Source organism: Hymenobacter sp. J193 (assembly GCF_024700075.1).
Lineage (GTDB): Bacteria > Bacteroidota > Bacteroidia > Cytophagales > Hymenobacteraceae > Hymenobacter.
In genome coordinates this window covers 3,836,430-4,067,115 of sequence record NZ_JAJONE010000001.1, presented here as the reverse complement: position 1 = coordinate 4,067,115, position 230,686 = coordinate 3,836,430, and the positions used below count along the sequence as shown (strand labels likewise).

The 230,686-nt window shown below is 60.7% G+C and carries 178 protein-coding genes, 2 tRNA genes, 1 other RNA gene and 2 pseudogenes (2 of these 183 only partly in view); 98 read left to right on the top strand and 85 right to left on the bottom strand.

Translation table 11 applies throughout. The annotated features are described in order from the left end of the window. The 3 genes from LRS06_RS17740 to LRS06_RS17730 form a co-directional block, all read right to left on the bottom strand. Positions 1 to 432: the start of an anthranilate synthase component I family protein gene (locus LRS06_RS17740; protein ID WP_257872719.1), read on the bottom strand. 984 nt of this gene lie to the left of the window's left edge; the window shows 432 of its 1,416 coding nt (coding positions 1–432); its start codon is at positions 430 to 432; its stop codon lies beyond the left edge, outside the window. A 308-nt stretch (positions 433 to 740) separates the two neighbouring features. Then, positions 741 to 2,168 carry an alpha/beta hydrolase-fold protein gene (locus tag LRS06_RS17735; protein WP_257872718.1) on the bottom strand — a complete coding sequence of 476 codons (1,428 nt, stop codon included), beginning with the start codon at positions 2,166 to 2,168 and terminating at the stop codon, positions 741 to 743. Positions 2,169 to 2,207: 39 nt separating this feature from the next. After that, the gene (locus LRS06_RS17730) at positions 2,208 to 2,771 is read right to left on the bottom strand and encodes a hypothetical protein (RefSeq protein ID WP_257872717.1); all 564 of its coding nucleotides are present in this window, start codon (positions 2,769 to 2,771) and stop codon (positions 2,208 to 2,210) included. 519 nt (positions 2,772 to 3,290) lie between these two features. On the opposite strand from LRS06_RS17730, the gene LRS06_RS17725 reads away from it, so the two are divergent. The 3 genes from LRS06_RS17725 (at position 3,291) to LRS06_RS17715 (ending at position 9,103) form a co-directional block, all read left to right on the top strand. Continuing rightward, positions 3,291 to 6,293, top strand: coding sequence for a SusC/RagA family TonB-linked outer membrane protein (locus LRS06_RS17725; protein WP_257872716.1), 3,003 nt, complete (start codon positions 3,291 to 3,293; stop codon positions 6,291 to 6,293). Positions 6,294 to 6,305: 12 nt separating this feature from the next. Beyond that, entirely contained in the window at positions 6,306 to 7,898 is a 1,593-nt protein-coding gene (locus LRS06_RS17720) for a RagB/SusD family nutrient uptake outer membrane protein (RefSeq protein WP_257872715.1), read from the top strand. A 110-nt stretch (positions 7,899 to 8,008) separates the two neighbouring features. Beyond that, entirely contained in the window at positions 8,009 to 9,103 is a 1,095-nt protein-coding gene (locus LRS06_RS17715) for a SusE domain-containing protein (RefSeq protein ID WP_257872714.1), read from the top strand. Positions 9,104 to 9,475: 372 nt separating this feature from the next. Here the strand turns inward: LRS06_RS17715 and LRS06_RS17710 are convergent, their stop codons facing one another. After that, positions 9,476 to 10,576 (bottom strand): T9SS type A sorting domain-containing protein, encoded by a 1,101-nt coding sequence (locus LRS06_RS17710; protein ID WP_257872713.1) that lies wholly within the window; start codon positions 10,574 to 10,576, stop codon positions 9,476 to 9,478. Between the two features lie 252 nt (positions 10,577 to 10,828). Between LRS06_RS17710 and LRS06_RS17705 the strand changes: the two genes are divergently transcribed. After that, positions 10,829 to 11,677, top strand: a complete 849-nt coding sequence (locus LRS06_RS17705; RefSeq protein WP_257872712.1) for an N-acetylglucosamine kinase — start codon at positions 10,829 to 10,831, stop codon at positions 11,675 to 11,677. Positions 11,678 to 11,779: 102 nt separating this feature from the next. On the opposite strand, the gene LRS06_RS17700 is transcribed toward LRS06_RS17705, so the two are convergent. After that, the gene (locus LRS06_RS17700) at positions 11,780 to 14,677 is read right to left on the bottom strand and encodes an alpha-amylase family glycosyl hydrolase (protein WP_257872711.1); all 2,898 of its coding nucleotides are present in this window, start codon (positions 14,675 to 14,677) and stop codon (positions 11,780 to 11,782) included. 192 nt (positions 14,678 to 14,869) lie between these two features. On the opposite strand from LRS06_RS17700, the gene LRS06_RS17695 reads away from it, so the two are divergent. From LRS06_RS17695 to LRS06_RS17660, 8 genes are all read left to right on the top strand, one after another. Beyond that, complete coding sequence (locus tag LRS06_RS17695; protein WP_257872710.1) at positions 14,870 to 15,829, top strand: YfiM family protein; 960 nt, start codon at positions 14,870 to 14,872, stop codon at positions 15,827 to 15,829. A 219-nt stretch (positions 15,830 to 16,048) separates the two neighbouring features. Then, positions 16,049 to 17,155: a Smr/MutS family protein gene (locus tag LRS06_RS17690; protein ID WP_257872709.1), complete on the top strand. Its 1,107-nt coding sequence runs from the start codon at positions 16,049 to 16,051 to the stop codon at positions 17,153 to 17,155. 188 nt (positions 17,156 to 17,343) lie between these two features. Further along, on the top strand, positions 17,344 to 19,209 hold the full coding sequence (locus LRS06_RS17685; protein WP_257872708.1) for a M1 family metallopeptidase: 1,866 nt from the start codon (positions 17,344 to 17,346) through the stop codon (positions 19,207 to 19,209). Between the two features lie 813 nt (positions 19,210 to 20,022). Then, positions 20,023 to 20,427 carry a hypothetical protein gene (locus LRS06_RS17680; protein WP_257872707.1) on the top strand — a complete coding sequence of 135 codons (405 nt, stop codon included), beginning with the start codon at positions 20,023 to 20,025 and terminating at the stop codon, positions 20,425 to 20,427. 527 nt (positions 20,428 to 20,954) lie between these two features. After that, an RNA gene (gene rnpB, locus LRS06_RS17675) (RNase P RNA component class A) lies at positions 20,955 to 21,410 on the top strand. 128 nt (positions 21,411 to 21,538) lie between these two features. Continuing rightward, the gene (locus LRS06_RS17670) at positions 21,539 to 24,115 is read left to right on the top strand and encodes a cellulase family glycosylhydrolase (RefSeq protein ID WP_257872706.1); all 2,577 of its coding nucleotides are present in this window, start codon (positions 21,539 to 21,541) and stop codon (positions 24,113 to 24,115) included. 109 nt (positions 24,116 to 24,224) lie between these two features. Further along, a complete protein-coding gene (locus tag LRS06_RS17665; protein ID WP_257872705.1) occupies positions 24,225 to 25,403 on the top strand; it encodes a sigma-54 dependent transcriptional regulator in 1,179 nt (392 codons plus the stop codon). 203 nt (positions 25,404 to 25,606) lie between these two features. After that, positions 25,607 to 26,857 carry a S8 family serine peptidase gene (locus LRS06_RS17660; protein ID WP_257872704.1) on the top strand — a complete coding sequence of 417 codons (1,251 nt, stop codon included), beginning with the start codon at positions 25,607 to 25,609 and terminating at the stop codon, positions 26,855 to 26,857. Positions 26,858 to 26,927: 70 nt separating this feature from the next. Here the strand turns inward: LRS06_RS17660 and LRS06_RS17655 are convergent, their stop codons facing one another. Then, positions 26,928 to 27,932 (bottom strand): acyl transferase, encoded by a 1,005-nt coding sequence (locus tag LRS06_RS17655; protein ID WP_257872703.1) that lies wholly within the window; start codon positions 27,930 to 27,932, stop codon positions 26,928 to 26,930. Between the two features lie 98 nt (positions 27,933 to 28,030). Here LRS06_RS17655 and LRS06_RS17650 point away from each other — a divergent pair, with 98 nt between their 5' ends. Then, positions 28,031 to 28,588: a hypothetical protein gene (locus LRS06_RS17650; protein WP_257872702.1), complete on the top strand. Its 558-nt coding sequence runs from the start codon at positions 28,031 to 28,033 to the stop codon at positions 28,586 to 28,588. A gap of 67 nt (positions 28,589 to 28,655) precedes the next feature. On the opposite strand, the gene LRS06_RS17645 is transcribed toward LRS06_RS17650, so the two are convergent. Continuing rightward, positions 28,656 to 31,070, bottom strand: a complete 2,415-nt coding sequence (locus LRS06_RS17645; RefSeq protein ID WP_257872701.1) for an alpha-ketoacid dehydrogenase subunit alpha/beta — start codon at positions 31,068 to 31,070, stop codon at positions 28,656 to 28,658. Between the two features lie 206 nt (positions 31,071 to 31,276). On the opposite strand from LRS06_RS17645, the gene LRS06_RS17640 reads away from it, so the two are divergent. The 4 genes from LRS06_RS17640 to LRS06_RS17625 all read left to right on the top strand — a co-directional run bounded on the left by LRS06_RS17640 (position 31,277) and on the right by LRS06_RS17625 (position 36,153). Next, positions 31,277 to 32,053, top strand: a complete 777-nt coding sequence (locus tag LRS06_RS17640) for a DUF1573 domain-containing protein (protein ID WP_257872700.1) — start codon at positions 31,277 to 31,279, stop codon at positions 32,051 to 32,053. Positions 32,054 to 32,353: 300 nt separating this feature from the next. Further along, complete coding sequence (gene ald / locus LRS06_RS17635; protein ID WP_196955939.1) at positions 32,354 to 33,481, top strand: alanine dehydrogenase; 1,128 nt, start codon at positions 32,354 to 32,356, stop codon at positions 33,479 to 33,481. 152 nt (positions 33,482 to 33,633) lie between these two features. Beyond that, on the top strand, positions 33,634 to 34,233 hold the full coding sequence (locus LRS06_RS17630) for an SMI1/KNR4 family protein (protein ID WP_257872699.1): 600 nt from the start codon (positions 33,634 to 33,636) through the stop codon (positions 34,231 to 34,233). A 15-nt stretch (positions 34,234 to 34,248) separates the two neighbouring features. Beyond that, positions 34,249 to 36,153: an LTA synthase family protein gene (locus LRS06_RS17625; protein ID WP_257872698.1), complete on the top strand. Its 1,905-nt coding sequence runs from the start codon at positions 34,249 to 34,251 to the stop codon at positions 36,151 to 36,153. A 5-nt stretch (positions 36,154 to 36,158) separates the two neighbouring features. On the opposite strand, the gene LRS06_RS17620 is transcribed toward LRS06_RS17625, so the two are convergent. The 3 genes from LRS06_RS17620 to LRS06_RS17610 form a co-directional block, all read right to left on the bottom strand. Beyond that, the gene (locus LRS06_RS17620; RefSeq protein WP_257872697.1) at positions 36,159 to 36,557 is read right to left on the bottom strand and encodes a two-component system response regulator; all 399 of its coding nucleotides are present in this window, start codon (positions 36,555 to 36,557) and stop codon (positions 36,159 to 36,161) included. A gap of 7 nt (positions 36,558 to 36,564) precedes the next feature. Continuing rightward, complete coding sequence (locus LRS06_RS17615; RefSeq protein WP_257872696.1) at positions 36,565 to 38,421, bottom strand: PAS domain S-box protein; 1,857 nt, start codon at positions 38,419 to 38,421, stop codon at positions 36,565 to 36,567. Between the two features lie 82 nt (positions 38,422 to 38,503). Continuing rightward, a complete protein-coding gene (locus LRS06_RS17610) occupies positions 38,504 to 38,959 on the bottom strand; it encodes a type I restriction enzyme HsdR N-terminal domain-containing protein (RefSeq protein WP_257872695.1) in 456 nt (151 codons plus the stop codon). A gap of 196 nt (positions 38,960 to 39,155) precedes the next feature. On the opposite strand from LRS06_RS17610, the gene LRS06_RS17605 reads away from it, so the two are divergent. From LRS06_RS17605 to LRS06_RS17595, 3 genes are all read left to right on the top strand, one after another. Further along, a complete protein-coding gene (locus LRS06_RS17605) occupies positions 39,156 to 39,929 on the top strand; it encodes an AMP nucleosidase (protein WP_257872694.1) in 774 nt (257 codons plus the stop codon). Positions 39,930 to 40,013: 84 nt separating this feature from the next. Next, a complete protein-coding gene (locus tag LRS06_RS17600; RefSeq protein WP_257872693.1) occupies positions 40,014 to 40,439 on the top strand; it encodes a hypothetical protein in 426 nt (141 codons plus the stop codon). A 34-nt stretch (positions 40,440 to 40,473) separates the two neighbouring features. Further along, positions 40,474 to 42,132, top strand: a complete 1,659-nt coding sequence (locus LRS06_RS17595; protein ID WP_257872692.1) for an amidohydrolase — start codon at positions 40,474 to 40,476, stop codon at positions 42,130 to 42,132. Positions 42,133 to 42,358: 226 nt separating this feature from the next. Here LRS06_RS17595 and LRS06_RS17590 read toward each other — a convergent pair whose 3' ends face one another. The 7 genes from LRS06_RS17590 to LRS06_RS17560 form a co-directional block, all read right to left on the bottom strand. Beyond that, positions 42,359 to 42,868 (bottom strand): DinB family protein, encoded by a 510-nt coding sequence (locus tag LRS06_RS17590; RefSeq protein ID WP_257872691.1) that lies wholly within the window; start codon positions 42,866 to 42,868, stop codon positions 42,359 to 42,361. A gap of 94 nt (positions 42,869 to 42,962) precedes the next feature. Next, positions 42,963 to 44,393 (bottom strand): MFS transporter, encoded by a 1,431-nt coding sequence (locus LRS06_RS17585; protein ID WP_257872690.1) that lies wholly within the window; start codon positions 44,391 to 44,393, stop codon positions 42,963 to 42,965. A 347-nt stretch (positions 44,394 to 44,740) separates the two neighbouring features. Next, complete coding sequence (locus tag LRS06_RS17580; RefSeq protein ID WP_257872689.1) at positions 44,741 to 45,310, bottom strand: hypothetical protein; 570 nt, start codon at positions 45,308 to 45,310, stop codon at positions 44,741 to 44,743. 174 nt (positions 45,311 to 45,484) lie between these two features. Next, complete coding sequence (locus LRS06_RS17575) at positions 45,485 to 47,890, bottom strand: TonB-dependent receptor (RefSeq protein ID WP_257872688.1); 2,406 nt, start codon at positions 47,888 to 47,890, stop codon at positions 45,485 to 45,487. A 153-nt stretch (positions 47,891 to 48,043) separates the two neighbouring features. Next, on the bottom strand, positions 48,044 to 48,391 hold the full coding sequence (locus LRS06_RS17570; protein ID WP_257872687.1) for a hypothetical protein: 348 nt from the start codon (positions 48,389 to 48,391) through the stop codon (positions 48,044 to 48,046). A gap of 262 nt (positions 48,392 to 48,653) precedes the next feature. Further along, complete coding sequence (locus LRS06_RS17565; protein ID WP_257872686.1) at positions 48,654 to 49,244, bottom strand: NTP transferase domain-containing protein; 591 nt, start codon at positions 49,242 to 49,244, stop codon at positions 48,654 to 48,656. Between the two features lie 90 nt (positions 49,245 to 49,334). Then, the gene (locus LRS06_RS17560) at positions 49,335 to 50,525 is read right to left on the bottom strand and encodes an XdhC family protein (protein ID WP_257872685.1); all 1,191 of its coding nucleotides are present in this window, start codon (positions 50,523 to 50,525) and stop codon (positions 49,335 to 49,337) included. Positions 50,526 to 50,874: 349 nt separating this feature from the next. On the opposite strand from LRS06_RS17560, the gene LRS06_RS17555 reads away from it, so the two are divergent. The 6 genes from LRS06_RS17555 to LRS06_RS17530 all read left to right on the top strand — a co-directional run bounded on the left by LRS06_RS17555 (position 50,875) and on the right by LRS06_RS17530 (position 58,653). Further along, positions 50,875 to 52,389, top strand: a complete 1,515-nt coding sequence (locus LRS06_RS17555) for a S8 family serine peptidase (protein WP_257872684.1) — start codon at positions 50,875 to 50,877, stop codon at positions 52,387 to 52,389. A gap of 402 nt (positions 52,390 to 52,791) precedes the next feature. Further along, on the top strand, positions 52,792 to 53,856 hold the full coding sequence (locus tag LRS06_RS17550; RefSeq protein WP_257872683.1) for a hypothetical protein: 1,065 nt from the start codon (positions 52,792 to 52,794) through the stop codon (positions 53,854 to 53,856). 250 nt (positions 53,857 to 54,106) lie between these two features. After that, a complete protein-coding gene (locus LRS06_RS17545; protein ID WP_257872682.1) occupies positions 54,107 to 54,445 on the top strand; it encodes a hypothetical protein in 339 nt (112 codons plus the stop codon). Between the two features lie 260 nt (positions 54,446 to 54,705). Next, positions 54,706 to 55,332, top strand: a complete 627-nt coding sequence (locus LRS06_RS17540) for a (2Fe-2S)-binding protein (RefSeq protein WP_257872681.1) — start codon at positions 54,706 to 54,708, stop codon at positions 55,330 to 55,332. After that, complete coding sequence (locus LRS06_RS17535) at positions 55,329 to 56,309, top strand: xanthine dehydrogenase family protein subunit M (RefSeq protein ID WP_257872680.1); 981 nt, start codon at positions 55,329 to 55,331, stop codon at positions 56,307 to 56,309. The genes LRS06_RS17540 and LRS06_RS17535 overlap by 4 nt, the downstream gene beginning before the upstream one ends. 106 nt (positions 56,310 to 56,415) lie before the next feature. Continuing rightward, positions 56,416 to 58,653, top strand: a complete 2,238-nt coding sequence (locus tag LRS06_RS17530; protein WP_257872679.1) for a xanthine dehydrogenase family protein molybdopterin-binding subunit — start codon at positions 56,416 to 56,418, stop codon at positions 58,651 to 58,653. A gap of 69 nt (positions 58,654 to 58,722) precedes the next feature. On the opposite strand, the gene LRS06_RS17525 is transcribed toward LRS06_RS17530, so the two are convergent. Next, complete coding sequence (locus LRS06_RS17525; protein ID WP_257872678.1) at positions 58,723 to 59,412, bottom strand: PA2169 family four-helix-bundle protein; 690 nt, start codon at positions 59,410 to 59,412, stop codon at positions 58,723 to 58,725. A gap of 650 nt (positions 59,413 to 60,062) precedes the next feature. Beyond that, complete coding sequence (locus tag LRS06_RS17520; protein WP_257872677.1) at positions 60,063 to 60,374, bottom strand: hypothetical protein; 312 nt, start codon at positions 60,372 to 60,374, stop codon at positions 60,063 to 60,065. 109 nt (positions 60,375 to 60,483) lie between these two features. On the opposite strand from LRS06_RS17520, the gene LRS06_RS17515 reads away from it, so the two are divergent. Next, complete coding sequence (locus LRS06_RS17515; RefSeq protein ID WP_257872676.1) at positions 60,484 to 60,648, top strand: hypothetical protein; 165 nt, start codon at positions 60,484 to 60,486, stop codon at positions 60,646 to 60,648. Here the strand turns inward: LRS06_RS17515 and LRS06_RS17510 are convergent. The 5 genes from LRS06_RS17510 to LRS06_RS17490 form a co-directional block, all read right to left on the bottom strand. Beyond that, positions 60,634 to 63,306, bottom strand: coding sequence for a cation-transporting P-type ATPase (locus LRS06_RS17510; RefSeq protein WP_257872675.1), 2,673 nt, complete (start codon positions 63,304 to 63,306; stop codon positions 60,634 to 60,636). The two genes, LRS06_RS17515 and LRS06_RS17510, sit on opposite strands and share 15 nt — an antisense overlap. Positions 63,307 to 63,427: 121 nt before the next feature. Next, positions 63,428 to 63,646 (bottom strand): hypothetical protein, encoded by a 219-nt coding sequence (locus LRS06_RS17505; protein ID WP_257872674.1) that lies wholly within the window; start codon positions 63,644 to 63,646, stop codon positions 63,428 to 63,430. Continuing rightward, positions 63,643 to 64,971: a BON domain-containing protein gene (locus LRS06_RS17500; RefSeq protein ID WP_257872673.1), complete on the bottom strand. Its 1,329-nt coding sequence runs from the start codon at positions 64,969 to 64,971 to the stop codon at positions 63,643 to 63,645. Before LRS06_RS17500 ends, LRS06_RS17505 begins: the two co-directional genes overlap by 4 nt. Next, positions 64,962 to 65,108 carry a hypothetical protein gene (locus LRS06_RS17495; RefSeq protein ID WP_257872672.1) on the bottom strand — a complete coding sequence of 49 codons (147 nt, stop codon included), beginning with the start codon at positions 65,106 to 65,108 and terminating at the stop codon, positions 64,962 to 64,964. Before LRS06_RS17495 ends, LRS06_RS17500 begins: the two co-directional genes overlap by 10 nt. 74 nt (positions 65,109 to 65,182) lie before the next feature. Then, positions 65,183 to 66,049, bottom strand: coding sequence for a universal stress protein (locus tag LRS06_RS17490; RefSeq protein WP_257872671.1), 867 nt, complete (start codon positions 66,047 to 66,049; stop codon positions 65,183 to 65,185). Positions 66,050 to 66,207: 158 nt separating this feature from the next. Between LRS06_RS17490 and LRS06_RS17485 the strand changes: the two genes are divergently transcribed. Then, entirely contained in the window at positions 66,208 to 67,251 is a 1,044-nt protein-coding gene (locus tag LRS06_RS17485) for a 2-hydroxyacid dehydrogenase (RefSeq protein WP_257872670.1), read from the top strand. Between the two features lie 200 nt (positions 67,252 to 67,451). Then, positions 67,452 to 67,991 (top strand): hypothetical protein, encoded by a 540-nt coding sequence (locus LRS06_RS17480; protein WP_257872669.1) that lies wholly within the window; start codon positions 67,452 to 67,454, stop codon positions 67,989 to 67,991. 181 nt (positions 67,992 to 68,172) lie between these two features. Here the strand turns inward: LRS06_RS17480 and LRS06_RS17475 are convergent, their stop codons facing one another. Then, the gene (locus LRS06_RS17475) at positions 68,173 to 68,511 is read right to left on the bottom strand and encodes a thioredoxin (protein ID WP_257872668.1); all 339 of its coding nucleotides are present in this window, start codon (positions 68,509 to 68,511) and stop codon (positions 68,173 to 68,175) included. A gap of 175 nt (positions 68,512 to 68,686) precedes the next feature. Between LRS06_RS17475 and LRS06_RS17470 the strand changes: the two genes are divergently transcribed. The 3 genes from LRS06_RS17470 (at position 68,687) to LRS06_RS17460 (ending at position 73,990) form a co-directional block, all read left to right on the top strand. Next, positions 68,687 to 70,300 carry a PAS domain-containing sensor histidine kinase gene (locus tag LRS06_RS17470; protein ID WP_257872667.1) on the top strand — a complete coding sequence of 538 codons (1,614 nt, stop codon included), beginning with the start codon at positions 68,687 to 68,689 and terminating at the stop codon, positions 70,298 to 70,300. Continuing rightward, a complete protein-coding gene (locus LRS06_RS17465) occupies positions 70,278 to 71,336 on the top strand; it encodes a response regulator (protein ID WP_257872666.1) in 1,059 nt (352 codons plus the stop codon). The genes LRS06_RS17470 and LRS06_RS17465 overlap by 23 nt, the downstream gene beginning before the upstream one ends. Before the next feature lie 359 nt (positions 71,337 to 71,695). After that, positions 71,696 to 73,990 (top strand): T9SS type A sorting domain-containing protein, encoded by a 2,295-nt coding sequence (locus LRS06_RS17460; protein WP_257872665.1) that lies wholly within the window; start codon positions 71,696 to 71,698, stop codon positions 73,988 to 73,990. A gap of 249 nt (positions 73,991 to 74,239) precedes the next feature. Here the strand turns inward: LRS06_RS17460 and LRS06_RS17455 are convergent. The 8 genes and pseudogenes from LRS06_RS17455 to LRS06_RS17425 all read right to left on the bottom strand — a co-directional run bounded on the left by LRS06_RS17455 (position 74,240) and on the right by LRS06_RS17425 (position 81,193). Next, positions 74,240 to 74,327 (bottom strand) — tRNA-Ser (locus tag LRS06_RS17455). 81 nt (positions 74,328 to 74,408) lie between these two features. Next, the gene (locus LRS06_RS17450) at positions 74,409 to 75,482 is read right to left on the bottom strand and encodes an asparaginase (protein WP_257872664.1); all 1,074 of its coding nucleotides are present in this window, start codon (positions 75,480 to 75,482) and stop codon (positions 74,409 to 74,411) included. A 156-nt stretch (positions 75,483 to 75,638) separates the two neighbouring features. Continuing rightward, positions 75,639 to 76,112, bottom strand: a complete 474-nt coding sequence (locus LRS06_RS25455) for a TatD family hydrolase (protein WP_308239915.1) — start codon at positions 76,110 to 76,112, stop codon at positions 75,639 to 75,641. Positions 76,113 to 76,191: 79 nt separating this feature from the next. After that, positions 76,192 to 76,344 (bottom strand): annotated as a pseudogene (locus LRS06_RS25450) (hydrolase TatD); the annotation flags it as partial. A gap of 175 nt (positions 76,345 to 76,519) precedes the next feature. After that, positions 76,520 to 77,626: a glycosyltransferase gene (locus LRS06_RS17440; protein WP_257872663.1), complete on the bottom strand. Its 1,107-nt coding sequence runs from the start codon at positions 77,624 to 77,626 to the stop codon at positions 76,520 to 76,522. Positions 77,627 to 77,637: 11 nt separating this feature from the next. Beyond that, positions 77,638 to 78,270, bottom strand: coding sequence for a polysaccharide deacetylase family protein (locus LRS06_RS17435; protein WP_257872662.1), 633 nt, complete (start codon positions 78,268 to 78,270; stop codon positions 77,638 to 77,640). A gap of 246 nt (positions 78,271 to 78,516) precedes the next feature. Beyond that, the gene (locus tag LRS06_RS17430; RefSeq protein ID WP_257872661.1) at positions 78,517 to 79,653 is read right to left on the bottom strand and encodes a glycosyltransferase family 1 protein; all 1,137 of its coding nucleotides are present in this window, start codon (positions 79,651 to 79,653) and stop codon (positions 78,517 to 78,519) included. A 142-nt stretch (positions 79,654 to 79,795) separates the two neighbouring features. Next, the gene (locus tag LRS06_RS17425) at positions 79,796 to 81,193 is read right to left on the bottom strand and encodes a polysaccharide biosynthesis C-terminal domain-containing protein (RefSeq protein ID WP_257872660.1); all 1,398 of its coding nucleotides are present in this window, start codon (positions 81,191 to 81,193) and stop codon (positions 79,796 to 79,798) included. A gap of 189 nt (positions 81,194 to 81,382) precedes the next feature. Between LRS06_RS17425 and LRS06_RS17420 the strand changes: the two genes are divergently transcribed. Both LRS06_RS17420 and LRS06_RS17415 read left to right on the top strand, forming a co-directional pair. After that, the gene (locus tag LRS06_RS17420) at positions 81,383 to 82,456 is read left to right on the top strand and encodes a hypothetical protein (RefSeq protein WP_257872659.1); all 1,074 of its coding nucleotides are present in this window, start codon (positions 81,383 to 81,385) and stop codon (positions 82,454 to 82,456) included. Next, positions 82,456 to 83,916 carry an O-antigen ligase gene (locus tag LRS06_RS17415; RefSeq protein ID WP_257872658.1) on the top strand — a complete coding sequence of 487 codons (1,461 nt, stop codon included), beginning with the start codon at positions 82,456 to 82,458 and terminating at the stop codon, positions 83,914 to 83,916. The genes LRS06_RS17420 and LRS06_RS17415 overlap by 1 nt, the downstream gene beginning before the upstream one ends. 116 nt (positions 83,917 to 84,032) lie before the next feature. Here LRS06_RS17415 and LRS06_RS17410 read toward each other — a convergent pair whose 3' ends face one another. From LRS06_RS17410 to LRS06_RS17380, 7 genes are all read right to left on the bottom strand, one after another. Further along, on the bottom strand, positions 84,033 to 84,185 hold the full coding sequence (locus tag LRS06_RS17410) for a hypothetical protein (protein ID WP_196956047.1): 153 nt from the start codon (positions 84,183 to 84,185) through the stop codon (positions 84,033 to 84,035). Between the two features lie 261 nt (positions 84,186 to 84,446). Further along, the gene (locus tag LRS06_RS17405; protein ID WP_257872657.1) at positions 84,447 to 85,688 is read right to left on the bottom strand and encodes a PP2C family protein-serine/threonine phosphatase; all 1,242 of its coding nucleotides are present in this window, start codon (positions 85,686 to 85,688) and stop codon (positions 84,447 to 84,449) included. A gap of 193 nt (positions 85,689 to 85,881) precedes the next feature. Beyond that, positions 85,882 to 87,069, bottom strand: a complete 1,188-nt coding sequence (locus tag LRS06_RS17400) for an ABC transporter permease (protein ID WP_257872656.1) — start codon at positions 87,067 to 87,069, stop codon at positions 85,882 to 85,884. Beyond that, entirely contained in the window at positions 87,066 to 87,323 is a 258-nt protein-coding gene (locus LRS06_RS17395) for a hypothetical protein (RefSeq protein WP_257872655.1), read from the bottom strand. Before LRS06_RS17395 ends, LRS06_RS17400 begins: the two co-directional genes overlap by 4 nt. Positions 87,324 to 87,426: 103 nt before the next feature. Next, positions 87,427 to 87,636 carry a hypothetical protein gene (locus tag LRS06_RS17390; RefSeq protein ID WP_257872654.1) on the bottom strand — a complete coding sequence of 70 codons (210 nt, stop codon included), beginning with the start codon at positions 87,634 to 87,636 and terminating at the stop codon, positions 87,427 to 87,429. A gap of 1,085 nt (positions 87,637 to 88,721) precedes the next feature. After that, complete coding sequence (locus LRS06_RS17385; protein ID WP_257872653.1) at positions 88,722 to 89,891, bottom strand: glycosyltransferase; 1,170 nt, start codon at positions 89,889 to 89,891, stop codon at positions 88,722 to 88,724. Then, the gene (locus tag LRS06_RS17380) at positions 89,888 to 90,919 is read right to left on the bottom strand and encodes a flippase-like domain-containing protein (protein ID WP_257872652.1); all 1,032 of its coding nucleotides are present in this window, start codon (positions 90,917 to 90,919) and stop codon (positions 89,888 to 89,890) included. The genes LRS06_RS17385 and LRS06_RS17380 overlap by 4 nt, the downstream gene beginning before the upstream one ends. A gap of 133 nt (positions 90,920 to 91,052) precedes the next feature. Between LRS06_RS17380 and ruvC the strand changes: the two genes are divergently transcribed. Further along, positions 91,053 to 91,691, top strand: coding sequence for a crossover junction endodeoxyribonuclease RuvC (gene ruvC / locus LRS06_RS17375; protein WP_257872651.1), 639 nt, complete (start codon positions 91,053 to 91,055; stop codon positions 91,689 to 91,691). A 40-nt stretch (positions 91,692 to 91,731) separates the two neighbouring features. Here ruvC and LRS06_RS17370 read toward each other — a convergent pair whose 3' ends face one another. Further along, the gene (locus tag LRS06_RS17370) at positions 91,732 to 92,817 is read right to left on the bottom strand and encodes a tetratricopeptide repeat protein (protein WP_257872650.1); all 1,086 of its coding nucleotides are present in this window, start codon (positions 92,815 to 92,817) and stop codon (positions 91,732 to 91,734) included. Positions 92,818 to 92,908: 91 nt separating this feature from the next. Then, positions 92,909 to 93,700 carry a PhzF family phenazine biosynthesis protein gene (locus tag LRS06_RS17365; protein ID WP_257872649.1) on the bottom strand — a complete coding sequence of 264 codons (792 nt, stop codon included), beginning with the start codon at positions 93,698 to 93,700 and terminating at the stop codon, positions 92,909 to 92,911. A gap of 203 nt (positions 93,701 to 93,903) precedes the next feature. Here LRS06_RS17365 and LRS06_RS17360 point away from each other — a divergent pair, with 203 nt between their 5' ends. The 3 genes from LRS06_RS17360 to LRS06_RS17350 are packed head-to-tail and all read left to right on the top strand — an operon-like array spanning position 93,904 to position 97,034. Next, positions 93,904 to 94,458 (top strand): RNA polymerase sigma factor, encoded by a 555-nt coding sequence (locus LRS06_RS17360; protein WP_257872648.1) that lies wholly within the window; start codon positions 93,904 to 93,906, stop codon positions 94,456 to 94,458. Next, on the top strand, positions 94,451 to 96,034 hold the full coding sequence (locus tag LRS06_RS17355; RefSeq protein ID WP_257872647.1) for a hypothetical protein: 1,584 nt from the start codon (positions 94,451 to 94,453) through the stop codon (positions 96,032 to 96,034). Before LRS06_RS17360 ends, LRS06_RS17355 begins: the two co-directional genes overlap by 8 nt. A gap of 31 nt (positions 96,035 to 96,065) precedes the next feature. After that, the gene (locus LRS06_RS17350) at positions 96,066 to 97,034 is read left to right on the top strand and encodes a hypothetical protein (RefSeq protein WP_257872646.1); all 969 of its coding nucleotides are present in this window, start codon (positions 96,066 to 96,068) and stop codon (positions 97,032 to 97,034) included. A gap of 149 nt (positions 97,035 to 97,183) precedes the next feature. Here the strand turns inward: LRS06_RS17350 and LRS06_RS17345 are convergent, their stop codons facing one another. The 7 genes from LRS06_RS17345 to LRS06_RS17315 form a co-directional block, all read right to left on the bottom strand. Continuing rightward, entirely contained in the window at positions 97,184 to 97,918 is a 735-nt protein-coding gene (locus LRS06_RS17345; protein ID WP_257872645.1) for a carbonic anhydrase, read from the bottom strand. A gap of 54 nt (positions 97,919 to 97,972) precedes the next feature. Then, the gene (locus tag LRS06_RS17340; RefSeq protein WP_257872644.1) at positions 97,973 to 99,574 is read right to left on the bottom strand and encodes a SulP family inorganic anion transporter; all 1,602 of its coding nucleotides are present in this window, start codon (positions 99,572 to 99,574) and stop codon (positions 97,973 to 97,975) included. 117 nt (positions 99,575 to 99,691) lie between these two features. Continuing rightward, positions 99,692 to 101,089 (bottom strand): HAMP domain-containing sensor histidine kinase, encoded by a 1,398-nt coding sequence (locus LRS06_RS17335; protein ID WP_257872643.1) that lies wholly within the window; start codon positions 101,087 to 101,089, stop codon positions 99,692 to 99,694. A gap of 207 nt (positions 101,090 to 101,296) precedes the next feature. Continuing rightward, complete coding sequence (locus LRS06_RS17330) at positions 101,297 to 101,974, bottom strand: response regulator transcription factor (protein WP_257872642.1); 678 nt, start codon at positions 101,972 to 101,974, stop codon at positions 101,297 to 101,299. A 54-nt stretch (positions 101,975 to 102,028) separates the two neighbouring features. Then, on the bottom strand, positions 102,029 to 104,080 hold the full coding sequence (gene paaZ / locus LRS06_RS17325; RefSeq protein WP_257872641.1) for a phenylacetic acid degradation bifunctional protein PaaZ: 2,052 nt from the start codon (positions 104,078 to 104,080) through the stop codon (positions 102,029 to 102,031). A 75-nt stretch (positions 104,081 to 104,155) separates the two neighbouring features. Beyond that, positions 104,156 to 104,749, bottom strand: a complete 594-nt coding sequence (locus LRS06_RS17320; protein WP_257872640.1) for a transferase hexapeptide repeat family protein — start codon at positions 104,747 to 104,749, stop codon at positions 104,156 to 104,158. A 669-nt stretch (positions 104,750 to 105,418) separates the two neighbouring features. Further along, complete coding sequence (locus LRS06_RS17315) at positions 105,419 to 107,212, bottom strand: glycosyl hydrolase 53 family protein (RefSeq protein WP_257872639.1); 1,794 nt, start codon at positions 107,210 to 107,212, stop codon at positions 105,419 to 105,421. Between the two features lie 288 nt (positions 107,213 to 107,500). Between LRS06_RS17315 and galB the strand changes: the two genes are divergently transcribed. The 11 genes from galB (at position 107,501) to bshB1 (ending at position 123,599) form a co-directional block, all read left to right on the top strand. Continuing rightward, the gene (galB, locus tag LRS06_RS17310; protein WP_257872638.1) at positions 107,501 to 110,083 is read left to right on the top strand and encodes a beta-galactosidase GalB; all 2,583 of its coding nucleotides are present in this window, start codon (positions 107,501 to 107,503) and stop codon (positions 110,081 to 110,083) included. A gap of 1,325 nt (positions 110,084 to 111,408) precedes the next feature. After that, complete coding sequence (locus tag LRS06_RS17305; RefSeq protein ID WP_257872637.1) at positions 111,409 to 114,453, top strand: TonB-dependent receptor; 3,045 nt, start codon at positions 111,409 to 111,411, stop codon at positions 114,451 to 114,453. A gap of 351 nt (positions 114,454 to 114,804) precedes the next feature. Then, positions 114,805 to 116,205, top strand: a complete 1,401-nt coding sequence (locus LRS06_RS17300; RefSeq protein WP_257872636.1) for a RagB/SusD family nutrient uptake outer membrane protein — start codon at positions 114,805 to 114,807, stop codon at positions 116,203 to 116,205. 103 nt (positions 116,206 to 116,308) lie between these two features. Further along, entirely contained in the window at positions 116,309 to 117,706 is a 1,398-nt protein-coding gene (locus tag LRS06_RS17295; protein WP_257872635.1) for a DoxX family protein, read from the top strand. A 29-nt stretch (positions 117,707 to 117,735) separates the two neighbouring features. Then, the gene (locus LRS06_RS17290; protein ID WP_257872634.1) at positions 117,736 to 118,620 is read left to right on the top strand and encodes a hypothetical protein; all 885 of its coding nucleotides are present in this window, start codon (positions 117,736 to 117,738) and stop codon (positions 118,618 to 118,620) included. 2 nt (positions 118,621 to 118,622) lie between these two features. Continuing rightward, positions 118,623 to 119,462: a hypothetical protein gene (locus tag LRS06_RS17285; protein ID WP_257872633.1), complete on the top strand. Its 840-nt coding sequence runs from the start codon at positions 118,623 to 118,625 to the stop codon at positions 119,460 to 119,462. A 138-nt stretch (positions 119,463 to 119,600) separates the two neighbouring features. After that, on the top strand, positions 119,601 to 121,076 hold the full coding sequence (locus LRS06_RS17280; protein WP_257872632.1) for an NAD(P)/FAD-dependent oxidoreductase: 1,476 nt from the start codon (positions 119,601 to 119,603) through the stop codon (positions 121,074 to 121,076). Between the two features lie 33 nt (positions 121,077 to 121,109). Beyond that, complete coding sequence (locus LRS06_RS17275; protein ID WP_257872631.1) at positions 121,110 to 122,387, top strand: YeiH family protein; 1,278 nt, start codon at positions 121,110 to 121,112, stop codon at positions 122,385 to 122,387. 38 nt (positions 122,388 to 122,425) lie between these two features. Then, entirely contained in the window at positions 122,426 to 122,677 is a 252-nt protein-coding gene (locus LRS06_RS17270) for a carbonic anhydrase (protein WP_257872630.1), read from the top strand. Between the two features lie 38 nt (positions 122,678 to 122,715). Next, entirely contained in the window at positions 122,716 to 122,847 is a 132-nt protein-coding gene (locus LRS06_RS17265) for a hypothetical protein (RefSeq protein WP_257872629.1), read from the top strand. 17 nt (positions 122,848 to 122,864) lie between these two features. Next, entirely contained in the window at positions 122,865 to 123,599 is a 735-nt protein-coding gene (bshB1, locus tag LRS06_RS17260; protein WP_257872628.1) for a bacillithiol biosynthesis deacetylase BshB1, read from the top strand. A 384-nt stretch (positions 123,600 to 123,983) separates the two neighbouring features. On the opposite strand, the gene LRS06_RS17255 is transcribed toward bshB1, so the two are convergent. After that, the gene (locus LRS06_RS17255; RefSeq protein WP_257872627.1) at positions 123,984 to 124,382 is read right to left on the bottom strand and encodes a hypothetical protein; all 399 of its coding nucleotides are present in this window, start codon (positions 124,380 to 124,382) and stop codon (positions 123,984 to 123,986) included. 143 nt (positions 124,383 to 124,525) lie between these two features. On the opposite strand from LRS06_RS17255, the gene LRS06_RS17250 reads away from it, so the two are divergent. The 3 genes from LRS06_RS17250 to LRS06_RS17240 are packed head-to-tail and all read left to right on the top strand — an operon-like array spanning position 124,526 to position 127,031. Continuing rightward, positions 124,526 to 125,188: an HAD family phosphatase gene (locus LRS06_RS17250; RefSeq protein WP_257872626.1), complete on the top strand. Its 663-nt coding sequence runs from the start codon at positions 124,526 to 124,528 to the stop codon at positions 125,186 to 125,188. After that, complete coding sequence (locus tag LRS06_RS17245) at positions 125,133 to 126,344, top strand: site-2 protease family protein (RefSeq protein WP_257872625.1); 1,212 nt, start codon at positions 125,133 to 125,135, stop codon at positions 126,342 to 126,344. Before LRS06_RS17250 ends, LRS06_RS17245 begins: the two co-directional genes overlap by 56 nt. 42 nt (positions 126,345 to 126,386) lie before the next feature. Then, positions 126,387 to 127,031, top strand: coding sequence for a hypothetical protein (locus LRS06_RS17240; protein WP_257872624.1), 645 nt, complete (start codon positions 126,387 to 126,389; stop codon positions 127,029 to 127,031). A 158-nt stretch (positions 127,032 to 127,189) separates the two neighbouring features. Here the strand turns inward: LRS06_RS17240 and pgk are convergent, their stop codons facing one another. After that, a complete protein-coding gene (gene pgk, locus LRS06_RS17235) occupies positions 127,190 to 128,374 on the bottom strand; it encodes a phosphoglycerate kinase (RefSeq protein WP_257872623.1) in 1,185 nt (394 codons plus the stop codon). Between the two features lie 145 nt (positions 128,375 to 128,519). On the opposite strand from pgk, the gene LRS06_RS17230 reads away from it, so the two are divergent. From LRS06_RS17230 to LRS06_RS17205, 6 genes are all read left to right on the top strand, one after another. Beyond that, complete coding sequence (locus LRS06_RS17230) at positions 128,520 to 131,330, top strand: D-alanine--D-alanine ligase (protein ID WP_257872622.1); 2,811 nt, start codon at positions 128,520 to 128,522, stop codon at positions 131,328 to 131,330. Positions 131,331 to 131,509: 179 nt separating this feature from the next. Continuing rightward, positions 131,510 to 132,295, top strand: coding sequence for a PASTA domain-containing protein (locus tag LRS06_RS17225; RefSeq protein WP_257872621.1), 786 nt, complete (start codon positions 131,510 to 131,512; stop codon positions 132,293 to 132,295). Between the two features lie 261 nt (positions 132,296 to 132,556). Continuing rightward, on the top strand, positions 132,557 to 134,416 hold the full coding sequence (locus LRS06_RS17220; RefSeq protein WP_257872620.1) for a T9SS type A sorting domain-containing protein: 1,860 nt from the start codon (positions 132,557 to 132,559) through the stop codon (positions 134,414 to 134,416). A 128-nt stretch (positions 134,417 to 134,544) separates the two neighbouring features. Next, positions 134,545 to 134,844 carry a rhodanese-like domain-containing protein gene (locus tag LRS06_RS17215; RefSeq protein WP_257872619.1) on the top strand — a complete coding sequence of 100 codons (300 nt, stop codon included), beginning with the start codon at positions 134,545 to 134,547 and terminating at the stop codon, positions 134,842 to 134,844. A 195-nt stretch (positions 134,845 to 135,039) separates the two neighbouring features. Beyond that, positions 135,040 to 135,492, top strand: coding sequence for a MarR family winged helix-turn-helix transcriptional regulator (locus LRS06_RS17210; protein ID WP_257872618.1), 453 nt, complete (start codon positions 135,040 to 135,042; stop codon positions 135,490 to 135,492). A gap of 25 nt (positions 135,493 to 135,517) precedes the next feature. After that, positions 135,518 to 135,955: an organic hydroperoxide resistance protein gene (locus LRS06_RS17205; protein ID WP_257872617.1), complete on the top strand. Its 438-nt coding sequence runs from the start codon at positions 135,518 to 135,520 to the stop codon at positions 135,953 to 135,955. Between the two features lie 92 nt (positions 135,956 to 136,047). Here LRS06_RS17205 and LRS06_RS17200 read toward each other — a convergent pair whose 3' ends face one another. The 3 genes from LRS06_RS17200 to LRS06_RS17190 all read right to left on the bottom strand — a co-directional run bounded on the left by LRS06_RS17200 (position 136,048) and on the right by LRS06_RS17190 (position 139,920). Continuing rightward, a complete protein-coding gene (locus LRS06_RS17200; protein WP_257872616.1) occupies positions 136,048 to 137,973 on the bottom strand; it encodes an ATP-dependent DNA helicase RecQ in 1,926 nt (641 codons plus the stop codon). A 96-nt stretch (positions 137,974 to 138,069) separates the two neighbouring features. Continuing rightward, positions 138,070 to 138,870, bottom strand: coding sequence for a hypothetical protein (locus LRS06_RS17195; RefSeq protein WP_257872615.1), 801 nt, complete (start codon positions 138,868 to 138,870; stop codon positions 138,070 to 138,072). Positions 138,871 to 139,254: 384 nt separating this feature from the next. After that, the gene (locus tag LRS06_RS17190; protein ID WP_196956910.1) at positions 139,255 to 139,920 is read right to left on the bottom strand and encodes an ABC transporter ATP-binding protein; all 666 of its coding nucleotides are present in this window, start codon (positions 139,918 to 139,920) and stop codon (positions 139,255 to 139,257) included. A gap of 145 nt (positions 139,921 to 140,065) precedes the next feature. Here LRS06_RS17190 and LRS06_RS17185 point away from each other — a divergent pair, with 145 nt between their 5' ends. The 4 genes from LRS06_RS17185 (at position 140,066) to LRS06_RS17170 (ending at position 143,896) form a co-directional block, all read left to right on the top strand. Then, positions 140,066 to 141,094, top strand: a complete 1,029-nt coding sequence (locus tag LRS06_RS17185; protein ID WP_257872614.1) for a hypothetical protein — start codon at positions 140,066 to 140,068, stop codon at positions 141,092 to 141,094. Between the two features lie 251 nt (positions 141,095 to 141,345). After that, positions 141,346 to 142,551 carry an ADP-forming succinate--CoA ligase subunit beta gene (gene sucC / locus LRS06_RS17180; RefSeq protein WP_257872613.1) on the top strand — a complete coding sequence of 402 codons (1,206 nt, stop codon included), beginning with the start codon at positions 141,346 to 141,348 and terminating at the stop codon, positions 142,549 to 142,551. Positions 142,552 to 142,751: 200 nt separating this feature from the next. Continuing rightward, the gene (locus tag LRS06_RS17175) at positions 142,752 to 143,654 is read left to right on the top strand and encodes a transglutaminase family protein (protein WP_257872612.1); all 903 of its coding nucleotides are present in this window, start codon (positions 142,752 to 142,754) and stop codon (positions 143,652 to 143,654) included. 170 nt (positions 143,655 to 143,824) lie between these two features. After that, a tRNA-Arg gene (locus LRS06_RS17170) sits at positions 143,825 to 143,896 on the top strand. Between the two features lie 189 nt (positions 143,897 to 144,085). On the opposite strand, the gene LRS06_RS17165 is transcribed toward LRS06_RS17170, so the two are convergent. Further along, positions 144,086 to 144,571, bottom strand: a complete 486-nt coding sequence (locus LRS06_RS17165) for a hypothetical protein (RefSeq protein ID WP_257872611.1) — start codon at positions 144,569 to 144,571, stop codon at positions 144,086 to 144,088. A 76-nt stretch (positions 144,572 to 144,647) separates the two neighbouring features. Beyond that, a complete protein-coding gene (locus LRS06_RS17160; RefSeq protein ID WP_257872610.1) occupies positions 144,648 to 145,238 on the bottom strand; it encodes a hypothetical protein in 591 nt (196 codons plus the stop codon). Between the two features lie 128 nt (positions 145,239 to 145,366). Between LRS06_RS17160 and LRS06_RS25605 the strand changes: the two genes are divergently transcribed. After that, the gene (locus LRS06_RS25605) at positions 145,367 to 145,699 is read left to right on the top strand and encodes a zinc ribbon domain-containing protein (RefSeq protein ID WP_374679433.1); all 333 of its coding nucleotides are present in this window, start codon (positions 145,367 to 145,369) and stop codon (positions 145,697 to 145,699) included. A gap of 73 nt (positions 145,700 to 145,772) precedes the next feature. Here the strand turns inward: LRS06_RS25605 and LRS06_RS17155 are convergent, their stop codons facing one another. Beyond that, entirely contained in the window at positions 145,773 to 146,072 is a 300-nt protein-coding gene (locus tag LRS06_RS17155) for a hypothetical protein (protein WP_257872609.1), read from the bottom strand. A gap of 278 nt (positions 146,073 to 146,350) precedes the next feature. Between LRS06_RS17155 and LRS06_RS17150 the strand changes: the two genes are divergently transcribed. Together LRS06_RS17150 and LRS06_RS17145 are read left to right on the top strand one after the other, a co-directional pair. Next, a protein-coding gene (locus LRS06_RS17150) for an IS5 family transposase (protein WP_257872608.1) occupies positions 146,351 to 147,105 on the top strand; the annotation gives its coding sequence in 2 pieces (ribosomal slippage) (positions 146,351 to 146,684 and positions 146,684 to 147,105; 756 coding nt in all). Positions 147,106 to 147,129: 24 nt separating this feature from the next. Continuing rightward, positions 147,130 to 147,624 (top strand): hypothetical protein, encoded by a 495-nt coding sequence (locus LRS06_RS17145; protein ID WP_257872607.1) that lies wholly within the window; start codon positions 147,130 to 147,132, stop codon positions 147,622 to 147,624. Here the strand turns inward: LRS06_RS17145 and LRS06_RS17140 are convergent. The 5 genes from LRS06_RS17140 to LRS06_RS17120 all read right to left on the bottom strand — a co-directional run bounded on the left by LRS06_RS17140 (position 147,601) and on the right by LRS06_RS17120 (position 152,569). Next, positions 147,601 to 148,527: a hypothetical protein gene (locus LRS06_RS17140; RefSeq protein ID WP_257872606.1), complete on the bottom strand. Its 927-nt coding sequence runs from the start codon at positions 148,525 to 148,527 to the stop codon at positions 147,601 to 147,603. The genes LRS06_RS17145 and LRS06_RS17140 overlap by 24 nt on opposite strands. Positions 148,528 to 148,687: 160 nt before the next feature. Further along, complete coding sequence (locus LRS06_RS17135; RefSeq protein ID WP_257872605.1) at positions 148,688 to 149,356, bottom strand: hypothetical protein; 669 nt, start codon at positions 149,354 to 149,356, stop codon at positions 148,688 to 148,690. Between the two features lie 2 nt (positions 149,357 to 149,358). Beyond that, positions 149,359 to 149,643: a helix-turn-helix domain-containing protein gene (locus LRS06_RS17130; protein ID WP_257872604.1), complete on the bottom strand. Its 285-nt coding sequence runs from the start codon at positions 149,641 to 149,643 to the stop codon at positions 149,359 to 149,361. Positions 149,644 to 149,726: 83 nt separating this feature from the next. Next, positions 149,727 to 150,995, bottom strand: a complete 1,269-nt coding sequence (locus LRS06_RS17125) for a hypothetical protein (protein ID WP_257872603.1) — start codon at positions 150,993 to 150,995, stop codon at positions 149,727 to 149,729. Positions 150,996 to 151,312: 317 nt separating this feature from the next. After that, entirely contained in the window at positions 151,313 to 152,569 is a 1,257-nt protein-coding gene (locus LRS06_RS17120) for a site-specific integrase (protein ID WP_257872602.1), read from the bottom strand. 438 nt (positions 152,570 to 153,007) lie between these two features. On the opposite strand from LRS06_RS17120, the gene LRS06_RS25600 reads away from it, so the two are divergent. The 8 genes from LRS06_RS25600 (at position 153,008) to LRS06_RS17085 (ending at position 165,279) form a co-directional block, all read left to right on the top strand. Beyond that, complete coding sequence (locus tag LRS06_RS25600) at positions 153,008 to 153,331, top strand: DUF6660 family protein (RefSeq protein ID WP_374679432.1); 324 nt, start codon at positions 153,008 to 153,010, stop codon at positions 153,329 to 153,331. A gap of 174 nt (positions 153,332 to 153,505) precedes the next feature. Then, positions 153,506 to 157,909, top strand: coding sequence for a CusA/CzcA family heavy metal efflux RND transporter (locus LRS06_RS17115; protein WP_257872601.1), 4,404 nt, complete (start codon positions 153,506 to 153,508; stop codon positions 157,907 to 157,909). Positions 157,910 to 157,927: 18 nt separating this feature from the next. After that, a complete protein-coding gene (locus tag LRS06_RS17110) occupies positions 157,928 to 158,566 on the top strand; it encodes an efflux RND transporter periplasmic adaptor subunit (protein ID WP_257872600.1) in 639 nt (212 codons plus the stop codon). Then, a complete protein-coding gene (locus LRS06_RS17105; RefSeq protein WP_257872599.1) occupies positions 158,554 to 159,108 on the top strand; it encodes an efflux RND transporter periplasmic adaptor subunit in 555 nt (184 codons plus the stop codon). The genes LRS06_RS17110 and LRS06_RS17105 overlap by 13 nt, the downstream gene beginning before the upstream one ends. Positions 159,109 to 159,241: 133 nt before the next feature. Then, on the top strand, positions 159,242 to 159,658 hold the full coding sequence (locus LRS06_RS17100) for a Fur family transcriptional regulator (RefSeq protein WP_257872598.1): 417 nt from the start codon (positions 159,242 to 159,244) through the stop codon (positions 159,656 to 159,658). An 83-nt stretch (positions 159,659 to 159,741) separates the two neighbouring features. Next, positions 159,742 to 161,865: a heavy metal translocating P-type ATPase gene (locus LRS06_RS17095; protein WP_257872597.1), complete on the top strand. Its 2,124-nt coding sequence runs from the start codon at positions 159,742 to 159,744 to the stop codon at positions 161,863 to 161,865. Between the two features lie 214 nt (positions 161,866 to 162,079). Next, positions 162,080 to 162,817 carry a fasciclin domain-containing protein gene (locus tag LRS06_RS17090; RefSeq protein ID WP_374679431.1) on the top strand — a complete coding sequence of 246 codons (738 nt, stop codon included), beginning with the start codon at positions 162,080 to 162,082 and terminating at the stop codon, positions 162,815 to 162,817. A gap of 143 nt (positions 162,818 to 162,960) precedes the next feature. Beyond that, positions 162,961 to 165,279, top strand: coding sequence for an endonuclease (locus tag LRS06_RS17085; RefSeq protein ID WP_257872596.1), 2,319 nt, complete (start codon positions 162,961 to 162,963; stop codon positions 165,277 to 165,279). Between the two features lie 103 nt (positions 165,280 to 165,382). On the opposite strand, the gene LRS06_RS17080 is transcribed toward LRS06_RS17085, so the two are convergent. Beyond that, the gene (locus LRS06_RS17080) at positions 165,383 to 165,667 is read right to left on the bottom strand and encodes a GNAT family N-acetyltransferase (RefSeq protein ID WP_196956896.1); all 285 of its coding nucleotides are present in this window, start codon (positions 165,665 to 165,667) and stop codon (positions 165,383 to 165,385) included. A gap of 167 nt (positions 165,668 to 165,834) precedes the next feature. On the opposite strand from LRS06_RS17080, the gene LRS06_RS17075 reads away from it, so the two are divergent. The 5 genes from LRS06_RS17075 to LRS06_RS17055 all read left to right on the top strand — a co-directional run bounded on the left by LRS06_RS17075 (position 165,835) and on the right by LRS06_RS17055 (position 170,353). Further along, on the top strand, positions 165,835 to 166,311 hold the full coding sequence (locus LRS06_RS17075; protein WP_257872595.1) for a hypothetical protein: 477 nt from the start codon (positions 165,835 to 165,837) through the stop codon (positions 166,309 to 166,311). A 36-nt stretch (positions 166,312 to 166,347) separates the two neighbouring features. Beyond that, on the top strand, positions 166,348 to 166,632 hold the full coding sequence (locus LRS06_RS17070) for a hypothetical protein (protein ID WP_257872594.1): 285 nt from the start codon (positions 166,348 to 166,350) through the stop codon (positions 166,630 to 166,632). Between the two features lie 177 nt (positions 166,633 to 166,809). Continuing rightward, positions 166,810 to 167,625, top strand: coding sequence for a universal stress protein (locus LRS06_RS17065; RefSeq protein ID WP_257872593.1), 816 nt, complete (start codon positions 166,810 to 166,812; stop codon positions 167,623 to 167,625). A 173-nt stretch (positions 167,626 to 167,798) separates the two neighbouring features. Further along, a complete protein-coding gene (locus tag LRS06_RS17060) occupies positions 167,799 to 169,571 on the top strand; it encodes a hypothetical protein (protein ID WP_257872592.1) in 1,773 nt (590 codons plus the stop codon). Positions 169,572 to 169,672: 101 nt separating this feature from the next. Next, positions 169,673 to 170,353: a response regulator transcription factor gene (locus LRS06_RS17055; RefSeq protein WP_257872591.1), complete on the top strand. Its 681-nt coding sequence runs from the start codon at positions 169,673 to 169,675 to the stop codon at positions 170,351 to 170,353. A gap of 139 nt (positions 170,354 to 170,492) precedes the next feature. Here the strand turns inward: LRS06_RS17055 and LRS06_RS17050 are convergent, their stop codons facing one another. From LRS06_RS17050 to LRS06_RS17030, 5 genes are all read right to left on the bottom strand, one after another. After that, the gene (locus tag LRS06_RS17050) at positions 170,493 to 172,517 is read right to left on the bottom strand and encodes a tetratricopeptide repeat protein (protein WP_257872590.1); all 2,025 of its coding nucleotides are present in this window, start codon (positions 172,515 to 172,517) and stop codon (positions 170,493 to 170,495) included. A gap of 329 nt (positions 172,518 to 172,846) precedes the next feature. Further along, positions 172,847 to 182,710, bottom strand: coding sequence for a T9SS type A sorting domain-containing protein (locus tag LRS06_RS17045; RefSeq protein WP_257872589.1), 9,864 nt, complete (start codon positions 182,708 to 182,710; stop codon positions 172,847 to 172,849). A gap of 19 nt (positions 182,711 to 182,729) precedes the next feature. Continuing rightward, entirely contained in the window at positions 182,730 to 183,701 is a 972-nt protein-coding gene (locus LRS06_RS17040) for a hypothetical protein (RefSeq protein WP_257872588.1), read from the bottom strand. Between the two features lie 49 nt (positions 183,702 to 183,750). Continuing rightward, complete coding sequence (locus LRS06_RS17035) at positions 183,751 to 183,969, bottom strand: PID-CTERM protein-sorting domain-containing protein (protein ID WP_257872587.1); 219 nt, start codon at positions 183,967 to 183,969, stop codon at positions 183,751 to 183,753. Positions 183,970 to 184,222: 253 nt separating this feature from the next. Further along, complete coding sequence (locus LRS06_RS17030) at positions 184,223 to 186,349, bottom strand: TonB-dependent receptor (RefSeq protein ID WP_257872586.1); 2,127 nt, start codon at positions 186,347 to 186,349, stop codon at positions 184,223 to 184,225. Positions 186,350 to 186,821: 472 nt separating this feature from the next. Here LRS06_RS17030 and LRS06_RS17025 point away from each other — a divergent pair, with 472 nt between their 5' ends. The 3 genes from LRS06_RS17025 (at position 186,822) to dctA (ending at position 190,228) form a co-directional block, all read left to right on the top strand. Further along, positions 186,822 to 187,028 (top strand): hypothetical protein, encoded by a 207-nt coding sequence (locus tag LRS06_RS17025; RefSeq protein WP_257872585.1) that lies wholly within the window; start codon positions 186,822 to 186,824, stop codon positions 187,026 to 187,028. Between the two features lie 517 nt (positions 187,029 to 187,545). After that, positions 187,546 to 188,766 carry a sorbosone dehydrogenase family protein gene (locus tag LRS06_RS17020; protein WP_257872584.1) on the top strand — a complete coding sequence of 407 codons (1,221 nt, stop codon included), beginning with the start codon at positions 187,546 to 187,548 and terminating at the stop codon, positions 188,764 to 188,766. Between the two features lie 211 nt (positions 188,767 to 188,977). Then, the gene (gene dctA / locus LRS06_RS17015; RefSeq protein ID WP_257872583.1) at positions 188,978 to 190,228 is read left to right on the top strand and encodes a C4-dicarboxylate transporter DctA; all 1,251 of its coding nucleotides are present in this window, start codon (positions 188,978 to 188,980) and stop codon (positions 190,226 to 190,228) included. Positions 190,229 to 190,254: 26 nt separating this feature from the next. Here dctA and LRS06_RS17010 read toward each other — a convergent pair whose 3' ends face one another. Beyond that, a complete protein-coding gene (locus LRS06_RS17010; RefSeq protein WP_257872582.1) occupies positions 190,255 to 191,073 on the bottom strand; it encodes an energy transducer TonB in 819 nt (272 codons plus the stop codon). A 515-nt stretch (positions 191,074 to 191,588) separates the two neighbouring features. On the opposite strand from LRS06_RS17010, the gene LRS06_RS17005 reads away from it, so the two are divergent. Both LRS06_RS17005 and LRS06_RS17000 read left to right on the top strand, forming a co-directional pair. Further along, a complete protein-coding gene (locus tag LRS06_RS17005) occupies positions 191,589 to 191,969 on the top strand; it encodes a hypothetical protein (RefSeq protein ID WP_257872581.1) in 381 nt (126 codons plus the stop codon). Positions 191,970 to 192,037: 68 nt separating this feature from the next. Then, positions 192,038 to 192,586 (top strand): hypothetical protein, encoded by a 549-nt coding sequence (locus LRS06_RS17000; protein ID WP_257872580.1) that lies wholly within the window; start codon positions 192,038 to 192,040, stop codon positions 192,584 to 192,586. A gap of 223 nt (positions 192,587 to 192,809) precedes the next feature. Here the strand turns inward: LRS06_RS17000 and LRS06_RS25595 are convergent, their stop codons facing one another. Both LRS06_RS25595 and LRS06_RS25590 read right to left on the bottom strand, forming a co-directional pair. Next, entirely contained in the window at positions 192,810 to 192,896 is an 87-nt protein-coding gene (locus LRS06_RS25595) for a hypothetical protein (protein ID WP_374679447.1), read from the bottom strand. A 73-nt stretch (positions 192,897 to 192,969) separates the two neighbouring features. Then, a pseudogene (locus tag LRS06_RS25590) lies at positions 192,970 to 193,062 on the bottom strand (energy transducer TonB); the annotation flags it as partial. Between the two features lie 405 nt (positions 193,063 to 193,467). Here LRS06_RS25590 and LRS06_RS16990 point away from each other — a divergent pair. From LRS06_RS16990 to LRS06_RS16965, 6 genes are all read left to right on the top strand, one after another. Next, complete coding sequence (locus LRS06_RS16990; protein ID WP_257872578.1) at positions 193,468 to 193,791, top strand: hypothetical protein; 324 nt, start codon at positions 193,468 to 193,470, stop codon at positions 193,789 to 193,791. 318 nt (positions 193,792 to 194,109) lie between these two features. Beyond that, positions 194,110 to 195,060, top strand: a complete 951-nt coding sequence (locus LRS06_RS16985; RefSeq protein WP_257872577.1) for an alpha/beta fold hydrolase — start codon at positions 194,110 to 194,112, stop codon at positions 195,058 to 195,060. Between the two features lie 96 nt (positions 195,061 to 195,156). Beyond that, complete coding sequence (locus tag LRS06_RS16980; RefSeq protein ID WP_257872576.1) at positions 195,157 to 196,275, top strand: sensor histidine kinase; 1,119 nt, start codon at positions 195,157 to 195,159, stop codon at positions 196,273 to 196,275. Beyond that, positions 196,272 to 197,018 carry a LytTR family DNA-binding domain-containing protein gene (locus tag LRS06_RS16975; protein WP_257872575.1) on the top strand — a complete coding sequence of 249 codons (747 nt, stop codon included), beginning with the start codon at positions 196,272 to 196,274 and terminating at the stop codon, positions 197,016 to 197,018. Before LRS06_RS16980 ends, LRS06_RS16975 begins: the two co-directional genes overlap by 4 nt. 91 nt (positions 197,019 to 197,109) lie before the next feature. Then, the gene (locus LRS06_RS16970) at positions 197,110 to 197,349 is read left to right on the top strand and encodes a hypothetical protein (RefSeq protein WP_257872574.1); all 240 of its coding nucleotides are present in this window, start codon (positions 197,110 to 197,112) and stop codon (positions 197,347 to 197,349) included. 234 nt (positions 197,350 to 197,583) lie between these two features. Then, positions 197,584 to 200,406 (top strand): S8 family peptidase, encoded by a 2,823-nt coding sequence (locus LRS06_RS16965; RefSeq protein ID WP_257872573.1) that lies wholly within the window; start codon positions 197,584 to 197,586, stop codon positions 200,404 to 200,406. 66 nt (positions 200,407 to 200,472) lie between these two features. On the opposite strand, the gene LRS06_RS16960 is transcribed toward LRS06_RS16965, so the two are convergent. Beyond that, entirely contained in the window at positions 200,473 to 202,914 is a 2,442-nt protein-coding gene (locus tag LRS06_RS16960; protein ID WP_257872572.1) for a TonB-dependent receptor, read from the bottom strand. A gap of 111 nt (positions 202,915 to 203,025) precedes the next feature. Between LRS06_RS16960 and LRS06_RS16955 the strand changes: the two genes are divergently transcribed. From LRS06_RS16955 to LRS06_RS16940, 4 genes are all read left to right on the top strand, one after another. Next, positions 203,026 to 203,724 (top strand): MarR family winged helix-turn-helix transcriptional regulator, encoded by a 699-nt coding sequence (locus tag LRS06_RS16955; RefSeq protein ID WP_257872571.1) that lies wholly within the window; start codon positions 203,026 to 203,028, stop codon positions 203,722 to 203,724. Positions 203,725 to 204,025: 301 nt separating this feature from the next. Then, positions 204,026 to 204,274, top strand: a complete 249-nt coding sequence (locus tag LRS06_RS16950; RefSeq protein ID WP_257872570.1) for a hypothetical protein — start codon at positions 204,026 to 204,028, stop codon at positions 204,272 to 204,274. A 537-nt stretch (positions 204,275 to 204,811) separates the two neighbouring features. Then, positions 204,812 to 207,757, top strand: a complete 2,946-nt coding sequence (locus LRS06_RS16945) for an IPT/TIG domain-containing protein (RefSeq protein WP_257872569.1) — start codon at positions 204,812 to 204,814, stop codon at positions 207,755 to 207,757. Positions 207,758 to 207,914: 157 nt separating this feature from the next. Further along, on the top strand, positions 207,915 to 209,432 hold the full coding sequence (locus tag LRS06_RS16940) for an ELWxxDGT repeat protein (RefSeq protein ID WP_257873425.1): 1,518 nt from the start codon (positions 207,915 to 207,917) through the stop codon (positions 209,430 to 209,432). A gap of 113 nt (positions 209,433 to 209,545) precedes the next feature. Here LRS06_RS16940 and LRS06_RS16935 read toward each other — a convergent pair whose 3' ends face one another. Both LRS06_RS16935 and LRS06_RS16930 read right to left on the bottom strand, forming a co-directional pair. Next, on the bottom strand, positions 209,546 to 210,232 hold the full coding sequence (locus LRS06_RS16935) for a TIGR02117 family protein (RefSeq protein ID WP_257872568.1): 687 nt from the start codon (positions 210,230 to 210,232) through the stop codon (positions 209,546 to 209,548). A 59-nt stretch (positions 210,233 to 210,291) separates the two neighbouring features. After that, the gene (locus LRS06_RS16930; RefSeq protein ID WP_257872567.1) at positions 210,292 to 210,825 is read right to left on the bottom strand and encodes a metal-dependent hydrolase; all 534 of its coding nucleotides are present in this window, start codon (positions 210,823 to 210,825) and stop codon (positions 210,292 to 210,294) included. A 57-nt stretch (positions 210,826 to 210,882) separates the two neighbouring features. On the opposite strand from LRS06_RS16930, the gene LRS06_RS16925 reads away from it, so the two are divergent. Beyond that, positions 210,883 to 211,296: a hypothetical protein gene (locus LRS06_RS16925; protein ID WP_257872566.1), complete on the top strand. Its 414-nt coding sequence runs from the start codon at positions 210,883 to 210,885 to the stop codon at positions 211,294 to 211,296. Here LRS06_RS16925 and LRS06_RS16920 read toward each other — a convergent pair. The 6 genes from LRS06_RS16920 to LRS06_RS16895 all read right to left on the bottom strand — a co-directional run bounded on the left by LRS06_RS16920 (position 211,286) and on the right by LRS06_RS16895 (position 221,505). After that, positions 211,286 to 212,278, bottom strand: coding sequence for an AAA family ATPase (locus tag LRS06_RS16920; RefSeq protein WP_257872565.1), 993 nt, complete (start codon positions 212,276 to 212,278; stop codon positions 211,286 to 211,288). The genes LRS06_RS16925 and LRS06_RS16920 overlap by 11 nt on opposite strands. A 173-nt stretch (positions 212,279 to 212,451) precedes the next feature. Then, on the bottom strand, positions 212,452 to 214,443 hold the full coding sequence (locus LRS06_RS16915) for a TonB-dependent receptor (RefSeq protein WP_257872564.1): 1,992 nt from the start codon (positions 214,441 to 214,443) through the stop codon (positions 212,452 to 212,454). 155 nt (positions 214,444 to 214,598) lie between these two features. Continuing rightward, positions 214,599 to 215,588, bottom strand: a complete 990-nt coding sequence (locus LRS06_RS16910; RefSeq protein ID WP_257872563.1) for a hypothetical protein — start codon at positions 215,586 to 215,588, stop codon at positions 214,599 to 214,601. A gap of 869 nt (positions 215,589 to 216,457) precedes the next feature. After that, complete coding sequence (locus LRS06_RS16905) at positions 216,458 to 217,426, bottom strand: ABC transporter ATP-binding protein (protein ID WP_257872562.1); 969 nt, start codon at positions 217,424 to 217,426, stop codon at positions 216,458 to 216,460. A 105-nt stretch (positions 217,427 to 217,531) separates the two neighbouring features. Continuing rightward, positions 217,532 to 218,470, bottom strand: a complete 939-nt coding sequence (locus LRS06_RS16900) for a carboxypeptidase-like regulatory domain-containing protein (RefSeq protein ID WP_257872561.1) — start codon at positions 218,468 to 218,470, stop codon at positions 217,532 to 217,534. A 740-nt stretch (positions 218,471 to 219,210) separates the two neighbouring features. Then, entirely contained in the window at positions 219,211 to 221,505 is a 2,295-nt protein-coding gene (locus LRS06_RS16895; RefSeq protein WP_257872560.1) for an aconitate hydratase, read from the bottom strand. A 284-nt stretch (positions 221,506 to 221,789) separates the two neighbouring features. On the opposite strand from LRS06_RS16895, the gene LRS06_RS16890 reads away from it, so the two are divergent. Beyond that, entirely contained in the window at positions 221,790 to 223,124 is a 1,335-nt protein-coding gene (locus tag LRS06_RS16890) for a TlpA disulfide reductase family protein (RefSeq protein WP_257872559.1), read from the top strand. A 220-nt stretch (positions 223,125 to 223,344) separates the two neighbouring features. Here the strand turns inward: LRS06_RS16890 and LRS06_RS16885 are convergent, their stop codons facing one another. Further along, positions 223,345 to 223,899 carry a GNAT family N-acetyltransferase gene (locus tag LRS06_RS16885; protein ID WP_257872558.1) on the bottom strand — a complete coding sequence of 185 codons (555 nt, stop codon included), beginning with the start codon at positions 223,897 to 223,899 and terminating at the stop codon, positions 223,345 to 223,347. 198 nt (positions 223,900 to 224,097) lie between these two features. Here LRS06_RS16885 and LRS06_RS16880 point away from each other — a divergent pair, with 198 nt between their 5' ends. Both LRS06_RS16880 and LRS06_RS16875 read left to right on the top strand, forming a co-directional pair. Then, the gene (locus LRS06_RS16880) at positions 224,098 to 224,598 is read left to right on the top strand and encodes a hypothetical protein (RefSeq protein ID WP_257872557.1); all 501 of its coding nucleotides are present in this window, start codon (positions 224,098 to 224,100) and stop codon (positions 224,596 to 224,598) included. A 147-nt stretch (positions 224,599 to 224,745) separates the two neighbouring features. Continuing rightward, positions 224,746 to 225,870 (top strand): MBL fold metallo-hydrolase, encoded by a 1,125-nt coding sequence (locus LRS06_RS16875; protein WP_257872556.1) that lies wholly within the window; start codon positions 224,746 to 224,748, stop codon positions 225,868 to 225,870. 4 nt (positions 225,871 to 225,874) lie between these two features. Here LRS06_RS16875 and LRS06_RS16870 read toward each other — a convergent pair whose 3' ends face one another. From LRS06_RS16870 to LRS06_RS16865, 3 genes are all read right to left on the bottom strand, one after another. After that, positions 225,875 to 227,806 carry a PAS domain-containing hybrid sensor histidine kinase/response regulator gene (locus LRS06_RS16870; RefSeq protein WP_257872555.1) on the bottom strand — a complete coding sequence of 644 codons (1,932 nt, stop codon included), beginning with the start codon at positions 227,804 to 227,806 and terminating at the stop codon, positions 225,875 to 225,877. A gap of 131 nt (positions 227,807 to 227,937) precedes the next feature. Then, positions 227,938 to 228,138, bottom strand: coding sequence for a cytochrome P450 (locus LRS06_RS25585; protein WP_374679430.1), 201 nt, complete (start codon positions 228,136 to 228,138; stop codon positions 227,938 to 227,940). Further along, on the bottom strand, positions 228,074 to 229,339 hold the full coding sequence (locus LRS06_RS16865; RefSeq protein ID WP_257872554.1) for a cytochrome P450: 1,266 nt from the start codon (positions 229,337 to 229,339) through the stop codon (positions 228,074 to 228,076). The genes LRS06_RS25585 and LRS06_RS16865 overlap by 65 nt, the downstream gene beginning before the upstream one ends. A 173-nt stretch (positions 229,340 to 229,512) precedes the next feature. Here LRS06_RS16865 and LRS06_RS16860 point away from each other — a divergent pair, with 173 nt between their 5' ends. Continuing rightward, on the top strand, positions 229,513 to 229,812 hold the full coding sequence (locus LRS06_RS16860; protein ID WP_196957014.1) for a hypothetical protein: 300 nt from the start codon (positions 229,513 to 229,515) through the stop codon (positions 229,810 to 229,812). A 156-nt stretch (positions 229,813 to 229,968) separates the two neighbouring features. Here the strand turns inward: LRS06_RS16860 and LRS06_RS16855 are convergent, their stop codons facing one another. After that, positions 229,969 to 230,686 carry the 3' portion of a polyprenyl synthetase family protein gene (locus tag LRS06_RS16855; RefSeq protein ID WP_257872553.1) on the bottom strand. 272 nt of this gene lie beyond the right edge of the window, so 718 of the gene's 990 nt are visible here — the last part of the coding sequence; the start codon falls outside the window, past its right edge — the gene reads right to left on this strand; the stop codon is at positions 229,969 to 229,971.

Genomic DNA, 230,686 nt, shown 5'->3' with positions numbered 1-230,686 from the left:
GTACAGGATTTCCGGCACCGTGCCGGCCGGCTCTTTGGCCGTGTTCAGCTCCAGGTCCTCGAAGTACTGCACTGCCTCATAGCCCAGGTAGCCAAACAGCCCGCCCGTAATAAAGTCGTGGCCCGTGTCTTCGGTCTGGAAAGCATTGGCAAACTCCTGCAGCCGCAGCAGCGCTTGCCGGGGCTCGGCCAGCGTTTCGGTGTGCGTGGTATTGTTCGGCAACGTCAGCGTCAGCTCCCCGCCCTGCAGCTCAAAGCGGGCCAGCGGATCGAAAGCCAGATAGCTGAAAGCGTTCTGCTGACCGTGGTAGTCGGAGCTTTCCAGCAGCAGGCAGTTGGGGTACCGGTCGCGCAGGCGCAGATACAAGCCCACGGGCGTTACCGTATCGGCCAGCACCCGGAGGTAGCGCGTATGGAGCTGAAAAGTTTGCATAAAGGAAACGGGTAATGGAAGGAGGAGAAGCGAGTGAGCAGGGCACAAAAAAGCCCGGCGGGCGGCCGGGCTTTCTGTTGAGTCGATACGTAGAAGGTTGCTCTAACGCACGCACAGGGAGTCCCGTCCGGAATTTCCGAAGGGCCACCACCAAGCTTGCTGCGTCGAGGAGAAGGTCATTGTTGAATGCGAGTTGAGTAAGGCAAAGGTATTCCGGCAATCCGAACAAGCAAGCACCCAGCTGCTTTTTTCTTCTGCAAGTAACCAATAAGTCAAAATCCTGAACTCTATTGAAAGCTAGTACGCAGCTATTCTTTGTAGATTTTTTGTTCTTCAATATTATGCCGACCAGCCTTCACGCGCAAAGTATATATGCCTTTACTGAGTCGCCTAACATCTATCGAGTCACTAGCCCGAAAGTTTTTTAGCTGCAAGACCAGCCGGCTATTAATATCCCGTATCTCCACACCCACTCGCTCAACCCCGGATAAGATGGTTAGATGGAGCCAGTCTTTCACCGGATTAGGGTAGGCCCCGAGCAAGACTCGAGGATACTGACGTCCATTAGAAGCTACCACACCCGGCGCGTACAGCCACTGAAACGCCGCCGGAAACTCGCGCTGCCAGAACCACTCGGCGTGCTGCCCGTCTTCCAGCACGTGGTAGCTCATGTCGGCGGCGGCAAAGCCCTGCTGTTGCAGAGCGTCGCGCATGTCGGCCATCAGGGGCACCATGGTTTCGCTTTCCTTGGCGCCGGCCAGAAAGTAGAATTTGATGGGCTGCTGGTGGCCGGCTGTTTTCACGTAGTCGAAGAGCGGCTGCTTGGCAAACCAGAACGCCGGCGAAAACACGCCCACTTTGCTGAATACGTTCTGGTACTTCAGCGCCGCGTACACCGAAATCAGGCCACCCATGCTGCTGCCCGCAATACCGGTGTACTCACGGCCCGTGAGCGTACGGTACTGCTGGTCGATATAGGGCTTCAGGGTTTCTACCAGGAAGTCCACGTACTTGTCGCCCTCTCCCCCGCTCTTATACTCCGCATTAGGCCACGGCGAATACTCATTTAGGCGGGAGTTGCCACCGTTGTCTACGGCCACCACAATGGTACCCGTTGGGTCCTGTCCGCTTTGCTGCAGTTGGCGCAGAGCCTCATCTACGCCCCACTCGCCCGAAAAGCTCGTGCACTTGTCGAACACGTTCTGCCCGTCGTGCATGTACAGCACCGGATAGCGCCGGGCGCTGGTCGCATAGTCTACGGGCAGATAAATCCAGACGCGGCGGGTGCGCCCGCCCAGCTGGGGCATGGCAAAGCTGGCGTTTACGACCTGCACGTTGGGCTGCAGCGCGGTGCTGGTGCAGCCGCCGGGGCCACCCAAGTCTTTCCAGTTGGCTACCTGCAGCTCCACCGTAGCCGCAGCACCGGTAACGGTGTAGGTGCGGTTGCTCACGTCGGCCTGCTGGGCGCTGGTTTCCACCTTATCCCAGGAGCCCCGCGTAAATTTAAACTCCAGCTTGCCTGTTACGCTGGCCGGAAGAGTAATCTGGTACGTTCCATCGGTATTCTTAGCAAGGCTATGCGCTGCGCTGCCCGGGTCCCAGCTATTAAAGGAGCCGGCTATATACACGGTGGCGTCCGGAGGTGTGGTAGCCGGTACGCTGGTAAGCCGGATGGTGGTTTGGGCGTGGGCAGCCAGCGTCAGTAGGCAGGCTGCCGCCGTAAGGAAAATTCGCATGGGTGGGGAGGGGTGAGAAATCAAACTGTTCTGCTAAGGTCACCGGATAGCAGTGCCTTGTTGCGCGGGTGGCACTACACGCAGCACGTACAAAGCCCGCACGGAGTCGATTTCCGGCAGCACATTGGCCTGGAAATCGACTTTGGGGGTGATGCCCGTGCTGGCCGTCAGCGTCCGGAACTGGTTGGCATCGTCCCAGCACACGTAAAACTTTCGCTGCCTGGGCTGGCGCAGCGGCACGTAGTAGCTGCGGCCATCCGAGGCAAGTTGGCGCTTGCCGGTGGCCAGGGCATAAGTGCCTACCAGCCGCAGCCGGGCGCTTTCCTTACCGGCACCGGGCATATCCCGGTTTCCGCTTCCATCGAAATACACGTCGGGCCGCTTTACCAGATCCAGAAAGGGTAGCTTAGCCAGTAGCGGCAGTTCACTGCTGTTCATAATCAGCTGCTGCGCGGCGGTGCCCGGCGGTTTTTCCCGGTAGAATACCAATACCGGGTCTGGTATCTCAATGGCCCGCAGCCGGGGTGCCGGACGGGTACCAGCCCTTACCGGCCCCAGCAGCAGCCCTATTCCGAAAGCAGAGGTAAGCAGCAGGCGTTTCATAGAAGGTAAAGCTAGAGAAAGTAAACCGGAACCCATAACCGGGGAACCTCTGCCCGCTCCCAAGTGTAGTATTTGTCCGGTTTAAGCTTTGGAGCCGAAAAAAAACTCTCGCCTAAAAAGGATGTTATGTAAGCGTATCAGCGGATTTGGGCAGGCTAAACGAAATTCTTTCGCTACGCGCTTTCTACCGATAAAATGCCCGTGGGTAAGTAGTTACTAACTATAAGGCATTTGTCGGCCTGAGTACGTGACACCCCGTACAAAAAGAGCGAAATTTCGCCCGCAAAATAGACTTATTACAATACCATCCCGCAGGCTGCAAAGCGTTGTTTTTCTTGTTTTCAAAGGTTTAACTTGCAGAGAATATCCCCAATCCGGCATTCTTGGATGCCGGTAGCAGCCGATGACACAGAGCAGGTTTTGCCCCGAAATATACTTTTTCTACGGCCCCTACTGCCTCTCTTGAACCAGTGCAACTTCCCACATGTTTTTTCCCCTTACCTTCAACCAACCTTCTTAATGAAACACCCTTATCTGCCGAAACTGCTGTTTCTGCTTTTGTTTGTGTGTGCTGGTTTCACCAGTGCGCTAGCGCAAACCGGCTCCATAAGCGGCCGGATTGTGGACGAAAAAAGCCAGGGCATCCCCGGTGTGACCGTGCTAATTGAAGGCACCTCCCTGGGCACTTCCACCAACTCCGACGGTCAGTTCTCCATCCAGAACGTGCCCGCCGGTCCGCAAACGATTGTCGCATCGTTTGTTGGGTTCACCACCACCCGTCGTCCTGTCACGATAAGCGCCGGGCAGAACGCAACTCTGGACGTAAGCCTGGCCGAAAACACTACGCTGCTCAATGAGGCGGTAGTTATCGGCTACGGTACCCAGCGCCGGCAGGACCTGACGGGCGCCGTAGAGCAGATTTCCGAAAAGCAGTTCGTGAAAGGCCAGGTAACCAACCCCGAGCAGCTGATTCAAGGCAAAGTAGCCGGTTTGCAGGTAACCACCGGCGGTGGTGCGCCTGGCACGGGCTCGTCTATCCGTATTCGCGGCGGCTCTTCGCTGAGCGCCAGCAACGACCCATTGATCGTAATCGATGGCGTGCCCGTTGACAACCAGGGCATTTCCGGGGCGGCTAACCCCTTGTCGCTGATCAACCCCAACGACATCGAAAGCATTACGGTGCTGAAGGATGCTTCGTCTACGGCCATCTACGGTTCGCGCGCTTCTAACGGCGTAATTCTGGTGACCACCAAGCGCGGCCTGCAGGGCGAAAAGCTAACGGTGAACGTAAGCTCGCAGAACTCTATTTCGGAAGCGGTTAAGTACATTGACGTGCTGAACGGCCCCGAGTACCGGGCACTGGTTAATTCCCGCGGCAATGCCCAGCAGAAAGCCCAGGTAGGCACGGCCAACACCGACTGGCAGAAGGAGATTTTCCGCACGGCCCAAACCACCGACAACAACGTGAGCATTGCCGGCTCGGCTGGCCCGGTTCCCTTCCGGGTGTCCGGCGGCTACCTCGACCAGGAAGGCCTGTTGATCAACAACGACCTGAAGCGCTACACCGGCTCGATTAGCCTCACGCCCGTGCTGCTGGACAGCAAGCTGCGCGTGACCCTGAACCTGAAAGGCTCCTGGATCGACAACAACTTCTCGGATGGTGGCGCGGTAGCAGCGGCCGTTTTCTACGATCCTACGCAGCCTGTGTACTCCAGCAATCCTTTGCTGGCTAAGTATGGCGGATACTACCAAAACCTGGATGTGAATGGCAACATCAACACCCTCTCGGGCCGCAACCCGGTGGGTCTGATCAACCAGCGCCGCGACCGGAGCACCGTAAAGCGCAGCATCGGCAACATCCAGCTCGACTACCGCCTGCCCTTCGTAGACGGTCTGAGCGCCAACCTGAACGTGGGCTACGACATTCAGCGCGGCCGTGGCTCGGTATACGTAGCACCCAACTCCGCTACGTTCGTGGGTGACCGTCTGGGCAAAGGCCAGAACAACCCCTACGCCGCCAACAACGACAACAAGCTGCTGGAAGCCTACCTTAAGTATGACAAGGAAATTGGAATTGGCCGCCTGGAACTGCTGGCGGGTCATTCCTACCAGGCCTTCGACTACAAAACGTTTGTCTTTGACGACTTCACGGCCGCAGGCGAGGTATTCATCCCGGCTACGATGCCCATCAACGGCAAAGACTACACCGACCCGGGTTACCGCCTGCTGTCGTTCTATGGCCGCGCCAACTACAACATCAAGGATAAGTACCTGTTCACCGGCACTTTCCGGGCCGACGGCTCTTCCCGCTTCCCTGAGAACAACCGCTGGGGCTACTTCCCGTCCGGTGCTTTCGCCTGGCGTATTAAAGGAGAAGACTTCCTGGCCAACAATTCGGTGGTGTCTGACCTGAAACTCCGCTTCGGCTACGGCCAGACGGGCCAGCAGGACCTGGGCACCAGTGTTGAAGGCTTGTATGGGTACCTGGCGCTGTATACGCCCAGCCAGAACACCGCTTCTTACCAGCTGGGTGACCGATTCTACACCACCAGCCGTCCTAGCTTCTACAACCTGCAGCGCAAGTGGGAAACCACGACAACCTACAACGTAGGTCTGGACTACGGCTTTATCGACAACCGCATTTCCGGCTCGGTAGACGTGTACCAGCGCGATACGAAAGACCTGCTGAACTTCATCGAAGTAGCTGCGCTGGCCAACCTGTCTAACGCTGGCAACTTCAACGTGGGCAGCATGACCAACAAAGGTGTGGAAGCCATTGTAAACGTAGACGTTCTGCGCGGCGAAAAGCTCAACTGGTCGCTGAACCTGAACGGCAACTACAACCAGAACGAAATTACGCGCCTTACCCTGGTGGAGTCGCCAAACTACATTGGCGTTCCTACCGGCGTTATTGGTGGCGGGGTTGGCAACAACATTCAGATCAACTCGGTAGGCTACCCGGCAAACTCCTTCTACGTGTATCAGCAGGTATACGGCACGGATGGCAAGCCGCTGGAAGGCGTGTACGTGGACCGCAACAAGGATGGTGTGGTAAACGGCTCGGACCGCTACCGCTACAAGTCGTCGCGGCCGAAGTACATCCTGGGCTTTGGCTCCAACCTGAGCTACGGCAAAGCCAGCCTGGCTTTCACGATGCGCTCCAGCCTCGACAACTACATGTACAACAACCTACGTTCGGGCTCTACCTTCTCGGCCAACTCTACCGGCTTCCTGAGCAACGCCACGCACGAGGTTCTGAACTCGCAGTTCAGCACGGCCCAGTACTTCTCCGATTACTACATGGAGAATGCTTCGTACCTGCGCATGGAGAACATCACGCTGGGGTACAATGTGGGTAAAATTGCCCAGGACAAGGCGAACGTAAACCTCTCGCTGTCTGTTCAGAATGCGTTCGTTATCACCGATTACACCGGGCTTGACCCAGAGGTGTTCAACGGCATCGATAACTCCATCTACCCGCGCCCGCGCACGTTCACACTTGGTCTGAACATCGGCTTCTAAAAATTCCCCTTCATGAAAAATAAATTCATACGCAGTGTAGCAGCCGCGCTGCTGGCTGTTGCTCTTTCACCGCTTTCTTCGTGCGTGAATGAGCTGGATCAGTCTCCTTCTTACCAGGCCAACACCGAAACGGTGTACCGCGACCCCGCCCAGATCCAGCAGGTATTGGCTCGTCTGTATGCCACGCTCGCAGTAAGCGGCCAGTCGGGTCCTTCTGGTCAGCCGGATATTTCCGGTATCGATGAAGGTTTTTCCAACTACCTGCGTCAGTACTGGGGTGCGCAGGAGCTGACCACCGATGAAGCCATTATTGCCTGGAATGATGGCAACCTGCCCGACTTCAACCGCCTGGCCTGGAACGCCGATAACGAATTTGTGCGGGCCATCTATGACCGGATTTTCTATCAGGTTTCGTTGTGCAACGAGTTTATCCGGCAAACCACGCCGGCCAGGCTGAGCGAGCGGGGTATTTCTGAGGAAGATCAGGCCGCCATCCGCACCTACCGGGCTGAAGCGCGCTTCCTGCGCGCCCTCAGCTACTGGCATGGCATCGACATGTTTGGTAATATTCCCTTTGCCACGGAAGAGTCGACCGTAGGCAGCACGCCTCCGCCGCAACAGTCGCGCAAGTTCGTATTCGATTATATCGAGTCGGAGCTGAAAGCTATTGACGGTGAGCTGCTGGCGCCCAAAGCCGTGTATGCCCGCGCCGATAAAGCGGCGGCCTGGATGCTGCTTTCCAAGCTGTATCTGAATGCTCAGGTGTACACCGGCCAGGAGCGCAACAACGATGCTGCCATCTACGCCGCCAAAGTAATCGATGCGAATGCCTTCACGCTGGCTCCCGACTATCAGAGCCTGTTCCTGGCCGACAACGATAAAACGGCTGCTCGCAACGAGGTAATCTTCCCGATTACGTTTGACGGTCAGCGCACCCGTACGTTCGGAGGCATGACCTTCATTGTACACGCCGCCGTTGGGGGTAGCATGTCGCCTGCTAACTTTGGCGTAAACGGTGGCTGGGCTGGCAACCGGGCCAAGAAAAACCTGGTGGAGCTGTTCCCCGACGGGGCTGCCAGCACCGATAACCGGGCTCTGTTTTATACAGCTGGTCAGAACCTGGAGATTAATGACATCTTCGCTTTCACGGATGGCTTTGCCGTTACCAAGTTCAAGAACGTAACCTCCAACGGCGCCCCCGGCTCCGACACGGAAGGCAACTTCCCCGACACCGACTTCCCCATGTTCCGCCTGGCCGACACCTACCTGATGTATGCCGAGGCGGTGCTGCGCGGCGGGGCTCCGGTAGCCGGCCGCACGCCCCTGGCAGCAGTGAATGCCGTACGGGACCGGGCTGATGCGGAGGCACTGACTTCCGTTGATCTGGATGACATCCTGGATGAGCGGGGTCGTGAGCTGTACTGGGAAGGTCACCGCCGCACCGACCTTATCCGCTTTGGCAAGTACACCACTGCCAGCTACGTATGGCCCTTCAAAGGTGGAGTGAAAGAAGGCCGTGGAGTTGAAGACTTCCGCGTACTGTTCCCGATTCCGACAACAGATCTGGTGGCGAATCCTAACCTGAAGCAAAACACGGGATACTAAGCCTGGAAATTAGCTGGCAGATGCCGGGTGGTAAGATGAACTCTTAGTCTACCTGTTGCATTTGCCAGCTAACCTGGCTTACCTGTTTCTCACCTCTTTCAAAAAATAATATGAAACTCTGGCTTACCCAAATACTAGGGCTGTGCGCGGGCGTAGTACTTCTTTCTTCCTGCGAGAAAGATGAAGTACGCGTAGTTGCTCAACCCGGCACTCCTTCTACCCTCACGGCTTCAACTACCACGGTGGATCTGGCCGAAAGCAAGGCTGCTGAAACTGCGGTAACCTTTTCCTGGACGCCGGCAGACTACGGCTACGAAGGACAAGTTGTGGCTTACGAGCTGCAGCTTGATAAGAAAGGCAACAAATTCGCCAAGCCCCAGCTGTTTGCCGTTGGCACGGCCATGAAAAAAACCTTTACGGTAGCCGAACTGAACTCGCTTATGCTGGAGCTGCAGTTACCTGCCGATGCGACGGCGGAGATTGAAGCGCGGGTGAAGACCTCTATCGGCACGACAGGCTCTGCCACGGCCACGACGCGCTACTCGGCTGTATCAACGGTAAGCGGTACGCCTTACAGCGCTGGTGATGTTGTTATTCCTTATCCTTCGGTTTACATCCCCGGCGCCCACCAGGGCTGGGACCCGGCCTCGGCTCCGAAAGCGGCTTCGGTTGCAGATAACAAGGTGTACGAAGGCTATGCTAACTTCCCCGCGGCCAACAACGAGTTCAAATTTACGGCTGCTCCCAACTGGGACCTCGCGTACGGTGATGATGGCTCGGCCGCTACCACGGGTGGAACAACCACTGGCAAGCTCTCCACTACTCCCGGTGGGCCTAACCTCAAGGTTCCTACTGCCGGCTACTACATGCTGAAGGCTGACCTCAATACGCAGACCTGGAGCGCAACGCGCACGGAGTGGGGCATCATTGGCTCAGCTACTGCAAAAGGCTGGGATGGTGATACCCCTATGACATTTGATGTAGCTAATCAAGTTTGGACCGTGACCACCGACCTGAAAGGTGGCCAAGCCATGAAATTCCGGGCCAACGGCAACTGGGACGTCAACTTTGGCGACAATGAGCCCGATAAAATTCTCGAGTACGGAGGTAAGGATATTATAGTGAAAGATGACGGTAATTACACCGTTACGCTGAGCCTGAAAAATGGCGCGGGCAACTACACGTACAAGATTCGTCAGAACTAGTTTCTGAGCCAGCTGCTTCTATTAAAAGCGCCACCCGATTGGGTGGCGCTTTTTATTTTTAACCCGGTTTGCACTTCCGGTACACAAGGTATTTTCTATACTTCCGAAAAAGCTGGTTTCTGCTACGCGGATTCCCGCGCCATTGGGCAGGCTGTCCTGCTGACGCAATATGCCGAGATAGTAAGCAGTTTCTTGAACGATGTATAAGGGTGTGAGGGCGCGTATTCGCGGCTTATCGTCTACGTGGCCTATGTTCAACGACGAAACGTAAGTAGGTGTTTCTGCCCCCTTCGTGAAAGGCTGTACCTGGAAAACAAAAAAGGGAAGGCCGATCAGCCCTCCCCTTTTTGCGGCGAAATGGATTCCGGTGCGCTACAGAATAACCACTTTCTGGCTGGTCAGCTGGTCACCAACCCGCAGCTTTACGAGGTAGGTTCCGGCTTTCAAATCGGTGAGGGCCACGGACTGCGTGCCCGACTGCTTGGCCGCTGCCAACGTGCGCATCCGCTGCCCCATCAGGTTATACACCTCCAGCACTACGTCGTTCTGGCCGGTTACCTTGTAACGGATGTTGGCCTTATGAGCGGGGTTGGGATATACCTGAAAATCAAGCTCCCGGGCTACGGCGCCACGGTTGGCAGTAGCTACCATCACCGTGTAGCTGATAGATTGCGTACCGGGTAGGGCTGAGAAATCGGGGTTGGTAGCAAAGTTGCCTTCGTTGTTGGTGCCGATGGGTGCGGTCTGTGGTGCGGTGTTGCCCGGAACTACGGGTAGTACGTCAGACGAGAAATATCCGCCGTCGCCGTTGTTCTGGGCAGCAAACAGTTGAATCACATCATTATCGGCAATGCCCAGATCGGCTTTATCCAGCTCGATTTCCCAAGCGGCGGTGCCACCGGCAGCGGTGTGCGCCGTGAGGGTATTGAGGTTGGTGAAAGCCATGCGCGTTTTGCCAAAACCACCGGTGGTGCCATCAGCCACGGTAGCTGCCGTACCAACATTCAGCAGGTCGCCGGTCTTCTGGTCGGTGGCTTTTCCATCTGTCAGCTTGGTGTAGTCGATAATGCTGCCAGCGGAAGACGTAGTGCCCCCTTTCACGCCAAACGCATAGTCTACCTCCATGTCCATCTTGGCCATGTTCTTCTCAAACGAAGTACCAGTAGTGTTGCTGGCCGCCAGCGCCTGCCCGGCCGCAATACCGGTTTTGCCGGGCAGATTCAGGTAAATCTGCAGGGAGTTACCATTGGTTTCCAGGGCGGCCGTCAGGGCAATGTACAGCTTGGTAGCCGTGGTTTTTACATACATGGCGCCAATGCCATGGTCACCAAAGCCATGAACGGTGCTGGTGTTTTCCCCAATCATGGTGTAGCCTTCAGCCGGAAGCAATTGCCCGTCCAGCGTTTGCGCCTGAGCAGAGAAGGAAGCCGCAGAAAGCAACCCCATAGTTGCGAGGGTAAGGATTTTTTTCATGAGAAACTGTAAAATGGGAAGGAAAAGGAAATATGATGAGTGTTTGTGCTACAAACTGCCGTAGTAGCCTGTTTTGCGCATTTAATATACAGCCATACGCTCCTTAGGTTAGTGGGTTGAGCTCAAACAATCAAAAAAAAAGTTTCTGGTGGTGGCCGCTCACTTCCCTCAGTGACCTTGTGCGTGCTGTATTGGATTAGGCTACTATCTTTACCTCCCCCTAACATTTGAACATCTTCCAACTTTTCTTCTATGATCATCATTGCCGACGGCGGCTCGACGAAAACCAACTGGTGCCTGCTTGACAACGAGGGTAACAAAATCTACTTCAACACGGAAGGCTACAACCCGTACTTTATCGACACGCCCGGTATTGTGGCCTCGCTGGAGAAGAGCCTGCCCGATACGTTGCCCCGACAGGAAGTAAGCGAGCTGTACTACTATGGCGCCGGCTGCTCGGTACCGGAGAAGGTGGAAACGGTGGCCAAGGCCATGCGCCAGGTGTTCAGTGGGGCACGCGTGTATGTGGGCCACGATCTGCTGGCCGCCGCCCGCGCCCTGCTGGGCCGCGACATGGGTTTTGCCGCCATCCTGGGTACGGGCACCAACTCCTGCATCTATAATGGGCAGGACGTGGAGCTTAACATCGACTCGCTGGGCTACTTCCTCGGCGACGAAGGCAGCGGCTCCTACATCGGCAAGCGCCTGCTCCGCGACTTTATGCGCGGCTACCTGCCCGATGGCCTGCAGGAAGCTTTCCGGGCGCAGTACGAGCTGACCAACGAGGAAATCTTCGACCGCCTCTACAACCAGCCGCTGCCCAACCGCTTCCTGGCTTCGTTCAGCAAGTTTGCCTACGACCACAACAACATCAGCTACTGCCGCGAGATTGTGCTGGACGGGTTCGAGGCATTTTTCCGCAACCTGGTGGCCCATTACCCCAGCTACCAGAACTACTCCTTCAACTGCGTGGGCTCGGTGGGCTACAACTTCCGCGACGCGCTGGAGCAGGTAGCCAAGGGCTACGGCATGGAAGTAGGCAAGATCATCCGCTCCCCCATCGATGACCTCGTGCACTACCACACCGTGCTGACGCGTTAGGTAGTTCCCAGCGGACACCTTGCTTGTTCTGCTAACGGTCCATAAAGAAAAAGGCCTCTTCACTTGCGTGAAGAGGCCTTTTTAGTGAAGCAAGTGCTCGGCTTAGTGCTGAACCATCAGGCGGGTGGTGGCTACTTTGCCGCCGGCCTGCAGGCGCACGATGTACACGCCGTTAGCCAGGTCCTGTACCGGAATGCTCAGCTCATGCGCGCCGGTGGCCTGCTTGGCAGCAGCGGGTACGGTGCGCACCGTAGCGCCCAGCACGTTCACCACGCTCACCGAAACCTGGGTGGCCTGGGGTAGCGTGTACTTCAGGCGTACGGCCGAGCCGGCCGGGTTGGGAGCCGCTGTAAAACTCAAAGCCAGGGCGGCGCGCTCCGTAGTGGTGGGCAGCACGGTGCCGCTTGGCACGGCTACTTTCTTCGACAAATACACGCGGTACTCTCCGGGCTGCAGGGTGAGCTGCTTGCTCACGTCGGCGGCAGCTACGGTGAGGGAAGTGCCGTCGAGGTAGTTGTACCAGGTTCCGGCCGACTGGAAATCGGGGCTCACGGTTTTGGCTACCACGTCGAAGTTGCCCAGCACCGTCATGCTCAGGCTGGCGTCGCTGAGGTGCAGGGTTTTCACCGCGCCGGTAGTGGTCTGCGTGAAGGTGGCGCTGGTGTTTTCGAATACGGGCTGGCTGGTGCGCAGCGTAATCAGGCTGCGGTACACGTCGTAGAGGTGGCGGCGGTTGGGGTTGTCGTAGTACTCGTCCAGCACGGGCTTGTTGCTGAGCTTGCACCCATCATCCTTGCCGTATTTGTTGGGGTCCGTGCCGTCGTCGCCGGGGTAGGTACCGTTGGGGCACATGAAGATGCCTTTGTCGTAGCCAACTTCGCCAAACTGCCAGATCATGCGGGGGCCGGGCACCAGGAAGAAGAAAGCGGCGGCCGTTTCCTGGCGGCTCAGGGCCGTGTTCAGGTTTTTCACCGAGTAGCTGCCGGAGCTGTTGCCGAAGCGCAGGTTCTTGTACATCAGCCGGTCCTCGTCGTGGCTTTCCATGTACGTCACCAGGTTAGGCTCCGTAAAGCCGCGCTGCTTGTAGTAGCCCCAGCTCAAGTCGGACTTGTTGCCGTCGTTGTAGCCCATAGTGGCCTCGTTGTAGTTAGTCGTCATCTTGCCCCACAGCATCAGGCCGGCAGCCGATAGAGCCTTAGCTTCGTCGTTGGCCACGAAGGTTTCCAGGATAGCGTAAGATCCGGGGCTGGCGGCCTGTTGGGCGGCGTAGTAGTCCTTCCAGATGTTCACGCGCGACTGGTCGAACACCGACTCGTAGGTGGCTTCCGTTTTCTGCACCTGGCTGAAACCGCCGGCCAGATCGTAGCGGTAGCCGTCGATGTGGTACTCGTCCAGCCAGAACTTGATGACCTGCTTGCTGAAGTAGCGGGTGTACTCGCTTTCGTGGTTGAAGTCGGTGCCTACGTTGTAGGGGTGCGTGGCCACGGCGTTAAACCAGGGGCTGTTGCTGCTATACATTTGCACCATCGGGCTCTGGCCAAAGGAGTGGTTGAGCACCATGTCGAGCACCACGGCAATGCCGCGCTTGTGCGCTTCGTCGATAAGCTTTTTCAGATCGTTCTTGGTGCCGTAGTACTTGTCGGGCGCGAAAAAGAAAGAGGGGTTGTAGCCCCAGCTTTCGTTGCCTTCAAACTCGTTCACGGGCATCAGCTCCAGCACGTTGATGCCGAGGCGCTTGAGGTAATCCAGCGAGTCGGTTACGGTTTTGTAGTCGTGCTTCACCACAAAGTCGCGGATCAGCAGCTCGTACACCACCATATCCAGCTTGCTGGGACGCTCGAAGTTGGTTACCTGCCAGTTATAGGCGGGCTCGTTCGACTGCAGCACCGATACGATGCCGGTGGTTTTGCCCGTGGGGTAAGCCTTCAGGTTGGGGTAGGTAGCGGCCGTAATGTACTGGTCGTTGTTGGGGTCCAGCACTTTTTCGGTGTAGGGGTCAGCCACGCGCAGGCCGTCTACCTGAAACTGGTAGGCGTATTCCTGGCCGGGCGTGAGGCCGTCAATCTGCACCCACCAGCGCGTGTTCACGTCGTCGGTGGTGCTGGTTTTCTTGAGCTGGTACTGCAGGCCGGGCTGCCAGTTGTTGAACTCGCCCACGGCGTACACGGCGGTTTTGCCGGGAGCTGTGAGCGTGAGAATAGCCGATTTGCCGTTGTTGATATACGTCACGCCGTCTTTCTTGGCGCCGGTCGGCAGGGCCGCCACGGTAGCGGCCGGGCTGGCGAAGATGGTAATTTCGTCGGTGGCCGTGGTAGTGCCGCTGGTGGCTGTTAGCTTGAGCACGTTGTTGCCGGCCTGGGTCAGGGTCACTTCCTTGCTGAGCGTGGTGGCATTGGTTTGCTGGTCAACCTGCGTGCCGTTGAGCGTGAGCGTGAGCGTGGCGGCGGCCGAAGCCGTACCCGTGACGGTTACCTTGGCGTTCTGATTCACAAACTGCGTGGTGCCGGCCGTGGTAGGCCCGGTGATGCGCACCGACAGCGCCGACGTTTGCGCTACATCCACGAAAATATCCTTGCCCCCCGTGTTGCGGCCCGACTTGGTGCCGTCGGCACTACGGAACAGCATGGCCAGCTTCACGATTTTCTCGCCGGCAGCCACCTTGTCGTAGTAGGTGCGCGGGGTGAAGGTGATGGTGTAGAGGTTGGGATTGGAGGCGCTGCGCGTCATCTTCTCCTTGGCGATGGGCGGCGTCCAGGTGGTGCCTACTACGGCTTTCCAGTCGGAGTCGCTGGTGCTCTTGTCGGTGATAACGCCCGTCCAGATGTACACCTCGCCGGTGAAATCTTTCAGGCCGGCGTCGCCTTTGGTGGCGTCGAAGGTGAGTGTAACCGGTGTGGTTTCGGTGAAGAATACCGGGTCGGCAGTAACTACCTGGGCGTAGGCAGCCGGCATACCAGCCAGCGCTACTGCCCAGAGCAGTAGAAGTCGAAGTGCTTTCATGGGAATTGGTAAGGGGTGAAAAAAATGCAAGATGCTAACCGGCGTATATGCCGAAAACAGCGAAAATTCGTTGATTTAGCCGGGGAAATTCTCTTAAAGTTACATCCGCACCAGCCGCATAACCAAGCTACAGGATGCTTTTGTCGTAGTTTTGTTGAGGCACTTTTCCCGGTGTCTGGTTGTCGCGCTGCTATGCTGTGGGTTATCCGCGTTTTCTGGTTGGGGCTGCTGCTTGTGGGCGGGTGGCCTGCCTTTGCGCAGGTGCCCCGCGCCCAGCCCGACACACTCACGCTAAGGGCAACCACTACCACACCGCCACAGTTCCCGCCTCCCCCCGACTCCAGCCAGCTCAGCCGCCGCCTGCCCATACTGGCCGGGGGCCTGGCTGTAACCTACACCGGCACACTCTATCTGCTAAGCAAAAGCTGGTATACCGGTGAGCGGGTGCCGCTGCATTGGTTTGATGACGCCCGCGAGTGGAAGCAGCTCGACAAAGCCGGTCATTTCTGGGGCGCTTTCCACGAAAGCCGAGGCGCCGTGGACATGCTACGCTGGGCCGGCGTGCCCGAGCGGCGGGCCCTGTGGTACGGCGGCTTCGTGGGGTTTCTGCTGCAAAGCCCCATTGAATTGCTCGACGGCCGCGACCCGGCCTACGGCGCCTCGGCCACTGATTTGGCGGCCAACTTTCTGGGCTCGGCGGGCCTTATCGGGCAGCAGCTGGCCTGGGGCGAGGTGCGCATCATGCCCAAGTATTCGTTTCATACTACCCGCTACGCCGCTTTGCGCCCCAACGTGCTGGGTAAAAGCCTGGGCGAGCAGCACCTGAAGGACTACAATGGCCAGACGTACTGGCTGTGCGTGGACGTGGGGGCCTGGCTGCCGGCTTCCTCGCGCTGGCCCCGCTGGCTGCAGCCGGCCCTGGGCTACGGGGCCCAGCAGATGGTGTACAACGACCCGAAAGCCAACGCCGCCCTCGGCCTCCACCCCTACCGGCAGTACTATCTCAGCCTCGACGTAGACCTGCGGCGCATTCCCACCCGCAGCAAGCTGCTCAAGCGCGTGTTCTACGTGGCCAGCATCTTCCACCTGCCTGCCCCCGCCCTGGAGTTCAACCGCCAGCGCGGTGTGGTTGTGCGCGGGCTTTATTATTAAGTTGTCTGTTGATAGTTGGTCTGTTGCCTGAAGCAGGAACAACTATAAATTCACAACTATCAACTGCAGCGGCCCCGGTGGAAGATAGTCGACGGCCAGGGGCGCGGCCAGTCTTAGCTGCCGTTTTTCCCTTTTCATTGGCGACCTTTACAGCCTGCGCCTGGGATACTGAACGTCAAAACTACGTACTCAGGAAAAACAGCGCTAATCCCCCAGCATATGAACGTAGGAGACCGAGTACGCCTGCTCACCGGGCGCGAGGAAGGCATCATCACCCGCCTGCTCGACAACGACCTGGTAGAAGTAGCCATTGATAACGACTTCACCATTCCGGTGCTGCGCCGCGAAGTGGTGGTAGTAGCCGCCGAAGAAACCAAAGCCTTCGGGCAAAGCGCCGCCTCGGTTGCCGCCGAGAAAAAAGCCGCCGCCAGCGGGGCCGCCCAAGCGGCTAAAGCCGCCGGAGTATCTGCCTCGCCCGCCGCGGCGCAGAAAGCCAACAGTCCTGCCCCGCTGCCGGCCGCCAAAAATGCCGCACCGGTGGTACAGAAAGGCGTGTATCTGGCCCTCACCCACCAGTCGCCGGAGCTGCTGGCGGTGCAGCTCGTGAACCATACCGACCAGGAAGTGCTTTACACCTTTGGGGAGGAGCGCAAGGAGCAGTACCGTGCCTTGGGCGCCGATAAGCTGGCGGCCAAAGCGGCCAGCGCGCCGCTGGGCCACTGGCACCTCAAGGATTTCGACCAGTGGCCGGCCCTGGTGGTGCAGCTGCTGCCCTACAAGCTCAACAGCAACACAGCCTACGAGCTGCTCACCAAGCGCCTGCAATTCAAGGCCGCCAGCTTCTACACCAGCCGCCAGCCCAACGTGCCGGTGCTCCAGCGCGAGGCGTATCTGTTTCAGCTGGATGAAAAGCCTGCGCCGCCCGCCGTTATTGCGCCCGAGAAGCTGGCCGAAACCCTGAAAGCCCAGTTCACCGGCAATGCCCCGGCCAAGCCCGCCGCCATTGCGCCCGCGCCGGAGCCAGCCAAGGCCATTAAGGCCCCGCCTCACGAAGTAGACCTTCACCTGGAAGCCCTGCGCCCCGAAGGCGCCGAGGGCCTTAGCAACACGGCCATTCTCAAGCTCCAGCTCGATGCCTTCGAGGATACATTGAGCCGCGCCCTGGCTACCAACATGCACGAAATCGTGTTCATCCACGGCTCCGGCAACGGCACGCTGCGCAAAGAGCTGCACAAGCTCCTGAGCCGCAACCGCGACATCAAGTTTTTCGAGGACTCCAAGAAAGAAAAGTTCGGCTACGGCGCCACCCTGGTACGGCTGAAGTAAACCGTACAAACCGGCTGTCATCCTGAGCAGCGCGAAGGACCTTGTCATGTTTGGCTGATGTCGTTAGAACGATTTCGTCCAGGCATGGCAAGGTCCTTCGTGCTGCTCAGGATGACAGTTCCTTTTTCTGCAAATAGGCAACCATTCCGGCCCATACGGGTACTTTGCGGCAGCAACTCATCCGCCGCATGAAACTCCCTTTACTTCTCGCCGCTTCTCTTCTCTCCTTCTCGGCCCTGGCCCAGCAGCCGCTGCCGGTGCCGCGCAACCTGCAGGCCACCTACGCCAAAGGCACCCGCGCCGAAAACGGCCAGCCCGGCCCCAACTACTGGCAGAACTCGGCCGACTATACCCTCAAAGTCAGCTTCGACCCGGCCAGCCGGCGCGTGGCGGGCACCGCCCAGATTGCCTACCACAACCAAAGCCCCGACTCGCTGCGGCAGCTCCTGTTCAAAATCTACCCCAACTACTACCAGAAAGGCGCCCCTCGCGCCGGCCGCATCAGCCCCGAAGACCTCACCGAGGGAATGCAGATTGAGGCTTTGAGCATCAACGGTCAGGCCGTGGACGTGGCCAACCTAAGGCCGGACGCTACCAACATGTTCGTGCCCCTGCCCCGCACCCTGGGCGCGAAGCAGACGGCCCAGATCAGCGTGACGTACAGCTACACGCTCAACAAAGGCTCCCACATGCGCACCGGGGAGATTGAGCCGGGCGCCGACTTTGTGGCCTACTTCTTCCCGCGCGTGGCCGTGTACGACGACATCGACGGCTGGAACCGCCACCCCTACATCGGCTCCCAGGAGTTCTACAACGACTTCGCCAACTTCTCGGCCGACATTACCGTGCCCCGCAACTTTGTGGTGTGGGCTACCGGCGACCTGACCAACGCCGACGCGGTGCTAGGCAAAAAATACGTGAAGCGCCTGCGCGACGCGGAAAAGAAGGACGCCATTACCAGCATCATCACCGAAGCCGACCTTAAGAAGCAGGACATAACCGCCCCGAACGCCCAGAACACCTGGCACTTTGAGGCCAAGAACGTGACGGACTTCGTGTTTGCCACCGCCGACCACTACGTGTGGCAGTCGAGCAGCCTGGTGGTGGACCCGGCCACCAAGCGCCGCACCCGCGTGGATGCCGTGTACAACACCAAGCACAAGGACTACGAGGAGGTCATTCACTTCGCCCGCAAAACGGTGGAGGCCATGAGCTACACCTTCCCCAAGTGGCCCTTCCCCTACTCCCACGAAACCATCTTCGACGGCCTCGACCAGATGGAGTACCCCATGATGGTGAACGACAACCCCGTGGAAAGCCGCCAGGACGCCATTACGCTCACCGACCACGAGATTTTCCACACGATGTTCCCGTTCTACATGGGCATCAACGAAACCAAGTACGCCTGGATGGATGAGGGCTGGGCCACCATTGGCGAGTGGCTGATTTCCAAGCAGATTGACCCCACGCTGGACGATGACTACGGCGTGGCGCCCTACGCCCAGAACGCCGCCACCGAAGCAGACTTGCCCATTATGACGTTGACGACCCAGCAGAACGGGCTGCCCTTCTTCCTGAACTCCTACCCCAAGCCGGCTTTCGGCTACCTCTATGTGAAGGAGTTGCTGGGCGACGAGCTGTTCACCAAGGCCCTGCACACCTACATCCGCAACTGGAACGGCAAGCACCCCATGCCCTACGACTTCTTCAACTCCATGAACGCTGGGGCGGGCCGCAACCTCAACTGGTTCTGGCAGCGCTGGTTTTTCGACGGCGGCTACCCCGACCTGGCCATCCGGACCGTAGCCAAAACCGCCACCGGCTACGACGTGACCGTGGAAGCCAAAGGCACCAAGCCCGTGCCCGTATACCTCACCATCACCTACCAGGACAATTCCACCCAGCAGCTGCACCGCACCATCGAAGTCTGGGAAACCGGCTCCCGCACCGTGACGGTGCCCGTGCCCACCACCAAAGCCGTGAAGCAAGTGAAGCTAGGCGCCACCCTCGTGCCCGACAGCTACCCGAAGGATAACGTGTGGGAAGGGAGGTAAACCAGTACCTTTTCAACTCAGATTATATAATATGAAAATAACCATCAAAATTATCTTCGCATCCTTAGCAATAATCTTAGCAATTGGGATTATACTACAAATATATGCTTTTTATGCCTACAGGCCGGAGTATATCGGCGCGTACAACATTCCGTTGATGGGCCGGACATTCTTTAGCCTACTTTTGAACCAGTTTCCTTTTTCTGTATTTCTTGCCGGCTGTATATACGCTTTTTTTGAAAATTCTAAAGGATACAAGTTGATATTTTTCACACTAACATACTTTGCATTGGGTTCAATAATTACACTCCTACTCTACCAAAATATTCCTAGCACATCGAGAGAGAGTAACTATTGGAGCATTGTTATTACACTGATATTGTTACTACTAATTACAAGAAAAGGAATTAGAAGTTATTTTTCAATATCGAATAACAACTTCGCGGGCGAAAAATACATTTTATTTTATTCTATTACTGCAATTTTTATAAATCAATGCATTATTCATTATTTTCTATAAAAACTCTAAATTATAAATAAATCCTCTTATTATAGCAGTTTCGTGAACGGTGTAGAGACGCATACTTGCGTCTCGTCGTCTGCGCCGCATGTCGTTCAACGAGTAGACGCAAGTATGCGTCTCTACGCAGCCGCTACAGCGTTCGTGAATCGGTTATAAACCTTGTCAAACATTAGACTCTCATATGACGCCTCTTGGAGGGATACAAATCGGCTAAATCGTACAATAGCCTTCTTTCAAATGTGCTTCCCACTTGTTTTTTAATCATGCGCCTCCCAACTACTTTCTTACTTGTGTTTACGCTGCTGATGCTGGCATCAACAGAAGTAAGGGCCTGCAAATGCAGCATTAAGGTCCGTGAATTCAACCATGCGGTCAAGGCTAGCTCGTTGGTTTTCCTCGGAAAGCTGGTCGAAATAAGCCAGGTTTCCGATTCACCAATCTTTTTCAGCGCTACTTACAAGTTCGTTCCTTTAAAAACCTGGCGAGGTGAGTCAGCCGATACTCTAATGCTGCAGACGGGCAGTAATTGTAACATTCGCCTACAGGCGGGCAGCACTTATGTTCTCTACACCAATCCAGGACAAGAGCTAAGTATTTGTCACCGCATTATTAGCCAGAATATCCAGGCTGAAATTGAGAAATTGGACAGATACTTTGTAAAGCCTCGTCCTTTGCAAAGGAGAAATACGAATTAAGCTTTACTATAATTCAGCCACAACAGCACACGTCTCCGAGCAATAAGCCATAAGGCCAAAACCAGAAGCACTGTACCGTGGGCATACTAGTTTTACTTGTGTTTCTACCCAGCCTGGTTGTTTGGGTTCTGGCCGTTTATGCTACCATCGGGAATTTGCCGCTTGGTTCCGGGGAAGTTGTTGGGGGGATAAGCTTAGCTGTTCTTGGCCTGATAGGGCCCTTGCTCAGGTGTAAAATAAAAGGCAAAATGTATGCGCTGAGCCCACCCTTCGTTTACCTGATTTTCTCCGTTATTCTTCCCTATTGTCTGGGGCTGCTAGTATCCGTTCTCAGTCAACACGGCTTTGCACTGGCAGCAGCGCAAGCACTTCATCTGGCAGTAGCCATTGTTCTTCCCGTGGTGTGCGGCTACTTTTTTTGGCGCCTGAGAAGTTCAGCGTCCCTAACTTATTGCGCATCAAAACTTATCACTAGCCCGGGCTACCAACCCAGAATGAGTCTTCAGCTTTGCCTATCTTTGCCGGCAGTGATGGGTCGCCCCACCGCGGCGCCAAACGTGAGAATGGCGACGAGGAAAGTCCGGGCAACGCAGAGCACCCTGCTTCCTAACGGGAAGGACCGGGCGGCGTAAAGCTTCCCGGGACAGCCAGTGCCACAGAAAAGTACCGCCAAGCGGTGAAGTTGCGAAAAGTGAAGTTGTGAATTTCACAATCTTACAAATTTACAACTTCACCTTTGGTAAGGGTGAAAAGGTGCGGTAAGAGCGCACCAGCGGCTGGGTGACTATGCCGGCTGGGTAAACCTCAGGGGTTGAAAGACCAAATAAGCTGGCACGCCGGCCCTCTCGGGGGCGGGCACCGGGCGGCTCGTCCGGCGCCAGCGGGTAGGTTGATGGAGCCTTTCCGCGAGGACTGGCCTAGATAAATGGTGGGGCCGCGGCTTCGGCAGCGGACAAAACCCGGCTTACAGACTCATCACCGGCACCAGGGCGGCCGCAGCATCTTCGGGTGCGGCGGCCGCTTTTGCGTTTGCGTAGTGTTACTTCGCGGTTCCCTTACTTCACTACAGCGTATGGTTGGTTTCCTTTCTTTCCTCGCCCGGGGCAGGGCAATGCTGCTCGGGCTACTGCTTTTTCTGGCGGGCATCGGGCCGGCCCAGGCCCAGAAGCCGCTGCCCAAAACCGACGTATACATCGATAAAGGCGGCGTGCTGCGCTGGCAGGGCAGCCGCGAAGAAGTGGCGCTTTTCGGGGTGAACTATACCGCGCCGTTTGCATACTCCTACCGCGCCCACCGGCGGCTGGGCGTGCCGCTGGAACAGGCCATCGACCAGGATGTGTACCACCTTTCGCGCCTGGGCATCGACGCCTTTCGGGTGCACGTGTGGGACGTGGAAATTACCGATACCGTGGGCAACCTGCTGGCCAATGAGCACCTGCGCCTGCTCGACTACCTGGTGCAGCGCCTCAAGCAGCGCGGCATCAAAATCATCCTCACGCCCATTGCCTACTGGGGCAACGGCTACCCCGAGCCCGACACGGCCCAGACGGGCTTTTCGGCCATCTACCCTAAGGGGCGCGCCTACAACAACCCGCGCGCGGTGCAGGCCCAGGAAAACTACCTCAAACAGTTTCTGAATCACCGCAACCAGTACACGGGCCAGCTCAACCGCGAAGACCCCGACATCATTGCCTACGAGGTGTGCAACGAGCCGCACTACCGTCAGCCCGAGGCCGAGGTAAGCCAGTTTGTGGAGCGCATGGTGGCGGCTATGCGCTCTACCGGCTACCGCAAGCCTATCTTCTACAACATTGCCGAAAGCCCGACCGTGGCCAATGCTATTCTGAACAGCCCGGTGCAGGGCTTTACGTTTCAGTGGTACCCCTCGGCGCTGGTGGGCGGCCACACCCAGCGAGGCAACCTGCTCCCGCTCGTAAATCAATACCCGATTCCGTACGCCCGGGACCCGCGCTTTAGCTCCAAGCCGCGCATGGTATACGAGTTTGAGTCGGCCGATATCCTGCAGCCTATAATGTACCCGATGATGGCCCGCAGCTTCCGCTCGGCGGGCTTCCAGTGGGCCACCCAGTTTGCCTACGACCCGCTGGCCATTGCCTACGCCAACACCGAGTACCAGACTCACTACCTCAATCTGGCCTACACGCCGGCCAAAGCCCTCAGCCTGCTGATTGCCGGCAAGGTTTTCCGGCAGGTGAAGCGCGGCCAGTCGTTTGGCGCTTTCCCCCAGGATTCTACGTTTGGAGACTTCCGCATTAGCTACCGGGCCGGCGTAAGCGAGCTGAATACGCCCGAGGAGTTTTACTACACCAGCTCTACCACCACCCAGCCGCGCAAGCCCACTGCCCTGCGCCGCGTGGCCGGCACCGGCTCCTCGCCCATCGTGCACTACGAAGGAACCGGTGCCTACTTCCTCGACCAACTGGCCAGCGGGGTGTGGCGGCTGGAGGTAATGCCCGACGCTATTGAGGTGCGGGACCCGTTTGCCACTACTTCCCTGCGTCAGTCCGTTACGCGCATTGCTTGGAACGCCCAGCCCATGCGTCTCACGCTGCCCGGCTTAGGAGCCGATTTCACGGTGCGGGGGCTGAACCCCAGCAACACCTTCCAGAGCCAGGCCTCCGAGGGCACCGTGCGCTTGCAGCCAGGCGTGTATCTGGTAGCTGCCCGGGGCAAAAACATAGCGGCCTTCACAGCCCAGACTACGCTGGGTGCTATCCGGCTCGGCGAATTTGTAGCCCCGGCCGCCTCTACGTTGCCGGCCCAGGTGCTGCACACTCCGCCAGCGCAACTGGTAGCAGGCCAGCCCGCTCTGCTTCGCGCCACAGTAGCCGGCGCCGGCGCCACCGATTCGCTTTTTCTAATAGCCCAGCATTTCTACGGACGTACCCGCACCATCCCCATGCGCCGGCTCACGCTTACCTCAGCCGAAGCTAACGTGCCGGCCGAGCTGCTGTACCCCGGGCTGCTGCGCTATTCCATTGTACTCAGGCACCAGGACCGCTCCACCACTTTCCCCGGCGGCTTTGCGGGCAGCTCCCTGGCCTGGGACTATGCCCCCCAGGACCGTTGGGAAGCTCTCATTGTGGCTCCCGGCACGGCACTACCCCTTTTTCGGGCTGCCCAGGACCGGCAGCTGGTTGAAACCGGCGGCGTAAACGGGGCCGGCTGGGCTGATTACATAAGTACCCCTACCGGCCAGTTGGCTCTGCGCCTGCTGCAAGCCCCGCCAGCGGCCGCGCCCATTCCGTTTGCCGATGCCAAGGCCCCGGTGGCGTTTCTGCGCGCCTACTTCGGCGACCGGCTAGCAGCCCGAGCCAGTGAAGCGGGCAACTTCACCGAAGTAGTCGTGCGGGGCCAGCGCAGCGCCGGAGCCGGCCGGGTGCGCCTGGTGCTGACGTCGCGGGATGCAGCGGCCTACGTGGCGGAGGTGGAGCTGGGAGCTGAGGTGCAGGACGTGCGCGTGCCGCTTTCCGCTTTCCGACCGGGGGCGCAGATGCTGTTGCCGCGTCCCTACCCCAGCTTTTTGCCGCTGACGTTCCAGGTGTCCGGCCCGCCAGTTGTGCCGGTTGCGCAGCTGGAAGTGTTGCAGGTGCTGCTGGAACCCGCCGCGGCTCCCGCCAGCTCCGACCGGCCTTCCGTTGATATTGAATCCGTGTACCTGCGCTGAGTTACCGGACCTCGTTTGGTTTCACTGATGTGGTTTTCGGGGGCACGTTCGTCCATTTGCGGCGGGCATTTCGTTTCTTTGACTTTCTTCCCTTGCCTTGTTCCAGCCTATGCCCCGCATTCTGATTATTGACGACGAACGTGCCATCCGCAATACCCTCAAGGAGATTCTGGAGTACGAAAGCTACCAGGTAGACCAAGCCGAGGACGGCCCCACCGGCTTGGACATGCTCATCAAGGACAAATACGACGTGGTGCTCTGCGACGTGAAAATGCCCAAGATGGATGGTATTGAAGTGCTAGAGCGGGCCCGCATCGTAGCCCCCGACGCGGCCTTCATCATGGTATCGGCGCACGGCAACGTGGAAATGGCCGTGGACGCCACCAAAAAAGGCGCCTACGATTTCCTGCAGAAGCCACCAGACCTGAACCGCCTGCTCGTGACAGTGCGCAACGCCCTCGACCGTACCAAGCTGGCTTCCGAAACCACTAAGCTGGCTTCCGAAAACAAGACGCTCAAGAAAAAGCTGGCCAAGAACTCGGAAATGGTAGGCGACTCGGCCGCTCTGGGGGCCGTGCGCAAAGCCATTGAGAAAGTAGCCCCCACCGATGCCCGCGTGCTCATCACCGGGCCCAACGGCGCGGGCAAGGAAATGGTAGCCCGCCAGCTCCACGAGCTCAGCAACCGCGCCGGTGGCCCCATGGTGGAAGTAAACTGCGCCGCTATTCCCTCGGAGCTGATTGAGTCGGAGCTGTTCGGGCACGAGAAAGGCTCGTTTACCTCGGCCGTGAAACAGCGCATCGGCAAGTTTGAGCAGGCCGATGGCGGTACGCTTTTCCTCGACGAAATCGGCGACATGAGTCTTTCTGCCCAGGCCAAAGTGCTACGCGCCCTGCAGGAAAACAAGATTACCCGCGTGGGTGGCGAAAAGGAAATTTCGGTGAACGTGCGCGTACTGGCAGCCACCAACAAGGACCTGCTTCAGGAAATAGCCGACCGCAACTTCCGCGAGGACCTCTACCACCGCCTGTCCGTTATCCTGATTCAGGTGCCTGCCCTCAATGACCGGCGCGAGGACATTCCGGCGCTTATCGAGAAATTCCTGAAGGACATTGCCCAGGACTACGGCAACAAGCCCAAGAAGATTGACGACGCGGCGCTGGCCTACCTGCAGGGCCTCGACTGGCGGGGCAATATCCGGGAGCTGCGCAACGTGGTGGAGCGCCTCGTGATTATGAGCGACGAAATCATTTCCGAGGCCGATGCCCGGGCGTTTGCGGGCAAGTAAAGACTTGTTATTCTGGCAATGAAAGCCGCCCTATACGGGGGGCTTTTTTATTTGGTTACGCCTTTTTTGAAAAAATGTGAACCATAGAGAAGTTACTATTGTCTATAAGGCAAGCAACCGGTAGTCAACTTTATCAAATGGATGAAGTTGCCGCCGGCCCAGACTGCTGCTGAGTTGTCTTTTATCCACGTAACCCATTACGCATGATGAATCTCGTTCAGAATTTCCGCTTCAGTGCTCTGTGTGCTGCCGTTGTAGGTTCTTCTTTGTTGGCCAGCTGCGCCAAAGACTCTATCACCGCCAACGACCCCACCCCTGCTACCGGCCTCAATTCCTCTTCCAGCGTTTCTGGTCAGGCTGCCGGTAAGTATATCGTAGTACTGAAAGACGAAAGTGTAAATCTGAGCGATGCTGGAACTGAGGATAGCAACGATGAGCGTACGGAAGCGCGCTTTGCTGCCCGCAGTGCAAAAGTACGCGACGTTGCCCAGGGCGTACTTCGGCAGCGTGGCCTGCGCTCCGAGCAGGTAGGCCGCACGTATAATCGTGCCCTGAAAGGCTTCTCCGCTGACCTGACCAAGGCTGAAGCCGCCGATCTGGCCCAGGATTCCCGCGTAGCCTACGTAGAGCTCGATCAGCCTATGTCGATTGAGCAGACTACTGCTACCACCGCTACCGCTTCAACCCAGGTCATTCAGTATGGCGTGAAGCGGGTAGGCTACGGCAGCGGCGTAGGCAAAACGGTGTGGATTCTGGACACCGGTGTTGACCTCACGCACCCCGACCTGACCGTCGATAAAACCCGCAGCCGCACTTTCTACCCCGTAGGAGCTGACGCAGCTTCGGCCAATGATCTGAATGGTCACGGCACGCACGTAGCCGGTATCATTGCCGCCAAAAACAATACGGTAGGTGTTATGGGCGTAGCCGCCGGTGCTACTGTTGTAGCCGTAAAGGTGATGGATGCTACGGGCAGCAGCTCTTCCTCCGTGGTTATTGCCGGCCTCGATTACGTAGCCGCCAACGCCAAAGCAGGTGATGTGGTAAATCTGAGCATCAGCGGCGGCACCTCGACGTCCCTTGACGCCGCAGTAACTCGGGTAGCCAACAAAGGGGTGCTGTTCGCCATTGCAGCCGGCAACGATGCCAAAAACGTAACCCTCCACTCGCCGGCCCGGGTGAATCACACCAATGTTTTCACCGTCACGGCCATGAACAACCTTGATTCGTGGGCTTCCTTCTCCTGCTTCGGCAGCCCCACCGTTGACTACTGCATGCCTGGTGTAGCTATCAAATCAACCTACAAAGCCGGTGGCTACGCGGCCATGAGTGGCACTTCCATGGCAGCTCCGCATATGGCCGGCGTGCTCCTGATGCGCGGCAAATCCTTTACCCGCAGCGGCAACGTGAAGCTGGACCCCGACGGCACTGCCGACCGCATTGCTCACTTGTAAGCTTTATCCGTTACTAGAATTGCTTTTTAGAAAATCCGCTTCCCACTATGGGAAGCGGATTATTTTTTTCCTAGTCGGCCAGTTGGTTGCAGCCGCGGATATCAGAGTTATCGAGCCGGCCCAATACCTCAAAAGAGCCATCCGGGTGCATGCGGGCCAAGTCCTTCGTTTCAATGAAAGCGCAGCTATCCACATTGGCCAGGTCGATGACGTTTATGGCTCCGGTGGTTCGGCTGGCTGACACAGCGAACGGGTCGCTGGGGTCGCGCAGCAACACTTGCAGCTGAGGCGGAGCATGGAAGCGCCCATCGCCCAAGCTGTACGCCTGGCTCAGCAGCTCCGTCATACCATATTCGGAGTGGATGCCAGCGGGGCCAAAAGCTGCTTGCAGCTCCTGGTACAGTTCTTCCCGAATCATTTCGCGGCGGCGGCCCTTCATGCCACCGGTTTCGAGCACCGTAAGGCCCTGCAGCACGGGGTTGCCGGCATAGGTGGCGGCAAAATCCAGGAGCGCATAGCTGACACCGATAAGCAGGATACGCCGGTTGCTGGTTTGCCGGGCTTGCTCAATGGCCGAAAGCAGGGCGGCGTGGTCGTGCAGGAAAAAGGCGCTTTGCCGCTGGCCCGAAACCTGCGCAAAATGCTCTACCATGGCTACCAAAGAGGACTCTCCCTGCTCCAGGTAAGACGGCAGCAGAGCCAGAATCGTCCACCCGTTCAGCGGGCCGTAGTAACGCTCGAAGATTTCGGCCGCATGCCGGCGGTACAACTGTGAGTCGCGCACGTAGTGGCGGCTGCGCTGCTGCCGCGTGGTGCCGCTGCTCAGAAACACCTCCTGCGGCTGCCACTCGGCAGGGTCGGTGCGCACCTCATGGGTCTTGAAAAACTCAATGGGCAGAAACGGAATTTCCTCCGAGCCGGCTACCTGCTCCGGCTGGCAGCCCAGCGCCTTCAGGTAGGCCGCGTACGGCGGGCAGTGGCGCGCCTGGTACCGGAACAGTTGCAGCGCAGCCTGCGGGGCGGTGGTGGCAGTAAGGGCAGAAAGCTGGCGCAGGTGCTCGTCGCGGAAACTCATTGGGCCTTGGTAAGGTTAGCGTAGTGGCACAACAAAGGTCCGTCGGCTTCGTTGAGAATCCGTACCTTTTGCCGCTCACATAAGGAGTTTTTCTGCATATGTTTTCTACGCGTACGTTTTGGCAAACCGCAGTTCGGCTAGGCCTTGTTCTGAGCATCAGCCTGTTCGTGGCATCCTGCATTTCGCCCCCGGAGTATTCCGATACGCCCAGCATCGAGTTCAAGGCTATCAACTCCCGGCGGGTAGTAGACGGCAGTGGCACACGGGATGTGGTTACCATTACCGTAGCCTTCCAGGATGGCACGGGTGATTTGGGGTTGGACTCCCTGGATATTAAGGCCGCACCTTTTTTACCGTTCAACGCGGATGGCTCGGCCAACCGTTACTTCAATAACTACTTCGTCAAGATTTTCCGCAAGGATGCTACGGGCGTTTTTCGCTCGCTGAATCTTGAGCCGCAATATAACAGCCGCTTCGACCACCTGGCCCCGTCTGATAAAGCCGCACCAATCAAGGGGGACCTGCGTTTCACCCTCATTCTGTTGTATGGACTAACCTTCCGCAAGGGAGATGAAATCCGATTCGAAATAGCCATTGCCGACCGTGGCCTCCGGGAAAGCAACACCATCACTACCGATTCCATTATTATTCCCTGAAGCCGGGTAAGAAAGACAAAAGGGCCGCAACTCTCGTAGTTGCGGCCCTTTTTAATGCGGACTCTACTTAATAGATAGCCGGAAAGCGCTTGGCGTCGGCTTCCTGCATGAGCTCATATACGGCGTCGAACACATCCTCCACATTGGGCTTGGAAAAGTAGTCACCGTCGGAGCCATAGGGTGGGCGGTGGGCCTGGGCGGAAAGGCAGCGCGGCTGGGCATCCAGGAAGCGGTACGCCTGCTGCTCGTCGAGCACCTGCTGGAGCATGTAGGCGGTGGCCCCGCCAGGCACGTCCTCATCGGCGAAAAGCACCCGGCTGGTTTTGCGCAGGCTATCGGCAATGATATGGTCGACATCAAAGGGCAGCAGCGTTTGCACGTCGATGACTTCAACGGAAATGCCTACGTCGGCCAGCTGCTTGGCGGCGTCCTGCACGATGCGGCACATGGAGCCGTAGGTTACGATAGTCACGTCTTCACCTTCGCGCAGGATTTCGGGCTGGCCCAGGGGCAGGGTAAACTCGCCCACATTTTGCGGAATGCGCTCCTTGAGGCGGTAGCCGTTCAGGCACTCAATCACAATGGCCGGCTCGTCGGAGCGCAGGAGCGTATTGTAGAACCCGGCGGCCTGCGTCATGTTGCGGGGCACGCACAGATGCATGCCCCGGATGGCGCCCAGAATCATCTGAATGGGCGAACCGCTGTGCCAGATACCCTCCAAGCGGTGGCCGCGGGTGCGGACGATAAGCGGTGCTTTCTGCCCGCCTTTGGTGCGATACTGCAGGCAGGCTACGTCGTCGCTCAAGATCTGGATGGCGTAGAGCAGGTAATCGAGGTACTGGATTTCGGTAATGGGCCGCAGGCCACGCAGGGCCGCGCCGATGCCCTGCCCGACAATGGTGCACTCCCGGATGCCGGTATCCGTTACGCGCAGCTCGCCAAACTTTTCCTGCAGCCCGGCAAAGGCCTGGTTTACGTCGCCGATGCGGCCCACATCCTCCCCGATAGCGAAGATGCGCGGGTCGCGGCGGAAGTTGGCTTCAAAGCAGGCCTGCAGCACCTCGCGGCCATCTACCTGCGGGGCGTCAGCAGCAAACTCTACCGGCACTTCCTGAATGTTCAGCGCGGCTTCTTCGCTCTGGCTGAACAGGTAGGAGTTGTAGCGCTCCGCATTTTCGGCCTGGGCCTGCTCCAGCCAGTTCTGCAGCTCGCGGCGAACCCAGCTGCGCTGCCCGCGCACCTGGCGCAAGGCGCGGCGCACGGTCCGCACGATATCCGCCCGGATAGGTGTGGTATTCTGCTGCAGCTGCTCCACCAGCTCGTGCAGGGAGTTTTCGGTGCCAGTTTCGGTTACCAGCTTGTTGAGCAGCTCCACCGCTTCGTCACGCTCCTGTCGGATGGGGCTGAAAAACCCGTTCCACGCGGCCGTGCGGGCCAGGCGCACGGTTTCCTTGGCCTCGGTTTCGAGCTGGTCCAGCTCTTCTTCCAGAGCGTAGCCTTCGGTTAGCAGCCACTCCCGCATTTTGCGCAGGCAGTCGTGCTCTTCTTCCCAGCTCAGGCGGTCTTTCGACTTATACCGCTCATGCGAGCCGCTGGTGCTGTGGCCCTGGGGCTGGGTTACCTCCGTCACGTGCACAAGGACCGGCACGTGCTGGGTGCGGCACACCTCAGCGGCACGCTGGTAGGTGTCCACCAGTGCAGGGTAGTCCCAGCCCTTCACCACAAATATTTCAAACCCCTGCTGCCCTTCGCCTTCGCGCTGGAAGCCTTTCAGGATTTCGGAAATGCTTTGCTTGGTGGTCTGGTACTCGGCGGGCACCGAAATGCCGTAATGGTCGTCCCACACACTTACGAGCATAGGAATCTGCAGCACCCCGGCGGCATTGATGGCCTCGAAGAACATGCCCTCCGAGGTGCTGGCGTTACCGATGGTACCGAAGGCTACCTCGTTGCCGTTCACGGAGAACTGGCTGTACTGGTGCAGCCCAGGGTTTTGGCGGTAAAGCTTGGAGGCGTAGGCCAGCCCGACGAGGCGCGGCATCTGGCCGCCGGTAGGCGAAATATCAGCCGATGAGTTCTTGCTTTCCGCCAGGTTCTTGAAATGCCCATCCTCATCCAGCAAGCGGGAGCCGAAGTGCCCGTTCATGGCGCGGCCGGCCGTGGAGGGCTCGGCTTCCACGTCGGCGTGGGCATAGAGCTGGGCAAAGTACTGCTGCAGCGTCAGCTCCCCGATGCTGAACATGAACGTCTGGTCGCGGTAGTAGCCGGAGCGCCAGTCGCCGGGGCGGAAGGCGCGGGCCATGGCCAGCTGAGGCAGCTCCTTGCCGTCGCCGAAGATGCCGAACTTGGCTTTGCCCATAAATACTTCCTTGCGGCCCGCAAGCGAGGCCTGGCGACTTTCCCAGCCCAGGCGGTAGTCGCGGAGCAGGTCTTCTTTGGTCAGCACGGCGGTGTTGAGTTCGACAGTTTCAGGAGTAGGCATGGGAAGGGAGCGGGCAGGAAATGTAAACGGCAAAGCAAGCCGGGCAGGTGGGTGGACGCCCGGCATTTCGGGTCAAAAGTACGGATTTGGCCTCAGCCTGCCACAGAGCAGGTCCCCGGCGCGTCTGTACGCACAAGGCTGGATTTTGGCTATCTTTGGGCAGGGGCCGGCCCGACTGGTGCGGCCGGCCTTTTTCCTGCCGAATTATGCTGAAATCTACTTACCTGCTGGTGCTGGCTTTGCTGCTGGCCGTGGGAGCCCGCGCCCAGGGCGTGCTTTCCTTTGACAAAGACCTCCACGACTTCGGCAACGTGCCCGAGGGCACCATGGCCACCTACGAGTTTCGGTTCAAAAATACAGGCAATCAGCCTATTGTGGTAGCGCACGTGCAGGCCAGCTGCGGCTGCACCACGCCCGACTGGACCAAGACGCCCGTGCTGCCCGGCAAGTCGGGCGTGATAAAAGCGGTGTACAGCAGCGCCGGCCGGCCCGGGGTGTTCAACAAAACCATTACCGTGACCAGCAACGCCGCCGAGGCCAGCAAGGTGCTCACCATCAAGGGCACGGTGCTCACGCGCGACGAACTGAAAAAGAACCTGACGCCGGCCCAGTTGGCCCAGTCGCCACGTATGGTACTGGACCGCCCTGTGCATGATTTTGGCAAAATGGAGGCTGGCCAGCAGCCTACCGCCCGCTTCACGGTGCGCAATACCGGCAAGTCGGACCTAGTGCTGGGCGCGCTGTCGTCGGGGTGCTACTGCGTGGGGCTCAAGAGCGTGCCCGCACCCATCAAGCCCGGCCAAAGCGCGGTGATAGAGCTGATTTATTCTCAGCGCAAGCTGGGCGCCATGACGGATGAAGTTGTACTCAGCTCCAACGACCTGAACGGCGACGCCCGCCTCACGCTGAAAGCCAACGTGGTAAAAAGCCTGCAAGCCGCCAACATGCTCAAAGAAGGCGACGCAGCCGTGCCGTTTAAGTAGGTGATGAGGTGACAGGTAACACGTGACAGGTTCCACGTGGTCATTCCGAAGCAATCCATCCTGAGCAACGCCCAATGCCCTGAAATGTAAAAAGCCCTTACCCGTGCGCAACGAGTAAGGGCTTTCTGCTAACAAAGATGGGACTGGCACTGAAAAGGACGGATTGCTTCGCGTTGCTCGCAAAGACACATGCTACCTGTTACGTGTCACCTGTTACGTGTTACCTCATCACCTTATCCCCTATCTTTGCGGTGCTCTACGGGGCGCATTTCTCCACCCACTTTCTCTTACCTTTCTGCGATGATCATCGGCGTACCGAAGGAAATCAAAAACAACGAAAACCGCGTGGGCCTGACCCCGGCGGGCGTAGCGGAATTCCGCAAGCATGGCCACGAGGTATTCGTGCAGGCTACGGCCGGCGAAGGCAGCGGCTTTTCCGACGCCGAGTATCAGCAGGCCGGCGCCACTATTCTGCCCGGCATTGCCGACGTGTACGGCAAGGCCGAAATGATTGTGAAGGTAAAGGAGCCCATTGCCGAGGAGTACCCGCTCATCAAGGAAAACCAGCTGCTGTTCACGTATTTTCACTTTGCCTCGGGCGAGGAGCTGACCCACGCCATGATTGAGCGCAAAGCCGTTTGCCTGGCCTACGAAACAGTGGAGCTGCCCACCCGCGCTCTGCCCCTGCTTATTCCGATGAGCGAAGTGGCCGGTCGTATGGCCCCGCAGGAAGGCGCCAAGTACCTGGAGAAACCTCTGAAAGGCCGCGGCATTCTGCTGGGCGGCGTGCCCGGCGTGAAGCCTGCCCACGTGCTGGTGCTGGGTGGTGGTATCGTAGGTACGCAGGCCGCCAAAGTGGCCGCCGGTCTGGGTGCGCAGGTAACCATTATGGACGTGAACCTGAACCGCCTGCGCGAGCTGGACGACTTCATGCCCAAGAACGTGGTGACGCAGTACTCCAACGAGTATAACATCCGCGAAGCCATCAAAACCACCGACCTCGTGGTGGGCGCTGTGCTGATTCCGGGTGCCAAGGCCCCGCACCTCATCACCCGCGACATGCTCAAAACCATGCGCCCCGGCACCGTGCTGGTGGACGTGGCCGTGGACCAGGGCGGCTGCATCGAAACCTGCAAGCCCACCACCCACGAAAACCCGACCTTCATCATCGACGATATTGTGCACTACTGCGTGGCCAACATGCCCGGCGCGGTGCCCTATACCTCTACCCTGGCGCTGACCAACGCCACATTGCCTTACGCCGTGAAGCTGGCCAACCTGGGCTGGCAGGAAGCCTGCCGCCGCGACGAGGCCCTGCGCCTCGGCCTGAACGTGGTGCACGGCAAAGTGGTATACAAAGGCGTAGCTGAAGCCTGGGGTCTGCCCCTGGAATCGGTTGAGTCGGTGATGGAAGAAGCAGCGGTTTAATTCTGCAGCATAAATTCTAACTGCTGAATTGATTGAGCGCTCTGATGGCCGTTACGCCGTTGGGGCGCTCAATTTTTACTTCAACCAGCTACCCGCTGCCCCAGCCGGGCCCGCTGATTATTCATTCCTGTTCTTCATTCCTCATTTCTTACATGAAGGGTATTCTGTACACTGGTGGCGAGCTGACGGACCTAGTGAGCTTTGCGCAACTTCCCTCCTACCTGCAAGCGTTTTTGCGCGAGCAGAACGGCGTGGTAGCGTACTTCGGGGGGCTGCACGTGCGCGGGTGCGTGGCGGCGCCGGCCTGGCACGCGCTGGCCGAGGCGTGGCAGGGCGAAAATGCTTTCTGGCGCACCTACGACACCGTGCTGGAAACCGACGTGCCCTTTGCGCAGGACTGCGTGGGCAACCAGTTTCTGCTGCGCGGCGACGCGGTGCTGTTTCTGGACACCGAAACCGGCGAGCTGGCTGACTTGGAAGTGGACTTCAAGCACTTTCTGTTTGGGGCTGAGAAGTTTCCGGTAGATGCCCTGGGCCTGGAGCCTTTGCGTGACTTTCAGCGGGCCGGCGGCGTGCTGGCGCCCGGGCAGCTGCTGAGCGTGAGCCCGCCGTTGTGCATCCGCACGGCTACCGAAAAAACGCAGCTGATGGCCCGGCCCGCGGCCGAGCGGCTGGCGTGGCTGGCGGACTTCTACCGCCAGATCAAAGACCTGCCCGACGGCCAGCAAATCCGCTTTCGGCCCACTGAATAAGCTTTGCCTTTGCTGATGCCCTCGGAATTTCTGCGTCTGCTGCTACGCCGCTTTGCCCTACTGCTGGGGGTGTATACGCTGCTGCGCCTGGGGTTTTACGCGGTCAACCACGCAGTTTTTCAGGAGGCCTCAGCGGGGCAGACGCTGCTGGCGTTCTGGCACGGCTTCCGGTTCGACGTCTCGGCCCTGCTGCTGCTGAACCTGCCGTGGGTGGTGCTGAGTTTGATACCCAGCCGGGCCCGGCGCTGGCAGCATTTCCTGCGCACGCTCTACCTGCTGCTGAACGCGCTGGGGCTGGTGCTCAACCTTGCAGACTGGGAGTATTTCAGCTTTATCGGGCGGCGCACCACCAATGAGCTAACGACCATCGGGGCCGACGTGCAGCGGCAGGCGGGCCAGCTGATCAGCAACTATTGGCATCTGTTCGTGCCGTTTGGGCTGCTGCTGGCCGCGCTGTGGTTTTTTTACCCCATGCCTCAGCCTCAACCGGAGACCCGGACCATGCCCGACCGCAAAGCCCGGCTGCGCTGGCTGCTTGAGGCGGCATTAGTAGCTGGGCTGGCGGTGCTGGGTATCCGGGGCGGGTTTCAGCTGAAGCCCCTGCGCACCGGCGCCGCCTTCGTGCAGCAGCCTGCGGTGCTGGGCCATCTGGCTTTGAACAGCACCTTCACCTTCCTCAAAAGCCTGGGCTACGATACTATCGAGCCGAAAACCTACTTCAGTTCTGATACGGCGCTGCACCGGGCGCTGGCAGCACAGCCGGCCCCGCCCGTACCGCGCCTAGCCCGCCGCGACAACGTAGTGGTGCTGTTGCTGGAAAGCTTTGCCTCGGAGTACACTGGCGCGGAAAACGGCGGGCATGGGTACACCCCTTTCTTCGATTCGCTGGCCACGCACGGCGGCTTGCTGTTGCGGGAGCATTATGCCAACGGGCGCCGCTCCATTGAGGCGCTGCCGGCCGTGCTGGCGGGGCTGCCCTCGTTGCTGGAAGGGCCGTTCATCACCTCCAACTTCCAAACCAATGAGCTGCACGGGCTGGGCGAAATCCTGGGACGGCAGGGCTACACGACCTCGGTGTTCCACGGGGCCGAAAACGGGTCGATGGGCTTCAATACCTTTGCGGGCGTAGCGGGCATACAGCGCTACTACGGCCTGAATGAGTACCCCGGCGGCCGTACCAGCCCCGACTACGACGGGCACTGGGGCATTTTCGACGAGCCGTACCTGCAGTATTTCAGCCGCCAGCTCAGCCAGCAGCCCGAGCCATTCTTCAGCACACTGTTCACCCTCTCGGCTCACGAGCCGTTCACGGTACCAGCCCAATACGCCGGCCGCTTTCCCAAGGGCACGCTGCCCATTCATCGGGCCGTGGCGTACTCCGACTTTGCCTTGCGGCAGTTTTTCCGGACTGCCGCAAAGCAGCCGTGGTACCAGCACACGCTATTTGTGTTGCTGGCCGACCATACCTCCCAAACCAACCGGCCGGGCTACCGCAACGTGCTGGGTGCTTACAAAACCCCGCTGCTGCTGTTCCGGCCCGGCACGCCGCTACCGGCTGCCAACGTGCACCGCATCACCCAGCAAGCCGATGTGCCGGCCACGGTGCTGGATTTGCTGGGCGTAGCGGCCCCGCGCCAGTTGTTGCCCTTCGGCTACTCGGTGTTTGATAGCACTACCACAGGCCGCGCCATCTTCCTCAGCGGGGGCTCCTACTACCTCGTACATACCGATTATGTGACCGAGCTGACGGCCGACGACCAGGTGCGCCTCTACCCCTACCGCACGCACCAGCTGCCGGCCCGCCCCCTGGCCGCGCCCGACCCCGGGAAGCTGCGCCAGTACGGAAATGAGCTGAAGGCCTGCGTGCAGTTTTACGTGAATGGGCTGGTCCAGAACGGGCTGTACCCGAAGACCGAGTAAGGACACTACTGGGCGCGTTCTTCCTCCAGCTGGGAGCGAATGGCCCGGATTTCTTCCCCGTCGATAGGCTTGTGGATGAGGCCGGCCACCAGGCTATAGGTTTTGGCTTTTTCCATGTCAGTGAGAGCCAGCGAGGAGGTCAGGATGTAGATATGGCAGCGCCCGTGCAGCCGGGCTTCGTAGGGGGCCAGCGCCTCCAGAAACTGCCACCCGTTCATTACCGGCATGTTCAGGTCGAGGAATATAATTTGGGGTATTTCCTGACTAGGCTGCGTCAACAGGGCCTGCAGGGCCTCTTCAGCTGCCAGAAACGTGCGGATATCATCCGAGAAGCCCTCCAGGCGCAACAGGGTTTCCGTCAGGTAATTGCCCAGGTCGTCGTCGTCGATGAGGAAAGTTTTCATGGGCATCTTAGCTGAAACGCAATATAAAGCGGGTTCCCACATTCACCTGACTTTCTACCGCAACCGTTCCGCCCATGGATTCGACGTGTGATTTGACCAGAAATAACCCGATTCCGCGCCCTGGCCCGACGGCGTGAAAACGCTTGTAAAGCTGAAACACTTCCTGGCCCGCTTTCACCGTATCGAAGCCGGAGCCATTGTCGGAAATGGTAATGGTCGTGCCGGTTTCCGGGCTGGTGTTGCCCTCTACTTCTACCACCAGCGGACGGCCCTCGGCGCGGTACTTGATGGCATTGGCAAACAGGTTGTAGAAGATACTGTGGAAGTAGGCGCGGTTGCCGCTCACGCGCAGGTCTTCGGGGATGTAACACACTATCGTGCCCGCGCACTCGCGCAGCGGTTCCTCCAGGCTTTGCGCTACCCGCTGGCACACGCCGGCCAGGTGTACCAGCTCCAGGCGCGGCACTTCCTGCTGGTCCCGGATGGACAGCACGGTGTTGACCTCCATCAGCACGGCATCGAGCTGGCGGATGCTGGCGTGCAGGTTTTTCAGGGACGTGTCGAACACCTCCGTGTCTTTGGCCGTGCGCTGCAGCAGATCGGCAAAGCCCAGGGCATTGGCCAGCGGCCCGCGCAGGTTGTGCGACACGATGTAGGCAAACTGCTGCAGATCGGCGTTCTGCTTGAATACTTCCCGCGACATCTGCAGCTGGCGCTCCTCAGCCTCCTTACGCTCCGATATGTCCTGCATGGCCCCGATCATGCGCAGGGAACGGCCAGCGGCATCGCGCAGCACGTAGCCCCGGTCGAAAATGGTAGCCCAGGAGCCATCGGCCCGCCGGAAGCGGTATTCGCTCTGCCAGTAGCGCACGTCCGCCGACTCCACAGCCTGCAGCAGGCTGTTCACGGTCCGGGCCGTGTCTTCGGGGTGAATGAACTCGGCCCATAAGTCCAGGTTCGACACGTTCTCCTCCAGCACGTGGCCAAACAGCGCCTCAAAGCTCTGGCCCCAATACAGCGTGTTGCCGGGGATATTCCAGTCGTAGATGGCGTCGTTGGTGGCCCGGAACACGTATTCGTACCGCTCATTGCTGATCTGCAGCGCCTCGGCTATCCTTTTCTGGGCAGTGAGGTCGTGCACGATGCCCACCAGCTGGGTGCAGGCACCATCTTCGCCTACCACCGGCGTCAGGGTCACCTCACCCGTTACCAGGCCCGATGGAAAGTCAGAGGTTTCCTGCCAGGTCTGGCGCTGCCGGGTGGCAATGGCCTTGGCGTAGCGGGCCAGCTCCATGGTGCGCAGCGGCTCCGGAATAACGTCTTGGGCAAGGCGGCCGATCAGCTGCGCCAGCGGAATGCCAGTGGTGACGGCGAAGGCATTGTTGGCAAAGGAAAACCGATAGCGCCCTTCCCCCTCCACATCCAGCACAAAAACCACATCGGTCATGGTGTTGAAGATGACCGACAGCTGCTGCTCCCGCTGGCGCAGGTGCTTTTCGGCCCGCTCGGCGGCGGCCAGGTCTTTCATAATGCCATGCACGCCCCGCACTTCCTGGCCTTCTACCAGCGGAAAGACCGTACACAGCAACGACCGAATGCCCTGTTCCTTCGTTCGGACGCTTACATCGTGGGTAAGAATTTCGCCCCGCAGGGCCTGCTGAAAGCACTGCCGCGCCCGTACGGTTTCGGAGGGCAGCAGGTACTGAAACAGGCTGGTGCCCACGAACTGCGCCGGCGTATAGCCCAGCAGCTCGGCAAAGCGCGCGTTGGCCCGTATCAGCTCCCCGGCCGTATTCAGCGTGAACACGGCATCGGGGTGCTGATCAAAAAAGGCGTTAGTGGGGACGGAATCAGATACGGACATAGCACGAATGGCCCCGGGCAGCACCGGCCCAGATGAGGCACAACAGCCGTAAAGTACCTTTTTATGAATTTATTGCAACATTTTATTGCATCGGGCTGGTGTACTCCGGTATTTCGGCCAGCTGCGTGTTCGTGCGTTGCTCAAAGTCGACCCGCCAGCAGAAGTGCTGCAACCCGTTGGTAAGCAGCAGCAACGGCGCCCCGATGGTCTGATTGTAGGTGGCTGCCTGGTGGGCTACCGCCGCCGTGATGGGCACCGTGGGCGCCTTACATTCAACCAGCAGCAGGGGCGTGCCGGCAGCATCCAGCGCTACCAGATCGGTGCGCTTCTGGCGCTGGTTGTAGCGGTGGCCGCGCTCCAGGCTGAGCAGGCCCTTGGGGTAGCCCCGGTGCCCGATGAGGTAGTGTACCACGTGCTGGCGAACCCACTCCTCGGGCGTGAGCACCACGTGGCGGCGGCGTAGCACGTCCCAGATTAGCAAGTTTTCGCCGGATTGGGTAAGTTTGTATTCGAAAGGCGGCAGGTTCAAGGCTTGCATCACCTCCAAAGGTACGGCCCCGGGCACTCTCCCGCTTTTCGCGCTGTACCGTCGTACCCCTTTCCCTGGGTTCCGACGGTTTTTTCATTTTGGGACTTGGCAGCGTGGATGCGGTTCAACAAGGCGACAAGCCATTGTTTGCAGGAACGTCATCCCCTCAAGTCCCCACAGACCAAGTCCCCTTAAATCAATCCATATGAAAACCAAAGCTGACATTGTTGAGAACTGGCTGCCGCGCTATACCGGCGTACCGCTGAAGGAGTTTGGGCAGTATATTCTGCTTACCAACTTCATCAACTACGTGCACATGTTTGCCGAGCAGTTTGGGGTCGAAGTGCGCGGCCTCGACAAGCCCATGCAAACGGCTACGGCCAACGGCATCACCATTATCAACTTTGGCATGGGCTCCCCCATGGCCGCCACCGTTATGGACCTGATTTCGGCCGTGAAGCCCAAGGCGGCGCTGTTCTTGGGCAAGTGCGGTGGCCTGAAAAACAAAACCAAGCTTGGCGACCTGATTCTGCCCATTGCCGCCATCCGCGGCGAGGGTACTTCCGACGACTACCTGCCCGCCGAAATTCCGGCTCTGCCCTCCTTCCGCCTGCAGCGCGCCGTATCGTCTATGATCAAGAAGCACGAGAAGGATTACTGGACCGGCACGGTGTACACCACCAACCGCCGCGTGTGGGAGCACGACGAGAACTTCAAGGAATACTTGCGCCAGATTCGGGCTATGGCCGTGGATATGGAAACGGCCACCATCTTCACTGTGGGCTTCGTGAATGAGATTCCGCACGGCGCCCTGCTGCTGGTGAGCGACAACCCGATGACGCCCGAAGGCGTGAAAACGGCCGAAAGCGACAAAAAGGTAACGACTGATTACGTGACCACGCACCTGCAGATTGGCATCGACTCGCTGCTGGAGCTGAAGAATTCCGGCGAATCGGTGAAGCACATGCGGTTCGAGTAGCCGAAAAAAACGCTACTTGCGGGGCGCTGGTTTTTTCGGGAGCCCGCGCCCCGTTGCGTTTTTGCCCCGCCGCTACCCCGCGCCATGCCTCTTGTTGCCTCGCTGCCGTACCTCACCATCACGTACCAAGGGCGGCAGCGCGTGCTGCTGGGGCAGTGGCAGCGCTCCATTATGCCGTTTGAGCTGCACCATGGCTACGCGCAGCTGCTGGAGGCCGCCGTGGCGCACCAGTGCCGGTTCTGGCTGGTAGATACCACCCGCTGGCAGGCCCCGGCTGATGCTACTACGGTGCTGTGGATGCTGGAAAGCTTTCTACCCCGGCTGCACCCCCAGCTCGGCGGCACCGTGTACCTGGCGTTTCTGATGGCCCCGCACCAGCTGGCCGGGGTGCTCACCAACCACGCCATTCCGCCCCTGGCTGCTCTCAATGGCACGCCCTACCAGCTGCAGCGCTTCACCGAGGAAGCCGCCGCCCTGCACTGGCTGCGCACCTGCCGCGCCGCCCGGTAATGGCGCATCGGGGCCGGCTGCGTACTTTCGCGGTATGCTATTTCTTCTGTTCCGCCGCCTGCTTCTGGTGGCCGCCCTGGCCGCTTTCGTAACTGCATGCCAGTCGGGCAACCGCCAGCCTGCCGATGTGCTCGTGTTCAATGCCACCGTGTACACCGTCGACTCGGCGTTCAGCCAGGCGCAGGCGTTTGCGGTGAAAGATGGAAAGTTCTTGGCCGTGGGCACCGCCGAGGAGCTGCGCGCCAAATACCAGGCCGCGCAGGAAGTGGATGCCCAGGGCCAGTTCGTCTACCCCGGTTTCTACGACGCGCACTGCCACTTCTACCGCTACGCCCTGGGCTTGCGCGACGCTGACCTGGTAGGCACGGAGTCGTGGGGAACCGTGGTGCAGCGCCTGCAGGAGCAGCGCCGGCAATACCCGCAGGCCGCGTGGCTAACCGGCCGGGGCTGGGACCAGAACGACTGGCCCACCAAGCAGTTTCCCTCCAAAGACACCCTGGACGCCCTGTTTCCGGACGTGCCGGTGTTTATCATCCGGGTGGATGGGCACGCGGCCCTCGTCAACCAGAAGGCCCTGGATCTGGCGGGTATTACGGCCCGTACGCCGATCAGCGGGGGCGTAATCACGAAAGATGCCGCCGGCCGGCTCACCGGTTTGCTGATCGACAATGCCGTGGATCTGGTGTCCGCAAAGATTTCCGAGCCCACGACCGCCGAAGCCAATATCCTGTTGCTTGAAGCCCAGCAGCGCTGCCTGGCCGTAGGCCTCACGAGCCTCGCCGACGCGGGCCTCGACAAGCCCAACATTGACCAGATGGCTGCTTTGCAGCAGCAAGGCAAGCTCAAGCTGCGCCTCTACACCATGCTGAACCCCACCAAGGCTAACAAGGACTTCTACTTCCAGAATGGCCCCGTCTTTCAGGAGCGGCTGACGGTAGCTTCCTTCAAGGTGTATGCGGATGGGGCCCTGGGCTCCCGCGGCGCCTGCCTGGTAGCGCCGTATGCCGACCGGCCCAAGGAAACGGGTTTTCTGCTTTCCACGGAAAAGGAATACCGTGCTCTGGCTAAGGAAATTGCGGCCAGCAAGTTCCAGATGAACACCCACGCCATCGGCGACTCAGCCAACCGCATCATCCTGAACATTTACGGGGAAGCGCTGAAGAGCCAAAAGGACCGGCGCTGGCGCATCGAGCACGCCCAGGTCATCACCCCAGCTGATATGCCTAAGTTCGGACAGTTCGGCATTGTTCCCTCGGTGCAGCCCACGCACGCTACCTCCGATATGTACTGGGCCGGCGAGCGGCTGGGCCCGAAACGACTGAAAACGGCCTACGCTTACGAGGAGTTGCGCAAGCAGTACGGTCAAGTGGCCCTGGGCTCCGACTTCCCGGTGGAAGATATCAACCCGCTGTTTGGCTTTCACTCGGCCGTGGCCCGGCAGGATGCCAAGAACTACCCCGCTGCTGGCTTCCAGCCCGAAAACGCGCTGAGCCGCCCCGACGCCCTACGTGGCATGACGACCTGGGCCGCCCACGCCGCCTTCGAGGAAAAGCAGAAAGGCAGCATCCGCCCCGGTTTAGCCGCCGACTTTGTAGTGCTGGACATGGACCTGCTGAAAGCGCCCAAGGAGAAGCTGCGCAGCGCCAAAGTGCAGCAGACGTGGATTGCCGGCGAAAAGGTGTACGGAAGATAATGTGCTAATGTTCCAGCTGTCATTGCGAGCAGCGCGAAGCAATCCGTCCTCTGAAATGCACTAAGCTTTAATACATGAAAAAGCCCTTTCCGGCGCGTGCGGGAAAGGGCTTTTTGGTAGAAAGAAGTGTCTGGTTCTGTACAGATCGGATTGCTTCGCGCTGCTCGCAATGACAGGGCCATTAGTACATCCCCCACATTCAACCACATTCGCATATCAACAAAGGTTATTTTTCGTCGGCGGAGGGGCCGTAGAAGCCGGGCACGGGGATGTCGAGTAGGCGCAGGTACACGGTGAGCTGGCCGCGATGATGGATGCTGTGGTTGAGGCCCATGAGGCGGATAGCCGCGCCCTTTGACTGCTCGAAAATGGTTTGCTCGCCGCGGTGGAGCCGGAAGTTGTGGGTCAGGCTTTCGTCGGTGGTGGCTTGCAGCTGCTCCCGCAGCAGGGCGCTGTATTCATCAAAGCGGGCCAGCAGCTCCTCCTTGCTGGTGGGCGTGGGACCGGGCTTGGGGGCATTGGGGTCGAGGAAGTCGCGGGAGTCGTGCGTGACGAACAGGCTCTTGAACGCCAGCAGGTTGACCACGTGCGTAGCCAGCTGCCACAAACTCATGCTCTTGGGGTGCGGGCGAAACTCAGCCTGCTCGTAAGGTACCCGTTCCAGAATAGTGCGGGTGCCGGCCAACTCGTGGTTTAGCTCCGCCAGGATGTTTTGCTGAAAGGAAGAGGTGTGCATTGCTCGAGGGGTAAAAGAAAGAAATGGGCTATAAAAACGACGAGCACCGGGCTTTCCCGATGCTCGTGCAAATAGCGAAAGTCGCCGGACTTGTTTAGGTAGTGGGCCGCGCCACGTTGGGCGTAGCGGGCGGCGGGCCAATGGCCTCGGCACCGGTGGTGGGCTCATCCCGCAGCTTCTTGCCACGCAGGGTGAGCAGGAACACCAGCCCCAGCACGAAGAACACGATGAGCGACAGAATGCTGTTGCGCATAGAGCCTGTTACCTGGGCAATGACCCCGAACACGGCCGTACCAATCACAATACTGAGCTTTTCCGTCACATCGAAAAAGCTGAAGAAGGCCGCCGTGTTGGGCGTGTTTTCAGGAATAATCTTGGAGTACGTGCTGCGCGAGAGGCTTTGCACGGCGCCCATGGTGAGGCCGATGACGGCCGCCAGGGCATAGAAGCTCCAGCCGGCCTGCACGTAGTACCCCGCCACGCAAATCAGCATCCAGATGAATACCGACCAGCTCAGGGCCCGGGTATTACCGATGCGCTCCGAGAGCTTGGCAAAGAGGTACGCCCCCAAAATACCCACCAGCTGCAGCAGCAGAATCGTCAGAATCAGGGCCGAGCTTTCGAGCTTCAGCTCCTCGTCGCCGAAGATGGTGGCCACGTACATCACCGTTTGCACGCCCATGTTGTAGGTGAAGTACGCCAGCAGGAAGCGCTTCAGGTTGGGCAGGTGCTTGAGCTGGTCCCATACCTTGCCTAGCTCGCGGAAGCCGTTGAGCAGCCAGCCACCCTCGGCAGTAGCGCCGGCGGGTCGGCCCGGGTCGGCGGGCAGGGCAAAAAAGGCAATCTGTGCGAAGCCAGCCCACCACACGCCTGTGAGCAGGAAGGCCAGCCGGGTAGCAAAGCCTTCTTCGAGGCCCAGCGCGTCGTGGCCCATAATCAGGCCCAGGCAGATAACGAGCAGCAGCACCGAGCCGATGTAGCCCATGGAAAAGCCCCGCGCCGACAGCGAATCATACTTTTCCTCGCTGGAAATCAGCGGCAGGTAGGAGTTGTAGAACACAATGGACCCCGAAAACCCGATGGTGGCCAGCACAAACACAAAGGTGCTGAGCGTGAGCGTTTCGGGGGTGAAGAAGAACAGCGCGGCGCAGGAGAAGGCCCCGAGGTAGCAGAAGATCTGCATGAACAGCTTCTTGCGCCCCGAGAAATCGGCCAGGGACGTGAGGAATGGGCTGATGATGGCAATGAACAGGAAAGCAGCCGAAATGGCGTACGTCAGCAAAGAGGAGCCCGGCACCTGAAAGCCCAGGAACTCCACCGGGCTTTTGCCGCTGTCGGTCTTGGTGATTTCCTTCACCATCGCGCCCCAATAGATGGGGAAGATGGAACTGGTGATGACGAGCGGGTACACCGAGTTGGCCCAGTCGTAGAACGTCCAGCCGCGGGTGATGCGCTTGTCGTCCTTGGGAATGTCACTGAAAGAAGCATCGGGCGCGGTGGCCGGAGCAGTAGAGGCTGTGGTCATGCAGACGGAGGTTGGCGCTGAGGGGCCGGGCAAGATAACGGGAATTCGGTGGGGGCGTTGCCGGGCTTGGGCAGTTAGCAATGTCGAGCAGGTGCAGGAAGTTATCCCGTACAATGCTCAAGCTAGCCGCTTATAGGTAGATGGCAGCATGTAAATTGGACTATTTTTGAGTATTAGCCACAACCACTTCCTATTCATGGTGGCGGTTAACTGTGCTCAACGCTTCTCCGCTACCACCAACAAGCAAGCCCCAACCAGCGGCCGGGGCTTGCTTTCCGATTCTCCACCCCAGGGGAGAAAAGGGAGAGAAGCCGTTTGCAGCCGGCTTCCCAGGGAGGCAGCTAGGCTTACCGGACCGTAGTCGGGAAAACCACCTCCACATCCGTGTCGCCAGGGGCAAAGGAGCCATCCTTCACGCCAGGCTGGTGGCGGAGCGTAATCTTGAGCGTGCCCGTAGTGGCGGCCGTGGTTTCCAGGCGCGTCTGCAGGCCTATTTCCAGGTTGTTCGCGTCTTTATCGGTGCGCGTCACCGTCAGCAGGTCAGCGGGCGTAGGCTCATACACAAACAAGTGCTCGTCGGCCTCCTCCAGAATTTCGGCCGAGGTGTCTACCACCGGATTTTTGGTTTCATCCCGGAGCGTGAGCGTGCCGGTGTAGGTGGTATTGGGCGCCAGCGTGAGCGTGCCAATGGTTGGTGCCGTGCCCCCGTCGCCGTCGACATCCCGGTAGGTTACCGACACCGGGGTGCCACCCCCCACGGGCGTGAGGGTGTACATCACCGTGGTAATTTGCTCGTTTTCTTCGTCGGGCGTGGGTTCGTCGTTGTCGTCTTTGCTGCAGGCGCTGAACAAGGGAGTGGCGGCCACTAAAGCTAGCAGCGTGGCCCGAAACAGGCGGTGTTTGAAAGGAGTGTGCATACTGAAAAGGGGAAAAAAGGTGAAAAAGTGAAAGGTGAAAAGTGATGAGGTGATAAATGAAAAGGACCGTCATGCTGAGCTTGCCGAAGCATCTCTACCGCTTCGTTACTAGTATTGAGTAGCCAGAGGCAGAGACAGATAACAAGCAACGACGGGCGGGGGCAGGCCCTGCCCCTACCGGCCAAACGCCAGCGGCACCTGCACGCGTAGCGTCACGTTGCGGCCCATTTCATCGGCGAAGTAGCGGTAGCGGTTGAGGTAGTCGCGGTAGCGCTGGTTGAGCAGGTTGGTGCCCGCCAAGCTCACCGTCAGCGGCAGGCGGCCCCAGCCGATGGTCGTGCCCGCCTCCAGCCCCAGCAGGGCGTAGCCGGCCGGCGGGGCTTTGTAGTCCCGCTCGGCATAGTTGTCGGGCACGCGGGTTTGGCGGGCCACGGCGGAGCCGCCCAGCTGCACGTAGCTCTGGCGGTACCGGGCAGCGGGGCGTTCCACGAAGCTGTAGCGCAGGGAAGCCTCGGCCCGGTCGGCGGGCATAAACACCTGCCACTGGTTTTGGCGCGTGTCGCGGGCCCGCACCACGGAGCCCTTCGCGCCCAGCAGCCAGCGCGGCGCCAGCTGGTAGGTTCCCGCTACGTCTATTCCCCGAAAGGTGGCATCCGTTTGCTGGTACTGCCAGCTGATGAGTGCCCCCCGAATGGTGATGACCGGCGGCAGAATCGGCACCTGGTATATGAAATCCGTGATGCGCGTCTGGTACACCGTGATTTCGCCGTTCAGGCGTGGGTTGTCGTGCCAGGTAGCCGTCAGGCTGACATTAAGGGCGGTTTCCGGCTGCAGCGCGCCGTTGCCCGGCACCAGGTCGTAGCCCAGCTCGTACTGGGCGTTGTGCACCCCGTCGCTGAAACGTTCGTTGGCGGCGGGGGCCCGGCGCGTGAGGCCCGTAGCCAGGTTCAGCGTCAGGTGCGCCGTAGGGTCGAGGGTAGCGCCCAGGGAAGCGGCCGGGGTAGTGTACTGAAACCGACTGCGCGCCACGAAGAACGCCCCCGTACTATCCCGGTCACCGCGCTTTACCTGTAAGCTGCGGCGGTCCAGGCGGAGGCCGGCTTCGAGCAGCCACTTGCCGCGCTGCCATCTTTCCAGCCAGAAAGCACCCGCGCTGGTATTGGTGTAAAAGGGAATAAACTGCCGGCTGCCCGCCGCGTAGCGGTTAAGCTGGTACGTACCAGTCAGGCCCAGGCTACCTGTGAGGTTGTGCCAGCGGCGGTGCTCCCAGAGCAGCTCGGCCGTGCTGGTGCGGTTGGTGTAGCTCAGCGCGGGCTTGTTTAAGCTGGCCAGGTTATCGTTGCGCGGGCGGTACTTGTCGTACTCCTCCCGAAAGTCGGTTTGCTGAGCCAGGGTGCCGGTCAGGCGCCCGGCGGTGCCGGTTTGTACGAAGCCTGTAAGCCGGACTACATCGTGGCGCACCTGCTGGTAGGCCCGGTCAATAGCGTAGCTGAAGCCCGACGTTTCCAGCGGCCGGGCGCGGGCAATAGCCAGCACCAGGTCGGTGGGGTTGCCCACGTGCGCGGCGGGCAAAATACCAATCTGGGTGTTGTACTGGCTGTAGAAAGCATCCAGCCCGTAGCTTGCCTTGCGCCAGCCCACTGCGGCCGAGAAGTTGTATTCCTGAAAGCCGGAGTTCTTGAGGTAGTAGCCCGGCGCCCGCATCGTACCGGCCCGCTTGGCGGTACCCTGCAGCCGCCAGCTGAAGGCCGGCAGCTGCCGCAGGTTGCCTTCTACGCTCCCGGAAGCCGCGCCCAGCCCGTTGTTGCTCATGGCCACCAGGTTCAGCTCAGCCCCGGTGCCCACCGAATCCCGCAGCGGCCGGGGTTCTACCAGCACCACTCCGCCAATGGCATCGGAGCCGTAGCGGACGCTGGCCGCTCCCTTTACTACCGTCAGCCGGGAAGCTATAAACGGGTCTATTTCCGGGCCATGCTCCTGCCCCCACTGCTGGCCTTCCTGCCGCACCCCATTGTTGAGAATAGTGAGGCGGTTGGAGTGCAGCCCATGAATCATAGGTTTGAAGACGCCGGGACCAGTCTGGATAGCCGTAACGCCGCTTATCTTCTGCAGCGCCTCTCCCAGGGCCTGGCCCCGCGTCTGCTGCAGCGCCTGCCCGCTCAGGGTGGCCGTGGGTTGCGGGCCGGGCACCGCCACACGCGTGCCCTGCACCGTAGCCCCGCGCAGCAGCACGGCGTCGGGGTGCAGCTGAAAGTTGCGGACTACGGCCCGCTCCACCCGCAGTTCGGCGGTTTCGGGCTGGTAGCCAATAAAGCTGACCTGCAGATGATAGAGGCCCGGGCAAAGGTGAAAGTGAAAGTTACCAGCCGCATCGGCCTGGGCAGCCTGCTGGGTTTCCAGCACTACCACGGTCGCACCCGGCAGGTCGGCCCGCGACTCATGGTCGGCCACGCGCCCGCTCAGCGCCAGCGTGCATTCGGCAGGAGCCTGGGCCCGGCTGGCGGTGGCGCTGCTCAGAAGGAGTAGCAGCCCAACGCCCCACCGTCCCGCTCCCGGAATGCCCGGAAATCGGAAAGACATAAAAAGAAAGGAGAGCCGGTAAAAACTAAACCAGCCGCCGCCATGCCCGCGCTACATTGTGCGCAGGGGCAGGTTGCTCCACGAGAAAGGAGAAAGAAGGCATTGAACCTCCTGGCAAAGAGGCCCAACTGCGCCACCGACGGCTATCCGGGTTTAGCTCCTGGAAGGTGGTCCGCGCAGGTAATCAACGGCGGGGGGCAATACCTCACCCGCCCGAATCAGCGCCACCGTGGTGGTTTGCTGATAAGCCTGCAGCACCAGTTCCAGCGGCAGTTCCAGCGGCGCAGCCGGCTGGAAGGGCGCGTTGTAGAAATGGTCGACGTCGCAGTGCTGGTGCTTGGCACTCAGCATCGTCTTCCCGCGCAGGGCGCCCGGGGCCTGAGTCGGCTCCTCCGTGGTGTGCTCGTGGCTGTGCAAACTTAGTACCCACGCCTCCGGCACCAGCACCCGCGTAAAGCAGAGCAGCAGCACCAAAGCCAGCCAGGAACGAAGCGTTTGCATGAGCAACGAGGTAACGTAGAGCAGCAAATGTACACGCAAATCCGAACCAGGAGGCAGCGCGACACTGAAACCAGTCGAGTTGCAGGAAGTTTTCTACTATTCGTTATGGCTATTATACTATGTCCTAACTTCCTGAATCCGGTTGTATTCCAGAGTCTTATCGGGTGGCAACCCTGCCATTTGCACGCTTAGGCAGTATTTCTTTCGTGTATTCACGGGCAAAACTGAATTCGGGCTCAGGCTAAGAATGGAAGCCTTAACCCTAGCCTTGTGCCAGCAGGGCGGCATATTGTTCCTCGGTATCCACGTCGATAGCGCCCTCGGGAAACGGCACCCCTACTACCAGCTCAGGGTGCTCACGCATAAGCTGCCCGGCGCCGGCGTGGTCCGAGAGCCTGCGCAGGTGCCCGTGGCAGGCAGCGGCAAAATAGGCGGGTACGCCCCGCACCCGGCCATACTCGGCGGCGGCCACGGCGCGGTCGGTGCGGGCGTGGGCCTCTACCAGCTCCCAGAGCAGGCCCGGCGTCACGTGGGGCTGGTCGCAGAGCATTACCGTGAAGCCGGGCACCTGCGGCTGCAATCGACTAAGAGCCTGCAGCCCAAACTTAAGCGAAGCTCCCATGCCGGCCGCCCACGTGGGGCAGTGCTCTACGTGCACGGGCAGGCCCGCCAGCTCCGGCAGCAGCTCCTCGTGTACGGCACCCGTCACCACCACTACCAGGTCGCCGGCCGCGGCGGACACGGCCGTTTCGGCAGCCCGGCGCAGCAAGGTTTTGCCTTGGTACGGCAACAGCTGCTTGGGCCGGCCCAGGCGCGACGAGGCACCGGCAGCGAGAAGAACGATGGGTGGCATACAAGCGGGCGGAGAACGTGGAAAGCAACTGTGTCCGGCGCACGCTCAACCCAAAGGCCAACCGCACCGGCGCACAGCAAGGTACACGTTTCAGAGACGGCACACGGCCTCTACCCGGCCCTCGGGCACCAGCGGCGCAGCGGCCCGCAGCGGTGGATGAATGGGGTGCGGAGAGTCGCGCAGGAAGCCAGCCGGCCGGCCCGTGAGCACCGCCTGAATTTCGGCCACAATGGACAGGGCAATTTCCTCGGGCGTTTCGGCACCCAGGTTCAGGCCAATGGGGCTGTGGATGCGACCCTGCAGCTGCCCGGCTGCGTCGGGCACATCCTTCCGCAGGTCTTCCAGCAGCCGCTCATACTTCTTGCGCGGCCCCAGCAGCCCGATGTAGCGGGCCGAAGCGGCGGGCAACAGGTGGCGCAGCACGGCCAGATCATAGTAGTAGTTGTGGGTCATGAGCAAGGCAAAGCTGCCGTCGTGGGGCTCCTCTCCTACCTGAGCCAGGGGCAGCACCCGCACCGCGGCGGCCTCCGGGAAGCGGGCCGCCTGCGCCTGGGCCGGGCGCCCATCCACTACCTGCACCTGCCAGCCCAGCCCGGCCGCCAGCCGCACCAGGGGCTGCACGTCGTTGCCGGCCCCGTACACCGTGAGGCGCACCGGGGGCCGCAGGATTTCCAGGCTAACGCGCACCGGTCCGGCCGCCGTGTTATAATGATGCGTGGCGGGCTGCCCGGCAGCCAGGGCAGCGCGGGCATCAGCCAGCAGCGGCGGGTACAGGCTGGTCTGCGGAGGCAAGGTGCCCTGGGTAGTTCCATCGGGCCGCAGCAGCAGACGCTGGCCCACAGCTACATCGGAGCCCGGGCCGGGGGTGCTGTACACGGTAGCCGCCAGGGCTGGCTCTTGCAGCCCGGCAGACCAGCGGCGCAGCTGCTCCACGGGGTTGTCGGGGTCCTGAAAGTTGAGCGGCTCCAGCAGAATCTGCACGATGCCCTGGCAGCCCAGCGCGGCCCCAAACTGCAGGTCGTCGTCGGGGTCAGTCGAATCATAGGTTACCACCGTGGGTCGGCCCTGCTGAATCACGCGTCGGGCGCGCTGGCGGGCGTCGCCCTCCAGGCAGCCCCCGCTGATGGCGCCCGTCAGCTGGCCTTCGTCGGTGACGAGCATGCGGGCACCGGGGCGGCGGTAGGCCGAGCCAGCTACATCCACCACCGAGGCCAGCGCACAGGCACGCCCTGCCGCGCGGTGCACATCGTAGGCAAGGAGCAGGCGTTGAAGTTCGTTCATAATTATGGCGTACCCGGGCACAATGTCCTTCCGGCTGAATGTCAGCCAAATGAGGCTCTGCCGGGTTGAATGAAGGTTTTGGAGCACCGTGAGGCCCGAAGGCGAAAGGACGCCGAAGCCTTGCTACTCCCTGCCCAGTACGCGGACGGGCACCGGCTAGTTGAACTAATACGGGTGCGCTGGTGCTTTTCCGGCAACTGACAGCCAACTATCAACTTTCCTACTTTATCCGACTTGCCTTATAGTATGTGTAAAATTTCAGCCTTTATCGCCTAGTATTCTGCAATTATTTCATCTTTCCGGGACATTCCTCTCATTGTTTACTTTTCCACCCACCCCACTTCATTTTATGCACCCCTCCTTTTTTACTCCCCGTTCTCTTTCTGTGCTGGGCCTGAGCCTGGGTTTGCTGGCCAGCTGCAGCAAGGAAGACATCCAATTGAAAGATGCGGCCCCGCAGTCAGCAGTTCTGAGCAACGCCGCCGCTGCCGCTGATGCAGGCTCGGTAGTACGTCGGGGCAACCAGTACATCATCATTTCCAGTACGGATGCCCTACCTGCCGACCTGGCTGCCCAGACGCAGGCGGCCAACGGTACCCTTACCGATCAGCTGCCCGGCACCGGCCTTGCCCTGGCTACTTCCACCGACCCCAACTTTGCCGCCAAAGCCGGCCGCATCAGCGGGGTGCGCTCCGTTATTCACGATTTCAGCTTTCAGGGCTTCAACCCCGCTTCCGACCGTAATCTGGAAGCCGTAGCTGAAGCTGAAAACACCAACCCCGCTAGCGCGGGCGACAACGAGCGGTTCTTCCCGCTGCAGTGGGGCCATACTGCCATTCAGGCCCCCGCCGCCTGGAATGCCGGGGCCCGCGGAGCCGGCGCTCTGGTAGCCGTACTCGACGGTGGCTTTGACCTTACCCACCCCGACCTGCAGCCCAACATCGTGGGCAGCCGCTCCTTTGTTCCCGGCGAGCCGGCTCAGTTTGGCCTCACTTCCTTTAGCCACGGCTCGCACACGGCCGGTACCATTGCCGCCGCCGATAATGGCCTCGGGGTTATCGGGGTAGCTCCCGATGCCAAGCTGCTGCTGGTGAAAGTGCTGCGTGATGCAGGCAGCGGGTCGTTTTCCTGGATGATTCAGGGCATCTACTACGCCGTGGAGCAAAAGGCTGATGTGATTAACATGAGCCTGGGCGCCGCCATTCCGCGCAACAGCAAGTTCCGCGACGACAACGGTACGCCCGACGATACTTCGGACGACAAATGGGTAAACGAAACCAAGGAAATCCAGGAGCTGCTGGTCGCCATTAGCAAGGCTACTACCTACGCCACTCAGCACGGCGCTACCGTTATTGCTTCTTCCGGCAACGACGCCAACAATGGCCAGCGCGACCAGGATCTGGTGCACATCCCTTCGGGCGCTACCAACGTTATTTCCATTTCAGCTACTGCGCCTACCGGTTGGGCCCTGAACCCCTTCGGTACCAACCTTGACGGGGTAGCATCTTATACCAACTACGGCATCTCGGATGTGACCTTTGCCGCTCCCGGCGGCGACGCCATGTACCCTGGCCTGGATATCAGCACGGTGGCTGGCGTCCGGCAGTACACTTATGCCTTCGACATGGTGTTCAGCTGCACCAGTTTGGGGCGCTATACGTGGTCGGCGGGCACCAGCATGGCAGGCCCCCACGCCGCCGGCGTGGCCGCGCTTATCGTAGGAAAAAATGGCGGGCAGATGGATCCGTCTCAGGTGCGCGCCACCATGCGTGCCTCAGCCGATGACCTCGGCAAGCCCGGCCGCGACGCGTATTACGGCTATGGCCGCGTAAACGCCCTCCGTGCCGTGACGCAGGCACAATAAGCAGTATTTACTTGGCAAACGGCCCGCTTCCAACTCTGGAAGCGGGCCGTTTGCATGTTATCAGCGAGCCTATAAGCAGCTACTAGCGGATATATGGCCTGCATTACTTCGTTAACCGGGTTGTGCGCAATGGCAGTATGTTTTGGCTAAACCTGGAATTAGTGCCCGAATAGCCGGGGCCGGCAGCCAATAGCATTTTGCAGAACTACGCGCTCATCGCCGTAATCGATTGCACAATCGACCAGCACTGTTAAAACTAGAACATCAGTCAATTCATTTCCAGCAAATTATCCTTTCATAATCAGAAAGCTATATTATGTACATAATTTCATCTTTTTTGCACTTTACTTTTTTATTGAAATATTTTATTATTATTTAGTACTGCACTTAACCCCCACCGCTATGCTTACCTCTGCTTTCTGCTTTCGCAATTTCTCGATACTGGGCTTTGGATTAGTGCTGTTGGGCAGCTGCTCATCGGAAGACTCGTTAACTAACGCAACGAAGCAAAGCCGCTCCGTCACCCAGGTCGCGCAGGCTCCCAGCCTGGAACCCGTTACCCGATTGCAGCATCAGTATCTGCTGCTTTCCCACACCGACCAGCTGCCCGCTAATTTGCTTGAGCAAGCCTGGTTGGCCAATGGTACCATCACGGGCACTCTGCCTGAAGTTGGGCTGGCCCTGGCTACCTCCGATGACCCCGAGTTTCAGGCCAAAGCCAGCCGCATGTCCGGCATCAGGGCTGTTATTCATGACTTCAGCTACCAGGCTCCTAAACCACAAGCGACGCGCGCCGGTGCGGCCTATACCGCAGCGCAGTCTTCTGCCGATGCTCATAGCTTGATGCCTTGGGCGCAGACTATTAAAAACACAAGCTCCGCAGACGAGCAGGCTTCCCAGAACAAGGGACAAAGTACCCTGGTGGCAATGCTGGGCCGGGGCAACCATCTCATGCCGGCCTTCAAAAACCGTGTTGTAGGTGTTACGTCTTTTGTACCGGGCGAAGACGTTCAGGCAGTTCCTGTACGGCAGGTGGCCGCTACCTCGCCCGAGGCGCGGGTGCTGATGGTGAAAGTGCTGGGCGACGAAGGAACCGGCTCGTTGGGCTGGATGCTGCAGGGCCTGTACTTCGCTACCACGCAACGTGCCAACATCGTGAGCCTGGATCTGGCTACGGCCGTTCCCAGCCACAGCAAGTACCGCGACGACCACGGCACGCCCAACGACCTTTCGGATGATACCTGGGTGAACGATCCGCAGGAAATTCAGACGCTGCTGGTGGCTATCAGCAAGGTCATGAACTACGCCAGCCAGCGTGGAGTGGCCGTTACGGCTCCGGCCAGGCATATGACAGCCAACGGCAACAAGCGGTTGGTACACATTCCTGCTGATCTGCCCAACGTGGTGGCCATTACTCCGCAAACAGATCTGGCCATGCTCAACGCTTCGGCTCCTCAGCGGCAATAGTTCTTCTTTAGCTGAGCCCAGTACCAAGCAAAACGCCTTTCCGGTATGGAAAGGCGTTTTGCTTGGTACTGGGCTACGTAGTTTTACCAGGCTTTCTGCATTGAATATACTTCACGTTCAATATTCATCGGGTTAGTTAAGGTATTGGTCGCCTGAATAGCGGGGTTAACCTATTGTATTCGTCTATCGGCCAAACAACACCCATATTTACCTCACACACTTCACCAACACGCACTTTCACTACACACCTATGAAATCTTCTGCTTTCCGCTTGCTGCTGGGTTTTTCACTTATCTGCGGTAGCTCCTCAGCCTTTGCCCAGGAAGCGCCCACCAAAACTGCGGCACCAGTCACTACCGACGTAACGCCCGCAGAACTGGTTCGTAGCCTGTCCAATGCGCTGCAGCTACAGCCTCACCAGGCACAAATCCTGCGCCGGACCCTGGAAACACCTAAAGGTGAGTCACTGACGGCCCTGCAGAAGCAGTTCCACGACAGCCTCTCCCCCATGCAGCTGGCCCGCCTGGAGCAATGGGAGAAAACTGCCCCTACCGGCTTGCAGCAGCGTTTTATCGCGCTGGCCGAATAAACAGCTTACAAACTGTGATGCCGGTGTTGCTTAAGTAACAGCACCGGCATCACAAGCCAAGGCCCCCGGTTTCAGCTGAAACCGGGGGCCTTGGCTTGTGCGCCTTTAAGAATGGGCATTTCACGTATCCGAGGCTGCAGTAGATAGTATTTTATGCATTTTATATCCTTGCTTTTCGGTCAACAGGCAAGCCTGCTACTGCGTATGCCCAAAGCGCAGGCCCTCCGCCAGCTGTTCGACCCTTTAGCTTCCTGCTTACTATGAATACTGAACCCGACCTGCCGGCCAATCACGACGAGGCGCGCCGCAACTTCCTGAAGCAGTCGTCGCTGCTTACGGCTCTGGCATTGGTGCCGGGCCCCGTGGTTGAAGCCGCAGCCCAAAACCTCGATGAGCGAGTGGCCTCCGCCTTTGAGAAAGTCCCGCTCAAGCTTGAAATCAACGGCAAGAAGTATAAGTTGGATGTGGAGCCCCGCACCACGCTGCTCGACCTACTGCGTGAGCAGCTTCATCTCACTGGCACCAAAAAAGGCTGCGACTATGGCCAGTGCGGCGCCTGCACCGTGCATATGGATGGCCAGCGCGTGAACTCCTGCCTGAGCTTTGCGGTGATGCACGACGGCAAGAAAATCACCACTATTGAAGGGCTGGCTGACGGCGACAAGCTGCACCCTATGCAAGCTGCGTTTGTAAAGCACGACGGCTTCCAGTGCGGCTACTGTACCCCCGGACAGATAATGAGCGCCGTGGCCTGCGTGCGCGAAGGCCACGCCGATTCGGAGGCTGAAATCCGGGAGTATATGAGCGGCAATATCTGTCGCTGCGGGGCCTACACCAACATTGTGGCGGCCATTCAGGAAGTGAAAAACGGCGGGCAAAAAGTATGAACCAGTTCCAATACATCCGCCCTAGCAAGCAGCAGGCCGCCATTGAGGCCGTGGCCAAGGATGCCAACGCCCGGTTTATTGCCGGCGGCACCAACCTGGTTGATCTGATGAAGCGTGGCGTAATGGCCCCGCAAAAGCTGGTTGACATCAACCGCCTGCCCCTGATCAAGATCGAGCACGAAAACGGTGGCCTGCGCATCGGTGCCCTGGCCCTGAACTCGGCCGTGGCCGACGACCGGCAGGTGCGCGAGCGGCAGCCGCTGCTGGCGCAGGCCATCAATGCCGGGGCTTCGGCTCAGCTGCGAAACATGGCTACCACCGGCGGCAACATGCTCCAGCGCACCCGCTGCCCCTACTTCTACGACACGGCCCTGCCCTGCAACAAGCGCGAGCCCGGCTCCGGCTGCGGTGCCCTGGAAGGCATCAACCGCATGCACGCCATCTTTGGCTTTTCCGACAAGTGTATCGCGGTGCACCCCTCCGATATGAGCGTGGCCCTGGTAGCCCTGGATGCCACCGTGCTCGTGAGTGGCCCTAAAGGCGACCGGCGCCTACCTTTCGCAGACCTGCACCGCTTGCCCGGCGACACGCCCGAAAAGGACACGACCCTGGAACCAGGCGAGCTAATCACCGCCGTGGAAGTGCCCGACGGGCCTTTCACCAAGCATGTGAGCTACTACAAGGTACGCGAGCGGGCCAGCTACGCCTTCGCGCTGGTGTCGGCGGCGGTGGCGCTGGATCTGGATGGCAACACCATCAAAGCAGCGCGGCTGGCCTTTGGTGGCGTAGCACACAAGCCCTGGCGCTTGCAGACGGCGGAGCAGTTTTTGGTGGGCAAACCGGCCACGGAAGAAACCTTCCGGCAGGCTGCGGCGGTGGCCATGCAGGGGGCCAAGGCCTTCAAGCACAACGAATACAAGCTGAAGCTGGCCCCGAATACGCTGATTCAGGCCCTGAGAAACGCGGCTGCTGCCTGATATTGAAGGCGTGTATTCGCGTCTCGGCGCTGAAGAAAACGGATACTATAACCCCTAATGGCGCGGAGCAGCAGACGCGAATACGCGTCTCTACAGCCTTTCCTATATGAAACCACAAGACAAGCATATTGGCGGCACGCTGAACCGGGTGGACGGCCACCTGAAAGTAACGGGTGCGGCTACCTACTCGGCTGAGTACGAGCTGCCAGGTATGAGCTATGCCGTGCTGGTGGGCAGCACCATCGCCAAGGGCCGCATCAAAAGCATCGATGCCCGGGCGGCGGAAAAGGCTCCCGGCGTGCTGGCCGTCATCACCCACTTCAACTCGCCCAAGGTGCCGGGCTTCACGCCCACGGGCAAAGACCCCTCGCAGCCGCAAACCGTGGGTGGTCGGCTGAAGGTGTTTAACGACGAAAAGGTGCGCTTCAACGACCAGCCCATTGCCGTGGTGGTGGCCGATACGCTGGAGCGCGCCCGCTTCGCAGCAAGGCTGGTGAAGGCGGAGTACGCAGCGGAAAAGCACGAAACCGACATGGCCGCAGGCGCGAAGCAGGCCTTTGTGCCCACCCAGGCCAAGAAAAACCCCAAATCCCCGGTGGCTGACTACGTGCGCGGCACCGCCGATGCCTATAAAACCGGCACTCGTCGGCTTGAAGCCGAGTACATCATCCCGACCGAAGTGCACCACCCGATGGAGCTGCAGTCCATAATAGCTCATTGGGAGGCGCCTGACCGCCTGACGCTCTACGACAAGACCCAGGGCACCCTGGCTACCCGCCGCGACTTTGCTAAGGAATGGAATTTGCCCGAAGAAAACGTGAAGGTTATTGCCACGTTTGTGGGCGGAGCATTCGGCAACGCCCTGCACAGCTGGCCGCACGAGTCGGCTGCTATTATTGCGGCTAAAAAAGTAAACCGGCCCGTGAAGCTGGTGCTTACCCGCGAGCAGATGACCACCATGGTGGGCTACCGGCCACACACCTGGCAGAAAATCGGGATGAGTGCCTCGGCCGACGGCAAAATCACGGCCATCACCCACGAAGCTACAGGCCAAACCTCCAGCTACGAGGAATTTACGGAGTCGACGGTACAGCAGACGCGCATGATGTACGAGTCGCCCAACGTGAACACGCGCTACCGCCTGGCAGCCCTCGACGTGAGCACGCCCATCTGGATGCGCGGTCCGGGCGAGGCTACCGGCGCCTTCGCCCTGGAGTCGGCCATGGACGAAATGGCTCATTTGCTGAACCTCGACCCGTTGGAATTCCGCTTGCGCAACTATACCGACAAGGACCCCGAAAATGGCAAGCCCTGGTCGAGCAAGTTTCTGAAGGAATGCTACCAGATGGGGGCCGAGCGCATCGGCTGGAACAAGCGCCAGCTGAAGCCCGGCAGCCTGCGCGACGGCGAGTGGCTGGTGGGCTATGGGATGGGCGTGGGTACGTTTGGGGCGCACCGGGGCTCATCGAAAGCTAATGTGCGGCTGTTGCCCAACGGCACCGTGGTGCTGCAAAGCGCTGTGACGGACATCGGCCCCGGCACCGGCACGGCCATGACCCAGATTGCGGCCGACGCATTGGGTTTGTCGCCCGATAAAATCCGGTTTGAGTGGGGAAACTCGCAGTTTGCGTCGGCACCCACGCAGGGCGGCTCAGCCATCGTAAACACCGTAGGTCCCGCCGTGCAGGAGGCTTGCATGGCCTTAAAAGAGAAGCTCCGCACGATGGCAGGCGCCAGCAACGCCGCCTTTGCCTCAGCCAGGAAAGAAGATGTTGTTTTCGCCGATACTTACCTGACGCTGAACGGGAACCCCGGTGCCCGCACCAGCTACGCTGACTTGCTCAAGCAGGTGGATGGCGGATTTGTCACGGTGGAGTCGAAGCCCAACGGGGAAAACAGCCAGAAGTATTCGATGTACTCGTTCTCGGTGCATTTTGCGGAGGTGCGGGTGAATCCGCTCACCGGCGAAGTGCGCGTGAGCAAGTTGGTTTCCTGCGCTGACGCGGGCACTATCGTGAATCAGAAAACGGCGGGCAACCAGATGAAAGGTGGCGCCGTCGGCGGCATCGGCATGGCGCTGATGGAAGCGGCCGTGATGGACGACCGGTTCGGCCGCTACGTGACCAAGGACCTGGCCGACTACCACGTGCCGGTGCAGGCCGACTCTCCGGCTGTGGACGTACTCTTCGTGAACCAGCCCGACCCGCACGTAAACGCCCTGGGCACCAAGGGTATCGGCGAAATTGCCATCATCGGGGTGGCTCCGGCCATTGCCAACGCTGTGTTCAACGCCACCGGCAAGCGCATCCGGGAGCTGCCCATAACGCCCGATAAGCTGATTTAAGCTAAAAAAGCCCTGCCGTTACGAGAACGGCAGGGCTTTTTTGTTGCTGATCAACTGATTTTCGCAGGGCTATTGCTGCTTTTTCTCCAGACTCTTCAGGTGCTTGTACGTTTTCTGCGACAGGAAGTACTGGCGCTGGATAGCCTGCCGGACGGGACCATTGAGCGTCTGGTCGCGCAGAGCATCTTCGTAGGCTTTCAGCGCCCACTCTTCGCCGTACACGTTGGAGCCCAGAATGGCTTTTTCGTCGTTGCCGGTGACGGCGGCCTTGGCATCCATCCAGGCGCGGTACACCTTGCCTTTAAGCGTAGTTTCGTCTTCGCGCTGACCGCCTACGCGGGCCAGGTGCGAGTTCAGGTCGGTGGCAAACTGCTGGCTTTGGCTTACCAGCTGCTTGTAGTAGCCGCGCAGCTCGGCGTCCTGGCTTTCGGCCACGGCCCGCTCGTAGCCCGCAATCCGGTCGTTCACGAAGAGCAACAGCTCCTGCAGCGTGGTGGCCGGGCCGGCTTTTTTAGGTCCGCTGCTTGATTTGCGGGTAGCCAGATAGCCTACGCCGAGGGCCAGCAGGGCGCCACCCACTACTTTTTGAGTGGTACTAAGCTTGTTGAAACTGGCTACGCCTTTAGTGCCGGCGTTTTTCAGGGAAGAGGGCACCTGACCAAGCGTTTGGCCCAGGCTGCCCTGACGAAACCAATTCTGCGCCTGATCAAGCAGGCCGTTGTCGGGCTGGGAGGTAGTGGGGGAAGTATGCTGTGCCATTGTAAGAAGAGAATTAAATAGTGAGCTTCTGCTTACGAATGGGATTGTCAATGTGTTAGGTCGAGCTTGCCGCTTTTGCAAGCCCAGCTTAAGCTGAGCGCGGCAGACAGGCTGGTTACCTGCTGATTTTGCGCTTTTCAGGCTCGCGCACCAGTGCAGCTTGCCGTATTCAAGGCCGAATAATATCCAGGAACTGAGGCTAGTGCTGCCAGTTCAGGCATCCTATTTTCCGCGCCGCGCTGTGGGCTTCTGAGGTGGCCTAGTTAAGCTGGATAGAATCAAGCTATTGGCCTGAAGTTGGTTTTGAAGTGGGTTGGCCTGCCGGGTAATATACTGGTAGCTACTCACGAAGTCTGCGGGCCAAACCAGCGCCTGCAGCAGGCAACTGGCATGGCAATGCCCACACCAAATTTTCCTAAAGCCGTTTTAGAATCAACCTTCTGAATATCACCCCAATTATCAACCTGGCATTACGCACCAAATAGGCTGCCACCCGCCTGGCACAATACCGAATGGCACTATTACACTCTCGCCTACTTTGCATCAAGTCAGGACTTTACTGTTACTTGCCGCAGCTGCACTATTCCCGCCTCTAGCTGGCGCCCTGGTTGAGCCAACGGCGCTGAAAGCCAGAAAGGCTGCTGAGCAGTTTAGAACTTACGGGCGTGGCAGGCCATACAGTCCGCCGCGGTAGGAAGCATGTTCGCGTGCTTGTTGATGGCCCCATCCATTGCCTGGCGGAACGCTACGAGCAGCTTTTCACGCTCGGCCGTCGGCATGTTTTGCAGCACCTGCTCAATAGCGGCCCGGTAGACGTGCGCCATGAAGTTGGGGCCGTAGGCGGCAAAAAAGCCGTTATGCAGGCGGTCAAACGTTGCTTTTTCCGACGTGGAAATCGACTGCGAAAGTGCCAGCCATTCCTTCGCGTTATTGTCCAGGCTGAGTTGTAGGTCTTCATTCATGAGGTGGTGAGTAAGGAAGAAAGTGAAGACAAACTGCCTCGGAGCTGCTGCCCGGTTGTGCCTGCCAGTAGCGCAGCAGCAAGATTACGCCCTGCCCGGCGGCCCGGCCATGAGCCACGTTATGGTCGGGCATGACTTTCACCCCGAAACGCTGGCCAGCCGCTCCGGCATCGTGGCCTTCTCAGATATGCTGCATGGCCTAGGAGCAGGCTGGGTTACCACTTTTGATTTTTCCGACGCCTGTGAGGTGCGCTATGCGCTACTTCGCGCTTAGGTTCGTCGCCGCCTTCTTTTTGGGTAAGGATGATGGAAACCGGCCAAGCCAACGACTCAATAGCGGGCCCACCAGCAAAACCGCGCCGGCCGGCACCAGAATCAGCAGCACGCCGGTGAGGTTGAGGGGCTGGATGCCCAGCAGCTGACGAAACAGGGGCTGGTAATAAGAAAGCAGCAGCAGGCCCGTGCAGAAGCCTACCGCCAGCCAGACGTAGCGGTTGCGCAGCACATCATTGTCGCGCAGCCGAACCCGGCCGCCAGCCATGTTGAAAACCTGCACGAGCTGAGCCACCGCCAACCCGTAAAACAGAATGGTAGTGGCCGCAGCGGGCGTGAAGCCGGCCTGGTAGCGGGCCAGGTAATAGCAGCCCAGCAGCGCGGCCGTCATCAGGGCGGCGTAGGCTCCCGCCAGTTGCCAGTCCCGAGGGCGCATCATGGGGCTTTGCGGATCGTGGGGTGGCTGCTCCATCACCCGGGGGCTGCCTTTGCCCACGCTCAAAGCCAGCGCCGGAAACACGTCGGTAATCAAATTCAGAAACAGAATCTGCAGGGGCAGCAGCACCGAATCAAGGCCTGCCAGACCCGCCGCCAGCACCACGAGCAGTTCACTGAGGTTGCAGGAAACCAGGTAAAGCACAAAGCGGCGGATGTTGGTGAAGATAATGCGCCCCTGCTCCACGGCCGCTACTACGGAAGCAAACGAGTCGTCGCGCAGCACCAAGGCGGCGGCTTCGCTGGCTACCTGCGTACCCCGCAGCCCCATAGCCACCCCGATATCGGCTTTTTTGAGGGCGGGAGCATCATTTACTCCGTCGCCAATCATAGCTACCACGTGGCCCCGCTGCTGGTAGTAGCTGATCAAATCCAGCTTCTGAGCCGGACTCACCCGGGCAAACACGCTGGCTTGCCCGAGCCGATTATTGGCCGCACCGGGCTGGGTTAGCAGCGCGGCCAACTCACTGCCGGTAACGGCCGTGGCGTCGTCGGCGGTGGCCAGATGAACCTGCCGGGCCACGGTAAGGGCCGTAGCCGGATGGTCGCCCGTGACCATCAACACCCGGATGCCCGCCCACTGGCAGGCCTCAATGGCGGGAATAACTTCCGGGCGGGCCGGGTCCAGAAAAGCCACCATTCCCAGCCAGATCAGGTCTTGGGCCAGGTCTTCGGGGGTTTCGTCGGGCTGCCCGCGGTAGGCCAGGCCCAGGGTACGCAGGCCGGTTTGGGCCAGCTGTTCGGCGCGCATTAGCCATTCCGCCTGCTCGGCCAGCACCAGCGGCTCAACTCCGGTAGCCGTTTGCTGGCGCCCGCACAGGCTCAGTACTTCTTCCGCCGCGCCTTTTACCGTGACCAGACCGCCGCCGACGGGCTGGCGGTGCAGCGTAGCCATCAGGCGCGTATCGGAGTTGAAGGGCTGCTCGGCCAGGCGGAGCATTGCCTGGGTTTCGGCCACCGGGAACCGGCCCTCGAATGCAGCTGCCAGCAGCGCCACTTCCAGCGGGTCGCCCAGGGCGGCTTCGGGCTGCGCGGGCGCGTACGTGGCGTTGTTGCACAGCACGGCGGCGCGCAACAGCCGCTGATACGCCGCGCCCACTAGCACCGCCTGCCCGGCCTCGGTAGTTGGCGGGAATTGCACTTGAGCCTCAGGCAGCCACACGGTATGCACGGCCATCTGATTCTGGGTGAGCGTACCGGTTTTATCGGTGAAGATGATATCGGTGCTGCCCAGGGTTTCGACGGCGGCCAGGCGCTTGACCAACACCTGACGGCGGGCCAGCCGCAGCATGCCGTAGGCCAAAGCCAGCGTGGCCACAATGGCCATGCCTTCGGGAATGGCAGCCACGGCCAGCACAATAGCCGTTTCCAGGAGCAGCTGCACTGGCTTGCCCCGCCAGAGCCCCACCAGCACAAACACGGCGGCCAGCCCTACCGTGAGCAGCACCAGCTGGCGGGTGAGGCGGGCCAGCTTGGCTTCGAGCGGGGTAGCGGTGCGCTCGGCCTGCTGCATAAGCCGGGCAATTTCGCCCAGTTGGGTGCCACCGCCCACGCCCGTGACGGTGGCTCGGCCCGTGCCGTTGACTACGGCCGTGCCTTTGAAAAGCCGGTTGGTTTGCTCGGCCAGCGGAGCCACCACGCCGGGCGCTACCAGCGTTTTGCTGACCGGCATCGACTCGCCCGTCAGCGTGGACTCATTGACCTGCAGCTGCTGGGCCTCGAACAGTTCCGCGTCGGCGGCTACTACCTCGCCGGCTTCTATCAGCAGCACGTCGCCCACGGTAACCTGGTCGGAGGGCACGGCGCGGGGTTGGCCGTTGCGCAGCACCCGGGCCGAAGTCAGGCCCATACGGCGCAGGGCCGTCATGGAAGCCTGGGCATTCCATTCAAGCCAAAACCCAATGCCGGCGTTTATCAGGATGACGGCCAGAATAGCATAGCCCTCGGCGTAGTCGTGGAAGACAAAGGAGAAAACGGCGGCGGCACCCAGCACGGCCACAATCAGGCTGCGAAACTGCCGCAGCAGCACCCGCGCCCAGGAATCGGGCGGGGTGGCCTCCACGGCATTGGGGCCGTAGCGCCGCAGACCTTCCTGCGCTTCGGCTTCGGTGAGGCCGCGGTGCGTGGTGGGCGGGGCAATAGGTAGCTCAAGTACTTCGGGCATAATAAATCGGGCAAAAACCGGCCGGGCATGGAGCTGGCCGGGTGGAGTAGAAAGGCTAAAAAGAGCAGCCCGGCCACCTCGGTGGTCAGGCTGCTAATAGGCTAGTGTGGTTCTGAAGCCGTCAGCTTATTTTCCCGTCGAACCACTCGGCGTTAGGGTCCCGGGCATCACCGGCGGCCTCGGTCAGGGTATCGTTGAGCTGGTGGTTTACTTCGTGCAAGACCTGCGCCGCGCTGCTGCTGGTGGGGAAAGCGTGGCGGGAGCTGCCCAGGTTTCGCGTCGCGCGGGTATCGGCCGGGCGGGTTTCCGCGGAAGAATAGGAAGTGGACCGATGCCTCATAACGCTTGTGGCTGGCTGAGAAGAGGCGTCAGGCGCAGGTGGTTGTTTACATCCTGAGCCCCGCAGTTGTAGGCTTCCACGGCGGCACTTTTGCGGTCCAGCAGCGTATCCACGGTGCCCGTGAGCGTCACGCGGCCTTTGCGCACGTCAATCGTAATGTCCTGATCGTGCAGCAGAGCCGACCAGGCGTAGTGGTAGCGGATGCGCTGCTGCAGCAAATGGTCGGGCTCCAGGCTGCGGAAGGGCGCGTGCCCCTGCCCCACGCCGGCGGCGGTGTCTTCTGCCACGGCCGGCTCGTGTTTTTCAGGCACAATCTGCACGTGGTTGGTCAGCGCTACCATGCCGCTGATGCCGGTGACAACATCGGCCGCCCGCTCCAGGTCGAAGTGCGTAGCCACGGTACCGTAGAGCTGCACCAGTCCGTCGTTTACTTTCACCACGAACGTGTAGCGCCCCACAAACAGGTCGGCCGCCAGGGCCGTCTGCACCTGGTCGAGGGTGAATTCGTCGGGCGCCGGGTTTTGCACACGCACCTGCAGCAGGTTGTGCACCTGGCCCACACCTACCACGTTGCGGGCATCCTGCTCGGCCGCGTGCCGCGACTTCAGGTTGCTCATGGCGCCCAGCAGCGTCACCTCCCCGTCGCGCACGTGCACGGTCAACGCCAGGAAGTCCACGCGTGGGTCGTAGCGCAACGTGTCGCGGATGGCCTGGGCCATGTCCTCGTCGGCTTTGGGCGCAAACTTCTGCCGGCGCAGTTCCTTGTCCACGGCCCAGTAGGCAATAAACAGGTCGCGGGCATCCACGCGGGCGGCCCCGGCCACGTAGGCGGTAGCCACCACGTGAGCATGCTCGGCGGCCGTGCCCACGGTACCCGTTATGTGCACCACGCCGTGGTCGGTGCGAATGTCAATCAGCGTACTTTTCACGCGGATATCCCAGGCCAGAAATTCCCGGATCTGATTGGTGATTTCCTCGTCGGTATTGTTAAGCACGCCGCCCTGCACCAGCAGGCGGTTCTGGAGCCGGCGCACGCCCGGCACCCCGAAGACGACCCGCAGCACCAGCTGCTGCTCGGCCCAGGACTGCACCGAGCCATCCAGGGTGATTTCGCCATCGTGGGCCGAGCATTGCAAGGCATACGTGCCGGCGGCCGGATCCTGGGCCAGGGCCTGCTCCACCCGCTGCTGCAGCACCTCATCCGGCACATCGGGGGTGCGGATGCTGATTTCATCGATAACCCCACGGACGCCCCGCACGGCTTTGGCCATGTCCTCGGCCCGCTCCCGGGAAAGCAGGCTGTCGGTAAAGCCCGTCAGCTCCACAATACCGTCCGGCAGGTGACTTCGAGCAGGGAAGCGGCCACGCCTTTTTTCTGCTGAAACAGCCGCTCGATGGCCAGCTTGATGTCAGCATCGGCCAGCAGCTCTTCCGGGGCAAGATGGGCAGATTGGTGGTTCATGGGAAAGGACTGAAAAAGGTGAGGGAGATGGGCAGGGCGCTACATCAACGATACAAAAGCTTAGGGCTGATTGGCTAGTGGTTGTATTGCCCGGCCGCATGCAGGGAGATTTTTGGGCCCGTAGCTTTCGTCGTAGCCGGGAGCAGCAAAACCGGGACAGCGCTGTGGAGCACTACCTGGGCGGTGACGCTGCGGTGAAAAAGCCGCCCGAAAAAGCTGCGGGGGCGGGCAATGAGCACGAGCAGATCGGGGTGGCAGGTGGCGGCCGTCGTGGCAATGCCCCGGGCGGGGTCGGCGTCCGTGACGCGGTGCAGCAAAGGCAGCGGCATTTCGATGGTGATACCCGTCTGCAGCACCGCGTCCAGTGCCTGCGTGTGCGAGGCCTGATGGCCGGCCGTGGCCACATGCACCACCGATAACCGGACGTTCAGGGCATTGAACAGGTGGCGAACTGACCCGGCATTATCCCCTAAGGAAAATGGCTCGTCATCGGCTGCCAGCAGCGCATAGTGCGGCGGCGCCGGGAGTGTAGCAGCATACGGCACCATCAGCAGCGGATGGGACGTTATCTGCAACACATCCACTGCCGAGGAGGAAATAAGCTCTTCGGGCACGTCTTCGGTAGGCTGCCGCCCCACCACTATCAACGCCGGCTGGTGCCGATCTGCTACTTCCGCTACTGCTACCGCCAGCGTTCCGGCACAAACCTCCGCCTGAGCCGGAACGCGGAGCCCGTGGATGCGGGTACTGAGGGCCAGCGTTATCGCCTGCTGGTCGGGGCGGGGCCCGGCAAGCAGCTCCGGGTCCAGCAGGGAGGTGTGGGTATCTACGTGCAGCACTACGAGGTGAGCCCCCAGAGGCTTGGCAAGAACCGCCGCGTAAGCCAGGGCGTGGTCGGCCGCGGTCGAGAAATCAGTGAGAACCAGGATACAGGCGGACATGGCAGCAGGAAGGATGAAGGCTGAAGTAACTAAGCCCCACAAAGCTTGGCCTTTACCGGGCCGGATGCCTTGACACAGGTCATGTCCGGGCATGACGTTGCTCATTCTTTTGCCGGCCGCAGCCCCGCACCTTTGCTTTCGTACCTCACTGCTGCCTTATGAAAACCACCGTCTTTAGCACCAAGCCTTTTGAGCAAGCCTACCTGAGCGAGGCGCTCGGCCCCGGGCATCCGCTGCGCTTTATCGAGGCCAACCTGAGCACGGAAACGGCGGCGCTGGCGCGGGGCTCGGAGGCGGTAGCCATTTTCAGCACCGATGACGCCTCCGCCCCGGTGCTGGATGCCTTGCACGCGCAGGGCGTGCGGTTTATTTCCATCCGGGCCACCGGCCACGACCAGGTAGACCTGCCGCACGCCCAGGCGCTGGGCCTGCGCGTGGCCAATGTGCCCGAGTACTCACCCTACGCCATTGCCGAGCATGCCCTGGCGCTGATGCTGGCCCTCAACCGCCGCCTGATTCAGGCCGACCGCCAGCTGCGGGCCTACGACTTCCGCCTCGACGAGCTGATCGGCTTCGATTTGCACGGCAAAACTGTCGGCATCATCGGGCTGGGGCACATTGGTGGCATTGTGGCGGGCATTCTGAGCGGCTTTGGCTGCCGGCTGCTGGGCTACGACCCGCTGCCCAACCCGGAGCTGACCGTGCGCCACGGCCTTACCTATACCACGCTGGATCATCTTTGTGCCGAGGCCGACATCATCACCCTGCATGCACCCATGACGCCGCACGCACCCTACCTGATTGACGCCCCGCGACTGGCCCAGATGAAGAAGGGCGTGATGCTGATCAATACCAGCCGCGGCGCCGAGCTGGATACCGCCGCCGCCCTCGACGCCCTGGACTCGGGGCAGCTGGGCTACCTGGGCCTGGATGTGTATGAGCACGAGAAGGCGCTGTTTTTCCGGGACCATTCCCGGCGGCCGCCCGTTGATGCGCTGTTTGCCCGTCTGCTGTCTTATCCCAATGTGCTTGTGACCGGGCACCAGGCGTTTCTGACCCGGGAGGCGCTGCAGAATATTGCCGCCACCACCCGCCAGAACCTCGACAGCTGGGCGGCCGGCCAGGCGCTGGCTACCGAGCTGACCCACGCCGCACCAGCCCAAGCAGCTCAGGCCGAACCCAGGCCGATGCTCCAGGCCTAAGCCGCCTCAGATTTTTCGTCTTCTCTGTTTCCCACCCGGTTTTCCCACTTTTTTATGGAACCTACCTCATCGGCTGAGCGCGACCCCGCCACCCGCGACACGCTCATTCTTTATGCCTTCATGAGTACGCTGGTAGCCTTGGTTGCCGTGTTCCTCGGGCTGCGCTAAGCGGCTGTTTGTTCACCTTCATTTTCCCTTCTATGAAATCCCCCAGGCAAGTTCTAACCGCCCAGCTCACGGCCGCCGTGGCGCCCCACGTCATTTCTAACGGACCGGTTTCGGCGTCAAAAGCCGTGGCGAAAACCCTGCGGCAGCTATCCGGCCAGCTCCTGAAGCAGCAGGCCCGGCAGGTGAAAGCCGATGAGCGGGCCGCGCGGCCTACTAAGAAGATGGTGCACAAGGCATTGGCTGGCGAGCTGACCGCCTTGCTGCACCCGCTGCTGGGCGAGCAGGAAAAGCCCGCTAAATCCTTGCGCAAAGCAGTGCTGCAGCTCGCCGGGCAGGTGCTTAAGCAGCGCCAGGAGGTCAGGCCTACTACCAAAGAGGCCCGAAAAGCCGCCAAAAACGTAGCCGCTTCCAAATCAGCAGCAGCACCCAAAGCCGAAGTTAAAGGCCCCGGCGCCCGGCCGGTGGCCCGGCGGCCGGCCAGCCGGGCGGCACCCAAGCAGCCCGCCGGGAAACCAACGCTGGTTCCGGTAGCTACCACCAAAGGCACCATGGTGGTAGCCACCACGGAGTAGTCAGCCGGCCGTTACGGCTTTTCGCACGAAGCGGGCCCGTTCCTATCCAGCCAGTCAGGTTGAAGAGGAACGGGCCCGCTTGTTGGGGTTGAGTAAGGTAGAGCCGCATCCTTGCCACTCTGTATCATTCAGGTTATACGTCTTACCAACTCAAACGACGGCGGGAAGCGCTTCTGCCGGGCTACGGCTTCTCCCGGGTGCCGGCCTGGAGCATTATCAGCAGGCTGATGGCGTAGGTTTCTTCCGTTGGCAGGCCCTCCTGCCGGGCCAACTCAATGCCTTGGTGCACCAGCACGCAGGCCGGCAAGGCGCTTAGGCCGAAGCTGAGCACCACGGCCGGGTGCAGGGCCGCCTCAATCTTCAGCACCCGGATGCTGGCCCCAAGCCGCAGCTGCAGTGCCTGAATCCACTCGTCGGTCAGGGCTACCGTTTCCGGAATCCGGCCAAAATCCACCGGCAGCAATACCAGGAGCACGGCTGTATCCGGGGGCAGCAGCGGGGAAATTGACGAAAGAAGCATGATGGATTGAAATAAGGTAGGCCGGTAAAAGTACCCTCCGGGCGCGCCAGGCAACATGAGCCGCCTCACCTGCCGGCTTGATCTTCGTCATCGACCCGCTCCGTTCAAAATTGCCGACCTTAGAAGCGGCGCTACGCTGGCTATTCTGCCGGGCGGTTTTTCCCTGCTTTGAATCATGGCCACCGACCACTTTGCCCGCTCCCTAACGGATGTGCTCATCAACCAGGCCCCCGAGTTTCTGGGCGTATATGCCCCCGAAGAGGGCTGGTTTACCCGGGTCAACCCGGCAGGTGTGCAGCTGCTGGGCTACCGCTCCGAGCAAGCGTTCCTGAGCGAGCCGGCCCGGGCCCTGCGCACCCCGGCTTTTCCGACCCGGAGCTGGGCGCTGCTCTGCGACCTTACCAGGCGCCACGGCCGCCAGCAGGCTGAAACCGAAATTATCCGCCCCGATGGTACCGGGTTTGAAGCCTGCATCGAGCTAACATACTTTCAGGCCGAGGGTACGCCCACTATTCTGGTGCGCATCACTGCCCAGACCCGTCTGCATCAGGTAGAGCACGAGCTGGCTCAGAGCGAGCGGCGCTACGAGGCCGTGTTTGCCAATGCCACCATCGGCATTCTGGTGTGTGACCGTGCGGGCACCATTGTGTCGGCCAACCAGATGGCCCACCAGCAGTTTGCCTACCCAGCGGGCGCCCTGGCCGGGCTCCGCATCGAGGTGCTGGTGCCTGACGCCGCGGGCCGGCGGCACGAGCAGCTGCGCGAGTCCTTCAACGCCCACCCGCAGGTGCGCGCCATGAGTGCCCACCGCAGCGACCTGGAAGGTTTGCGGGCCGATAACTCGGTGTTTCCGGTGGAAGTGAGCCTGAGCTATTTCAACCTCGATGAGGAACTCTACGCCGTATCCTACATCCTGGATACTACCCTGAAAAGGCAGGCTGACCAGCAACTGCTGGCCGAGCGCCGGCGCGTGGAGCGCCTCAATACCGAGCTGGAGCAGAAGGTAGCCAACCGCACCTATGCCCTCACCAGCACCCTGGCCCAGCTGGAGCTGCACAAAAACGAACTGGCCAAGGCCTTAAAGGCCGAGCAGGAGCTGGGGGAGTTGAAGTCGCGCTTCGTGAGTATGGCCTCCCACGAGTTTCGCACCCCGCTTACGGCCGTGCTTACCTCGGCCGAGCTCATTGAGCAGTACACCAACAATGCCCAGCAGGACAAGCGCCTGCGCCACCTGGACCGTATCCGCCAGTCGGTGCTGCACCTGAACAACATCCTGGAGGAGTTTCTTTCGGTAGGGCGCTTGGAGGAAGGCAAGGTGCTGACCAGCGCTACGGATGTGCTGCTGCCCGGGCTGCTGCAGGAAACCATTACCGACGTGCAGGGCCTGCTGAAGGTCGGGCAGACTATCGAGCTGGAGGTAAGCTGCGCCGAGCCGGTATGGCTGGACCCTTCGTTGCTGCGCAAAATTCTGGTCAACCTGCTGTCCAACGCCCTCAAGTATTCGGGTGAAAACGTGCCGGTTAAAGTTCGGGCCGTTTGCACCAGCGGGCAGCTCATGCTCACTGTGCAGGACGAGGGCGTGGGCATTTCCGAGGAAGACCAAGCTCACTTGTTCGAGCGGTTTTTCCGGGCCCGCAACGTGGCCTACGTACCCGGCACGGGCCTAGGGCTCTACATCATTGCCAAGTATCTGGAGCTGATGAACGGTACTATCGTACTACACAGCACCCTCGGCGTAGGCACCACCGTCACCTTAACCATCCCGTATGAAAACCATCTTGCTGATTGAAGACGATGCGTTCATTCGGGAAAACACCGCCGAGCTGCTGGAGTTGGCTGGCTATGCCGTGCTCACGGCCGAAAACGGGCAGCTGGGTGTGCGGCAGGCGCTGGCCACCAGGCCCGACCTAGTGGTGTGCGACATCATGATGCCCGTTCTTGACGGGTACGGCGTGCTGCACATCTTCAACCAGAACCCGCACCTGGCCGGGGTGCCCTTCATTTTCCTGACCGCCAAAACTGAGCGCACGGACCTGCGCCGCGGCATGGAGCTGGGGGCCGACGACTACCTAACCAAGCCCTTCGACCGGGCCGAGCTGCTTAGCGCCATTGCCGGCCGTATCAACCGGTTTCAGCACCTGCGGCCCCACTACGACCTGCAACAGGGTGGTTTAAACGAATTTCTGGATGATGCCCGCCAGGTAAGTACCCTGCAAAGCCTTTCCGAGGACCGCCGCCCCCACGCCGTGGCCCGCAAGCAGGTGGTGTATGACGAAGGCGACGAGGCTGCGCGGCTCTACTTTGTACAGGCCGGGCAGGTGAAAACCAGCAAAACCACCGCCGCCGGCAAGGAGCTGATTACGGGCCTTTACCAGGCCGGCGACTTTTTCGGCTACAAAGCCCTGCTCGAAGGCACTGCCCACTCCGACTCAGCCGTGGCTACGGACGATTCCGTGCTGCGCTATATTCCGGCCGATGACTTCACCCAGCTTCTGCTGCGCAACCCCGAAGTAAGCCAGCAGTTTGTGCGCCTACTGGCCGGCCGGGTGCGCGAGCAGGAAGTGCTGCTGCTGGACATGGCCTACAACTCCCTGCGCCGGCGCGTAGGCAATATGCTGTTGCGGCTATACCAGAGAGAATGTGAGCTGACGCCTGCGGCCCCGCACATCCATATCTCCCGCGACGATATGGCCGCGCTGGTGGGCACGGCGCCAGAGTCGCTCAGCCGCACCCTGAGTGAGTTCCGCCAGGCGGGCATCGTGGAGCTGACCAGCAAGTTTATTCGGGTAGTGAAGCCCGAAAAGCTGCGCAGCGCCAACTGGTAGCCTAGGCGGACCCTCAGCGCGGGTTAGCTGAGCCGCCGGGCTTTGCCACTTCCTGGCTGCGGCCGATACTCCCAGGCTAGCCATACGGCAACGCCCCACCAGCACGTGCGGGGCTTTTTTGTGGCTAGGTGGCTTCAGGCTGCCGTAGCCGACTGCCGGGTGGCTCTGGCTGTTTCGGATTGCTTTTGACGATAATCACCTCCGCGCTTGACCGGGGTTATGGCTGGCCGGCGCCAGCCAGCTGACCTTTGCGGCTGATAGCGCGTCCATCGAATTGGCAATGGCGTGGTCTGCACATGTCCTTGACCGGACGGCCAGATATAATTCGTCTATCCGCCATGCATTTCCGCCGCATCGTTATGAAGACCACTACCGCCATTCCTTTCCGCATGGCTCGGCCGCCACTCCGGGCCTTACGGGCACTTTTGGCGCTTTTGCTGCTCGCAGGCACACTGTCACAGGGGCAGGCCCAGGAAAATACGTCCATCAGCAGCAGCTCCATCATCATTGACCGCGGCGGACCGACGGGCAACGAAACGTTTGGGTGCAAGAACGGGCTGCCCGCTCCGGCATTTCAGGGCCGCAACCTCGGCTCATTCGACATCAGCAGCTTTGCCACCCGCCTTGTACTAAACGGCGGCACGCTGACCACCCAGGAAAGCGCCCCGGACGAAGTAAACAGTGGCTCGCTCACGTACCGGGTTCGGGCCAATGGCAGCGCTGCTATCCTGCGTTCCGGCACCATTGCCCTGCCCCAAATGAGTGCCAGTGACGGCATGCGCATGTTTGCCGCCACGACGGCCAATACCAGTCTGCTAACAGGCCTGACCGCTGGCAGCTATATCCTGAGCGTACAGCTGGTGGCCGAAGGCGTGAGAAGCGGTCCGGACGGGGGCGCCTTTGCTATTCCTGATCCGCCGTTCAGGTTTTTGGAAGCCACGTTTACGGTGACGGGCATAGCACCGAGCGAACCAGCAAACTCGACCACCTGGACGGGCGGCAAAAATGATAACTGGTTTGATGCCGCTAACTGGACCCAAGGCGTGCCCACCGCCACAAAGGACGCCAACGTCCCCAATTTCGGCTCGGGCTCTACGGTAGCCTACCCCAATATTTACAGCAACGCCGCCAAGCCCGCTACCATCACCACGACGCGTATTCAGAACTTGGACGGTACGTTCACGGACGTGCAAACCACCACGCCGGGCTACGACAACAGTGGATCAGGCCCGGCCCTGACGCACGATCTGACTATGCAGGGTACCAACCAGCTGCAACGTTCTTTGGTGCGCCTCCTCGTCGGGCGCCTGCAGGTGTACGGCGGCTTCAACAACCAGCAGGACAGCTTTATCCAGCGCGACAACACGGTTATCAGCTTTGCGGGTGGAGACCAGACCATCAGTGGCTCGGCTTCGGGGTTTGCGGGGGTAGAAATTGATGGCGGCGGCCTGAAAACCCTCACCACCAGCTTCACGATTCTGCCCGGCAGCACCTTGCAGTTCATCAGCGGCGTGCTGGAAACCAACGTCAGCAACGTGAATGTGGAGTTCGTGGAACTGGCTCCAGCCACCGTCAGCAATGGGGTAACGACGCCCTCGGGCCAGCTGGCCGGTGAAACTGACCTTTCCCATCTGCGCGGCTTCCTGAAAACCACGCAGCTGGCCCAAGCGGGCATTGCTCAGAACTTTGGCAACAGTGGTCTGAGCCTGACCTTCAGCGGCAACGGGCCCGGCAACGTGTCGATTACCCGCAACACCAGCCTCAATTATGGCTCCATCAACAATGGCACCAACGGCAACCCCAGCATCCGGCGCGTGTATGGCGTGCGGCCTTCCAACCCCCACCTGACGGACGGGGGACTGCGGGCCACGCTGGTGTTTCATTATCTGGACGACGAAACCCGGAACCTGATGCCGGACAATCAACGCCTGACAGAAGCCGACTTTGCGCTGTTCCTGTCCACATCTTCAGGTGACATCTTCGGTCAGCTGGGTCGTGACGGCCTGAATACGACAACCAACCAGCTGACCAAAAACAACGTCACCTCCTTTGGCACGTTCACGCTCAGCGAGGCCACCGAGCCCTTGCCCGTGACCCTGACGGCGTTTTCGGCCAAACGCGAAGACACAAACGCGGTGCTGACCTGGCAAACGGCCACGGAGTTCAACAGCCGGGGCTTTGAAGTGCAGGTATCCACCGATGGGCGACAGTTTCGGGTGCTGGCCTTCGTGCCCAGCCAGTCAGCCACGAGCACCAGCCTGAGTACGTACCGCTACGTCGATACGGAAACTGGCAAGCAGGGCATCCGCTACTACCGCCTGCGCCAGGTGGACCTTGATGGCAAAGCCGCCTTCTACGGCTCAAAAGCCGTGAGCTTTGCTTCCCGTACAGCCTTTGCTGCCCGTCTGGATGTGTTTCCCAACCCGTTCACCGACACGATTCACATGACGGCCGCTAGCGTGGAAACCGACCAAGGTGAGGTGACTCTGCTTGACCTGACAGGTCGCATCGTCCGGCAGCAGACAAGTACCCTAGGCGCCGGTTCTAATAAACTGACGCTAATAGGTCTCAGTGAATTGCCAGCGGGTATTTATGTGGTTCGCTTCGCTCCCCTCGGCGGCGTGGTCCAAACCACGCGCATACTTAAGCAATAAGGCTTAGGTGGCGCTCTTCTACAGAAAGGCCTCTGATATGCCCTTCTCACCTAGGGCAAGAGGCAGGGCCGGGATTTGAATGCTATGACTGAAGAAATACACATTTTCCTCCGTCCATTATCACGATTCAGATTATGTTCTGTAGAAGTTGTAGCCTCACATAAATAAAACGAAAGTTCGAATACGTCCCCTATAGCGTCCCCCATCAAAAGAAAAACCCCGTTTGCGGCTTGCAAACGGGGTTTTATGCAGAGAGGATGGGATTCGAACCCACGATGAGCTTTAGACCCATACACACTTTCCAGGCGTGCTCCTTCAACCACTCGGACACCTCTCTAGGATGCGGGGAAGCTGGCGCAAAATAACACCCTATTTTCCGGAAACGCAAGCCGCCGGGTAATTCTCACCAGCCAGGCCCCTACCCCGGCGTGATTTCGCCGCGCAGGTCGCGGGCCAGACCGGCGGCCGTTTCGGCTTCACTGAGCGGCTGGGCCAGCACATACATGAGCTTGGTAATGGCCGCTTCGGTAGTAATGTCTTCGCCTCCGATAACGCCCAGGTCGCGCAGGTGGGCACTGGTTTCGTAGCGGCCCTGCTGCACGTGGCCTTCGTCGCACTGGCTCACGTTGAGAATGTGCAGGCCCCGGTCGGTGGAGTCGCGCAGGGCGCTGGTAAACCACGGCGCCGTGGGGGCGTTGCCGGCCCCGTACGTTTCGAGCACACAGCCCCGCAGGTCATCCACCTCCAGAATGCCGCGTACCATGCGTTCGGCAATGCCCGGATAGAGCTTCAGGATGGTTACCCGGTCGTCCAGTTCCCGGTGAAAAAGCGGAATACCGGGCGGCACGGCCGTACGAATAAAGGCCTGGTTGTACTCCAAATCGATGCCGGCGCGCACCAGAGGCGGGTAGTTTTCACTCTTAAAGGCATTGAAGTGGCCGCTTTCCACTTTCTTGGCCCGGTTGCCGCGCAGCAGCACGTTGTGAAAGAAAATACTGACCTCGGGCACCCGGGCCCGGCCGGTTTGTGCGTCGCGGGCGGCGGCCAGCTCCAGGGCCGTGAGCAGGTTTTTGCGGGCATCGGTGCGCACCTTGCCCACGGGGAGCTGGGCCCCGGTAAAGATGATGGGCTTGGTGAGGTTTTCAAGCAGAAAACTCAGGGCCGAGGCCGAGTACGCCATGGTATCGGTGCCGTGCAACACCACGAAGCCGTCGTACTCCGCGTAGTTTTCCCGGATGATATCGACCAGCGTAAACCAGTCGGCGGGCATTACATTGGATGAGTCGATGGGGTGGGCCAGGCTGCGCACGGTGAGGCGCACGTTGAACTGCAGCAGCTCAGGCATCAACTCCAGCATGCTGCTGAACTCCATCGGCGCCATCTCGCCCCGCCGGTTGTAGGCCATGCCAATGGTGCCGCCCGTGTAAATCAGCAGCAACGATGCCTCCGGCGCGGCCGGCGCGGCAATGTTAATATCCAGTAACTGGTTCAAAAGCAGGCAAAGGTAGCTCAAGGCCCGCACGCAGCGCAAGCGGGCCCCGAGCGGTGGGTGGAAAGCAAACGGCAGGCAAACGCCGGTGGGTGAGGCCGGCGAGAGGGCAAGCTAAGCGTTTACCGATAATTTTTCCACCGGCGTCGGCTCCTTTTGCTACAGCCGGAACAGCTCCCGGGCGGTGCGGGTGGTGGCTTCGGCTACTTCTTCCAGCTCTTTGCCCAGCAACTCCGCTACGCGGTGGGCTACCAGCGGCAGATACGCCGGCTCATTGCGCTTGCCCCGGTACGGCACGGGTGCCAGGTAGGGGCAGTCGGTTTCCAGCAGCAGATGCTCCAGTCCCAGTCCGGGCAGCACTTTATCGAGGCCGCCGTTTTTGAAGGTGACCACGCCCCCGATACCCAGCTTGAAGCCCAGCCCGATAACCCGCTCGGCCTCGGTGCGGGAACCCGAGAAACAGTGAAACACACCCTGCAACGTCCCGTCCTGCGCCGCTTCTACGAGTTCGAAGGTTTCCTCGAAAGCCTCGCGGGTATGCAGTACCAGGGGGAGCTGGTGCTTTTTGGCTAGGGCAATCTGCACGCGCAGGGCTTCCTGCTGCCAGCCCAGCGTGGTTTTGTCCCAGTGCAAATCGATGCCGCACTCCCCCCACCGCCGCGAAGGGCCGCTGTCCCAGCCACGTTTCCACCTCGTACAGCTCCTTTTCGAAGTTTTTACCCACCGAGCACGGGTGCAGACCCATCATGGCCTGGCACTGCTGCGGGTGCTGCAGCTCGGTTTCCAGCATCACCTCAATGCTGGTATGGTCGATGTTGGGCATCACGATGGTGCGCACGCCGGCTTCCCAGGCCCGCTCCAGCATGGCGGCGCGGTCTTCTTTGAACTGCTCGGAATAGACGTGCGCGTGCGAATCGGTGAGGTGCATATGGTTAGTTGCTGATTGATAGTTTCTGGTTGCTGGCAAAGGTACTACGCAGTGCGGGTGCTGGTTTATCGACAGCCATTTCACATCAATGCAAAACCAGCAACAAGAAACCTCAAGAATACCGGCGGCCTTTCCAAGTGAAGCCCAGTGGCAGCAGGCGAAAAGCAACTAGCCCCAGAGTGAGGCCCACGGTGTAGAACTCAAACAAGGGCAGCAGGCGCAGCGGCGGACGCAGGCCTACCCGGTAAAAGGCCAGCGTGGCCAGTACCCCCTGAGCCACCATTTTGGCAGCCAGCACGGCCAGCGCGGCCCCAGGCCCCACGGCAAAGCCTAGCAGCAGCAGAGCCGGATAAATTCCCGCGTAGACCGTCAGGGCCGCCTGCAGCCGCCAGGGCAGGGCTTCTACGCCCCGCAGCCAGCGCCGCCGCTGGTGCAGCAGCTGCCTGAAGGTGGTCGTGGGCAAGGACTCAGCCAAGACCTCCGGGGCGAAAACGTTGCGGAAGGTAAAGCCCCGGTCCAGCACGGCCCGGAACAACACGTAGTCCTCCGTGACGGAAAACGGCAGCGCCTCGTAGCCGCCCGTCGCCTCATAGGCTGCGCGCGTCACCAGCATGTTGTTGCCCATAGCCGTCACGGGCCGGCCCCAGTCCGACACCACCTGCACCAACGACAACGACAAAAGCCAGTCGAGTCCCTGCAGCTGGTCGAACAGGCGCGGACCGTCCACTACGGTAATACCCGTGACGATGCCCACGGTGCCGTGCCGGCGGCTCAGCAGGCCCTGCAGCCAGCGGGGAGGCACGGCAATGTCGGCATCGGTGATGCAGAACACATCGGTGGTGGCGGCGCGGGCCAGGTGAGCCAGCACGTTGGCTTTGCCGCGCGCCTCCCCCACCGTATCCGTAATCGGAATGAGCCGGAAGCTGCCCGCGTAGTCCTGCATCATGGCCTGGGCCAGGGCGGCCGTCTGGTCGGTGGAGGCATCGTCGCCCAGCAGCACTTCCACCCGCTGCGGTGGGTAGTCCAGCGCCCGAATGGCCAGCAGGCACCGCTCAAGGGTGCCTTCCTCGTTGCGGGCAGCCAGCAGAATACTCACGCGGGGCAACGGCTCCAGCAAGGGCGGCACAGCAGGTTCGCGCCGGCCCGCAAACCGGACTACGGCCGTGCCCAGAATGGCAAACCACACCGCCAGAAACAACAATAGCCCCGTCAGCAGCATTGGGCAGAAACTTATAGGGCAGCGAATGAATAGCCCTGCCCGGCAAAGTGCGCAAGGTAGCGCGGCAGTACATAGCGCAGGTTGCGGCTGGCTTTCAGGCTGTCGTGAAACACCACGATGGAGCCCGGACGGGTAAGGCTGATGGCCGTGCGCAGGCAGTCTTCGGGCGCCAGCGTTTGGTCGTAGTCGCAGGTAAGCACGTCCCACATAATAAGCTGGTACTGCTCGTTCAGAAGGCGGGCCAGCGGAACAGTGATGCGTCCGTAGGGAGGCCGCAGCAGCGGGCGCGCTTCGGGTGCGGGCAGAACGGCTTCCAGCGCCTGCTGGCAGCGGGCTATGTCAGTGAGGTAATCGGTGCGGGGCGTGGTCCAGCCACTGAGGTGGTGGTGGGTGTGGTTGGCCAGGCGGTGGCCGGCGGCCAGCACGGCGCGGGCAATGCCGGGGTGACGCTCCACGTTGTCGCCCACGCAAAAGAACGTGGCTTTGGCGTTGAACCGGGCCAGCTGCTCGAGCACAAACGGCGTTTCCTCGGGGATGGGGCCGTCGTCGAACGTCAGGTACAGGGTGCGGCCGTTGGCGGGCATCTGCCACCAGCACTCCGGCAGCAGGCGGCGCAGGAGCTCAGGCATTCGGTACAGACGCATGGCAGTAATTAGTAATTAAGAATTAAGAATTAAGAATTGTCGGGCAGAGATTTACGGAAACGCGGTAGGATGCGGGGCTTGTCCCCGCCGTTCGCACCGCTTGCTGAAGTTGTTTAACGGATAGCGCGGCAGTTGCGGCCGGATACCGTTTTGCAGACCAGATATATTCAACGTCAGCACGCAAGATTCCTCGGCAAGCTCGGAAAGACGTCCTTTTTCTGGTTTGACATCCAGAAGGAAAATGCTTCAGTCCTCCGTTTTCATCACCTCTTCTACGTTTTGCCAGAGCAGGTGGGCGCTATGGTCCCAGGAGTAGCGGCGGGCGTTCTGGTAGCCCAGGTCAGTTAGCTCAATGCGGCGGGCTTCATCGTGGTGCAATTCGCTGAGGGCTTCGGCAATGGACCCTACCGAAAACGGGTCTACCAGCCGGGCCGCGCCGCCGGCTACTTCGGGCAGGGAGCTGCAGTTGGAGGTAATGACGGGGCAACCGCAGGCCTGGGCCTCAATTACGGGAATACCAAAACCCTCGAAGTACGGTACATACACGGTAGCCTGCGCCGCCGCGTACAGCTGGGTGAGTTCTTCGTCGGTTACGCGCCCGGTCAGGTGCACGTCGTGGCGGTGCTGCAGCTGGCGGTATACCTCGAAGATGGGACCGGCCTGCCAGGCCGTACGGCCCACCACCAGCAGCTTACTGTTAGCGCCGGTTTGCTGCTTAAAGGCGTCGAAGGCATGCAGCAGATTGAGCAGGTTTTTGCGCGGCTGCAGCGCCCCCACAAACAGAAAGTACGGCTTGCCTGCGCTGTACCGCTCCCGGGTAGCCAGCTGCACCTCCGCCGACTGGGGCCGAAAATGCGCATCGGCGGCGTTGGGCACCACCCGAATCTGCTCCCCGCTGAGGCCGTAGGTAGCCATAATATCCTGGCGCGTGGCTTCCGATACGGCCACTACCCGCGCCGAGGCCCGGGCAAAGCGCGGGGTGAAATACTGGTAATAGCGGCGCGTAAGGCCATCTACATCCTGCGGAAAATGCTCGAAGGCCAGGTCGTGAATGACGGTGACGCGGGGCACCCGGGTAGCCAGCGTGGTGTAGCCGTCGGGGCTGAGCAGCACGGCCGGGCGGTAGCGCAGCAGCCAGGAAGCCACCGCGCCCTCAAACCAGGCCAGCCAGAGCAGCGGATGGCGGGCCGGGGGGTACAGCACGTGCGGCACCACGTTGGGCCCAAACACGTACCGCTCATCGAACGGCCGGTCGAAGAGGAAGTGAAACGTGTGCTCGGGCTGCTGCTTCACTAGCCGCCGGAGCGTTTCGTAAGTGAAACGCCCGATGCCTTCCAGCTTGTCGCCGGGCAGCAGAAAACGGGTGTTGACGGCAATGTGCAAAATCGGTGACAGGTGACAGGTGACAGGTGACAGGTGACAAAGGTAGCGGCCTGTTGCGCTTACGCGGGACCATATCGACGTAAACGAAAATGGTACAGGAAACTGACGTAAAAAATCCTCCATCGAATCACCTCCTCACCTGTTACCTGTTACCTGTTACCAACTTCCTCACCTCGGCCACCTGCACCACCCCCGTGAGCGGCAGCAGCACTACGAAGATGCCGCCCGCCAGCACCGACTCCAGGAGCCAGTGCAGTTGCAGGCCGCTTTGCAGGCCGTACCAGGCCGCACACAGCAGTCCGAACGCCAGAGTCAGCCGCCCCAGCCACGCCCAGGGCAAAGCTACGCCCGCCCGCCGCGCCACCAACCACACGTAGCCCCCGGACACAAACACGGCGCACACCAGCGTGTTGATGGCGCCGGCTACGGCGCCCAGACGGGGCAGCAGCAGCAGGTTCAGCGTCACGTTCAGGACGATGCTGCTGGCGACCAGCCAGCTGACCGGCCGCTCCTGGTTGGTGCTGGTGAGCAGGGTGCTATAGATGGCAAAAAACGCGTGCACCAGCACGTTCACGAACAGGATTTTCAAGCACAGCGTCATGCGGCTGACCTCGGCGGCGGTGCTGTGGGTGAACTGCCAGAACAGTACCTCACCCCGAAACAGCACGAACGCGCATACCAGCAGCAGGGGTACCGTAACGACCCGCTGCCCAAACCAGAGCAGCTCCCGCTGCTCTTCGCGCTGGCCGGTAGCCCGCGCAAACTTGGCAAAAAACAGCGGTAGCACCGTCCACAGAAACATCATCACGGTATCGACCCAGCGGTAGGCGGCGGCGTAGTAGCTGGCTTCCCGGGCTGAGTGCAAGCGCTCCAGCATCAGCATATCGATGCGCTCATTGAGGCCATACACCAGCGTGATGAAGGCCAGCGGCAGACTGGCCTGCAGCACCGTGCGGGCATGGTCCCAGCGCAGCCGCAGGCGTACCCGTCCGTAGAGCCGGGCAATAAGGGCAAACAGCACCACGAACGTGAAGCCCGCCGCCAAAGCCCGCACGCCCACGTAGCCGGAAAGGGTAATGCCGAAAGGCAGCAAGGCCAGCACCAGCCCCAGCAGCAGCACCTTCTCCACCACCGACAGCACGGCATCGGCCCCAAACCGCTGATGGGCCTGCAGCACACCCCGCAGAAACTGGGTGTACTGGGTGAGCAGCAGCCCTACGGCCGTGAGCGTGAGCAGAGTGAGCGTGGCACCCCGGTAGCCCAGCACCCAGCCCCAGGCCACGGTGCCGCCCAGAAACAGCACCTTCAGCCCGGCCTTCAACGGCAGCAGCGTGGGAAAGTACTCGCCCAGAAACTCCGGGTTGGCAGCTACGCGCTTGGTGGTCAGCTGGGTGGTGCCCAGGTCCGACACCGCCGCCACAATGGTAGCCAGCGTGAACAGGGCCGTGAAGGTGCCATAGGCCACGTGGCCCAGGCGGTCCTGCACCAGGTTCTCCACCACCACCCAGCCCGGTTTCACCAGCAGGTTGAGGAGCACCACGAGGCTGATATTTCCGAAAAAGCGTTTGATATGGCCCGGGGATGAAGTACAGGAAAGCCGCCAAAGCTACGAAAGTAGCCGCGCCCCGGCGCCCTGTGCCCCGTTTGTGCGGGGGATTTTCCCCTATATTTGTTCGGTTTTGGCTGAAGCGGGCGGGTTGTTTCCGTGCGTCACTGCTTTCGTGTTGTTATGCTGTCTCGGTATTCCCTGTTTGGCCTGTGGCCGCTGCTGTATCGTTGGAAATCCTGGCTGCTGGGTGCTGGTCTGCTGGCGTTGGTGGTAAGTGCCGTGGTATCGTTGCTGCTGCCCAACGAGTATGCCTCCACGGCTGTGTTTATTCCCAGCAACCCCGAAGCCATTGACCCCGACCGTACCCTGGCCGAAGGCGGCCGTCTCGACCCCGGAGCCCGCGCCGAAGACATTGACCGCGTCCTCACCATTGGCCAGTCGCAGCCGGTGGCGGAAGAGCTCATCCGGCGCTTCGACCTCTACAAGCACTACAAGGCCGGGAAGCCCGGCAACGACGAGGCCGACAACTATGTGCTCTACGAGTTCATGTCCAACCTCTCGCTGGTGCACAACGAGCGGGACGCCATTGAGCTGACTTTCCTGGACACCGACAAGCAGCTGGCGGCCCGGCTGGCCAACGCCATGGTCGGCCTTATCGACTCCATCAACCAGCAGCTCACGGTAGAAAACCGCCGCAAGGTGCTGGACTTGCAGCGCACCCGCTACACCTACCTGAACAAGTCGTTTCAGACCACCCAGCAGGAAATCCTGAAAGCCCGGCGCCACTACGGCATCTATGGGCTGGAGGAAGAGTCGCGCTACCTGGCCCGGGAGGTCATCCGGGTGGAAGCCGCCCTGCGCCAGGCCGAGGGCAGCGGCGCCACCGCTGCTACCGTAGCTGGCCTGCGCCGGGCGCTGCGCGGCCTTACCGAGGCCAAAACCGGCAACCGCTTCAACCTGGAAAGCTACGCCCAGGGCCTGGACTCGGTGCAGATGCTGGAAATTCGCATGAAGGATCTGGCCAACCGCATGGCTACGGCCCGCGGCGAATACGAATCGGCCGACATAGCCCTGAAAAGCCGGATTTCTTCCCTCTACATTGTGCAGCCCGCGCTGCCCGCCACCCGCAAAGCGCGGCCCATCCGCTGGCTGATTGTGTTGGGCAGCGTGGCCGTTACGCTGGGGCTGTCGGTGGTGCTGATTGGGGTGCTGGAATGGTACCGCGCCCCCCAGCCGCTGGCACAGGCTGCCTGATGCTGCCCCGGCTCCCGCTTTTGCGCCGGACGCCCCCACCGGAGTTTCTGATCTTCGGCACGTTTGTGCTGCTGCTGGTGGGCGGTGGCGCGTGGTGGCTGCTGCGCGGCGACGTGCGGGGCCTGCTGCCGGGCCTGGGGTTGCTGGCCGCGGCCATTGTGCTGCTCGACTGGCGGCTGGTGTTCTACCTGTTTCTGTTCACGCTGGGCTTTTCGCACGAGTTCCACCTGCCCGGCGGACTGGCCATGGATGTGCCCTCGGAGCCCTTGATGCTGGTGCTGCTGGCCTGCGTGCCGCTGGCTTTGCTGTTTCGGCAGCAGCACCTTTCGGCGCGGGAGTGGCAGCACCCGCTGCTGCTGCTGCTGCTGCTACAGCTTTTGTGGGCCGGCACCAGCGCCCTTACCTCAGTGGACGCGGTGAAGTCCGTCAAGTTTCTGCTGGCCAAGCTGTGGTACCTGGTGCCGTTTGTGCTGGGCACGCTGCTGCTTTTGCGCAACCCTGCCCACCTGTGGCGCCTGAGCGGCGTTTACGCCCTGAGTGTCTGCATCACCGTGGTATACACAGCCGTGCGGCACGCGGGCATGCGCTTCGGGTTCGATGCCATTCACCCGGCGCTCCAGCCCTTCTACCGCAACCACGTCATCTACGCCACGGTGCTGGCGCTGCTGCTGCCGTATGCGCTGTACGGGGCGCGGGCAGCTACGCACTGGCGCGTCCGCCGGGCCTGGCGGGTGGCCGTAGTCGTGCTGCTGTTCGGCTTGCTTACTTCCTACACCCGCGCCTCGTTTCTGTCGCTGCCGGCGGCGGCGGCGTTTTACCTGGTGCTGCGCTGGCGCCAGACGCGGCTAATGCTGGCAACCGTGGTTGTGGCGGCGGTAGCCGCGGCAAGCTACTTTGCCTACCAGAGCAACTTCATGCGCTACGCCCCGGATTTCGAGCAGACGGTCTTCAACGGCCATAACTTCGAAAAGCACCTGGAGGCCACGTATGAGCTCAAGGATGTATCAGGCATGGAGCGGCTGTACCGCTGGGTGGCGGCCGCGCGCATGGCGCACGAAAAGCCCTGGCTGGGCAGTGGCCCCAGCACCTTCTACCCCGAGTACAAGCGCTACACCGTCAAGGGGTTCCGCACCTACGTGAGCAACAACCCCGAGCACTCCACCACGCACAACTACTTCTTGCTGCTGCTGGCCGAGCAGGGGGTGCCGGGCTGCGGGCTGTTTCTGCTGGTGGTGGGCACGGCCCTGCTGCTGGTGGAGCGCCTCTACCACCGCAGCGCCCGGCCCGAGCACCGCCGGCTGGTGCTGGCTGCCGGACTATCGTTTTTCATTATCGTGTTTCACCTGCTGCTCAACGAGCTGGTTGAAGTCGATAAAATCGGCTCCTTTTTCTTCGTGGCCCTGGCCGCGCTGGTTCGGCTGGACGTGACCATTCCCGAGGAAGCTCCGCAGGAGGCCTAACTAACCTAAGCTGCTGGCAGTCTGCAGGGCCGGCATGCAGCCGGTCAGGTTGCACTATAGCCAGATAGCGCCTCTACCCTGCCTCCAGACTGCTTCCGGACTGCCTCTAGAGCGTGTTATGCACTTAAAGGAAAAATTGCGGCATCGGCCAAACGGCTAACGCCAAAGGAAACCCGCTGAGGCACTTTCGCCGACAGGTTGGCCTGTTGAATCATTCCATAGCTGCAAAAACAGGCGAAGAATGTGCCTTCATTGGCTGGAAAGTTCATAACACGCTCTAGACATTAAGGCAGGTAGCCCTACCAGAGCACCTGGCTGGGAATGGTATGAAACCAAGTTCCGGCTCTAGCCCTGAAGCTACAGTAAAAGCCCACCGGAAGCTTTCCTGGCACACGCCAACCAAGCTCCCAGCGGGCTTTTGCCAAGAATGAAAAGACGGCAAGCTGCTGCCGTTCGGGAATAAGAAGACCTGCTTTAGCAGCTTCCGTTATCAGCTGAGCACCTGCCAGCCGCCGCCTATCAATCCGCCATTACTTGAACCGGCAGCTCAGGATGGTAATGTCGTCGGAGAAGTGGCTGCCTTTGGCGTTGAAGGCCTTGATTTCGGCCAGCAGCTCGCTGTGCAGGCGCGTGAGCGGCAGGTAGCGGCCCCGGCGCAGGGCGGCCACTACGCCTTCTTCCCCAAACTCCTCCTGGGCTTCGTTGAAAACCTCGGTGAGGCCGTCGGTGTAGTTGAGCAGCAGGGTTTGCGGGGGCACGGTCACTTCGCCCACGCTCATCATGGGCAGGTCGTCCATCACGCCCAGCATAATAGTACCTTCCTTCAGCAGCTTAATGGGGCCGTAGTCAGGCACCAGAATGGGGTCGTTGTGGCCGGCATTTACGTACTGTAGGCGGCGCGTGGTCCGGTCGTACACTCCGAAGAACACGGTAATGAACTTGTCGCCGCCGGAGTTGCGGAAGATCAGGTGGTTGAGCTCGTGCACGATGGTCGCCAGGTCCACTTTCTGCCGCACCAGGGTGCGCAAGCCCGCCTGGAAGTTCGACATCAAGAGCGAAGCGGCCACACCCTTGCCCGATACGTCGGCCACGCAGAACAGGAACCGCTCGGCGTCAAGGCTCACCACGTCGTAGTAGTCGCCGCCCACGGCGGTATGGGGCACGTAGCTGGCATGCACGGCCACGTGTGCATCGTTGGGCAGCTTCTGCGGAAACAGCATGCTCTGCACTTCCTGGGCAATTTCTATTTCCTTGCGGATGGCGGCATCAGCCACGCGCTGGCGGGCCAGGCGCCGGTTCTGGATGGCGCCGAGCAGAATGTTGCTGAGCGTTTCCAGAAACTTGGTGGCCTCGCCCTGCCCGTAGTCTTCGTGTACACTCCCGATAAAGATGTAGGCCAGCACCTGCCCGTTCTGCACCACCGGGATAATGGTTTCCAGCAGTTCCCACTCCGGTCCCATTTCCAGGGTATGCACCGGGCAGGCTGCGTGCGTGCATTTCTGGCGGGCTACCTCGGGCAGGGGTACGCCCCGGAAATCGGGCTGCCCCGCGCCGAAGGAGAGCACGCACTGCCACTGCTCCTCTTCCCGCACGTAAAGAACCAGCCGGCGGATGTTGAGCTGGCCCAGCAGCGTGAACTGAAAAATCTTGTAGAGGGAGTTTTCCGGGGAGTCGAGGTTGATGGCCTGCGTGATTTCCAGCAGCGCATTCAGCTCCCGTTCCTTCAGAAAGAAGCGTTTCTCAAGCGAAATAAGGCGTTCGGTGGCGGGCATACGCAAAACAGACAGTGCGGCGGCAAGGTAGAAAGAAGTTGCCTGTTGTCAGTTGATAGTTGTCGGTTACCCCTCATGCTAAGCAAAGCTGAAGTGTATCGTGTGCCGACGTTGGAATGTTATTCAGACAGAGCGGTAGAGATGCTTCGACATGCTCAGCATGACGGGCAACGGACAGTTAACCACTATTAGCTTACGAGTTCAGCGGGGTTTTGGGGTCGTAGGCGTCGCGCAGGCCGTTGCCCAGCAGGTTGAAGCTCAGCACCAGCAGGCTGATGGCCAGGCCCGGTAGCAGGGTGAGCCACAGGCCCGCCGTAGTGCCCAGCAGCTGAAACCCTTCATTTACCATCAGCCCCCAGGAAGGCGCGGGCGGCTGCACGCCCAACCCCAGAAAGCTCAGGCCGGCTTCCAGCAGAATGGCCGCCGCGAAGTTGCTGGTGGCAATGACGATGAGCGGCCCCGTCATGTTGGGCAGCAGGTGGCGGGCAATCAGGCGGCTTTGCGGCAGCCCCAGCACGCGGCCGGCCTCCACAAAGGTTTTTTCGCGCAAGCTCAGCATCTGCCCGCGCACCACCCGGGCCACGTCCACCCACATGGTCAGGCCCACGGCCACAAACGAAGTCCAGACGCCCTTGCTGTCGAGGGCCAGGGAAATGGCAATAACGAGCATAATGCCCGGAATGCTCCACACCACCGTCATCAGCCCCAGCAGCAGCGAATCGACCCAACCGCCCACGTAGCCCGCCACGGCCCCGATGAGCATGCCCAGCGCCAAGGAGATGAGCACCGCCACCAGCCCGATGCCCAGGCTCACGCGCGTGCCCAACAGCAGGCGGCTTAGCTCGTCGCGGCCGGCTTTGTCGGTGCCCAGCCAGTAGGTACGCCCGCTGATGCGCTCCTGCTCCACGATGCGGCGCAACTCGGCGGCGGAGCCGGAGCGCCCCGCCACCTCGACCAGGGAGTAGCCCTGGGCTTTATCGGCGAGGGCAGAGTGATTCTGGTAGGGCGTGGTTTGCAGGGAGTCGCCGCGGAACTCGTAGCCGCCGATGGGTACTTCCCGGAAGCGCGGAGCGCGCCCCTGCCACCACGTCAGCAGCGGGTTATCGGAGGCAGTGCGGGCCGAGTCGGCAGCCAGGGGCAGGCGCAGAATAGTAGCCCGGAAGCCCGGGGCCTCCTTTTGCAGCTGCACCAGGCTGTTGTTGGCCGAGGGCGAGTTGTCAGGCAGCACCCAGTAGCCCAGTACCGCCACCAGCGCGCATACTAGGATAAAGGCCAGCCCCGCCATAGCCGGACGGTTCTGGAGCAGGCGGCGGCGCACATAGTAGCCGGGCGAGCGTACCGGCGCGGCCGTTGGAGCCACCTGGGTAGCAGCTGAACTCACCGGGTGTTGTGCTGAAGCAAGCCTTCCTTCGAGGCCAGGTAAAACGCGTCGCGGCTGATGGCCCCGTACGAGGAGGGCTCGTAGGCCAGCTCCGTATCGGCATCGGGCCAGTAGAAGCGCACGAGCCCCTGCTCCAGGAGGCTACGCAGGCCTTGGTCCAGATCGGCGGCGGGCAGGCCGGTTTTCTGGGTAAGGTCCTGAAAGGAAGTCACGAAGTACAACTCGTCGAGAATATCGAATTCAGCGTCGGTCACGGCGGTCAGAAATGGGCGAAAACAAAGATAGGGTGCCGGGCGCAAGTAAGACGGGTAACGATATTCCAAACTATGGCTTTCTCCATCCACTTGCCATTGTTGGCTAGAGCAGGTAGCAGGTGGGCGCTGTTGACGGTGGCGGAAGTTTCACTGCGGTGCGGTTCAGATACAGGCACCGCTTGCCGACAGTCAGCAGCAGGCACAGCCGCCAGTGCGCCAGCAAACGGTAATAGAGTTCTGCTTCGGGGAAGAAGCTATGAATACTAGCTTCTTTCGAGGCAACCCTGCCTGCCTTGTTCAGGTGCAGGGCCACTACCGCAAACTGCGTGCTCGGACTCTGAAATAAAAACCATAATAAACTATCTGTTAATTTTTTAGCGCAAGATGTGACGACCCACGGGCACCTCTCGTAAAAGTGCCGTAAGTTTGGCGCCGTGGTCTTGGTTCGTGGGTCAGAATGCGTCTGAGCGTATTGTACTCAAAGGTCGAAATGCCTCTTTCTATGCCTCAAACTTCAGTGGAGTGGAGGACACAGAGCCAAGCCCTAGTGAGCAGTTGACGTTGAAACTGTATATGTTGCATACGCTTGATTTGACAGCACCTCAAGGAACCAGCCGGCCAGGAGCTTATTATAATTAGATAGTCAAATGCTCATGATGATTATTCAGCTTTTACTTTCCATTCACAGTAGACGTTTGGAGGATTGGATATTGATATTCATACTACTATGGGTTCCGCAACTGTTTTACATAGGCCTCGCCGTGTTGCTTCTCATTGGAGTAATGCGAATGTTGCGCCGCTATTGGATACGCTGGATACTCATGTGGATACCCTACTTGATCATTGGGTGGGTAATTGTTGATGCTCTACGGGTAATTCATTGGGATCATACACTCCATGATGCTTTATCAAAAATTGTCTTGAGCTCAGATCTTCACGAGAACTGGGCTCCTACTCTCTTGGCGGTACCTCTTCTAATTGTGTTGCATGTCAAGCTATTTAAAAAGCAGGCGCAGCGTAATGCGCGTGCTGCTTAACTAAAGGCTGAATCCTGCTTTATTAAAGGATTTCATGTCGTACCCTCTATGCCTCAGTGGTTCTTTCAACGTCTCTTACCGAAGTACCGCGTCTGTTCGCACCGCTGACACTGGCTTCTGACCAACTCCGTTTCTTCCAAGCGCTGGGCTGGGATATTCTTACCTTGATTGGCGGGAGTACCGATAGTTTTACTACGCTGCTTTCCACCGTAACGCAAAGTGTAGGCACGGCAGAAGATGTGGTTGCTAGCCCGCCGCAAACATTTGCTGAGTTTAAAGCCGCCCTCGATCAACTGACTACACTCAAGCAGGCCGTGCAAGTATTGCGTGCAACACCGGGCTGCCTTCCCCTGCTCGCGGGTTACTTGTTCTTTAGTGCCCGCACCTGGCGGCCTTTCCACTCGTAGCCCCCGCGCAGCCCCAGCAAACCCACCAGCAAGGCATACGGCCCGTAAGCCAGCTGCAAAATGGGCACCCACGTCAGCCAGCCCGGCCGCCCCAGAAACCGCAGCACCGGCCCCAGCAGCAGCCCGTCGCCAAGCAGTTTCAGCAGCCAGGCGCCCAGAATCCAGAGGCCATCCTGGGGGCGAAACCACCACAGCAGCGCCCCCAATGGAAACAGCAGGTTGGCCAGGAGCACCATGACGGCCAGTTGCCGGGGCGCGGCCGTCTGGTAATGCTGCCATTTGCTGGCCCAGCGCACCCGTTGGGCCAGCAACCGCCGCAGCGTAGGCTGGGCGGCCGTCCGGACGACAGCCTCGGGCGTTTTCAGAAAGCGGATACCTTCGGAAAACTGCTGGTGGAGCTTATGAAGCAGAAATTCGTCGTCGCCGCTGGCAATGGCTTCGTTGCCGGCAAAGCCCCGCACGGCCTCGAAGGCAGCGCGGCGGTAGGCCAGGTTGGCACCGTTGCACATGGTAGGCGCATTCAACCCAATGGAAGCAGCCCCCACTCCTACCAATCCGGCCAGCTCTAAGCCTTGCAGCGTGGCCAGCCAGCCCTGGCCCGTAAGCAGCACCGGCCCGCTGATAAACTGCACGGCGGGCTCGGCCTGCGCCACGGCGGCGTAGGCACGCACCCAGCCGGCGGGCACGCGGCAGTCGGCGTCGGTGAGCAGCAGCCAGGGGGCACGGGCAGCGGCAATGGCGGCGGCAATGGCGGCTTTTTTGCCAGTAGGCTGCGTGGGGTTGTCGGCCAGGCGCAGCAGGCGGAGCGGGAACGGCACGGCCGCGGCGGTCTGAGCTACCAGCGCCGCCGTGGTATCGGTGGAGTGGTCGTCCACAATCAGCACCTCAAATCCGCCGCGCACCGGCAGCTGCCGGGCCAGGTCGGCCAGCAGGCCAGGTAGTGTGGCCGCTTCGTTACGGGCCGCTACCAGGATAGAAAAGGCTGGGCCGGCTTCAGGAATCGAGTCAGAGGGAGTAGCTGCCGAGTGCACCGGCAGGCGCTGCCAGGCACGCCGGAAGCGGACCATCTGCTCCAGGTAAGCAGTGGCCAGGCCTGCGCCCAGCAGCGTGAACAGGCTCATCATGGGGCAGTGGGTTGACGCTTCCGAAACACCCGCAGCCGCAGCACGAACAGCAGTCCGGCCGCGCTGGGCAGGGCAATGTTGATGACCCACAAGCTTAGGCTGGCGCTGAGTACGGGCAGCACCGGCTCGCCCAGCAGCCCAAACAGGTGCGTGGCCGACAGCTCCCGCACGCCCACGTCGGCCAGGGCATTAAGCGAGGGCACCAACGACTTGAGCAGCAACGTACCCGCAATGGCGGCCAGGGCAGGTCCTACGGCGGGCCGGGCCCCGTAAGCATAGAGCAGCAACCCGAATTGCAGACAGAACACGGCGTAGCGCAGGCCCGCCCCGGCCAGCACCGCCGAAAGCAGCCGCGCCGGATACGTGGGCATCACGGCCAGATAGCGCCGGAAGCGCCGCAGCGGCCGCACTGCCGTGAACAGGCTCAGCAGCAGCCGGCTGCGGTAAAGCGGCACCAGCACGGCGACGTTCAGCAGCAGTACGGCCACCAGCACGCCCAGCTTGGTGGCAGCGTACCCGGGCAGGTAAAACCGAAACAAGAAGTACATCAGCCCCAGGGAGCCGGCTACCACCGTGGCCACCAGCTGGCAGTAGCGCCCCAGAAACACCGCCCCCAGGGCGTCGAGGCGGCGGCTTTTGAGCTCGATGATGCGGCCGGCATAGTCGCCCACGCGGTTGGGGGTTACAAAACCCAGGGTGAGGCCCACCAGCACCGCCCGGAAGGCCCGCCGGAACGATACCGGCTCCAGGTGCCGGGCCAGCCGCCACCACTTCCAGGCTTCCAGGCCCCAGTTGACGGGCACCAGCGCCAAAGCCAGCAGCACGGGGCCGCGCCCGGCGCCGGCCAGGGCCGTGTGCAGCAGCTGGCGCCAGGCAGCGGCCGTGGCAGCATCGGCCACTACCGAGTGATACAGCAACGCCAGCGTGAGTCCGGTGATGAGCAGCTTGCCCAGAATCACCCAGACGCGCCGGCGGCTTGCAGGTTCTTCGGGCTTTCGTGCGTAGTTTTGGGGCTTGGGCTGGGGCAAAACGGCGGGTTGTTGCGTAACTTCGGCAAGTTAGCCGTTAGCTTCTGGCTGTTGGCTACCAGACCCTCCGCCGGCCGGTTTTCTTGTTTGATCCAGCCAACCGCCGGTAGCCCGCCGCTAACAGCTTTCTTCTATGATTCTGCCCCTTGCCTCTTCCTCTGAGCTACTGCCCAAAGTCATCATGGGCGTAGACCCCGGCACCCAGATTATGGGCTACGCCGTGATTGAGGTGCGGGGCCAGCAGGTGACCGTGCTGTGCTACGACGTCATTGATATGAAGAAAATCGGCAGCAACCACGCCCTCAAGCTCAAGCGGATTTTTGAGCGGATGCTGGAGCTGATCGACGAGTTTCTGCCCGATGAGCTAGCCATTGAAGCGCCATTTTTTGGGGTGAACGTGCAGAGTATGCTCAAGCTGGGGCGGGCCCAGGGCGTGGCTATTGCCGCCTGTTTGTCGCGCCAGATTCCGTACGTGGAGTACGCGCCCACCAAAGTAAAGCAGGCCGTAACGGGCTCGGGCAACGCCACCAAGGAGCAGGTGGCCCACATGCTCCGCCAGACGCTGCGGCTGCCCCCCATTGAGGAAGCGTCCAAGTTTCTGGATGCCACCGATGCCCTGGGCGTGGCCCTCTGCCACCACTACCAGAAAGGCAACAACGTGAAGGCCGGCGGCAAAAGCTGGGGCAAGTTCCTGGCCGACAACCCCGACAAGCTGGCCGCCCCGGTAGCCGGCAAGAAGCTGGCCGCCACCCGCAAAAAGCCGGCGGCGTAGAGGAGGCTTAGGCTACTTAGCCCGCGTACACATAGTTTGATTACTTAGCCCAATTGTATTCGCTAACGAAGCTTATTAAGTCTTTTAGTTCGTCGGGATGCTGCTCGAGCCACTGCCGCGCGTAGGGCTTCTCGTCGTCGGAGAAGTGAATAAGGTAGGCGAAAGTGGTCATGTGGCCTTTGCTACCCATTTCATTGAAAAAGGGTACATAGTGTGTAGCCGCAAAACCGGTCGGCGCAGCCTCTTTTTTCACTAATCCCTGACATAACATATTAAACTGGAAGCCAAAGGTTTCTACAGGGTTTTTTGCCAGTTCTGGGGGCAAGTTATCCATGGTACTCAATAAGGACAACATTAACTCACTACTGCCAAAATCATCAGCTTTGGCCTTTTGCTTGCCTTTCTTGCTGGCCTTAAGCTTACTTGAATCCACTCGGATTACAGTCCCACCTCCAGCCGTCTTCTCCACTCCTTCGCTCATGAGCTGGTGCAGTTGGTGCAGGTTTTCGTAGGAGCGCTTAGTGTTGGGCTCCAATAGCAGAAAATTGGCCAGCGCTAGAATAGCCGGAATTCGCTTGCCCCGATCTACCAAGCCCAAGCCCCAACTCAGGTTAGAACCAGGATGGTTGGGGTTGGCCTGCACAGCCTGCTGAAAGCTTTGCTGGGCATCGTCATATTTCTTCATACCGTACTGAGTTACACCCAGGTTGTACAGTAGCAGGTAGTAGTTCGGAAACTCTTTTAGCCCGTCGCGGTAGGCTTGCTCGGCCTCGGCAGGGCGGTTCAGGGCATCGAGGGAGTTGGCATAGGTGGCGTATATATTAGGTCCTTTTTTACCTGGTGAGGCAATGGCCTGGCGAGACAGGGTCAAGGCTTCTTCGTATTTACCCAGCGCATAATAGGTAATGGCCATTTCTGCCTGGGTAATAACGTCTTGAGGCTGCAACTTTAGGGCCTCTTGGTACCGGGCAAGAGCAGCATCATACTTGCCTGCATCGTGTAGTGCTACGCCTTCTGAAATCAGCTTTTTTACCGGGTCATCATCGGAAGTTGCCTGCCCGAAGCTGGCGTAGGAAAGGGTATTCAGAGCTGCTACAAAAGCAAGCCGATAAAGTAGTGTCCGCATAAGCTGAGGTGAGCGGGCCAGCAAAAAAGGAGGTAGTTGGACCCGGATGACAAGATGATAAATGGATTAGGAGTGCAATAATGGAGAGATTCTACACCTCAATCTCCCCGCGCAGATACGTGACGGCGTGGCCGCTCATCAGCACCCGGTCGTCGCGCAGCTCGCACCACAGGTCGCCGCCCCGGGCCGAAACCTGGCGGGCGTGCAGATGAGTTTTGCCGAGGCGGGCCGCCCAGTACGGCACCAGCGTGGTGTGCGCCGAACCTGTCACCGGATCTTCCGGCACGCCCACCCTTGGCCCAAAGAAGCGCGACACAAAGTCAATACCCTCAGGCCCAGGCGCGGTGGCAATAACGGCGCGGTACTCTACCTTGATAAGGTGGGCCATATCGGGGCGCAGGGCCCGCACCTCATCCTCGCTACCAAACACGCAAACCAGATCGGGTCCGGCCAGCAGCTGCAGGGGTGTGGCCCGCAAGCCGTCGAGTAGCCCCTCGGGGTGCAGGCTGATGGGCTGCGGGGGCCGGGCCGGGAAGTCTAGGGTCAGACGGCCGGCTTCGGCTCGGCTAACCCGCAGCGGGCCGCTCTGGCTATGAAACACGATTTCCGGGCCCACAAAACCCCGGTGCTGGTAGAGCACGTGGGCCGAGGCCAGCGTAGCGTGGCCGCAGAGCTCTACCTCCACCGTGGGCGTAAACCAACGAATTTCAAACTCAGCCCCGCTGCGGGGCACGAAAAAGGCGGTTTCCGCCAGGTTGTTTTCGGCGGCAATGGCCTGCATGGTTTCGGCGGGCAGCCACTCCGAGAGCGGGCACACGGCGGCGGGGTTGCCGGCAAACAGGGTATCGGTGAAGGCGTCGACCTGGTAGAGCGGGAGTTGCATAGGCGCGTGGAAAGAGCTACAATGGGGCAGACTGGCTGCCGGCAGCCGAAGCTACGGCGCCCGCTATTTCTTTCCTAGCTGCACCGGCCTGGCGACCAGGTCTGAAATATATTTTTTCTTCACGCAACCGCCACCCGGCCACCCCGGTCATGGGGACAGAACGCTAGCGCAAATACTTTTACTACTTTTTTATTTATCCGCCAATGGCTGATACGATTGACGCTCTACTTGAAGGATGCCGCCGCAATCAGCCAGCAGCCCAAAGAGCCTTATACGAGCGGCTGGGCTACCAGCTGATGGGCGTGTGCCTGCGCTACTGCCCTTCCCGCGAAGAGGCGGAGGACGCGCTGCAGCTCACGTTCGTCAAACTATTTACCCGCCTGGAGCAATACCGCAGCCAGGGGCCCTTCGAGGCCTGGGCCCGGCGTATTGCCGTCACCACGGCCCTGAACGCCTACCACCAGCACCGGCAGCGGGGCCAGCAGGTGGAAGCCGAAGAAGCACTGGACCTGGCTCACCCCGATGGCACTCCCTTCGACCAGATGTCGGCTGAGGAACTCGTTCGGATGATCGGCCAGCTGCCCCTGGGCTACCGCACCGTTCTCAACCTGTACGCCATTGAGGGCTACAGCCACGCCGAGATTAGCACGCTGCTGGGCATCTCGGAAGGTACCAGCAAATCACAACTGTCGCGGGCACGTCGTCTTCTCGAAGAGCGGCTGTTCGTGTTAGCCTCTACAACTCACGGTAATGACTGAACAAGAATCGGAACAATTTTACAACGATCTGCGCCACAAGCTGCACGATTTCGGCAGCCCTGTGCCCGAGGCCGTCTGGTCCGGGATTCAGCAACAGCTACCCAAGCCCAAAAACCGGCGCCGCTGGCCGCTTCTGTTGCTTTTGCTGATCGGTAGCTTCGTTATCTACGAGGGAGTAGTACCTTCCTCTATGCTGCGCACGGGCCTGGCCGGGCCATCCGGGCCAGAAGCGGTGTCGGTAGCGAAAGTAGGACATGCCCGGCAGGCTGATGAAACGTCGGATCTGGCAGGTGCCCGGGCTGCCGGCGCGCCCGGAGTTGCTGCGGGTTCTGAGGCAGGCCGCACAGCCGGCAATCAGGCAGCCAGCCACGAGCTAGCCTCCGCTAACCTGAAAAACGCTGATGAATCTGGCGTGGCCGGCAATCTGGCTACGGCGCCCACCCGCAAGGTGCGGCCAACCCTGCTGCCCCTTGCTGGCCGCACGCGTAAACCGTTGCCCGGCAATGAGACGGACGAAGAATCCAATGCATCCCGGCGTAGCGTGGCATCTACCTCCACCCGCCGCAAAAAAGCGGTACCCATGGCTCTGGCAGCTACCGTGAATGGCCGCCGCAGCCGCACCGGGTCCCGGCATTCCAGGAAATCAAGTACTCTAGATGCTGCGGCGCGGGAAGCTTCGCTGGGGCACAGCCTTGCCGGTAGCTCCAACAAAGCCGTGCGTCGGCGCGCCGGACGTTCCGGGCAGCCCGATTGGGCGGCAGGCGCGGCTAACAGCGCAGCGGCCGGCAAGCGCCGGGAGGCTACCGGGAAAACCAAGCCCGTCAAAATCAGCTACGAGCCCATTGCGCTCCGCCACATGCAGGCCCCCGACCTGACACCGGAAGAGCCGGAAGTACACAAAAAGCGCCGCCCCCGGGTGAAACGCTCCCGCAAAGACATCATCCTGCGCGGCTTTGGCGTGGAGCTGCTGGGCGGTTCCGGTATTTCCTACCGCACGCTCGGCGGCTCGCCTACCCAGCTGGAAAAGCTGGAAAAGCCCGGCACCAGTTTCTCGGGTCGCGTAGGCGTCACGTATGCCCTCAACCGGCTGCTGACCGCGTCGGCGGGCGTGGGCTATTCGGAGTACGCTACTTCGCTTGACTACATGCTGCGCAAGACTTCCCAGGAAACGGGTACGCGGGTTTCCTTCCGCGACGTGCACCGCTATTTCATCATTCCGGTGCAGGCGCGCTACCGGCTGGCTGGCAACCACCGCTGGAGTGTGGGCTCGATGGGCGGGGCCACCTTGGCCTTGCGCACCGGCTCGCGCACCACGGAAGGCAGTGCCTGTGCCTGCACGCAGCAGGACTGGGCACCCGGCGTTTCCTCGCCCTATCGGTCCAGCAGCCTGCTGCTCACGGCCGGGGCCTTTGCCAACTACCAGACCGCGCTGGGCCAGTGGCTGAGCGTGCGGCCCCAGGCCCAGTACTTCCTCACCTCCATCACCAACCCCAGTCAATCGAAAGCGCCGCGCCGCCCCTGGAACCTGGGAGTGGAAGTAGGCATGAGCTGGGAGCTGAACCCGCGCAAAAAATAATTATTCCCTTGTCCAGGCTTCTCTCTTTGATATGAAACTGACCTACCAACAAGTTTTCGGAGCGGCGTTGCTGCTGGCCGCCCTGGCTGGGTGCGAGCTTACCCCCAGCGTGATAATCTGCGAGGACGGCCCTCCTCCACCACCAATACTGACAACACCGGCTAACATCCAGGACATACCCAGTAAGCTGGGCCCGCCGGTGCAGCAGTTCATCTACGATCCTACCCGGGAAAACGTCTTCACCGGCAGCCAGGGCACCGTTATTCTGGTTTCTCCCAATGCTTTCGTGACCGAGAGCGGGCAGCCATTTACCGGCCCGGTACACCTGGAAATGCGGGAGGTTTTCAGCAAGGCGGATATGGTTCTGTCGGCTATGCCCACCATCAGCAACGGGCAGCTGCTGGAGTCGGCCGGGGAGTTTTACCTGGCCCCGCAGGAAAAGGTGAAATGGGCCGATGGCGCTTCCGTCAAATTCAGCGCGGCCATTCCCGCCTCCGTTACGTCCATGAGCGGCATGCAGATGTTCGTGGGCGCCACACCCGGCGCCGGCACCTCCCGCTGCTTTCAATGGCAGCCCGTTGACAGCTCAGCACTTACCACGGATGGGCAAATTGCTACGGGACAGGTAAGCGGGGCCGTACTGAACGCGGGCTACGACTGGATCAACTTCGACCGTTTTCTGCCCGACGCGCCCAAAGACACCATCATTGCCAACATTGTGGGGGAAGAGGTTGATCTGGTCAAAAACACCGTGGCCTACGTCCTCTTTAACACCGACAATACGGCCATTAAGATCTGCGAATACGCCGGGCCCGGCAAAATCAAGAGTCCGGGCATTCCGCTGGGAAGCGCGGTTAGCATCGTCGTCATTCGTACGCTGAACGGGAAGCTGTACTACAACCGCCAGAAAACCGTGGTCAACGGCCGCGTCAACGTTGAGCCGGCGCTGCTGGAAATAACCCCGAACGCGCTGGTTGACTCCCTGAAAATTATAAAGTAACTACCTCTTATAGTTCAACCACCCACCACGATCCTATCAACGAAAAGCCCCTGACTATTTCCCTCCCACATGCTGGAAGGGAAATAGTCAGGGGCTTTTTTATGCAGCGTTAGCCAGCTCTTATTTCTCAGCTTTGGCCGTATGTTCGTCTATTTTGCAGCTGTTCCTATGTCATCAGGCAGCTGCATGTCCACTTGGTCTTCCAGCACCTTCTCGGCGTACTTTTCGTGCTCATCCTGGGCATGTTCCTCGGCAGACTTAGTGCCGTAAATGTGCTCCAGTTCGTGAATCAGGTCATCTTCCACCTTCAGATCCTTTAGCAAGCCTTCCTTGATGTCGTAGACGAGGCCGTGCAGGCGGGGTGGGTTGTCGCGCTTGCGGGCGTTCTGGATAATGCTGGTTTTAGCCAGGTTCCGTACCTGTTCTATCACGTTCAGCTCTACCAGGCGGCGCAGACGGGAATCTTCGTCAGTGATACTCTGCAACTCCTGATCATGCACCCGGATAACGTCGCGGATGTTGGTGAGCCAGTTGTCGATGAGGCCGTACTGCTTGTTGCTGGCTGCCGCCGCCACCCCGCCGCAGCCGTAGTGGCCTACTACCATAATGTCCTGCACCCCCAGCACTTCTACCGCGTACTGCAACACCGAAAGCAGGTTGAAATCGGTGTTCACTACCACGTTGGCTATGTTGCGGTGGGTGAACATTTCGCCCGGGCCGGTGCCGGTGATGGCGCTACCAGGCACGCGGGAATCGGAGCAGCCGATAAACAGGTAACGGGGTTTCTGGCCATCGGCCAGACGATTGAAAAAGTCCGGGTCGGAGGCGCGCATGGTTTTCACCCACTTGCGGTTGTTGTCCAGGATGGATTCGATGCCTTGCATACAGGGAAAAGGGAAACGGTACGAAGAAAAAGCGGGTGGGAGGACGCCGGCTGACTAGTGACCCAGTACGGCTACCTGAGGTACGTCTACGAGTTCCAAACGGATACCCCGGTCGGGGGCTGCGAGGCGGAAGTTTTCAATTACTTCCAGCACGTCGTAGTCAATAGAAGCGGAGTTGGAGCCGTCGATGACCACATGCGCGTTGTCGGGTAACTCAGTCAGGACCTTCACAATGCTGGCTTTATTGAGAAACGATACTTGCTCAGCCAGCTTCAGGTAGATGGTATCGGGCTGGTGCGGGGTGTTGGCGGCACTCAGGAAGAAGGCCTGCTCGTAGTTGGCCTTCAGCACAAAGAAGATACCTGCAACCAACCCTATCGTCACGCCTTTCAGCAGATCCGTGAACAGGATGGCCAGCACCGTGATGATAAAGGGCAGAAACTGCTGCCAGCCCAGCTGAAACTGATTGCGGTAGAGCATAGGGCGGGTCAGGCGGAAACCAACCACCAGCAGCACCGCGGCCAGCGCCGAGAGCGGGATATGGTTGAGCACCGGCCCCAGAAACAGCAGACTCACCAGCAGCAGCAGCCCGTGTACAAAAGCCGACATGCGCGTCTGGGCGCCGGCGTTGATGTTGGCCGAGCTGCGCACGATAACGGCCGTAAGCGGCAGGCCGCCGAGCACCCCGCTTACCATGTTGCCCAAACCCTGAGCCAGCAGTTCACGGTTGGGTGGCGTCACGCGGTTGTGCGGATCCAGCTTGTCCACAGCTTCTACACTCAGCAAGCTTTCCAGCGAGGCCACAATGGCAATGGTCAGACCCACGGTGTAAGTGGCTGGCCGCATGAAGGCCGACCAGTCGGGCATGGTGAACGTATTCAGGAAGTCATTCAGGGACGTAATCCGGGGCAACTGCACCAAGTGCTCGGGGCGGATGCGCAGCGTGGGCGCGGCCGTATCGAGCATCGTGTTAATCAGAATGGAGAGGATAACAACCACCAGTGCCGCCGGCACCAGGCGCAGCGCCTTCACCTTCTTTACCAGCACATTATCCCACAGCAGCAGCAGCCCCAGCGAGAAAAGGCCGATCAGAGCCGAGCCCGGGCTGATGGCGTTCAGGGCGCTTTGGATGGCCGAGAAGGTATTCTGCCCGTCGAACTGCAGAAAGGTCATGTCCTCAAAGTAGTCGGCATCGGCTCCCAAAAAGTGAGGTATCTGCTTGAGAATCAGAATAAGGCCAATAGCCGCCAGCATACCCCGGATAACCGAGGAAGGGAAATACAGCGCCACAAAGCCGGCCCGGAACACGCCCAGCAGCACCTGCACGGCTCCTGCTATAACCACGGCCGCCAGGAGCGCCTCAAATGAGCCGAGCGTTTGAATGGCCGTAACGATGATGGCCGTAAGCCCCGCGGCCGGACCGCTCACGCTCAGCTGCGAGCCGCTGAGCAAGGATACGATCAACCCGCCCACCATACCGGCAATGATGCCCGACAGCAGGGGTGCGTTGGAAGCCAGGGCTATGCCCAAGCACAGCGGCAAAGCAACCAGAAAAACAACCAGCCCGGCTGGCACATCACTGGCCAAGGAGCTGAAGGGGGAACGGGGCGCCGGCGCAACGGTGGGAGAGCCGGAAACAGGAGATTGAGAAACCATGTAGGACGAGTAGGATAAAGCGCTCCACCCGGAGCAGGCCAACTTCGGACTACAAGGATAGACCAAGGGCGTTAAGCCCCGGTTAAAAGAGAATTAAATTCGGATTAAACCCCTTTTCTACGCGGCGGGCATTTCCAGCCATACGCTGGTGCCCTGCCCCAACTGGCTTTGCACCCGGATTTCGCCCCCATGCAAAGCCATAATCTTGGCCGTGAGCGGCAGTCCGATGCCATGGCCGGGCACGGTGCGCACGGCTTCGGCCCGAAAGAATGGCACGAAAACCTGCTTGCGGTCGGCCTCACTCATGCCCACGCCCTGGTCGTGCACCAGCAAACTCACGCGGCCGGCTTGGGTGCTTAGGCTGGCTACTATGGGCTGCTCTGTCTGGGTGGAGAACTTGCAGGCGTTTTCGAGCACGTTCAGCATAGCCGAGAGCAGCAGAGCCTCATTGCCCCACACCAGATACGGCGTGGCCGATGCTGCCTCCTGAAACTCCAGGTCGATGCGGCTGGTGGGGTGGCGGCGCTGCATTTCCTCGTGGGCCTGCAGCAGCAATTCGTCGAGGCGGATGTTAGTGCGGGCAATCTGCGAAGGGTCGTCGGAAGCGCGGGCAATCTGCAGCAGGCCGTTGGTGAGGTCTTTAAGCAGGCGGGCCGCATCCAGGATACTTTGCAGCACGCGCCGATACTCGGCGGCCGGGCGTTCCTTCTGGAGCAGCGCTACTTCCAGCTCCCCGATGAGCGAGGTAAGCGGGGTGCGCAACTCGTGGGAGGCGTCGCGCACGAACGTGCGCTGGCCCACGAAAGCGGTTTCCAGCCGGTCGAGCAGGCGGTTGAAGCGCTGCGCCAGGTGCGACACCTCGTCCTGCCCATCCTGGGCCTGCGAAAGGCGGCGGTGCAGGTCGGAGCCCGTAATGCCATCCACTTCCTGCACCATGCGCTGCATGGGCCGCAAGGCCTGCCCGGCAAAAAACCAGCCCCCAATGCCTACCAGCACCAGCGCCACCAGCAGTCCGCCGCCCAGAATTACGCGCAGGCTGGTCAGCTGCTTGGCATGGTCCGTGTCCATCGACGAGGCCATGATAACGAAGGTGCGCTGCCGCTGCAGGTCGTGGTAGCGCAGGCCTACTGTTTGTCGGAAGTCGTGCTCCCGCCATACTTCCCGCCCACTCTGCCGCACGGCCTCCAGCCGGTTGGAGGGCACCTTGGCCTGCGGCGTGGCGCCTTCGCGGAAAACCAGCCGGGACCGTTCATCATACACCCGCACCTCCTCCTCGGGCAGGGTGCGGTAGAACTGGCGCAGATAGCGTCTATACGAGGCGCGGCTGGCCTCATCGGTGCGGTTGGCGCCATCGGCGTATACGTGACCTACCACCAGCGCCCGCGCAAACAAGCTGCTGGTGAAGACGTCGCGGCCGGTGCGGTAGCTGAAGTAGTACACCAGGCTCGAAAACAGGATCAGCGTCACGGCCAGGATGACTCCAAACTGCAAAGCCAGCCGCATCCGTATCGTCATGGTAGTTACTTGCTTGAATGGGTAGATGGTCGAATGGTCTTCTGGTTGAATGGCTGTCTGGCTGAACGTCCTGTCGGGCTGGTCGAGGCATTCCGGGTGCAAATATTGTCATTGCAATGACCACGCGGGCAAACGGCTCCGGTACATGGCCTGATGCGCCACTCGGAATGACATTCGACCAGCAACCCATTCAACCGTCTACCCACTTCAGTCCTCCTTCAGCACATAGCCCATGCCCACGAGCGTGTGGATAAGCTTAGGAGAAAAGTCCTTGTCAATTTTTTTGCGCAGGAAGTTGATGTACACGTCGATAACGTTGGAACCGGTATCGAAGGACGTTTCCCAGACCTGCTCCAGAATATCCACCCGCGACACTACCCTACCCTGGTTGCGCAGCAGAAAATGCAGCAAGGCAAACTCCCGGGCCGTGAGCTGAATGGGCTGCCCGGCCCGCATTACCTGCTTGCGCACGGGGTCCAGCGTGAGGTCGGCCAGGCGGAGCGGGGCCTCGCCGGCCGGGTTTTCCTGGCGCCGCCGCGTGAGGGCCCGGATACGCGCCAGCAGCTCCTGAAACGCGAAGGGCTTTACCAGGTAGTCGTCGGCCCCGGCATCGAGGCCCCGGATTTTGTCATCGGTTTCGCCCAGGGCCGTGAGCATCAGAATGGGTACGCTGGTGTTCTGCGCCCGGATGCGGCGGCACACATCCAGCCCATTGAGGCCCGGCAGCATCTGGTCCAGCACAATCAGGTCATAGCTGGAGGCCAAGGCCTGCTGCAAACCCTGCAGCCCGTCGTAGGCCACATCCACGGCGTGGGTTTGCTCGCTCAGGCCCTTTTCCAGGAAAGCCGCCACTTTGGGCTCATCTTCTACCAGCAGTATCTTCATCAGGGCAAAAAAGTTAGGTATGCTTAGCTGCCAACCCGGCCACAGCCGTTCAGGTTATGCCTGGTCGCGTTTTTTTACCATCGTGAGGATGGTAGCCACGGCCACGGTTTCGCTGGTTTCGTCGGATACGTCTACCAGCCAGCGCACAATGCCCTTGGCTACGTCCTCGGCGTCGCGCTTTTCCTGCCCGATTTTTTCCTTCACGGTCAGCTTCACCCCGATGGTCATGCCCGGGTACACGGGCTTGGTGAAGCGGCACTCATCGAGGCCGTAGTTGAGCAGCACGGGACCTTTGCGCGGGTCCACAAACATGCCGGCGGCCTTGCTCAGGATGTAGTAGCCGTGGGCCACGCGCCCCGTAAACAAGGTCCCTTCCAGCGAGGTGGCGTCTACGTGGGCGTAGAAATTGTCGCCCGACACCTGGGCAAAGCTGGTGATATCGGCTTCCGTGATGGTGTGGCGGTGAGTCGTGTACGTCTGCCCTATTTCCAGTTCCTCGAAGTAGTGCTGAAATGGGTGCTTGTCCTTTTCGATCTGCCGGGCTTTGGGCTGATACACCTCCGTAATGGCCGTAATCATGCTCGGGGAGCCCTGAATGGCTACGCGCTGCATGAAGTGCTCTACGCCGCGCATGCCGCCCATTTCCTGTCCGCCACCGGCCCGGCCGGGGCCGCCGTGCACCAGCAGCGGCAGCGGGGAGCCGTGCCCGGTACTTTCCTTGGCTACTTCCCCGTTCAGCACCAGAATGCGGCCGTGGTGGGTGGCCGCACCCAGCACAAAGTCCTGCGCCACGTGGGGGTCGTTGGTAGCCACGGAGCATACCAGGGAACCTTTGCCCAGGTTGGAAAGCGCAATGGCTTCGTCTACATCCTTATAAGGCATGAGCGTAGCGACCGGCCCAAAGGCTTCCACCTCGTGGGTATCGGTGAACCGGAATGGCTCGGAGTTCAGCAGCACGATGGGCGACATGAACGCGCCTACTTTGCAGTCGCCGCCGATAACCTGCACGTTGTCCAAGTCGCCGTACACGATGGGCGTATTTTTGGCCAGCTGCTCTACCTGCTGGCGCACTTTGCGCACCTGGTCCATGCCGGCCAGTGCGCCCATGCGCACCCCCTCGGCCTGCGGGTGGCCCACGGTGGTTTGCGCCAGGGCCTTCCCCAGCGCAATCTGCACATCCTCCACCAGGGTTGAGGGCACGATAATGCGGCGGATGGCGGTGCATTTCTGCCCGGCTTTGGCCGTCATTTCCTTGCGCACTTCCTTGATGAACAGGTCGAACTCCGCGGTTCCCGGCACAGCGTCGGGTCCCAGCACGGCCGAGTTCAACGAGTCGGCCTCCAGGTTGAAGGGCACGGCTTCGGAAATGATGCGCGGGTGGCTCTTAAGCTTGCGGCCGGTTTCGGCCGAGCCGGTGAAGGTGACGACATCCTGGTACGTGACGTGGTCCAGAATGCCGTGGCCGGAGCCGCACACGAGCTGCAACGCCCCCTCGGGCAGAATTTTCGACTTGATGATTTCGCGCACCACGGCCTCGGTCAGGTAGGCGGTGGGCACGGCCGGCTTCACGATGGCAGGCATACCGGCCAGCAGGTTCACCGCAATTTTCTCCAGCATACCCCAGATGGGGAAGTTGTAGGCGTTGATGTGCACCGCTACTCCTTCTTTCGGCACCAGAATGTGGTGGCCCATGAAGTTGCCGGCCTTCGACAGCGCAATCGGGTCCGACTCCACGTAGAACGGTTTATCGGGAAACTTGCGGCGCAGGGAGGCATTGGCGAACAGGTTGCCGATACCGCCTTCAATATCAATCCAGGAGTCGGCGCGGGTGGCTCCGCTGCGGTAGCTGAGCGTGTAGAAGTCTTCCTTTTTACTGTCGAGATGCAGGGCCAGGGCCTTGATCATGCGGCCCCGCTCATGGAAGGTCATCTTGCGCAGGGCCTTGTTGCCCACGCGGCGGCCGTAGTCGAGCATAGCCTCAAAGTCGAGGCCTTCACCGTTGGCAATGGCTACGACTTCGCCGGTGCTGGCATCGTAAAGTTCCTGTTGGGCGCCGGTGCCAGGCATCCAGCGGCCCAGGGCGTAGTTTTCGAGGGTGGGGATCATAGGGGTGGGAAAGAGAAGCGTGAGCTTTGCAGCCCGCGTGATGGATAATGTTTAGGATAAATGGAGCAGTTCGGGCTACTGCCTGCGCTCATTCCAGGTCTGGTAATGCGTTTCCTGTACCGGGCGGTCGGCGGGAATTTCGCGCAGAGGCTCACAGACCCGTAGCGTGGCGTGGCAGTCGGCGGGCAGTTGCATGTACACGCGGGTACCCTCGGTTTTCCAGGCCAGCATGTCGTCACTTACCTGCCGGATAATTTTGTGCGGGTTGCCCACCACGAGGCTGCGCGGCGGAATCACCTCATCGGCCCGGATAAAGCTGAGCGCCCCGATGATGCTTTCGTCGCCGACCTGCACGCGGTCCATAATAACGGCATTCATGCCCACCAGCACGTTGCGGCCAATGGTAGCGCCATGGATGATAGCACCATGGCCGATGTGAGCCATTTCCTGCAGCCGCACAGTAGTACCCGGGAACATATGCACGGTGCAGTTTTCCTGCACGTTGCAGTTGTCTTCAATGATGATCTGCCCCCAGTCGCCGCGGATGGCGGCGCCCGGACCGATGTACACCTGCCGGCCAATGATGACGTTGCCTGTAACCGTCGCCTGCGGATGCACAAAAGCCGTTTCGTGAACCACCGGCACAAAACCGTTGAATGCGTAAATCATAGAATGAAAGCGGCGCTTTAAGAGCTGCCAGCCAAAGGTAGCAGGCCGGGCGGTTGCACTTCTGCCCGGCTACCACACCCCGAAAGTAACAGGCGGGACTGACTTCCGGGCTTAAGCCGTCGTTGGCTGCTCGCTGAATTTTCGCCTGCTGAAACGCCCTGGCTCACCTCCCACAGCTCATGAACCAACAATGACAAAATTATGTACAATTGTCCAAAAGTCAATAAATCAAACGTTTGCGGGCACGATTGCGGCGGTGAGTGACTACTCACAAAAAATAGTGAGGCAGTACTTACTTTCAATCAAAGGATATGTCGTACTATTGTAACGTTATCAGCAAGCAAATCCCCCCGGCTTGCTGATAATGAAATTCCCACGTCCTGTTTGCCAGGTGTAACCCCACCCCATCTGGCGTTTTTCGAGTACTGCGCGCCTGATCGGCCGCCGCTGGTAACCGAAAGCAGTGTAGCCGGCCGATTCGGTGCTCCCGAGTCGGCCGGCTTCCGTTTTGACCCTACTGCAGTCCTACTCCTACCCTTCCCAGGTTTCTACCTACCGGCTGAAAACAGCTTGTACTTTCCCCGAAAGCAGCAGCCCACCTCTGGCTGCATATTCCCTTTTCAGGAAACAGCAGTTGGAAGTGGGCTACCCCAAGCGGCAGGTTTCTGGCTACTGCTTTACAAACGTATGCTTTTCCGTATGGCCCGCGCTTTCCAGCCGGAGCTGGTACAAGCCGGCGGCCAGCCGGGAAACGTCCACCGCCTGCCGACGGAAGCCTTGCAGCGCCTGCGTCAGCACCAGCTTGCCGGTGGCGGAGTAGATGCGCAGCGTAGTAGCTGGCGCCCCCAAGGGCAACTCAACGTGTAGGGTTTCCGTGGCGGGGTTGGGGTAAAGACTGGCGCGGGCCGCACCCACTGCTTGGCCGCTGGCGGCAGTAGCTGTGGGTGTGGCAAACAGCTCCACGTTATCGAGGCTGCACCAGTTGCCGGCGTTGGCGTCCGACCACAGGCCGATTTCGCACTGCCCGTTCGTTACCTGAATTCCCGTAAGCTGAATCTGCGTCCAGGTGCTGGCAACGGGCAGAGCCACGTTCATTTCGGCGCCCCCGAAGCTTTTGGCGTACAGCTGGCAGGCTTTCTGGCCCCCTCCGTTCATGGCCCAGGCTTTCAGCATATAGGTGCCATTGGGCAAGCCGGTTTTAAGCTGATAGGTGCTGGCCTGGTACGCGGAACCCAGCCAGTGCGTGAGGCGGTAGGGGCTGGCCTGGCCGCCGGTTTCAGTTTTGTCGGCGGCGTAGTTGCCGGCGGTGTTGGCCCAGCTCGACCAGGCCGTGGGCGTCTGCGTGGCGCCGTCGGCCTCGAAGCCGGGGTTAGCCAGCACGTTGGTGCCCGTGGGCGTGGTAGGTGGGAGTGTGGGCGTCACCAGGAAGGCATTCAGGGCCGCGGTGGGCTTGCCGTCGTTGCTGAAGGCGCTGAGCTGGTAGCCGCTGAAGCTGCGGTAGCCCTGCGGCTCCCAGTAGAATACGCCCAGGCCCTGGCTGTTGGGCACGGCAAACACCGCGTTCTGCACCGCCACCAGCATGTCGTACACTTTCTGGGGCTCGTTGGCACAGTCGCCGCCTATTTCCGACACGACCACCTGCTTGCCGTAGCGGCTGGCCATGTCGTTAAGGTTGTATTGCAGGCTGCTGAGGGAAACGGTATAGTCCTGGTTGAGCCAGTAAGGGTAGTACGACAGGCCTATCACGTCGTACTTACCGCCGTTGGCCTTGAGCTTGTCGAAAAACGAGCGGAACCGGGCATTGTCGTTGCCCTTATCAAGGTGAACAACCACTTTGCTGGTGGGGCTAACGGCCTTCACCGCATCGTAGCCTTTGTTGATGAGCTGGGTAAGCTGTCCGAAGTTGGCGGTGCTGCCTTCGGGCCACAGCATGCCGCCCGGTATTTCGTTGCCGACCTGCACCCATTCCGGTGTCACGCCGTTGGCCTTCAGGCTGCTGAGTACCTCGTAGGTATGGTCGTACACGTCCTGCTGCAGCTGGGCGAAGGTATGGTCTTTCCAGGCGGCGGGCTTGGTTTGCTGGCCGGGGTCAGCCCAACTGTCGCTGTAGTGGAAGTCAATCATGAGGCGGAACCCCATGTCTTTGGCCCGGGTAGCCATGGCCACTACCTCGGCGGGGCTGCAGTGCCCGTTCACCCAGTCCACCATCGACGGATTGACCCACACCCGCAGCCGGATGGAGTTGATGCCTTTGTCCTTGAGCAGCTGAAAGCAGTCCTGCTGCACGCCCTGCTCGTCGTAGAACTTGTAGCCGTTGGCTTCCATCTGCTGCAGCCAGCTGGTGTCGGCGCCCTTGGCAAAGGTCTGGGCCGACACCAGCGTTGGGCGAAGCCAGGCGCTGCCCAACAAGAGCCCGACAAGAAATAGCTGGCGGACGTTCACTGCGCGGAGAAACTTTTTCATGTGAAAAGGCCGACGGGTAAATTCTATTGGGAAAGACAAGTAGCTTTTGGGTTGTTTTCCAACCAACTGCAAAAAAAACACAACTACGTATGAACAACCGATTGTGCAACACTGCAATAGACTAGGTGGCTATATTATTGGTGAAGCGCTTACCTTCGTGCAAACGTTTGCACGAAGGTAAGGAATGTGGAAGGCAAAACCCATTGGTGCTCCCAAAGGATTTCCTCCACCAAAACCTGCTGGCTTACGTGCCCTGTCTTTCATCCTGCTTTTCTATTCCCCTTACCCATGAAGGATTTTATTGCCCGGTACGCCCGGCGCGGTATGCTGGCCGGTGCCTTGCTGGCGTCTTCCCTGGTAGCCTCTGCCCAGGCGCGGCGGGAATACCTGCTGACCTCTAACTGGAAGTTTGCCCAGGGCGACCTGCCCGACGCGGCTCGCCCCAACTTCCCCGACGCCAGGTGGCAAACCGTGCAGGTGCCCCACGACTGGGCCATCTACGGGCCGTTCGACAGCCGCAACGACCTGCAGAAAGTCCGCATCGAGCAGAACAACGAGAAGGAAGCCAAAACCAAAGCCGGCCGCACCGGCGGGCTGCCGTTCATTGGCACAGGCTGGTACCGGCGGCGGCTGGAGGTGCCGCAGTTCGGGCCGGGTAAGCGGGCCGTGCTGCTGTTTGATGGGGCCATGAGCAACGCCCACGTGTTCGTGAACGGCCGCGAGGTAGGCTACTGGCCCTATGGCTATAACTCGTTTTCCTTCGACATCACCGACTTCCTCCGCCCCGACGGGCGCAACACTCTGGCCGTACGCCTGCAAAACCAGCCCGAGTCGTCGCGCTGGTACCCCGGGGCCGGCCTCTATCGCAACGTCCACCTCATCGTCACCGATGAGGTGCACATTCCGGTGTGGGGCACTTACCTCACCACGCCGGAAGTTACGGCCGACTACGCCCGGGTAAAGCTGGCTACCGAAGTGGCCGTGCCGCCTGGCCGGCTGATCGGCCGCAAAGGAGCGGAAATCGACGTGAAAGGCAGCCACGACGAGCACATTGGCCGGGGCGCCATGAAGAAGGTGTTGTTTTTGCGCCTCGATACGGACATTCAGACGGCCGACGGCTCGGTGGTGGCCACCAGCAGCACGCCGCTGGAAAGCGGCTTGCCCGTGTGTGAGCAGGCTTTCACCATCGTTCAGCCTCAACTCTGGAGCCCGGAAACCCCCACGCTCTACACAGCGGTTTCGCGGCTCTACGTCAAAGATGCGCGGGCCGATACTGCTTTCCGGCTAACCGACGAGTACCAGACGCGCTTCGGCATTCGCTCTTTCAAGTTTGAGCCGGAAAAAGGCTTTTCGCTGAACGGGCAGCCGCGCAAGTTCAAAGGTGTGTGCAACCACCACGACCTGGGCCCGCTGGGCGCGGCCGTCAACACGGCGGCCCTGCGCCGGCAGCTTGTTCTACTTAAGGAATTAGGCGCCGATGCCATTCGGACCACCCACAATATGCCGGCCCCGGAGCTGGTGAGCCTGGCCGATGAAATGGGCTTTATGCTCATTGTGGAGGCGTTTGATGAGTGGAAAACCCCCAAGGTGAAGAACGGCTACAGCCAGTACTTCGACGAGTGGTCGGAAAAAGACGTGGTGAACATGGTGCACCGCGACCGGAACCACCCCTCGGTGGTGCTCTGGAGCATCGGCAACGAAGTGCCCGACCAGTGGGCCCCCGGTGGCACCAAGCTCGCCCGGCGCCTGCAGGATATTGTGCACCGCGAAGACCCTACCCGCCCCGTCACGGCCGGCATGGACCAGTTCGATGCGGCCGTGAGCAATGGCTTTGCCGCCCTGCTCGACGTGCCGGGCTTCAACTACAAGCCCCACCGCTACGCCGAGGCCTACGGCAAGCTGCCCCAGGGCATGCTGATGGGCTCGGAAACGGCTTCCACTGTCAGCTCACGCGGGGTGTACAAGTTTCCCGTGGTGAAAGCCAAGGACAAGCAGTACCCCGACAACCAGTCGTCGTCGTACGATCTGGAAGCCAGCAACTGGTCGCAGACGCCCGACGAGGAATTCGTGATGCAGGATGATCTGCCGTACAATCTGGGCGAGTTCGTCTGGACGGGGTTCGACTACCTGGGGGAGCCGTGGCCCTACGACGAAAAGTGGCCTTCGCACAGCTCCTACTTCGGCATCTTTGATCTGGCTGGCATTCCGAAGGACCGCTATTACCTGTACCGGGCCCGCTGGAACCCCGAGAAGCCCACACTGCACCTACTCCCGCACTGGACCTGGCCCGGTCGCGAAGGCCTGACCACGCCCGTTTTCGCCTATACCAACTACCCCTCGGCCGAGCTGTTTGTGAACGGCGTAAGCCAGGGCCGCCAGACTAAAGCTTCTTCCGACCAGCCCCAGACGCGCTACCGCCTGATGTGGAATGAGGTGAAGTACCAGCCCGGCAGCATCAAGGTGGTAGCCTATGACGACGCCGGCAAGGCTGTGACCGAAAAGGAAGTGCGCACCGCTGGCAAGCCCCACCACATCCGTCTCGTAGCCGACCGCACCAACCTCACTGCCGACGGCCAGGACTTGGCCTACGTGACGGCCCGCGTGGAAGACGCCCAGGGCAACCTCTGCCCCGAAGCCACTCCCCAACTCCAGTTCAAGGTGAGCGGGGCGGGCCGCTTTCGGGCTGTAGCCAATGGCGACGCCACCAACCTGGAAGTTTTTCATCAGCCGCGCATGAAGGCTTTCCAGGGAATGCTGGTAGCCATTGTGCAGGCCGCCGAGCAAGCCGGGGAAGTACAGCTGAAAGCCACTGCGCCGGGCCTGAAAGGCGCTACAATCAAGCTGCAAACGCAGAAGAAGGCAGTAAACTAGGTTCCTCGGTGGCCTTACCGGCTGGTAAAGAAGCCCCTACCAGGATGGATGATCTGGTAGGGGCTTTTTCTATGCAGCAGATAGTTTGCTCGTGAAAAAGCGCTTTCAGAGCAGTAGCCACACGTTGAATAGGTTGGACGATAAAAAAATTTGACAATTATTTTTCATCTCGCTTGATAACTTTAAGTTATACCATATAACTCCAGGTAATTTATATGCCTTACGCTTATGGCTTGCCGCAAGTATTTGCCTAACAATCTGTCTAAATCTGATATATACTGGATAAAATCCACTCTATAGAACGCAGAATGAGGCTATTATCTTTTTCAATCCGCCATCTGTTACCGGAAAAATTGCCAGCAGACAACTTATTCTCGTTGAATCCGGCAAGCGGGAAATTTATAAGCTTTCGTTATGATGCCAAAATCTACCCGAAGCCTTTTCAAAAGCTTATAGCACTGTTATACAGCAGCAAACACAGAAAGCCATTTGCGTTTTCAGAAAAACGTCTTCTACATTTGCTGTACCAATCCTTGCCTAAGCAGGATTGTTCTTAGACAGCGGCACGTAGCAATCAACTTAAACACGTGCCGGCAATTGGCCGCCTTCCCAAAGGAAGCAAAGCCCTGACCACATGAAGCAAGTTGTTGTGGACGCTAACATCCAACCGTACGCTTTGCCATCTGCCTCCTTTGCCATTCAGCCGGGCTGTTGTTGCCGCGCTGCTCTGGAGTGTATGGGCATGGTCGTAAGCCGGTGTTGTTGAGCGAGGTCTACCCCTGTTCAGTCTGACTGCTACACATAAGCCCCAAATAGCTTGGGCTAGCCTGATTACCGCGCCTGCAGGGCGGTAATGGCTGATGCCAAAGCGGGCAGCGCACAGTGCAAAAGCACGTGACGCGCTTTCAGTTTCAGCAGCATAATCCTAGTGCTTCTCTCTTTTGCTTAGCCGGCTGCCGGGCACATTATGGCCTGCTCCGTTTTGTACGGTGGCATGGCTGCACCCGTCCCCGGGGCTCCGTAGCGGACAGCATATCCCGCTTTTTTCTCCTTCCAGAATTAAATCCCGCGCTTTATCCAGCCTGCTAGCCGGCTGTGATAAAACGGCTTTGCTCAGCCTGAAAGCAGATATGCAAAGCCTGATTGGGGTAACAACCGGGGTGTCTGTATCCCCGGTATCCGGCAAAGTTCTATAACGGCAAGGCCTTACAACTGCTTCGCCGAACTCCATTCCTCCATACTGCGGACTCGGCGCCAAACCGATGCGCAACGCCAACCCGCGCTGGCGGCAGGCTACCCGAAAAGTCAAAAACCCTCTTCTTTCCATGAAACATCATTTACCCTTTCTTATACTGGCGCTAGGCGTTGCCGGGACGACAGGGGCGACGCCTTCTACTTCCGGCCGCCTCAGCCACGCAACTGCGGCGGGGCCGGTTACCGGTAAAGTACTGGACGAAAGCGGGGCCGGCCTGCCAGGCGTGACGGTGCGCGTAAAAGGCACGACCGATGGCACAACCACGGCCCCCGACGGCACCTTCACGCTGCCGGCCGTGGAAGAAAATGCCACCCTCATTTTATCTTTTATCGGCTACAAAGCCCAGGAAATCAAAGCCTCGCGGGCAGCCAGCCTGACGGTGCGCCTGGTGCCCGACCAGGGCCAGCTCAATGAGGTGGTGGTAGTGGGCTACGGCACCCAGCAGCGCAAAAACCTGACGGGCTCCATCGTGAAGGTAGACCCCTCAGACACCAAGGAGCTGCCCGTGGGGAGCTTCGATGCTCAGCTGCAGGGCAAGGTGTCGGGGGTGCAGATTTCATCGAACTCCGGGGTGCCGGGCGGGGCCGTGAACGTGCGGGTGCGCGGAGCTACTACCATCAACGGCTCCAACACGCCCCTGTACGTGGTGGACGGGGTGTTTATGAACAACAACAGCCTGCAAACCATCAGCACCGGCGGCAAGGCCTCCTCCCCCATTGCCGACCTCAACCCCGCCGACATCGAAAACGTGGAGGTGCTGAAGGATGCCGATGCCACGGCCCTGTATGGGGCCCGCGGCGCCAATGGCGTCATCCTGATTACGACCAAGCGCGGCAGCTACAACCAGAAGCCCCGCATCAGCCTGAACGTGTCGCAGGGCTGGGCCAAAGCCGCTAAGCTCTGGGACCTGACCACCGGCCCTGAGCACGCCCGACTGGTAAACGAAAACTGGCTGAACACCACCGGCTCTACCCCGCACACCACCGAAAACGTGCCCTACCGGCCCGTAGCGGCGGGTGGACGCGGGCTGCCGGAAGAGCAGCCAACCTTCGACCGGCTGGGGCAGGTGTTTCGCACGGCGCGCCTGCAGAACTACGATTTGTCGGTGGCCGGGGGCAGCGCCAGCACCCGCTATTACATAGGTGGGGGCTACACCAGGCAGGAGTCCATTCTGCGGCCCATCGGGTTTCAGCGGGCCAGCTTCAAGGTGAATCTCGACCAGCAGCTTTCCGATAAGGTGCAGATTGGGGTGAGCAACTCGTTTTCGCGCACCTTCCGCAACGAGGGCCGCGCCGGCGACGGGCCGGCTGGCGGGCTGTTGCAGGCTGCTCTGCATACGCCCACGCTGCTTTCGCCTTACGATGCCAAGGGGCAGTTGGTGGGCCGCGCCAGCTTCGACAACGTGGAGCTGCTCATCAACAACTACGACGTCAACTCCACTAGCCTGCGCTACATCGGCAACCTCTACGGCGACGTGCAGCTGCTGCCTAACCTGAAGTTCCGCACCAGTTTCGGGGTCGACTACAACAACTACGACGAGGAAGAATACTGGAACACGCTGCTCATTGCCGGGGCCGGCGTGGGCGGATTGGCCACCTCCAGCATCACCCAGTACACGTCTTTGCTCAACGAAAACACGCTGACCTACCGCCAACAGCTGGGCAAGCACGGCCTGGGCCTGCTGCTGGGGCAAGGGCTGCAGAGCGACACCAACGGCCGCACCTTTGCGCAGGGCACGGGTTTCCCCAACAATGCCTTCCGGGAAATTTCGGCTGCCTCGGTCACGAGCAGCACCAAAAACTGGTCGGCCTACCGGCTGGCCTCCTTCTTCGGGCGGGCCGACTACAACTTCGACGACCGGTACCTGCTGAACGTGAGCTTCCGGGCCGATGGCTCCTCGCGCTTCGGCAAGGACAACCAGTGGGGCTACTTCCCGAGCGTGGGCGCAGCCTGGCGCATCAAGCAGGAAAGCTTCCTGCAGGATGTGGCCTTCCTGAGCGACCTGAAGCTGCGCGCTTCCTATGGCATCACCGGCAACCAGAATGGCATCGGCAACTTTGCGGCCCGGGGCCTGTGGGCCGGCGGGGCCAACTACCTGGGCAGCGCCGGCATTGCGCCCCAGCAGCTGGCCAACGCCGACCTGAAGTGGGAACAGACTTCGCAGGCCAACGTGGGCCTGGACGTGGCTTTCTTCGAGGGCCGGGTGGGGCTGGAAGTGAATGCCTACTATAAATACACCAAAAACGGCCTGATTCAGCTGGCCGAGCCGGCTACCACGGGCTTCGGGGGCTACTGGGCCAACGCCGTGGAAGTAAGCAACAAAGGGCTGGAATTTGTGCTGAACACGGTGAACGTGCGTACCGAAGGCTTCAGTTGGAACACCAGCCTAAACGTGGCCAGCAACGCCAATAACATCGAAAAGCTGGCCACGCCCACCAAGTTTGGCAGCCGCGACCTGATTCTGCAGCAGCAGGGCAACCCGCTGTATTCCTTCTGGGTGTACAAGCAGCTGTACGTGGATGCGCAAACCGGCAACGCCGTGTATGAGGACGTGAACAAGGACGGCAAGATTACGGCCGCCGACCGGCAGATCGTGGGCAGCATCTGGCCCAAGTTTTTCGGCGGGCTAAGCAACTCCATCAACTACAAAGGCTTTGATGCCAACGTGCTCATAGCCTTCCAGTACGGCAACGAAGTGTACAACCACAACCGCTTCTTCGGGGAAGGCGGCGGCGCCCGCGACGAGGCCCGCATCATCTTCGCCAGCAACCTGGACCGTTGGCAGAAGCCCGGCGACCAGACCAACATCCCTCGTCCCGATGGCATCAACGTGAACAACTACCTCGACGGGGGCAGCCGCTGGCTGGAAGACGGCTCCTTTGTGCGCCTGCGCAACGTGAGCCTGGGCTACACGCTGCCCGCCTCGCTTACCCGCGGGGTCTTCAATGGGTCGGTGCGGGTGTATGCCCAGGGCACCAATCTAGCCCTGCTCACCAAATACAGCGGCCTCGACCCGGAGTCGGCGGCCAGCAGCGACGCCAACCAGCAGGGCATCGACCTGGGCACCCCGCCCCAGCCGCGCAGCGTGCAGGTGGGCATAAACGCCACCTTCTAAGCATCATGCAAGCCATTCACATTCTAAATGTCTGCCGGAGACACGTCGCATGTCTGCCAAGGACATTTGAAATGTCTGGTAATGACATTCGGAATATCTGCCGCAGACATTTCGAATGTCTGGCAATGACACTCGGAATGCAAAGCAATGACATGCCGAATATCCTTGGCTGACATAGGCTGAGCACCGGGGCAGAGCGTCTCCGGTACCGGCTGCCGGGCGCTCTGCGCAGCCGGTACTCTACCCGCGCAAGCCGGCTTCGCCTTACCCTGTCTGTATCAGGGCAGCTGGCAATGAGCCGTTGACTTCCGGCTTCCACAACTTCTTCTGACTTCTATCTCCTGACTTCTCATGTCTACTGCCTACCTAAAAACCGTCGCTCTTTTCGCTTCCATTGCCCTGGCGTTCAGCGTATCGGCCTGCGAGGACTTTCTTGACGTGGCCCCCCGCGAATCGGTAGCCGACGACCAGACCATTACCGACCAGAAATCGGCCGCTACGGCCCTCAACGGGGTGTATAGTGCCCTGGCCAGCGGCGGCTACTACGGCACCAGCTTCCAGAGCATCGGCTACCTGACCGGGGACAACGTGAAGTGGACCGGCACCCAGTCGCAGGTGCAGGAGTTCATCAACCACAACGTGCGGGCCGACAACTCCACCATCAGCACCGTATGGTCGTCGATTTACGTGACCATCAACCGCGCCAACCACGTCATCAGCAAAGTGCCCGGCGTGACGGACCCGCTGCTGACCGAGGCACTGCGCAACCAGTACGTGGGCGAGGCCTACTTCCTGCGGGCCCTGGCTTACTTCGACCTGGCCCGCACCTTCGGCGGGGTGCCTATCATCACTGCGCCTACGCTTACGGCTACTTCCAACCAGGGCATTGCGCGCGCCACGCAGGCCGAAACCTACGCCCATGCCTTGCGCGACCTGGAGGCGGCCGAACCCCTGCTGCCCAACCCCGCCACCGTGACCACCAACGACCGTTACCGGGCCACCCAAAAAACGGTGTGGGCCCTGAAAGCGCGGCTGTACCTGTATCAGCAGAACTGGGCCCAAGCTGAGGATTATGCCAGCCGCCTGGTCGGCGACGACGCGAACTACCAGCTGGTAGCGCCCTTCAACGCCTGGTTTGCGGGCAACGTGCGCGGCAGCCGCGAGTCGGTGTTTGAGGTGTTCTACAACGGCACCACCGAGGTAAACGGCCACCGCGGGCAGTGGCAGCCGACAGCCAACGGCGGCACCCGGCAGTGGGCCCCGAACGATGCGCTGGTGGGCCTGCTGAATACTGCGCCGAACAACACACCCAACGGCCGCAGCACGCTGATTGCGGCGCTGAACAGCACCACCTGGTACGGCAACCTCTACTACCGCAGCCCTGCCTCAGACCCCAGCTACATCTTCCGCATTGCCGAGCTGTATTTGATTCGGGCCGAGGCGCGGGCACAGCAAGGCAAACTGACCGAAGCACTGGCCGACCTCAACGCCGTGCGGGCCCGCGCCGGGCTGGAAGCCAGTACTGCGGCCACACCGGAGGAAGCACTACTGGCCGTGGAAGACGAGCGGCGGCTGGAGTTTGCCCTAGAGCCCCACCGCTGGTTTGACCTGGCGCGCACCGGCCGGGCCACGACCCTCTTCAAAGACCCGCTGGACCCCAACGCTCCGCTGCCCGGCTTCCGCCTGGTGCTGCCCATTCCCATCAGCCAGCTGCAGGTTGATGCGGCCCTCAAGCAAAACGAAGGGTACTAGCCCGGCATTCAAATACTATTCAGACCATCATGCTGAGCTGGTCGAAGCATGACAATTCCCAAACACAGGAATTGAATTTTCTGCTACCTCCTTCTACACTCCCATGAGCACAACCTTATCCCCCGCCGCGCCGGTGCTGGAACGGCCGCGTTTCGTAGAGCCGACAAGCTCCGCCGCCCCTGAGCACCAGTGGGCGGGCTACGAAAAAGCCCTGTTTCGCTTTGCTTTCCTGTATTTCGCCCTGCAGGTGCTGCCCCTCGACTGGAAGTACTACCGCGACGTAGCCGCCAACTGGTCGGGCTTCTCCTTCGGCGACATCTTCCGGGTGGCGCACTACAGCCCACGCTTTTTCGACGGCCCCGACACCTTCCTCAACTGGGCGGTAGTGGCTTTGCTGGCTGCCGTGGGTGCGGTGGTCTGGAGCTTGGTCGACAAAAGCCGCCCGGAGTACAACACCCTGTACTACTGGCTGCGGGTGCTGGTGCGCTACCGGCTGGCGGCGGGCCTGCTGGCTTATGGCTTCCTCAAGCTCTTCCCCATGCAGTCCCCGCCGCCTTCCCTGAGCTTGCTCAATACCCACTACGGCGACCTGAGCGACTGGAAGATTTTCTCGTTGAGTTTGGGCATCGTGCCTTCGTACCAGTCGTTTCTGGGGCTGGTGGAGATTCTAAGCGCGGTGCTGCTGCTGAACCGGCGCACGGCTAGCATCGGGGCCTTCCTCAGCATTTCGTTTCTGGGCAACGTGTTTCTCTCCAACCTGGCCTACGAGGGCGGCGAGTACGTGTACAGCTTCTACCTGCTGGCCCTGGCACTGGTGGTGCTCTGGTACGATGCCCGCCGTGTAAACGACCTGCTGACGTTGGAGCGGCCTGCTGTTCCGAACCGCTTTCAGCTGGTGCTGCCCGAAGGCTGGCAACGCTCGGGCCGGCAAGTCCTGAAGGCCGGCTTCGTGCTCTTGTTTGTGGGGCTGTACGGGGTGAAAACCTACGCCGCCTATCAGCGCGGGCCCTACCACTACCCCCAGACGCCCGGCCTGCCTGACGCGGCCGGCCTCTACAACGTGCGGGAGTTTCGGCTGGCCGGGCAGGTGCGCCCTTACTCCGCTACCGACCCGGAGCGCTGGCAGGATGTAGTGCTGGAAGAATGGAACACGCTCAGCGTGCGCTCCAGCCGTCCCGTGGTGCTCGACCATAGCAACACCGAAGCCATTCATTCCCAGGACGCCAACCGCAACTACGAGTTTGCCGGGGCCGCCGGCCGCCACTACTACGCCTACCAGCTAAGCTCCGACGGCCAGACGCTGACCCTGCAGAACCGCAACCCAGGTGAGGGTGCCGATAAGCTCACGCTCCGCCTTACCCGCCCGGATGCCCGCACCATCACGCTCAGCGGCACCGATGCGCAGGGCCGCGACCTACAGGTGGTGCTGGAAAAGCGCGACAAGAAACACCTGCTCGAAGAAGCCGCCAAAACCGGCCGCCGCGGGGACCTGAAGCTCTAGCATTTCTCTACCTGAAAACGACTTTTCCAATGTCTACCACCTCTTTCACCCTTGCACCCGGCCCCGAGGCTCCGGTGGCCGCCAGCCGCTCCAGGTACGCGCCTTCGACCGTTAAAACGGCCGCCGCCCGCCGACCCTGGAAACCCTGGCAGCGCGTGCTGTTCCGGGTGGCCTTCCCGTTTTTCATTCTCCTTTCCCTGCCCAGCGACCTGGGCTGGTACAAGAACCTATTCACCATCGACTGGCTGCACGGGCACTACCGCGACGTCTACGACATTGCCCGCTTCTCGCCTTCGTTCTTTCTGAAGGGCGGCGCGGAAGGCGGAGCGCCGGCCCTGCTCGGCTACGACAAGTGGTTTATTGCCCTGGGCATTTCGCTGGTTGTTGGCCTGATCTGGACGCTGCTGTCCCGCAAAAAGGAAGAATACGAGGTGCTCTACTACTGGCTGCGCGTGCTAGTGCGCTTCCGGGCCGGCATCGGCATCATCGGCTTCGGGTTCACCAAGGTGTTCCCCACGCAGATGCCCTACCCCTCCATTGGCATTTTGAACAGTGACTTTGGGGACATGACTGCCCAGAAAATCTTCTGGCTGCAAATCGGCATTGTGCCCTGGTACCAGGTATTTACCGGCGTGGTAGAAACGCTGGCGGGGGCCATGCTGTTTTTCCGGCGCACCACCTTTCTGGGCGCGGCCCTGCTGCTGGGCGCATTGGGCGACATCGTGTTCGTGAACTTCGCCTATGACGGGGGCGTGCATGTCTACAGCTCCTATTTCGTGCTGCTGGCCGCCTTTCTGCTGGTGCAAGACCTGCCCAACCTCTACAACCTGCTGATTCGGGAGCGGTACACGGTGCCCCGGCACTACTCCCCCAGTTCAAGGAAGCCTGGCTACGCTTCACCCGGCTGGGGCTGAAGGTGGCTACTATCGGTATCTTTCTGGGGTACCTGACTTACCTCGAGTACCTCAACTTCACCTACGACCCCTACAAGCAGCCCGCCCAGAAGGGCCTTGCTGAGCTGCGCGGGCTCTACAACGTGGCGGAGTTTCGCCTCAACGGGCAGGTGCTGCCTTACTCCCCGCTCGACAGTGTGCGCTGGCAGCAGGCCACCTTCGAGAAATGGACCAGCTTCACCTACAAAGTAAACCGCCCGCATAAGCTCGACCTCTCCAACGGGGGCGGCGCGGCCATGCGCGACATCAACCGCACCTTTGAAACGACTGGTCTGGCCGGCGGGCAGCGCGTGTTTTACTATGATGTTGACCCGCAAACCCACACGCTCTACCTGCAAAGCAAGGTGCTCACCGGCAAAAGAGGTCGGCGCGGCCAGCCCGAGGAAGAAGCCGGAAAAGCCACGGCCCAGGTGCGCGGCAGCAGCATTCCGGCCGGCCACAACAATGGCTACGGCGGCGACTATGGCGGCAGCTACGTGGGGGGCAAGGAAGCCGAGCAGCAAGCCAAGTACCAGGCTTCGCTGGCCGGCTGGATCAGCCCCGAAGCCCTGGCGCGCATCGGCGACGAAACCCTCAAAATCAACCCCGCGGCCCTGAGCACCCGGCGCGAACGGGGCATCAAAGCCGAGCAGAAGCCTGAAAAGCGCGACCGGATGACGCTAACCTACCACACCACCGATGGTGGCCGGCACGTGGTGCTGCGCGGCCTCAATGAGCGGAAAGATTCCCTCTACGTGATGTTGGACCGCGTAGACCGCCGGTATACCTTGTCGGAGTCGACGCTGTCGGCCGGGCAGTATTAGAGGTGAAATGGTGAAGGTGTGAGTTAAAAACCAGTTGTTAGTCTTCGCAGGCAGATGCAGACGAAAGGTGGCAATCGGGTTTAAACGCCTATTTCAATCCTCAAAAACTCACTATTTCACAACTTCACCATTTCACCTATGAGCAAACCTGAGTATGATGCGGTGGTAGTGGGCTCGGGCCCGAACGGGTTGGCGGCGGCCATTGTGCTGCAGCAGGCCGGTTTGCGGGTGCTGCTGCTCGAAGGCAAAAACAAGCTGGGTGGCGGCCTGCGCACGGCCGAGCTGACTTTGCCCGGCTTTCGCCACGACATCTGCTCGGCCATTCACCCGCTGGCGGCGGGCTCCCCGTTTTTTCAGATGCTGCCGCTGGCGCAGTACGGGCTGGAATACATTACCCCGCCCGTAGCCGCCGCTCATCCATTCGATAATGGCACGGCCGCATCAGTAGTCAACTCCCTGGCGGCTACGGCGCAAAGCCTGGGGGCCGATGAGCAGGCGTACCGGCAGCTGCTGGAGCCGGTGGTAGCCAGCTGGCCCCGCATTGCCAACGACGTGCTGGCCCCACTGCGTTTCCCGAAGCACCCGCTGGACATGGCACGGTTTGGCTTGTCGGCCCTGCAGCCGGCCACGCTGCTGGCCCGGCACTTCCAGACCAAAGAAGCCCGGGGGCTGTTTGCCGGCATGGCCGCCCACGCCATTCAGCCGCTCGGCAACCTCACTACTTCGGCCATTGGGCTGGTGCTGTTGGCGGCGGCCCACCGCAAAGGCTGGCCGCTGCCCAAAGGCGGCTCCCAGTCCATTGCCGACGCCCTGGCTGCGCACTTCGTGGCCCTGGGCGGGCAGATTGAAACCGGCACCTACGTCCGCGCCCTGGCCCAGCTGCCCTCCGCCAAAGCCGTGCTTTTCGACGTGACGCCCGCCCAATTGCTGCAGATTTCTGGCCACGATCTGTCGGCGGTGTACCAGTGGCAGCTGCGACGCTACCGCTACGGCATGGGTGTGTTTAAAGTGGACTGGGCGCTGGATGGACCGATTCCCTTCACGGCCGCCGAGGGCCGCCAGGCCGGCACGGTGCACCTGGGCGGCACCCAGGAGGAAATTGCGGCCAGCGAAAAAGCCACCGCCAACGGCGCGCACCCCGAAAAGCCCTTCGTGCTGCTGGCCCAGCAGAGCCTTTTCGACAACACCCGCGCCCCGGCCGGCCAGCACACCGCCTGGGCCTACTGCCACGTCCCGAACGGCTCCACGCAAGACATGACCACCCGCATCGAGCAGCAAGTGGAGCGCTTTGCCCCGGGCTTTCAGGACCTGATCATCGGCCGGCACACCTTCAATACGGCCCAACTCGAAGCCTACAACCCCAACTACGTGGGCGGCGACATTAACGGCGGGCGGCTGGATATCAGCCAGCTGTTTACCCGGCCCGCGCTGCGCGCCTCACCCTATCGAACCTCAAAGACCGGGCTGTATCTGTGCTCCTCGGCCACTCCTCCCGGCGGCGGGGTGCACGGCATGTGCGGCTACCACGCCGCCCGCCGCGCCCTGCGGGACGTGTTTCAGCTGGAAGCCGCGCCCCTGTACCACGAAGCCCCTTTGGCCCCGGCCAGCCGCTAATCCTTTTTCTCTCTTCGTCTTTTCTTTTCAAGTATGTCAACTGCCGTTAAAACCGTTCCGGTCGCATCCACTTTCAGCCTGCACGAAGACTGGGTGGTAGTGGTGCTGGGCGCCCTGCTGATTGGGCTTTCCCTGTCCGGTTTGCCCTTCGCCGTACCCGTGTTCAGTTGGGACTCCGCTGCCGACCTGACCGGCAAAGTGCTCAGTCCGGCCAATCTGCAGCTGATCCTAACCCAGTTTGTGTATCTGGCGGCTGTCGGCGCGGTGGGGGCCTGGCTCACCAACCGCTCCCTGAAGAATTATGCCCTAGGGTTTCCCATTGTATACCTGCTCACACTGGTGGCGCTGATAGCTGCCGGCAGCAAGACGGCTCGCAGTCTGGGGCTGGAAGCCGTTATTTTCAGCTTGCTGGCTGGTCTGCTCATCGGCAACCTGCTTGGGCTGCCCGACTGGCTGCGGGCCACGCTCAGCACCGAGCTGTTCGTAAAAATCGGATTGGTGCTGCTGGGCACGAGCGTCATCTTTACCGACATTCTGAAGGCTGGCTCACTGGGGCTGGTTCAGGCGCTGGTGGTAGTGCTGGCGGTGTGGTACTTTGCCTTCTGGCTGTGCCGCCGGCTGGGCGTGGATGAGGAGCTGACGATGATGATTTCCAGCGCCGTGTCTATTTGCGGGGTGTCGGCGGCCATTGCCACGTCGGGAGCCATTAAGGGCGACGCCAAGAAGCTTTCCTACGTCATTTCCCTGGTGCTCATCACGGCCATTCCCATGATGCTGCTCATGCCCTACGCCGCGCACTGGCTGGGTCTTTCGCAGCAGGTCACCGGGGCCTGGCTCGGCGGCAGCATCGATACCACCGGCGCCGTAGTGGCCTCGGGCACGCTGGTAGGCGAAGAAGCGCTGAAAATCAGCACCATCGTCAAGTTTTCGCAGAACGTGCTGCTGGGCGTGGCCGCTTTCGCCATTTCCATGTACTGGACCTACACCCAACACCCCAACGCCACCGAGCCGGGCACCAAACCCACGCTGGGCGTCATCTGGGAGCGGTTTCCCAAGTTTGTGCTGGGCTTTGTGGCCGCTTCGCTGCTGTTCTCCTTCGTGCTGGCCCCCGAAACAACTGAGGCCGTGAAGGGCGGGCTGAAGAGTGCCCAGGGGCTGTGGTTTGCGCTGGCCTTCACCAGCATCGGGCTGGAAACGAACTTTAAGGACCTGTTCAAGCACGAAAACAAGAAGCCGCTCTACGCCTTCCTGCTGGCGCAGACCTTCAACATCTTTATCACGCTGCTGATTGCCTATTTCCTGTTCCGTTAGCCCGGAATGGGCCGATTTTCTTTCTAATCCTCTCCGCTGTGCCCACCCGCCGTTTCGCTATTCTTACCTGCATGGATGCCCGTCTCGACCCCACACGCCTGCTGGGCGTGCCCGAAGGCAGCGCCCACGTGCTGCGCAACGCCGGCGGCCGCGTTACCGATGAAACGCTGCAGGCCCTGCTGCTCTCCCACCAGGTGCTGGGCACGCGAGAATGGTTTCTCATCCAGCACACCGACTGCTGGATGAGGCGCTGGCTGCCGTGCTTTCCAGCGCCGGTCCAACGGCCGTAGTTCCGGCTCCAACTTCTTTTTCGGACCTTACGAAGGCAGTGGCCGCGGATCTGGCCCGCGTTAAGCAGCACCCGCATCTCCCGGCTGAGGTGCAGGTGTTTGGCTACGTGTACGATGTGCGCCACAATCAGCTGCTGGAGGTACAGCCCGGAGGCCACCTCGTGCGCTAGCCGTTTGCTTTTTGTTTATGGACGTTGATATGAAGCTTGATTTGCTGATGCTGGCCGCTCACCCCGACGATGCCGAGCTGGGCTGCGCCGGCACGCTGCTGCGCCATGCCGCGGCCGGGCGAAAAGTGGGCGTGGTGGATTTGACGCGGGGCGAGCTGGGTTCCCGCGGCTCGGCCGAGCTGCGCGACGAGGAAGCAGCCGAAGCGGCCCGCATCCTGGGCCTGCACGTGCGCGAAAACCTGCGCATGCGCGACGGGTTTTTCCGCAACGACGAAGAGCACCAGCGCCGCGTTATCGAGGTTATCCGCCGCTTTCAGCCCGAGTTGATTCTGACTAATCCCAACATTGACCGGCACCCCGACCACGGCCGCGCCGCCGACTTGGTGCACGACGCCGCTTTTCTGGCGGGTTTGCCCAAAGTTCAGACCGAGTGGGAAGGCCGGGCGCAGGCGCCCTGGCGGCCCCGGCTGCTGCTCCAGGCCATCCACAACAGCTACGTCCGCCCCGACATCGTGGTGGATATTTCTGATTTCTGGGAACAGAAGCTGGAGGCCCTCACTGCTTTCCGAAGTCAGTTCTACCACCCCGAGTACGCCACTGACGAGGTGAAGACCTACATTTCCTCGCCCGACTTTTTGAGTATCCTGGAAGCCCGTAACCGGGAGTTGGGTAGCTACATCAGGGTACAGTTTGCGGAAGGCTACACCAGCCGCCGGCCCATGGGCATAGATGACCTGTTTCTGCTGCGCTGAGTTGAATGGCCTGGTTTACTTCTGGGCACTGGCACCGCTTGCTACTCGGTATTCCGCCACCCAGCAACCGCCTAAAACGAAAAACCGGATAAAAGACCTCAGCAGATCTTCTATCCGGTTTTTTGTGGGCCCAACTGGAATCGAACCAGTGACCTGCTGATTCACTTTCCTCCGGTTTCCCGAAGTAGTTGGACTATCTCATCACCCTATCTGCCGCAAGGCAAACGTAGGTGGGGGGCGTTGATGGAAGCGTATTGCATGGTCTGCTCACTTCCTAGTCTCTGCACCTTCCGGGTACTTTCATGACCGTTCCCCGGCTTGGCTCAGGATTGCCATCGGGAGCCATTTACTCACCGAACAGGTTTCCCTGAGTTAACCCCCTGCTCATCCCGTAGTTTCCTGCCGGGAGGCACCGCTTAGCAGTTGTTGAATTGTAGAAAGCACTAGCTCCGGGTGATGCGCTTCGGCATGACAATTTGAGCAAAGCAGCTCGCATTTACTTGCTTCGGCAACAATCACCTCCCAGTTCCGATTTGATAACACGCGCATGTCAAGTTTCATGCGCTTGGTATTCGGGTCGGAGTGATGGAAATGCAGCGCGGCTATGTTGGTACGATAGCCACACTTCCGGCAACCACCACCCAGCCGCTCAATCAACTCAAGCTTGCGCTTCAGCGACCTGACCGTTTGGGAGTGATAGGTGTTGGTTTGTGCTTTTACCCGATAGTAGTGGTCTTGCTGCTTACCTGCTATCGGTTTTTCACAAACCACACACCGCTTCATTCAATTCAAAGAACGCTAGTTGATGAGTCAGCTGCTCTAACCGATTGAGCTATAGGCCCAGTGCGCAACGTCCCTTAGTAAGGTTGGCTACGACAATGCAAACTACGTACTTCGCGGTCAGATTTCCAACCTTTACCCGTTTTATGGCCCAGAAACCCAATCTGCTGTTTGACTTTGGCGGTGTCATCATCAACATCGACTATCAGCGCACCCTGGATGCCATGGCCCGCCTGCACCGCAGCGGCAGCACCATTGCTTTCACGCAGGCTGCCCAGGCCGAACTGTTTGACTTGATGGAAACCGGCCGCCTCACGCCCGCGGCCTTCCGGGAGGGCCTACGCACACACTACGAGCTGGAAGCTACCGACGAAGAGCTGGACGCCGCCTGGAATGCCATGCTGCTGGATGTCCCGGCCGAGCGCCTGGCCTACCTTGCCGGGCTGCGCGCCCAGGGCCACGAAACCGCGCTGCTTTCCAACACCAACCAGATTCATATCGAGGAAATCAACCGGCGGCTCAAAACCCAGTATGGCTTGGAGCACGGCATTGCCGACTGCCTCGACTGGGTGTTTTACTCCCAAGAGGTAGGGCTGCGCAAGCCGGGCGAAGAAATTTTCCGGCACGCCCTACGCGAAATGAACTGGCAGGCCGGGGAAACTCTTTTCATCGAGGACAGTTCTCAGCACATCGAAACGGCGCGGCGGCTGGGGCTGCACACGCTGTTTCTGGCTCCGCCCCTTACCCTCACCGATGCCCTCCCCGACGCCCTCCGAGCCTTCCGCCCCGCTGCCTCTCCCCTTCCCTGACGCACCCACTCCGGCCGAAGCAGCACCCGTAGATTTCCCCGACTACGAGCAGACCGAGCGGCCCCGCTGGCAGCGGTACGCGCTGCACCTACTGCTCTTCCTCGTTACTCTTACTACTACCACGCTGGCCGGGGCTGAGTGGCTGACGGGCAAGGTCTTTTTTATCCAGGGTGATGACTTCAAGCTGACAGGCTGGCTCACGCCGGCCGAAATCTTGCAGGGACTGTGGTTTTCGGTGCCGTTTCTGGGGGTGCTGACGGTGCATGAGTTCGGGCACTACTTCACGGCCCGCCGCAACCATATCCGCACCTCGCTGCCGTACTATATTCCGTTTTTCACCGGTTTCTTTAACACCCTGGGCACGTTTGGGGCGGTTATCCGCATCAAGGACCGCATCTACTCGCGGCGGGAGTATTTCGATGTAGGCCTGGCCGGGCCACTGGCCGGGTTCCTGGTGGCCGTACCCGTGCTGATCTACGGCTTCACGCATCTGCCGCCACTAACTTCTATTCCGGTCGAAGAATTTTACGACCATGAGGATTTTGGCAATACTTTCACCCTGGCCAGGCCGCTGCTGTACCAGGCGCTGGAATACGTGTTTGCGGATCCAACCCGGCTGCCCCACCCCAACGAGCTGATGCATTACCCGGTGCTGCTGGCGGGGGCGCTGTCGTTGTTTTTCACTGCCCTTAACCTGGTGCCTATCGGCCAGCTCGATGGAGGGCACATTCTGTACGGGCTGCTGGGCTTTCGGCGGGCCAACCGGCTGTCGGCGGCCCTGTTCGTGGCCTTCATTTTTTACGCCGGGCTGGGGCTGTTTACGCTCACGACCAGCGCCGAAACCTGGCTGTACTGGGGCGGGCCCTATGCGCTGTATCTGTTTCTGGTGTTCCGCAAGGCCCTGCCCACGCCCCGGCGCGGGCTGCTGCTGGCGGCGGCCGTGTGGGCCGCGCAGGTGGCCCTGTCCTCGGCGGTACCGGGGCTGCAGGGGCAGCCGGGCTGGCTGGCGTTTGGGCTGCTGCTGGGTACGCTCACGGGCATCTACCACCCGCCGGCCCCCGATGAGCGGCCACTTAGTGCCGGCCGCAAGGTGCTGGGCTGGCTGATGCTGCTTATTTTTGTGCTGTGCTTTACGCCTTCGCCGTTTAGTTCTTAGTTTTTATCCGCTGGGTGCGCGTCTGCCGCACCGGCATTTTTCATGACGTTTCTGCAATTTTCTCAATCAAATCTGCTGCGGGGCACTACGCTGCTGGTACTGCGGCGGCATGGGCTGTATGTGAGCCAGCGGCGGCGCAACGGGGTAGCGTGGCTGGAAAGCGAAATTCCCTACGAAGAGCTGCTGCCCGTGACGCTGGAATATGCCGTGCCCGGCCCGCTGGCGTTGCCCCGGCCTCTGCTGTGGGTGCTTATGTGGCTGGGGGTACAGTTTGGCATTCATGCTATGCAGCATGGGGCGGGCTTGGCCGAATGGGTAGCCGTGCTGGCGTTTGGCGCGGGCCTGAGCCTGGTATACCTGGGGCGCCGGTACCTGGGCCGGAGCGTAACGCTCAGCACCAACCGCCTGCGCCTGACGCTGCGCGACCAGCCCGGCCGCCGCGACGCACTGGTAAATTTCACCGATGAGCTGCGCCGCCGCGCCCACGGCTACCTGCGCGACGAATACGCCCAGGTAAACCCACTGGGACCTATCGAGCTGCAGCTGCACCGCCTCAACTGGCTGCACCACCTCAATGTGCTGTCGGAAAAGGAGCTGCGCACGCTCAGCACCCGCCTCACCGGCCGCCTGTCGCTGGACTCCATCAAGCTCATGGGCCAGGACCTGGAAACACCGTATTTGAATTGAGAGCTTAGAGCTGAGACGTTAGAACTTAGAATCATGAAGCTACACTAAAGCGAATGAGCGGCGCTTATCGTTCTGGCAACGCGCCAGCGAACGATAAGCGCCGCTCTTCTCTTGGCTCTAAGTTCTAACTTCTCAGTTCTAAGCTCTAAGTTTTAAACCTACCCCAGAGCCGTAACGCCGGGAAGCTCTTTGCCTTCCATGTACTCCAAAAGGGCGCCGCCGCCGGTGCTGATGTAGCTGACTTTCTCCGAGAAACCAAGCTGGTTGACAGCCGCTGCCGAGTCGCCGCCGCCGATGAGGCTGAAGGCGCCCTGCTCGGTGGCATCGGCAATGGCCTGGGCTATGGTTTCGGTGCCTTTGGCGAAGTTGCTCATTTCAAACACGCCCATCGGACCGTTCCAGAGGATGGTTTTAGAGTTGCGCACCACCTCGCTGAATGCCTTGATGGAGTCGGGACCGAGGTCGAGGCCCATCCAGCCGTCGGGAATCTGGTTGTTTGGCGTCACTTTCGTTTCGGCGTCGTTGGCAAACTTGTCGGCAATAAGGCTGTCGGTGGGCAGCAGCAGATTCACGCCTTTGGCTTTGGCTTTTTCAATCAGTTCCAGCGCCAGGTCCATCTTGTCGGCCTCCAGCAGCGAGTTGCCGATGCTGCCGCCCTGCGCTTTGGCGAAGGTGTAGGCCATGCCACCCCCGATGAGCAAGTTGTCGACTTTATCGAGCAGCTTTTCGATGATGAGGATTTTGTCGGAAATCTTGGCTCCACCCATGATGGCGGTGAAGGGACGCTCGGCCTCTTCCAGCACTTTTTTGGCGTTGTCCAGCTCGCCCTGCAGCAGGTAGCCGCCCACGCGGTCCTCGGCGGCAAACGACTCGGCAATAACGGCCGTGGAGGCGTGCTTGCGGTGGGCCGCCCCGAAGGCGTCGTTCACGTACACGTCGCCGAGCTTGGCCAGCTTGGCGGCAAATTCAGCATTGCCTTTCTCTTCCTCGCCGTAGAAGCGCACGTTTTCGACCAGCAGAATCTGGCCGGGCTGCAGGGCCTGGGCCTGCGCTTCGGCGTCCAGCGCATCGGTCGCGAACTGTACTTCCTGTCCGTACTCCTCACCCAGGCGGGCTACAATGTGCTTGAGCGAGTACTTATCCTCGGGGCCACCTTTGGGCCGGCCCAGGTGCGAGAGCAGCACGACCGAGCCGCCATCAGCCAGGATTTTCCGGATAGTGGGCGTAGCGGCCCGGATGCGGGTATCGTCGGTGATGGCGAAGCTTTTGTCGAGCGGCACGTTGAAATCTACGCGCACCACGGCGCGCTTGCCGGCGAAGTTGTACTGATCGAGGGTTTTCATGGAACAGGAATTGGGTTTGGCTGGGGCGAAGATAGGTAATGAGGTGACACGCGACCGGTGAGTAGTTGTCATTACCAGGGGATACATCCGCCTTTGGTTTGTTGTGCCTTCTTGCAATGACAGATGTTTTACCTTTGCCCTTGATATGAAAATTGGCATCTTCTTCGGTGGCCCGTCGCGCGAGCGGGAAATCAGCTTCGCGGGCGGCCGCACCGTGTACGATAATCTGGATAAGTCCTTGTTTGAGGCCGTGCCCATATTTGTGGACAGCCGCGGCAACTTCATTCAGCTGGAGTGGGAATACATCTATAAAGGTACTATCCGGGACTTCTACCCGCCCGTGTCGGCGCTGCCGCCCGCGGTGCTGCCGGTGCAGATGTACTTCGAAAGCCTGGGCAAGCTGAGCCAGGATGAGCAGGACCGCATCATCTCCGAAGTTGGCCGCCGCGTGGAGCCCCGGGAGCTGGCCGGCCTTATGGACTTCGCCTTCCTGGCTTTGCACGGCCCGGGCGGCGAGGATGGGGCCATTCAGGGCCTGCTGGAGTGGTACGGCATTCCGTACTCGGGCTCCGGCATTCTGCCCTCAGCCTTCGGCATCGATAAAATTGCCCAGAAAAAGCTGCTCAAAGCCCTCAACCGCCCCACGCCCGACTTCCGCCTTATCACTGCCGAAGAATGGGATGTGGCCGCCCCCCAGGCCACCCTGGATTACCTAGTGCGGGAGCTGGGGTTGCCGCTCGTGTTCAAAGCCCCACGCCAGGGCAGCAGCATTGGCATCAGCATCCTGCGCGAAGCCGATGTAGCCAAGTTTGCCACGGCCGTAGAGCGCAGCCTGTTCCACAAAACTGTATCACAAGCAGAGTGGCAGGCGCTGTCGGACCCGCAGAAAACCGTGTGGCTGCAGCAGCTGGTGGATATCCGCGAGGGTATCGGTCTGCCCGTTGTAGTTTCTAGTTCCTCGTTGCTAGTTGCTAGTTCGAGCGACCAACCAGAAACCAGAAACCGGAAACCAGAAACTCAACTGATTTACCAGCCCGAGCAGCTGCTGAATGCGCTGAATGAGCGGCTGCAAACCGCCGAGGCGGTGCGCCTGACCAGCGTGGAGGGCGAAACTCAGGTGCTGGTGGAAAGCTTCGTGCAGGGCCGCGAGTTTTCGTGCATCGTGGTGGAAGACCCCAGCGGGCAGCCGCTGGCCCTGCCGCCCACGGAGATTGTAAAGGGCGAGGAAATGTTCGACTACCGCTCGAAATACCTGCCCGGCCTGGCGCGCAAAATTACGCCTATTGACCTGCCTGAAGCGGAAATTCAGCGCATCCGGGAAGCCTGCGAGGAAATGTTCCGCACCTTCGGCTTCCAAGTATATGCCCGCCTCGACGGGTTTATAGTTTCTGGTTCCTCGTTGCTAGTTGCCAGTTCAAGCGACCAACCAGAAACCAGAAACCAGAAACCAGAAACTCAGCTATTCCTCAACGACCCGAACACTACGTCGGGCATGCTGCCGGCTTCGTTCTTTTTCCACCAGGCCGCCGAAATCGGGCTGAACCCCTCGCAGTTTCTCACCTATTTGATTCGCACTTCGTTGGCAGCGCGGCGGCGGGCCGGGCTGCGACCGGTGAAGCTGGCGGGTTTGCTGGCGCAGTTGGATACTGCTGTGGCGGCCCGGGCTTCGGAGGATCGCACCCGCACCAAGGTGGCCGTGATAATGGGCGGCTACTCCTCGGAGCGGCATATTTCGGTGGAAAGCGGCCGCAACATCTTCGAGAAGCTCAGTTCCAGTGTCAAGTACGAGCCGGTGCCGGTGTTCCTGACCGGCAACAGCCAGGAGTTTCGCCTCTATGTGCTGCCGATCAACGTGATGCTCAAGGACAATGCCGACGACATCCGCGAAAAAGTGGAGCACATGGAAACGGGCCACGGTCTGCATCCTATTCTGGAGCGCATCCGCCGGGAGGCCTCGGCCATTACCAGCACCTACGCCGGTCAGCCCACGGCCCAGCCCCGGCGCGTGTCGTTTGAGGAGCTGGCGGGCATGGTAGATGAGGTGTTCATTGCCCTGCACGGGCGCCCCGGGGAGGACGGCGCCCTGCAGCGGGAGCTGGAAAAGTTCGGCCTGCCCTACAACGGCTCGGGCGTCGAAAGCTCCAGCATCACCATCAACAAGTTCGAAACCAACAAGCGCCTGCGCGAAGCGGGCCTGCGCGTGGCCGAGCACCGCATGGCCAACCGCCTGGAGTGGGACGCCGACGCGGAAGTCTTCTACCGCAGCCTGGAAACGCAGTTCCCCTACCCCTTCATCGCCAAGCCCGCCGACGACGGCTGTTCCTCGGCCGTGAAGAAAATCAAGAACCGGGCGGAGCTGGAAGCCTTCACCCACCTGATTTTCCGGGAGCAGGAAGACCTGATGCCCGCCGAAGCCACCACGCTCAGCCTGGGCTTCAAGGAGGAATTTCCGCAGAAGGAAGCCTTCCTGGTAGAAACCCTGATTGACCGCGACGGCGCGGCCCACTTCCTGGAAGTGACCGGTGGCCTGCTCACGCACTGGGACGAGACCGGAGAGCTGAAAATTGAGGTGTTTGAGGCGTCCGAGGCCCTGGCGACCGGCGAGGTGCTGAGCCTGGAAGAAAAATTCCTGGCCGGCGAAGGCCAGAACATTACCCCGGCCCGCTACGCCGCCGACCTCACGGAGCGCCAGCGCGTATCGGAGGAAGTGAAGAAGGAGCTGCGCCGGGTGGCTGAAATCCTGAATATTCAGGGCTACGCCCGCATCGATGCGTTTGTGCGGGTGCGCCAGACCGGAGCCGTGGAGGTGATTATCATCGAGGTAAACTCCCTGCCCGGCATGACGCCCGCCACCTGCATCTTCCACCAGACTGCCCTGGCCGGCTACACGCCCTACGACTTCATCGACCGGATTCTGGAGTTCGGCAAGCAGCGCACGGAAAAGGCTCAGGTGTAACCAAAACTGTCATTCCGAGCAAAGCGAGGAATCTGAGGTAAGCCGGTGAAGGATAACCCCAGATTCCTCGCTTTGCTCGGAATGACAGCATCAATTGAAACTCTGCTGGCTTCTCTCCGGCATAGCTGCCAAATTCCTAGCTTTGCCAGCTACTCGCGCCTTCTACCTCCTTTTCTATCATGTCTTTCTTTAAATCGGATACGCCCCTGGATGTAGTGAAGCACCTGGCCGCCATTGCGGCGCTGGTGGCCCTGCTGGTGCTGGGCTTTTTCTACGTGTATCTGCCCTTCACCACCAACCACGGCGAAACCATTGTGGTGCCTAAAATCACGGGCATGAACCAGGAGGCTCTGGAGGATTACCTCGACGAGCGGAACCTGGCCTACTTCGTGGACGACAGCAGCTACGATGCCACCGTACGGCCCGGCACGGTGCTCACCCAGGAGCCGCGCCCCGGCGACCGGGTAAAGGAAGGCCGCAAAATCTACATTGCGGTGGCTATGAAAAACCCACCCGTCATCAAGATGCCCAAGCTCACGGACGGCTCGGTGAAAAACGCCCAGATGATCCTGAAAAGCTATGATCTGACCGTAGGTCAGATTCAGCTGGTACCTGATCTGGCTCAGAACGCGGTGCTCAAGCAACTGGTGAACGGCAAGGAAATAGCGCCCGGCGCCCCTATTGCCAAAGGCACAAAAGTGGACCTGGTGGTAGGCGACGGACAGGGCAACCAGGAATTTCCGGTGCCCAACGTAGTGAATATGCCCGCCGATGAAGCCGCTACCCTGCTGGCTGGCCAGGGCCTGCTGGTGGGTGCTACCTTTTATCAGGCGCCCGAAGAGGGCCAGACCGAAGGCACCGTGGTGCGGCAGCGGCCGGTATCAGCGCCCGGCGCTACCATCCGCACGGGCCAGCTGGTAGATTTGTGGGTGGCCGGCGAAGCGCCCATCAAAGAAGTGAAGTAAGCCCCTTATTCTGTCTGAAAAAAGCCCGCCGCCGCACTGGCCGCGGGCTTTTTTCGTTGAGTGGTTCTCGTGTCATGGCGAGCAGCGCGACGCCATCCGTCCTAGGCAACGTACCAGGCCCTGAAATGCGCTGAAGCGTGGCCAGCGCCAGGAATTGACGGAGCAAACCCTGTGTCTGGTGCTGTTCAGGATGGATGGCGTCGCGCCGCTCGCCATGACACGAGAACCACATTAGCACATCCATCCAGTAACTTGCCCACGATGAAGCGTATTTCTATTGTTTATGGCGTGTTGCTGGCGGCCCTGCTCTCGGGCCAGCACGCGTGGGCGCAGGAGGTCAGCCCACTTTCAACTGATCCGGCCCGCAAAGCGCCAACTCCACGCGGGGGCGTGGCAGCTCGCCGGACTGCCCTGGCGCTGCCATTCTTCGATGACTTTGCCCAGCAGTCCGAAGGCAACCCCAACGCCGAGCACTGGGAGCCGAAGGGCGGCGTGCTGGTCAACAACCGATTTCCGGTAGCGGCGCCCTCACGCAACGTGGCCACGTTCGACGGGCTGCGGGCCAATGGCAGCCCTTACGGCAGCTCCACCGTGTACAGCGACACCGACACGCTGACCTCCGTGCCCATCGACCTAAGCGGGCAAACGGCGGGCTCGAACGTGTACCTAAGCTTTTTTTGGCAGGCGGGCAGCATCGTGGGGGCTCCGTCGGCGGCCAGCTCCTCGCGCACCGTGGCCCTGAGCCTGGAATTTCTGGATAAGAACAACATCTGGCAAACCATCTGGACGCAGCGGAGCACGGGTCAGCGCACCGAGTTTGTGCAGGAAATATTTCCGGTGACCGACGAGAAATATCTGCACGCGGGCTTTCAATTCCGGCTGCACAGCATCGGCAGCCAGGCCTTCACCCGCGACGCCTGGAGCATCGACTACGTGCGCCTGGACCGCAACCGCTCGGCTACCGACCTGGCTTTTTTGGACTTTGCCACCAGCGCCCCGCTTTCGTCTTTGCTGAAGCGCTACGCCAGCATGCCGGCCGTGCAGCTGGCCGCAGCTTCTTCCCCCGCCGAGGAGCTCAACGACCAGACCACTACCACCATCAACAACTTTGCCGTGAGCCCCGAGCCGACGCCCATTGAGTGGCGCGGCACGGCCCAGAGTCTGCCCAACGGCCCCGAGCTGCCGTACGTGACGGGCAACCGCTCGGTGGATGCCAACTCCCGGCAAATCCCGATTACCGGCAACCTGCGCACCGTAGCAAGCCAGCTGCTGACCGGCGGGCCCCAGCGCATCCGCCACACGCTGGTGCTCGACGCTCGGGAAACCAACCCGCTCACGCAACCCAACGACTCCATTTCGCGCGTAACGGAGCTGGCCGACTACTACGCCTACGACGATGGCACCCCCGAAGCGGCCGTGAACCTGCCAGCCTTGTCCAATGGCCCCCTTTCCTATTTTGCTTACCGCATCGACCTCAACCGCCCCGACCAGGTGAAAAGCGTGCTGCTGTACCCTGAGCTGCCCAACGCGGCCGGCCGCAGCATTACGGTAGCCGTGTGGGAGCTGGGGGCCGATGGCAAGCCCAAGCCTGAGGCTAAAGCCACGGCTACGCTCAACGTACCCGCTACGGCCGGGGAAAGTGGGTTTATCGAAGTGAAATTCGCCAGCCCGGTGCCCGTGAGCGGCTCGTTTCTGGTGGGCTACGGGCAGCCGTCCATCGGCCAGTTCGTGCGGTTTGGGCTGGATCTGAACAGCACCGTTCCCCAGGATTACCTGTTCTACCAGGCCCAAAACGCCTGGACGACTACCAGCACCACGCCCGCCGGCGCCCCCATGATGCGGCCGGTGATGTCGGGGGTAATAACGGCCGGTACGGCTGCGGCTGGTGCCGCTACGGTAGCGTTGTATCCCAACCCCAGCGCCGGGGTGGTGCGGGTGCAGGGCCGTTACCTGCGCGCTACCGTGCTCGATGCGCTGGGCCGCCTGGTGTGGCAGCAGCCCGCCGCCGAGGCCGGTCAACCTGAGCTGCGCCTGACGGGGCTACCGTCCGGGGTGTATCTGGTGCAGCTGGAGCTGCCGGGCGCGGGCCGCGTCACACGTCGGCTGGTGCTCACGCGCTAAATTCGTTGCGGTGGCCACAGCTAGTGGCAGGCAGCCTCTTTCTGCTAAAATCCGCACCTTTGAGCTGGGGTTTTCCGGCTCCCAGGAAGCACCATTTTTCTAACCTGCCACCTTCACCTTGCCTTTTTATGGCTGATATCACCCCTACCGAACTCAAACAGCGCCAGGCCGCCGGCGAAAAGCCCACCATCATCGACGTGCGCGAAACCTGGGAAAATGAGGAAGCCCGCATCGACGGCAGCCGCAACATTCCCCTGAACGAGCTGCCCGGCAAGCTCGACGAACTGGAGGATCTGAAAGACCAGGAAGTTATTGTGCACTGCAAAAGCGGGGGGCGCTCGGCCTCAGCCAAGGCATTTCTCACCCAGCAGGGCTTTGGCAACGTGCGCAATCTGCTGGGCGGCATGCAGGCCTACCAGCAGACCTAAGCGGCTTTGTTTTCCTGCGACTGTATGGGACCCGGCACTATGCTGGGTCCCTTCGTTTTTGGGCCGGCGGGCAGTCGGCTGAACATTACCCCCTAAATTTTACTTACTCACTACTAATCGATTAGTTGGAGAAGTTAATTTTAATTGCACACAATTAAACATTCTACAACCAAACCCGTTAACCTTGCTGAAACGATGAACAAGCCGACTTCTTCTGCCGACCATCCGGACCTGCTCAAGCTGGAAAACCAGCTGTGCTTTCCGCTGTATGCCGTGTCGCGGATGTTTACCAAAGCCTACCAGCCCTTCCTGCAGGAAATGGACCTCACCTACCCGCAGTACCTGGTGCTGCTGCTGCTGTGGGAACACCGTGAGCTGACGGTGAAAGCCCTGGGCGACAAGCTGCTGCTCGACTCAGGCACGCTTACGCCCCTGCTCAAGCGCATGGAGCAGAAGCAGTGGGTGAGCCGCCGCCGCGACCCGCGCGACGAGCGTTCCGTCATTATTAGCATTCAGCCAGCCGGTGAGGCGCTGCAGCAGCAAGCCTGCCGCATTCCTGAGCACTTGATAGAACGCCTGCAGCTGTCGGTTCCCGAGTTTGAGGCTCTCCGCCAGCAGCTCAACACCTTGTTAACCCGGCTGACCTAGCGCAGCCATTTACTTTTTCTTCACTATGAAAATCGAGAAAATCTTCACGGCCCAGGCCAAGGCCAAAGGTGGCCGCGACGGTCAGGTAACGTCCAACGACGATGTGCTGAACCTGGCTCTGAGCACCCCAAAGGCTATGGGCGGCCCCGGCAAAGCCGGCGCTACCAACCCCGAGCAGCTTTTTGCCGCCGGCTACGCAGCCTGCTTTGAGGGTGCGCTGGGCGTAGCTGCCCGTCAGGCCGGCGTACGGCTCAGCGACGTGACGGTAGAAGCCCTTATTGGCTTTGGCAAGGCAGAAGATGGTGGTTTCGGCATCTCGGCCGATCTGCACGTGAACATTCCCGGCGTAGCTCAAAGCCAGGCCGAGCAGCTGGTAGAAGCCGCTCACGGCATCTGCCCCTACTCGCGTGCTACCCGCGGCAATATCGAGGTGACGCTGGTTGCCACGACCAACCCGGCATAGTATCTAAGGCAGCTTCAGCTTTACAATAAACCCCGACTACCAGCTTAGTTGGGGTTTATTATTTTGCTCCGAGCTACTGCTTTTCAGCTCATTCACCTTATTTCCAACCGCCCATCAGTTGCGTAGCGCAGCTCGCCTAGCTCCACCAGCTCCCGCAGCTGCGCCGTTACGGCGGTGGCCTGACCGGGCTGGAAATGGGTGAGCACCTCGCGCGGGGTTTGGGGCATGGCTTTCAGCAGGGTCAGCAGCTGGTCGCGCAGGCTCGCGCTGGACGCCGTTGGCTGGCGGGCTTTTTTGCGGGCCAGGCACAGGTCGCACACACCGCAGGCCGGCGCCTCCAGCTCCCCGAAATACTCCAGCAGCAGCTGTTGCCGGCATTGCCCGCCCGCCGCGTAGCGAATCACCGACTCGGTTTTGTGCAGGGCCAGCTCCCGGGCCTGATGGAGGCGTTTCTGCTCCAGCGGCAGCTTGGCCGCATCGAAGCGGGCCGTAGTAAACATAGCCTGCGGCGACTCGTGGCGCGGCTGAAACTGGATGATGCCCGAGCGGTGCAGAAACAGCAGCATCTTGCGCAGCTCCACCACGCTCAGGCGCAGATGCTGGGCCAGGCTGTTTTCCGAAATCCGCTGAAAGCCCGCGAACAGCTCTCCGCCGTGAAACCGTAACAGGCTTTTGATGAGCTGGTCGTGCTGGGCGTTGGCCACCTGAAACCGGTACAAGTCGTTGTGGTCGATGGGAATGTGCACACGGGCGGGATTGTTCACGGCCTCATTCACCTGCACGAAGCCTTCCCGCTCCAGCAGGCGCAGGCTGTTGTGCGCATCCAGAGCCTTGATACGGTAGGTTTCGGCAAACTGCTGAATGTCGAAATCGAAAGCCACCAGCTCGCCCCCACCCACAGCCGTGCGCGAGAAGTTAGCCAGGGCCTGATACACCCGGCGCACCACCTCCAGCTCGGGAAACGCCTGCCGGGTGCGGCGACGCAACTCGTCGGCGTCGTTGGGGCCATGCAGCAGCACCGCAAAGGCGTACTTTTCGTCGCGGCCGGCGCGGCCAGCCTCCTGGTAGTAGGCCTCCAGGTTATCGGGCGCATCGAGGTGCACCACGAGGCGTACGTCGGGCTTATCAATGCCCATGCCAAAGGCATTGGTGGCCACTATGCACCGCGTTTTGTTGGCCATCCAGTCCTGTTGGGTGCGGGCGCGCAACTCGGCGGGCAGACCGGCGTGGTAGGCGGCGGCGGCCACGTTCTGCTGGCACAGATAGGCCGCGGCGTCCTCGGTCTGACGGCGGGTGCGGGCGTATACAATGCTGGTTTTGTCGGGCCCCACGCCTCGTACCACTTCCAGCAGGCGCCGCAGCTTGTCTTCCGTGTTCAGCACCGAGTACGACAGGTTGGGCCGGGCAAAGCTTTGCTGAAACACGCTGTGCGTGGCGCCGAACCGCAGCTTCTCTACAATGTCCCGGCGAACCTGCTCCGTGGCGGTGGCCGTGAGGGCTATGCAGGGCACGCCGGGCAGCAGCTCACGTAGCTCGGCAATGCGCAGGTAGGGTGGCCGGAAGTCGTAGCCCCACTGCGAAAGGCAGTGCGCTTCGTCCACGGCCAGCAAGCTCACCTTCATCTTGCCCACCCGGGCCCGAAACATATCCGTGAGCAGCCGCTCCGGCGACACGTACAGGAACTTTACCGGGCCATACACGCAGTTATCCAGCGTCTGGTCGATTTCCTGGTGGCTCATGCCCGCGTACACGGCTTCGGCCTTGATGCCGCGCTTGCGCAGGTTGTCCACCTGGTCTTTCATTAGGGCAATGAGCGGCGAGACCACCACGCACAGGCCGGGCCGGGCCAGGGCCGGCACCTGGAAGCAGATGCTCTTGCCGCCGCCCGTGGGCAGTAGCGCCAGCACATCCTGCCCCGCCAGCACCGCCCGAATGATATCCTCCTGCAGCGGCCGAAACGCGGTGTGCCCCCACGTCTGGCGCAATACGTGCAGAATATCGTCGGTGGGCGGAAGCATAGCGGCAAAGGTAGAGTGTGGCCGGGCGCTACGCCAACAGCCAACAAAAAAGCCCGGCTCCTTGCGGAACCGGGCTTTCCAGTATAAATAAGAGCCTTAGGCAGCCGTGGCAGCCTGACCGTTTTCGCGGTCTTCAATGGCTTTCTTGAGCTTGGCAATGGCGCCCGTGGCCCGCTCCTCGTCCAGACGGTTGATATTCAGCAGCATCTTGGTCTTTTCCTGACGGGTGATGACCGGATGGTTAAGCAGCCGAATGATTTCCTCCTTCTGCGGGGCCGAGGCGTAAGCGACCGGAGCAGGCTCGGAAGCAACGGCAGCCGGGGTCAGCGGCTCGGCGGGCACCGCCTTCATGGGCGTCACGGCAGCGGGAGCAGCCACCGGAGTTGCAGCAGGCTTGGCTTCAGCGGGCGTGTTTCCGCCATAGTCCATTTCCTCAGCGGGCGTGGGCTCATAGCCGGCAGCTCGGATAATCCAGGCCAGGATGTTGCGGTAGGCTTTGCCAATGGCCCGGGTCTGAGCCATACTCATAATGGCAAACTCCTGGTAGAACTTCTTGCCCTGCTCCTTATTGGAGCAGATGGCAAACCCGGCCCCTACCGTGTGGCCGCTGCGCATATCGAACAGCGTCACTTTGGCCTGATACTTAATTTCAGCTTCCGTGGAAACGTTGATGACGTGGTCTACGATGGGCACAATACCCAGACGCGACCCGGCGTACTGCCAGCCTTCCACGTTCACGAACTCCTTGCCCTGCACCGTAGTGCTGAGCTTGTTGTCCTTGATGAATTTAGCCAGGTCCGTCGCCAACTGGAGCGTCTCGTCGGAACGCGAGATGTCAAAGCTCTCCACTTTAGTCTTACGAACCGGCTCTTTGATGTTCTTGGTTGCTTCGCTCATGGCGTCTTTCCGTTTATGTCCTGTAGTACCGTATTGTGTTACGTGAAGATAACGAACCGACCACGTAAAAGGTGCAAAAACAGCATGGTTTTTTAGCAAATTTTCTCGTTGAATATCAGCTAATTACAAGCATCAATTCAATATTTAATAGTCAGCCAATATTTTTAGCATTCAAACATACCCTTAAATGGATACCTGAAGCCTGAAATCAACATCAATTACCCTAATTCAGACAAGAAAAGACGGCCACTGCTACGTCTCGAAAACGCGGCAGCGGCCGTAGCTGAATGGCCCGGCACAAACGGGCGCATTACCAGGGGTCAAAGAAACGCATCCAGAAGTTACCTTCCGGATGCGTTGTATACGCGGGGCCAATGGTAGAGGTTATGCCAGCTGCCCTTCCCAGATGTGGCCGTCCTTCATCACAATCTTGCGGTCGGCCATTTCAGCCAGCTGGTCGTTGTGGGTCACAATCACGAACGTCTGGCCCAGCTCCTTGCGCAGCAGAAAGAAAATCTGGTGCAATTCCTGGGCATTCTGGGAGTCGAGGTTGCCGCTGGGCTCGTCGGCGAAGATGATTTCGGGGGAATTGATAAGGGCGCGGGCTACGGCCGTACGCTGCTGCTCACCGCCGCTCATTTCGCTAGGTTTGTGGTCGGCGCGGCGCTCCAGGTTCAGCATCCCGAGCAATTCGCGGGCCCGCACCCGGGTTTCTTTTTCGGAGCGACCGGCCAGGTATGCCGGCAAACACACGTTTTCGAGGGCCGTAAACTCGGGCAGCAGGTTGTGAAACTGAAAGATGAACCCGATGTGGCGGTTGCGAAACTTGGCCAGATTGGAGCGGCTGAGCGAGTTGATGGGCTCACCATCGAAAAGCACCTCCCCGGAATCGGGATTGTCGAGCGTACCTAGGATGTGCAGGAGCGTGCTTTTGCCGGCCCCGGACGACCCGACGATGGACACGATTTCGGATTTTTCAATCGTCAGATCAATGCCCTTGAGGACTTCCAGCGTGTTGTAGCTTTTACGAACGTTTATGGCTTGCAGCAAAATCGGGAGCAAATAAGGTGAGCCGCGGGTACGGAAAACAAATCTACGTAATGTCGGGCGTTGCGGGTGCATCTACGGCGGCAGAAGCTACGCCATGTGCCCTGGCTGCCTATCTTGGCTGCTGATGCATTCCTTGCCTGCTCCAATGTCATTTACTACCTCCGCCATACGCCGCTGGCTGCTGGTTTTGCTGCTACTTGGCGCAGCTTTTACCGCCTGGCAGCTGACGCGCCCACCTCGCCCCGCTCCTGCCCGCGTTGCTCAGCCTGCTATTGGCCCACCACCCACTGATGGGCGCCTACGGGGGGTGAGCTGGGTGGCTGGCGACTCCGCCTCGGCTCTGGACCTAGAGCCGCTAGTGCGTGCCCGCGTGACGTGGATTGCCCAGACGCCCTTTGGCTGGCAGGCGGGCGCCGCCGTGCCGGAAATACGCCTGCAAACCGGTAAGGGCAGCCGTCATTACTGGGGAGAGAGTGACGCAGGCATCATTCAGACGGCGGAGCGGGCCCGGCAGCGCGGCATCAGCACGCTGCTCAAGCCCCACCTGTGGCTGCGCGGGGGTTCCGGCTCCTGGCCTGGCGACATCAACATGACCTCCCCAGCCGACTGGCAGCAGTGGTTTGCCAGCTACTCCTTGTTTATACTGCACTATGCCCGGCTGGCCGAGGAGCATCAGTTGGAAGCCTTATGCATAGGTACCGAGCTGCAGCACGCCAGTGTGGGCCACGAAACTGAGTGGCGCACCCTCATCCGGCAGATTCGCGGGGTGTACCACGGGCAGCTCACGTACGCGGCCAACTGGAGCGGGGAGTTTGAACAAGTTCCGTTCTGGGATGCGCTGGACTTTATCGGCATTCAGGCGTATTTTCCGCTGAGCAAGACGGAGCGACCCGAAAAGGCGGCCCTGCTCCAAGCTTGGCAGGAGCCGCTGCGCCGGATCAAGGCTATTCAGCGGCGCTTTAAGAAGCCGGTGGTCTTCACCGAAATCGGCTATAAAACGACGCCCGATGCCGCCACTGAGCCCTGGACCTGGCCCGACCGCAGGGCCGTGCTGACTTCCGCCGACGAAGCCACGCAAGCGGCCTGTTACGCGGCTATGTTTGAGACGTTCTGGCCGCAGAAGTGGTTTCGGGGCCTGTTTGTGTGGAAGCTGGTACCCCGGCCTGATGCCTGACCGCGCCGCTCGCCGCCACCTCGACTTTACGCCCCAGCACAAGCCCGCCGAGCAGGTGATGACAGACTGGTTTGGGCGGTGAAAGTGAAGTTATTAGTTATTGGTTGTCAGTTGTTAGCGGCAGCCACCAGCACCAACGAACAACTGAAAACGTACAACTGACAACGGACAGCTACTAACTCCTAACGCATTTCTGCCTACTTTCGCAGCCGCAAACACCCACCCGAATCTTCCCCTAAAAACGACCCTCTATGAACATTCACGAGTATCAGGGTAAAGAAATTCTCAAGCGCTACGGCGTACGCGTGCAGGAAGGCTACACGGCCGACACCGCCGAAGAAGCTGTAGAAGCCGCCAAAAAGCTGACCGCCGAAACCGGCACCAGCTGGCACGTCATCAAGGCGCAGATCCACGCCGGTGGCCGGGGCAAAGGGGGTGGAGTGAAGCTCGCCAAAAACCTGGACCAGGTAAAGGAAGTGGCCGGCAACATCATTGGCATGCAGCTGGTAACCAAGCAAACCGGTCCCGAAGGCCGCAAAGTGCATAAGGTGCTGGTGGCTCAGGATGTATATTACCCCGGCGCATCCGAAACCAAGGAATACTACATGAGCGTGCTGCTGGACCGTACCAGCGGCAAAAACGTCATCATCTATACCACCGAAGGCGGTATGGACATTGAGGAGGTAGCCGAGGCGCATCCCGAGAAAATCCACAAGGAAACCATCGACCCGCGCGTGGGTCTGCGTCCGTTCCAGGCTGCCAAAATTGCCTTCAATCTGGGTCTTACTGGCCCGGCCCAGAAGGAAATGGTGAAGTTCGTGCAGGCCTTATATAAGGCTTACGACGAGACGGACTCCAGCATGTTCGAAATCAACCCCGTGCTGAAAACCTCGGACGACAAGATTCTGGCCGTTGACGCGAAAGTAACCCTCGACGAAAACGCCCTCTACCGTCACAAGGACTTCGTGGAGTTGCGCGATACCAACGAGGAAGACCCGCTGGAAGTAGAAGCCTCGGCCTCGAACCTGAACTACGTGAAGCTCGACGGTAACGTGGGCTGCATGGTGAACGGGGCCGGCCTGGCTATGGCGACTATGGACATCATCAAGCTCAGCGGCGGCGAGCCGGCCAACTTCCTCGACGTAGGGGGTGGAGCCAACGCGCAGACTGTGGAAGCCGGTTTCCGCATCATCCTGAAGGACCCGAACGTGAAAGCCATCCTCATCAACATCTTCGGCGGCATCGTGCGCTGCGACCGGGTGGCCAATGGGGTGGTAGAAGCCTACAAGAACATCGGCGACATCAAAGTGCCCATCATTGTGCGCTTGCAGGGTACCAACGCCGAAGAAGGCGCCCGCATCATCGACGAAAGCGGCCTGAAGGTATACTCGGCCGTGCTGCTGAAGGATGCTGCCCAGAAAGTAAAGGAAGTGCTGACTGAGCAGGGCATTTCCTAAAAAATACTTGTCCCCTATTTGGGTCAATAAAATGCCTCTCTGGTCCGCCAGGGAGGCATTTGTATTTTCTTCGGATACAGTATCACCCATTCATGTGATTTCACAACGGGTAGCAGAAGCCTACTTTTGACAGAAGAAGAAAATTTGGGGTAAACCCAGAATGAATTGTCTTCGTTAAGGGAAACTCATTTAGCCTGCCCATGAGAAAGTTTATCTATACAATAGTTGCTCTCTGCTTCCTCTCTTTTGCGTCGACACCTGCTCAGGCTCAGTTCTTTGCCGCGTTGGCGGAGCAGCCAGAGCCGGCGCTGGAATTTGAAGACGCTCCGGATGCGGCGGGCTACACCTTCCAGTACAGCCCGCCAAGCACTGATTACTTAGTGCGCTTCCGGGAAATGTATGGCCTGGATGAAGCTATGCAAGGGGCCAACACGGATCTGGAGCGGGTTCAGGCCCTCTCTAAATGGGTGCACAACCGCTTGGAGCACGATGGTCGCCAGGACCTGAAGACCCGCGACGCCTTTGCCATACTTCGGGCCGCAATGCTCGGAAAATCTGTGCAGTGCGTTGAGTTTGGAGCCGTGCTAACTACCGCTCTTAATGCCGTGGGAATTCCGGCTCGCCCCTTATACCTAAAGGCTCATAACGCCGATACCCGTTCTTCGGCCGGAGGCCACGCCCTCACGGAAGCTTGGTTGCCTGATCAAAGCAAATGGATTATGGTAGACAGTCAGTTTGATATCGTGCCGCTGCTGGCCGGCCAGCCCGTGAATGCCGTTGAGCTTCAGCAGGCTTTGGCTACTAACCCCAAATCATTGTCTATCAGCACCTCCACAGAAGCCAACAGCAAAAGCTACTTCCGCTGGATTCGCCCTTACCTCTATTACTTTGATACGGTGCTGGACAACCGTTTCGGGATGAAAACGGTTCCTACGGGTCTTATGCTGCTGCCCGAAGGCGCCAAAAAACTGCTTTCATTCCAGCAGCATAAACTCTCGGGTATGCGTTATACGCATTCCCTGGCTACGTTCTACGCGCCGCCTACCACAGCCCCGCTCCCAGCCGCCAAAGCAGACTACTCCGCCAACGGCGGCGGGCAATAGCCGCCTGAGCTACCATAATTTTCTTTAGCGCCTGGCGAAGCGCCTAATCCGTAAGCAGTCAAAAAATTACGGCTTCCTTTTTCGTTGGCTACCAGAATACCCGCCGTGAATTCTGATCGGGAGTTGTGCACCGAGCGTTTTCTGCTTAGTTTTGCCACCCCTACCCGGAAGGTCGCGTAGTACAACGGATAGTATAGGAGTCTCCGAAGCTCTTGATCCAGGTTCGATTCCTGGCGCGACCACAAAACACCCCGCTAATTACCTGTAAAACAGGGTATTAGCGGGGTGTTTCTTTTCCTATGGGACAGGTCACGGGACAAAACCAGATAACTGCTTTCAAAAGATTCTTTTGTGCATCAAAATGGTAATGATTGATAAACGCATGAAAATTGGCTGACAAAGACTATTAATATGCTATCAGTGAACAAAGTCTATTCAGTTTTATAGTAAAAGTCTCTCATGATCCACTTGCCATTACGATAAGATGGATCTATGTAATCTACTTTCATCTCAAATGACAGTTCCAGACTGTCTTTGGTCAATCTATCGATTGACATAGCCTTTGGCGAGAAATGCCCCTCATCAATGACAATAGAATCACCATTGAATGAATAACTATAAGCCCTATCTGGCTTCCCCTCCCTACCCGTGAATACTATCTCAGAATACTTTGTGAACTTAACGACGTTGGGATTCTCAAGTGAGCCTACATAGCCGTTCTCAACCCCTGATTGGGGCTCAATTACTGTTTCCTTACCGGCCATGTAATTTATGGTCTTATACTTAACCCATGAACCAGTAAGGTCTTCTTTCTTATTTGATAAGCCTGAACAAGAACAAGTGACGATTCCTACTATGGCAATGAGTGTAAACCCTCGAAAATTGTATGTCATCTGATGTTTTCCGTTTAACAACATGGAATAACCAAATAAAGGCAATTATCACTACTTTATAACACGAGATAGTCCATTGAAAAAGCCTATTTATCATCATCTACTTATTTAACTCTTGTAACAACATTGGAGTAGCAGCCTCTGCCCGCTGCTCCAGCTTCAGGAGCCGGGCATACCAGCGGGTAGGCTTGCCCTGGTAGTGCGTCTTGCGACCCTTGCGATACTCTTGCTCCCACTTTCTATCTATGGCGAAATAGCTACCTAGGCCTCGGAACCGTTTTGGCTCTAACTGCGAGTCGTAGAACAGACGGGTTCCGGTGTAAGCCAGCCGGTGAGCAAACATACTACTCCCAGGGCGCAAGAACAGGACAGTGGCCCGCCGTCCCGATACCGGACAGATCATGTAGTAGCGCACTCCCTTTCCACCGGGTAAGTTGCTGGCCGTGGCCTCCAGTTCCACCCGGTAGTCATAATTGGTGGTATCATTTAGCGTGTATCGGAGGCGGAGGTAGGTTTCATCTAGGAAGATGTGGGCCTCCAGCGAAATCCGACCGGAAGGCTTGCCTCGCACACTCCAACTGATTGTGGTGACGTGGAAACCGGGCCTGAGCAGGTTGGAGCGGAGCAGGTATGATAACTCCAGCCGTTTGATGTCGTCGGCAGTAGCAGGGAAACTAGGGTAGCGGGGCATTGTGGAAGCTGAAAGGTTAGGAGGCCAACTGAGATAGCCGAAATCCTTAAGGATAAACTGGCAAATGCTTTGTAATTGCAGTAGATACCAGTAACATTGATAGCTTCATCATTAGATTAAAATACTTTATGGCTCTAGTTACTTGCCCTGAGTGCGCAGCTCAGATTAGCAGTTCAGCATCAAAGTGCCCTTCCTGTGGATTTGAACTCCGCAAGCCCAAAAGGTCAGTCTTTGGAAAATTCATTAAGTACGTATTCATTGGCTTCAACTTACTAATGATGTACTGGCTATTTGCGGGTGTTGGCGCAGCTGCGGATAGTATGTCAACGGCAACATCGGAGGCTGAAAAAGCCGGAGCGGCCGTTGGGACGGGCCTAGGGGCCTTTATGATTCTACTAATTTGGTTCTTTGGAGACGTAATCATCGGAGCTTTGGTGTTCTTCACTAGAGCCAAGAGATAGTTTCCTCACATTGCTAGATAAACTCTGAGTATGCATTACCATTCGGGAATGTTTACCGGACTTCTATGCTCCTCTAGAACGGCGGGGCACCGGCGGGCGGGCCTCCCAGATCGAGTGTGACGTACACCCGGCCGGAGCCGGGCTCTACTGCCATATCGGTGCGCTGGAGTTTGGGTGCTACAAACTCCGCTAACCGGACGTATGCGTTAATGAAGTCAAGTCCCTCTAGTGCCTCCAGCTTTTGGCGTAAGGTGGCGGCATCGGTGCCGGCCAGGGCTTCCGCAATAATGGCACGGATTGCTGTGGAGGCTTTGTTGGGGCTCCCGGCGGGCCTACCGGCGGGGTTGCCGCTCGTTCCTTTTTCGTATCCCATTTTTTGGGCTGTTGTTAGGCTGTTGTTTACAGGGAAAACGGCATGCTTCTCTGTCTGCTCTGCCGGCGGCGTTTGCCAAATGATTACAAGGGTGGTAACTGGTATCAAATCTGAGCCCGAATAGGATGTGCAAGGCGTTATGCCTAAATAGGCTCATCGTTTCGCGGCCGTATGAAAACTTATCTTCTTAGTATAATTCCTAAGCTCCGGCAATTCAGCCAAGAGCTAGACAACACCGCCTTACTAGGAGGTGTTAACAGTAGGTTGTATGTTTGGGCATGGAGTATTTGTTGACGGACGCGCAGTGGGCGCGGATTGCGCCTTTGCTGCCTGGCCGGGAAGGCACGAAAGGCGGCCGTGGCCAGGACAATCGCCGCTTTGTCGAAGCAGTGTTGTGGTTATTGCGCAACGGCTGCCGCTGGCGCGCCCTGCCGGCGGTGTGGGGCAACTGGCACACGACGTACACGCGCTTCCAGCGCTGGACGGCCTCGGGCGTGTGGGCCCGGGTGCTGGCCGCCGTGCAAGAGGACGATGCGCTGCACACGCTGCTGGTCGACTCGACTACGGTGCGGGCCCACCAGCACGCGAGCGGGGCGCGCAAAAAAACGGACCGCAAGCCCTGGGACGGAGCCGCGGCGGCTTGACCAGCAAGCTGCACGCCGTGGCCGACGCCCGGGGCCGGTTCGTGCGCGGCGGGCTGACGGCCGGCCAGCGCCACGACGCCCCGCAAGCGTTGCCGCTGCTCGCCGGATTGGCCCCGGCCTTTGTCGTAGCCGACCGGGGCTACGATTCCGACCCGCTCGTGGCCGCGCTGGCCGCCCGCGGCACGTGCGCCGTCATTCCGCCCCGGCGCAAGCGCCGCCACCCGCGCGCCTACGACCCGGCCCGTTACGCCCAGCGACACCCCGTCGAACGGCTCTTCAGCCGGCTCAAGCAATTTCGCCGAGTGGCCACCCGGTATGACAAGCTCGATGCCCATTTCTTAGCCTTTATTCACCTCGCCGCAACCGTCCTCTGGTTGCGCGACTGTTAACACCTCCTAACTAGTCAGCATTGGGTGGTTATAGATGAAGGTGAAGCTAAAGTCACATATATCTTCCGTCCAACTGGCTCACTCCTTATTTCGCAGGAAGGCGAAGTGCATAAGGCCAGTTGGGAACATCTGGGTAATCAGACCCTTTTGATAGAGAGCAATGCAAAAAACTTGCTCTTTAAACACGGTTTTTTCAACGAACAGGTACTAGCGTTACAGCTTGATTCAAAGCTGGAGTATGCTCTGCTTGTATCAGATCCTATCTACAGAAGTGGAGTTTCATCACTTTCAGCTGTGCAGCAATTGCTTGAATCATATCTGAAGTCAGAAACACAAGTACAGCCCCATCCATTAAAGTTGGGTCAAATCAACAACTTACCTAGCTCGTCATTGATCAATAAGCTTAGTACATCTGAACTGCTGAAAAAGATTGGACTTGCTATATTGATTGTGGCAGGAATGACCACAGGGCTATGCCTTCTGATTGGCTTACTTTCAATCATACTTGAAAACATCTAACCCTTCCAGCCCGCGCTCAAAGGCCACGTCGAACGGGTGCGCCTCCGCACGTTGCCGTAGCTGCTCCAGCAGCCGCCGGGCCCGGGCATGGTTGCGGGTGTAGGTAGCCCGGGGCTGGCTTTTTCGCATAGCCTCCCAAAAGGCCGGATCGTTGGCCGCATGGATTAGGGCGGAATCAGCCAGGGAGAGGCCGGTGTAGTCCATCGGTGTTAGGCGTTGGGTTCGGTACCATTGGAGGCGCAGCTGCTCCTGGAAGGCAGCCAGCACCAGCGGCCGGGGCAGATCAGCCAATGTGAGCGGGGCATAACCCGTGAGCTGCTGCAAGGGCCGGGCCCGGGAGTACACCACTTCAAACCGGAGCAGGTGGCCCGGCGGGTGCGGCTGGCCTTGTAGGCGGGCATAGGTGCCCTTATCGTAGAACTTTAGCCGGTAGGCTTCGTGGAACGCGCTATACTCCAGCGGGCGGGCGGCACCGGCCGGCGGTTTGAGTGCCGTAAAGAGGCTCTTTTTGTGGCTTACAAGACTCTGCAGAAACTCCCGGGGCGGCGTGGGCACCGGAATATTCAGGCCTACCTCTAGCCGGCGCACCGTAAGCCAATCCGGTGGCATTGCCAGGGCCACCGCTAACTCGTCGCAGGCCAGCGCGGCTTCCATCCACCCAAAGGGCCCGGTGTTGTGGCCGTGGGCGAATGTGTGCAGCGACCCGCGCACCCTACCCCACCCCGTAGCCGGTACATACTCCAGACGGAGGCCCCGGTAGATGGCCGTGAGGCGGCCCTGCTCATCGGGTTCACCGGAGCAGGTGGCAAATGCCGGCGCACGGGCCAGCCGTAGCTCCGCCCCGGTTCCGGCGGCCGGGAGCTGAAAATGAAGGTGGGTGTTGTCGTACACAGGAGTAGACAAAATCGGTTATCTTTACTCGCAGTAGTATCCGCCAATTTCCTAGCCCGAAACGGCCCACTACGGAGCGGGCACCTTAGCAATAGGGTGCCCGCTCCCTCGTTTTAGAGGCAGTAGAACGCGACCCGGAAAAGGCATTGGAGGGCACGGCGGCCCGGGGCCGTTAGGCCGGAGCTGAGCCAGAGAGGTACTTCAGCCAAGCTGGAACGTAGCTCACGGCGGCCCGCATGGCAGCGGCGGCGGTGCGCTCGTTGGCGCTGCGGTAACGGGGCTGATAATTCTGAGGTAACACCAGTAGCAGCATATAGCCCTCCTGGTGTGCAGTGGGCTTGCGAATGAGGGCCACGGCTGCCGGGGCCGCTATGTTGCGGAGCCGGTAATTTTCCTTGTAATCCAGTACGAAGGCAATATCGAAGAAATCACGTGCCACCGGCGATAGTTCCACCATACGAAGGCCGGAGAGGAACTCCTTTACCCCCTCGATAGTCGGACTCTGCAATATCCCTTCGCATTGGCTAGGGCGGGTGTAGCGGCTTTGAGGCCGGCACAGATAAAGGAGCGGGTGTACCGTAATGCTGGCGGCCGTAGGTACACACTCGGCCACCAGCCGATACTCCCAATCCATACCGTTCAGGTTGGCAATGTAGGAAGACGTTTCCAATCGGTACAGGAGCGCAGCTTGGAATGGCCCGTTGGGCACCGGGGCCGGGAACGGATTGCGGCGGCGGGGTGGCTGAGGCGGGCGGGGTGGGTGGTTACCGGGGCGGACGGTGGCCGGGGCTATAGGGTGCGGGCCCCGGAGGGCGCGGGCGGAGTTAGTAGTATCCATCATTCCTAGCCCTTGCGTTGGTAGCGAAGGTGTGACCGGCCGGCCTCCAGCACTCTAGCCCGCTCGAAATACACGCGGCGGCCCAGCCGCACAAACGGCACAATGCCATTCTTGCGCCACTCTCCCAGCGTGGTTTTGGACACGCCGAACTCCCGGCACGTTTCGGCCATTGTCATCAGCTGCGGTACCGAATTGGTAGCTGGCGGCGTGGTGGGCAGCAACTCCAATAGAGTGCTGCGGATCAGCTCCCGGAGTGCGTCCGGGTCTGTCAGGATGATTGGTGTTTGCATAGCAGTCGTTTGGTTAGTTTGACTGCTGCAAACCTATTGGGGGTTTGTAGGTTAGCGCAACCCTACAAACCCCTACAACTCCCCTACAACTCCCCTACTTGACCATTATCGGGTATCACCTTTGCTACCCTTGCACTTTTAGCATTCCCTGGTCTGCGTTCAATCGGTTTACGCCACAATGCTTGTTCATCAACTTCACCCGGTTCTAACTCATCAGTTGCGAACTTAGCCAGAGCTTTCTGCAATGCTACTGCAGCAGCATCGTTCTTCTCTGGTGTCTGTCCAACTTGGAAAAGTTGGCAAATGTGTTTGCAAAGACTAGTCATGTTTCCTCCATTTGGTGGGCGAAACTGACTTAAATTAATGAATCCAGCTTTAGCAAGACGATAAAACAATTCTGCTAAGTCAGCACCATTCCCTAGCCATTCCAGCGAAGTGAGCTCTCCATTTGCAAGGTTTCGCTCAGGCTTTAAGGCAGGCAGAACGGGCTCAACCACTTTCGAATGCACGTTTGTCTCATCTGTAATTGGAGACGACGAAACGGGAATCATTGGATTAGTTACAGCCCACTTTCGAGCGCGGGCAACATTACTAATCACCTTTGGAGCAAAACGATTGTCTGTGTTCTGCCCCTCCATAGATGCGTTAAACATCTCACTTTCATTCTTATACCCATTGTAATAGTCAATTCCATCATTGGATGTAGTGCTGAAACTGTAAGCTCCTACAATGCCCTCAATTTCACTAAGTGCATCATCTAAGTAATCAGCATCTATTTTATCAAATGCGGGAAAATGCTTGTCGAGTACTGGAGCAACTTCGAGATTATCAATGCAGCTGAATATATATCCCAGCATAGTAGGGTATCGACGGCAATATGGTTTGATAAAGTCATCAAAGCTGTGATGCCTCACCTCACCATTTGGCAATTTTATATCCTCAAACCAATCTGTATAATCCTTCGACCTGAACCTGGCTTTGGCTTCCTCATAAGCCTGTTCGGCATTCTGCATTCGCTGCCTAATTGAGTAAGAGCGCTGATTCATAGTTTCATTTTTTTCACCATTGCGTTTTTGGTATTCACTTCCAAGTTGGCCGGTCAGCACAATACTTTTTAGTAGTAATGCTCTGCGTTTTGCCAGCCAGCGGTCTGCGCTCTGCAGATTATATTCTAGCACGCTAGTGGGTGCAGAATGGCGGTCTATCCCCCATTTTTGCCCCGGGTCATAGCTTAATCCTTGTAAAGCATCAAGCTTTATTTCTGCTAGTATGTCAGCCAAATAGTCACAATCTACCTCATCTGCTTTATCTAGTTTCCGTTCAATAACTGACGCAACTTCTACAGGCTTCACTATGGAAAGCTTGTAACCTAGATATGACTTGAAGCCACTACAGTACGCCGGCAACACATCTGTGTACCCAGACTCGTAATCCAGACCCTCGCTATACCGTGACGAGTCAGAGTCGTAAGGGTACCCGCCTATCTGATTTGCTTCTATCAGTTTAATAAACCGTGCTAATGCTTCAGGCCACCTCAAGTAAAACGTACCGCTGGGAACGATGTACCATTGAGTAAAATCCAAAGTCTGGAAGGCGTATGCGTACATCACATACAGTCGTTCAGCTAATATCTGTCGCTGATCAAAAGTCAAACTTGACATAGAATTACCTACCCAGCTCGCATCAAGGGTGCAGCCTGTCGTTCAACATATTGTTCAAATTCGCCCTGCACTACTGCATCCGTAATCTTCAGGTAGCGGTGTAGCGTCTTATAGTCTTTGTGGCCGGTAATCCGCATCACTACCTCCGGCCGCATCCCGCCCTCCAGCGCCAACGTGACGAAGGTGCGGCGGGCGGTGTGGGTGCATACCAACTCCCACTTGGGTCGGGTGGTGGCTACCCGTTGGCTCCCCTTGTGCTGTGTGGTAGTGGTGGGCGTATCAAGGCCCGCCAATTCGGCCACTACTTTCAGGTAGGCGTTGGTTTTCTGGTTACTGATTACCGGAAGGGCTTTCCCATCACGGCGGCCGGCGTACCGTGCCAGGATGGATTGAGCCAGCGGCGAAAGAGGCACCCGCAGCAGGTCAGCCGTTTTGATGGTGGTGAGCAGGATATAGCCGCCCACAATCTGCTCTGGGCGGAGGGCCCGCACATCGGAGAACCGGAGGCCAGTTTCGCACTCAAACAGGAAGATATCCCGGGTCTGCTCCAGATAGGGCCGCCCCGTAAGATTGAGCAGATATAGCTGTTCCTTTTCGTCTCTGGTGAGGTAAACCAGCTCCGGGGCCACGGCCTCCAGCTTGCGGAACCGTTTGAAGTGGGCAAACTCGTGTAGTTCCTGCTCAAAGGTGGCCGCCAAAAACACCTTCAGGTTCTTCACCTGGTTGTTGATGGAGGCATTGCCCAACCCTACGGTGCGGAGGAGGTAGCTTTTGAATCCTTCGCAAAAGGCGGAGTCGAGGCTGGCAAAGGTGGGCTGCAGCCGGCGCACTTTTGCGTAGGCCGTGAGGTGGCGCTGGAGCGTCACATAGCATTTGATAGTTGCGGCTGATTTGTCCCGTTTGCTGGCCTCTATCCAGTTACCCATTTCCTCCAGCAGTCCGGCGGGCCCGGCGGGCGGTGCCCCGGCAGTAACACGGGCGGCTATAGCCCGGAGGTCATCAACGTTGGTAGTCTTGCCCCGGGCTGTGCGTTCAACGTGGCTCTTTTCAAGTTCGTCTGCCAGCAGCTTCAGCAGCTTATTGGCTTCGGGGTAGTTATCGAAGTTGCGCCGGTACTTCTGCCCTTTGGCGTCCCATTGATCGGGCCGCACCAGCAGCGTAGGCAGATAGACTTTTTTGCGTACCCCTTCGAGGTAACAGGCGGCATACAATGCCGTTTCGCCGGTGGCCTTGCCATCGGTGAGGTAAAACTTGGTTCGTAGCATTTCCTAGCCCGGAAAAGTGAATACTCTAAGGTAGTTATTTGGTTCTCACGGGACAACTCACGGGACAAAACTTTTGAACTTAACCGTACCTACCCTTTCCCAGTCTGTTCATAAAAAGGCAATACAGTGCATTAGAGGCGTTTTTTGGCCAACTACAAATAGAACTGATACGGGTTTGGGTAGTCCTGGCGCGACCACCACGTTTAACGCCCGGAAAACCCGGAAAGCCGCACATCTGTCAGCAGAAGCGGTTTTCCGGGTTTTTTGCGTTGTAGCGGACGCGGGTTTACGCCCTCCAATTACGCTCAGCATCTACCTTTACTGCTTGAGGGCATGTAACCGCTGGCTGTCTTTGTCTTTGTCTGATCTGAATAGGAAAACCTGTCTCTTAAGGGCAGCTGTGCGGCGACATTTAGCCGCTTGTGCTACTTTTACTGCATGCGGCTGTTCTGCTTCTTGTTTTCGCTGTACCTCGCGTGCCTGTCGTGCTTCACGTGCACCGACGAGATGCCGGAGCGCAGCCAGCAGACGCCAACCTTCTTTGTTTCCTCATCCCACACTGACGCCGGGGACATTGGGGATTGGTGCTCTCCGCTATGCCAATGCCACTGCTGCGGCGGGGCAATAGCACCCGCTGCTGGGCTGGCCGCAACAGCTCCCGCTAAAGTTAGAGAGTGGGCGCCTGCAACTCACCGCTTACCGCTCACGGCCTCGCCGCTTCCCCGTGCTTCGGGTACCGTGTGGCAGCCACCGCGGGCCTAGCCTTGCCTTTTTCCTGTTTACTCCCCCGAACAGACGGTCTGGTGCCATGCGCGCGGGGCTCGTCGGGCTTCGGCGCAGGCTGCTGAAGCGGGGTGCATTAGTCCGCCGTTACCCGCTTGCGCCGCCGGAACCCAGGGCTTTCACGCAAGCATCAGACCTAACCCCTACAGCGGCATGTTCGACCGGCTGATTTATTTTTCCATTCACAACAAGCTCATCATTGGGCTGCTCACGCTGGCCCTGGTGACCTGGGGCGGCTACTCCCTGAGCCGGCTGCCGATTGACGCTGTACCTGACATCACCACCAACCAGGTGGTGGTTTACACCGTGGCGCCCTCACTGGCCGCCGGCGACATCGAGCGGCTGGTATCCTTCCCCATAGAGCAGAGCGTGGCCACCATTCCCGGCCGCGAGGAAGTGCGCTCCTTCTCGCGCTTTGGCCTCTCGGTGGTTACCATCGTCTTTGAGGATAAGCTTGACATCTACTGGGCGCGTCAGCAGGTAGCCGAGCGGCTGCGCGAAGCTGAAAGCCAGATTCCGGCCGGTATTGGCCGGCCGCAGCTGGCGCCCGTGAGTACCGGTCTGGGCGAAATATATCAGTACCTGGTGCGCGCCCGGCCCGGCTACGAACAGCGCTATGATGCCCGCGAACTGCGCACGATTCAGGACTGGATTGTGCGGCGCCAGCTGCTGGGCACCCCCGGCGTGGCGGATGTGAGTTCCTTCGGGGGGAAAGTAAAGCAGTACGAAATTGCCCTGGACCCGGCCCGGCTCCGTTCCCTGCACGTGACGGTAGACCAGGTTTACCAGGCCGTGGCGCGCAACAACCAGAACGCCGGCGGCGCCTACCTCGACCAGAAGCCCACGGCCTACGTCATCCGCACGGAAGGCCTGGCAGAAAATGCGGCTGACCTGGGCAACATTGTGGTGCGCAACACCCAGGGCGGGCTGCCCGTGCTCGTGCGCGACGTGGCCCAGGTTGGGCTGGGCTCGGCGGTGCGCTACGGGGCCATGACGCGCAACGATGAGGGCGAGGTTACCGGCGGCATCGTGCTGATGCTCAAAGGGGCCAACGCCAACGAAGTCATCAAAGCCGTGAAGGCGCGCATGCAGACGGTGCGCGCCTCGCTGCCCGAGGGCGTAACCGTTGACGTGTACCTGGACCGCTCCGATCTGGTGGGCCGCACTATTCACACCGTCAGCAAAAACCTGATTGAGGGCGCGCTTATCGTGGTCTTTGTGCTGGTACTGTTCCTGGGCAACTGGCGGGCAGGCCTGATAGTGGCCTCGGTTATTCCGCTGGCTATGCTGTTTGCCATCAGCATGATGCGGCTCTTCGGCGTATCGGGCAACCTGATGAGCCTGGGCGCCATCGACTTCGGGCTGATTGTTGACGGGGCCGTCATCATCGTGGAAGCCATTGTGCACCGGCTGCACGCAGGCCGCGGGCCCGGCCACGCCGCCGGGCAGCTGACGCGGCAGGAAATGAACGATGAAACCTACCAGGCGGCCGCGCAGATTCGTTCGTCGGCAGCCTTTGGCGAAATCATTCTCCTGATTGTATACCTGCCACTGCTGGCACTGGCCGGCATCGAGGGCAAAATGTTCCGGCCCATGGCCGAGACGGTAGCCTTCGCCATCCTGGGCGCTTTTATTCTTTCGCTGACCTATGTACCTATGATGTCGGCGCTGGCACTCAGCCGAAACCCGCGCTCCAAGCCGACTTTCTCCGACCATATGATGCGCTGGCTGGAAGCGCGCTACCGCCCCCTGGTCGGGTGGGCCCTCAGCCACAAAGCCGTTGTCCTGACCTCGGCCGGGGCGTTGTTTGGGGGGGCGCTGCTGCTGTTTCGCACGCTGGGCGGCGAGTTTATTCCTCAGCTCACGGAAGGCGACTTTGCCGTGGAGATGCGCACGCTCACCGGCTCTTCGCTCAGCTACACCGTGGACAAGAGCCTGCAGGCGGGCGGTATGCTGAAGCAGCAGTTTCCTGAGGTGAAGGAAGTCGTGGGCAAAATCGGCGCGGCCGAAATTCCGACGGACCCCATGCCGATGGATGCCGGTGACCTGATTGTGGTGCTCAGGCCGCAGCAGGAATGGACCTCGGCCGCCAGCCGCGAGGAGCTGGCCGAAAAGATGGCCCGGACCGTCGGCGTAATTCCCGGGGTTACGTTCAGCTTTCAGCAACCCATCCAGATGCGCTTCAACGAGCTTATCAGCGGAGCCAAGCAGGATGTGGTGCTTAAAATCTACGGCGAAGACCTGCAGCAGCTGGCCCTGTATGCCCGGCAGGCCGCCGCCCTGGCGCGCCAGGTACCCGGAGCAGAAGACGTGTACGTGGAGGAAATAACCGGCCTGCCGCAGATTGTGGTGAAGCTGGACCGCAACCGCATGGCCCGCTTTGGCCTGAACGCCGATGAGGTGAACCGCACGGTGCAGACGGCCTTTGCCGGGCAGCAGGCCGGGCAGCTGTTTGAGCAGGAACGCCGCTTCGACGTGGTGCTGCGCCTGCGTCCCGAGCTGCGCCGCAACATCGACCACGTGCGGCAGCTGCTCGTTGCCACACCCGATGGCGAGCAGGTTCCCCTGGAGCAGGTAGCTACCGTGCAGGCGCAGGAAGGCCCCAACCAGATTCAGCGCGACGACGCCAGGCGCCGCGTGACGGTGGCCTTCAACGTACGCGGCCGCGACGTGGAAACCGTGGTGGAGGAGCTGCAGGCAAAAGTCGACCGGCAGCTGAAGCTGGCGCCGGGCTACTATACCAGCTACGGCGGGCAGTTCGAAAACCTGCGCCAGGCCACCGGGCGGCTGGGCATTGCCGTGCCGGTGGCCCTGGGCCTCATCTTTGTGCTGCTGTTCTTCACCTTCCGGTCGCTGAAGCAGGCGGCATTGATTTTCACGGCCATTCCGCTTTCAGCTATCGGCGGGGTGCTGGCGTTGTGGCTGCGCGGCATGCCCTTCAGCATCTCGGCCGGGGTAGGCTTTATTGCCCTGTTTGGGGTGGCGGTGCTAAACGGAATCGTACTCATCGGGTACTTCAACCAGCTCAAAGCCGAAGGCGTCAGCAACCTGCGGGAGCGGATTCTGCGCGGAACGGCCGTACGGCTGCGCCCGGTGCTGATGACGGCCACGGTAGCCTCGCTGGGGTTTCTGCCGATGGCCCTGGCTCAATCGGCCGGCGCCGAGGTGCAACGGCCGCTGGCCACGGTAGTCATTGGCGGGCTGGTGACGGCTACACTGCTCACGCTGCTGGTGCTGCCGGCGCTCTACGCCCTGTCGGAACGAACTGATAAACCGGCGGCTTCGTCGCCAGCCCCCACTTGGCCGGGGCCGGTGCCCCTGCTGATGGCGCTGGTGGCGCTGGGGAGCAGCTGGTTGAGCGCAACTCCGGCCCGGGCCCAACCCCCCATCACGGCAAGCCAGGCGCTGACGCAGGCCCTGCAGGCCAACGGCACCGTGCAAGCCGCGCAACGCGCTCTGGAAGCGCAGCAGGCCCTGCACCGGACGGTCTACGACATTGGGCAAACCAGCGTGCTGGGCACCTATGGCCAGATTAACTCACCCGAGCGCGACAACGTGCTGAGCGTGGCTCAGTCCTTCGCGCTGCCGGGCTACTACAAAGCGCAGGCCGGGCTGAGCCGGGCGCAGATTGCGGGCCGGGAGCAGCAGCTGGCGCAGGTACAGGCCGAGCTAAGCCGGCAGGTACGCCGCAGCTACGAGCAGGCGGTGTACGCCCGCCACCACCTGCGCTTCCTGCGGGGGCAGGACAGCATCTACGCCGAGTTTCTGCGGGCTGCCCAGCTGCGCTTCAAAACCGGAGAAGTAGCCCGCCTGGAGCCGGCCAACGCCATCATCCAGCAGGGCGAAACGCAGAACCTGCTGGCCCGGAGCCGGGCCGACCTGGTAGTGGCGCAGCGCCAGCTGCAGGCGTTGCTGCAGGCCCGGCAGGCCGTCTTCGTGGCCGACAGCACCCTGCAGCTGCTGCCCGCCCCAACGGCCGATACAGCGCAGTTGGCTTCCACACCCCAGGCCCGGGTGCTACGGCAGCAGCTGACAGAGCGCCAGGCCGAAACCCGCCTGGTGCAGGCCCGCGGGCTGCCCGACCTGACGCTGGGCTACACCAACCAGTCCCTGCGCGGCACCTACCAAGAAAATGGGCGCGCCGTAACGTACGGCCCGGGCAACCGGTTTCAGAGCGTGCAGGCGGGCGTCGCCATTCCTCTTCTCCAGGGGCCGCAGCGGGCCCGCGTGCAGGCGGCCCGGCTGCAGGAGCAGGCAGCGGCGGCTACTTACCAGCACTACCAGGCCCAGGCCACGGCTCAGCTGGACGAACTGCGCACGCGCCTGCTGGAGCAGCGGCAGCGGGTTCAGTTCTATCAGCAGACGGCCCTGCCTCAGGCCGCCATCATCGTGCGCCTGAGCCAGCGCGCCTACAAAGCCGGCGAAACCACCTACTCCGAGCTGCTGCTCAACCTGGAGCGCGCCCTGAGCGTGCGCACGGCTTACCTCGACGCCCTGCTGCAGCACAACCTCACCGTCATCGACCTAGACTACCTGCTCGGCACCGCTGCGCAGTAGCTAGCTTCTCCCTCAACCATGATTAAGCTACCCTCCCTGGCGCTGCTACTAAGTCTGACCCTGGCCGGCTGCGGCGCCGACAAGCTGGAAACCGCCGGCAATGAGCCCCCGGAAACGGGCGCGGCCACCGGAAAAGAAGCGAACGAAACCGAGCCAGCTCCCGACCTGGTGACGCTCTCCGCGGCCGAGCAGCAGGCCGCCGGGCTGAAGACGGGCCTTGTGCAGGAACGCCCGATGGGCTCTGGTCTGGCCGTGAACGGGACGCTGGACGTGCCGCCGGAAAGCGCCGTTTCCATCACGGCTCCGCTGGGCGGCTACGTGCAAAGCACCGAATTGCTGCAGGGCACCCGCGTGCGCAAAGGCGAAGTGCTGGCCGTGCTGCGCAACCCCGAGTTCGTGACCCTACAGAAAGAGTACCTGCAGCTACGCAGCCGGCTGAAGTTTGCCAATGCCGAGCTGGCCCGGCAGCGGGAGCTGTACGAGCAGGAAGTTGCCCCCCTGAAAAACTACCAGCGCGCCCAGGCCGAGGCCGAAGCTTTGCAGGTGCAGCTGAGTGCGCAGGCAGCCCAGCTGCGCATTGCCGGGCTGCCCGTGGGTGGAGCCATTGTGCCTACGGCCGCGCTGCGGGCCCCCGGGCGGGGTTCGTGCGGGCCGTAAACGTGACCGTGGGCCAGAGCGTGACGGCCACCGAGCCGCTGTTTGAAATCGTTGACCCCGAGCACCTGCACGTGGAGCTGGTAGTTTTTGAGAAGGATATTGCGCGGGTCCAGAAAGGGCAGCTGGTGCGTTTCACCCTGGCCAGCGACTCGGCGGGCAGCCTGCGCGAGCGGACGGCGCACGTGTACCTGACGGGCAAAGCCATTGGCGAAGACCGCACGGTGCGCGTGCATGGCCACCTTGATGAGGAAAACGACCCGGCGCTGCTGCCTGGCTTGTACGTGCGTGCCACCATCGAAACCGCGCGCAGCACCGCCTCTGCCCTGCCCAACGGGGCGCTGGTGCGCTTTGCGGGGCAGCACTACGCCTTTGTGGTGGAAGCCGTCGGCCGCTACCGTATGGTGCCCGTAGCCCTGGGCCGTAGCGAAGACGGCTACACCGAAGTGCGGCTGCCCGCCTCGACGGCGCCTACTGCCCTCTTCGTTACCGACGGAGCCTACTCGCTGCTGGCCAAGATGAAAAACGCCGCCGAGGAGGAATAGAAACCTTCTCCCGGGCCGTTCTTCTGTTCTGGCTTTCGGCCCTGACACCCTGGCTGCCACCTGCGTATAAGCGAGGCAGTGCCAGGCCTTATGCGAAAAGCTGCCCCCTCTCCTTTCCTGACTGCTACCTCCGATGGCCCACCCGCTCGAAGACACGCTCCTTGCCCGGCAGATTACCCCCACGGCTATGCGCCTGCTCGTGCTTGATGTACTACAGCAGCACCCGGCGGCGCACAGCCTGGCCGACGTGGAGCAACTGCTTGGCCACGTGGACCGCATTACCGTACACCGCACCCTGAAGACCTTCACCGACAAAGGCCTGGTGCACCGCGTCGAGGATGGCAGCGGGGCTGCTAAGTATGCCCTGTGCGCCCCGGCCTGCCTGCCCGGGCACCACCAGGATCTGCATGTACACTTTTTCTGCACCCACTGTCGCGAGACGTCCTGCCTGCCCACGGTTGCCGTACCGGTCATAGCCCTGCCCGCTGCCTATCAGGTGCACGAAACCAGCTTGGTGATGAAGGGCCGGTGCGCCCGGTGCGCGGGCTGAAAACAATGCAATAGGGTTGCATCCCGTAGAAAGCGAGGTTTGCCTTCGCAAGCAGGGCCCTTCCTTTTCCCTCTTGACTTCCCATGCCTGATCCTTCCTCCCAGAACACCGACGAAGAGCTGAACACCGCCAAGCAGGTGAAGCCCGAAAACGTGGGCGCCCTCAGCCGCGACCAGCTCACGCCCGAAGCTGCCGCCGCGCCTGAAGGCCACGATGTGCCCGGCCACGACCATGCCAACCACGCCCAGCCGATGGGCAAGAAAGTAGTGGACCCGGCCGGAAAGCCGGCTGACGAGCACGCCGGCCACCACCACACGGCGGGCGACGACCACGACCATGACCACGGCCCGGCCGATGGCAATCCGTACCTGTGGCCCGGGGTAAGCCTGGTGCTGCTGCTGAGCGGCATAGCCTTGGACTACTTCGAGGTGGCCTGGTTTGGCGGGTACGGGCGGGTGCTCTGGTACGGGGTGGCTTTTCTGCTTGTGGGCTGGAAAGTACTGAAAGCAGCCGTGCTCAGCGTTCCTACCGGCAACGTGTTCAACGAGTTTCTGCTCATGAGCCTGGCTACCCTCGGCGCCTTTGCCATCGGCGAGTACCCCGAGGGAGTGGCCGTGATGCTGTTTTACACGGTGGGCGAGCTGTTTCAGGACGCGGCCGTGAACCGGGCCAAGCGCAGCATCCGGGCGCTGCTGGAAATTCAGGCCACCGAAGTAACGGTGGTGCGCGACGGCCGCAACCTGGTGCTGGCCCCCGAGCAGGTGCAGATCGGCGACCTGATGGAAGTGAAGCCGGGCGAGAAAGTAGCCCTCGATGGCGCCCTCCAGACGCCAGTGGCCTCTTTCAATACCGCCGCGCTTACCGGTGAATCGGCGCCGCAAACCCGGCAGGCGGGCGAAACCGTGCTGGCCGGCATGATCAACCTCGAAACCCTGGCGCACGTGCAGGTTACGGCCGCGTTTGAGGACACGCAGCTCTCTAAAATCCTGTTGATGGTGCAGAGCGCGGTGGGGCGCAAGGCCAAAACGCAGCAGTTCATCACCCGCTTTGCCAGAATCTACACGCCCATTGTGGTGGGCCTGGCCGTGCTGCTGGTGCTGGTGCCTTGGTTTGTGGTCGAGGACTACGTGTTCCGCCAGTGGCTGTACCGGGCCCTGGTGTTTCTGGTTGTTTCCTGCCCCTGCGCACTCGTCATCAGCATTCCGCTGGGCTACTTTGGCGGTATCGGCGCGGCCTCGCGGGCCGGCATCCTGTTCAAGGGCTCCAACTTCCTGGACGTGCTGCGCGAGCTGGACATGGTGGTGATGGACAAGACCGGCACGCTTACCCAGGGCGTGTTTGCCGTGCAGCAGGTGCAGCCCGCTCCCGGCACCGACGCGGCAGAGCTGCTGCGGCTGGTGGGCGCGCTGGAAGCCAAGTCTACCCACCCCATTGCCAAGGCCGTGGTAAAGCACGCTGGCACGCCCGCCGGCATTGCAGTAGAAAGCGTGGAGGAAATAGCCGGCCACGGTCTGCGGGGACGCGTGGAGGGTATGGAGGTGCTGGCTGGCAATACCCGGCTGCTGCGCAGGTTCAACGTCGGCTATCCGCCTGAGGTAGACCAGGTAACCGACAGCCTTGTGGTAGGTGCCATCAATGGCCGGTACGCGGGCTACCTCACCGTAGCCGACGCCCCCAAGCCCGACGCGGCCCAGGCGGTACAGGAGTTGAAAGCGGACGGTATTACCCGGCTCGTGATGCTCTCGGGCGACAAAGACAGCATTGTGCAGCGGGTAGCCCGGGAGCTGGGCATCAGCGAGGCCCACGGTGGGCTGCTGCCCGAGGATAAGGCCCGCTACGTGCAGCAGTATAAAGCCGAAGGGCACCGGCTTGCCTTCGTGGGCGACGGGGTAAACGATGCTCCCGTGGTGGCTTTGGCCGATGTGGGCATAGCCATGGGCGGCCTGGGCTCCGACGCCACCATCGAAACCGCCGACGTGGTTATTCAGACCGACCACCCCAGCAAGATTGCCACCGCCCGGCGCATTGCCCGGGCTACCCACTCGGTGGTATGGCAGAACATCTGGCTGGCGTTCGTCGTGAAGGGCATTGTGCTGGCGCTGGGTGCCGGGGGTCTGGCTACTATGTGGGAGGCCGTATTTGCGGATGTGGGCGTAGCGCTGCTGGCTATCCTGAATGCGGTGCGGATTCAGCGCATGCGCTTCTGACCGGGCGGGGACGAGGGGCATTCTTCGTAAAGCAGGCTTGCGGGTGCTTTACGGCCGGTTCTGCCGCTTTTGAAGTGAAAGACCAGCCCCCTGTCCAACTGTCAAACGGCGCCGGCAGTAAGCTGAACCATGCCAGAAAGCAAGCCAGAATGGGTTGGGTGTCGTATGTAGGCCAAATACTTTCTCCCACCCCTCACTGTTTCTCTTAGTACTCATGAAAAAGAACCTCTTTTCCACGCTGGCCCTGGGCCTGGCTTTCACGGCTTTTACGGCCCCGGCTTTCGCCCAGACTTCCATGAAATCGGACGACGAAAAAACCAAAACCAAGGATGGCGACATGGTGATGAAAACCAAGGAAGCCAAGGATGGTAAAAGCAAAATGAAGGGCAAGTCGGGCCGGGGCGACAAAATGAAGTCCACCACCAAGCCAATGAAAGGCGGCACCGACATGGGCAACGGCATGAGCAACGCCAGCATGGGCAGCTCGGCCGGGGTGATGGTAGGCGGCGCCATGATGACGCCCGATAAGGACATTGTGGTAAACGCCATGGGCTCCTCGGAGCATACCACGCTGGTAGCAGCCGTGAAGGCGGCCGACTTGGTGGGCACGCTGCAGGGCGCCGGGCCGTTTACTGTTTTCGCTCCTACTAATGCCGCCTTCGATAAGCTGCCCGCCGGCACGGTAAACACGCTGGTGATGCCCGAAAACAAAGCCAAGCTAAGCACCATTCTCACCTACCACGTGGTTCCCGGCCGTTACCTGGCCGCCGACCTGAAAGACGGCCAGCAGCTGACCACGGTGGAAGGCGAAACGCTGACCGTGCACCGCACCGGCAGCACCGTGATGTTGCACGACGCAAAAGGCGGCAAGGCCAACGTAACCATTCCGAACGTGGTATCCAGCAACGGCGTGACCCACGTGGTAGACACTGTGCTGATGCCCACGCGCTAACCACCTGACATTGACCCACGAGCAAAAGCCCGGCGAAAGTATTTCGCCGGGCTTTTTTTGTAAAGCAGCCTGCCGGTTTCCCCGGCGTCTTTCCCCATATTTGCAGAATCTGCCTTTCGCTTTTTTTCATCTCACCATTGCGCATGAAACACTTTTTCGCTTCGTGGCTGACCGGTTTACTGCTGCTGTCCGGCGTAGCCCAGGCCCAAACCAAGCTTCCCCCTGCTCCGTCGGCTACCTTGCGGGGCGAGGAGCTGCGCACCTGGCTGCGCGAAAACTGGTACGACGGCAAGCGCCAGGTACTGGGCTACGACCAGGCCCGGGGCCGCATGTACAACTATATCGACAACTTCGACAACAAGCTGACGTGCGTGTACTCCGGCTACCAGCAGTCGTTTAAGCTGGACTCCAGCGGCACGGGCACGGGCGTTGCACCCATCAACTGCGAGCATACCGTGCCGCAGTCATGGTTCAATGAGGCGGTGCGCATGCGCTCCGACGTTCACCACCTGTTCCCGACGTACGACAAGTGGAACAGCGACCGGGGCTCCGACCCATTTGCGGAAATTCCCGACAACACCACCCAGAAGTGGATCCGGGGCCTGCAAAGTCAGAGCTCTATCCCCACCAGCAACATCGACGAGTACAGCGAAGACACCGGCTCCCAGTTTGAGCCTCGCGAAGACCACAAGGGCAACCTGGCCCGCGCCGTCTTCTACTTCTACACCATGCACGCCGGCCAGAATTTCGACGCCGGCAAAGGGGTAATCACGGCCGTAGCCAGCCTGGAAACGCTCTACAAGTGGCATTTGCAGGATCCGGTAGACAAGCACGAGCTGGAGCGCAACCGCCGCGCCGCCAAAGCTCAGGGCAACTTCAACCCGTACATTGCCTACCCCGAACTGGTAGCGCGGGCCTGGGGCTTTGCTCAGACTGAAAACCCGAAAGTGTCGTTTGCCTCGGCTACGGGCACTATTACCGAAGGCAACAGCGGCACGAAAACCTACACCGTAAACGTAACGGTGAGCCCGGCTCCAACCGCCACCCAAACGGTGGAAGTAGCCCTGGCTGCCAGCTCCACCGCCACGGTCAGCACCGACTTCACGTTTTCGACCCAGACGCTCACTTTCTCCCCCACCGTTACGTCGGCCCCCGTGACCATCACGGTGCAGGGTGACGCCACGGCCGAAGCCGACGAAACTGTGCAGCTGCAGCTGCGTAGCCTGTCGGCCGGGCTGTCGTCGGGCACCAGCATCACGCACACGCTCACCATCACCAACGACGACGGTGACATCCCGACCATCAGCTTCCAGACGGGCAGCGGCACCGTGACAGAAGGCAACGACGGCACCACCGTGTACACCATTGAGGTAATTCTCAGCGGCGCGGCGCCCAGCTCCGAAATTCAGGTTCCCGTGACGATAGACGTGGCTGGCACCACCGCCGGCACCGACGACTACACGCTGGAAAAATCGACGCTCACTTTCACCAACGCCCCCGTGCCCCAGCGCCAGACCCTGGGCGTGATTGTGAAGGGCGACCTGCTACCCGAAGCCGGCGAAACGCTAGTGCTGCGCCTGGGCACGCCCACGGGCGGCAACGCCGTCATTGGCGCTACCCCTACGCACACGCTCACCATCGTGAACGACGACCAGACGCCGGGCGGCACGCCCTGCGCCTCCCTGTATTTTTCGCAGTACATCGAGTCGTCGGGCGGCAACACCAAGGTGCTGGAAATCTATAACCCTTCGGCCAACGCCGTTGATCTGACCGGCCACCGCGTGGAGCTGTTTTCCAATGGCGGCAAAACGCCGCAGTATTCCTTTGACCTGAAGGGCACGCTGGCTGCGCACGATGTGTACGTAATTGCCAATGGCAGCTCCGACGGCACTGTGCTGGCCCAGGCCGATAACACCACGGCCCAGGTAGCGTTTTTCAATGGCAACGATGCATTGGCCTTGTTCTCGGGCACCGATACGCTGGACGTAATTGGCCAGCCCGGCCAGGACCCCGGCGAAACGGTGGGCTGGACGGTTGCGGGCGGCTCTACGCTCAACAACACGCTGGTGCGCCTGCCCACGGTGAGCGTAGGCTCGACCCGCTGGAATGAGGCAGCTGCCGCCACCTGGCAGGCCGCCGGCACGAACAGCTTCAGCGGCGTGGGCAGCTACACCAGCACCGCCTGCACTACCACCGGCACCCGCCCCACCATCGTTCGTAACGGCCTGGAGCTATACCCCAACCCGGCGGCTGAGGCCGTGCTGGTGCGCGTGCCACGGTCGGCGCAGGTTGGAGAAATCAGCCTGTTCAACGCGGTAGGCCAGCTGGTGCGCCGTCAGCCTGCCGCCAGCAACGGAGCCGCTACCAGCATCCGCACGTCCGATCTGCCCGCAGGGCTGTACTCCGTGCGGGTGCAGGCCGGCAGCGTGCAGTACACGGGCCGCGTAGTGGTGCGCCACTAACCGGCGGCTGCGAATTCGGCAACGCAAGCCGGCCCGACTTTCTCTTCCCTGTTTCAGCAGGGAGAGAAGGCCGGGCCGGCTTTTTTGTGTCCGACCTGGGCTGCTAGGCCAGCAGGTCAGCGTACTCGGCGTGGTGCTTTTTGACGAACACCTGCATAAAGCGGCAGGAAGTGAGCACCCGCAGCTTTTCGTCGCGGGCAAAGGCCAGGGCGTGCCGGGCCAGCTGCTCGCCCACACCCTGCCCGCGCAGGGCTTCGTCGACGAAGGTGTGCGCAAAGTCAATGGTCTGGTCATCGGGGCGGCTGTAGGCCAGCTCGGCCGTGGCGCCGTTTAGCTCGGCGGTGAATTCCTGATCCTGGGGATGGTGCTGAATGGTGGCCTGAGACATAAAAAGGAAGCTGGGAGAAATGCGCCGGCAAAAATATCCGCCGGTCGGGTGCTGCCCGTATACGCAGGCAGTAGCCACGGGGCTGCCCCGCCCGACCTAAGCACAACGGGAAGAGGCCCGGCCGCGTACCTTCTGTATAGTTCTGTACTTCCCTACGTTTCTCTCCCATGCAAGACTCCCTCGAAAACCAGCCCACCACATCTAGCTCCGACGACGCAAATGCTTCCCAGCAGGGAGCCGCCGGCAACCACACGCCACAGTACGGCGAGTTCGGCCACGCCGCGGCAGCAGCACCCACCACTCCGGTGCAGCACGCGGCCGGCGCCAACCCCGGTGGCGTAGCGGCTCCCTCCACGGCAGCACCCGAGCAGCGCGGCAGCGTACCCCAGAACCAAGACCCCAGCGAAGTACGGGCCGTTTCGGAATCTGACTACACCGAGCAGCGCGAAGGCTGGGCCAAAGACGACCCCCGCTACGGCAGCGGCACCCGCAACTGGGAAACCGCTGAGCCCGCCAACGAAAGCACCGGCCCGGCCGAAAAAACCGAAGACCGCCTTGACAACCCCAACGACGGCAGCAACGACAACCCCGACGAGTTCAGCGCCCTGCGCTCCGACAAAGGCAAGGGCATTCCCGGCAAGTAAGCGCGTCGTTTCTCTCTGATCTTCTTTCCCAGCACTATGGCTACCAAATCTCAGGACAACACTTCCCAGGACCCCGCCGCCGCCCTCGACCCCAAGGCAGGCGCCCACCTCACCGACGAGCAACGCAAGCACCGCGAGGAGCTGTACGGCTACCAGCGCGACGAAGAAGGCACGCTGGACACCTCGGCCCGGCTGGAAAACGAAACCACCGGCATCCCAACGGGCAGCTCCACCACCGGCCCTGACCCCGACACGGGCAGCCAGACCGATGAGCTGCTGCAGCCGGACTTCAACAACCCCATCGACGACAACAACCGCTAGTCTGCTGCCTGCAGCCCCCGAAACAACGCCGCCTGGTACATGCCGGGCGGCGTTGTCGTGTGCCGCCCGCCCAGGTTGCATGCTACCGGCTTACCGCTTACCTTCTGCCCGCCGTATTGGGCAGCATCTGTCTCATCACCTGTCGCTGCCGCTATACCCTCCACCGCTCCTTTGCTTATGGCCTCTCCCCTGCTGGTTCTGACCGATTTCTCACCCGCTGCCGACAAGGCACTAACTTACGCCGACGCCTTAGCTGCTCACCTGGGCTCTTCACTGGTGCTGCTGCACGTGCGGCGCTCTTCCTGGCTGGACCCGGAAGTATTTACCGGCCGGATTTCGCACTTGAGCGAGGGAGAAATTGCCGCAGCCCTGGCGGAGCGCGCCAGCCGCCTGCGCGTGCCGGTGCGGGTAGAAGCCGCTGCCGACCAGGTGGTGCCCGCTACCTGCCAGGCTGTAGCCCAGCACCGGCCCCTGCTGGTAGTGGTAGGCAAGCCCGACACCGAGCACACCCCCGACCCGCTGGTGCACACCACCTCGCTGGAGCTGCTGCGCGAGTGCCGGGTGCCTTTGCTGATCGTCCCCCTGCACAGCAATGCCACCGTGCCACCTAACCACCTGCTGCTGGCGGCCGACAACCTTCCGCTGCACTTGGAACCAGCCATAGCGGCGCTGCCCCGGCAGCTGGCCCCGCAGGCCAGGCTCACGCTCACCCACGTAGTGGAGCCCGAGGAAAGTGACTCCTGCGCTTCAGCCCACATAGCGGTGCAGCAAACCGGCCTGCTCCAGGGGTTCGAGCAGATCCGGCCCTACGGGATGCGTCACCTCAGCGTGCCGGAAGGCATTGCCCAGGCCGCAGTCGAAACCCAGGCTGATCTGCTCGTGCTGCTGGCCCGCCGGCACAGCGTGCTGAGCCGCCTGTTTCATAGCAGCGTAACGGCGGCATCCATTCTGCGCGGCACCGTGCCCATGCTGGTATTGCCGGCCGGAGAGTAGGAAAACAAGGTCATTGGACGGCTCGGGCGGACGGGCGGCTCCGTACCAGCACGGAGGGCCGAGTGCGGGGTAGCGGGCAGACAATATGCCTTCTGGCGCGGATTGACGACGGGCTCAAGGCAGGGTTTCTTTGTAGAAAGCAATCCTGCTGATCCGGCCTCACCTTCTGCCCCATGCCTACTCCCCGTTTATTGTTTGCTACAGCCTTGCTGGCCGGGCTAAGTACCCCTGCCCTGGCCCAGCGCCTCGACATCGAAAAAACGCACGATGTATCGGGCAAGGCCCGGCGCGGCTACCTCTCCGACGTGCGCGTGAACGAGGCCGCCAACCGCATCGACCTGGAGTTCTGCACCAAGAGCACCGACAAGCAGGTGAAAACGCAGACCTACCATTTCGACACGAAGTACAACCTGCTGGGCGTGGACGAAAACACCATTCCGGTGGAGAAAGTGAAGGGCTACCGGGGCGAAAACTACAGCAAGGAAGGCGTAACGCTGGCCCTGAGTGACCCCAGCGCGGGCATGGGCGCTATTCCGATGCTGGGGATGGTGAATGCCCTGAAAAACCCGGCCGGCACGCTGCTGCTCCAGCGCAAGCGCATCGACTACAAGTGGAGCTGGCTGGGCGGCGGCTACCGCAAAAAGATAAAGCTGCTAGGCACCGAAAAGCCCAAAACTGAAAGCGGGGCCGGCTACCGCCACATTGCCCACGTGGATGATGACGTGAATGGCGGTGTGCTGGTACTGGCGGCAGAAAACCTGAAGCTCAGCAAGATGAGTCAGACCAAGCCCGGCTACCACCTGCTGTACTTCAACAGCCAGCTGGAGCTGGTGCGCGACACCTACCTGGAGCCGGATGGACTCACGGCCCAGACCTTTGTGCAAATGGACGCCATTGGCCTCGACCAGGATGAGGAAGCCGACGACAGCCAGCAGCCCGCCCGCGACGTGGCCATTATGCTCACGTACCCGAAAGGCGCCGGCAAGGACAAAGACAAGCACCCCGCCACCGAGTACCAGTACCTGCGCACTTCCGCCGACGGACAGGTGAAGGAGAAAATCCGGGTGGATGCGCCCGTGGGAGCCTGGCTGGTAAGCGGCTTCATTCCGATGACCGATGGCAGCGTGCTGGCCTACGGCCCGGCCAACGACTCGCCCGACAAGCACTACGCCGATGCCCTACCCGACGCCAAAGATGGCATGACGCCGGAAGAGGCCTTCAAAGCCAAAAACTTCCTGCTGGGCAAGATACAGAAAGGCGCCGTAGCCTGGATTACCAAAACCCCGCTCAAGGAATTTGAAGACAAGCAGCAGGTGCCGGCCGGCCAGAAACGCACCCCCGACTACACGGGCAAGCGCTTTATGGTGCGGCAGGCCCTGGAAGCCGGCAACGGCGACATTCTCATCAGCGGCCAGAACTTCAAAGTACACGGTGGCGGGCTGGCCGGCAACAAGATGCTCAACACGCTGGCCGGGGGCTCACCGGCCGGACCGGCCCAGCCCACCCGCTCCTACGCCGACCTGCTGCTGTTCCAGTTCAGCGGCCAGGGCCAGCTGCGCAGCCAGTACGGCCTGCGCCGCGCCGAAAACAACGATGCCGCCTCCGCCAATCCTACGTCGCAGTTTCTGACGCCCACTGCCAACGGACAGGGTATTTACTGGCGTGTGTTTGAAATTGATGGGTGGCGCACTGTGGATGAAACCCAGAAAGGCCTGTTCTCTATCACCGAGAAAGAAACCATCATGTATCCCAGCGTCACGCGCATTGAGTTGGCCAAGGCCACCATTGGCTCACAGAAGACGTTTGGAGTGACCAAGGAAGGCAAGTACTACGTCAACAACCATTACCAAACCCTTGATATTGGCGACGGCCGCAAGCAGATCGTATATTTTGGCGAGAATAAATCCGGTAAGACCATGTGGTTTGCCCAGATGCCCCTGGAATAACGGAATAACCCATCAGAAGCGCCGGTGCAGCTTTTCGCCGCCACCGGCGTTTCTTACGTACTGTGCCCTAGTCTTCCGGCCTTTGCTATTTCTGAGTGCTTATGTATCCCGCTTCTGCTTTCGTGGCTGCCCCGAGTATTCCCGTCCTGCTGGTCGATGACCACCAGCTGGTGCTGGAAGGTGTGCGGGTGCTGCTGCAGGATGAAACCGACCTGCCCGTAGTGGCCACCGCCAACTCCGGCGCCGAGGCCCTGCGCCGACTGCGCGACCACCCGGAAGTGCAGGTAGCCGTGGTTGACCTGAACATGCCCCAGATGTCGGGCGTGCAGCTTACGCACGCCATCCGCGAGGCGCACCCCCAGGTGCACGTGCTGGCCCTGAGCATGTTTCACGACCACGCCTCGGTGCAGGAAGTGCTGGCCGCCGGGGGCTCGGGCTACCTGCTCAAAAATACCAACGCCGCCGAGCTGAGCACTGCCATTCGGCGCGTGGCGGCCGGCCGCACCTTCTTCAACGCCGAAGTGGGCGCGACCCTCCTCGACCACCTCGACGTGCCCGTGACCCGTGAGCAGACCGACCGGCCCGTGCCGCTGACTACTCGCGAGCAGGAAATTCTTCAGCTCATTGCTGGGGAGTATTCCAACGCTGACATTGCCGACAAGCTTTTCATCAGCGAGCGAACGGTGGAAACCCACCGCAAGAACATCTTCACCAAAACCAAGTCCAAGTCCATCGTGGGCCTGATTCAGTACGCGCTGCGCTACAAGCTGATTTCGGTGTAGCCGGCTGGTTTACGATTTACTTACCTGTCGAACCAAGGCGGGGCCGGAGCAACTCGTGCACTGACGTTGGCTAGTCCAGTGTCAGTGCACGAGTTGCTCCGGCCCCGCCTTGGTTTGTACGAAGTTCAACCAAAAACTATCAGGCAGACTGACTGAGGCGCATGGGGGCAAGCTGCCCGGTTTGCGTCGCCAAGGGCACTTCCAGCGTTACAGTGGTGCCGTGGCCAGGCGTGGTGTCGATGTGGGCCCGCCCGCCCAGGTAGGTCAGGCGCGTCTGAATATTGCGCAGCCCGATGCCCCCGCTTTTGCCCGGAGCCAGCGGGTCGAAGCCCACGCCATCATCCTCCACAATAACGGTCAGATCGGTTGGGTTGCGCACCAGCTGCAGAGTAACATGCTGGGCCTGGGCGTGTTTGATGACGTTCTGCATCAGCTCCTGGATTACGCGAAACAGCACGCTTTCCATCGTGGGCGGCAGCCGCTCCTCGTTCAGCCCAAATACCTCTACCTCAATGTGGGGGCCGCTATGGTAGGTGGTCATTTTGGCGGTCAGGTCGCGCACAGCCGCGGCAAGGCCCTGCTTCATGAGGGCGTTCGGCATGAGGTTGTGCGAGATGCCGCGCACTTCCCGGAAGGACTCATCCACCACATCAATAGCGTTATGCAAAAGCGCAGCCTGGTCCTCAGCAGAGCGGGAGCCTCGCTGGTCGAGGGCGTGCAGGTTGAGCTTGGCTGCCGTGAGCAGCTGACCAATACCGTCGTGCAGATCGGAGCCGATGCGGCGCCGCTCGTTTTCCTCGGCTTCCAGCACCGCTGCCACCCGCCGGTGCTCCTGCTGCTGGCGTTCCTGCTCGTGAGCCACCTGCTCGCGCAGCCGCTGCCGCGTGTAGAGCAGCCAGCCCACCAGCCCCAGCAACCCCATCACCACCAGGCCGGCCAACAGCTGCACGTTGCGGCGGCGCAACAGCTGCTGCTGGGTGCGTAGCTGAGCGGCCTGCAGCTGGTTCTGGGCTTCCTTGCGCTCCGTATCGTAGCGCACCTGCATTTCGGTTATCTGACGGGCGCTGGCTTCATTCAGCAAAGAATCCTTTACCTGCATCACCTGCTGCTGAAACTGGTAGGCCTCGGCGTAGCGGCTCAGCTGCGCGTAGGCCGTGGCCAGTCCCTGCAGAGCCGTGCGCACGGCCTCGGCCGCCTGGATGCGGCGGCTCAAGCGGCGGGCTTCCTCAAAATAGGGAACGGCCGCCGCCGGCTGGCGCTGGCGCAGGGCCAGCTCACCCAGAGAGTTGAGGTTGGTAGCTACGGCCGCCTGGTCGTCGAGCTGGCGGGCCAGGGTGAGGGCACTCAGAAAGTAGGAGCGCGCCAGCTCCGCCTGCTGCCGGGCCCCGGCCAGCGTGCCCAGGCCGGCCAGGGCCTGCGCCTCATTCTGGCGGTCGGCGGCCCGCTGACTGATGCGCAAAGCGTGCTGGTAGTGAGCCTGCGCCGAGTCGGGCTGGTTGAGCTTGGCAAAGTCCTGCCCCACGATGTTGTGAGCCTGAGCGTCGTTGTGGGCGTCGCGGGTGCGGCCGGGCAGGTGCAAGTACTGCAAATGGTAGCGCAGGGCTTCGCGGTAGCGGCCCATCTGCTGGTACACCATGCCAATGTTGGCCCAGTCGGTGGCAATGCGTTCGGGCGTGCCGTATTTTTCCTCCAACTTCAGCGCCCGAATATACTGGCGCACAGCTTCCTGGTAGCGGCCCTGCATAGCCAGCACTTCGCCCACGTTGTTGATGGCCCCGGCCACGCCCTGCCAGTCCTGGAGGGCAGCACGCTGGCGGCGGCAGGCCTCGAAGTCGGCAATGGCCTCGGGGTAGCGGCCGGTGGTGGCGTAGATGATGCCGCGTAGAATGTAGGTTTTGGCCAGGCCCCGATGATGATTAAGCTGCCGGCCCAGGCGCAGGGCTTCGGTGGCCAGGCTGAGGGCGCGGCGCGGATTGCTGTCACGGTTTTCCCAGATCAGCTCATTGAGCGTATTCACCCGGTTGGTGTCGGGCGCGGCCAGCTGGGGCAGGCGCGCCTCCAGGGAATCGAGGCGGGCGTTGCGGCCGGCGGGCTGCGCAGCCGCCGAGGCGGCACTCAGCAAACTCATCAGCCACCAACCCATAAGAATGTAGCCGTTTCTCATACAAAGGCAAGGAATGCGGAACCTACAGGCGACGAAGAAACGCCCACAGCCAGCTGCCCCGCTACGAGCGAAAAGGGCCATATGCTCAGCGGAATAGCGGCCCACCTGCGTGCAATCAACTGAAATGAACCCATTATTACCTGCAGCTGAAAATCAATTTCACCCAAGAATGACAATATATACTTTCTATCAAATATTATTTTTCCGACAAGCCACCGTGCTGCCTAACGCTGAGCTTGCTCATCCCGGCTGACAGCTCCCGCTTCCACAAAAAAGCACCCCGGCAGGAAGCCCACCGGGGTGCTTGGATGCATGAAAAAACGGGGTGGCTATTCTCTCACCAGGCGCTTGACAACAGTGCCTTCGGCCGCCTGCAGATGCACGGTGTACACGCCCGTGGGCAGTGCCCGCAGGTCGAGCTGCTGGCGCACGACGCCCTGGCGAGGCCGGAGCGCGAGCTGCTGCACCCGCTGGCCGATGCTGTTGTAGATGACACCCGTTACCGGGCCTTGCTCCTTCAGCCCGTGCACTTCCAGCGTGGCAAACCCGGTAGTGGTGGGGTTGGGATACAGGGCGGTGCCGTCCTGCAGCGCCGCCGGCGCGGTAGCCGTTACCGAACCCGCGCCCAGCCAGAGGTAGAAGCGCTGGCGCACGGAATCGGGGTGCAGGGTGAAGGCGTACACTGAGTCGAGCGAGAGGTCCTGCTTGCGGTTGAGCAGGCGGTCTTCCAGCAGCACGCGGGTGCCGGCGGGCAGGTTCAGCTGGCTGGTGAGCACGAGGGTGTGCCGACCGGCTTCGCTCACGCGCACGCCCAGCGGAATGGCCTGGCCCGGCAGCGCGGGTAGCCCGTTGATGGACAGGGCATCGGCTCCGGCCTGGCTCCAGATAGTGGGGCGGCCGGCGCCGTTCTGCGTCACCTTGTAGGCATCGAAGTTGGCCTGGTAACCTTCGCCGGCGCCTTCCTGCAGGTAGAACACGGCTTCATCGGCCAAGCCCTGGGCACTGCGTGCTTCGAGGCGAACCACGGGGCGCTTCTCCTGCGTGCTGCGCTGGTAGGCAGGGCTGGTGTAGGATGTGTGGCGCACGTCGTTGGTCAGGTTCATTTTGGCCGAGGCCGAAGAGGCCCGTACCAGGAAGCCCTGCATAGCCGCCACGTCCTTGTTGCCACCATTCTGGCCCACGCCGTTCACGTAGCCGCGGTAGGCGCCCGTGTACTTGCCCGAGGGCACGAACACGTAGAGGGCATCATCCACGCCGGAAAGCATCCCACCCGTTTTGCGCACCACGTCCCAGTCCATGGGGGCGGGGTACGGGTTGCCGGCCAGGTTCCAGCCGGCGCCAAGTTGGGTACCGCGCGTCATGGAGTAGCTCACGTTGCCGTTGCTGAGCACACCCGAAATATCCACCACCGTGGTAGGCAGCGTCTGGGCCGAGTAGCCACGGCCGGGCACCAGGTTTTCACTGGCCGAGGGCACCATCCAGCCTTGGGTGAAGGTGTTCTTCTCGGCGGTGAGGCGGGTTTCCTCGTAGCGGAACAACGTTGGGAAGGGCGTTACGGTGTTACCCCGGGTGTTGTAAGCCGGGTTCAACTCAAACACCGGCAGGTCGTCGGCAAACTCCTGCACGGTGGCCGTGCCGAGCTGCATGGGCGAGCTGTAGTGGCGGTAGCCGGGAGCCCCCAGGCCGGTAATAAACCGCTCCATCGTAGCCCGGCCCGTCACCGTGCCGCCACCGGCGGGGTTCACCACCATGGCGGTGCCCGAGGCGTTGGAGTGCAGGGTCAGGTGGCCGTCGGAAGCCAGGTTGCCGGTTGTGAGCGTGAGCATATGCGTCACGCCCAGGTTCGAGGTGCAGCCTACACCGCTGCCGTTCTGCACGTGCAGGTCGTAGAAGCGGATGGGTGTGGTGGTCGTGCCGCCCAGGGTTTGGGCCGTAGTACCCACGCAGTACCAGGGGTAGGTACCCACGTTCACCAGGCCGCCGTTCGTGAGGTTGCCGTAGAGGTACACCGGGCCGTTGCAGGTCAAACCCACCGTGTTCTGCACGTTCAGGCCGTGGAAGCGCAGCGTGGCCGAGCCGCCCATGGTCTGGGCCGTGGTGCCGTTGAAGTACACCGTGTAGGTAGCCGGGTTGAAGGGCCCGTTGCAGAGCCAGTTACCGGCCACGTAGATGTCGCCGCCGAGCAGGCAGCCGACCAGGTTAGCCCAGGTTACGTGGTGGAAGGTGGTCTTGGCCGAGGCACCCGTGGTGGTAATGGTTTGCTGGGCAGTGCCGTTGAAGGTCACCCCGAAGCCATTGCCCGAGAAGATGCCTGAATTCAGCCAGTAGCCGCCCACCGTAATGTCGCGCAGCAGCTGCACGTTCACCGCGTTGGTAATCTGCACGTGGTGGAAGGCCGACAGCACCGTGCCGCCGATGGTCTGCAGGGCCGTGCCGCTGAACAGCACCAGGTAGCCATTGGCCCGGAAGCCGCCGTTGTTTACCCAGTTGCCCGTCACCCCAATGTTGTCCAGCAGCGTCACGCCAGCCACGTTGGCAAACGTCACGTCGTGGAAGCGCGTCTGGCCAGAGGAGCAGGTAATGGTCTGCGCCAGCGTACCCAGGAAGCGGGTGCGGTGGCCGCAGCCGCAGAACTTGCCGTTGTTCACGAAGTTCCCGGTCAGGTCGATGTCGAAGTCCAGGTTCACCCCTACCGTGTTGTTAAGGGTGAGGTGGTGGAACACGCTGATGGCCGTGCCGCCAATGCTTTGCAGGGCGGTGCCGTTGAAGAACACCGTGAAGGCGTTGGCTGCGAAGGTAGCGCCGTTGTTGAGCCAGTTGCCCAGCAGCGTGATGGCGCGGTCGAGGCGCACATTAGCGCCCGAGGCCAGCGTGAGGTGGTGGAACACCGTGTTCACCGAGCCGCCGATGGTCTGGAGTACCGAGCCCTTGAACGTCACCAGCTTGCCGCCGTGCGCGAAGCCGCCATTGTTGAGCCAGTTGCCGGTCAGGAAGATGTTGTTCTGCAGCGTCACGCCCAGCCCGTTGCTGAACACCACGTGGTGGAAGGGGAGCGTACCCGAGGGGCAGTAGATGGACTGAGCCGATGTGCCGTCGAAGTACACCGTGCGGGCACCCGCCGCGAAAACGGCCAGGTTGCGCAAATCACCCCGCACCCGGATGTCCTGGAGCAAGCTCACTCCTACCGCGTTGTTGAAGGTGAGGTGGCCGAACACCGTCACCGCCGTGCCGCCGATACTCTGCGCGGCCGTGCCGTTGAAGGTCACCAGGTAGCCCGCGCAGCTGAACACGCCATCATTTACCAGGTTGCCCTTGATGAAGATGGGTCCGTTGATGCTCACACCCACGTTGTTCAGGATGGTGAGGCCATGGAAGGTGCTGGTGGCCGTGCCGCCGATGAGCTGGGCTACCGTGCCCTCGAAGATGACGCGGTAAGTAGCCGGCGAAAACACGCCGTTGTTCGTCCAGTTGCCGCCCACAATGCGGATGTCGTTGCCCAGCGTGACGCCCGCCGTGGTGTTGTCGATGATGACGCCGTAGAAGGGCACTATTACCGAGCCGCCGATGAGCTGATTCACCGTGCCGCCAAAAGTCACCACGTAGCCGTTGGCCCCGAAGGTGCCGTTGGTGGTCCAGTTGCCGAGTACCGTCACGGCCCGGTCGAGGCGCACGTTGGCGCCCGTGCCGATGCTGATGTGGTGGAAGCGCGTGAGGGCCGTGCCGTCGATGGTTTGCAGGGTGGTGCCCGTGAAGAACACCCCGTAGGTGCCCGCCGCGAAGCCGCCGTTATGCACCCAGTTCCCGTTCAGGTAGATGTTCGAGAGCAGGGTAACGGACGTGGGGTTGTCGAAGTACAGGTGGTAGAAGCGCGTGGCCGCCCCGGTCAGAATCGTCTGGGCCGTGGTGCCCTGGAAGTACACCGCGTACAGGCCGGCCAGGAATTTGCCCGTACCCAGCCAGTTGCCCAATACCGCAATCTGCTGGTTCAGCGTCACGCTCACCGCGTTGCCGATGCTGATGTGGTGGAAGGTGGTGTTCACCGCGCCGCCGATGGTTTGGGCCACGGCACCGTTGAAGTACACCGTGTAGCCGCCGTGCCCGAAGCCGCGCGTGTTCACCCAGTTGCCCAGCACGTAGATGTTCTGCTGGAGCGTCACCGAAATGGCGTTATTCCAGGTTACGTGCCAGAAGTTGTAGGTACCCGCGCCGCTGAGAAGCTGCGCCGCCGAGCCCCCGAACACGCAGGTGTAGCCCGTGTACACGCCGCCCACCAGGTTGTAGCCGTAGAAGGTGCCCGCATTCACGAAGCCACCCAGCAAGGTCACATTCTGCAGCAGCCGGACCGAGGCCCCGCTCACGATGTTCCAGCCGTAGAAGCTCAGGTTCGTGTAGCCGCCCACCGTCTGCACCACGCCGCCCGTACCGTTGAAGTACACGGTGTAGGCGCCCGGCGCAAAGGTGCCGGAGTACATGTAGAAGTTGCCGGCCACGTAGATGTGCGAGGCCAGGCTGATGCCCGCCGCGTTGTCGGCGTAGAAGTGCCAGAAGTAGGTGGTGCTGTTCACGTCGATAACCTGGGCCACCGTGCCGCCAAAGCGCACCCAGTAGCCGCTGGTCACCCCACCGGCCGTGTAGTAGCCGTAGAACACGCCCGTGTTCACGAAGCCGCCCAGCACGTAGATGTTTTGGTGCAAAGTCACCGAAACGGGGTTCTGGAAGGTTACATCGTAGAAGTTCGTCACCTGCGTGCCGCCGATAATCTGGGCCAGCGTGCCGCCGAAGATGACGGAGTACGAGTTGGCCAGGAACTGCCCGTTGTTGATCCAGTCGCCCAGCACCAGGATGCTCGACACCAGCCTTACGCCCACCGTGTTGTTGATGATGACGTCGTAGAAGGTGGTTTCGGTGGTGCCGCCAATGGTTTGCAGCACCGTGCCGTTGAAGACCACCGTCTGCGTATTCACCGTGAAAACGCCGTTGTTCACGAACGGTCCGCCTAGGCCGATGCCCGCGTTCAACGTCACGCCCACCGAGTTCAGAATGGTGAGGCCGTAGAAGTTGGTGAGGCTCGTGCCGCCGATGAGCTGCACAACCGAGCCGCCAAAGGTGGTTCCGTACGTACCGGCCACGAACACGCCGTTGTTGGTCCAGTTGCCCAGCACGTAGATGTTCTGGTTGAGCGTGAGGCCTACCGTATTCGACACCACCACGTGGTAGAAGTTCGTCACCACCGAGCCGCCGATGACCTGGCCCACGGTGCCGTTGAAGTTCACGAAGTAGGTGCCGCCCACGAAGCCGCCGTTGTTCACCCAGTTGCCGGCCACGTAAATGCCCGTGCCCAGGCTCAGGCTAACCCCGCTGTTGATGGTCACGCCCCCGAAGTACACCGCCGACGAGCCGCCCACGGTTTGCGTGCCCGAGCCCGCGAAGACGTAGGAGCCGCCGCTAATCCAGGTGCCGTTGTTCACCACGTTGCCGTAAATCGTGAACGACGACGACACCCGGAACGAAGCCCCGGACACCACGGTGATGTTGCGCACCACCGCGCCCGAGCCCACAATCACCGGATAATACGTACCGATGCCGATGGTGACGATGCTGGTGCTGGTGGGTATCTGCCCGCAGCTCCAGTTGCGCGTGTCAAACCAGTCGGTGTTGTAGCCGCCCGTCCAGGTGTAGCTCACGGCCTGCACCGTCAGGTTGCTGCCGTTGTCGTTGGCGCTGGTCACGGCGGGGTTGGTGGCCTCCACCCGGATGCGGTAGCTGGAGCCAGCCGCCGCGCCACCCGGAATGGTAGCCGCAATAGTACCGCTGGTAACCGCGCCGCTCTGGCTGAGCGTGCCAATCACCTGCGTGCCCGAGCCGAACGAGCCGCTGCTGTTGGAAAGAACGGCCCGGAACTGGTTGCCGCCTGCAAAGGTGCCGCTGCTGGTAAATGGTACGCTCAAACCCGAGCCAGGGCAGAACGAGCCCGACACCGAACCTGTCGTAACCGAAGCGGTGGCCTGGTTCACGGTTACTACCACGCTACGTTCCAGGGTACAGTTGCCCTGGCTCACAGTCAGCGTGTAGGTGCCGGCGTTGGCCTGGCTGGCGAAGTTGATTTCCGGGTTAGATTGAGTGGAAGTGAAATTAGGGCCACTCCACTGTAGAGTGGCTCCCGCTGGTACCCCCGCCGAGCTAAGCGTAATGGTGCTTCCCGCTGCTACCGGTGAGTTTGAGGAAGCCGTTACGCTCGTCAGGTTGGAAATGCCCCACTGCCCGCTTTCGGGGCTGGTGAGGCTGGGGTTGCTGCTCACTAGACGCACCCGGTAGCCTGTGCCGACTGTAGTTGTGCCAGGTACCGTTACCCCCACCGAGCCGCTGCCCGCGCCCGTAAAGTTCGCCGTACCAATGGTAGTTGGCGCGGCAAACGAGCCGCTGGCATCAGACAGTTGCGCCGACACCGTGCCGCCCGCTGTCAGGCCGCTGCCACCAACCGTGAAGCTGAGACTGAGGAAGTTGCCGGCGCAGGTTTGCCGGGCAGCATTCGTGTTTAGCGTCAGGGTGGGGCTGCCCGGCGTTACCGTTACCGAAGTGTTGGTTTTAGCGGCGCAGTCACCTAGTCTCACCGTGAGGGTATACGTGCCCGCGTTGGCCTGGCTGGCGAAGTTGATTTCCGGGTTCTGCAGCGTGGAGCTGAAGCCGTTCGGGCCGCTCCAGGCATACGTGGCCCCGACTACGGTCTGGGCCGAGAGCTGAATGGTGGCGTTGTCGGCCACCGGCGAGTTGCTCGAAGCCACGGCCGTCGGGGCCGGGTTGATGGTCAGGTTCGAGCCATTGTCGTTGATGCTGGTAATGGCCGGGTTGGAGCCCACCAGGCGCAGGCGGTAGCCCGTACCAGCCGGCGTATTGGCTGGCAGCGTAATGGCTACGGAACCATTGCCCTGGCCGGTGAAAGCTACGCTGCCTACACTGGTAGGCGCGACAAACGAGCCGCTGGCATTCGAGAGTTGGGCCGTGATGGTGTTGCCCGCCCCGAAGGAGTTGCCCGTCACCGAGAAGCTCAGAGTGATGCCGTTGCCCCCGCAGAATGTGCCGCCCGGCTGGCTTGTCATCGTCAGGATGGGGTCCGTAGAGGGGTTCACCGTTACCTGGGTAGCCACGCCCGCGCTCTGGCAGCCGCCTACCGTCACGTACAGGGTGTAGGTGCCCTGGTTGGCATTCTGCGAAGCCCCCGTGATAGTGGGGTTCTGCTGAGTGGAATAGAAGTTGGGGCCATACCACTGATAGGTAGCGCCAGGCACCGACTGAGCCGTGAGTTGAATGGTCCCCCCGTACGCCACCGGCGAGTTCGACGCTGGCACTGCCGTGGGCTTGGTCGTCAGGCTGATGTTGGAGCCGTTGTCGTTCTGGCTGGTTACGCCCGGGCTGGAGCTTACCAGCCGGATGCGGTAGCTCGTGCCCGTGGCCGCGCCGGCCGGAATGGTGACGAAAATCGAGCCATTCCCCTGCCCTTCGAAATTAGCCGTGCCAATGCTGGTAGGCGTGGTAAACGAGCCGCTGGCGTTGGACAACTGGGCTGTGATGACGTTGCCGGGCTGGAAGTTGTTGCCCTGCACCGTGAAGCCGAAGCTGAACTGCTGACCTGCGCACCCCGAGTAGCCAAACTGCGCCATACTCAGGATGGGCTGAGCCGAGGGCTGCACCGTCACGCGCACCGAGGCGGAATCCTGGCAGCCCAGGCTGTTGCTCACGTACACAAAGTAGCGGCCGCTCTGCGAAGGCTGGGCGTTGGCCAGGTTCAGCGTCTGGCCGCTGCCCACGTAGCCCGTGCCCCCACCATTGGCGTAGCGCACGTACCACTGGTAGCTGCTCTGGCCCGTGGGGCCGGCCGTAAGCTGAATGGTGCCATTGTAGGGCACGGTGGTCTGAGTTGCGCCGGCCGTAGCCATGGGCAGGGCCCGCACCGTCAGGTTCTGGGCGTTGCTGGTGCCGGTTATTTCCGGGTTGGAAGCCACCACCCGCACCCGGTAGCCCGTGCCGGCCGGCGTGCGAAAGGCAATGGTATCGGTGAGCACACCCCCGTTGGCGTTCTGGCTGCTCAGGTAGCCGTACAGGCGGCTGCCGGCGGTGAAGTTGCCGCTGGCATCGGAGAGCTGGAAGTGAAACTGGTTGCCGGCCGTGTACGAGGCCATGTTGGTCGTGAACGGCACCGAAATAAAGGTGGTGCTGCAGAACGAGTTTGACGACACCGTGCCGGTAGCAATAGTGGGCGGGTACGTATAAGAGGCCGCCGAGCAGGCCGTACCGTTGGGCGTAGTCACGCACAGCTGGCCGGTAGAGCCGCCGGCCGGCGCCACCGCCGTAATGCTGGTAGCCGAATTCACCGTGAAGCTCTGCGCATCCACCCCGTTGAATTTGAGGGCCGTAGCACCCGTCAGGTTGGTGCCCGTAATTTCTACGCTGGTGCCCCCTGCCCCGCCCGGAGGCGTGAAGGAGACGATAGTAGGCCCGGCGCAGTTGAAGTAATACCCGCCTACACCCGAAATAACGGCGTACTGCCCGGCACCGTTCTGCACTACCAGGCGTAGTACCCGCGCACTCACGGGAGTAGCCAGGGTGCGGGTTACGGGCGTGGTCGTGTTGGCCAGGAAGCTGGTGGTGTACGTGTCCTGGGTGGTGTACGTGCCACCCACGCTTGGAGCGGTTTGCACCAGAATAGTAAAGCTGCTGGAGCTGCTGGGCGTAAGCTTGTAGCGCACCTCGCTAACAGTCTGACTGCTGCCAAAGTCGGCCTGGAGGAGGCTGCCGTTGTAGCCGTAGAACGTGTTGCTGGTGTTGGGCGAGGCCGGGTCGGTGTTAAACGCGGTTTCGGCCAGGCCATTGGTGCTGCCGCCGTAGCCGTAGTTGGCGGCCGACAGGCCCGCCACAAAATTAGGCGAGGAGGCGCAACCGTTTTTCAGAAAGCTCCGGTTGGTTACCAGGCTCCACTTGCCGTTGGCATCGCGGGAGCGCACGAACAAGCGGTGCGTACCGTCGGCCAGGGCGCTGGCATCGGCCGCAAAGGAAAGGCTGCTCAGGTTTGGAGAAGCCGTGACCGGCACGTTGGTACCGCTACCAAAGCCGGGGTCGGTATCGAAGTAGTACTCCACCCGATTGATGTTGGGCGCTACCGCCACCGTAGGCTCGTAGTAGAAGCTGCGGGCCGTCGTCAGGCTCCACTTGCCGTTGGCATCCCTGGCCCGCACGCTTAGCGTATGAAAGCCAGCCGACAAGCTGCCCAGGGCCAGGTTCAGGGAGATGTTGCTGACGTTGGTACCCGCCGTGATGGGCACGTTGGTGCCGCTGCCAAAACCGGGGTCAGCGTCCAGGAAGTACTCCACCTTCGTCACGTTGGGCGCTACCGTAGCTTCGGGCTCGTAGTAGAACGAGCGGCGCGTCGTCAGGCTCCAAGAGCCGTTGGCGTCTTTCGTGCGAATGCCCAGGGTGTGAAAGCCAGATCCGTAGCTGCTGATGTTCAGCGCAAACGCCAGGTCTGCTACCTGGTCATCCGGCGTCAGGGCCACGCTGGTAGCATTGCCGAAGCCCGGGTCCGTATCCACAAAGTACTCCGCCCGGGTGATGTTGGGCTTTGTGGTGGCTACGGCTGGCTCGTAGTAAAAAGTGCGGCGCGAAGTTAGGCTCCACTGGCCGCCGGCCGAGCGCGAACGGACGCCCACAGTGTGAAAGCCCGCGCCGTAGCTGCTGATATCCAGATTGAACGTGACGCCCGAAAGCGTGGCGGCCGGCGTAATGGGTACGCTGGTGGCACTGCCAAAACCGGGGTCGGTATCCACGAAATACTCTACCCGGTTGAGGTTAGACGCGGTGGCCGTGACGGCGGGCTCGTAGAAGAAGGTCCGGTGGGTGAGCAGGCTCCAGGCACCATTGGCATCCCTGGTTCGCACCGCCAGGCGGTGGAATCCGGCGTCGAGGTCCTCTACATTCACCTGGAATGCAAGGTTGCTCAGCGTAGCGGCGGGGGTAGCAATGGGGATAGAAACGGCCGTCCCGTTGCTGGGGCTGCCATCGAGGTAGTACTCGGCCTGCGTGATGTTCTGGCTCCGCGCGGGCGTGGCACTGGCTATACTGCCTAGCAGCAAGCCCAGCCACGCGCCCGTACGGCCACACCACCCCCGTCCCGGCAGCAGTGTGCGGGTTACGGTTTGCATCGTTGTGCGGGGTTAGGGGTTAGTTGTTGGAGCGCGTGCTCAGGTTCACGTTCAGCGTGTTGCCGTTCACCGTCTGGCTGAACTGGTAGATGCTGGGAATAGCCGGAATGCCCGACAGCTTATAGGGCGTGTTGCCACCGAAAGCCCCGATATCGGCGCCGCTGGTGCCGGCTCCTTTGGCGGGGTTGCTCGCGCTGGTGTTCAGCTGATACCAGGCATCATACTGGTTGCCGGAGCCCAGCACAAACACGGCCGAGGGCTGCACGTTGTTTTTGTTGCCATCAGCCGTAGAGTAGCCGGTGCCCTGAAACAGGTTGTAGCTGTAAAGAGAATTGTTAGGCGTGAAGGAGCTGCCGATGTAGTTATTGGTGACGTTGAAATCCTTGAGGGAAAGGCCGCCCAGCACTACGTTGTTGGTAAACTCGCCCGAGGCATAATTGGCCAGGTTCACGGAGCCCGTGATAATATTATTGGCAATCAGCACGTTGTTCATCACCGCGCTGTAGGGCTGAATGTAGGTCACGTAATTCTGCCGGATGCTGACGTTGTTGGCGCCGGAGCTGTACCCGGTATAGATATAGTACAGGTTGCAGCGCTGAATCATCAGGTCGCTGGCGCCAATGTACCAGTAGCTGCCCGAGGTAAGCCCGGAAATACTGGTTCCGCTGGCCGAGCTGGGAATATAGAGGTAGCCAACGGTAGCCGAAGTCGGATTGGCCTGCAGGCCCGCATTCTGACCCAGAAAGTAGCCTGGCCCCACAATTGTGAGCTTTTTAGACATAGACAGGTCACCGTAGTTTGTGGCCGAGGGCTCCACCTGAATAATGTCGCCGGCGGCGGCGGCGTCGTGCGCGGCCTGCAGGGTGCTATAGATGTTGGTGCCGGTAATACCGGTGTTGTTTACGCGGCGGATGGTTTGCGCCAGGGAAGCGGGAGCAGCCGCCAACAGGGCACTCAGGCCCACCAGCAGAAAAGCGTACAGTTTTTTCATGGTCGTAAAAGAGGAAATGAAAGGTGTGTAGAAAGACAGCGGCTGGGGGCTAGGCGCGGCGCTTTTTCAGGCGGGCCATGCCCAGGCCGACGCCGGCGGCCAGCAGCAGCGAAGCGCCCCCGTCAATGGGCACGGCCGTGGGGCTGGCCGGGGCCGGGCCGCCTTCGTCGTCGGGGTTCTGGGCCAGGGCAAGGCCGGGGAGCAGGGCCAGGCCCACGAGAAGCAGGGCGCGGCGTAGCAGGTGGGAAGTGTGGGGCAGCAGGTGCATAGAAAAACAGCGGAAAAAGTGAGTTGTAGAGAGCTTGCTTGGGGCAGGTTGATCAGCGCGTTGGCCGACACTTTGCCGGGGGTAAAAGTGGGCATTCTGCCCCCCCGTGCGCAATCCGGGCCATGCGGCATTTTGCCCTACCCCCCACCCCGTAGCCCCTATCCGTACCAGCACGGAGAAGCCGGACCAGCCACTCCCCAAGGAGCAGCCAATCCGGCTTCCTGCCGTTGTTTTTCAGATGTTTACTTGTCCTCTACCAGCGCCACCCCAGCTGCGCCCCGGTATAGTAGCTGCGGCCCGGCGCGGGCTGGAAATACCGGTTCCCAAAGGCGTTCAGGTCGTTGCCCAGGCTGTAGCGCCGGTTGGTGGCATTGTCGATTCCCGCGTATACGTCGGCTTCCAGGTGGCCCGGCAGCGGGCGGCGCCACCCACCCCGCGCTCCAAACGTCCAGTAACCAGCTGCGTAGGTTGTGTTGGCATCGTTGAGCGGGAGGCGGGCCTGGTGGCTGAGCGTGGGGCTGAGGTAAAAGCCCATGCGTTCCGAGAAATCGAGGCCGGCCGTGAGCGTGTGCGGGGCGGCCCCGGTGAGGCGGTTGCCGCTGAAGTCGTTGCCGCCCGCCGCGTACTGCCCGAAGCGGTAGTGGTTATAGGCATAGCTGGCCCAGGCGCGCAGGCCGGTAGTTGAAATCATTGGCAACGGCCCACTTGCGTTTTGAACTGAAGCGCTGGCAATTGTTGCCTGTCGCCACAGCCAGCCGCTGAGGGCTGCCTCTACCCCGCGCTGCCGGGTGCGGCCAGTGTTATAGAACAGCTGCACACCCTGCGCGTTGGAGCGCGTCACAATGGTTTGGCGCAGCTGGAAATCATACGCCGCTACATCAAACGACAGACGGTTCTGAAACAGCTGCCCGCGCGTACCTACCTCGTAGCTGGTGCCCCGCTCGGCCTGCAGCGCCTGGTTCAGGGAGCCATCCGAGGGCCGGATTTCCTCTTCCGTGGGCGGCGAGAAGCCCGAACTCACGCTGGCGTACACCGATACCAGCGGCGTCACCTCCTTCAGCAAAGCCAGGCGCGGCGACACCTCCGGGCGGAAGCTGCGCGTGAGCTGGTATTCCTCCTGGGTGCGGGCGCGGCCCGAGAGGCGGCCGAGGCGGTAGCGTAGGCGGTTATAGCTGGCAGCGGCCGTCAGCAGGAAGCCGGCGGGCAGCTCCCAGTCGGCTTGGGCAAACAGGAACCCGGTGCTGGTTTGGATTTCGTCGTCGTAGCGCAGGGTATCGGGCTGGCCGCCGCGGTTGCGGTAGTTGCGGGAGCTTTCGAAGGATGCTTGAGCCTCGGCCCCGGCCGCCAGGCGCAACACGCGGCCCGCCAGCCGGGTGCGGTAGCCCAGGGCCGTGCGCCCACCTCCGCCTACCTGGGTGTTGCGCTCATAATCGGCCACAGACGCCGTGCGCACGGCGCTTCCGCTACCGTAGAGCGTAGTCGTAAGCGTGAGTTGCTCGCTGAAGCGGTACTCATAGGTGCCGCCAAGCAGGGCCGTGCGCGAGGCGTAAAAGGCGTTTTGCTCCACGGCACCGGGCGCGGTGGTCGTGGCGGGCCGGGCCAGCCGGGGGTTGGCCTCAAACTGCGCCCGGGTAAGGGAGCCGGGCAGCTGGTAGTCGATGTCGGAATACAGCAGGTGGGCCGAAACCGTTTGCTGGGCGTCGGGGCGCCACGTCCCGTCCAGGGTCAGCACGTCGCGGCGCAGCGCGCTGTGCTGGCGGTAGCCGTCCAGGGTCTGGCGGGCGTACTGGGCGCGCAGGCTCTGCACCGAGTCGGCGGTTTCCAGCGCCACGGTGGCCCGGCGCAGCCCGAAGGAGCCTACGGTAAGCCCTACTTCGGCCCGGGTGACGCCGGGCGTGGGCTGGCGGGTAGAGAACAGCGCCACCCCGCCCGTGCCGGCTCCATACACCGAGCCGGCGGGGCCTTTTATCACCTCTATGCGCCCCAGGGTAGCCACGTCGAGCAGGTTGAGGGGGGTGCTGCCGCTGGCTTCGGTGAAAGGCAGCCCGTTGTAGTACACCTTCACGTTGCGCACGCCAAACGGGGAGCGGAGCGTGCTGCCCCGCACGCTCAGGCGGTAGCTGGCCGTGGCCCGCTCCTCCAGCCGCACGCCCGGCAGCGTGTTCACGGCCTGGGTGAGGTTGGCCGGGCTAAACCGGGTGATAGTGGCGGCATCGACCACGCCCACAGCGGCGGCGGTGCGGCGCAGGGGCAGCTGCTGGCCGTAGCCCGTCACGGTGGCTTCGGGCAGGCGCACGGTGCGGAGGGTATCGGGGGGCGTTTGGGCGCGCAGCATCAGGGGCAACAGCAGCAGCGGAAGAACAGCGTAGCGAAAAAGCATTCGGCGAAATCAGTGTAGCCTCCCGAACGCGGAAGCCGGCCCGTGGGTTGGCCGCATACGAAAACCAGTTGGTCGAACGTATCTTATCCGGGCGCTTTTGCATCGGGCGGCGCTATACACTATGACCTATCCTCTCTACCTTCCCCGCCGCCACCGCCGCCGGCTGTTCTTTCCGCCGGGTTTGCTGGCACTAGCCTGGCTGCTGTGGCTGGGGTGCGGGGTGGTGCTAGAACGTATAAATTCCCCTGAGCGAATTGTTCAATTGACTATACCGCTCTCTGCCTGCAATTCCTCAGCACCGGAGTCCCACGTAAGTTCCGACTGCTCATGTTACTCTGATGAGGCAGTAGCCCGGATGCTACCGTGGCAGACGTTTCAGCTTTCGGGAAATCCTTTTGCCGATTACCCTTTGCTGCGAAGGATAGAGGCGGAGTATCCATTGCTCAAAACCTCCTTCGACGATGCTCTTTGCTTGCGTATTCAACTACACAAAGGCACCGGCTACGCTACGCTATTTCGCCTGCTTGATCATTTGCAGCAGCACAACCTGCGCAACTACTGGCTCGACCTACGGCAGGAGACCGTTACTACGCTGTACATCGTCGGCAACAAATATTCCTTCCGTATGCCTTGCGCATTGGCTACCTCAGCCAGGCTCCCGGCTGGGGTAGCCCGCTGATAATTTTTCCAGGCCTTTACCTTTCCTTAATAGGAATACGCTACTACTGGCCCTGATATACGCCGGTCACTCCGCCCCACGCCCCGGCAACTGGCTCCCCGTCGGCGGCCCCGGTTCCCCAGGTTCCATCCACCCCGCCCGAACCGCCCAAGCCCTCACCCGACGCTCCGGCTTTAGTAGCTGAAGCGGCCCGCTCAACACCCAAAGCACCGCCTACCACGACCGAAACAGCATACTTAGCTAAAGAAAGACCTTTGGAAGCTAACGAAAGACTTTCGGGAGTTAAGGGAAGACCTTCGGTTGCTGTAGGCGGCGCTTCCGTTTCGAAGGAAGGACCTTCAGGTGTTGTAGATGGAGCTTCGGGAGCTAGGGAAAGACCTTCGGTTGCCGTGGATGGAGCTTCGGGTGCTGTGGGCGGTCATGCGTTGCCAGGCGCTGCATACCGTTCGGCGGTTACGCGGCCCCGCAACCCCAGGCACGCATCGGCAGTTGAAGAAGGCTCCTCAGCTCTTCAACCATGTATCTACTCCGACCTTCTTTAATAGCCCTGGGCCTGCTCTCCGCTACCGCCGCCCTAGCCCAGAACGACTACCAGCAAAGCGTGAAAGACGGCTACGCCGTGAACGTATTCAAGCCCCAGCAGGTAGAGGCCACCGACGCCCGCGTAAGCCAGCTGAAAGCCCCGGCCGGCTTCACCGTCAGCAAGTTTGCCGAGAAAACCGGCAACCCGCGCATGCTCACGGTAGCCCCCAACGGCGACGTGTATTTCTCCGACCGCACCAAGGGCACCATTACCCTGCTGCGCGACACGAACAAGGACGGGAAAGCCGACGTGACGCGCGAGGTGGCCCGCCGCCCCGACTTGCACGGGCTGGCTTTGCAAGGCGGCAAGCTCTACCTCACCACCATCCGGGAGCTGCTGGTGGCCGATATGAAGGCCGATGGCACGCTGGGTGAGCTGAAAACCCTGTACACCGACCTGCCCGACGCCGGCCAGCACCCCAACCGCACCATGCACTTCGGGCCCGATGGCAAGCTCTACCTCTCGGTGGGCAGCACCTGCAACGCCTGCGACGAGCGCAACAAGGAAAACGCCACGCTCCTGCAAATCAACACCGATGGCTCGGGCCGCCGCGTGGTGGCCAGGGGCCTGCGCAACACCATCGGCTTCGACTGGCACCCCAGCACCAAGGCGCTCTGGGGCTTCGACCACGGCATCGACTGGCTGGGCGACGAAGACCAGCGCGAGGAGCTCAACGAAATCAGGGAAGGCGCCGACTACGGCTGGCCCTACGTGTACGCCGACGGCAAAATCCCGCCCCACCCCCAGCCCGCCGGCGAAACGCCCGAGCAGTACGCGGCCCACACTGTAAAGCCCGTGCAGCTCTACGCCGCCCACGCCGCCCCGCTGGACATGGTGTTTTACAGCGGCAGCCAATTTCCGAAAGAGTACCAGCGCGACGCCTTCGTGACCATGCACGGCTCCTGGAATCGTGCCCAGCCCAGCGGCTACCGCGTGGTGCGGGTGCGCTACAACGAGCAGGGCCAGGCCACCGGCATCGAGGACTTCCTGACCGGCTTCCTGGTTGAGGGCAACAAAGCCCACTTCGGCCGGGTGTGCGGCATCACCCAGCATACCGACGGCTCCCTGCTCATCACCGACGACGCCAACGGCGTAATTTACCGCGTGGCCTACGCCGCGGGTGGTAAGGATGCCAAGGCTGGCAAGAAAAGCTAGCATTAATTGCCTGTCCTCCTGAGCAGCGCGAAGGACCTCCCTCATTTCAACCACTGTCCATTATCCAATGCCCTGAAGCTGGCCCCTAAAAACAGAAGCCTTGCCTCAGCGTAGTCACTTATCAGAGGAAGGTCCTTCGCGCTGCTCAGGAGGACAGACGAATAGCATCACTGACGTGGCGGGTGGTTACCTTACGGGCTAATCCCCGGCTATGCCCAAACTCTTTCGCAACCTCACGTTTCAGGTACTCACGGCCATTGCGCTGGGCATAACGGTAGGCGCGCTTTTCCCGACCGTGGGCGCGGCCCTCAAGCCCCTCGGCGACGTTTTCATCGGCCTCATCAAGATGCTGATTGCGCCCATCATCTTCCTGACGGTGGTATTGGGCATCGGCTCCATGGGCAGCCTGAAGAAAGTGGGGCGCGTGGGCGGCAAGGCCCTGCTGTACTTCGAGCTGATAACTACGTTTGCCCTCATCATCGGGGTGGCCGCCGCCAACCTGGCCCGGCCCGGTGCCGGCATCGATACGCGGGGCGTAGCCGCCAAAGCCGCCGAAACCCAGCAGTACGCCGACAAGGCGGCCCACATGGACTGGGTGGCGTTTTTCACTCACATCATCCCCGAAAGCTTCGTAGGGGCCTTTGCCCAGGGCGACGTGCTGCAGGTGCTGCTGGTGGCCGTGCTGTTTGGGCTGGCCCTCACCCGCGTAGCCCCGACGGTGAGCGGCCCGCTCATCAGCACCTTCGAAAAGCTCAGCCACGTGTTTTTCGCGGTGCTGAGCATGGTGATGAAGCTGGCCCCGCTGGGCGCGTTCGGGGGCATAGCCTATACCATTGGCAAGTACGGCCTCCATACGCTGCTGCCGCTGGGCAAGCTCATGCTCACGGTGTACGGCACCATGGCCTTGTTTATTTTTGGGGTGCTGGGTGGCGTGGCGCGCTACTACGGGTTCAGCCTGTGGCGGCTGCTGGGCTTTATCAGGGAAGAGCTGCTGATTGTGCTGGGCACGTCGTCGTCGGAGTCGGCGCTGCCGCGGCTGATGGACAAGCTGGAGGCCTTTGGCTGTGCCCGGCCGGTGGTGGGACTGGTGGTACCCACGGGCTATTCCTTCAACCTTGACGGCACCACGATTTACCTGAGCATAGCCAGTATTTTCCTAGCCCAGGCGTTTGGGGTGCCGCTCACGCTGGGCCAGCAGCTCACCATCATCGGTATTCTGATGCTCACAAGCAAAGGCGCGGCGGGCGTCACGGGGTCGGGCTTTATCGTGCTGGCGTCCACGCTGGCGGCCACCAAAGTCATTCCCGTGGAGGGCATGGCCCTGCTGCTGGGCGTAGATAGGTTTATGAGCGAGGCCCGGGCCATTACCAACATCATCGGCAACGCGGTGGCTACGGTCGTCATTGCCAAGAGCGAAGGAGCCTTTGACGAAGAAAAAAACCGGGCCGCACTGGCGGGATAAAGCAGCAAAGTATCTGCCGATATATGTCAGCGGATACGGAATTCTACTGGCAGTTCGTAAAGTACCGCTGTGGGTAGGCCCGCCACTACTGCCGGCTCCCACGCAGGCATGATTTTCAACAGCCGCAGTACTTCCTCATCCGTGCCCGACCCCAGCGGTTTCGTTATACGCAGGTTCTGGGTGCGTCCCCGCGCATCAATCACAAACTGCACCCAGATAATGCCTTCTACCTGATTGCGCAGGGCCAGGGCGGGGTAACGCAGGGTGCGGCTACACCAGTTTTTCAAGCCCTCATTACCCCCAGCGAACTGGGCTGATCGCTCAAACTCAAACCAAGTGGTATCCTTGCCAGACCGGGCGTAGCAGTGCGCCGCAGTCCGTACACCAGCTCGGTAGCTTTCCACCCGCATGAGCCGGCCTGAAGGATACCAAGCCCGCAATGCTCCGTGCCGCTTCCCCTGCTGGTACTCTACCTGCCACCGACGCCGGCCATTCTGGTACCAAGCTTGTGCCATTCCTTGCAACTGCCCCCGGCTGAAGGAGCAGTTGGACGTACGACGCCCCGTAGTGGCACTCCACTCTGTACTCATTCCATGCCGTTGCCCGGCTCGCAGGTGGCTGTACTGCTCCTGATGCAACCGCCGGCCGCTGAGCTGATACGTAGTGATGGTGCCGCCGACGCCTTGCTTACGCACGAGCGTATAGTAGGCAGCTGAATCGGGGAATGTGGTGCGCCGGCCGTTGACAGTGTAATACGTTCGGGCCGAGGTCTGTGCTACTACTTGCGGGCAGACCAGCAGGCCAGTTAGTAGTAGGTGACAGATAAAAACTAGTGCGCGTGACATGTGGAAAGGGGCTCAAGATGGCATCAATGTTTTGGAGATGCCCAAAACACTGGTATTCCACAATGTGCCGTATGCCTGATACATTTTACCTTACTATTCCACAGCCCTGCCACGAAGATTGGACCCACATGACGCCCACTGAGCGGGGCCGCTTCTGCCAATCCTGCCGCAAAGAAGTAGTGGATTTCAGTGAGATGCCGGCACCAGATATTCTTTACGTCATTCGCCAGGCACCCACTGGTAGCGTGTGTGGGCGTATTCCAACACATGTTTTGGCAGAAAGCCGACAACAGGCAGAAGCGGCTGCCCAACGGCCGCACTTGCCGCGCCTGAGTGGTGTCCGGAGGTGGCTGGCCGCACTGGGCCTGCCACTGCTGGCATCTTCCCCGCTCGTAGCGGGGGAACTTCCGGCACTCCCACCTTCCGCGGTAGCGTCGTTGCCCCGCAGTAAGCCAGCTACGCTGCAGTTGCGAATATATGACCCCTCCACTGGCCTGGGGTTAAGCTTTGCCGTAGTGCAGCTCTGGCTGGCCGACTCATTGCTGCTTTCTACCCAGGCCGAAGTGGACGGCACTGCGCAGCTGGTCTTGCCTACAAACGCCGATATGTTGCAGCTGCTGGTGAAAGTTCCAGGCTACCGCGTAGTGGAGGAAACTATTGACTTAAGTGCTTCCCACGGCATATTAGCCATACCTATGCAGCGCGGAGCAGTGAAATTGGAGAAGATCAGCCAAGAAGCCATTGCACCAGTAATGTACCAAAGCAGGATGTCAGGCGGCGCTGTTACCACCATTAGCTGCGTTACGATTGTCAAGCCGGCCGCTACTCAACGATTAGCGCAAGCACCTAAGCGGCTGTTTTGGTGGATTCAGCGCAGAGTAGGTAATGCCCGCTAAGTGTCAGGAGACAAAAATCCGTTTTTTGCGTTATTGATACGCTTCTAACTGCTATTGTTACTTCACTTATGCCGGCCCTCTCCCCCGACCTTCGCAAAGCCCTTTTCAGCCTTCCGCCGAAAGAAAAAGACCAGCTGCTGGCCCGCCTCGTAGCCCAGGATGCCGTGCTGGTGGAACAGCTCAGCTTCCGGCTGCTGGAGGGCGACGACGCCCTGGAGCAGCGCCGCCACCGCCTGCGCCAGCAGGTAGACGACCCCGTGCGCGGCTACCACCAAACCCCCAACGACCTGCTCCACATTGTGCGGCAGCTGCAGCAGCGGCTCAGCTACCACACCAAAATCACCGATGACCTGCAGGGTGAAATTGAGCTGACGGTGCGCCTGCTCGGCAACGTGTTCCGCCACCAGCCCGAAGCTACTGGCCGCCTGCACGGCCCTACCCAGCCCCTGCTCCAGCATCTGGCCCGCCGTACGCACGAGGTATTGCGCCAGGCCCACAAGCTGCACGAAGACTACCACGTGGAGCTGCAGCCAGCCATAAACGAAGTGCTCGGCCAGCTCTACCAGTCGGCCGCCGCCCCACTGGCCCGGGAGCTGGGCGTGCCGGTGAAGTGGTGAAATGGTGAGTTGGTGAAATAGTGAGTTGGCGAGAGAGGGCAGCGTGTCATTGCGAGCAGCGCGAAGCAATCCGTCCTCAGCAATACCAGACCCGCTCTTTACCAGAAAGCCCTTGTCGTCCACACGTCAAGGGCTCTTCACATTTTGAGGCTTGGTGCGTTGTTCAGGACGGATTGCTTCGGCTCTGCCTCGCAATGACAGAACTACCCTCACCATTTCACCTCTATTCAACTGTGCGGAAGGCGACGGGGAGGGTGTAGAGCACGCGCACGGGCTGGCCCTGGACGCGGCCGGGCGTCCACCAGGGCATGATGCGCACCAGGCGCAGGGCTTCCTGGTCGAGGCCGTGGCCCAGCCCTTTCACCAGCTTCCGCGTCGCGGATGCGGCCCTGCTCATCCACCACGAAGCGCACGTACACCTTGCCCGAAACGTTCTGCTGCAGTGCCTCGGCCGGGTACTGCACCTTCTCGCGCATGAACAGAAGCAGAGCTTTTTCGCCCCCTTTGAAGGCGGGCATCTCTTCGGCCAGGGCATACACTTTCACCTTGGCGGCCGGGGCAGCCGGCGCTACGGCGCCCATGCTTTGGCCGGCGGTCGGCTCTACCAGCGCAATGGAAGGGGAAGGCTGGGCCCGGGCGGCAAAACCGGCACAACTGAGCAGGAACACGGGTAGCAGCTGTTTCATGAAGAGCAGAATAAGCGGGCAGACATTGTTCGTGGGCAAAAGTATGGGCCTGCGTAAGGCTGCGCTTCACGGCTGCGTTATGGTTGTGTTGCGGTTGTGTTGGTAATATTGAAGCATCCTTTCCGGGCAAAAAGCAGTAGTTTATGTGTCCAGCTTTTCCACCCGCGGCGCCGGTCCGCTCAACTGCTTTACCCTATGTCGCATACCCCCTCCCCCCAGCACATGCGCGTACCGGAAAACCTCTCCGACGCCCATCTGCGCCAGGCGCTTACCGAACTCGACGAGAAAATCAAGACCCTGCGCAACCGCGCCCACGCCACCACAGCCAACTCCACACACACCTACCACGAGCACATTGCCGCCCTGGAAGTAAAGCGCGCTAAGCTCCTGGAGCGTCTCGGCCCCGCCGATGCCGCGGCGGCATCCGGCACCGGTGCCGACCACGCCAACCGCTCTACCTGGGAAGAAATATGGCAGGGCGTGGAGAACCTGCGCAACGACCTGCGCAACCTCATCTAACGACAGAACCACGGATTCGCGCGGATTGGTCGGATTCCACGGATTTTGTAGTTGGCACCAGATTTCTATAGCTGGTACTTATTTTAAAAAGAAAGAGCTTGCCTTCTGGCAAGCTCCTTTTAATTCAATCCAGGCAGATCCGCACCAACTACAAAATCCGTGGAATCCGACCAATCCGCGCGAATCCGTGGTTCCGTTCGCCCGGGTTTTACGGCCGCTCGGCGAGTGGATTTACCGTTCGCGGAAAAGTAGTTTCAGGCAGGTAAGGCCGGGGCTAGGTTTGAGGCATCCAACCGCCACAACCCAACTTTCTTTCCTATGAAACTTGTCTCCTCCTTCCGCCCCTTCTGCGCTGCCCTGCTGCTGGCCGCAACCGTGGTTGCTGCTCCTATTGCCGCTTCGGCCGCTGGCTTCGCAACAGAAAATGCGCCTACAGCTGATAACCCGGCCGCTCACCCCAACTTTACAGTACGCGTGGTGGGCAAAGGTCAGCCTATGCTTCTGATTCCGGGCCTGACCTGCCCCGGCGCGGTGTGGAACGAAACCGTGGCCCACTACCAGAAGCAGTACCAGTGCCACATCATTTCACTGGCGGGCTTTGGCGGCACGGCGGCTCCGGCCAGCACCGACCACCTGCTGCAAAACGTGCGCGACCAGCTGCTCACCTACATCCAGACCCAGAAACTCAGCAAGCCCACCATTGTCGGGCACAGCCTGGGCGGGTTCATGGCCCTCTGGATGAGCAGCACCCGCCCGGAAGCTGTCGGCCCCCTGGTCATTGTCGATTCGCTGCCGTTCATTGGGGCCGTGCAAAACCCGGCCGCCACGGTGGATATGGTGCGCCCGATGGCCGAGGGTATGCGCCAGCAGATGAGCAAGAGCAAAGCCAACCCTGCCCAGCAGCGCCAGACGGTGGCCTCCCTGGTGACGGATACCGCCCGCATTACCCAGGTTACGCGCTGGGGCCTGGCCTCCGACCCCGCCACCGTGGCCCAGGCCATGTACGACATGTATACCACCGACCTGCGCCCCGAGGTAGCACGCATCCAGCAGCCGGTGTTGGTGCTGGGAGCCTGGGCCGCCTACCAAATCTACGGCGCCACCAAGGAAAGCACCCGCGCTACGTTCACCCAGCAGTACGCCCAGCTGCCCCGGCACCGCGTGGAAATGTCGGAAGCCGGCAAGCACTTCCTGATGTACGACGACACGCAATGGTTTTTCCAGCAGGCCGATGCGTTTCTGCGGGAGCAGGCAGTAGCCAAAAAGTAAGCCGTTTCCTGTAGACTGCAGCCCAATACAATCCGGCGGGCAGGAAAATCTTTCATTTCCTGCCCCGCTTTCGGGTTTCACTTTTAGTTTTACGCTATGTTTTCCTATGCTGCGGTGCCCCCGCCGGGTCGTTTGTACTGGCGCCTGCAGGCGGTGGGCTGGGGCATGTATATGCTGCTGAACCTGGCCATGGTCAGTTTGAACGTGCCCCTGACCGGCAAGCTGGTGCTGATGCAGCTGGCCATTGTGGGGCCGCTGGTACTCATCAGCCACGGGCTGCGCTACCACCTGAAGGCCAGCGGCTGGGTGAGGCTGGCCCCGGTGCCGCTACTGAGCCGCCTGCTGGTGCTCAACGTGCTGCTGTCGGTGCTCAGTCAGGTCGTTATCTGGGCCATTATCTACTTTATCATCCGGCCCGCCGCCGATGGCCAGCCCCATGGCTGGGGGCAGTTTGTGTTCTACGTGTTCAACGTGAACTTTCTGCTGTGGCTGTGGGAAGGGTTTTACTTTGGCTGGCACTACCTCACCAGCTTCCGGCAGGCCGAGGTAGACAAGTGGAAGCTCGCCGCCGCCGTGCAGGAAGCCGAAATGCGCACGCTCAAGGCCCAGATCAACCCGCACTTCATGTTCAACGGCCTCAACAACATCCGGGCCCTGGTGATGGAAGACCCCGGCCGGGCCCGCGACATGATTACGCATCTTTCGGACTTGCTGCGCTACTCCATCCAGCTCAACAGCGCCGAGCAGGTGCCCCTGGGTCGGGAGCTGGAAATTGTGGAGCACTACCTGCAGCTGGAGGCTATGCAGCTGGAAGAGCGGCTGCACTATACCCTGGATGTGGACCCGGCCGCCCTGCACGTAGCTATTCCGCCCATGACGCTGCAGCTGCTGGTGGAAAACGCCATCAAGCACGGGGTAGCGCCCCGGCCGGCCGGTGGCTTTGTGCAGCTCACGGCCCAGCTCAACGACTCCGGCACGCTGCACGTGCGCGTGCGTAATACCGGCCGCTACGAGCCCCAACCCGGCCATCCGGGCGTGGGCGTGCGCAATGCCCGGGAGCGGCTGGCTTTGCTGTTTGGTCCGACCGCCCAGCTCACCATCCAGAACGACCCCACCCAACTCGATACTGTAGTGGCCTGCCTGCAGCTGCCGGTAAACGCGCCGCCCGCTGCCCCCAATGGTGCCCTGTCCATTCCCCGCCCTGCTTTTGTATGAACGCGCTGTTAGTTGATGATTCCCGCCTGGCCCGCACCGAGCTGCGCCACCTGCTGCGGGCTTTCCCGGAAGTACAGATTGTGGGTGAGGCCCGCCACGCCGGGGAGGCCCGCGCCATGTTGCTGCAAACGCAGCCGGATGTCCTGTTTCTGGATATTCACATGCCCGGCGAAACGGGGTTTGAGCTGCTGGCTTCGCTGGAAACCGCCCCCCACGTCATCTTCACCACGGCCTACGACGAATACGCGCTGCGGGCTTTCGAGGTGAATGCCCTGGACTACCTGCTCAAGCCCATTCAGGAAAATAGGCTGGCCGCGGCCCTGGCCAAGGCACGGGCGAAGATGACCGGTCCCGCAGCAGCTGCCGCACCTGCTGCACCCGCCCCGGATGAGCCTGCGTTGTCCCCGCTCACGGAGCAGGATCAAGTGTTTGTGAAGGACGGGGAGCGGTGCTGGTTTGTGCGCCTGGCCGACATTCGCCTGTTTGAAATCAACGGCAGCTACACCCAGATTTACTTCGACCAGCACCGGCCCCTGATTCCGCGTACCCTGCAGCACCTGGAGCAGCGCCTCGACCCGCGCGTATTCTTCCGCGCCAACCGTCAGCAGATCATCAACCTGAAGTGGGTGGAAAGCATTAAGCCCTGGTTTAGCAACTCCCTCAAAATACAGCTGCGCGGCGGGCCGGAAGTGGAAGTATCGCGGCAGCAGTCGGTGCGCTTCCGGGAGATGCTGAGTCTGTAAGATTTCTGTATCTTTTCCGCCCCTTCGGCAGTACATGGCTTTAAAAGCCAGCCTTACCCCTGCTGGCGCGTTTTTTGTACTGCTTCCCCTTATGAAACTGCTTCTACCTTTCCTCGGCTGTCTGCTTCTGGTGGCCTCCTGTTCTCAGGACCGCGAAGCCCTACGCACCCCTAAAGCACGCTCTGCTTCCTCTTTCAGAACGGAAAAGAGCAACCCGCACAACAAGAAAGCCCAGCGCAAGCCCGGCGAGTCGAACATTGGGCTGGGTATTGATATGAACGCCCGCAACCCCAATAAATTCCGCACCGTCAAGCGGCCGAAAAACCCATAGCACTCCGGCTGGTCAAAGCCTGCTTTACGACGAAGTCCTGCCTTGGTACCGTGGTACTGAGGCAGGATTTTTTTACACCCGACGAGTTGGCACTGCGCCGAAGCTAACTCACTTAACATGAGGCTGAAACAAATCAACCTCCGGGCAGTCTGTTTCATCAAAAATCCCGTATAGCACAGCAGTACGTGCCGTTCCTGGAGCGTATATCCCCTTCTTCCGAACCCACCCCCTGCTATGCTCCAACGGTTACTTGCCTTTTGGTTAGTGGTATGCGCGGCCGGCTGCCTTTTGGCCGGCCCGGCCACAGCCCAGACTGCTCCTTCTACCCTTCCCGGCCTGCTGGTTTTCCGCCTGAAGCCGGGCGCTGCTTCCTTGCCGGCCGCCCGCCGTCTTTCCGGCGCGGCCTGGCAGAAAGCCCTCCGCCAGGTTGGCGCCACCAACGTTGCCCAGAAGTTTCCGCAGGCGCAGGCACCCCTGGCCCGCAAAAAGCAGGTCGTGGATTTGCGGCTGGTCTATCAGGCCCAGTATCCGGCCCACCTGCCCTTTGCCAAAGCCCGGGCCTTGCTGCTGCAAACGGGCCTGGTGGAGTACGTGGAGCCGCTCTACCAGCGCGAGCCGCTCTACCAGCCCAACGACCCCTCGGCCGACTCTACCCGCGTCAAAAGCGTGCAGTACTACCTTAAAAACGTGCGGGCCTACCGCGCCTGGGATATTTCCAAGGGCGACACCAACATCGTCATCGGGGTGCTGGACACGGGCACGCGGTTCACGCATCAGGACCTGAAAGACCAGGAAAAACGCAACTACCGCGACCCGGTTGATGGCATCGACAATGATGAGGACGGTTACGTCGACAACTTCCGGGGCTGGGACATGGCCGATAACGACAACGACCCCACCGCCGACGCGGCTTACCTGGGCACGGCCCGCGGCCACGGCATCACGGTCACGGGCGTGGCCGCCGCCCGCACCGACAACGGCAAGGGCATTGCCGGGGCTGGCTTCAACTGCAAGTACCTGCCCATCAAAATCTACCCCAGCACGCCCGCCGGCGTGTTTGCTGGCTACGAGGCCATTGTGTACGCCGCCGACCACGGCTGCCAGGTCATCAACCTTTCCTGGGGCGGCGTGGGCGGCAAGTCCCAGTACGAGCAGGACATCATCAACTACGCAGTGCTCAACCACGATGTGGTGATAGTGGCGGCGGCCGGCAACACGAATGCCGAGCTGGATTTCTACCCCGCCAGCTATGAGCACGTGCTGTCGGTAACCGCGCTGGAGCCCAACAACCAGAAAGGAAAGACCAATACCTACAGCTACCACGTCGATATCTCGGCCCCGGGACAGCAGATGCTGACCACCGGCTCCGCCCACGACAGCGCCTACTCCACGGTAGGAGGCTCGTCGCTGGCTACGCCGCTGGTAGCCGGAGCCGTGGCGCTGGTACGCGCCCAATATCCCGAATACTCGGCCGAGCAGGTGATGGCGCGGGTGCGTCAGACGGCCGATTCGCTGTATACCATCACGGGCAATGCGGCTTACCGGCATAAGCTGGGCACGGGCCGCCTGAACATGCACCGGGCCCTGGCCGAGCCGACGCTGTACGCCGTACAGCTCACCAACGTGCGCTACGAGCCCGTGCCGAGCTTTCAGCCCGGAGACACGACCCGCATCGTGGCCGAGCTGCAGAACCTGCTGGCCCCGGTTTCCAACCTGCGCATTTCGCTGACCACCGCTTCTCCCTACGTGCGGATAGTGCGCGGCTCGGTGCCGCTGGGCGACATGCTCACGCTGAGCGAAGCGGCCAACGCGCTGGAACCGTTTACAGTGCTGGTTTCGGAGGATGCACCGCTGGCCACCACGGCTATTCTGCGCTTTCACTTTGAGGCGGACAACGGCTATAGCTCCGATCAGTTCGTGCCGGTTTTGCTGAACCCGGGTTTTATCACGCTCACGGCCGGCAACCTGCACGTGTCCGTCACCAGTCAGGGCAATATCGGCTACGACGCTACCAACCCGGCCGTGGGCGAGGGAGTAAGCTACCGCAACGGCCCTTCGCTCTTATCCATTGGCGGCCTGCTGGTAGCTACCTCGCCGGAGCGTGTGTCGGACCGGCTTCTGAACGAGGCCAAAAGCGTTGACAAGGATTTTATGAGCGTCAGCCCACTGCATTTCGTGGGAGCAGCTCGGGGCGCCGACCAGGAAATTATGAGCCGCTTCCGGGATACGCTGTCAACTGCCACCGTGGGGGTGAGCGTGCGGCAGCGCGGCTTTGCCTGGGCCGATGAGCGGCGCCGCAACTACGTGGTGCTGGAATATACCCTCACCAATACCACCGCCGACACGCTTCGTCCCCTGTACGCCGGATTGTACATGGATTGGGACCTGCCGCTGGCTAACAACCGCAACGCCGCCGGCTGGGACGCGGACCGGCAGCTTGGGTACGTGTACGACCAGCTGGCTCCTACCCTGCACGCGGGCGTACAGCTCCTGTACGGCGGCCCGGTTTCCACCTACGCCCTCAATAACAGCGCCCCGGAAGGTGCCCCCGTGCGGCTGGCCGACGGCTTCAGCAATGCCGAGAAATACCTGATGCTGAGCAGCGGCACGGCGGTAAATACTGTCAATGAGCAACCCGCGGGCGCCGATGTTTCCCACGTGGTTGGCGCTGAGCTGCCCGCGCTGGCGCCCGGCGACTCCACGCGGGTGGCTTTTGCCATTCTGGGAGCCGGTTCCCTGGACAGCCTGCAGGCCGCCGCCGACGTGGCGCGGCTGGAGTACGACAAGACGGTTACGCCTGTGCGCTCAACCGCGGCAGTGGTACAATGGCAGGTTTATCCGAATCCGGCATCCGGCAGCTTGATGGTGGAAGTGCCCGCTTCCTTTGCGGCCCGCCAACTCACGCTCCTGGATGCTCTGGGCCGCCCCGTACGCACCTGGACCTGGAACGGCCAGCCGCGCCAGCGTTTGGCGCTACCCGCCGCAGCCGGACTCTACGTGCTTCGGCTGGAAGGCAAAGGCGGCATACTCACGCGCAAGGTGCTCATCCGTCCCTGATGAGTTCTATGCCGGTGGCCGGATGAAATCAACCCGTAGGATGACCACTATACTGAATCTGCCCGCCTAAAACTCCAGGATAAAGCCGATGGTGGGCGTTACGGTCGGGTCGTCATCCTGCAGCAGGATGGGCAGGCCGTTGGAGCCGTCGGGGCGGATGGGCTGGCCGTCAGTGGTCTGGAAGCCGCTGTTATCGGCGGTGCGCTGGAAGGTGTAGCTGGGCGTGCTGGGGTTGGCAATCAGGAAGGCGTTCTGCACGTCCAAAAACAGGTCGATGCTGGTGCGGCGCCAGTTGAACTTCTTGTCGAGGCGGAAGTCGAACTGCTGAAAGTTGCCCAGACGCACGGTGTTCAGGCGTGAGTAGTCGAGCACGCCCCGGCCCACGGCCAGGTAGCTGGCCTGGGAGGCTTCCAGGTCGAACGGCGTGTAGGGCGAGCCGCCCGCAAACCGGTACTTAAAGCCCATTTCCCAGCCCTTGCTGAACTTGCGCCCCAGCAGGGCCGAAGCCAGAAACCGCGAGTCCCAGGCCGTGGGCCGGAACTGCCCATCAACCCCCGAAAACTCCGAGCGGAAAGCCGTAAACGAGGCCACCGCAAAGATTTTGCGCGTCAGCTTCTGCTGAAAGAACAGCTCGGCGCCGTAGGCCCGGCCCAGGCCAGTGCTTTGCACGGCTTCGTTGCCGAGGGCCGCAAAGTCGCCACCCAGGTTGGCCAGCGAAATACCGTCGCGTACCGACACCGGATAGTGGCTGTACTTCTTGTAGAAGCCTTCCAGCGTGAAGCGCGTGGTGGCGGCTGGCAGAAACTCCAGCCCGGCCACGTAATGGTCGGAGCGGATGTAGCGGGCTTTCTGGTTGATGGCCTGGCCCGCCTCGTCCCGAAAACCAAGGATGGTGGACGGCGGAATCTTGTAGTAGCGTCCCACTGAGGCATTAAGGTTCCAGCGCTGGGCCAGGGCGTAGGAGGCCGAAACCCGCGGCGACAAGGTGCGCAGCAGGTTAGCGCCGCCATCAGTGAAGGAGTTGCCATTGGCCCGCAAACCGGCCGAAAGCGTCAGCCGGTCGTCGGGAAGCAGGGTGCGCGTGAGCTGCCCGAAGGTGCCAAAGCGCGCAAAGTCAATAGCGGTCTGGAAGCGCACATTCACCTGCGGCGACACCAGGTTGCCCTGGGCATCGCGCATTTCGCTGCGTACGCGGTTGAAAAAGCGGCTGTCGTACTGCACGTACTGGCCTACCGCGCCGTAGGCATACTGCCAGCGGCCCACCGACTTGTTTACATCGAGGCGAAGCTTGTTTTCCGTTTCGCCGGAGCGCGTGAGCAGCACCCGGTCGGCTTCCTCGGTGGTAGTGCGGTCCTCAAACTGGTCGAGCTTATTATCCAGCTGGGTGCGGCTCAGGGCCACGTTCAGGTAGCCGTTGGGCAGCAGTTGGCGCAAAGCCAGGCCCACGGTGTAGTTCCACTGGTCGATGGTGGGCGTGGAGCGCAGGGTGTATTCTTTGTCGGGGCTGGTCTTGCGGGGCACGGCCAGCTCGAAGTGGTCGATGGCGCCCAGGCCCAGGGACGTGAGCGTGGTTTTGGGCGAGAGTTTGGTGGTGACCTTGTACTGAAAATCCCAGTAGTTGGGCCGGATGGGCAAGTCAATGGCCTTGAACAGCAGTTGCAGGTAGGAGCGCCGGGCCGAGGCCAGAAACGTGGTGTTCCTGGCCAGCGGGCCTTCCAGCGTGCCCGCTACCTCGGTGCCGCTCAGGCGCACGTTGCCCTGCACCCGGTCGGGGTTGCCGTCGCGCTGCCGGAACTGCAGCACCGACGACAGGGCGTTGTCGTAGCGGGCCTCAAACGCTGAGGAGCTGAGGGTCACGTCCTCAATAAACGACACGTTCAGAATGCCCGTGGGCCCACCGCCCGAGCCCTGGGTCTGAAAGTGGTTGATGACGGGCACCTCAATGCCGTCGAGGTAATACACGTTTTCGTTGGGTGCCCCGCCGCGGATGATGATGTCGTTGCGGAAGCCGGAGGTGCCGCCCGTGCCGCCCCCGCCCACGCCCGGCAGCGTCTGAATAACCTTCGAGATATCGAAGTTGCCGCCGGGGTTGCTCTTGATTTCCTCGGTGTTGATGCGCTGCACGGAAAGCGGCGTTTCGGCCGTGGCCACCCGAATGGCGCGGCTGCCTACTACCTGCACCTCGCCCAGCTGCTGGCTGCTGCCGGACAGCTCCAGGCTGATAATGGCCGCGTTGCCGGAGGTAATAACCACGTTGGCGCGCAGCAGCGGCTCGTAGCCCACCAGCGTAGCCCGCACGTTGTAGCTGCCCGTCGGAATTTCGCTGAGCCGGTACCGGCCTTCCGCGTCGCTGGAAACGCCTAAGCTCGTGCCTTCCAGCACAATGGTAGCCCCCGGAATGGTTTCCTGGGTTTTCCGGTCGCGCACCACGCCGGTCAGAATACCCGTCGACTGTCCCAGCCCGTTGAAGCTGATCAACAGGAAAAGCACTAAGTAAAGGAGTTTCATATGGGTTGATCTAAGCTAGGCCATTTACTATTTAATCATGCAAACATGTTCATGTCTTGTATGTTTTAGTATCATTTACTGCCGCTTCAGTTGCTGCCTTATTTTTGTGTAATGAATTATGCCTTCTTTCGTCAGCTACTGGATCTGGCGGAAACCTTCGAAGCTCAACACCCTGCCGCCGGGCAGCCCGATGCTATGGCCGCCTTTGCCAGCTGGCTGCACGCCCGTACGGCTCCGGCGCCCGATACGGCCCCGGTAACCCGGTCGGCGGCCAAGCCTGGCGAGTTCGATGAGTCCGTTATCGGCAAGCTTATCACGTTTATGTACCGCTATGCCCGCTCCTATCTGCGGCTGGCGCTGGCAGGCTCCCCACTGATTACGTCCGACGATTTCACTTACCTGGTGACGGTGTACGGGCACCAGCCCATAAGTAAGACGGAGGTTATTGAGCGCAACATTCACGAGAAGCCTACGGGCACCGAAATCATTAAGCGCCTGCTTAAGCAAGGCCTGATTGCCGAGCAAGGCCACCAGACGGACCGCCGCCGTAAGCTCCTGACCCTTACTGAAAGCGGCCGGGAGGTGCTGTTTGGGCTTTTTGGCCGGATGAGTCAGGTAGCGTACATGATTGCCGGCAACCTTGAGCCGGCTGAGCGGCGCCAGCTTCTGTACCTGCTGCTCAAGCTCGACCACTTTCACCACGACATCTTCGCCTACGACCGTTCCCGCACCTTCGAAGAGCTGCTCCAGAGTCGCTTTCCCGAGCTGCCGGCAGCAGGCGGGCCGCAGCCTGGCTCCACTTCCAACTGATGCTCTACGGCCGGAACAAGGAGCTTTGAGCTTCGGACTTGAGCGGCTATGTAGCTTGATTTCCCTGTTTGACCTCCTGAGAAAAAGGTCGGAAAAGCAGCCTGTGTTTATTTGCCACTTTTTTTAGTAAATCCAACCAGTAGCACTCTATCGTACGTATCGGTTTTTGGCTTACACATTCTCCTGGAAATAGTACCATCCAGGTATTAAATCGAAATTAAAAGCCTGTTTTATAGGAATTTTCTTGTACAACTGCTTTATCTAACCTTGTTAGTTTGCGGCAGTATTCGTATCTTTGGATATGTCAAAAGTCAAGTTTCCTGTACCCGTTCCCGTTCAGCAGTTTGCCCGGTGCGTTGATGCTAGTTGCCGACCTGCCGACTACGTAGGCGAATGGCCTGAGCCTGGGCACGTTTACCCCGTGCAGTACCGGCGCAATGCCCGTACCGGTCAGCCCCAGGTGCACGTGTTGGGCTTTTACGCCGAGGCTCCATACGGCGCTTTCGCCGCGCACCGCTTTAGCTCGGTGGCCGAAGTCTGGCTGAATTAGCACATACTGGGGCATCAAGCAACAGTTCCGTTTTGTTTGTCCTGCCGCGCATACAACAGGTCTTCTGTTCTATGCGCGGCACAACTTTTTTCAGCCCTTTCTTAACCTGTTGGTCGGCTTGATTACCTGACCAGCTTCGGCATGAAATCCGGGCTCCTTTTTATGCTGAGGATACTTGCCCGTGATGCTTGGAGGAGTGTGGTGGCCGGCAGCCGCTGCGCTCCTATGCTGTGCGCCCTTGTATTCATTGTGGCTAACGATACGCCTTGAAGGCAACGTTGCTCGGCATTGCCTTTTTTGCTGCTGAGCGAAGTTGCATTGAAGATGGATCGTGAAGTAGCAGCAGATATACTACCAAGTCTTACATATAATTTTGTTGATTTTACTTATACCGTTATTTTTGTCTTTCAGTCAATGGCTTAGCCAGCAGCCGAAAGCACGTTTCCCTTTTCTTTAACAGGCCCCTACGATACACCAGCTTGTTTGGCGACCTTGTTCCTAGGTTCTCCACCGTACCCGCGCAACATATAACCGCTCATGAAAAAACTTCTACCCTTACTCTTTTTTGCACTTTTTCAGGTGGCTGCCCTGGGCCAGGGCACTACCCTGGTGAAGGACATTGTGCCGGGCGCCTCTGGTATATTTCCCGGAAATTTTGTCAAGGCCGGCAACAAGCTATACTTTATCCGGCGGGGCACCGGCCCCCGGGAGTTCTACCGCACCGACGGCACCGCGGCCGGCACACAACTAGTGAAAACCTGGGTCAAGGACCCGGATGCCTACGACCCCTATGAGGCCAAGAACGCCGTCGATTTCAACGGGCGGCTGGTGTTTACCCGCTACAACGATGCGGTAGTCAACCAGCACGAGATATGGGTGACGGATGGCACGACGGATGGCACCAAGAAGATTCCGGCCCCAACTTCTACTACCATTTACCGCATTGAGCAGCTTACGGTGTTCAACAACGCGGTGTATTTCGTCATTGAGGGCTTCTCTACTATCCGCGGCCTGTACCGCTGGGACGGTACTGAGGCGGCGCCGGTGAAGATTATCGGCGAAAGCACCATCAACGGGGGCCTGAACTACTTTATCGTAACCGGAGGCAGCCGGATTTTTTTCACGGACGGCTGGAAGGTTTACAACGCGACCAACAGCACGGCCCCGGAAGTACTATATGACCAGGGCGTGGTTGATAAAACCCAGACGGGCATCAGTGGGATGGTGTATTTCAATGGCAAGGTGCTGATAACGGAGGGACGGCCCATTGAGGGCAGCAACATGCGCGGCATCCGGGCCATCGACCCGGTTACCAAGCAGTACCCGTACATCAAGCAGGAGCTTGGGTTTGGCCTACCCTTCCCGACCAGCCGCAGCCCGTTGATGGCTTCGCTGGGCGGCTCCCTTTACTTTGCCAAAACCCGTCACGTCAGCCCCAACAACTTCTTTGAACTCTGGAAAATCAGTCCCGATTTCAAGGTGACGCTGGTCAAGCAGATTTCCGCCACCACGTCCATAACACCCCGGCTGTTTATGGCCAACGCCAAGCTGCTCGTTTTCTCCCTGGAATACTTCAGCGGCGGCAATGAGCTGTGGAAATCCGATGGCACGGCGGCGGGCACGACTACGCTTATCGAGCGCAGCGACAACATCAGCTTCACTATCGACCAGAAATCGACGCTGCTTACGAACACCCAGCTGCTGTTTCCGGCCTCCGACCGCACGGAAACCTACCCGAACACCGCCCACGGCACGGAGCTCTGGACCAGCAACTTCACCAAAGCCGGCACTCGCATAGCGGTGGATTTCGCGCAGGGCACGCACGGTGGCATCAACACGGACCTGGGCTTTGGCTCCCTGGATGGCAGCTCCGTGCTGCTGGCGGCAGACAGGCGCACGACGGCCGGCAGCCTCTACGGCAGCGAGCTGTGGAAGTCGGACGGCACGCCCATTGCGGAAAACGGCAAGGTACCGGCCGCGCCCACCCTCACGGCCCTGACGCCGGCTACCGGCCCCTGGGGCGGCACTGTGGTGCTAACCGGCACCAACTTCACGGGCGCAACGGCCGTGCGGTTCAACCAAACCACCACCACGCAGCACACCGTTAGCTCGGCCACCAAGATTACGGTGACGGTGCCTGAAGGAGCTACCACCGGTAAGGTGAGCGTGATTACGCCGGGCGGCACGGCCACCAGCGCCACGAATTTCACCATTATTGAGGCGGCCACTATCACTGCCTTCAGCCCGGCCAGCACCACCATTGGCAGCACGGTTACCATTACGGGCACCAACTTCACCGGCACCACGGCCGTGAAATTCAACAACACCGCGGCTACCACGTTCACCGTCAACTCGGCCACGAAGATTACCGCCAAGGTACCAACCGGAGCCACCACGGGCAAAATCAGCGTGACGACGCCAGCGGGTACTGTGGCCAGCACCGGCAATATTCTGATTGCGCCGCCGCTGGCCGTCAGCTCCTTTAGCCCGGCCAGCGGCCCGGCCGGCACCGTAGTGGTGCTCACGGGCACCAGCTTTACCGGGGCCACGGCCGTGAAGTTCAACACCACTGCGGCCCCGAGCTTCACCGTCAACTCAGCTACGCAGATTACGGCCACCGTACCTGCGGGCGCCTCGACGGGTAAAATCAGCGTGACGACCTCACAGGGCACCGCAACCAGCGCCGGTAGCTTTACGGTGACGACAGCCCAGGCTCCGGCCATTACGGCGTTCAGTCCGGCCAGCGGCCCGGTGGGTACCCTTGTGACACTGACGGGCTCCAATTTCACCGGAGCTACGGCCGTGAAGTTCAACACCACCAATGCGCCCAGCTTCACCGTGGTATCCGCTACCAGCCTGACCGCGACGGTACCGGCGGGAGCTACCACCGGCAAGATCAGCGTGACTACGGCGGGCGGCACCGCCAGCAGCGCGGCCAGCTTCACGGTGACGGCTACGCCGGCCGGTGGGCCTTATCTCAGCGCCTTTGCTCCGGGTTCCGGCGCGCCCGGCGACGTGGTGGTGCTGACCGGCAGCAGCCTCACCGGGGCCCGCGACGTATCGTTCGGGGGCGTGCCTTCCCTCGGCTTCACCGTCACTTCCCCTACTACCATCAGCGTGATTGTACCACAGGCGGCGGCTTCCGGCAAAATTACCGTCACCACGCCCACCGCTACGCACCAGAGCGTGGACGATTTTACGGTTATCGTGCCGACTTCCGAGCTGGCGTCGGGCTCCCTGGGGCTTTCGATGTACAACGCCACCTCTTACTTTGTGCCGCTTAAAAACCAGCTTCTACTTCAGCCGGCGGGAGGATGGCAACACCCAGCTGTGGCGCTCCGATGGCACGGCAGCCGGCACCATCAGCGTCAGCAACAGCATCCGCACGCCGCTAAACGTGGAATTTGCCCGGGCGACGGAACGCTACGTGTACTTTTTCGAAACCGATGCTGCGGGCAAAAGCCGGCTGGTAGCCCTGGATGAGAACCTGACCAAGAAAGAGCTCAGCACGACGGGCTCCATCAACGATACCTACACGCTGCTCAACAACAAGGCTGTTTTTGAGAAAGACCGCACGGTGTGGGTGTTTGATGAGCTGACGAAGACCAGCAAGCAGCTCTACGACTTTTACCCCCACCAGATGTTTGCCTACCGGGGCCTGGCGTATTTCAAGGGCAACCCTGGCAGCGGCGGCTACAGCATCGGGCGCACCGATGGCACCGCGGCCGGCACTTTCCTGGTCAGCAGCGTATCCGACCTGTACGCCAACCTTTTCGGGGGCGCTGGTGAGTATGTGTACATAGCCTGCTCGGAGCGCAATACCTCGGGCTGGGTGCTGTACCGCACCAACGGTGCCGCGGCCAATAGCCTCACCCGCATCAGTGGCTTCAACGGCGACATCCGGCAGCTGACGGACGTGAACGGCACCCTGTTCTTCATGGGCCGCGCCAGCAACACCACCGTGGGCTGGGAACTGTACAAGGTGACGGGCACTACAGCCGAGCTGGTAAAAGACCTCAATCCTGGCCTGGGCGACGGGGTAAGTGACAGATTGATTCCGGTGGCTATGCGCAACCACCTGTACTTCCGGGGCCAGACCGACAAAGGCTACGAGCTTTGGAAAAGCGACGGAACGACCGCCGGCACCGTGCTGGTAAAAGACCTGAACCCTGGCTCGGGCGACACCTATCCCGACTACCTCACGGCCGTGGGCAACAAGGTGTACTTCACGGGCGGGCGCTCCTACAGCGACCAGGCCCTGCACGTTTCGGATGGCACCGAGGCCGGCACCAAGGCCGTTGACTTTTCGGCTAAGGGCATTTTGTATACCAGCTACTTCCAGGGCAACCTGATTTTCTCGGCCGAGCACCCCACCACGTACAAGCGCGAGCTGTACGTGTACAACCTGCGGGATGCGGCTCCGGCGGCCACACCTACTATTGCGTCCTTCAGCCCCGCTACCGGCCCGGTAGGCACCGTCGTCACCATCACGGGCACCAACCTGACGGGAACCACGACGGTGAAATTCAACCAGGCCACGGCTACCGTGGTCAAAGTCAACTCCGCCACGAGCATCACGGCTACGGTACCCGCCGGGGCCACTACCGGGAAAGTCTCGGTGGAAGCGCCGGCGGGCAAGGCCACCAGCACCCAGGACTTTACGGTGACGCCAGCCGTGTGCAACGTGCCCGTGCCCACTATTACGGCGGGCACTGCTACGGCGGCAGGCATGGTGCTGACCTCCAGCAGCAGCACGGGCAACCAGTGGGTGCGCAACGGCACCGCTATTGCGGGCGCCACCGCCCGCACCTACACCGCCACGCAGAATGGGCGCTACAGTGTGAAGGTGACCGTGGATAACTGCACCAGCACCTCCGCCGAATTTGCGCTGACGGCCCTGGCGGTGCAGCCCCTCAATGCCAGCACCTTCGTAGTGTACCCCAACCCCAGCACTGATTTTCTGACGATTCAGCCCGGCCCGAACCCGGGCAAGTGGGAACTCAGCCTGTATAATGGTTTGGGCCAGCAGCTGCAGCAACGTACCCTGCGCACCAACGCCCCGCTCCAGCTCGACCTGCGCGCTTACCCCGCGGGCCTGTATACCCTGCGCATCTTCGATGGTAAGTCGTTTTACTCCGGCAATATTCTGAAGCAATAATCCAGTCACATTCCAAACGAGCAGGGCTACTACCGCAGAGCAAAAAAGCTCCGGTAGTAGCCCTGCTCGTTTCTTGCTGAAGGTGAATTTCCTCGCTTGTGCTTTTTGCCGGCTTACTTGTACTGCCAGAAGATGCCGAAGTCGAAGGGCGTCCAGAGGGCTGCTTTCTGGTTGGCTACTTTCAAGCCCTCGTTGGCCCAGGTGTTGCAGGTATAGAACAGGTTGTAGGTGCGGCGGGCCTCATAAAAGGCATCGTACTGGCCGTAGCTGTGGCCGGCAATGTGCTGCACCCGCCCCTGCGCGTCGGGCTCGAAGCTGTGGCGGATGAACCCAATCAACTTTTCATATTCCGCGGGCGTCAGGTAGATGCGTACGCAGTGCGGGCCTTCCTGCGGACGGTGATGGAAGGTGGTGTGCATGGCCGTGGTGCTCATCCAGAACATGGCACGCACGGCGGTGCTGGGCTTGAGCTCGGCCCAGGTAGGCGTGTTCAGGTAAAAACCCTTGTCACCCCATCCGAAGCCTACGTACTGCCGGCTGCTGTCGGCGGCCGGGGTATGGGCGTAAGGCACCAGCTGCGTCCAATCGATTTGGGCGGTGCGCACGGGCAGCACGATGTCGGTATGCACGCCGTTGGAAAGTACCCAGGCTTCAATGGCGCCCGGCTCGGGCCCGCTCCGCTTTCCTACCGGCACCGCCGACAGTGCCGCCGAAGCGGCCAGGTAGAGCACCACCGCGCCGACAATGCCTCCGCCGGTCCAGGCGGCGCCTTTCAGTATTTTTTTCAGCGGGTGCGGCATTCGGAACAAACGGGCTTTAATAAAACAGATCAGCCCTCATACGCAGAGCCGCCCGAAAGTTACCGTTCTTTTCGCCGGGCCCACCGAGCCGCCAGCAGCACCAGCAGCGTGGGCAGCCACAGCCAGCGCAACTCGCTTAGCAAGGTGGCTACCCCGCGCCAGGAGAAAAAGCCCGCTCCCACTGGCGAAACCCGCACGGGCCGCCAGGGCCAGAAAAACCGCTCCCCGCTGAACGGGGCCAGCAAAGCCACCCCCAGGCCGCCGTTGGTGAGCATATCCAGCAGCGGGTGCGAAACCGTGGCCGCCGCCAGCCAGCCCGCCAGCTCAACCCGGCTCAGGGTACCGCGCAGCCGCGCCGGGGCCAGCAAAGCCAAGGCAAGTCCGGCCAAAACCGCAAACACCACCGAGTGCGTGGAGCCCCGGTGACCCCACATGCTCGCGTAGGGAATGCCCAGCTTGAAGGTAATGGCGTCGAAATCGGGCAGGATGGCGCACAGGGCCAGGAGCCACCAGAAACCGGCAGGACGCGGCTGGGAAGAAAGGCTGCGGCCGAGGCCAACGGCTACGGCAGCGTGGGTGAAGATGGTGGGCATAGCGGGCCGCAAGTACGGCGGTGCGACGTACATTTGAAACCCTATTTCCACTGAAAAATGGCTCCCGAATCGTCCGACGCCCAATATGTCATTCCGGCCGCTTACCGGCGCATGGAAAACCTGCACATCGTGTTCTGGCTGCTGAAGGACGTGAGCTGGTGCATGGTGTGGAAGCCGCTGGGTTTGGCTATGATTGTGCCCACGCTCACCATTGCCGTTATTATCTCCTGGCGCACCCGCCACCTGGCCTCGGAGCTGGCGCACAACCTGGCCATTGTGCTTTGGATTTCGGCCAACTCCTACTGGATGATCAGTGAGTTTTTTCACTTCGATGAGGTGCTGGTGTGGCATTCCGTCACGGGGAAGCACCTGGCGCTGGTGCCTTTCGGGGCCGGACTGGCGGTGCTGGCGTACTATTACCTGGTGCAGAAACCCCGCGAGAATCGGCCGGAGCAGGTGGCTACGCTGTAGCCGCCTGCTGCAGCAGCAACTCAATCAAGTGCACGGCCTGCGCAAACCGCGCCGCCCACATCCCCCCTATTTCGTGGTACCGGACGCCAAAGTGCGCCAGGGTTTGCCGGTGCAAGGCGTCCACTTGCAGCCGTTCGGCCGCCGGCAAACGGGTGCCATCCTCTACCAGCGGCACATCGGCTTGTAAATACAAATACAGATCGGCCCGGTTGGTGGCATACAGCGCAGCCGGCAGCTCCAGGTAGTCTTCGCCCAGCAGCCGGGCGTATGACTGCGTGATGTGCACATCGGTATCCAGCAGCAGCAACGGCCCGGCCGTAGCCCGCGCTTCCGCAATGCGGCGGGCGTGCTCGGCGGCCACGGTCAGCAAGTCGGCCCGGCAGATTTCGGCTGAATTCGGGATAAGGTCCCGGGCCGCTTCGGCTACGTACGAAGCCCCAAAGTGCGCCGCTAGCTGCTGCGTGAGGGTAGATTTTCCGGTTGATTCGGTGCCCAGGATGGCAACGGTGCGCCGGTAGTAGGCCTGCACGCTACTTGGCAGATACGGCCAGTGCACCCGCATATCGGCCCGGATGGCGGTGGCGGAAATGGGTTCCTGGGTGCGGCCCAGGTCAAAATCAAGAAACCGGATACCCAGCCGGGCCGCTACCATTTCCCCGTACGGCTCGGAGGTAACCACCAGGTTTATATCCGGCAGCACCTGCCGGAATCGGTCGGCCCAGGCGTGCGCTACGGCTTCCGAGGAAACGGAGGTATTGGGTAGGTCACTTTCCCGGTAGTCGAGTACCTGCACGTGTACTTCGGGGCAGGCGGCATAGGTGTCGCGCAGCCAGCCGGCCCGCACGGCACCCGGCACCTGCTCCAGGTCGCTGGCGCACACCAGCACCGTCAACTGGTGGCAGTGGCGGCGGGCAAAGTCGATGAGGGCCAGGTGGCCCCGGTGCAAAGGCAGAAACTTCCCGAATACCAGGGCGCGGGTCATAGCAAACGGAGACTCTATATGGATACTGGAAATGCTATGGAAAGCGGCATAGGGCTGTAATTGAACGTCATGCTGAGCGTAGCCGAAGCATCTCTACTGCTTTTCCTACGGGTATTCAATGAAGCGGCAGAGATGCTTCGACTGCGCTCAGCATGACCCAAAACGCGACTAGGCTAAAGACGCAGCTTCACATCCAGGTAAACGTTGGCCGGGGCCTGCACGAAATACTTGCGGGTGCCGTCGGCCTCTACGCTGCCATTGTTGAAATACCTGGCATTGGTGAGGTTGTTGCCGAAGAGCGTAAACTCCCACTGGCGCCAGGCATACTGCGCCCGGGCATTCAGCAGCACGTAGCCCGCAATGGTGGCGGAGTTGGCAAAATCCAGGTAAGACCGGCTCTGGTAGCGGCCGGTAAGGGCCAGCTGCCAGGGCCCAGTGGCGTACGCAGCTTCCTGGTTGAGCAGCAGGGCGGGCGTGAGAACGGGCCGAAAGGTTTCGGTCTGCTCCCGGATGCGGCTGTAGTTGAAGGCCGAGTTGTTCAGCAGAAAAAACCGGGGCGTGAGCTGGTAGCGCACCCTGGCTTCCAGGCCGCTGCGGTAGCTGCGCTCCACGTTGTCGGTCAGGGCCAGCCCGTTGGGACCCAGCTTCCCGTTCAGCACTATCTCGTTGCGGAAATCCATGTAATACGCATTCACGCTGCCCTCAATCCGGGGACTTTGGTAGCGCAGCCCCAGCTCGTGGTCCTGCACATACTCCGCGCGGGTACTGTAAAGCAGGGCTTGGCCGTTTTCGTCGACCACCAGGTTGTCATTGCCGCCGAACATGTCGTTGCGCGTGGGCTCCCGGCCAGTGCGGCCCCAGCTGTAGTATAGCGTGGTGCGGTCGGTAAGAGCCAGGCTCAGGCCGGCTTTGGGGCTGATAAACTGCCAGGAGAGCGGCGCCAGTGGCACGTCGCCCGCGTAGCGAAACCGCACGGCGCGGGCCTGCACATCGATAAACAGGGTGAGCAGTCCGGCGCGGTACTCCAGCTTACCAAAGGCGCTGCCCTCGCGCTTGTAGCCCGTGTTGCGGTACAGCTCGCCCAATGTCCGCTCGCTACCCAGGTGGCGCCGCTGGTACGTATTCAGGTTTACGCCCACCGACCACGTCAGCTGGCGGCCGCGGTGCGTGTAAGTGCTGAAAGCGCCCAGCAGCCCCGAGCGGAAATCGTAGCGGTACATTTCATCGGTAGAAGGCAAACCCAAAAGGTTGTTCAGGTCGAAGTCGTAGCCCCCGCGCAGGCCGGAGGCATACACGCTGGTGCTGACTTCGGCGCGGGCCGTAGGCCGCCACTGGTTCTGCAGCTGCACCAGCCCCTGCCGGAACAGGTCGTCTTCGGGCCCGTTGGCGTTGGCGCGGCGGTTTTCGCGCAGCACCGAGTCGGGCACGGCCAGCCAGGCCAGCTGGTTGCGCTGCTGCCCGGCCAGCACGCTCAGCTTCCAGTTGGTTTTGTCGTAGAACAGCCCCCCGCTCAGGTACACCGAGCGGGAAGTATTGGCCGACCGGTCCTTGTAGCCGTCGGAGTGCACCTGCGAGGCCCGCGCGTAGCCGGCCACGCGCCCGCGCCGCCCGCTGGTAGCTTCCCCAAACAGCCGGTAGCTGCCGAAGGAGCCGTAGCCCGCCCCCAGGGTGGCACGGGCTGAGTCGAGCAGGGAAGCCGAGAACAGTTGCAGGCTGCCCCCGTAGCTGGCCGCCCCGTTCTGGGTAGTGCCCACGCCCCGCTGCAGCTGCAGTGCGCTCAGGGAGGTAAACAGGTCAGGGTAGTTGGAGAAATAAGCGCCCTGGTCTTCGGGCTCATTAAGCGGCACCCCGTCCAGGGTAGTGTTGATGCGCGTCTGGTCGATACCACGCAGGCGGAAGTAGGCGTAGCCCTGGGTGCTGCCCGCATCGGAATAGGCCGTCACGGCGGGCGTTTCGCTCAGCAGAAACGACGGTTCCTGTCCCACGTTGCGGGCCGCCAGCGCCCGGCCGCTCAGGTTCAGAAACGTGACGGGCGTGCGAGCTGCCGCCCGGTAGGTCACCGTCACTTCGGGCAGGGCGTTGGTCGTATCAGGCTTGGCTGGCGTCTGCGCCCGGCTGGCCGCGGCGGTCAATAACAATACGCTCAGGAATACAGCTATTTTCATGCAGGAAGAGTAGAAGCACGTCTATACTGCCCGCAAAACTAGCGTAATCCGTCGTTGGCCGGTTTTGTCAGACACCTGCCACTGCAGCAGTTACGATGCTTCGCCTAACACCGCGCATGCCGGACAGGCTTTTGCCAGTGGAATTACCCTGCAGACTAATGTTTCAGGCGGTACCAGAATCGTCTGAGCTTCCATTTCAGTCTGCCCATTCTGGTTTGTAAAGGGTGCTTATTCTCCTGCACGAAAGAAACAGGCGCCGTGTCCCGGGCCACCAGCCCTTGCTGCCGGAGGTAGCCGCGCCACGCCCAGGCCCGGTGTACCACCGAAGCCGACCCAGGTGTTTGCCAACTACCGAATGTGGGGCCGAAACCCAGGTCGGTTTGGAACTCCGCTTCCAGCAGCTTGATCAAAGGCCCTAACGTGGTAGTTCGGGGCGAATGACCACCGACAAACCCGATTGGAGCATCATACTTCAAGGCGGTATCTACGCGGGCAAAATCCAGCTTTCCGGCTGTATACACTACCAAACCCTGCTCCTGCAGCAGTTGACGCAAGCTGTCCGGGTTGTACACTACCGCCGGGCGGGAGCCTGCCCGCACCCGGCTGAACGTCCGCCGGGATTCATAGCGCCGATGGGGCCGCAGAACCGACCGGGCGGCCTGGCGTACGTTGGCATCCGCGGTGCCGGCCTGAATAGCCCGCACGGTACGTCGCACCGAGCCTTTCATTCTACCGAGTTTGAAAACAAACTGATTGTTGCTGCCCACAATACCCAAGACTTTGTAGACGCGCACCTTTTTCAGGTATAGGGCCAGCAGTGTTTTGTCGGTGGTGATGCGGGTCCAATGGCGGGAATACAGCACGTCCAGGATGCGCCCTACCGATTCCTGCGCCGCATCATTCCGCTCATAGTCCAGCATCAGCAACTCAAACGCCGTCACGGTTTCCGGGGTAAGCGCCTGTATGAGTTGATTTTCCAGGCGGTAACGCTGCCCAAACGGAAGCGGCAGCAGCAACTGCCGGCTTTGCGCCGCCAACGTGGGCGGCAGGATCAGTGGCAGGCCCACTGTGGGCAGATAGTAAGGCGACACTGGAATCAGGGCTGGAAATCTGGTCCAGGAGTTGTTGCAAGGGTGCGCGGTCATGCACCAGTAAGGCAGGCGCTTCAAAACGGACCAGCTGCCGGTTCCAGTGAAACTCCCGATAGTGCCGGGCCCAGAATACGGTATAGTTGTGTAAGGCCACACCATACTTATCGTATGCCAGCGAATAGACGGTATCCGCCTGATAACTTTGAACCCCGATCTGTAAACCAACGGCCTGCTCTATAAATCTCACTGCATTCCCCTGCGAAACCCCGTTACGATGACGGTGCACATAGATATAGCGGGGTAGCTCCCGTAGCAGTAAGGAGCTTTTGGCTTGCCATAGCGAGTCCAGTTGCGCACTTCCGGGTTCATTGAACAGCAGGTCGGGCAAGGGCTTAAGCTCAGGCGCTTTACTGCTGGTTGAAAGAGCACGCAAATGGTACACGCTACCAGAATCGGCTTCCAACGCACTCAACCCCCAATGCTGGTAGCGCGGAAAATAGCGGAGGTTGGGTAGTTGAGCCCGCACCAGGGCCAGATGGTTACGGTCGAAGTTAACGGGTCGGCCCTTTAACTCCCCAGCCGCAAACACGATTAAATCTTGCAAATTCCTAGCGGCCAGAGTGGCCAATCTAATTTTTTGGAAGCCGTGGCGCGGAATGAAATAGCGTACCTGCCTGGGGTTGCGGGTGAGCCGGACCAACCGCTCCAGCGCCGGGCGGCTGCCGGCCTGCGCCAGATGGTAAAGGCTGTCCAAGGGCCTCTGCGCCACGGCGGGCCGGGCAGCCAATAGCCATAGCCCCACCAACCACACGCAATATTTTATCATTGGACACATCCGTCTAGTATCAGGTAATAGCTCATCGGGTACCTATCCTCGCTACCAACATAATGAATTCCTGACCCGATTAGCAACGCCCTTTTCCCTACACGTACCACGCCGCCCCGGGCACCAGCGCCACCGCTACCGTTTGGCCTGCTTGCAGGCCTGCCTGCGGAGTGCGCAGCCGCACCGGCTGCCCGGCCACTGTAAGCCGGACTTCGTAGTAGCTGCCGTAAAAACGTACTTCCTGCACCACTGCGGGTGTTCCTACTTCTGCCAACTGCAGCTGCTCAGGGCGCACCAGCAGCTGGCGGCCGCGCCGGGCCGGTCGGTCGGTGAGGCGGCGGGCAGCGGCGGCGGGCAGCAGGTTATACTCCCCGAAAAGACCCGCTACGTACTCACTCACCGGCCGCCGGTAAATGGTTTCGGGAGCGGCCTGCTGCACCAGCACGCCTTTTTCCAGCACCAGCAGCTCGTCGGCCCAGGACAGGGTATCGTGCGGGTCGTGAGAAACGAGAATGGTAGTGAGGCCCAGCTGCGTGGTGACGTCGTGGAGCACGGCCTGGAGCTGCTGCTTGTGGCCCCGGTCGAGGTTGGAGAAGGGCTCATCCAGCAGCAGCAGGCGTGGACGGGCCAGCAGCAGCCGGGCCAGAGCTATGCGCTGCCTTTCCCCGCCCGACACCTGGTCGGTGCGACGCATCAAGAGGTGATCGATGCGGCAAAGGTGGTACAGGGCCTGAGCTTCGGGGGCTAGCAACGTGCTGGCGTAGCGCAGCACCTGCTCTACCCGCAGAAACTTCGGCAGCTCGGAGTGCTGCGAGAGGTAGGCTATGCCGTCATGCCCGGGCATCAACTGCTCCTGCGGCCCTTTCACGCGCCGCTCTTCCAGCCATATTTCTCCGCCTGTAGGCTGAATCAGGCCGGCAATGCTTTGCAGCAAGGTGCTTTTGCCGGCGCCGGTTTCGCCGGCCACCGCCAGCCGCTGGCCCTCCGCCAGCGTAAAGCTGATGTCCGTCAGGGCTTGGTGGGTGGCTTCGTGCAGGCTGAGGTGAGATACGCGGAGAAAAGACACAGGGAATGCTTCAATAAGATTTCAGGAGGAAAGTAAAGGTAGTTTGCAGTCTGTTGCTGCCTGATATGAGTTATTCATTGCCAGAAAAAGCACAACCCAACTCATCTATTCTTCGGTTTTAGAGCCAAACCTAATCCTAGGGTTCCTGAAGCTGACACTCAGCTGAAAACCTACTTCGTGGTAGAGCCGGTCCAGTTGTTTATAAGTAATACCTGCCGAAAATGGCCGTTTATTGATAGTAAGTGTGCTATTCCATTGCCAGTAGTGCTGCCACCAAGCCAGCTTAGTTGTCAGTTCAAAATCTACTACTTCACCCGGCTTTATGAAGCCGGTACCTGCTTCGATGCCCCACCTTTCCGCTAGCGTGTTTTCTAGGTGATACGAAGCGGCGCCTAAACCCAGCGTCACCGGAACTTGGTTGTAACCGACATAAAACCCGGTCGAATTGACAGTCAGCATCCGGCGGTCGAATTGAAACTGGGGCGTTTCTACCAACGCATAGCTCAAGGCAACGCCGAAGGCGGGCCAGTTGCAAGGGGCAATCAGATGGCCCACCCCCGCCTCGAATTCCGCTACTTGATTGGTGCGCTGGCAGTTTGTTTGGTACTCGGCTGCCAACTCAAGTGTCACATCCGAATACTGGTTGTTAAAGAAGGGGAAATTATTGTAGCTGCATTTTCCTCCCAGCGGCGTATACTTTGCCCCGCCAGAAAGACCAATTTGTAAGACGTTGAAGTTTACATGATCATCCCACATGCAAGCTTCTTTGAGCTGTACCTGTAGCGTGTCGCCCGCAGCTACTTTCACTTTCTGCCAAACGAACCCTATTGCACTAATCTGCAGCGTAGCCGTGTCCTGCGCAATTTCTACGGCAAAAGCTCCTTCAGCATCTGTTGGGGCTCCCGTATGTGTTCCGGTAACTATAACTGTTGCATATGTTACAGGGCTTTTCTTATAGCGTACCACGCCCCGTACGACGCCCTGAGCCATGCCCAAAAACCCACTGATAAGCAATAGAAAACTCATTAGGTAACTCTTCATCATAACATTGAATGGAATACTCAGCTACTTGATGTCGGCTTTGAATAGATTCCATAAAAAACGGCTGCCTCCCCACTGAAGAAGCAGCCGTTATATCTGTCAAGTAGAGTTGAATGAGCCCGGGCGAATTTGAGGCTTTACTTCATATTGACCTGCACCGACACCGTTTCGGTCGGAGCCAGTTTGGGAACCAGCGCGTGATAGGTTAGAATGGGGGCATCATTCGTCATGCCAGGGGTAAACAACACTGACAACTGTAGCTGTCCCGTTTCGCACTCGCGCTGGTAGCTGTAAGTAATGGTGGAGCTACCACTCTTGAGCCTTGGTTGCCAATTACCAAGTCATACTTCGTAAAGTCAATCTGCGGGCGGCACTCCCCGGTTACCTGCTGCTCGAACTCAGCCTGAGAGCGGATGATAGTGTACGTCTGTGACAAAGCAACGCTGAGTTGTCTGGGCGTATTCGTGCAGCCGTATTCTTTTTCCAGGCTGGTAACTGGAATAGGTATGTTTGCGCACGGTTCCATGTCGCCATCACAGGGAATGCAGCTGTGCAGAGCCAGGCTGGTCAGCGCACTTAGTGCCAGGGTAAAGAGGTGTTTCATATACTACAGTTGGTTGCAAATGTCTCGCTTAGGGTGAGCCTGTCATGCAACAGAAAGTTGCAGCTTTTGCCAACAAAAAACGGCCGCCTCCCCTACCGGAGAAGCGGCCGTTTTAGTTGCCAGTTGAAGCCGGCAGAAATTACTTCTGCGACAACTGCGCTTCGCCGGACTCTTTCAGGCGAATCAGGTTCAGAGCCGAGCCGGCTTTAAACCACTCAATCTGACCCTCGTTGTAGGTGTGGTTCACCGTGATGAGGTCCGTGTCGCCGTCGGCGTGGTGCAGGCGGATCTGCAGGGGCTGACCAGGCGTGAAGGAGGTCAGACCGAGGATGTCGAAGGTGTCGTCCTCCTCAATCAGGTCGTAGTCGGCCTTGTTGGCGAAGGTCAGCGCCAGCATGCCCTGCTTCTTGAGGTTGGTTTCGTGGATACGGGCAAACGACTTAACCAGCACGGCGCGCACACCCAGGTGGCGGGGCTCCATAGCAGCATGCTCCCGCGACGAACCTTCGCCGTAGTTTTCATCCCCTACCACAATGGACCCAATGCCCTGGGCCTTGAGGTTGCGGGCTACCTGCGGCACCGTGCCGTAGGGCGTGCCCGAGGTCAGGGCATCCTTCACGGAGTTGGCTTCGCCGTTGAAGGCGTTGGTAGCCCCGATGAGCATGTTATTGGAGATGTTGTCGAGGTGGCCGCGGTACTTCAGCCAGGGGCCGGCCATCGAAATATGGTCGGTGGTGCACTTGCCCTGGGCCTTGATGAGCAGGCGCAACCCGTGCAGGTCGGTGCCTTCCCAGGGCTTGAAAGGGTCGAGCAGCTGCAGACGGTCGGAGGTTTCCGCTACCAGCACCTGCACGCCCGAGCCATCTTCGGCGGGCGCCTGGAAACCGGCATCCTCCACGGCGAAGCCGCGCGGGGGAAGCTCAATGCCTTGGGGCTCGTCGAAGCGCACTTGCTGGCCATCTTTGCCGGTTAGGGTATCGGTGAGGGGGTTGAAGGTCAGGTCGCCGGCAATGGCGAAGGCCGTCACAATTTCGGGCGAGGCCACGAAAGCGTGGGTGTTGGGGTTGCCGTCGTTGCGCTTGGCAAAGTTGCGGTTGAAGCTCGTGATGATGGAGTTGCGGCGCTTGGGGTCGTCGGTATGACGGGCCCACTGCCCGATGCATGGACCGCAGGCGTTGGCCAGCACCACACCGCCCATCTGGGCGAAGGTGTCGAGCAGCCCGTCGCGCTCCACGGTGTAGCGCACCAGCTCCGAGCCGGGCGTCACGGTAAACTCGGCCTGCACGGTAATGCCTTTCTCCACGGCCTGCTTGGCAATGGAAGCCGAGCGGGTAATGTCTTCGTATGAGGAGTTCGTACAGGAGCCAATCAGGCCTACTTCCAGCTTCTCGGGCCAGCCGTGCTCTTTCACGGCGGCGGCAAACTGTGAAATCGGCCAGGCAGCGTCCGGGGTGAACGGGCCGTTCACGTAAGGCTCCAGCTCGGAAAGGTTGATTTCGATGAGCTGATCGTAGAATGCCTCGGGGTTGGCGTATACGTCGTCGTCGGCGCGCAGGTGCGCAGCTACGCCAGCGGCCAGGTCGGCAATTTCGGCGCGGCCAGTGCCGCGCAGGTAGTCGCCCATTTTCTCATCGTAGCTGAACACCGAGGTGGTAGCCCCGATTTCGGCGCCCATGTTGCAGATGGTGCCTTTGCCGGTAGCCGAGAGAGAATTAGCGCCCTCACCGAAGTACTCCACAATGGCGCCGGTGCCGCCTTTTACCGTCAGGATGCCGGCTACTTTCAGAATCACGTCTTTGGCCGAAGTCCAGCCGCTCATGGAGCCGGTCAGCTTCACGCCGATTACTTTCGGGAACTTCAGCTCCCAGGCCATGCCGGCCATTACGTCCACGGCGTCGGCGCCGCCTACGCCAATGGCAATCATGCCGAGGCCACCGGCGTTGGGGGTGTGCGAGTCCGTGCCGATCATCATACCGCCGGGGAAGGCGTAGTTTTCGAGCACTACCTGGTGAATGATACCAGCACCGGGCTTCCAGAAGCCGATACCGTATTTATTGGAAACCGAAGCCAGGAAGTCATATACCTCCTTGTTTTCGGAGTTGGCAATGGCCAAATCCTCGTCGGCGCCTTCTTTGGCCTGAATAAGATGGTCGCAGTGCACGGTGCTGGGCACAGCGGCCTGGGGCTTGCCGGCCTGCATAAACTGCAGCAGTGCCATTTGAGCGGTGGCGTCCTGCATGGCTACCCGGTCGGGCGCAAAATCGACGTAGGAAACGCCCCGCTCATATGCCTGCGAAACAGAGCCGCCGTACAGGTGAGCGTACAGGATTTTTTCCGTCAGGGTGAGCGGACGGCCGACGGCAGCACGGGCCGCCTCAATGCGGGAACCCATGTTGGCGTACACGGCCTTGATCATTTCTAAGTCAAACGCCATAATGCGAAAGGGAAAAAGATGGAGAGAACGTGCCTATTAAGAACAGGTACGCAAATATAGGTACCGCCCGTTGCGCCGCCCAACATTTTGGGCGGGTTGTCGGGTGGGCCGCCATGCGGTCATCCCGACCTCTGGGAAGAACCTGGCAAGCGCTACGTAGGATCGATAAACGAATTTCTCTGCTTTAAGCAAGTCCTTCATTGCGCTCAGGCTGAGAGGCGGCATCTTCTAAACTATCGACCCTACTCCGTAGTTTAGCCCCGAACTAACTTCTTCTTTTCACTATGCCCGTTGCCTTTTCGTTTCGCAAAGCCGTAACCGGGGCCGGACTCGTGCTGGCTGTTGTGGCCTGCCAGTCCAACTCTACTACCGACACCAACACTACCCCGACCACCACCGCTTCGGCGGGTACCGGCACTGCCCCTCAGCTTGCGACCGGCAAGTGGCGCGGCGTGCTATCGGCCCAGGGCCAGAAAATTCCGTTTTTGTTTGAAGTAAGCCAAGCCGGCGGCAAGCTCGTAGTAACCCTACGCAACGGCGAGGAACGCCTGAAGCTGGACGAAATCAGCTCGGCCGGCGACTCCACCACCATCCGCCTGGGTGTATTCGACGCCGCACTGGTCGTACGCCAGGACGGGGCCGACAAGCTGAAAGGTGCCTGGGTGAAGTACGACGGCAAGGAGCCGTACCGGGTAGCGTTTTCGGCCAGTAAAGGCGAGCAAAAACTATTTCCGGTAGCCGCTGGCAGCAAGCCTATTTCCTTCGCGGGTAACTGGAAAGTGACCTTCAAGGGCGACGACGGGGAAACCTACCCAGCCGTCGGCATCTTCAAGCAAACCGGCAACGACGTAACGGGCACTTTCCTGACCACGACCGGCGACTACCGCTACCTGGCCGGGCAAGTGGATGGCGCTGATCTGAAGCTCAGCACGTTTGACGGCAGCCACGGCTTCCTTTTCACGGCCCACAACGGCCCGAAGGAGCCCATCGACATTACAAAGGATTATGCCCCTAATACCTTGTTCGGTGAGTTCTACTCCGGCAAAAACGGCCACGAAACCTGGACGGCTACCCCCGACCCCAACGCCAAGCTGCCCGATGCCAACGCCCTCACTGGCATGAAGCCCGGCCAGAAGCGCCTCGACTTCAAGTTCCCCAACATCTACGAAGGCGGCAGCATCTCCCCCACTGACCCCAAGTACAAGGGCAAAGTGGTGGTGGTGCAGATTCTGGGTTCCTGGTGCCCCAACTGCATGGATGAAAGCAATTTCCTGGCGCCCTGGTACGAAAAGAACAAACAGCGCGGCGTCGAAATCATCGGGCTGGGCTACGAGCGCACCGCCGACCAGAAAGTGGCTTCCCAGAAGCTGCTGAAGATGAAGGAGCGCATGAACATCGGCTACGACATTGCCGTGGCGGGCCAGGCCTCGGCGGCCGAAGCCAGCAAGTCCCTGCCCCAACTGGCCAAGGTGCTGGCCTTCCCCACCACCATTTTCCTGGACAAGAAAGGCGAGGTGCGCAAGATTCACACCGGCTTCTCGGGCCCCGGCACCGGCAAGTACTACGAGCAGGAAAAAGTCGAATTCAACAAAACTATTGACCAGCTGCTGGCGGAGTAGGCTCCGGTGGCCTCACCCCCGGCCCCTCTCCCGTGGAGAGGGGAGCCTGCCGGACCAAACGTAACAATGCCTCGGCTTACCAGCCGAGGCATTGTCATTTACACACAAACCATCATATATCAAACGCGGGCGGTAGCAGCTGCGGAGGCGCTAGCCGAAGCAGCTGCGTGAAACAGCGCGGCTGGCTCCCCTCTCCTTGGGAGAGGGGCCGGGGGTGAGGCTACCGGAACCGCTCCAGCAGCACGATTTCGTCGTTGTGGTAGACGGTGCGGGCAAATTCCTGGTAGCCGAACCTGCGGGCCAGGCGCAGGGACGCTTCGTTGCCGGGGTCGATGATGCAGGTGGTGCGCGGGCCGGGGAAGTGGGCATCGGCCCAGGCGTGGGCGGCTTGCACGGCCTGGGACGCATAGCCGCGGCCGTGCAGGCGGGGCGCCAGCACCCAGCCCGCTTCGGGCGTACCTTTAAGTGAGGGCGTCAGGTCGCGCCGCACGTCGAAGAAGCCGACGGTACCGGCGTAGCGGCCGGTGGCTTTTTCCTCAATGGACCAGGAGCCGTAGCCCAGCATCGACCAGTGGCCCAGCTGCGCCAGCATACGGCGCCACACGTCTTCCTCGGAGTGTGGCTTGCCCCCGAGGTAGCGGTAAAAGGCGGGGTCCTGGTGCAAAGCGGCGGCCTCGGGCAGGTCGGTGGGGCGCGGCGGGCGCAAGAGCAGATCCGGGGTTTCGAGGCGGGGAATGGCATCGGGCACGAGGCTGCCCAGGTCGAGAAGTTCCATGGCGGCAAGGTAGCAGAAAGCCTGAATTGCCTGAGCCGCAAATGGCCGAGAAAACCAAGCTATTCATCGGTGTTTCCGGGCTGATGCGCGAGAACCGGCCATCCGGGCCAGGAACGGGGCACTGTAGTTGAATAGGGGTGAAACAGCACGCAGCGTCCTGATTCTCTCGTTTCCTTCAACCGTTACCGTATCCTTCCCATGAAAAAGCAACTCTTCAGCCTCGCCCTCCTCCTGAGCCTCGGCACTTCCTTCGCCGGCTCCACCCTGGCCGCCGACCACAACCCCGCCAACGGCCGCGAGCAGCGCCAGGACGACCATAAAAACAAAGGCCGCCAGCACGACGACAAGTACCGCAAAGGCGGCCTCCGTGCCGAACAGAGCCGCCAGCGCCGCGCCGACGAAATGGCCAAAGAGCTGGGCCTGAACGCCAAGCAAAAAGTTAAAGTAGATCAGATCTTCCAGGAGCAGCAGCAGCAGATGGCCTCTCTGCGGGGCCGCTCCGGCCAAGACCGAGGCCAGCGCATGAGCGAGGCCAAGCGCATCCACGAAGCCACCGACAAGAGGCTCAAGTCGGCGCTGTCGAAAAAGCAGTACGCGCAGTTCACGGCCAAGCGCCAGGAACGGCAGCGGCAGATGCAGCAGCGCCCGGGCAGCCAGCGCGGCCCCGAGCGGCGCTCTGACTTCGGCAACCGCAGCTAAGCCCGACCGAACTTTCAGCCTACCGCCAAACCGCCTCAGCCCCACCGGCTGGGGCGGTTTTGTGTTGATAGTTGAGGCGGGCGTAAAGTATTTCGCGTACCAGTCCGATTACCCAAGCAGTCAGCTTACCATTTTCTCCTCTGCTGTATGCCCAAACCCCGACGCTTTGTTGGCCGCCTGCTGGGCGGTGTAGTTGTCGCCCTGCTCGTGGTGGGCGTGGCGTTTGCCAACCTGAGCCCGGAGTTCGGGGGCAAGCCCACCAAAGCCCAGCGCGCCGCCTACGCCCAATCGGGTCATTATAAGGACGGCGAATTTCAGAACCTGGTGCCAACGACGCTGATGACTGGAGGCAGCACGTTTTCCTCGCTCTGGAAATTCCTGTTCACCAAAACACCTAATGAGCGGCCCGCCTCTCCCCTGCCCACCCGGCCCCTGACGCCGGCCAGCATTCAGCAGAAAACCGCCGAAATCGTGCGCGTGACGTGGTTTGGCCACTCGGCCAGTCTGGTGGAAATAGCGGGCAAAAACATCCTGTTCGACCCCATGCTGAGCGTGAAGATGGGCCCCGTGAGCTGGCTGACGCCCAAGCGCTACAACCCGCAGCTGGCCATTACGGCCGAGGAGCTGCCGCCCATTGAGGCCGTGCTGATTTCGCACGACCACTACGACCACCTCGACTACCAGACCATACTGCGGCTGAAGGAGAAGACGGCTCACTTCTTCGTGCCCTTGGGCGTGGGCGCACACCTGCTGGCCTGGGGTGTGGCGCCCGCCAAAATTCACGAGCTGGACTGGGGCGACTCGCTGAGGCTGCCCGGCCTTACCGTGGTGAGTACGCCTACGCGCCACTTTTCGGGCCGGGGCCTCACCAACCGCAACTCCACTTCTTGGAGCTCCTGGGTCCTGAAGTCGGCCACAAAGCGCGTGTTCTACAGCGGCGACGGGGGCTATGGCCCGCACTTCGCCGCCATCGGCCGGCAGCACGGCCCCTTCGATCTGGCCCTGATGGAATGCGGGCAGTACAATGTCGACTGGGCCGAAATCCATATGATGCCCGAGCAAAGCGTGCAGGCTGCCCTCGATGTGCAGGCCCGCCTGATGCTTCCCGTTCACTGGGGCGCCTTCACCGAGGCCCGTCATGCCTGGAATGAGCCTGTACGTCGCGCTACGGCCGAGGCCGCCCGGCGCCAGCTGCCCATCACCACGCCGCAGCTGGGCCAGCCCGTGACGCTGGGCAGCGGAACGCTGCCGCAGGAACTGTGGTGGCAATAGAACGTTAGTCCTGGGCTAGCAAGCGGGCCAGCTTGCCGTACAGCTCCGCTGCCTCAAAGGGCTTGGAGATGCCGTCGTTCATGCCCGCCGCCAAGTACTCGTCGGTATCGTTCTGGAAAGCGTTGGCCGTAAGCGCCAGAATGGGCAGACGGGCCTTGTCTGGCTCGGGCAGGGCCCGAATGGCGGCCGTTACTTCCAGCCCGCTCAGGCCCGGTAGCTGAATGTCCATCAGCACTGCGTCATAGCTGTTTTGCTGCACGCAGGCCAGCCCGGCCGGGCCGTCTTCGGCCTCATCCAGCTCCACGCCCCAGTCTTCCAGCAGCATACGCGCTACCAGGCGGTTGATGTCGTTGTCCTCCACCATCAGCAGGCGCTTGCCGCGCAGGGCGCCGGTGTCGTAGTCGGTTTTGGACGTGGAAACTTGGGGCGCATCGGTAGCAGTGGCGCGGGGCAGCGTAAGGCGGAAGGAGAACGTGCTGCCCTCGCCCAGCCGGCTCTCGACGCACAGCTTGCCGCCCATACGCTCCACCAGCGCCCGGCTGATGCTCAGCCCCAGCCCGGTACCCCCAAAAATACGGGTCGTGTCGGCGTAGGCCTGGGTGAAATCCTCGAAAATCCGTTCCTGCTTTTCGGGTGCAATGCCCACGCCGGTGTCGCGCACCCGAAATTCGATGGTGAGCGTATCGGCCGTTTCTTCTACCAGATAGGTACCGGCGTGGATGCTGCCGCCGGCCGGGGTGAACTTGATGGCGTTGCTGAGCAGGTTCAGCATCACCTGGTTGATGCGGTGCGCATCGCCCAGCACCTGTGGGTGCGGGCAGGTTTCGCGCAGCCGGTCGCCGGTTACGTGCAGTCCTTTCTCCAGCGCCTGCAGCATCAGCGGCTGCGCGGCCTGAAACAGCGTCTCACACAGGTCGAAAGGCTCCTCTACCAGCTCAATCTTGCCGGAGGTGATTTTGGCCATGTCCAGCACGTCGTTGATGACACCCAGCAAGTGCCGGCCCGAGGAGCGGATAATATCCAGCAGCTCCTGCTGGCGGGCATTGAGCGGAGTCTTGGCCAGCTGGGCGGCAATGCCCAGCACCCCGTTCATGGGCGTACGAATCTCGTGGCTCATGTTGGCCAGAAAGTTTTCCCGGGCTTTGGCAGCGGTGGTGGCTGTCTCAACTGCCTGCTTCAGGGCCGTCACATCGGCACTCACGCCCAGCACGTGGGTCTGTCCCCCATCCCAGGCCAGCGGCTGCTTGATGGTGTGCAGGCACCGCTCGGTGCCATCGGGCAGCGTTATATTGTCTTCTACCACTATCTGGCGGCCCGTAGCCAAGACTTCGGCATCGGTGGCCTGGTACTGGGCCTGCTGCCGGGCCTGCCGGGCGGCTACCTCGGGCGTAGGCGTGGTTTGAGCCATTATGTCAGCCATGGCGCGGGTAGTGGAGTTCTCAAACACGTACCGGCCATCGGCGTCGCGCACGTATACCATCACGGGCACGGCATCGAGCACCTGCTGGGTGAAAGCCTGCTGGGCCAGCTGCTGCTGCTGGGCCGCTACCCGGGCGGTTTCCTCCGTCAGGTACATATTCACGTACTGGGCTTCCGGAAACGGCACGATGTGCACGGCAAACTGCCGGTTGTCTATGCGTAGCTGGTGCTGCGACTCCCGGGCACTGTCCAGGGCTTTCATTGCCCAACCGTACACCTCTTCCCGCCCGGCTTGCAGATCTTCGGGCGACAAGGAAGCGGCCAGCCGCTCGGCCGCGGCGTTGGCAAACAGCCGCTGCTGGTTGGGACCCAGGCGGTAAACGGGGTTTGGGTTCTGCGCCGGAATACGCGCCAGCGTGAGCTGCTCGGCCAGCTCGGCCCGTAGTTTCTTGATTTCAGCGTGGGCCTCGACCAGTGAAGTCGGCAACGGTTCGTTGTCGGGAGAGGGTATGTTCATAATAGGGCAAACGGGAATCGGGGCGCAGCTACAAGTTGAGCTGAACTGCGGCAGCAGAGCCAGCTTCAGCCTTTCTCTCGCTGGCGAGCTGATGCTGACGTAAATTTACGTAAAAAGCCCCCCGGCAGGATTTACGTGAGTTGCCGAAAACGCACTATTACCCCCGCCTGCGGCCGCAGCGTAACCAAGGGCACGGGCACCACCGGTTGCGTTGAAACCAACTCAACGCTGAACTGCCGCAGCGTTTCGAGCAGCACTATCTGAATTTCAGTGAGGGCAAAGTGGTTGCCGATGCACAGGCGCGGTCCGCCCCCCAAAAGGCAGGTAGCCATACGTCGGCACGGGCGGCTGGGCATCGGGCGCAAACCGCTCGGGCCGGAAGGCATCGGGCTCGGGCCACAGCCCCGGGTGGCGGTGCAGGCCGTAGAGGTAAATGGAGAACAGCGTGCCCTTCGGAATGGACTGCCCCCGAAACTCGTCGGCCTCCAGGGCTACGCGGTCCAGAATCCAGGCAGGCGGGTACAGGCGCATGGTTTCCTGAATCACCTGCATGGAGTACGGCAGCCGCATCAGCTCTTCGAAGGTAGGCGGGCGCTGAGCCAGGCCGGCAGCAACCATTTCGGTTCGCACCTTGTCGGCGGCTTCCGGGTGGGATGCCAGCAGATAAAACAGCCAGCTCAGAGCATTCGCGGAGGTTTCGTGCCCGGCCAGCAGCAGAATATTGGCTTCATCCAGCAGCTGATCCTCCATCATGGGCTCCCCGGTATCCTCGTAGCGCACATCGAGCAGCATCTGCAGCAGGTCGTCGTGGGAGAGGCCGGGGCCGTCCGCGCGGCGCTGCCGGATGAAGCCGCGCACCAGCTCGCGCAGCTCCCGGCTGAGAGCATCGTGCCGGCGGTAGCTGCCCGAGGCCCGCCACCAGGGCTGCAGGTAGGGCTGCCGGATGGTGCGCACGTAGAAAGCCTGAATGCGCGTGAGAATATCCGAAAGCCGCTCCCGCTGCGCCTCGCTCATGCTGGTGCCGAAGGTGGCCTGCGCAATAATGCGGAACGCCACCCGCGTCATGGCCTCGTGGATATCTACCTCGGCCGGGCCCTGGGCGGTGCGGGCACGGAGCTCCTGGGTCCATTCTTCGGCGGCGGCCTGCATCAGGCGGGTGAGGCCGGCCAGGCGCTGGCGGTGGAAACCCGGCTGAATCAGGCGGCGCTGCCGCAGCCAGTCGGCACCCTCATTGGTGAGCAGGCCGCGCCCTAGGTAGCGGATCAGGCCGTGGGTGAGGTCGGACTTGAGGTAGCGGCGGTGGTTTTTCTGCAGGATGTGCTGGGCCAGGGCCGGGTCGCGGGTGACTACCGTGGGCCGGATGCCGCCCAGGTGAATGCCCACCGTGTCGCCACGGTGCCGGTGTACCTCGTTGAGGTTGCCGATGGGGTTGCGCGCCATAGCCAATGACGAGAGCAGGGTGCGCCAGCGCGGCACCCACGGAAAGGCGCCCGCCGGGGATTTAGCGTCGGGTGAAATCGGAAAATCAGACATGCGGAAAATACCAGCGGATTCTGGCAGGAATATACGCAGGAACCCGCCGCCACACGTCGTTTTTGGGCGCGGGCCCAGCCGCCGACACAACCCCAGCCAGCCTTCTGCGCGTACAGCCGGTAGGGCTACCGCCCCATAACCTTTCACTTCCCCAACCAAACTCCCGGTTCCCTATGTGGATTCAGCAAAAAAGCACCCCCGCCCCGCTCGATGAGCTGCAGGGCCGCACCGTTGGCCTTAAGTTCGAATGTAACTCGTGCCAGACCGAAGTCTTCACCGACCTCATTGGCGTACCCGCCGCCGACCATCTGGCTAACTCCACTGAAGACGACGGCCAGTACGAAACCGAGGAAATCAAGTGCCCCGGCTGCGACATGACCCACGAAATCACCGTAAAAAGCACCTTCGAGGGCGTCCACTTCGACGTATCGGACGTGAAGCCCGAGAGCGTAGCCTACCAAGTGAAAGCCTAAACCACAGATTCGCGCGGATTTCGCGGATTTTGTAGACGATAAAAAAGGGCTTGCCTTCCGGCAAGCCCTTTTATTTTCTGCTCCAATTGGAACCGCGCCGACTACAAAATCCGAAAAATCCGCGCGAAACGAAGTTCAGCGAAGCTAATCCGTGGTTCACTTCTCCCGCTCTATTGTGTAGTTGATCAGCTGTTCCAGGGAGGTGCGGGAGGAGGACGCCGGGAAGGTGCGCAGGATGTCTAAGGCTTCGTCGCGGTAGCGCTCCATGGTGCGGATGGCGTAGTCGAGCCCGCCGGACTGCTTCACGAAGTCGATAACCTGCTGCACCCGGTCTTTGCGGCCCTCGTTGTTTTTCACGTTGAAGATAACGCGGCGCTTGGTCAGCCAGTCGGCCTGCTGCAGGGCGTAGATCAGGGGCAGGGTCATCTTTTTCTCCTTGATGTCGATGCCCACGGGCTTGCCAATTTCGGCCGTGCCGAAGTCGAACAGGTCGTCTTTGATCTGGAACGCCATGCCCACTTTCTCGCCGAAAAGCCGGGCTCGTTCCACGGTTCCCAGGTCGGCGCCGGCGGAGGAAGCCCCCACGGCGCAGCAGGACGCAATAAGCGAGGCCGTTTTCTGGCGGATGATGTCGAAGTACACGTCCTCGGTGATGTCGAGGCGGCGGGCCTTTTCGATCTGCAGCAGCTCGCCCTCACTGAGCTCCTTCACGGCATTGCTCACGATCTTGAGCAGAGCGTAGTCGTCGTTTTCCAAACTCAGCAGCAGACCCTTGCTCAGCAGGTAGTCCCCCACGAGCACGGCAATCTTGTTTTTCCAGAGGGCGTTGATGGAGAAAAAGCCCCGGCGGTAGTTGCTTTCGTCCACCACGTCG

Coding starts and splice junctions, on each gene's coding strand:
- LRS06_RS17345 (WP_257872645.1), bottom strand. CDS start 97,918: ATGCAAGGCATCGAATCCATCCTGGACAACAACCGCAAGTGGGTGAAA.
- LRS06_RS17155 (WP_257872609.1), bottom strand. CDS start 146,072: ATGGGATACGAAAAAGGAACGAGCGGCAACCCCGCCGGTAGGCCCGCC.
- LRS06_RS16915 (WP_257872564.1), bottom strand. CDS start 214,443: ATGAAAATAGCTGTATTCCTGAGCGTATTGTTATTGACCGCCGCGGCC.
- LRS06_RS17700 (WP_257872711.1), bottom strand. CDS start 14,677: ATGAAAGCACTTCGACTTCTACTGCTCTGGGCAGTAGCGCTGGCTGGT.
- LRS06_RS17490 (WP_257872671.1), bottom strand. CDS start 66,049: ATGTCCGCCTGTATCCTGGTTCTCACTGATTTCTCGACCGCGGCCGAC.
- sucC (WP_257872613.1), top strand. CDS start 141,346: ATGAACATTCACGAGTATCAGGGTAAAGAAATTCTCAAGCGCTACGGC.
- LRS06_RS17045 (WP_257872589.1), bottom strand. CDS start 182,710: ATGCAAACCGTAACCCGCACACTGCTGCCGGGACGGGGGTGGTGTGGC.
- LRS06_RS17435 (WP_257872662.1), bottom strand. CDS start 78,270: ATGCGTCTGTACCGAATGCCTGAGCTCCTGCGCCGCCTGCTGCCGGAG.
- LRS06_RS16940 (WP_257873425.1), top strand. CDS start 207,915: ATGTTTGCCTACCGGGGCCTGGCGTATTTCAAGGGCAACCCTGGCAGC.
- LRS06_RS17365 (WP_257872649.1), bottom strand. CDS start 93,700: ATGCAACTCCCGCTCTACCAGGTCGACGCCTTCACCGATACCCTGTTT.
- LRS06_RS16975 (WP_257872575.1), top strand. CDS start 196,272: ATGAACGCGCTGTTAGTTGATGATTCCCGCCTGGCCCGCACCGAGCTG.
- LRS06_RS17615 (WP_257872696.1), bottom strand. CDS start 38,421: ATGTCCGTATCTGATTCCGTCCCCACTAACGCCTTTTTTGATCAGCAC.
- LRS06_RS17640 (WP_257872700.1), top strand. CDS start 31,277: ATGCTGAAATCTACTTACCTGCTGGTGCTGGCTTTGCTGCTGGCCGTG.
- LRS06_RS17130 (WP_257872604.1), bottom strand. CDS start 149,643: ATGCAAACACCAATCATCCTGACAGACCCGGACGCACTCCGGGAGCTG.
- LRS06_RS17020 (WP_257872584.1), top strand. CDS start 187,546: ATGTATCTACTCCGACCTTCTTTAATAGCCCTGGGCCTGCTCTCCGCT.
- LRS06_RS17690 (WP_257872709.1), top strand. CDS start 16,049: ATGAACGTAGGAGACCGAGTACGCCTGCTCACCGGGCGCGAGGAAGGC.
- LRS06_RS17030 (WP_257872586.1), bottom strand. CDS start 186,349: ATGCTTTTTCGCTACGCTGTTCTTCCGCTGCTGCTGTTGCCCCTGATG.
- LRS06_RS17100 (WP_257872598.1), top strand. CDS start 159,242: ATGGCCCACCCGCTCGAAGACACGCTCCTTGCCCGGCAGATTACCCCC.
- LRS06_RS17515 (WP_257872676.1), top strand. CDS start 60,484: ATGAGCCACGTTATGGTCGGGCATGACTTTCACCCCGAAACGCTGGCC.
- LRS06_RS16935 (WP_257872568.1), bottom strand. CDS start 210,232: ATGCCGCACCCGCTGAAAAAAATACTGAAAGGCGCCGCCTGGACCGGC.
- LRS06_RS17085 (WP_257872596.1), top strand. CDS start 162,961: ATGAAACACTTTTTCGCTTCGTGGCTGACCGGTTTACTGCTGCTGTCC.
- LRS06_RS17525 (WP_257872678.1), bottom strand. CDS start 59,412: ATGGCACAGCATACTTCCCCCACTACCTCCCAGCCCGACAACGGCCTG.
- ald (WP_196955939.1), top strand. CDS start 32,354: ATGATCATCGGCGTACCGAAGGAAATCAAAAACAACGAAAACCGCGTG.
- LRS06_RS17620 (WP_257872697.1), bottom strand. CDS start 36,557: ATGAAAACTTTCCTCATCGACGACGACGACCTGGGCAATTACCTGACG.
- LRS06_RS17115 (WP_257872601.1), top strand. CDS start 153,506: ATGTTCGACCGGCTGATTTATTTTTCCATTCACAACAAGCTCATCATT.
- LRS06_RS16860 (WP_196957014.1), top strand. CDS start 229,513: ATGTGGATTCAGCAAAAAAGCACCCCCGCCCCGCTCGATGAGCTGCAG.
- LRS06_RS17705 (WP_257872712.1), top strand. CDS start 10,829: ATGATCATCATTGCCGACGGCGGCTCGACGAAAACCAACTGGTGCCTG.
- LRS06_RS25595 (WP_374679447.1), bottom strand. CDS start 192,896: ATGCCCTGGTGGACGCCCGGCCGCGTCCAGGGCCAGCCCGTGCGCGTG.
- LRS06_RS16930 (WP_257872567.1), bottom strand. CDS start 210,825: ATGCCCACCATCTTCACCCACGCTGCCGTAGCCGTTGGCCTCGGCCGC.
- LRS06_RS17040 (WP_257872588.1), bottom strand. CDS start 183,701: ATGAAAAAACTGTACGCTTTTCTGCTGGTGGGCCTGAGTGCCCTGTTG.
- LRS06_RS17080 (WP_196956896.1), bottom strand. CDS start 165,667: ATGTCTCAGGCCACCATTCAGCACCATCCCCAGGATCAGGAATTCACC.
- LRS06_RS17070 (WP_257872594.1), top strand. CDS start 166,348: ATGGCTACCAAATCTCAGGACAACACTTCCCAGGACCCCGCCGCCGCC.
- LRS06_RS17575 (WP_257872688.1), bottom strand. CDS start 47,890: ATGTCTTTCCGATTTCCGGGCATTCCGGGAGCGGGACGGTGGGGCGTT.
- bshB1 (WP_257872628.1), top strand. CDS start 122,865: ATGGACGTTGATATGAAGCTTGATTTGCTGATGCTGGCCGCTCACCCC.
- LRS06_RS17225 (WP_257872621.1), top strand. CDS start 131,510: ATGTCTTTCTTTAAATCGGATACGCCCCTGGATGTAGTGAAGCACCTG.
- LRS06_RS16910 (WP_257872563.1), bottom strand. CDS start 215,588: ATGACCGCGCACCCTTGCAACAACTCCTGGACCAGATTTCCAGCCCTG.
- LRS06_RS17165 (WP_257872611.1), bottom strand. CDS start 144,571: ATGTTGTTAAACGGAAAACATCAGATGACATACAATTTTCGAGGGTTT.
- LRS06_RS17510 (WP_257872675.1), bottom strand. CDS start 63,306: ATGCCCGAAGTACTTGAGCTACCTATTGCCCCGCCCACCACGCACCGC.
- LRS06_RS16960 (WP_257872572.1), bottom strand. CDS start 202,914: ATGAAACTCCTTTACTTAGTGCTTTTCCTGTTGATCAGCTTCAACGGG.
- LRS06_RS17335 (WP_257872643.1), bottom strand. CDS start 101,089: ATGACGATACGGATGCGGCTGGCTTTGCAGTTTGGAGTCATCCTGGCC.
- LRS06_RS16985 (WP_257872577.1), top strand. CDS start 194,110: ATGAAACTTGTCTCCTCCTTCCGCCCCTTCTGCGCTGCCCTGCTGCTG.
- LRS06_RS16965 (WP_257872573.1), top strand. CDS start 197,584: ATGCTCCAACGGTTACTTGCCTTTTGGTTAGTGGTATGCGCGGCCGGC.
- LRS06_RS17110 (WP_257872600.1), top strand. CDS start 157,928: ATGATTAAGCTACCCTCCCTGGCGCTGCTACTAAGTCTGACCCTGGCC.
- LRS06_RS17275 (WP_257872631.1), top strand. CDS start 121,110: ATGTCAACTGCCGTTAAAACCGTTCCGGTCGCATCCACTTTCAGCCTG.
- LRS06_RS17720 (WP_257872715.1), top strand. CDS start 6,306: ATGAAAAATAAATTCATACGCAGTGTAGCAGCCGCGCTGCTGGCTGTT.
- LRS06_RS17195 (WP_257872615.1), bottom strand. CDS start 138,870: ATGAGCGAAGCAACCAAGAACATCAAAGAGCCGGTTCGTAAGACTAAA.
- LRS06_RS17315 (WP_257872639.1), bottom strand. CDS start 107,212: ATGAAAAAGTTTCTCCGCGCAGTGAACGTCCGCCAGCTATTTCTTGTC.
- LRS06_RS17340 (WP_257872644.1), bottom strand. CDS start 99,574: ATGGTTTCTCAATCTCCTGTTTCCGGCTCTCCCACCGTTGCGCCGGCG.
- LRS06_RS16990 (WP_257872578.1), top strand. CDS start 193,468: ATGTCGCATACCCCCTCCCCCCAGCACATGCGCGTACCGGAAAACCTC.
- LRS06_RS16970 (WP_257872574.1), top strand. CDS start 197,110: ATGAAACTGCTTCTACCTTTCCTCGGCTGTCTGCTTCTGGTGGCCTCC.
- LRS06_RS17385 (WP_257872653.1), bottom strand. CDS start 89,891: ATGATGAGCCTGTTCACGCTGCTGGGCGCAGGCCTGGCCACTGCTTAC.
- LRS06_RS17300 (WP_257872636.1), top strand. CDS start 114,805: ATGTCTACTGCCTACCTAAAAACCGTCGCTCTTTTCGCTTCCATTGCC.
- LRS06_RS17630 (WP_257872699.1), top strand. CDS start 33,634: ATGAAGGGTATTCTGTACACTGGTGGCGAGCTGACGGACCTAGTGAGC.
- LRS06_RS17060 (WP_257872592.1), top strand. CDS start 167,799: ATGCCTACTCCCCGTTTATTGTTTGCTACAGCCTTGCTGGCCGGGCTA.
- LRS06_RS17355 (WP_257872647.1), top strand. CDS start 94,451: ATGACTGAACAAGAATCGGAACAATTTTACAACGATCTGCGCCACAAG.
- LRS06_RS17250 (WP_257872626.1), top strand. CDS start 124,526: ATGGCCCAGAAACCCAATCTGCTGTTTGACTTTGGCGGTGTCATCATC.
- LRS06_RS17665 (WP_257872705.1), top strand. CDS start 24,225: ATGCCCCGCATTCTGATTATTGACGACGAACGTGCCATCCGCAATACC.
- LRS06_RS17065 (WP_257872593.1), top strand. CDS start 166,810: ATGGCCTCTCCCCTGCTGGTTCTGACCGATTTCTCACCCGCTGCCGAC.
- LRS06_RS17475 (WP_257872668.1), bottom strand. CDS start 68,511: ATGCTTCTTTCGTCAATTTCCCCGCTGCTGCCCCCGGATACAGCCGTG.
- LRS06_RS17370 (WP_257872650.1), bottom strand. CDS start 92,817: ATGCGGACACTACTTTATCGGCTTGCTTTTGTAGCAGCTCTGAATACC.
- LRS06_RS17655 (WP_257872703.1), bottom strand. CDS start 27,932: ATGAGTTTCCGCGACGAGCACCTGCGCCAGCTTTCTGCCCTTACTGCC.
- LRS06_RS17280 (WP_257872632.1), top strand. CDS start 119,601: ATGAGCAAACCTGAGTATGATGCGGTGGTAGTGGGCTCGGGCCCGAAC.
- LRS06_RS17090 (WP_374679431.1), top strand. CDS start 162,080: ATGAAAAAGAACCTCTTTTCCACGCTGGCCCTGGGCCTGGCTTTCACG.
- LRS06_RS17725 (WP_257872716.1), top strand. CDS start 3,291: ATGAAACACCCTTATCTGCCGAAACTGCTGTTTCTGCTTTTGTTTGTG.
- dctA (WP_257872583.1), top strand. CDS start 188,978: ATGCCCAAACTCTTTCGCAACCTCACGTTTCAGGTACTCACGGCCATT.
- LRS06_RS17625 (WP_257872698.1), top strand. CDS start 34,249: ATGCCCTCGGAATTTCTGCGTCTGCTGCTACGCCGCTTTGCCCTACTG.
- LRS06_RS17135 (WP_257872605.1), bottom strand. CDS start 149,356: ATGATGGATACTACTAACTCCGCCCGCGCCCTCCGGGGCCCGCACCCT.
- LRS06_RS17320 (WP_257872640.1), bottom strand. CDS start 104,749: ATGATTTACGCATTCAACGGTTTTGTGCCGGTGGTTCACGAAACGGCT.
- LRS06_RS17550 (WP_257872683.1), top strand. CDS start 52,792: ATGCTTACCTCTGCTTTCTGCTTTCGCAATTTCTCGATACTGGGCTTT.
- LRS06_RS17560 (WP_257872685.1), bottom strand. CDS start 50,525: ATGAACGAACTTCAACGCCTGCTCCTTGCCTACGATGTGCACCGCGCG.
- LRS06_RS17645 (WP_257872701.1), bottom strand. CDS start 31,070: ATGCCTACTCCTGAAACTGTCGAACTCAACACCGCCGTGCTGACCAAA.
- LRS06_RS17660 (WP_257872704.1), top strand. CDS start 25,607: ATGATGAATCTCGTTCAGAATTTCCGCTTCAGTGCTCTGTGTGCTGCC.
- LRS06_RS17255 (WP_257872627.1), bottom strand. CDS start 124,382: ATGAAGCGGTGTGTGGTTTGTGAAAAACCGATAGCAGGTAAGCAGCAA.
- LRS06_RS17205 (WP_257872617.1), top strand. CDS start 135,518: ATGAAAATCGAGAAAATCTTCACGGCCCAGGCCAAGGCCAAAGGTGGC.
- LRS06_RS17585 (WP_257872690.1), bottom strand. CDS start 44,393: ATGACCACAGCCTCTACTGCTCCGGCCACCGCGCCCGATGCTTCTTTC.
- LRS06_RS17565 (WP_257872686.1), bottom strand. CDS start 49,244: ATGCCACCCATCGTTCTTCTCGCTGCCGGTGCCTCGTCGCGCCTGGGC.
- LRS06_RS17545 (WP_257872682.1), top strand. CDS start 54,107: ATGAAATCTTCTGCTTTCCGCTTGCTGCTGGGTTTTTCACTTATCTGC.
- LRS06_RS17075 (WP_257872595.1), top strand. CDS start 165,835: ATGCAAGACTCCCTCGAAAACCAGCCCACCACATCTAGCTCCGACGAC.
- LRS06_RS17465 (WP_257872666.1), top strand. CDS start 70,278: ATGAAAACCATCTTGCTGATTGAAGACGATGCGTTCATTCGGGAAAAC.
- LRS06_RS17505 (WP_257872674.1), bottom strand. CDS start 63,646: ATGAGGCATCGGTCCACTTCCTATTCTTCCGCGGAAACCCGCCCGGCC.
- LRS06_RS17415 (WP_257872658.1), top strand. CDS start 82,456: ATGCTGCCCCGGCTCCCGCTTTTGCGCCGGACGCCCCCACCGGAGTTT.
- LRS06_RS17600 (WP_257872693.1), top strand. CDS start 40,014: ATGCCTCTTGTTGCCTCGCTGCCGTACCTCACCATCACGTACCAAGGG.
- LRS06_RS17120 (WP_257872602.1), bottom strand. CDS start 152,569: ATGCTACGAACCAAGTTTTACCTCACCGATGGCAAGGCCACCGGCGAA.
- LRS06_RS17410 (WP_196956047.1), bottom strand. CDS start 84,185: ATGAACTTTCCAGCCAATGAAGGCACATTCTTCGCCTGTTTTTGCAGC.
- LRS06_RS17710 (WP_257872713.1), bottom strand. CDS start 10,576: ATGAAAAAAATCCTTACCCTCGCAACTATGGGGTTGCTTTCTGCGGCT.
- LRS06_RS17245 (WP_257872625.1), top strand. CDS start 125,133: ATGCCCTCCCCGACGCCCTCCGAGCCTTCCGCCCCGCTGCCTCTCCCC.
- pgk (WP_257872623.1), bottom strand. CDS start 128,374: ATGAAAACCCTCGATCAGTACAACTTCGCCGGCAAGCGCGCCGTGGTG.
- LRS06_RS17470 (WP_257872667.1), top strand. CDS start 68,687: ATGGCCACCGACCACTTTGCCCGCTCCCTAACGGATGTGCTCATCAAC.
- LRS06_RS17035 (WP_257872587.1), bottom strand. CDS start 183,969: ATGCACCTGCTGCCCCACACTTCCCACCTGCTACGCCGCGCCCTGCTT.
- LRS06_RS17590 (WP_257872691.1), bottom strand. CDS start 42,868: ATGCACACCTCTTCCTTTCAGCAAAACATCCTGGCGGAGCTAAACCAC.
- LRS06_RS25600 (WP_374679432.1), top strand. CDS start 153,008: ATGCGGCTGTTCTGCTTCTTGTTTTCGCTGTACCTCGCGTGCCTGTCG.
- LRS06_RS16880 (WP_257872557.1), top strand. CDS start 224,098: ATGAAAAAGCAACTCTTCAGCCTCGCCCTCCTCCTGAGCCTCGGCACT.
- LRS06_RS16950 (WP_257872570.1), top strand. CDS start 204,026: ATGTCAAAAGTCAAGTTTCCTGTACCCGTTCCCGTTCAGCAGTTTGCC.
- LRS06_RS17330 (WP_257872642.1), bottom strand. CDS start 101,974: ATGAAGATACTGCTGGTAGAAGATGAGCCCAAAGTGGCGGCTTTCCTG.
- LRS06_RS17055 (WP_257872591.1), top strand. CDS start 169,673: ATGTATCCCGCTTCTGCTTTCGTGGCTGCCCCGAGTATTCCCGTCCTG.
- LRS06_RS17595 (WP_257872692.1), top strand. CDS start 40,474: ATGCTATTTCTTCTGTTCCGCCGCCTGCTTCTGGTGGCCGCCCTGGCC.
- LRS06_RS17095 (WP_257872597.1), top strand. CDS start 159,742: ATGCCTGATCCTTCCTCCCAGAACACCGACGAAGAGCTGAACACCGCC.
- LRS06_RS17210 (WP_257872618.1), top strand. CDS start 135,040: ATGAACAAGCCGACTTCTTCTGCCGACCATCCGGACCTGCTCAAGCTG.
- LRS06_RS17530 (WP_257872679.1), top strand. CDS start 56,416: ATGAAACCACAAGACAAGCATATTGGCGGCACGCTGAACCGGGTGGAC.
- LRS06_RS16870 (WP_257872555.1), bottom strand. CDS start 227,806: ATGAACATACCCTCTCCCGACAACGAACCGTTGCCGACTTCACTGGTC.
- LRS06_RS17295 (WP_257872635.1), top strand. CDS start 116,309: ATGAGCACAACCTTATCCCCCGCCGCGCCGGTGCTGGAACGGCCGCGT.
- ruvC (WP_257872651.1), top strand. CDS start 91,053: ATGATTCTGCCCCTTGCCTCTTCCTCTGAGCTACTGCCCAAAGTCATC.
- LRS06_RS17540 (WP_257872681.1), top strand. CDS start 54,706: ATGAATACTGAACCCGACCTGCCGGCCAATCACGACGAGGCGCGCCGC.
- LRS06_RS16890 (WP_257872559.1), top strand. CDS start 221,790: ATGCCCGTTGCCTTTTCGTTTCGCAAAGCCGTAACCGGGGCCGGACTC.
- LRS06_RS17610 (WP_257872695.1), bottom strand. CDS start 38,959: ATGCAAGCCTTGAACCTGCCGCCTTTCGAATACAAACTTACCCAATCC.
- LRS06_RS17420 (WP_257872659.1), top strand. CDS start 81,383: ATGCTGTCTCGGTATTCCCTGTTTGGCCTGTGGCCGCTGCTGTATCGT.
- LRS06_RS16900 (WP_257872561.1), bottom strand. CDS start 218,470: ATGATGAAGAGTTACCTAATGAGTTTTCTATTGCTTATCAGTGGGTTT.
- LRS06_RS17220 (WP_257872620.1), top strand. CDS start 132,557: ATGAAGCGTATTTCTATTGTTTATGGCGTGTTGCTGGCGGCCCTGCTC.
- LRS06_RS16955 (WP_257872571.1), top strand. CDS start 203,026: ATGAATTATGCCTTCTTTCGTCAGCTACTGGATCTGGCGGAAACCTTC.
- LRS06_RS16865 (WP_257872554.1), bottom strand. CDS start 229,339: ATGTCTGATTTTCCGATTTCACCCGACGCTAAATCCCCGGCGGGCGCC.
- LRS06_RS17535 (WP_257872680.1), top strand. CDS start 55,329: ATGAACCAGTTCCAATACATCCGCCCTAGCAAGCAGCAGGCCGCCATT.
- LRS06_RS17735 (WP_257872718.1), bottom strand. CDS start 2,168: ATGCGAATTTTCCTTACGGCGGCAGCCTGCCTACTGACGCTGGCTGCC.
- LRS06_RS17730 (WP_257872717.1), bottom strand. CDS start 2,771: ATGAAACGCCTGCTGCTTACCTCTGCTTTCGGAATAGGGCTGCTGCTG.
- LRS06_RS17485 (WP_257872670.1), top strand. CDS start 66,208: ATGAAAACCACCGTCTTTAGCACCAAGCCTTTTGAGCAAGCCTACCTG.
- LRS06_RS17000 (WP_257872580.1), top strand. CDS start 192,038: ATGCCGGCCCTCTCCCCCGACCTTCGCAAAGCCCTTTTCAGCCTTCCG.
- LRS06_RS17670 (WP_257872706.1), top strand. CDS start 21,539: ATGCTGCTCGGGCTACTGCTTTTTCTGGCGGGCATCGGGCCGGCCCAG.
- LRS06_RS17440 (WP_257872663.1), bottom strand. CDS start 77,626: ATGCTGCTGACGGGGCTATTGTTGTTTCTGGCGGTGTGGTTTGCCATT.
- LRS06_RS16980 (WP_257872576.1), top strand. CDS start 195,157: ATGTTTTCCTATGCTGCGGTGCCCCCGCCGGGTCGTTTGTACTGGCGC.
- LRS06_RS17305 (WP_257872637.1), top strand. CDS start 111,409: ATGAAACATCATTTACCCTTTCTTATACTGGCGCTAGGCGTTGCCGGG.
- LRS06_RS17715 (WP_257872714.1), top strand. CDS start 8,009: ATGAAACTCTGGCTTACCCAAATACTAGGGCTGTGCGCGGGCGTAGTA.
- LRS06_RS17050 (WP_257872590.1), bottom strand. CDS start 172,517: ATGAGAAACGGCTACATTCTTATGGGTTGGTGGCTGATGAGTTTGCTG.
- LRS06_RS17685 (WP_257872708.1), top strand. CDS start 17,344: ATGAAACTCCCTTTACTTCTCGCCGCTTCTCTTCTCTCCTTCTCGGCC.
- LRS06_RS16875 (WP_257872556.1), top strand. CDS start 224,746: ATGCCCAAACCCCGACGCTTTGTTGGCCGCCTGCTGGGCGGTGTAGTT.
- LRS06_RS17405 (WP_257872657.1), bottom strand. CDS start 85,688: ATGCCCGCCACCGAACGCCTTATTTCGCTTGAGAAACGCTTCTTTCTG.
- LRS06_RS17010 (WP_257872582.1), bottom strand. CDS start 191,073: ATGTCACGCGCACTAGTTTTTATCTGTCACCTACTACTAACTGGCCTG.
- LRS06_RS16920 (WP_257872565.1), bottom strand. CDS start 212,278: ATGACCCGCGCCCTGGTATTCGGGAAGTTTCTGCCTTTGCACCGGGGC.
- LRS06_RS17555 (WP_257872684.1), top strand. CDS start 50,875: ATGCACCCCTCCTTTTTTACTCCCCGTTCTCTTTCTGTGCTGGGCCTG.
- LRS06_RS17200 (WP_257872616.1), bottom strand. CDS start 137,973: ATGCTTCCGCCCACCGACGATATTCTGCACGTATTGCGCCAGACGTGG.
- LRS06_RS17160 (WP_257872610.1), bottom strand. CDS start 145,238: ATGCCCCGCTACCCTAGTTTCCCTGCTACTGCCGACGACATCAAACGG.
- LRS06_RS17215 (WP_257872619.1), top strand. CDS start 134,545: ATGGCTGATATCACCCCTACCGAACTCAAACAGCGCCAGGCCGCCGGC.
- LRS06_RS17520 (WP_257872677.1), bottom strand. CDS start 60,374: ATGAATGAAGACCTACAACTCAGCCTGGACAATAACGCGAAGGAATGG.
- LRS06_RS17495 (WP_257872672.1), bottom strand. CDS start 65,108: ATGAACCACCAATCTGCCCATCTTGCCCCGGAAGAGCTGCTGGCCGAT.
- LRS06_RS17570 (WP_257872687.1), bottom strand. CDS start 48,391: ATGCAAACGCTTCGTTCCTGGCTGGCTTTGGTGCTGCTGCTCTGCTTT.
- LRS06_RS17580 (WP_257872689.1), bottom strand. CDS start 45,310: ATGCACACTCCTTTCAAACACCGCCTGTTTCGGGCCACGCTGCTAGCT.
- paaZ (WP_257872641.1), bottom strand. CDS start 104,080: ATGATCCCCACCCTCGAAAACTACGCCCTGGGCCGCTGGATGCCTGGC.
- LRS06_RS16895 (WP_257872560.1), bottom strand. CDS start 221,505: ATGGCGTTTGACTTAGAAATGATCAAGGCCGTGTACGCCAACATGGGT.
- galB (WP_257872638.1), top strand. CDS start 107,501: ATGAAGGATTTTATTGCCCGGTACGCCCGGCGCGGTATGCTGGCCGGT.
- LRS06_RS17175 (WP_257872612.1), top strand. CDS start 142,752: ATGAGAAAGTTTATCTATACAATAGTTGCTCTCTGCTTCCTCTCTTTT.
- LRS06_RS17460 (WP_257872665.1), top strand. CDS start 71,696: ATGAAGACCACTACCGCCATTCCTTTCCGCATGGCTCGGCCGCCACTC.
- LRS06_RS17605 (WP_257872694.1), top strand. CDS start 39,156: ATGAAAACCAAAGCTGACATTGTTGAGAACTGGCTGCCGCGCTATACC.
- LRS06_RS17695 (WP_257872710.1), top strand. CDS start 14,870: ATGCTGTGGGTTATCCGCGTTTTCTGGTTGGGGCTGCTGCTTGTGGGC.
- LRS06_RS17650 (WP_257872702.1), top strand. CDS start 28,031: ATGTTTTCTACGCGTACGTTTTGGCAAACCGCAGTTCGGCTAGGCCTT.
- LRS06_RS16885 (WP_257872558.1), bottom strand. CDS start 223,899: ATGGAACTTCTCGACCTGGGCAGCCTCGTGCCCGATGCCATTCCCCGC.
- LRS06_RS17240 (WP_257872624.1), top strand. CDS start 126,387: ATGACGTTTCTGCAATTTTCTCAATCAAATCTGCTGCGGGGCACTACG.
- LRS06_RS17360 (WP_257872648.1), top strand. CDS start 93,904: ATGGCTGATACGATTGACGCTCTACTTGAAGGATGCCGCCGCAATCAG.
- LRS06_RS25605 (WP_374679433.1), top strand. CDS start 145,367: ATGGCTCTAGTTACTTGCCCTGAGTGCGCAGCTCAGATTAGCAGTTCA.
- LRS06_RS17185 (WP_257872614.1), top strand. CDS start 140,066: ATGTCATTTACTACCTCCGCCATACGCCGCTGGCTGCTGGTTTTGCTG.
- LRS06_RS16945 (WP_257872569.1), top strand. CDS start 204,812: ATGAAAAAACTTCTACCCTTACTCTTTTTTGCACTTTTTCAGGTGGCT.
- LRS06_RS17230 (WP_257872622.1), top strand. CDS start 128,520: ATGAAAATTGGCATCTTCTTCGGTGGCCCGTCGCGCGAGCGGGAAATC.
- LRS06_RS17290 (WP_257872634.1), top strand. CDS start 117,736: ATGTCTACCACCTCTTTCACCCTTGCACCCGGCCCCGAGGCTCCGGTG.
- LRS06_RS25585 (WP_374679430.1), bottom strand. CDS start 228,138: ATGGCTACCTGCCTTTTGGGGGGCGGACCGCGCCTGTGCATCGGCAAC.
- LRS06_RS16925 (WP_257872566.1), top strand. CDS start 210,883: ATGGCTCCCGAATCGTCCGACGCCCAATATGTCATTCCGGCCGCTTAC.
- LRS06_RS17480 (WP_257872669.1), top strand. CDS start 67,452: ATGAAATCCCCCAGGCAAGTTCTAACCGCCCAGCTCACGGCCGCCGTG.
- LRS06_RS17350 (WP_257872646.1), top strand. CDS start 96,066: ATGAAACTGACCTACCAACAAGTTTTCGGAGCGGCGTTGCTGCTGGCC.